Annotated in this window: 190 protein-coding genes, 3 tRNA genes, 1 rRNA gene, 1 other RNA gene, 6 pseudogenes and 2 riboswitches (2 of these 203 running past the window's edge); of the genes and pseudogenes, 80 read left to right on the top strand and 121 right to left on the bottom strand. The window is 71.7% G+C overall.

Features of this window, described 5'->3' with window-relative positions:
- The 7 genes and pseudogenes from C6W10_RS07050 to C6W10_RS07020 form a co-directional block, all read right to left on the bottom strand.
- On the bottom strand, nucleotides 1-1,256 hold the 5' portion of the coding sequence (locus tag C6W10_RS07050) for a serine/threonine-protein kinase (protein WP_107257349.1). The gene continues 544 nt to the left of window position 1, outside the view; only the first 1,256 of its 1,800 coding nucleotides appear in the window; it begins with the start codon at nucleotides 1,254-1,256; its stop codon lies beyond the left edge, outside the window.
- A 31-nt stretch (nucleotides 1,257-1,287) separates the two neighbouring features.
- Complete coding sequence (locus tag C6W10_RS07045) at nucleotides 1,288-1,731, bottom strand: hypothetical protein (protein WP_107257348.1); 444 nt, start codon at nucleotides 1,729-1,731, stop codon at nucleotides 1,288-1,290.
- Between the two features lie 324 nt (nucleotides 1,732-2,055).
- Nucleotides 2,056-4,254 (bottom strand): annotated as a pseudogene (locus C6W10_RS39640) (adenylate/guanylate cyclase domain-containing protein); the annotation flags it as partial.
- A gap of 126 nt (nucleotides 4,255-4,380) precedes the next feature.
- Nucleotides 4,381-5,952, bottom strand: a pseudogene (locus tag C6W10_RS39635) (adenylate/guanylate cyclase domain-containing protein); the annotation flags it as partial.
- Nucleotides 5,949-6,749, bottom strand: coding sequence for an MBL fold metallo-hydrolase (locus C6W10_RS07030; RefSeq protein ID WP_107257347.1), 801 nt, complete (start codon nucleotides 6,747-6,749; stop codon nucleotides 5,949-5,951). The pseudogene C6W10_RS39635 and the gene C6W10_RS07030, both read right to left, overlap by 4 nt.
- Before the next feature lie 288 nt (nucleotides 6,750-7,037).
- A complete protein-coding gene (locus C6W10_RS07025) occupies nucleotides 7,038-7,499 on the bottom strand; it encodes a RidA family protein (RefSeq protein WP_107257346.1) in 462 nt (153 codons plus the stop codon).
- Nucleotides 7,496-7,651: a DUF4177 domain-containing protein gene (locus C6W10_RS07020; RefSeq protein WP_107257345.1), complete on the bottom strand. Its 156-nt coding sequence runs from the start codon at nucleotides 7,649-7,651 to the stop codon at nucleotides 7,496-7,498. The genes C6W10_RS07025 and C6W10_RS07020 overlap by 4 nt, the downstream gene beginning before the upstream one ends.
- Nucleotides 7,652-8,676: 1,025 nt before the next feature.
- Between C6W10_RS07020 and C6W10_RS07015 the strand changes: the two genes are divergently transcribed.
- The 3 genes from C6W10_RS07015 to C6W10_RS07005 all read left to right on the top strand — a co-directional run bounded on the left by C6W10_RS07015 (nucleotide 8,677) and on the right by C6W10_RS07005 (nucleotide 11,455).
- Nucleotides 8,677-9,144 (top strand): hypothetical protein, encoded by a 468-nt coding sequence (locus C6W10_RS07015; RefSeq protein ID WP_107257344.1) that lies wholly within the window; start codon nucleotides 8,677-8,679, stop codon nucleotides 9,142-9,144.
- Between the two features lie 71 nt (nucleotides 9,145-9,215).
- On the top strand, nucleotides 9,216-10,175 hold the full coding sequence (locus C6W10_RS07010) for an ArsA-related P-loop ATPase (protein ID WP_107263731.1): 960 nt from the start codon (nucleotides 9,216-9,218) through the stop codon (nucleotides 10,173-10,175).
- A 131-nt stretch (nucleotides 10,176-10,306) separates the two neighbouring features.
- Nucleotides 10,307-11,455 (top strand): ArsA family ATPase, encoded by a 1,149-nt coding sequence (locus tag C6W10_RS07005; RefSeq protein WP_369938005.1) that lies wholly within the window; start codon nucleotides 10,307-10,309, stop codon nucleotides 11,453-11,455.
- Here C6W10_RS07005 and C6W10_RS07000 read toward each other — a convergent pair.
- Nucleotides 11,442-11,738, bottom strand: coding sequence for a WhiB family transcriptional regulator (locus C6W10_RS07000; RefSeq protein ID WP_101369108.1), 297 nt, complete (start codon nucleotides 11,736-11,738; stop codon nucleotides 11,442-11,444). The two genes, C6W10_RS07005 and C6W10_RS07000, sit on opposite strands and share 14 nt — an antisense overlap.
- A gap of 408 nt (nucleotides 11,739-12,146) precedes the next feature.
- On the opposite strand from C6W10_RS07000, the gene C6W10_RS06995 reads away from it, so the two are divergent.
- Nucleotides 12,147-14,561, top strand: a complete 2,415-nt coding sequence (locus C6W10_RS06995; RefSeq protein ID WP_107263730.1) for a transglycosylase domain-containing protein — start codon at nucleotides 12,147-12,149, stop codon at nucleotides 14,559-14,561.
- Nucleotides 14,562-14,632: 71 nt separating this feature from the next.
- Here the strand turns inward: C6W10_RS06995 and C6W10_RS06990 are convergent, their stop codons facing one another.
- Nucleotides 14,633-15,091, bottom strand: coding sequence for a GatB/YqeY domain-containing protein (locus C6W10_RS06990; RefSeq protein WP_107257342.1), 459 nt, complete (start codon nucleotides 15,089-15,091; stop codon nucleotides 14,633-14,635).
- Nucleotides 15,092-15,116: 25 nt separating this feature from the next.
- On the opposite strand from C6W10_RS06990, the gene C6W10_RS06985 reads away from it, so the two are divergent.
- Complete coding sequence (locus tag C6W10_RS06985) at nucleotides 15,117-16,010, top strand: metallophosphoesterase (protein ID WP_107257341.1); 894 nt, start codon at nucleotides 15,117-15,119, stop codon at nucleotides 16,008-16,010.
- 98 nt (nucleotides 16,011-16,108) lie between these two features.
- Nucleotides 16,109-16,185, top strand: a tRNA-Pro gene (locus C6W10_RS06980).
- A 114-nt stretch (nucleotides 16,186-16,299) separates the two neighbouring features.
- Here the strand turns inward: C6W10_RS06980 and C6W10_RS06975 are convergent.
- The 5 genes and pseudogenes from C6W10_RS06975 to C6W10_RS38415 all read right to left on the bottom strand — a co-directional run bounded on the left by C6W10_RS06975 (nucleotide 16,300) and on the right by C6W10_RS38415 (nucleotide 21,840).
- Complete coding sequence (locus C6W10_RS06975; RefSeq protein ID WP_107257340.1) at nucleotides 16,300-17,811, bottom strand: LacI family DNA-binding transcriptional regulator; 1,512 nt, start codon at nucleotides 17,809-17,811, stop codon at nucleotides 16,300-16,302.
- Nucleotides 17,812-17,859: 48 nt separating this feature from the next.
- The gene (locus tag C6W10_RS06970) at nucleotides 17,860-18,195 is read right to left on the bottom strand and encodes a helix-turn-helix domain-containing protein (RefSeq protein WP_107257339.1); all 336 of its coding nucleotides are present in this window, start codon (nucleotides 18,193-18,195) and stop codon (nucleotides 17,860-17,862) included.
- Between the two features lie 119 nt (nucleotides 18,196-18,314).
- Nucleotides 18,315-20,275: pseudogene (locus C6W10_RS06965) on the bottom strand (DUF3987 domain-containing protein).
- Between the two features lie 30 nt (nucleotides 20,276-20,305).
- Nucleotides 20,306-20,602, bottom strand: a complete 297-nt coding sequence (locus tag C6W10_RS06960) for a hypothetical protein (protein WP_107257338.1) — start codon at nucleotides 20,600-20,602, stop codon at nucleotides 20,306-20,308.
- A 374-nt stretch (nucleotides 20,603-20,976) separates the two neighbouring features.
- Nucleotides 20,977-21,840 (bottom strand): hypothetical protein, encoded by an 864-nt coding sequence (locus C6W10_RS38415; RefSeq protein ID WP_234361650.1) that lies wholly within the window; start codon nucleotides 21,838-21,840, stop codon nucleotides 20,977-20,979.
- Between C6W10_RS38415 and C6W10_RS38410 the strand changes: the two genes are divergently transcribed.
- On the top strand, nucleotides 21,839-22,573 hold the full coding sequence (locus C6W10_RS38410) for a hypothetical protein (RefSeq protein WP_234361649.1): 735 nt from the start codon (nucleotides 21,839-21,841) through the stop codon (nucleotides 22,571-22,573). The genes C6W10_RS38415 and C6W10_RS38410 overlap by 2 nt on opposite strands.
- Before the next feature lie 704 nt (nucleotides 22,574-23,277).
- On the opposite strand, the gene C6W10_RS06945 is transcribed toward C6W10_RS38410, so the two are convergent.
- Both C6W10_RS06945 and C6W10_RS06940 read right to left on the bottom strand, forming a co-directional pair.
- Complete coding sequence (locus tag C6W10_RS06945) at nucleotides 23,278-24,090, bottom strand: ABC transporter permease (RefSeq protein ID WP_107257337.1); 813 nt, start codon at nucleotides 24,088-24,090, stop codon at nucleotides 23,278-23,280.
- The gene (locus C6W10_RS06940; protein WP_107257336.1) at nucleotides 24,090-24,341 is read right to left on the bottom strand and encodes a DUF6284 family protein; all 252 of its coding nucleotides are present in this window, start codon (nucleotides 24,339-24,341) and stop codon (nucleotides 24,090-24,092) included. The genes C6W10_RS06945 and C6W10_RS06940 overlap by 1 nt, the downstream gene beginning before the upstream one ends.
- 157 nt (nucleotides 24,342-24,498) lie before the next feature.
- On the opposite strand from C6W10_RS06940, the gene C6W10_RS06935 reads away from it, so the two are divergent.
- The 4 genes from C6W10_RS06935 (at nucleotide 24,499) to C6W10_RS06920 (ending at nucleotide 28,763) form a co-directional block, all read left to right on the top strand.
- Entirely contained in the window at nucleotides 24,499-25,281 is a 783-nt protein-coding gene (locus C6W10_RS06935; RefSeq protein WP_107257335.1) for a GntR family transcriptional regulator, read from the top strand.
- Nucleotides 25,282-25,294: 13 nt separating this feature from the next.
- A complete protein-coding gene (locus C6W10_RS06930) occupies nucleotides 25,295-26,218 on the top strand; it encodes a DMT family transporter (protein WP_107257334.1) in 924 nt (307 codons plus the stop codon).
- 407 nt (nucleotides 26,219-26,625) lie between these two features.
- Nucleotides 26,626-27,162 carry a GntR family transcriptional regulator gene (locus tag C6W10_RS39630; protein WP_107257333.1) on the top strand — a complete coding sequence of 179 codons (537 nt, stop codon included), beginning with the start codon at nucleotides 26,626-26,628 and terminating at the stop codon, nucleotides 27,160-27,162.
- Nucleotides 27,163-27,509: 347 nt separating this feature from the next.
- Nucleotides 27,510-28,763, top strand: coding sequence for a DNA cytosine methyltransferase (locus C6W10_RS06920; protein WP_107257332.1), 1,254 nt, complete (start codon nucleotides 27,510-27,512; stop codon nucleotides 28,761-28,763).
- Here the strand turns inward: C6W10_RS06920 and C6W10_RS06915 are convergent.
- Entirely contained in the window at nucleotides 28,683-29,615 is a 933-nt protein-coding gene (locus C6W10_RS06915) for a NotI family restriction endonuclease (RefSeq protein WP_107257331.1), read from the bottom strand. The two genes, C6W10_RS06920 and C6W10_RS06915, sit on opposite strands and share 81 nt — an antisense overlap.
- Nucleotides 29,616-29,721: 106 nt before the next feature.
- Between C6W10_RS06915 and C6W10_RS06910 the strand changes: the two genes are divergently transcribed.
- Complete coding sequence (locus tag C6W10_RS06910; protein ID WP_107257330.1) at nucleotides 29,722-31,563, top strand: AIPR family protein; 1,842 nt, start codon at nucleotides 29,722-29,724, stop codon at nucleotides 31,561-31,563.
- A gap of 682 nt (nucleotides 31,564-32,245) precedes the next feature.
- Here C6W10_RS06910 and C6W10_RS06905 read toward each other — a convergent pair.
- The 3 genes from C6W10_RS06905 to C6W10_RS37165 form a co-directional block, all read right to left on the bottom strand.
- Nucleotides 32,246-33,688, bottom strand: a complete 1,443-nt coding sequence (locus C6W10_RS06905) for a tol-pal system YbgF family protein (protein ID WP_107257329.1) — start codon at nucleotides 33,686-33,688, stop codon at nucleotides 32,246-32,248.
- Between the two features lie 327 nt (nucleotides 33,689-34,015).
- Nucleotides 34,016-34,471 (bottom strand): hypothetical protein, encoded by a 456-nt coding sequence (locus tag C6W10_RS06900; protein WP_107257328.1) that lies wholly within the window; start codon nucleotides 34,469-34,471, stop codon nucleotides 34,016-34,018.
- A gap of 22 nt (nucleotides 34,472-34,493) precedes the next feature.
- Nucleotides 34,494-34,634: a hypothetical protein gene (locus C6W10_RS37165; protein WP_159104495.1), complete on the bottom strand. Its 141-nt coding sequence runs from the start codon at nucleotides 34,632-34,634 to the stop codon at nucleotides 34,494-34,496.
- A gap of 65 nt (nucleotides 34,635-34,699) precedes the next feature.
- On the opposite strand from C6W10_RS37165, the gene C6W10_RS06895 reads away from it, so the two are divergent.
- Entirely contained in the window at nucleotides 34,700-35,215 is a 516-nt protein-coding gene (locus C6W10_RS06895; protein ID WP_107257327.1) for a hypothetical protein, read from the top strand.
- Nucleotides 35,216-35,236: 21 nt separating this feature from the next.
- Here C6W10_RS06895 and C6W10_RS06890 read toward each other — a convergent pair whose 3' ends face one another.
- On the bottom strand, nucleotides 35,237-35,686 hold the full coding sequence (locus C6W10_RS06890) for a hypothetical protein (protein ID WP_107257326.1): 450 nt from the start codon (nucleotides 35,684-35,686) through the stop codon (nucleotides 35,237-35,239).
- A gap of 203 nt (nucleotides 35,687-35,889) precedes the next feature.
- Between C6W10_RS06890 and C6W10_RS06885 the strand changes: the two genes are divergently transcribed.
- The 3 genes from C6W10_RS06885 to C6W10_RS06875 all read left to right on the top strand — a co-directional run bounded on the left by C6W10_RS06885 (nucleotide 35,890) and on the right by C6W10_RS06875 (nucleotide 39,186).
- Entirely contained in the window at nucleotides 35,890-36,858 is a 969-nt protein-coding gene (locus C6W10_RS06885; protein ID WP_107257325.1) for a GlxA family transcriptional regulator, read from the top strand.
- 164 nt (nucleotides 36,859-37,022) lie between these two features.
- Nucleotides 37,023-37,646, top strand: coding sequence for a DJ-1/PfpI family protein (locus C6W10_RS06880; protein ID WP_107257324.1), 624 nt, complete (start codon nucleotides 37,023-37,025; stop codon nucleotides 37,644-37,646).
- A gap of 109 nt (nucleotides 37,647-37,755) precedes the next feature.
- Nucleotides 37,756-39,186 carry a diguanylate cyclase gene (locus C6W10_RS06875; RefSeq protein WP_107257323.1) on the top strand — a complete coding sequence of 477 codons (1,431 nt, stop codon included), beginning with the start codon at nucleotides 37,756-37,758 and terminating at the stop codon, nucleotides 39,184-39,186.
- A 36-nt stretch (nucleotides 39,187-39,222) separates the two neighbouring features.
- Here C6W10_RS06875 and C6W10_RS06870 read toward each other — a convergent pair whose 3' ends face one another.
- Nucleotides 39,223-40,287 (bottom strand): aspartate-semialdehyde dehydrogenase, encoded by a 1,065-nt coding sequence (locus C6W10_RS06870; protein ID WP_107257322.1) that lies wholly within the window; start codon nucleotides 40,285-40,287, stop codon nucleotides 39,223-39,225.
- A gap of 6 nt (nucleotides 40,288-40,293) precedes the next feature.
- Nucleotides 40,294-41,559, bottom strand: coding sequence for an aspartate kinase (locus C6W10_RS06865; protein WP_107257321.1), 1,266 nt, complete (start codon nucleotides 41,557-41,559; stop codon nucleotides 40,294-40,296).
- A 214-nt stretch (nucleotides 41,560-41,773) separates the two neighbouring features.
- Here C6W10_RS06865 and C6W10_RS06860 point away from each other — a divergent pair, with 214 nt between their 5' ends.
- From C6W10_RS06860 to leuA, 3 genes are all read left to right on the top strand, one after another.
- Nucleotides 41,774-42,634: a hypothetical protein gene (locus C6W10_RS06860; protein ID WP_107257320.1), complete on the top strand. Its 861-nt coding sequence runs from the start codon at nucleotides 41,774-41,776 to the stop codon at nucleotides 42,632-42,634.
- 85 nt (nucleotides 42,635-42,719) lie between these two features.
- Entirely contained in the window at nucleotides 42,720-43,265 is a 546-nt protein-coding gene (locus C6W10_RS06855) for a nitroreductase family protein (protein ID WP_107257319.1), read from the top strand.
- A gap of 314 nt (nucleotides 43,266-43,579) precedes the next feature.
- Nucleotides 43,580-45,334 carry a 2-isopropylmalate synthase gene (leuA, locus tag C6W10_RS06850; RefSeq protein WP_107257318.1) on the top strand — a complete coding sequence of 585 codons (1,755 nt, stop codon included), beginning with the start codon at nucleotides 43,580-43,582 and terminating at the stop codon, nucleotides 45,332-45,334.
- A gap of 148 nt (nucleotides 45,335-45,482) precedes the next feature.
- Here leuA and C6W10_RS06845 read toward each other — a convergent pair whose 3' ends face one another.
- Entirely contained in the window at nucleotides 45,483-46,970 is a 1,488-nt protein-coding gene (locus tag C6W10_RS06845) for an MFS transporter (protein WP_107257317.1), read from the bottom strand.
- A 135-nt stretch (nucleotides 46,971-47,105) separates the two neighbouring features.
- On the opposite strand from C6W10_RS06845, the gene C6W10_RS06840 reads away from it, so the two are divergent.
- The 4 genes and pseudogenes from C6W10_RS06840 (at nucleotide 47,106) to C6W10_RS06825 (ending at nucleotide 49,513) form a co-directional block, all read left to right on the top strand.
- Nucleotides 47,106-47,741, top strand: coding sequence for an HNH endonuclease family protein (locus C6W10_RS06840; protein WP_107263728.1), 636 nt, complete (start codon nucleotides 47,106-47,108; stop codon nucleotides 47,739-47,741).
- 32 nt (nucleotides 47,742-47,773) lie between these two features.
- Nucleotides 47,774-48,004 (top strand): annotated as a pseudogene (locus C6W10_RS06835) (hypothetical protein); the annotation flags it as partial.
- 85 nt (nucleotides 48,005-48,089) lie between these two features.
- Nucleotides 48,090-48,644, top strand: coding sequence for a helix-turn-helix domain-containing protein (locus tag C6W10_RS06830; RefSeq protein WP_107257315.1), 555 nt, complete (start codon nucleotides 48,090-48,092; stop codon nucleotides 48,642-48,644).
- Nucleotides 48,641-49,513 (top strand): SRPBCC family protein, encoded by an 873-nt coding sequence (locus C6W10_RS06825; protein WP_107257314.1) that lies wholly within the window; start codon nucleotides 48,641-48,643, stop codon nucleotides 49,511-49,513. Before C6W10_RS06830 ends, C6W10_RS06825 begins: the two co-directional genes overlap by 4 nt.
- A 50-nt stretch (nucleotides 49,514-49,563) precedes the next feature.
- Here the strand turns inward: C6W10_RS06825 and C6W10_RS06820 are convergent, their stop codons facing one another.
- From C6W10_RS06820 to ffs, 11 genes are all read right to left on the bottom strand, one after another.
- On the bottom strand, nucleotides 49,564-50,685 hold the full coding sequence (locus C6W10_RS06820; protein ID WP_107257313.1) for an ABC transporter ATP-binding protein: 1,122 nt from the start codon (nucleotides 50,683-50,685) through the stop codon (nucleotides 49,564-49,566).
- Nucleotides 50,682-51,815: an ABC transporter ATP-binding protein gene (locus C6W10_RS06815; RefSeq protein ID WP_107257312.1), complete on the bottom strand. Its 1,134-nt coding sequence runs from the start codon at nucleotides 51,813-51,815 to the stop codon at nucleotides 50,682-50,684. Before C6W10_RS06815 ends, C6W10_RS06820 begins: the two co-directional genes overlap by 4 nt.
- A gap of 6 nt (nucleotides 51,816-51,821) precedes the next feature.
- Entirely contained in the window at nucleotides 51,822-52,799 is a 978-nt protein-coding gene (locus tag C6W10_RS06810) for an ABC transporter permease (RefSeq protein WP_107263727.1), read from the bottom strand.
- 238 nt (nucleotides 52,800-53,037) lie between these two features.
- Nucleotides 53,038-54,042, bottom strand: coding sequence for an ABC transporter permease (locus C6W10_RS06805; protein ID WP_107257311.1), 1,005 nt, complete (start codon nucleotides 54,040-54,042; stop codon nucleotides 53,038-53,040).
- Nucleotides 54,043-54,156: 114 nt separating this feature from the next.
- Complete coding sequence (locus C6W10_RS06800) at nucleotides 54,157-55,824, bottom strand: ABC transporter substrate-binding protein (RefSeq protein ID WP_107257310.1); 1,668 nt, start codon at nucleotides 55,822-55,824, stop codon at nucleotides 54,157-54,159.
- Between the two features lie 384 nt (nucleotides 55,825-56,208).
- On the bottom strand, nucleotides 56,209-56,802 hold the full coding sequence (gene recR, locus C6W10_RS06795) for a recombination mediator RecR (RefSeq protein WP_107257309.1): 594 nt from the start codon (nucleotides 56,800-56,802) through the stop codon (nucleotides 56,209-56,211).
- An 11-nt stretch (nucleotides 56,803-56,813) separates the two neighbouring features.
- Complete coding sequence (locus C6W10_RS06790) at nucleotides 56,814-57,122, bottom strand: YbaB/EbfC family nucleoid-associated protein (protein ID WP_234359584.1); 309 nt, start codon at nucleotides 57,120-57,122, stop codon at nucleotides 56,814-56,816.
- Between the two features lie 116 nt (nucleotides 57,123-57,238).
- A complete protein-coding gene (locus tag C6W10_RS06785; protein WP_107257308.1) occupies nucleotides 57,239-57,658 on the bottom strand; it encodes an RDD family protein in 420 nt (139 codons plus the stop codon).
- 61 nt (nucleotides 57,659-57,719) lie between these two features.
- Nucleotides 57,720-58,118, bottom strand: coding sequence for a DUF2752 domain-containing protein (locus C6W10_RS06780; protein ID WP_107257307.1), 399 nt, complete (start codon nucleotides 58,116-58,118; stop codon nucleotides 57,720-57,722).
- A gap of 144 nt (nucleotides 58,119-58,262) precedes the next feature.
- A complete protein-coding gene (locus C6W10_RS06775; RefSeq protein WP_107257306.1) occupies nucleotides 58,263-60,878 on the bottom strand; it encodes a DNA polymerase III subunit gamma and tau in 2,616 nt (871 codons plus the stop codon).
- Nucleotides 60,879-61,087: 209 nt separating this feature from the next.
- An RNA gene (gene ffs, locus C6W10_RS06770) (signal recognition particle sRNA small type) lies at nucleotides 61,088-61,177 on the bottom strand.
- An 85-nt stretch (nucleotides 61,178-61,262) separates the two neighbouring features.
- On the opposite strand from ffs, the gene C6W10_RS06765 reads away from it, so the two are divergent.
- The 4 genes from C6W10_RS06765 (at nucleotide 61,263) to C6W10_RS06750 (ending at nucleotide 65,101) form a co-directional block, all read left to right on the top strand.
- Nucleotides 61,263-61,347, top strand: a tRNA-Ser gene (locus C6W10_RS06765).
- Nucleotides 61,348-61,506: 159 nt separating this feature from the next.
- Nucleotides 61,507-61,710 carry a hypothetical protein gene (locus tag C6W10_RS06760; RefSeq protein WP_107257305.1) on the top strand — a complete coding sequence of 68 codons (204 nt, stop codon included), beginning with the start codon at nucleotides 61,507-61,509 and terminating at the stop codon, nucleotides 61,708-61,710.
- Nucleotides 61,711-63,027: 1,317 nt separating this feature from the next.
- Nucleotides 63,028-63,330 (top strand): MerR family transcriptional regulator, encoded by a 303-nt coding sequence (locus C6W10_RS06755; RefSeq protein WP_107257304.1) that lies wholly within the window; start codon nucleotides 63,028-63,030, stop codon nucleotides 63,328-63,330.
- Between the two features lie 136 nt (nucleotides 63,331-63,466).
- Nucleotides 63,467-65,101: an FG-GAP-like repeat-containing protein gene (locus C6W10_RS06750; RefSeq protein WP_107257303.1), complete on the top strand. Its 1,635-nt coding sequence runs from the start codon at nucleotides 63,467-63,469 to the stop codon at nucleotides 65,099-65,101.
- Between the two features lie 79 nt (nucleotides 65,102-65,180).
- Here the strand turns inward: C6W10_RS06750 and C6W10_RS06745 are convergent, their stop codons facing one another.
- The 3 genes from C6W10_RS06745 to C6W10_RS06735 all read right to left on the bottom strand — a co-directional run bounded on the left by C6W10_RS06745 (nucleotide 65,181) and on the right by C6W10_RS06735 (nucleotide 69,343).
- A complete protein-coding gene (locus C6W10_RS06745; protein WP_107257302.1) occupies nucleotides 65,181-65,780 on the bottom strand; it encodes a dihydrofolate reductase family protein in 600 nt (199 codons plus the stop codon).
- Between the two features lie 149 nt (nucleotides 65,781-65,929).
- Entirely contained in the window at nucleotides 65,930-66,802 is an 873-nt protein-coding gene (locus C6W10_RS06740) for a hypothetical protein (RefSeq protein WP_107257301.1), read from the bottom strand.
- A gap of 186 nt (nucleotides 66,803-66,988) precedes the next feature.
- Nucleotides 66,989-69,343 (bottom strand): HAD-IC family P-type ATPase, encoded by a 2,355-nt coding sequence (locus tag C6W10_RS06735; RefSeq protein WP_107257300.1) that lies wholly within the window; start codon nucleotides 69,341-69,343, stop codon nucleotides 66,989-66,991.
- 155 nt (nucleotides 69,344-69,498) lie between these two features.
- Between C6W10_RS06735 and C6W10_RS06730 the strand changes: the two genes are divergently transcribed.
- On the top strand, nucleotides 69,499-71,229 hold the full coding sequence (locus C6W10_RS06730) for a sensor histidine kinase (RefSeq protein ID WP_159104494.1): 1,731 nt from the start codon (nucleotides 69,499-69,501) through the stop codon (nucleotides 71,227-71,229).
- A gap of 82 nt (nucleotides 71,230-71,311) precedes the next feature.
- Here C6W10_RS06730 and C6W10_RS06725 read toward each other — a convergent pair whose 3' ends face one another.
- Nucleotides 71,312-72,091, bottom strand: a complete 780-nt coding sequence (locus C6W10_RS06725) for a hypothetical protein (protein ID WP_107257298.1) — start codon at nucleotides 72,089-72,091, stop codon at nucleotides 71,312-71,314.
- A gap of 143 nt (nucleotides 72,092-72,234) precedes the next feature.
- On the opposite strand from C6W10_RS06725, the gene C6W10_RS06720 reads away from it, so the two are divergent.
- From C6W10_RS06720 to C6W10_RS06710, 3 genes are all read left to right on the top strand, one after another.
- Entirely contained in the window at nucleotides 72,235-72,771 is a 537-nt protein-coding gene (locus tag C6W10_RS06720; protein WP_107257297.1) for a hypothetical protein, read from the top strand.
- Between the two features lie 103 nt (nucleotides 72,772-72,874).
- Complete coding sequence (locus tag C6W10_RS06715; protein ID WP_107257296.1) at nucleotides 72,875-73,525, top strand: flavin reductase family protein; 651 nt, start codon at nucleotides 72,875-72,877, stop codon at nucleotides 73,523-73,525.
- Nucleotides 73,526-73,829: 304 nt separating this feature from the next.
- Nucleotides 73,830-74,513, top strand: a complete 684-nt coding sequence (locus C6W10_RS06710) for a DUF6082 family protein (RefSeq protein WP_159104493.1) — start codon at nucleotides 73,830-73,832, stop codon at nucleotides 74,511-74,513.
- A gap of 15 nt (nucleotides 74,514-74,528) precedes the next feature.
- On the opposite strand, the gene C6W10_RS39625 is transcribed toward C6W10_RS06710, so the two are convergent.
- Nucleotides 74,529-74,816 carry a DUF397 domain-containing protein gene (locus C6W10_RS39625; RefSeq protein WP_107257294.1) on the bottom strand — a complete coding sequence of 96 codons (288 nt, stop codon included), beginning with the start codon at nucleotides 74,814-74,816 and terminating at the stop codon, nucleotides 74,529-74,531.
- A 201-nt stretch (nucleotides 74,817-75,017) separates the two neighbouring features.
- Nucleotides 75,018-75,701, bottom strand: a complete 684-nt coding sequence (locus tag C6W10_RS06700; protein WP_107257293.1) for a hypothetical protein — start codon at nucleotides 75,699-75,701, stop codon at nucleotides 75,018-75,020.
- A 238-nt stretch (nucleotides 75,702-75,939) separates the two neighbouring features.
- Here C6W10_RS06700 and C6W10_RS06695 point away from each other — a divergent pair, with 238 nt between their 5' ends.
- On the top strand, nucleotides 75,940-77,310 hold the full coding sequence (locus C6W10_RS06695; protein WP_107257292.1) for a glycoside hydrolase family 18 protein: 1,371 nt from the start codon (nucleotides 75,940-75,942) through the stop codon (nucleotides 77,308-77,310).
- A gap of 88 nt (nucleotides 77,311-77,398) precedes the next feature.
- Here the strand turns inward: C6W10_RS06695 and C6W10_RS06690 are convergent.
- Nucleotides 77,399-77,488: transfer RNA gene (locus C6W10_RS06690), tRNA-Ser, on the bottom strand.
- A gap of 76 nt (nucleotides 77,489-77,564) precedes the next feature.
- Between C6W10_RS06690 and deoD the strand changes: the two genes are divergently transcribed.
- Nucleotides 77,565-78,272: a purine-nucleoside phosphorylase gene (deoD, locus tag C6W10_RS06685; RefSeq protein ID WP_107257291.1), complete on the top strand. Its 708-nt coding sequence runs from the start codon at nucleotides 77,565-77,567 to the stop codon at nucleotides 78,270-78,272.
- A gap of 69 nt (nucleotides 78,273-78,341) precedes the next feature.
- Here the strand turns inward: deoD and C6W10_RS06680 are convergent, their stop codons facing one another.
- From C6W10_RS06680 to C6W10_RS06665, 4 genes and pseudogenes are all read right to left on the bottom strand, one after another.
- Nucleotides 78,342-79,565, bottom strand: a complete 1,224-nt coding sequence (locus C6W10_RS06680; protein WP_107257290.1) for an ABC transporter permease — start codon at nucleotides 79,563-79,565, stop codon at nucleotides 78,342-78,344.
- Between the two features lie 146 nt (nucleotides 79,566-79,711).
- Nucleotides 79,712-80,359 (bottom strand): annotated as a pseudogene (locus C6W10_RS06675) (ABC transporter ATP-binding protein); the annotation flags it as partial.
- A gap of 59 nt (nucleotides 80,360-80,418) precedes the next feature.
- Complete coding sequence (locus tag C6W10_RS06670) at nucleotides 80,419-81,468, bottom strand: efflux RND transporter periplasmic adaptor subunit (protein ID WP_369938649.1); 1,050 nt, start codon at nucleotides 81,466-81,468, stop codon at nucleotides 80,419-80,421.
- 143 nt (nucleotides 81,469-81,611) lie between these two features.
- Nucleotides 81,612-82,154: a hypothetical protein gene (locus tag C6W10_RS06665; protein ID WP_107257288.1), complete on the bottom strand. Its 543-nt coding sequence runs from the start codon at nucleotides 82,152-82,154 to the stop codon at nucleotides 81,612-81,614.
- Nucleotides 82,155-82,285: 131 nt separating this feature from the next.
- On the opposite strand from C6W10_RS06665, the gene C6W10_RS06660 reads away from it, so the two are divergent.
- A complete protein-coding gene (locus C6W10_RS06660) occupies nucleotides 82,286-82,942 on the top strand; it encodes a response regulator transcription factor (RefSeq protein ID WP_107257287.1) in 657 nt (218 codons plus the stop codon).
- Nucleotides 82,939-84,216 carry a HAMP domain-containing sensor histidine kinase gene (locus tag C6W10_RS06655; RefSeq protein ID WP_107257286.1) on the top strand — a complete coding sequence of 426 codons (1,278 nt, stop codon included), beginning with the start codon at nucleotides 82,939-82,941 and terminating at the stop codon, nucleotides 84,214-84,216. The genes C6W10_RS06660 and C6W10_RS06655 overlap by 4 nt, the downstream gene beginning before the upstream one ends.
- A 195-nt stretch (nucleotides 84,217-84,411) precedes the next feature.
- Here the strand turns inward: C6W10_RS06655 and C6W10_RS06650 are convergent, their stop codons facing one another.
- The 4 genes from C6W10_RS06650 to C6W10_RS06640 all read right to left on the bottom strand — a co-directional run bounded on the left by C6W10_RS06650 (nucleotide 84,412) and on the right by C6W10_RS06640 (nucleotide 86,660).
- Complete coding sequence (locus C6W10_RS06650) at nucleotides 84,412-84,891, bottom strand: nucleoside deaminase (protein ID WP_107263725.1); 480 nt, start codon at nucleotides 84,889-84,891, stop codon at nucleotides 84,412-84,414.
- 83 nt (nucleotides 84,892-84,974) lie between these two features.
- The gene (locus C6W10_RS06645) at nucleotides 84,975-85,505 is read right to left on the bottom strand and encodes a tRNA adenosine deaminase-associated protein (protein WP_107257285.1); all 531 of its coding nucleotides are present in this window, start codon (nucleotides 85,503-85,505) and stop codon (nucleotides 84,975-84,977) included.
- A 160-nt stretch (nucleotides 85,506-85,665) separates the two neighbouring features.
- Nucleotides 85,666-85,833, bottom strand: coding sequence for a hypothetical protein (locus C6W10_RS37900; RefSeq protein WP_199187700.1), 168 nt, complete (start codon nucleotides 85,831-85,833; stop codon nucleotides 85,666-85,668).
- 296 nt (nucleotides 85,834-86,129) lie between these two features.
- Entirely contained in the window at nucleotides 86,130-86,660 is a 531-nt protein-coding gene (locus tag C6W10_RS06640) for a hypothetical protein (RefSeq protein ID WP_234361648.1), read from the bottom strand.
- A 258-nt stretch (nucleotides 86,661-86,918) separates the two neighbouring features.
- Between C6W10_RS06640 and C6W10_RS06635 the strand changes: the two genes are divergently transcribed.
- The gene (locus tag C6W10_RS06635; RefSeq protein WP_107257284.1) at nucleotides 86,919-87,707 is read left to right on the top strand and encodes a M23 family metallopeptidase; all 789 of its coding nucleotides are present in this window, start codon (nucleotides 86,919-86,921) and stop codon (nucleotides 87,705-87,707) included.
- Between the two features lie 28 nt (nucleotides 87,708-87,735).
- Nucleotides 87,736-88,740, top strand: a complete 1,005-nt coding sequence (locus tag C6W10_RS06630) for a prephenate dehydrogenase/arogenate dehydrogenase family protein (protein WP_107257283.1) — start codon at nucleotides 87,736-87,738, stop codon at nucleotides 88,738-88,740.
- On the opposite strand, the gene mtnA is transcribed toward C6W10_RS06630, so the two are convergent.
- Together mtnA and C6W10_RS06620 are read right to left on the bottom strand one after the other, a co-directional pair.
- Nucleotides 88,712-89,698 (bottom strand): S-methyl-5-thioribose-1-phosphate isomerase, encoded by a 987-nt coding sequence (gene mtnA, locus C6W10_RS06625; protein WP_107257282.1) that lies wholly within the window; start codon nucleotides 89,696-89,698, stop codon nucleotides 88,712-88,714. The genes C6W10_RS06630 and mtnA overlap by 29 nt on opposite strands.
- Before the next feature lie 39 nt (nucleotides 89,699-89,737).
- Nucleotides 89,738-91,585 (bottom strand): M48 family metallopeptidase, encoded by a 1,848-nt coding sequence (locus C6W10_RS06620; protein ID WP_234361647.1) that lies wholly within the window; start codon nucleotides 91,583-91,585, stop codon nucleotides 89,738-89,740.
- Between the two features lie 201 nt (nucleotides 91,586-91,786).
- Here C6W10_RS06620 and C6W10_RS06615 point away from each other — a divergent pair, with 201 nt between their 5' ends.
- The gene (locus C6W10_RS06615; protein ID WP_107257281.1) at nucleotides 91,787-92,860 is read left to right on the top strand and encodes a PHP domain-containing protein; all 1,074 of its coding nucleotides are present in this window, start codon (nucleotides 91,787-91,789) and stop codon (nucleotides 92,858-92,860) included.
- Here C6W10_RS06615 and C6W10_RS06610 read toward each other — a convergent pair.
- On the bottom strand, nucleotides 92,846-93,850 hold the full coding sequence (locus tag C6W10_RS06610) for a DMT family transporter (protein ID WP_107257280.1): 1,005 nt from the start codon (nucleotides 93,848-93,850) through the stop codon (nucleotides 92,846-92,848). The two genes, C6W10_RS06615 and C6W10_RS06610, sit on opposite strands and share 15 nt — an antisense overlap.
- 85 nt (nucleotides 93,851-93,935) lie before the next feature.
- Between C6W10_RS06610 and C6W10_RS06605 the strand changes: the two genes are divergently transcribed.
- Together C6W10_RS06605 and C6W10_RS06600 are read left to right on the top strand one after the other, a co-directional pair.
- Nucleotides 93,936-94,532: a Uma2 family endonuclease gene (locus C6W10_RS06605; RefSeq protein ID WP_107257279.1), complete on the top strand. Its 597-nt coding sequence runs from the start codon at nucleotides 93,936-93,938 to the stop codon at nucleotides 94,530-94,532.
- Nucleotides 94,533-94,620: 88 nt separating this feature from the next.
- Nucleotides 94,621-96,291 carry a DUF885 domain-containing protein gene (locus C6W10_RS06600; protein ID WP_107257278.1) on the top strand — a complete coding sequence of 557 codons (1,671 nt, stop codon included), beginning with the start codon at nucleotides 94,621-94,623 and terminating at the stop codon, nucleotides 96,289-96,291.
- 114 nt (nucleotides 96,292-96,405) lie between these two features.
- Here C6W10_RS06600 and C6W10_RS06595 read toward each other — a convergent pair whose 3' ends face one another.
- Nucleotides 96,406-96,687 (bottom strand): flavin reductase, encoded by a 282-nt coding sequence (locus C6W10_RS06595; RefSeq protein WP_107257277.1) that lies wholly within the window; start codon nucleotides 96,685-96,687, stop codon nucleotides 96,406-96,408.
- A 564-nt stretch (nucleotides 96,688-97,251) separates the two neighbouring features.
- Between C6W10_RS06595 and C6W10_RS06590 the strand changes: the two genes are divergently transcribed.
- Nucleotides 97,252-98,070, top strand: coding sequence for a helix-turn-helix transcriptional regulator (locus C6W10_RS06590; protein ID WP_159104492.1), 819 nt, complete (start codon nucleotides 97,252-97,254; stop codon nucleotides 98,068-98,070).
- A complete protein-coding gene (locus C6W10_RS06585) occupies nucleotides 98,030-98,221 on the top strand; it encodes a DUF397 domain-containing protein (protein WP_107257275.1) in 192 nt (63 codons plus the stop codon). The genes C6W10_RS06590 and C6W10_RS06585 overlap by 41 nt, the downstream gene beginning before the upstream one ends.
- Before the next feature lie 129 nt (nucleotides 98,222-98,350).
- Here C6W10_RS06585 and C6W10_RS06580 read toward each other — a convergent pair whose 3' ends face one another.
- The 4 genes from C6W10_RS06580 to C6W10_RS06565 form a co-directional block, all read right to left on the bottom strand.
- On the bottom strand, nucleotides 98,351-98,863 hold the full coding sequence (locus C6W10_RS06580; RefSeq protein ID WP_234361645.1) for a Uma2 family endonuclease: 513 nt from the start codon (nucleotides 98,861-98,863) through the stop codon (nucleotides 98,351-98,353).
- Nucleotides 98,864-98,969: 106 nt separating this feature from the next.
- Nucleotides 98,970-101,003 (bottom strand): ABC transporter ATP-binding protein, encoded by a 2,034-nt coding sequence (locus tag C6W10_RS06575; protein WP_107263722.1) that lies wholly within the window; start codon nucleotides 101,001-101,003, stop codon nucleotides 98,970-98,972.
- 83 nt (nucleotides 101,004-101,086) lie between these two features.
- Nucleotides 101,087-102,820: an ABC transporter ATP-binding protein gene (locus tag C6W10_RS06570; protein WP_107257273.1), complete on the bottom strand. Its 1,734-nt coding sequence runs from the start codon at nucleotides 102,818-102,820 to the stop codon at nucleotides 101,087-101,089.
- A 34-nt stretch (nucleotides 102,821-102,854) separates the two neighbouring features.
- Nucleotides 102,855-103,538, bottom strand: coding sequence for a TetR/AcrR family transcriptional regulator (locus tag C6W10_RS06565; protein ID WP_159104491.1), 684 nt, complete (start codon nucleotides 103,536-103,538; stop codon nucleotides 102,855-102,857).
- A 184-nt stretch (nucleotides 103,539-103,722) separates the two neighbouring features.
- Here C6W10_RS06565 and murD point away from each other — a divergent pair, with 184 nt between their 5' ends.
- Nucleotides 103,723-105,105: a UDP-N-acetylmuramoyl-L-alanine--D-glutamate ligase gene (murD, locus tag C6W10_RS06560; protein ID WP_107257271.1), complete on the top strand. Its 1,383-nt coding sequence runs from the start codon at nucleotides 103,723-103,725 to the stop codon at nucleotides 105,103-105,105.
- Between the two features lie 89 nt (nucleotides 105,106-105,194).
- Here the strand turns inward: murD and C6W10_RS06555 are convergent, their stop codons facing one another.
- The 3 genes from C6W10_RS06555 to C6W10_RS06545 all read right to left on the bottom strand — a co-directional run bounded on the left by C6W10_RS06555 (nucleotide 105,195) and on the right by C6W10_RS06545 (nucleotide 113,020).
- The gene (locus C6W10_RS06555; RefSeq protein ID WP_107257270.1) at nucleotides 105,195-107,189 is read right to left on the bottom strand and encodes a cell wall-binding repeat-containing protein; all 1,995 of its coding nucleotides are present in this window, start codon (nucleotides 107,187-107,189) and stop codon (nucleotides 105,195-105,197) included.
- 309 nt (nucleotides 107,190-107,498) lie between these two features.
- Nucleotides 107,499-108,497, bottom strand: coding sequence for a hypothetical protein (locus C6W10_RS06550; protein WP_107257269.1), 999 nt, complete (start codon nucleotides 108,495-108,497; stop codon nucleotides 107,499-107,501).
- A 143-nt stretch (nucleotides 108,498-108,640) separates the two neighbouring features.
- A complete protein-coding gene (locus C6W10_RS06545) occupies nucleotides 108,641-113,020 on the bottom strand; it encodes an ExeM/NucH family extracellular endonuclease (protein ID WP_107257268.1) in 4,380 nt (1,459 codons plus the stop codon).
- 353 nt (nucleotides 113,021-113,373) lie between these two features.
- Here C6W10_RS06545 and C6W10_RS06540 point away from each other — a divergent pair, with 353 nt between their 5' ends.
- Entirely contained in the window at nucleotides 113,374-115,314 is a 1,941-nt protein-coding gene (locus C6W10_RS06540; protein ID WP_369937976.1) for a VanW family protein, read from the top strand.
- Between the two features lie 141 nt (nucleotides 115,315-115,455).
- Nucleotides 115,456-116,259 (top strand): trypsin-like serine protease, encoded by an 804-nt coding sequence (locus C6W10_RS06535; RefSeq protein ID WP_107257267.1) that lies wholly within the window; start codon nucleotides 115,456-115,458, stop codon nucleotides 116,257-116,259.
- Between the two features lie 109 nt (nucleotides 116,260-116,368).
- Here the strand turns inward: C6W10_RS06535 and rrf are convergent.
- Together rrf and mdlC are read right to left on the bottom strand one after the other, a co-directional pair.
- Nucleotides 116,369-116,485: ribosomal RNA gene (gene rrf / locus C6W10_RS06530) — 5S ribosomal RNA — on the bottom strand.
- Between the two features lie 609 nt (nucleotides 116,486-117,094).
- A complete protein-coding gene (gene mdlC, locus C6W10_RS06525) occupies nucleotides 117,095-118,696 on the bottom strand; it encodes a benzoylformate decarboxylase (RefSeq protein WP_107257266.1) in 1,602 nt (533 codons plus the stop codon).
- A gap of 255 nt (nucleotides 118,697-118,951) precedes the next feature.
- Nucleotides 118,952-119,095: riboswitch (cyclic di-AMP (ydaO/yuaA leader) on the top strand.
- Between the two features lie 437 nt (nucleotides 119,096-119,532).
- Here mdlC and C6W10_RS06520 point away from each other — a divergent pair.
- On the top strand, nucleotides 119,533-120,396 hold the full coding sequence (locus C6W10_RS06520; protein WP_107257265.1) for a C39 family peptidase: 864 nt from the start codon (nucleotides 119,533-119,535) through the stop codon (nucleotides 120,394-120,396).
- A 162-nt stretch (nucleotides 120,397-120,558) separates the two neighbouring features.
- Here the strand turns inward: C6W10_RS06520 and C6W10_RS06515 are convergent, their stop codons facing one another.
- The 6 genes from C6W10_RS06515 to C6W10_RS06490 form a co-directional block, all read right to left on the bottom strand.
- Nucleotides 120,559-121,107: a DUF2231 domain-containing protein gene (locus C6W10_RS06515; RefSeq protein ID WP_107257264.1), complete on the bottom strand. Its 549-nt coding sequence runs from the start codon at nucleotides 121,105-121,107 to the stop codon at nucleotides 120,559-120,561.
- A 177-nt stretch (nucleotides 121,108-121,284) separates the two neighbouring features.
- On the bottom strand, nucleotides 121,285-122,073 hold the full coding sequence (locus C6W10_RS06510; protein ID WP_107257263.1) for a GNAT family N-acetyltransferase: 789 nt from the start codon (nucleotides 122,071-122,073) through the stop codon (nucleotides 121,285-121,287).
- Between the two features lie 46 nt (nucleotides 122,074-122,119).
- Nucleotides 122,120-123,820, bottom strand: a complete 1,701-nt coding sequence (locus C6W10_RS06505) for a CDP-glycerol glycerophosphotransferase family protein (RefSeq protein WP_107257262.1) — start codon at nucleotides 123,818-123,820, stop codon at nucleotides 122,120-122,122.
- 52 nt (nucleotides 123,821-123,872) lie between these two features.
- Entirely contained in the window at nucleotides 123,873-125,465 is a 1,593-nt protein-coding gene (locus C6W10_RS06500; RefSeq protein ID WP_107257261.1) for a bifunctional cytidylyltransferase/SDR family oxidoreductase, read from the bottom strand.
- Nucleotides 125,466-125,653: 188 nt separating this feature from the next.
- Nucleotides 125,654-126,478, bottom strand: a complete 825-nt coding sequence (locus C6W10_RS06495) for an ABC transporter ATP-binding protein (protein WP_369930656.1) — start codon at nucleotides 126,476-126,478, stop codon at nucleotides 125,654-125,656.
- Entirely contained in the window at nucleotides 126,471-127,367 is an 897-nt protein-coding gene (locus C6W10_RS06490) for an ABC transporter permease (RefSeq protein ID WP_107257260.1), read from the bottom strand. Before C6W10_RS06490 ends, C6W10_RS06495 begins: the two co-directional genes overlap by 8 nt.
- Before the next feature lie 155 nt (nucleotides 127,368-127,522).
- Here C6W10_RS06490 and C6W10_RS06485 point away from each other — a divergent pair, with 155 nt between their 5' ends.
- From C6W10_RS06485 to C6W10_RS06470, 4 genes are all read left to right on the top strand, one after another.
- Entirely contained in the window at nucleotides 127,523-128,167 is a 645-nt protein-coding gene (locus C6W10_RS06485; RefSeq protein WP_107257259.1) for a TetR/AcrR family transcriptional regulator, read from the top strand.
- Nucleotides 128,168-128,331: 164 nt separating this feature from the next.
- Nucleotides 128,332-129,438, top strand: coding sequence for a DegT/DnrJ/EryC1/StrS aminotransferase family protein (locus tag C6W10_RS06480; RefSeq protein ID WP_107257258.1), 1,107 nt, complete (start codon nucleotides 128,332-128,334; stop codon nucleotides 129,436-129,438).
- Entirely contained in the window at nucleotides 129,435-130,481 is a 1,047-nt protein-coding gene (locus C6W10_RS06475) for a Gfo/Idh/MocA family protein (protein ID WP_107257257.1), read from the top strand. The genes C6W10_RS06480 and C6W10_RS06475 overlap by 4 nt, the downstream gene beginning before the upstream one ends.
- Nucleotides 130,482-130,601: 120 nt before the next feature.
- The gene (locus tag C6W10_RS06470) at nucleotides 130,602-133,208 is read left to right on the top strand and encodes a glycosyltransferase (protein WP_107257256.1); all 2,607 of its coding nucleotides are present in this window, start codon (nucleotides 130,602-130,604) and stop codon (nucleotides 133,206-133,208) included.
- A 67-nt stretch (nucleotides 133,209-133,275) separates the two neighbouring features.
- On the opposite strand, the gene C6W10_RS06465 is transcribed toward C6W10_RS06470, so the two are convergent.
- The 6 genes from C6W10_RS06465 to C6W10_RS06440 form a co-directional block, all read right to left on the bottom strand.
- The gene (locus C6W10_RS06465) at nucleotides 133,276-133,833 is read right to left on the bottom strand and encodes a hypothetical protein (protein ID WP_159079527.1); all 558 of its coding nucleotides are present in this window, start codon (nucleotides 133,831-133,833) and stop codon (nucleotides 133,276-133,278) included.
- Entirely contained in the window at nucleotides 133,826-135,115 is a 1,290-nt protein-coding gene (locus tag C6W10_RS06460) for a glycosyltransferase family 4 protein (protein WP_234361644.1), read from the bottom strand. Before C6W10_RS06460 ends, C6W10_RS06465 begins: the two co-directional genes overlap by 8 nt.
- A complete protein-coding gene (gene wecB, locus C6W10_RS06455) occupies nucleotides 135,108-136,187 on the bottom strand; it encodes a non-hydrolyzing UDP-N-acetylglucosamine 2-epimerase (RefSeq protein ID WP_107257254.1) in 1,080 nt (359 codons plus the stop codon). Before wecB (C6W10_RS06455) ends, C6W10_RS06460 begins: the two co-directional genes overlap by 8 nt.
- Before the next feature lie 130 nt (nucleotides 136,188-136,317).
- Entirely contained in the window at nucleotides 136,318-137,157 is an 840-nt protein-coding gene (locus C6W10_RS06450) for a hypothetical protein (protein WP_107257253.1), read from the bottom strand.
- A 15-nt stretch (nucleotides 137,158-137,172) separates the two neighbouring features.
- Nucleotides 137,173-137,814: a bifunctional 2-polyprenyl-6-hydroxyphenol methylase/3-demethylubiquinol 3-O-methyltransferase UbiG gene (locus C6W10_RS06445; RefSeq protein WP_107257252.1), complete on the bottom strand. Its 642-nt coding sequence runs from the start codon at nucleotides 137,812-137,814 to the stop codon at nucleotides 137,173-137,175.
- 119 nt (nucleotides 137,815-137,933) lie between these two features.
- Nucleotides 137,934-139,109, bottom strand: a complete 1,176-nt coding sequence (locus C6W10_RS06440; RefSeq protein WP_159104490.1) for an acyltransferase — start codon at nucleotides 139,107-139,109, stop codon at nucleotides 137,934-137,936.
- Nucleotides 139,110-139,278: 169 nt separating this feature from the next.
- On the opposite strand from C6W10_RS06440, the gene C6W10_RS06435 reads away from it, so the two are divergent.
- The 6 genes from C6W10_RS06435 (at nucleotide 139,279) to C6W10_RS06410 (ending at nucleotide 149,180) form a co-directional block, all read left to right on the top strand.
- A complete protein-coding gene (locus C6W10_RS06435) occupies nucleotides 139,279-140,877 on the top strand; it encodes a glycosyltransferase family 4 protein (protein WP_107257250.1) in 1,599 nt (532 codons plus the stop codon).
- 178 nt (nucleotides 140,878-141,055) lie between these two features.
- A complete protein-coding gene (locus C6W10_RS06430; RefSeq protein WP_369937968.1) occupies nucleotides 141,056-142,690 on the top strand; it encodes a glycosyltransferase family 4 protein in 1,635 nt (544 codons plus the stop codon).
- 16 nt (nucleotides 142,691-142,706) lie between these two features.
- Nucleotides 142,707-144,278: a glycosyltransferase gene (locus C6W10_RS06425; protein WP_107263717.1), complete on the top strand. Its 1,572-nt coding sequence runs from the start codon at nucleotides 142,707-142,709 to the stop codon at nucleotides 144,276-144,278.
- A 5-nt stretch (nucleotides 144,279-144,283) separates the two neighbouring features.
- Nucleotides 144,284-145,567, top strand: a complete 1,284-nt coding sequence (locus tag C6W10_RS06420; protein ID WP_107257249.1) for a nucleotide sugar dehydrogenase — start codon at nucleotides 144,284-144,286, stop codon at nucleotides 145,565-145,567.
- 53 nt (nucleotides 145,568-145,620) lie between these two features.
- Nucleotides 145,621-146,964 (top strand): glycosyltransferase, encoded by a 1,344-nt coding sequence (locus C6W10_RS06415; RefSeq protein WP_107257248.1) that lies wholly within the window; start codon nucleotides 145,621-145,623, stop codon nucleotides 146,962-146,964.
- A 2-nt stretch (nucleotides 146,965-146,966) separates the two neighbouring features.
- Entirely contained in the window at nucleotides 146,967-149,180 is a 2,214-nt protein-coding gene (locus C6W10_RS06410) for a glycosyltransferase (RefSeq protein ID WP_107257247.1), read from the top strand.
- Nucleotides 149,181-149,269: 89 nt separating this feature from the next.
- Here the strand turns inward: C6W10_RS06410 and C6W10_RS06405 are convergent, their stop codons facing one another.
- Nucleotides 149,270-149,812, bottom strand: a complete 543-nt coding sequence (locus C6W10_RS06405) for an acyltransferase (protein ID WP_107257246.1) — start codon at nucleotides 149,810-149,812, stop codon at nucleotides 149,270-149,272.
- A 44-nt stretch (nucleotides 149,813-149,856) separates the two neighbouring features.
- Nucleotides 149,857-151,479, bottom strand: coding sequence for a hypothetical protein (locus tag C6W10_RS06400; RefSeq protein ID WP_107257245.1), 1,623 nt, complete (start codon nucleotides 151,477-151,479; stop codon nucleotides 149,857-149,859).
- 192 nt (nucleotides 151,480-151,671) lie between these two features.
- Here C6W10_RS06400 and C6W10_RS06395 point away from each other — a divergent pair, with 192 nt between their 5' ends.
- Complete coding sequence (locus tag C6W10_RS06395; RefSeq protein WP_369930663.1) at nucleotides 151,672-152,727, top strand: App1 family protein; 1,056 nt, start codon at nucleotides 151,672-151,674, stop codon at nucleotides 152,725-152,727.
- 12 nt (nucleotides 152,728-152,739) lie between these two features.
- Here the strand turns inward: C6W10_RS06395 and C6W10_RS06390 are convergent, their stop codons facing one another.
- Complete coding sequence (locus C6W10_RS06390; protein ID WP_107257244.1) at nucleotides 152,740-153,093, bottom strand: helix-turn-helix transcriptional regulator; 354 nt, start codon at nucleotides 153,091-153,093, stop codon at nucleotides 152,740-152,742.
- Nucleotides 153,094-153,237: 144 nt separating this feature from the next.
- On the opposite strand from C6W10_RS06390, the gene C6W10_RS06385 reads away from it, so the two are divergent.
- On the top strand, nucleotides 153,238-154,086 hold the full coding sequence (locus C6W10_RS06385; protein WP_107257243.1) for a PhzF family phenazine biosynthesis protein: 849 nt from the start codon (nucleotides 153,238-153,240) through the stop codon (nucleotides 154,084-154,086).
- Between the two features lie 142 nt (nucleotides 154,087-154,228).
- On the opposite strand, the gene C6W10_RS06380 is transcribed toward C6W10_RS06385, so the two are convergent.
- The 3 genes from C6W10_RS06380 to C6W10_RS06370 form a co-directional block, all read right to left on the bottom strand.
- Nucleotides 154,229-155,863 (bottom strand): thiamine pyrophosphate-binding protein, encoded by a 1,635-nt coding sequence (locus tag C6W10_RS06380; RefSeq protein ID WP_107257242.1) that lies wholly within the window; start codon nucleotides 155,861-155,863, stop codon nucleotides 154,229-154,231.
- A 79-nt stretch (nucleotides 155,864-155,942) separates the two neighbouring features.
- Nucleotides 155,943-156,704, bottom strand: coding sequence for a cyclase family protein (locus C6W10_RS06375; protein WP_107257241.1), 762 nt, complete (start codon nucleotides 156,702-156,704; stop codon nucleotides 155,943-155,945).
- A 193-nt stretch (nucleotides 156,705-156,897) separates the two neighbouring features.
- Nucleotides 156,898-157,419: a hypothetical protein gene (locus C6W10_RS06370; RefSeq protein WP_159104489.1), complete on the bottom strand. Its 522-nt coding sequence runs from the start codon at nucleotides 157,417-157,419 to the stop codon at nucleotides 156,898-156,900.
- A 265-nt stretch (nucleotides 157,420-157,684) separates the two neighbouring features.
- Between C6W10_RS06370 and C6W10_RS06365 the strand changes: the two genes are divergently transcribed.
- Nucleotides 157,685-159,025, top strand: a complete 1,341-nt coding sequence (locus tag C6W10_RS06365) for an MFS transporter (RefSeq protein ID WP_107263715.1) — start codon at nucleotides 157,685-157,687, stop codon at nucleotides 159,023-159,025.
- 73 nt (nucleotides 159,026-159,098) lie between these two features.
- Here the strand turns inward: C6W10_RS06365 and glgB are convergent, their stop codons facing one another.
- From glgB to C6W10_RS06345, 4 genes are all read right to left on the bottom strand, one after another.
- Nucleotides 159,099-161,207 (bottom strand): 1,4-alpha-glucan branching protein GlgB, encoded by a 2,109-nt coding sequence (glgB, locus tag C6W10_RS06360; RefSeq protein WP_107257239.1) that lies wholly within the window; start codon nucleotides 161,205-161,207, stop codon nucleotides 159,099-159,101.
- A complete protein-coding gene (locus tag C6W10_RS06355; RefSeq protein ID WP_107257238.1) occupies nucleotides 161,195-163,243 on the bottom strand; it encodes an alpha-1,4-glucan--maltose-1-phosphate maltosyltransferase in 2,049 nt (682 codons plus the stop codon). Before C6W10_RS06355 ends, glgB begins: the two co-directional genes overlap by 13 nt.
- 67 nt (nucleotides 163,244-163,310) lie before the next feature.
- Nucleotides 163,311-164,537 carry a glycogen synthase gene (gene glgA, locus C6W10_RS06350; protein ID WP_107257237.1) on the bottom strand — a complete coding sequence of 409 codons (1,227 nt, stop codon included), beginning with the start codon at nucleotides 164,535-164,537 and terminating at the stop codon, nucleotides 163,311-163,313.
- A gap of 35 nt (nucleotides 164,538-164,572) precedes the next feature.
- The gene (locus tag C6W10_RS06345) at nucleotides 164,573-165,214 is read right to left on the bottom strand and encodes a LysE/ArgO family amino acid transporter (protein WP_234359075.1); all 642 of its coding nucleotides are present in this window, start codon (nucleotides 165,212-165,214) and stop codon (nucleotides 164,573-164,575) included.
- A 72-nt stretch (nucleotides 165,215-165,286) separates the two neighbouring features.
- On the opposite strand from C6W10_RS06345, the gene C6W10_RS06340 reads away from it, so the two are divergent.
- The 3 genes and pseudogenes from C6W10_RS06340 (at nucleotide 165,287) to pgm (ending at nucleotide 169,325) form a co-directional block, all read left to right on the top strand.
- Nucleotides 165,287-166,177, top strand: a complete 891-nt coding sequence (locus C6W10_RS06340) for a LysR family transcriptional regulator ArgP (protein ID WP_107257235.1) — start codon at nucleotides 165,287-165,289, stop codon at nucleotides 166,175-166,177.
- A gap of 178 nt (nucleotides 166,178-166,355) precedes the next feature.
- Nucleotides 166,356-167,594: pseudogene (gene glgC, locus C6W10_RS06335) on the top strand (glucose-1-phosphate adenylyltransferase); the annotation flags it as partial.
- Between the two features lie 84 nt (nucleotides 167,595-167,678).
- On the top strand, nucleotides 167,679-169,325 hold the full coding sequence (gene pgm / locus C6W10_RS06330; RefSeq protein ID WP_107257233.1) for a phosphoglucomutase (alpha-D-glucose-1,6-bisphosphate-dependent): 1,647 nt from the start codon (nucleotides 167,679-167,681) through the stop codon (nucleotides 169,323-169,325).
- A gap of 117 nt (nucleotides 169,326-169,442) precedes the next feature.
- On the opposite strand, the gene C6W10_RS06325 is transcribed toward pgm, so the two are convergent.
- From C6W10_RS06325 to C6W10_RS06290, 8 genes are all read right to left on the bottom strand, one after another.
- Nucleotides 169,443-169,904, bottom strand: coding sequence for a hypothetical protein (locus C6W10_RS06325; protein WP_107263714.1), 462 nt, complete (start codon nucleotides 169,902-169,904; stop codon nucleotides 169,443-169,445).
- 56 nt (nucleotides 169,905-169,960) lie between these two features.
- Nucleotides 169,961-171,337 (bottom strand): S8 family serine peptidase, encoded by a 1,377-nt coding sequence (locus C6W10_RS06320; protein WP_234361642.1) that lies wholly within the window; start codon nucleotides 171,335-171,337, stop codon nucleotides 169,961-169,963.
- Nucleotides 171,334-172,812 carry a hypothetical protein gene (locus tag C6W10_RS37160; RefSeq protein ID WP_159104488.1) on the bottom strand — a complete coding sequence of 493 codons (1,479 nt, stop codon included), beginning with the start codon at nucleotides 172,810-172,812 and terminating at the stop codon, nucleotides 171,334-171,336. Before C6W10_RS37160 ends, C6W10_RS06320 begins: the two co-directional genes overlap by 4 nt.
- The gene (locus C6W10_RS06310; protein WP_107257232.1) at nucleotides 172,805-173,284 is read right to left on the bottom strand and encodes a hypothetical protein; all 480 of its coding nucleotides are present in this window, start codon (nucleotides 173,282-173,284) and stop codon (nucleotides 172,805-172,807) included. Before C6W10_RS06310 ends, C6W10_RS37160 begins: the two co-directional genes overlap by 8 nt.
- 207 nt (nucleotides 173,285-173,491) lie before the next feature.
- Nucleotides 173,492-174,616: a DegT/DnrJ/EryC1/StrS aminotransferase family protein gene (locus tag C6W10_RS06305; protein WP_107257231.1), complete on the bottom strand. Its 1,125-nt coding sequence runs from the start codon at nucleotides 174,614-174,616 to the stop codon at nucleotides 173,492-173,494.
- 17 nt (nucleotides 174,617-174,633) lie between these two features.
- Nucleotides 174,634-175,734, bottom strand: a complete 1,101-nt coding sequence (locus tag C6W10_RS06300) for a Gfo/Idh/MocA family protein (RefSeq protein ID WP_199853883.1) — start codon at nucleotides 175,732-175,734, stop codon at nucleotides 174,634-174,636.
- A 225-nt stretch (nucleotides 175,735-175,959) separates the two neighbouring features.
- Entirely contained in the window at nucleotides 175,960-177,858 is a 1,899-nt protein-coding gene (locus C6W10_RS06295) for a nucleoside-diphosphate sugar epimerase/dehydratase (RefSeq protein ID WP_107257229.1), read from the bottom strand.
- Nucleotides 177,859-177,949: 91 nt separating this feature from the next.
- The gene (locus C6W10_RS06290) at nucleotides 177,950-179,356 is read right to left on the bottom strand and encodes a hypothetical protein (RefSeq protein ID WP_107257228.1); all 1,407 of its coding nucleotides are present in this window, start codon (nucleotides 179,354-179,356) and stop codon (nucleotides 177,950-177,952) included.
- A gap of 518 nt (nucleotides 179,357-179,874) precedes the next feature.
- Here C6W10_RS06290 and C6W10_RS06285 point away from each other — a divergent pair.
- Nucleotides 179,875-181,263, top strand: a complete 1,389-nt coding sequence (locus C6W10_RS06285) for a hypothetical protein (RefSeq protein ID WP_107257227.1) — start codon at nucleotides 179,875-179,877, stop codon at nucleotides 181,261-181,263.
- On the top strand, nucleotides 181,260-182,534 hold the full coding sequence (locus C6W10_RS06280; RefSeq protein ID WP_107257226.1) for a hypothetical protein: 1,275 nt from the start codon (nucleotides 181,260-181,262) through the stop codon (nucleotides 182,532-182,534). Before C6W10_RS06285 ends, C6W10_RS06280 begins: the two co-directional genes overlap by 4 nt.
- A 27-nt stretch (nucleotides 182,535-182,561) precedes the next feature.
- Here the strand turns inward: C6W10_RS06280 and C6W10_RS06275 are convergent, their stop codons facing one another.
- The 8 genes from C6W10_RS06275 to C6W10_RS06240 form a co-directional block, all read right to left on the bottom strand.
- Nucleotides 182,562-183,701: a DegT/DnrJ/EryC1/StrS aminotransferase family protein gene (locus C6W10_RS06275; protein WP_199853882.1), complete on the bottom strand. Its 1,140-nt coding sequence runs from the start codon at nucleotides 183,699-183,701 to the stop codon at nucleotides 182,562-182,564.
- Nucleotides 183,698-184,909, bottom strand: a complete 1,212-nt coding sequence (locus tag C6W10_RS06270) for a glycosyltransferase (RefSeq protein WP_107257225.1) — start codon at nucleotides 184,907-184,909, stop codon at nucleotides 183,698-183,700. Before C6W10_RS06270 ends, C6W10_RS06275 begins: the two co-directional genes overlap by 4 nt.
- A gap of 24 nt (nucleotides 184,910-184,933) precedes the next feature.
- Entirely contained in the window at nucleotides 184,934-185,947 is a 1,014-nt protein-coding gene (gene gmd / locus C6W10_RS06265; protein ID WP_107257224.1) for a GDP-mannose 4,6-dehydratase, read from the bottom strand.
- Between the two features lie 79 nt (nucleotides 185,948-186,026).
- A complete protein-coding gene (locus C6W10_RS06260; protein WP_107257223.1) occupies nucleotides 186,027-186,659 on the bottom strand; it encodes a NeuD/PglB/VioB family sugar acetyltransferase in 633 nt (210 codons plus the stop codon).
- Complete coding sequence (locus tag C6W10_RS39445; RefSeq protein WP_107257222.1) at nucleotides 186,656-187,726, bottom strand: glycosyltransferase; 1,071 nt, start codon at nucleotides 187,724-187,726, stop codon at nucleotides 186,656-186,658. The genes C6W10_RS06260 and C6W10_RS39445 overlap by 4 nt, the downstream gene beginning before the upstream one ends.
- Nucleotides 187,723-188,367, bottom strand: coding sequence for an acetyltransferase (locus C6W10_RS06250; RefSeq protein ID WP_107257221.1), 645 nt, complete (start codon nucleotides 188,365-188,367; stop codon nucleotides 187,723-187,725). Before C6W10_RS06250 ends, C6W10_RS39445 begins: the two co-directional genes overlap by 4 nt.
- Nucleotides 188,364-189,017, bottom strand: a complete 654-nt coding sequence (locus tag C6W10_RS06245) for a sugar transferase (RefSeq protein WP_107257220.1) — start codon at nucleotides 189,015-189,017, stop codon at nucleotides 188,364-188,366. Before C6W10_RS06245 ends, C6W10_RS06250 begins: the two co-directional genes overlap by 4 nt.
- A complete protein-coding gene (locus C6W10_RS06240) occupies nucleotides 189,014-190,135 on the bottom strand; it encodes a DegT/DnrJ/EryC1/StrS aminotransferase family protein (RefSeq protein WP_107257219.1) in 1,122 nt (373 codons plus the stop codon). The genes C6W10_RS06245 and C6W10_RS06240 overlap by 4 nt, the downstream gene beginning before the upstream one ends.
- A gap of 347 nt (nucleotides 190,136-190,482) precedes the next feature.
- On the opposite strand from C6W10_RS06240, the gene C6W10_RS06235 reads away from it, so the two are divergent.
- The 4 genes from C6W10_RS06235 to wecB (C6W10_RS06220) are packed head-to-tail and all read left to right on the top strand — an operon-like array spanning nucleotide 190,483 to nucleotide 195,138.
- Nucleotides 190,483-191,523: a polysaccharide biosynthesis protein gene (locus tag C6W10_RS06235; protein WP_107257218.1), complete on the top strand. Its 1,041-nt coding sequence runs from the start codon at nucleotides 190,483-190,485 to the stop codon at nucleotides 191,521-191,523.
- Nucleotides 191,520-192,683: an NAD-dependent epimerase/dehydratase family protein gene (locus C6W10_RS06230; protein WP_107257217.1), complete on the top strand. Its 1,164-nt coding sequence runs from the start codon at nucleotides 191,520-191,522 to the stop codon at nucleotides 192,681-192,683. Before C6W10_RS06235 ends, C6W10_RS06230 begins: the two co-directional genes overlap by 4 nt.
- Nucleotides 192,680-194,017 carry a glycosyltransferase family 4 protein gene (locus tag C6W10_RS06225; protein WP_107257216.1) on the top strand — a complete coding sequence of 446 codons (1,338 nt, stop codon included), beginning with the start codon at nucleotides 192,680-192,682 and terminating at the stop codon, nucleotides 194,015-194,017. Before C6W10_RS06230 ends, C6W10_RS06225 begins: the two co-directional genes overlap by 4 nt.
- Nucleotides 194,014-195,138 carry a non-hydrolyzing UDP-N-acetylglucosamine 2-epimerase gene (gene wecB / locus C6W10_RS06220; protein ID WP_107257215.1) on the top strand — a complete coding sequence of 375 codons (1,125 nt, stop codon included), beginning with the start codon at nucleotides 194,014-194,016 and terminating at the stop codon, nucleotides 195,136-195,138. Before C6W10_RS06225 ends, wecB (C6W10_RS06220) begins: the two co-directional genes overlap by 4 nt.
- Nucleotides 195,139-195,150: 12 nt before the next feature.
- On the opposite strand, the gene C6W10_RS06215 is transcribed toward wecB (C6W10_RS06220), so the two are convergent.
- Entirely contained in the window at nucleotides 195,151-196,794 is a 1,644-nt protein-coding gene (locus C6W10_RS06215) for a cell wall metabolism sensor histidine kinase WalK (protein ID WP_107257214.1), read from the bottom strand.
- On the bottom strand, nucleotides 196,791-197,531 hold the full coding sequence (locus C6W10_RS06210; RefSeq protein WP_107257213.1) for a response regulator transcription factor: 741 nt from the start codon (nucleotides 197,529-197,531) through the stop codon (nucleotides 196,791-196,793). Before C6W10_RS06210 ends, C6W10_RS06215 begins: the two co-directional genes overlap by 4 nt.
- 158 nt (nucleotides 197,532-197,689) lie before the next feature.
- On the opposite strand from C6W10_RS06210, the gene C6W10_RS06205 reads away from it, so the two are divergent.
- Both C6W10_RS06205 and C6W10_RS06200 read left to right on the top strand, forming a co-directional pair.
- The gene (locus C6W10_RS06205) at nucleotides 197,690-197,884 is read left to right on the top strand and encodes a hypothetical protein (protein ID WP_107257212.1); all 195 of its coding nucleotides are present in this window, start codon (nucleotides 197,690-197,692) and stop codon (nucleotides 197,882-197,884) included.
- An 85-nt stretch (nucleotides 197,885-197,969) separates the two neighbouring features.
- On the top strand, nucleotides 197,970-198,992 hold the full coding sequence (locus C6W10_RS06200; RefSeq protein WP_107263711.1) for a DUF389 domain-containing protein: 1,023 nt from the start codon (nucleotides 197,970-197,972) through the stop codon (nucleotides 198,990-198,992).
- A gap of 158 nt (nucleotides 198,993-199,150) precedes the next feature.
- On the opposite strand, the gene C6W10_RS06195 is transcribed toward C6W10_RS06200, so the two are convergent.
- Entirely contained in the window at nucleotides 199,151-201,679 is a 2,529-nt protein-coding gene (locus C6W10_RS06195) for a Tex family protein (RefSeq protein WP_107257211.1), read from the bottom strand.
- Nucleotides 201,680-201,854: 175 nt separating this feature from the next.
- On the opposite strand from C6W10_RS06195, the gene C6W10_RS06190 reads away from it, so the two are divergent.
- Nucleotides 201,855-203,840: a primary-amine oxidase gene (locus C6W10_RS06190; RefSeq protein ID WP_107257210.1), complete on the top strand. Its 1,986-nt coding sequence runs from the start codon at nucleotides 201,855-201,857 to the stop codon at nucleotides 203,838-203,840.
- Nucleotides 203,841-203,981: 141 nt separating this feature from the next.
- On the opposite strand, the gene C6W10_RS06185 is transcribed toward C6W10_RS06190, so the two are convergent.
- Nucleotides 203,982-204,641: a GPP34 family phosphoprotein gene (locus tag C6W10_RS06185; RefSeq protein ID WP_159079532.1), complete on the bottom strand. Its 660-nt coding sequence runs from the start codon at nucleotides 204,639-204,641 to the stop codon at nucleotides 203,982-203,984.
- Nucleotides 204,642-204,862: 221 nt separating this feature from the next.
- On the opposite strand from C6W10_RS06185, the gene C6W10_RS06180 reads away from it, so the two are divergent.
- Nucleotides 204,863-206,356 (top strand): APC family permease, encoded by a 1,494-nt coding sequence (locus tag C6W10_RS06180; RefSeq protein WP_107257209.1) that lies wholly within the window; start codon nucleotides 204,863-204,865, stop codon nucleotides 206,354-206,356.
- A 186-nt stretch (nucleotides 206,357-206,542) separates the two neighbouring features.
- Here the strand turns inward: C6W10_RS06180 and C6W10_RS06175 are convergent, their stop codons facing one another.
- Nucleotides 206,543-207,697, bottom strand: coding sequence for an MBL fold metallo-hydrolase (locus C6W10_RS06175; protein ID WP_107257208.1), 1,155 nt, complete (start codon nucleotides 207,695-207,697; stop codon nucleotides 206,543-206,545).
- Nucleotides 207,698-207,939: 242 nt separating this feature from the next.
- Here C6W10_RS06175 and C6W10_RS06170 point away from each other — a divergent pair, with 242 nt between their 5' ends.
- Nucleotides 207,940-208,599 carry a class I SAM-dependent methyltransferase gene (locus C6W10_RS06170; RefSeq protein WP_107257207.1) on the top strand — a complete coding sequence of 220 codons (660 nt, stop codon included), beginning with the start codon at nucleotides 207,940-207,942 and terminating at the stop codon, nucleotides 208,597-208,599.
- A gap of 71 nt (nucleotides 208,600-208,670) precedes the next feature.
- Here C6W10_RS06170 and C6W10_RS06165 read toward each other — a convergent pair whose 3' ends face one another.
- From C6W10_RS06165 to C6W10_RS06150, 4 genes are all read right to left on the bottom strand, one after another.
- A complete protein-coding gene (locus C6W10_RS06165) occupies nucleotides 208,671-209,690 on the bottom strand; it encodes a serine hydrolase (RefSeq protein WP_234361641.1) in 1,020 nt (339 codons plus the stop codon).
- Nucleotides 209,691-209,897: 207 nt separating this feature from the next.
- On the bottom strand, nucleotides 209,898-210,659 hold the full coding sequence (locus tag C6W10_RS06160; protein ID WP_107257206.1) for a succinate dehydrogenase/fumarate reductase iron-sulfur subunit: 762 nt from the start codon (nucleotides 210,657-210,659) through the stop codon (nucleotides 209,898-209,900).
- Nucleotides 210,656-212,593: a fumarate reductase/succinate dehydrogenase flavoprotein subunit gene (locus C6W10_RS06155; protein ID WP_107263708.1), complete on the bottom strand. Its 1,938-nt coding sequence runs from the start codon at nucleotides 212,591-212,593 to the stop codon at nucleotides 210,656-210,658. The genes C6W10_RS06160 and C6W10_RS06155 overlap by 4 nt, the downstream gene beginning before the upstream one ends.
- Nucleotides 212,594-212,652: 59 nt before the next feature.
- Nucleotides 212,653-213,384, bottom strand: a complete 732-nt coding sequence (locus C6W10_RS06150; RefSeq protein ID WP_107257205.1) for a succinate dehydrogenase cytochrome b subunit — start codon at nucleotides 213,382-213,384, stop codon at nucleotides 212,653-212,655.
- Nucleotides 213,385-213,413: 29 nt separating this feature from the next.
- On the opposite strand from C6W10_RS06150, the gene C6W10_RS06145 reads away from it, so the two are divergent.
- On the top strand, nucleotides 213,414-214,349 hold the full coding sequence (locus C6W10_RS06145) for a LysR family transcriptional regulator (RefSeq protein WP_107257204.1): 936 nt from the start codon (nucleotides 213,414-213,416) through the stop codon (nucleotides 214,347-214,349).
- A 43-nt stretch (nucleotides 214,350-214,392) separates the two neighbouring features.
- Here the strand turns inward: C6W10_RS06145 and C6W10_RS06140 are convergent, their stop codons facing one another.
- From C6W10_RS06140 to C6W10_RS37150, 3 genes are all read right to left on the bottom strand, one after another.
- A complete protein-coding gene (locus C6W10_RS06140; RefSeq protein WP_107257203.1) occupies nucleotides 214,393-214,917 on the bottom strand; it encodes a tetratricopeptide repeat protein in 525 nt (174 codons plus the stop codon).
- A gap of 116 nt (nucleotides 214,918-215,033) precedes the next feature.
- Complete coding sequence (locus C6W10_RS37155; RefSeq protein WP_159104487.1) at nucleotides 215,034-215,618, bottom strand: DUF1707 domain-containing protein; 585 nt, start codon at nucleotides 215,616-215,618, stop codon at nucleotides 215,034-215,036.
- A gap of 47 nt (nucleotides 215,619-215,665) precedes the next feature.
- Complete coding sequence (locus C6W10_RS37150; RefSeq protein WP_159104486.1) at nucleotides 215,666-215,863, bottom strand: hypothetical protein; 198 nt, start codon at nucleotides 215,861-215,863, stop codon at nucleotides 215,666-215,668.
- An 87-nt stretch (nucleotides 215,864-215,950) separates the two neighbouring features.
- Here C6W10_RS37150 and C6W10_RS39620 point away from each other — a divergent pair, with 87 nt between their 5' ends.
- Nucleotides 215,951-216,094: a helix-turn-helix domain-containing protein gene (locus C6W10_RS39620; protein ID WP_107257201.1), complete on the top strand. Its 144-nt coding sequence runs from the start codon at nucleotides 215,951-215,953 to the stop codon at nucleotides 216,092-216,094.
- A gap of 45 nt (nucleotides 216,095-216,139) precedes the next feature.
- Nucleotides 216,140-216,346, top strand: a complete 207-nt coding sequence (locus tag C6W10_RS06125) for a DUF397 domain-containing protein (protein WP_107263707.1) — start codon at nucleotides 216,140-216,142, stop codon at nucleotides 216,344-216,346.
- A gap of 176 nt (nucleotides 216,347-216,522) precedes the next feature.
- On the opposite strand, the gene C6W10_RS06120 is transcribed toward C6W10_RS06125, so the two are convergent.
- Nucleotides 216,523-216,876: a helix-turn-helix domain-containing protein gene (locus C6W10_RS06120; protein ID WP_107257200.1), complete on the bottom strand. Its 354-nt coding sequence runs from the start codon at nucleotides 216,874-216,876 to the stop codon at nucleotides 216,523-216,525.
- Here C6W10_RS06120 and C6W10_RS06115 point away from each other — a divergent pair.
- Nucleotides 216,763-217,809, top strand: coding sequence for an NAD(P)-dependent oxidoreductase (locus tag C6W10_RS06115; protein WP_369937949.1), 1,047 nt, complete (start codon nucleotides 216,763-216,765; stop codon nucleotides 217,807-217,809). The two genes, C6W10_RS06120 and C6W10_RS06115, sit on opposite strands and share 114 nt — an antisense overlap.
- A gap of 97 nt (nucleotides 217,810-217,906) precedes the next feature.
- On the opposite strand, the gene C6W10_RS06110 is transcribed toward C6W10_RS06115, so the two are convergent.
- Complete coding sequence (locus C6W10_RS06110) at nucleotides 217,907-218,965, bottom strand: family 43 glycosylhydrolase (RefSeq protein ID WP_159104485.1); 1,059 nt, start codon at nucleotides 218,963-218,965, stop codon at nucleotides 217,907-217,909.
- Between the two features lie 748 nt (nucleotides 218,966-219,713).
- Here C6W10_RS06110 and C6W10_RS06105 point away from each other — a divergent pair.
- Together C6W10_RS06105 and C6W10_RS06100 are read left to right on the top strand one after the other, a co-directional pair.
- Nucleotides 219,714-220,691 carry an arabinan endo-1,5-alpha-L-arabinosidase gene (locus C6W10_RS06105; RefSeq protein WP_234361640.1) on the top strand — a complete coding sequence of 326 codons (978 nt, stop codon included), beginning with the start codon at nucleotides 219,714-219,716 and terminating at the stop codon, nucleotides 220,689-220,691.
- 83 nt (nucleotides 220,692-220,774) lie between these two features.
- Entirely contained in the window at nucleotides 220,775-221,212 is a 438-nt protein-coding gene (locus C6W10_RS06100; protein ID WP_199853881.1) for a nuclear transport factor 2 family protein, read from the top strand.
- A gap of 101 nt (nucleotides 221,213-221,313) precedes the next feature.
- Here C6W10_RS06100 and C6W10_RS06095 read toward each other — a convergent pair whose 3' ends face one another.
- Nucleotides 221,314-221,949: a hypothetical protein gene (locus C6W10_RS06095; protein ID WP_107263706.1), complete on the bottom strand. Its 636-nt coding sequence runs from the start codon at nucleotides 221,947-221,949 to the stop codon at nucleotides 221,314-221,316.
- A 137-nt stretch (nucleotides 221,950-222,086) separates the two neighbouring features.
- Between C6W10_RS06095 and C6W10_RS06090 the strand changes: the two genes are divergently transcribed.
- Nucleotides 222,087-223,277 (top strand): cytochrome P450, encoded by a 1,191-nt coding sequence (locus C6W10_RS06090; RefSeq protein WP_107257195.1) that lies wholly within the window; start codon nucleotides 222,087-222,089, stop codon nucleotides 223,275-223,277.
- Nucleotides 223,278-223,313: 36 nt separating this feature from the next.
- On the opposite strand, the gene C6W10_RS06085 is transcribed toward C6W10_RS06090, so the two are convergent.
- The 5 genes from C6W10_RS06085 to C6W10_RS06065 all read right to left on the bottom strand — a co-directional run.
- A complete protein-coding gene (locus C6W10_RS06085; RefSeq protein WP_107257194.1) occupies nucleotides 223,314-224,099 on the bottom strand; it encodes an amino acid ABC transporter ATP-binding protein in 786 nt (261 codons plus the stop codon).
- Nucleotides 224,092-224,886, bottom strand: a complete 795-nt coding sequence (locus C6W10_RS06080; protein WP_107257193.1) for an amino acid ABC transporter permease — start codon at nucleotides 224,884-224,886, stop codon at nucleotides 224,092-224,094. Before C6W10_RS06080 ends, C6W10_RS06085 begins: the two co-directional genes overlap by 8 nt.
- 82 nt (nucleotides 224,887-224,968) lie before the next feature.
- On the bottom strand, nucleotides 224,969-225,850 hold the full coding sequence (locus C6W10_RS06075; protein WP_107257192.1) for an ABC transporter substrate-binding protein: 882 nt from the start codon (nucleotides 225,848-225,850) through the stop codon (nucleotides 224,969-224,971).
- A 261-nt stretch (nucleotides 225,851-226,111) separates the two neighbouring features.
- A riboswitch (SAM riboswitch) is annotated at nucleotides 226,112-226,203 on the bottom strand.
- A gap of 106 nt (nucleotides 226,204-226,309) precedes the next feature.
- Entirely contained in the window at nucleotides 226,310-230,374 is a 4,065-nt protein-coding gene (hrpA, locus tag C6W10_RS06070; protein WP_107257191.1) for an ATP-dependent RNA helicase HrpA, read from the bottom strand.
- Nucleotides 230,375-230,419: 45 nt separating this feature from the next.
- Nucleotides 230,420-230,686: the end of a histidine phosphatase family protein gene (locus C6W10_RS06065; protein WP_107257190.1), read on the bottom strand. Its footprint extends 339 nt past the window's final position; only the last 267 of its 606 coding nucleotides appear in the window; the start codon falls outside the window, past its right edge; its stop codon occupies nucleotides 230,420-230,422.

Genomic DNA, 230,686 nt, shown 5'->3' with positions numbered 1-230,686 from the left:
TAGCGCCGCTTGCGGCGGCTCGGCCGGGAGACGGTGGGCTCTCCGTCCACCTCCGGCGGGGCGGAGCCGGACCGGGGTGGTGGCGGCGTGTACGACCTTGAGAGATAGACGCTGGGCGGGGCACCGCCCGAGGTCGGCGCCCCGGAGACGGGGACGCCCGACACCGGCACGCCGGAGACCGGCACACCCGAGACGGGGACGCCCGAGACCGGTGCGCCGGAGACCGGCGCGCCCGAGGTGGGTGTGCGGGGTGAGGGCGTACCGGCGGGACCCGACGTCGTCCCGGAGCCCGCCGGTGCCGCGCCGCTGCTGGCGGCCGGGTCTCCGATCGGCCAGGATCCGCCGGAGACCGGAATCCCGGAGACCGGGATCCCCGACACCGGCACGGCGGCCACCACGGTCGGGTTCGGCGTCGTCGCCACGGTCGGCGGATCCAGGGGTACGGCGGCGAGCAGGTCCCGCAACTGCTCGGCGCTGGGCCGGTCGGCCGGGTCGTTGGCCATCCCGTAGCGGAGCAGGTCGAGCAGTCGGCTCGGTACGCCCGGCAGCTCGGGGATCGGCTCGGTGAAGAGTTCCAGCAGGGTGAGCAGTCCGGGATTGCGGTCGGCCTGCCAGCGCGGCGGCTTGCCGTGCATCACCGCGTAGAGGGTGGCGCAGAGTGCGTACACGTCGACGGCGGGCGACGGCGGGCTGTGCCGGAACATCTCCGGTGGCGCGTACGCCGGGGTCAGCACCTCCAGGGTGATCGCCGAGTCCCGGGCCTCGGCGAGTACGGCCAGCCCGAAGTCGGCGAGCGCCGGCTCGTTGAACCGGGAGTAGAGGATGTTGGCCGGCTTGACGTCCCGGTGCAGCACCCCGAGCTGGTGCGCGTCGGCGAGCGCGTCGGCGATCTTCACGCCGACGTCGCGGGCCTCGACCGGACTCAACGGCGAGGTACGCATCCGCTCGGCGTACGACCCGTCGCAGAGTTCCATGATCAGGTATGGGTGCTGGTCCTCGGTGACCCCGGCGTCGAAGAGGTCCACCACGTGCGGATGGGAGGACATCCGGCCGGCGGCCCGTGCCTCGCGGAGGAAACGGCGCTGGTCCCGCTCGCTGTCCAGCGTGCGGTTCTCGACCTTCACCGCGACCTCGCGCCCCACGGACTGCTGGGTGGCCCGGTAGACGGTGGCGTAGCCGCCCCGGGCAAACACCTGCAAATCCGTCAGACCGGGCACGACGGGCAGCGGCAGCGCGCCTGGCGGGGTGTCGGTCACAGAGTCGAAAATACCGGGAACATGAGCCGGTTCAGCCCCCCGCACCCATGGCTGTTACCGGCTGGTTGCCATTGTGGTGCCGGTCGTACCAGAGCCCGGCGGCGGTGGCAACCGCACCCAGGCCCTCCCAGAGCGCCACTCCGAGGAACCGCCCCGGCGCCACCTCGGTCAGCACCAGGACGGTGAAGACGGTGAAGGTCAGCGCCCGGAACAGCACCGTGAACCCGAAGAAGGGCCGCCACTCCGTCCACGCCGCGAGCAGGTAGTAGACGCCCATGTTGAACGAGGCCATCGACGACGCGGCGACGAAGGTCCCGGTGTAGTCGCCGTCGGCCCGCTCGGCCGGGGCGAGCACCTCGAAGCCGAGCATCGCCAGCAGCCACTCCGGGCGGACCAGGCCGACGGCACCGAGCAGCAGAGCGAGCCCGCCGAAGACGGCGATGGTCCAGCCTGCGACCGAGCGGGGCAGCCTCACCTGCGGTCCTCCGTGCCGGCGCCGGTCCGCTGTGGACGGCAGTGGATCTAGGCTAACGGCTCACCGGCCCGGACGGTATCCCGGAGATCGATGGAATCGAAACCGGCCGCACGGCCCGGGCCGGCACGACGACCGGGGCCGAGCCACCTTCCCCGGGTCCGGCGACCGGGCCGGGCTCGGCGACCTTGCCGGACTCGGCGACCTTGCCGGACTCGACGACCTTGCCGGACTCGACGACCTTGCCGGACTCGGCGACCTTGCCGGACTCGGCGACCTTGCCGGGCTCGGCGACCCTCGCAGCCGCGCGTCCGGCCCGCCGCCGCGCTACGGCGGAGTGTCCCCGGCGAGCGCCGTCGGCGCCGGAACCTCCCCGGCGAGCCGCTGCCGGACCACCAGCAGCCGCTCCGGGGCGGTACCCGTCGACGACCGGGCCAGCCGGTCTCGCAACTCCTCCGCCCCGGCCCGCTCGCTGGTCTGCTGCGTCGAGTACGCCAACCGGACCGCCTCCTCGGCGACCTCGAAAGCCTCCGCCGGCTGCCCCGCCCCGGCCAGCGCCTCGGCGAGTACCCGCGCGGCGATCACCCGACTGCGGATGTCCTCGCCCGGAGCCTCCACCGCCTGCCGGGCCCAGTCGAGCGCGGCCGCTGTCTGCCCGTCGGCGAGCAGCGCGGAAGCGTACCGGGCCAGGGCCTGGCGGCGGCTGAACAGCACCGACGGCACCGCACCGGCCGCCGCGATCGGTTCGAGCAGGCTCACCGCGGTCGCCGCGTCACCGTCGGCCAGCCGGCTCGCGGCGAGCAGCATCCGGGGACCGAGCTGGGTCGGCGCCAGCGGGTTGTGCGGCTCCACCGCCGCCAGCACCGCCTCGGCGTCCCGTTCCGCCGCCGCGACGTCGCCCCGGTCCAGCGCCACGAACCCGCGCAGCGTGCCGGCGAGCCCGGTCAGCAGCGGGTGCGAGGTGCGCCGGCCGTACCCGAGCGCGTCGGTGAGCAGGTCGGTGGCGTGCTCCGGCTCGCCGACACCGCGCGCCACCGCACCGCGTACGACCAGGGCGAAGCCCCGGCCCCAGTCGTCGGAGGCGGCGACGAAGTCCCGGTACGCCCGCCGCGCCTCGCGGTCGGCGTCGGCGAGTTCGCCGAGTTCGGCGGCGGCGAACGCCTCCACGGCGCGCAGCGTGCCCACCGCCCACGCCTCGCTGACCCGCTCGCCGAAGGGCAGGAAGACCTGGGCCAGCCGGCGGGCCTCACCGAGCCGGCCGGCGAGCAACCGGGCGAACGCGGTGGTACCGCGCAGCCAGGCCCGACCCACCGGATCGTCGATCTGGGCGAAGAGCCGGGCCGCCCTGCCCAGCACCGCGTCGGTGCCGGCGAAGTCGCCCCGGGTGGTGGTGACCCAGGCCAGGTTCTGGAGTGACCAGGCCTGCCCCCGGGGATCGTCGGCATCCAGGTTGACCTGGTAGGCCCCGGCGAACCGGCTGCTGGCCTGGCTCAACCGGCCGCTGACGAAGTCGGCCATTCCGAGCCGCCGCATCGCCGAGGCGCGCGGCCCCGGCAGATCGGCCCGGGTGGCCACCTGCAACGCCTCCTGCCAGGAGTTCACCGCCCGCGCCTGGTCGCCCAGGGCCTGGTACGCCTGACCGACCACGAGCAGTGCCCCGGCCCGTACGGCGACGTCGTCCCCGGCGTTCGCCCCGATCTTCTCGGCGAAGGCGAGCGCCTCGGCGATCCGCCCCACCTGGAGCAGGGCGCGGGCGTGCACCAGCCGGTCGCCGCCGGGTACCGACTCTCCGGCGAGCCGGGCGGCCCGCTCGGCGTACTCGACGGCCTGTGCCGGCTCTCCGGCGGCGAGTGCCCGGCGGGCGGAGCGGCCCAGCGCGGCCATGCCGAGCGGCGCCACGTTCCGGGCGGTCGCGTCGGGGCGCAGGCTGACCACGTCGGCGAGCGCGCTGGCCCGCTCGGCGTGCTCGGCGATGAAGGCGTCGCGTTCGGCGACCGGCAGCCCGCTGACCCCGGTCCCGGTCCGGCCCGGCTCGCCCGGGCCGGTGCCCGGGTCCGGCGGCGCGGCCCACTCGGCGAGGGCGGCGTGCCGGTCGGCGAGGTCGGCCTTGCCGATGCCGGCGTAGACGGCCTCCCGCATCAGCGGGGTGGCGAAGATGTAGCCGTCCCGGTTGCGGTGCAGCATCCGGCGCTGGAGCAGCTCCTCGACGGCCCGCTCCAGCTCGACGGCGAGGACCGCGGTCGGCCGCCCGTCGCGCCCGGCCCGGCGCTCGCGCAGTGCCTCCAGCGCACCGGCCGGCACCGTGTCCCCGACCACCGCGGCGTCCCGAAGTGCCGCCCTGGCGTCGGGCGGCAACGCGTCGATCCGGGCCGCCAGCACGGCGGCGAGGTCCCGGGAGAGCAGCCGGCTGCCCAGCGAACCGGGCGCCAGCCGCCAGATGACGCTGGCCCCGGTGCTGGCGGGCCCCGGACTCGGCACCGCCGTGCCGGATGCCGGGTTGGCTCCCCGGCCCTCCTCCGGACCGGCCGGTCCGCCGTTGCGCCGCTGCCCCGGAACGGCGGTGCCGGTCGCGGCCGTCCGCCCGGCGGAGCCGGCACCCGGGTCGGCGGCCGGACCGGCGGGGGATCGGGCCGGCGCCCGGCCCAGCACGGTGGTCAGCGCACCCCGCTCCATCAGCAGGGTGACCAGCTCGGCGAGGTAGAAGGGGTTGCCCTGGGCGGTGGCGAGCAGCCGGTCCACGTCCGCCTGCGGCAGCCGCCCCCCGCCGAGATAGGCGGTCAGCAACCGGGCGGCGTCGGCACCGCGCAGCGGCGGCAGGGCGTGCACCTCGGCGTCGGCCAACCGGGTCAGCGCACCGGCGGTGCGGACCAGTTCGGGGCGGCCGAGCAGCAGCACCAGCACCGGCCCGGTCAGCCGGGAGAGGGTCACGCCAAGCGCGTCGGTGGTCTCCGGGGTGGCGTCGTGCAGGTCGTCGACGATGACCGCGAGCGGCCTCTCGGCGGCGAGCGCGCTGAGCAGCTCCGCGACGGCGGCGGGGATCGCGTCGGCGTCCGGGCCGGTGTCGCCGGCCGACCACTCGGCCGGGCCGGCCGGCACGGTGCCGTGCGCCGCCGGCAGCTCGGCGTAGCCGAGCAGGGCGAGCAGGAGGTCGACGGCGACCGGCGGCGGATCGGGCCGGTACCGGGACAGCCGCTGGCCGAGCCGGCGCAGCCGCTCCTCGACCACCGGCCGGGTGACGGCGGTGGCCGGGCCGTCCGGCAGGCCGACCGCGGCCCGGACCAGGTCGGCGAGCGGGGCGAGCCGACGGCGCTCCCCGAACGCCGCGCACTTCACCGAGAGCACCCGGGCGCCGGTGTGTGTCGCGTACCGGCCGGCGCCGACGTCGTATCCGGCGGCCAGCCGTTCCACCTCGGCGGCGAACCGGGACTTGCCGATCCCCGCCTCGGCGGTCATCAGCAGCACCCGGGGCTGGCCCTGGTCGACGACCTCGGCGAGCCGACCGGCGACCCGGCCGATCTCGGTCTCCCGACCGACGAAGGGCGCCTCGTCACCGAGCCCGGACCGGGTACCGGGGGCGTCGAGCAGGCCCAGCAGCTCGTACGCCTCGACCGGCTCCCGCTTGCCCTTGAGCCGCAGCGGCCGGAGCTGTCGCCAGGAGGCGACCCGGCGGGTCGCCGCCGCCGTCCGGGCACCGGCGTAGACGGCCCCGATCGCGGCGGCGTCGGCCAGCCGGGCGGCGGTGTTCACGGTGTCGCCGATGACGGTGTATTCGATGGACGCCTGGATGCCGGCGACCACGTCGCCGGTGTTGAGCCCGACCCGGAGCCCGAGCGGCGCTCCGCCGCCCTGCTCGTCGTCGAGCACCCGGCGCACGGCCCGCTGCATGGACAGGGCCGCCCGGACGGCCCGCTCGGCGTCGTCCTCGTGTGCGACGGGGGCGCCGAAGACGGCCATGATCCCGTCGCCGGTGAGCTTGTCGACGTGCCCGCCGAAGGTCTTGACCGCACCGGCGAGCGCGGCGAGAACCCGGTCGGTGACCGTGCTGACCCGCTCTGGATCAAGGTCTTCGGACCAGGAGGTAAAATCGGACAGATCGCCGAAGAGCACCGTTACCACCCGGCGCTCCGCTTCCGGAAGGGTCGCGGCAGCCGGCAGCGCGACTCCACAGTTGTGGCAGAACCGCGCACCGGGTACGGCAACGGTTCCACACACCGGGCAGGTCACGGACTTTCCAACCCACCGGCCCCCGGGCCGGATTCCCGGTTCTCGTGATCGAGATAGGCGAGCTGGGCCCGAACGGACCATTCGGCCGCCGGCCAGAGCGACCGGTCCACGTCCGCGTAGACCATCGCCACCACCTCGGCGGCGGTGCGTGCCCCCTGGCTGCGCGCGGTGCGGACCTGGTCGAGCCGGGCCTGCCGGTGGGCCAGGTAGAACCGGGCCGCGGCGGCGCAGTCGGCCAGCGGCGGGCCGTGTCCGGGCAGCGCCGGGACCCCGGCGAACTCGGTCAGCGTCTCCAGACTGGCAAGGTAGTCCCCGAGATCTCCGTCGGGGTGCGCGACGACCGTGGTGCCCCGGCCGAGGATGGTGTCGCCGGTGAAGACGGCCTGCTCATCGCCCCCCTCGACGAGGAAGCAGAGCGAGTCGGCGGTGTGCCCCGGAGTGACCAGCAGCCGGATCCGCAGCCCGGCCAGCTCGACCGTCGACCAGGCGCGGCGGAAGGTCACCGGCTCGGCGCCGGTCAGCTCCAGAAACCGCTCAAGCCCCTCGGTGTGGTCCGGGTGGCCGTGCGTGACCAGCACCCCGGCGACCGGCCCGCGTGCGGCGACGGCGGCCAGGTGACCCTCGTCGAGCGGGCCCGGGTCGATCACGACCACCTCACCCGCGCCCGGGGCGCCCAGCACCCAGGTGTTGGTGCCGTCCAGGGTCATCGGCCCGGGGTTGGGGGCACGGACCAGCGTCGCCCAGCTCGGTAGCTGGTCGGCCAGCGCCGCCACCGGCGCGGTCACATGCCCCGTCATGGCTGAGATGGTACGACCCGCGGGCGACAGCGGCGTGACCTGCCGGTGTCGCCCGTCCGACGGGCCGCCCGGGGCATCCCCGGCTACGCCCGGCGGCGCACCCGCGGCGTCACGGTCCGGCTCCCGCCGACCCCGGACTGCCTACGCGTCCCTCGACTGCCTGCGCCGTCCCCGGACTGCCTACGCGTCCGTCGACTGCCTGCGCGTCCGTTTCCGGCGCCGCCACAGTGGTGCCTCGGGCGGGCGGAAGCTCCGCCGGACGGCCGGAAACCCGGGGTGCCCGGAAGCTCAGGCCACCTCGACGATGACCTCGACCTCGACCGGCGCACCGAGCGGCAGTTCGGCGACCCCGACGGCGCTACGGGCGTGCCGGCCGGCCTCGCCGAAGACGGTGCCGAAGAGTTCCGAGGCGCCGTTGAGCACGCCGGGCTGCCCGGTGAACCCGTCGGCGGAGGCCACGAAACCGGTCACCTTCACGATCTTGACGACGCTCTCCAGACCCACCAGCGCGTCGATCGCGGCGAGCGCGTTGAGCGCACACTGCGCGGCCAGGTCCTTCGCCTGCTCGGCCGACACCCCACCACCGACCCTGCCGGTGGCCAGCAGCTTGCCGTCGCGCAACGGCAACTGACCGGAGACGTACACCTGGCGGCCGGACTGGACGGCCGGCACGTACGCGGCCAGCGGCGGCACCACGTCGGGCAGTACGAGGCCCAACTCGGCAAGCTTGGCGTGTGGCCCAGCCGTCACGGCTTGGCCCGCTTGAGGTACGCGACGAGCTGCTCCGGGTTCGGGCCGGGTATCACCGCCACCAGTTCCCAGCCGTCCTCGCCCCAGTTGTCGAGAATCTGCTTGGTGGCGTGCGTGAGCAGCGGCACCGTGGCGTACTCCCACTTCTGCATCGCTAGAGGTCTCCTCGTCTCGGGCTTGTCGGCGACAGCCTACGGGCTGCGGCCACGCCGGTACGCGTACGCCTCCCGATCCGTGCGCTGGAGCGGCTCGATCCCGCCCCCGTACCGTGCTGCCCCGGTTGGGCGGGGCGGGATACCCTCGCCGGGCGGGTCGCCACAGCTCTGCCGCCACACCACCGACCATGCCAGCCCTCCCGACCCGCCGGCCGGCGCCTTGACCACCGCATCGGGGCCCTGCGGGGATTGGGGAGACCATGAGGCAACCGTCCGACGGCGACGAATCCGACCGCCCGCCGGCCGAGCCCTCGACACCGGCCGAACCCTCGACACCAGCCGAGCCCTCGACACCAGCCGAGCCCTCGACACCGGCCGAGTCCTCGTCCGAGGCGGCGACGACGAGCGGCGACGACGAGCCGGGCGCGGCGCCCCCTTCGACCGAGGCCGCGCCGCCGGTGGCGAGTGCCGCCGATTCCGATGCCCCGGAGGACGCGCCGGAGGACGCCCCGGAGGACGCCCCGGAGGACGCCCCGGAGCCGCCAACCCAACGGCTCTCCCCCGCGTCCTCGGCCGTCCCGGACCTGCCGGAGACCCCCACCCGACGACTCACCCCGCAGCCCCCGGTCCTTCCGGACTCCCCGGAGACCCCGACCCAGCCGACCGCCGTCCCGCCAGCGCCAGCAGCGGCACCAGCACCGGCCGGATCACCGCCATACGAGCCGCCGCCACCGACCTCCGGCCCGCCCATGTCCGGGCCACCCGTGTCCGGCCCGCCCATGTCCGGCCCGCCCATGTCCGGCCCGCCCATGTCCGGCCCGCCCATGTCCGGCCCGCCCATGTCCGGGCCGCCCATGTCGGCGGCGCCCGGTTACGGGCCGCCCGGACCGGGGCAGCCGATCCCGGGACAGCCCGGTCCGGGCGGCCAGCACCCTGAACAGCTCGGTTCCGGTCCCGGCGTACCGGGTCCCGGCGTACCCGGTCCCGGCGTACCCGGTCATCCAGCCCCTCCCGGCTATCCGGTGGCCGGCCCCGCCGTACCGGCGAAGAAGCGGCGCGGCCTGGTCATCGCGTCGATCGCGCTGGCCGTGACGCTGCTGCTCTGCGTACTCGGCGGGGTCACCGCCTTCCTGGTGCTCCGGGGCGCGGAGCGGGGCGAGGGAGCCGCCGATCCGGTCGTCGCCGTGGACGAGTTCCTGACGGCGGTCTACAGCGAGCGGGACGCCGACCGGGCGAGCGGCCTGGTCTGCTCCGCCGCCCGGGACAGCGACAAGATCGCCGCGAAGATCGAGGAGGTGGCCGAGGCCGCCGGGCGGTACGACACCGCACGGTTCCGCTGGGCCACCCCGAAGGTCGACGAGCAGACCGAGGCGCGGGCCCTGGTGTCGACCGAACTCACCATGACCACCGGCGACGAGCGGTCGGTGGACCAGCAGTTGACCTTCGTGGTGGTACGCGAGGCCGGCTGGTGGGTCTGTGACGTGATCTGACCGGCGGGCTGCTCGGGCTCCGGGCTGGATAGGCTCGGAGGGTGCGAGCGGGCGAGGAGTCGGGCGACCGGGTGGACGCCGACCGGGCGAGTGCCCGGTGGCCGGCCCGGCTACACGTGATCACCGGTAAGGGCGGGACCGGCAAGACCACGGTCGCCGCCGCGCTGGCCCTGGCGCTGGCCAGCGGCGGTCGTCGTACCCTGCTGGTCGAGGTGGAGAGTCGGCAGGGCATCGCCCAGCTCTTCGGCACCGATCCCCTGCCGTACGAGGAGCGGTCGATCGCCACCGCGCGCGGCGGCGGCGAGGTGCGCGCCCTGGCCGTCGACTCCGAGGAGGCGCTCCTCGAGTACCTCGACATGTTCTACAAGCTCGGTGCGGCCGGCCGGGCCCTGCGCAAGCTCGGGGCGATCGACTTCGCCACCACGATCGCACCGGGGCTGCGGGACGTACTGCTCACCGGCAAGGTCAAGGAGGCGACCACCCGGACGGCCGACAAGCGCCGGGTGTACGACGCGGTCGTGCTGGACGCCCCGCCGACCGGTCGGATCGGCCGGTTCCTGAACGTCACCGCCGAGACCGCCCGGCTGGCCAAGGTCGGCCCGATCAAGACCCAGAGCGAGGGGGTGGCAGCGCTGCTCCGCTCCCCGATGACCGCCGTGCACGTGGTCACGCTGCTGGAGGAGATGCCGGTCCAGGAGACCATCGACGCGATCGCGGACCTGAACAGCCTGCGGATCCCGGTCGGGCGGCTGATCCTGAACGCGACCCGTCCGCCGCTGCTGGCCGGCCGGGTGACCCAGGCCGAGCTGCGCCGGGGGCTGGCCGCCGCCGGCCTGCCGACCGACCGGGCGACCGTCGCCGGCCTGCACGCCGAGGCCCGCGACCAGCTCATCCGGCGGGAGCTGGAGGAGTCGCTCCGGGCCGACCTGGTCGAGCTGGGGCTGCCCCTGGTGGAGCTGCCGCTGCTCACCGAAGGGGTGGACCGCACCGGTCTGGACCTGATCGCCGACACACTGCTCGCCGCCGGCTGAGGTGTAGGGAAGGGCCCCTTCCACGACAAAGAGCGATAACCAGGGCCCCGCCCGTACACCTCAGCGCCGATTGACTCACACCTGAGCGCCACCACGCCGCCCGCGCGGCACTGTGCCGATACGCTCGGTTGGTGCGTCCCGATCACCCAGCACCGGAGCTGGACATCGACCAGATCCTCGCCGATCCCGGCGTGCGGATCGTGGTCTGCTGCGGTTCGGGCGGGGTGGGCAAGACCACCACTGCCGCCGCCCTCGCGCTCCGGGCCGCCGAGCGGCACGGCCGGCGTACGGTGGTGTTGACCATCGACCCGGCCCGGCGGCTGGCCCAGTCGCTCGGGCTCAACGAGCTGGACAACACCCCCCGGCAGGTCAAGGGGATCGACGTCGAGACCAGCGGCGGCGAGCTGCACGCCATGATGCTGGACATGAAGCGGACCTTCGACGACGTGGTGCTCGCGCACACCGATCCGGCGAAGGCGGCGGAGATCTTCGCCAACCCGTTCTACCAGGCGATGAGTTCCACCTTCGCCGGTACCCAGGAATACATGGCGATGGAGAAGCTGGGCCAGTTGCACGCCCGGGGCGAGTGGGACCTGATCGTGGTCGACACCCCGCCGTCCCGGTCCGCCCTGGACTTCCTCGACGCGCCGGCCCGGCTCTCCCGGTTTCTGGACGGGCGGATGCTGCGGCTGCTGCTGGCGCCGGCCCGCAGTGGTGGTCGGAGCATGTTCAGCCTGGTGACCGCCTCGTTCGGGATGTTCTCCCGGGTGGTGCAGAAGGTGCTCGGCGCCCAGTTGCTCACTGACCTGTCCGGTTTCGTCGCGGCGCTGGACTCGATGTTCGGCGGCTTCCGGCAGCGCGCCGAGCAGACGTACCGGGTGCTCCAGGCACGGGAGACGGCGTTCCTGCTGGTCGCGGTCCCGGAGCCGGACGCGGTCCGGGAGGCGGCGTACTTCGCGGGCCGGCTCAGCCAGGAGCGGATGCCGCTGGCCGGCCTGGTGCTCAACCGGGTGCACCGGCCCGTCGTGGAGCGGCCGACCGCCGCCGAGAGCCTGGCCGCGGCCGAGCGGCTGGTGGAGCTGGGCGGGCACGAGGCGACCGTGGAGACCCTGTTGGCGCATGCCGCGCTCAGTCAGCAGGCGGCGCGGGAGCGGCGGGTCGCCCGGGTCTTCACCGACGCCTTCCCGGCGGTACCGACGGTGGCGGTGACGGCTCAGCCCGCCGACGTACACGACGTCGACGGGCTGCGCACGATCGGTGCCGCGATCAGCCGGCGTTGACCAGGACCTTGTCCTTGTTCTTCAAGGCCGCCTCGAACATCTTGCGCCAGCTCGCCACCTGCGGGTGACGACGCAGCAGCGCCCGGCGTTCCCGCTCGGTCATGCCACCCCACACGCCGAACTCGATGCGGTTGTCGAGCGCGTCGGCCAGGCACTCGTACCGCACCGGGCAGCTGCGGCAAATCCGCTTCGCCACGTTCTGTTCGGCGCCCTGCACGAACAGCGCGTCAGGATCCCCGTTCTGACACGCCGCCAACGTGGGCCAATCTGTGATCATGCCCATCTGCTCCTGTCCCCCCTTGCAGTCCCGCTACCGACCAGAGCCGGTCAGCCGGCGATAACCCCCCGGCCACCCGTGACGCCCTCCCCCGGGCACCACGGACGACATGCGTTTCTCTCGCTCGACCATCATGCTCTGTAGTCAACTGATTACGCAACGTTGTCAGCCAAATCCGTCAACCCGGACATTTCCTGGCCCTTCGTCCGGCAATCCGGCCCTGACTACCCGGCGGCGATCAGCGAAAACGCTGCGGAGACTTCCCGGAGGGAGGAGACTCGGCAGCAAGGAGCCCGCAACCGCGCACCAGGGGTCGTGCGTTTAACACAACGAGGCCAGCGCCCGCAGGAAATGGGGAAAGTACGCAGGGCGCGACCTCTGTGTCGATTCACGTACCCTGTCGAGGTGACCTGGATGCGGAAGCGTGACCACAATGTCTTCACCAACGCCGCGTCGCTGCTGATCTGTGGGCTGCTGGCCGGCGTGGTGGTTGCCGCGGCCGCGTTCCCCGCAGTGGCGATGTCCGGGCTGGCCGCCAAGGCCGGCGCGGAGACGTTCGACAAGCTGCCCACCGAACTGACCGTCAAGAAGGCGCCGCAGATCAGCTACCTCTACGCCTCCGACGGCAAGACCCCGCTCGCCACCATGTACGACGAGAACCGTCGCGACGTACCGCTCAAGGACGTCGCACCGGTCGTCGGGCAGGCGCTGGTCGCCGCCGAGGACAAGCGCTTCTACGAGCACAACGGCGTCGACGTCAACGGCGTCGCCCGGGCGTTCGTGGCGAACAACCAGGCCGGGGTCACCACCCAGGGTGCCTCCACGCTCACCATGCAGTACGTCCGGCTCACCATCGCCTACTCGGCGACGCACCCGCAGGACGTCGTGGCGGCCACTGAGGACACCAGCGCCCGGAAGCTGCGCGAGATGCGGTACGCCCTGCAACTCGACGCGGACCTGAGCAAGGACGAGATCCTGGAGGGCTACCTCAACATCGCCCCGTTCGGCAACGGCGCGTACGGCATCTTCGCCGCCAGCCAGGTGTACTTCGGCAAGCACCCGAAGAACCTGAAGCTCGAAGAGGCGGCGATGCTGGCCGGGATGGTCAAGGCACCGTCGGACAACGACCCGACCACCAAGGCCGGCTACCCGGCCGCGGTCGAGCGGCGCAACTGGGTCCTCGACCAGATGGTCGAGACCAAGGCGATCACCGCGGAGGAGGCCGAGAAGGCCAAGGCGGTCAGGCTGGTGGTCAAGGACAAGCGCACCCCGAACGGCTGCGTCGACGTCGGCAAGAACGACTGGGGCTTCTTCTGCGACTTCTTCTACCGCTGGTGGATGGATCAGGAGACCTTCGGCCGCACCAAGTACGACCGGGAGCGGCGGCTCAAGAGCGGCGGCTACACCGTGGTCACCACCCTCGACGCCAAGACGCAGGACGCGGCCAAGAAGGCCGTCGAGCGCAACGTCAAGACGGGCAAGAAGGAAGCCATGATGGTGGCGGCGGTCGAGCCCGGCACCGGGCGGGTCCGCGCGCTGGCGGTGAACCGCAATTACAAGCTCGACGACCCGAACAACCCGCAGAACAAGATCAGCACGAACCCGGCGAAGAAGCGGAAGAAGATTCGGGGTACGTACCCGAACACCACCAACCCGCTGCTGACCGGCGGTGGTGACATCACGGGTTACCAGGCCGGCTCGACCTTCAAGATCTTCACGGTGGTGGCGGCGCTGGAGAACGGCTACCCGCTGGAGTGGAGCATGAACGCCAAGCCGGTCGCCCAGACGAAGTACATCGTCGAACACAACTCCCCGGCCGCCTGTCCGGGGACCAACAAGTACTGCCCGCAGAACGCCAGCGCGAGCATGGCCGGCGTGCACAACATGTGGAGCGCCTTCGGGTCGTCGGTGAACACCTACTTCGTGCCGCTCCAGGAGCGGGTCGGCGCGGCCAAGGTGGTCGACGCGGCTAAGCGGATGGGCATCACCTTCCGGGCCAGCAACGACGCGAACTTCGCCGCCACCAAGCAGTCGGCGAACGGCTGGGGCGCCTTCACCCTCGGTGTCTCCCAGACGACCCCGCTGGAGCTGGCCAACGCGTACGCCACGCTCGCCGCCGACGGCAAGTACTGCAAGCCGATCCCGGTGCAGTTGATCCGGGACCAGGACGGCAACAAGCTCGACATCGCCAACCCGCAGTGCTCGCAGACGATCAAAGCCGAGGTCGCGCGGGCGGCCGTCGACGCGGCCCGCTGCCCGGTCGGCGACAACTCGTCCACCTCGCGCTGCAAGGGGCGTACCGCCGGGAACGTCCGGGGCATCGTCGGCAAGCCGGTCGCCGGCAAGAGCGGCACCACCGACAGCGAGAAGACCGCCTCGCTGGTCGTGATGACCAAGCAGCTCGCGGTCGCCGGCATCCTGGCCGACCCGGACTGGGCCGAGACCACCCAGAACATGGGCCACAACGAGCCCGGCGGCGTCAACCACGCCGTCTACCAGACGCTCCGGGACGCGATGAAGGGGAAACCCTCGATCCAGTTCACCCCGCCAGGCGGCAAGATCGTCAATGGGGACCAGCGGAGCATCCCGAACGTCAAGTGCCAGCCGGTCCAGTCCGCTCTCTCCCGGGTCAGGGGTGCCGGCTTCGAGGCCGAGCTGGGCGGCCAGGTGGACTCGACCTGCCCCGCCGGCACCGCCGCCGGCACCAGCCCCGAGGGTCGGACGATCAAGGGTGGGGCGGTGACCATCGAGGTCAGCAACGGCAAGGCCCCGTCCGGCGCGAACGCTCCGGCCGGACCGGGCGGCCCCCGGCCACCCGGCCGCCGCTGAGCCGACACGCGTCACGACGACGACGGGCGGGCATCCCCCACCAGGGATGCCCGCCCGTCACGCGTTCGCCGTCAGCCGGCGCCGAGCTGCCGGCGTACCTCGGCGGCGACCCGACCGCCCTCGGCCCGGCCCGCCGCCGCGGCCTGGGCCGCCTTCATCGCCGGGCCCATCTGACCGCGCTCGGTGAACCCACCGGCGGCCAGCGCCCCGGCGACCAGCTCGGCCAGCTCCTCGTCGGCGAGCTGCTTCGGCAGGTACCGGTCGAGCACCTCGCCCTCGGCCCGCTCCCGCTCCGCCTGCTCGGCCCGCCCGGCGTCGCCGAAGGCGGCAGCCGCCTCCCGGCGCTTCTTGGCTTCCTTGGTCAGCACCGCCAGCACCTCGGGGTCGGAGAGTTCCCGCTTCTCCTTGCCGGCGACCTCGGCGGTGCCGATCGCCGCCAACGCCATCCGCAGCGTCGAGGTGGTCAGCTCGTCACGAGCCTTCAGCGCGGTACGCATGTCCGTGGTCAGGAGGTCCTTCAAGGTGCCCATGGACGGTCAAACTACCCTGAGCGGCATGCAGAAGCGCACAGTATTCCGGTTGGCCGCCGGTACCGTCGTCGCGGGCGGTGCCGCCCTGGCGTACGCCTCGCTCGTCGAACGCAACCTGTTCACGCTGCGCCGGTACGACGTACCCGTGCTCGCCACCGACGCCGAGCCGCTGCGCATCCTGCACCTGTCGGACCTGCACATGATGCCGGACCAGCGCCGCAAGCAGGCCTGGGTGGCGTCGCTGGCCGCGACCGACCCGGATCTGGTGGTGGTGACCGGGGACAACCTGGCGCACCCCGACGCCGTACCCGGGGCGCTGCGGGCGCTGCAACCGATGCTCGACTACCCCGGTGCCTTCGTGTTCGGCTCCAACGACTACCGGGGACCGGTCTGGAAAAATCCGTTCAGCTACCTGCTGCCGGATCGGGAGTACGTGCAGGGTGTCGAGCTGCCCGCCGAGGATCTGCGGGAGGTGCTGGTCGGCGCCGGCTGGCACGATCTGAACAACGCCCGTACGTCGATCAAGGCCGGCGGCCGGCAGATCGAGCTGGTCGGCGTCGACGACCCGCACATCGAGCGGGACGACTACGCCTCGGTCGCCGGACCGGTACCGGCGCAGGCCGACCTCGCCATCGGAGTCACCCACTCGCCCGAGCCCCGGGTACTCGACGAGATGGCCGCCGACGGCTTCACCCTGCTGCTCGCCGGCCACACCCACGGCGGCCAGGTCCGGATCCCGCTGGTCGGCGCGCTGACCACCAACTGCGGCCTGCCCCGGTCGATGGCCCGGGGGCTGCACCGCTGGCCCGAGACGGACGCCTGGCTGCACGTCTCCGCCGGCCTCGGCACCCATCCCACCGCCCCGGTACGGTTCGCCTGCCGGCCGGAGGCGTCGCTGTTGACCCTGATCCCGCGCTGACCTGCCGCCGTTCGGCAGCCGGTGCGGGCCGGGACGCACCGGGCGGGATACCGAATTTGCCCGGCGGGGCGGGTGGGCTACTATTGCTCGGCACGCCTCGGGGTGTGGCGCAGCTTGGTAGCGCGCTTCGTTCGGGACGAAGAGGTCGTCGGTTCGAATCCGGCCACCCCGACCAGAGTAAGTGCAGGTCAGGCCCGGTATCGCTGCTAGTGATACCGGGCCTGACTCGTCTCCCGGGTCGCCTTGGGAGAAATCTGGGAGAAGATCTTGGAATTCGTCTCCCAGCCACCTACCGCCGGGCCTGCAACAGGCGGTCCAAGACCGGCACGGGAGAGCCGGTGGCCAGTTCCCGGCGGGCCGCTAAGGCAGCCTCCCAAAGGCCGGTCAGATCCGTCATGAGCCGCTGACGCATCTCCGGCGTGACGTGCGAGTACCGCGCCTGCACCGAGCCGTCCTCGTGCCCCATCCGCTCGTCCATGAGCTTCGGTGGCGTGCCCAGCTCGACCATGAGGGTCTTGTGGGTGTGCCTCAGCCCGTGCGGCGTCAGCCTCGGTGCAATGGGCGCCCAACACGAGTCGGCGCGCTCCGAGGCGTTGCGGCCACGCACCGGCACGCCTGGCCACGGTGCGCCCAGGACCGGCACCGGCCGCGCCGGATGCGGAGCCTTTCTCGGGTACCACCCGGTTGCGGCCGGATGGAACAGCCACGTCGCGAAGCCGGTGCGGCGCCAGTGTGCGGCAAGCACTCCTGTCGTACCGCCACGGACGTAGCCGAGATCAGTGATGGCGGTCGTGACCTTCGCTCGGGTTGGCTCGGCTACCGCCTCGGGACGGTTCAGGACGGTCGACACGGTGCCAGTCGACACCCCGGCACGGCGGGCAACGTCGACGAGCTTCGGGCCTGGCCGATGCGCCGCACCATTGGCGGCCCGGTGGCCATGGAAGACGTACGTACGCCCGTGGCATTGGCACGGCTTCGGTCGGTTGTGGGCGACGTGGCTCGACACCAGCGCGGCCAACCAGTCGGGCGTATCGATGGTCCGCCGTGAGTCGTCCTTCGGTGGACAGCGGTGATGGTCTCCGGTGTCCAGTTCGTAAAGCTGCCACTCCACTCGGACGCTTGCGGGGCGAACGAACTCCGTCTCAAGCCCGACGACTTCACCCCATCGCATGCCGGTAAAGCCCTTGAGCACCACCGCGACGAACTCGTCGTCACGGCCGGAGAGCAGGGCTGCCCGCTCGGCGATGAGCAGGATGCCGGTCGCGCTGGTGACCGCCTTCTCCGGGCCACGGCTACGGGAGCGGCCCGTACGCTTGCCTCTCCCCCGCCGCTTCGTCGCCGGATTGGTCTCCCGGAACCCTTCTTCCACTGCGTCGGCGAGGATGAGATGGAGGGTTGCGTGCCAGGTCTTGACGCTGGAGTCCGCGTAGGGCACGGCCCGTTCCCGCTTCTCCCAGGTGTTGATGTCGGTCGGCGTGATGTCGGCAATCGGCTTGTGCTCGAAGGCGGGCAGTAGGTGTTCCTCGATGTGCCGGCGGTAGTTCTGCATCGTGGACGCGGCCAGGTCTTGAGCCTCGTACCACCGGCTCGCGTACTCGCCGAACATGGTTCGTCCGGCAGCCGGGTCACGCCAGGTACCCCCGCGTACCTTGGCCTCCGCGTCGTTCGCGGCTGCCTCCGCCTCCCGCTTGGTTCGGAAGCGGATCGTGACCCCGGCCGGGTCGGCGACGGTGCCGTACTTCCCACGATCGATCTTGTACCGGCCGCGCCAGTAGCCGTTGCGCTTCTCCGCGTACCCCACGGTTTCGCTCCTCCGTTGTCGTCTTCGCTGCGGGTTCGGCGAGCCGGATCAAGCTGCGGTGGACGACGGCGGGCCGGCGCCAAGCGCCCGGCGGGGCGTTCGTGCCCTGAGACGGACGCCCTGTTGGGTCGGGCGGGCTACGCGCGGCCGAGAGATTGACGGTGGCTCCGACAGCGATGGGGCGACGTCGGCGGGCCGCACCTCGAAGAGTCGGATGATCTCGGTGAGGTGGTCGTCGGTGAATCGGTAGCTACCGCCGATCCAACTGAACGGGATGCGGCGCCTACGCGCCTGCTCCCGGATCCACCACTCGGAGCAACCGAGCAGCTTCGCGATATCCGCCGGACGGTAGAGAGCGATACGCACCGGTTCGAGAGCAGCCATGGCTGAGGGGTCTTCCTCTCGGGCAGTCGGGCAGGTGGGGCGGCTGACAGAACTGCCAGAACCGACAGAACCTCGGTCGTGGCGGGGTTGTGGCAGTTCTGTCGGTTGTGTCGGGCGCATCAGGCGGTCCGCCGGGTGTCGGCCTGGCCGATGGCGTGGACGGTGGCGGCGGGACGGTGGATGTCGGGGTGAACCAGGTACGACGGCGAGGGCGGACGGCCACCGGTTCGGGCGCGTGGCGGTGGGTCGAGTTGGCGGAGGTAGCCGTGGATTTCCAGGGCGGACAGGACCGGGTCAAGGTCGGCAACCGTGGGGATCTGGCTGCTCTTGACGGCGCGGAACAGCTCCCGCTTGGTGAATGCGGTGGTGGCGGTCCGTTCGATCCAGGTCAGGACATGACGGGCATGTCGGGTGGTGGTGTCGGCGCCCATATCGTCGAACGCGGCCAGGGCGTGCGCGGCGAAGTACTCGCCGATCAGGGCAGCCCGGTCGATGGTGCCGGCATCGACTGGCCTTCCCCACCCGTCGCGTAGGTGCTCGGCCAGGTGGATGAGTCCGGCGAGACGGACAACGGCGCCGGTGTACTTGCTGCCCCAGTCCACGACCTGCGCCCACGCGCCGCCGGGGCCGAGCCGGGGCTCTACCGTGCGTTCGATGTCCAACACGCGCTCGTTGGCCTCGGGAGTGAGCGGCAGTACAGCCGGATCGGTCCACTCGGCGAGAGTCATCACCAGGGCGCCGAGGTTGGTGGCGTAGGTGGTGGCTACCTGCTCGGGTACCGGGTCGGCGCCGATCTTCCGTCGTCCGACGGTGTTCTCCGGCAGGGAGAACAGGATCCGGGCGAGTAGTCCCTTGCCCCGGAAGCCAGGCATGTCGGCGATGTCGCGTAGCACGTCGGGCTGCACGGCGAGGCCGAGCGTCAACGCGGGGTGTGCGACGTGCTCGGCCGCGCGGCTACGGCGGTTGACCCGGAGCATGTCTCCGGCGTGGCCCTTGAGGAACACTTCGAGGTTGGGGGTTCCGGAGTAGCGGCGGCAATGGTGGCAAAGATGCCGCCCTCCGGGGACAGGACGGCTAGGCGCCCGCCCTGCTCGGCCAGCAACGATGCCGCTTCTTCGCTGGTGACGTCATCGGCGACAAGTTGAGGGATGACGGGAACAGTGATGGCGTCGGCGTTCATCGCGGCGGCGGTGGCGTCGGCGAGCAGGGTGTCACGGCCGGACGCGTCGGCGTTGGCTGCGGCGTTCGCGGCCTTCTCCGCTGCCTTACCGGCGACCCGGGCGGACAGCTCGGCTTCCACGATTTGCGGCCGGGTCCGCTCGACCAGGTCCCGTTCTGCGGCGAGGAGAGGTGAGGTCATCGCGGCGAACACGGCCGACTTACGGGAGCCGGGCGGAAGAACGACGACGGTGAACAGGTTTGTCGGTTCGCGCCATGAGCCGCGTACCTCGACCTCGGCGCGGCCTCCGGCGGCGGTGGAGAGAGCGGCCAGGGCGATACAGCCGGGTAGGTCGATCGGGGTTTGGGTGAACTCGGCGACGCCGTACACCATGTCGGCGACCCATCCGGGCAGGGCATTGGCAGGGAAGGCGGGTAGGTGTCGCCGGTCGCCGAGCGGAATCGGTGGTGCCCATCCTGGTCCGGTGTCGGTGTCGTCGAGCAGGGCGCGGCCGGTGGCCATGATGTCGGCCAACTCGGCGCCGGAGGTGGCCATGGTGGTGAGGCGTTCACCGATATTGACAACCTGGCGGCGGCGCGCGTGGTCAGCAACGATTCGGGCGTAGTGACCGGCGTTCGCGGTGGTCGGTACGGCTTGGATCAGGGTGTGCAGGTACGGGGCTCCGCCGACCTTGGTGAGATTGCCGGTTTCGGCGAGGTAGGCGGCCAGGGTGATCGGATCGGCGGGTAGACCGTCGGCGTGGATGATGGTCAGTGCTTCCCAGATGACGCCGTGAACTGGCCGGTAGAAGTCAGCCGGGGCGAGTAGGGCGGTCAGCTCCGTCAGGGTGGGCGGGGCGATGAGCACTGTGCCGATGACCGCCTGTTCGGCGTTCAGGTCGTGCGCGGGTGGTCGGGTCACCAGGTCGTCTCCTTTCTCAGGTGCGGGCGGTCAGGCTGCGCGGCGTCGGTGCGGCCGTGGTCGGCCGGCGAGAGCGGCGCGGGTGACGACCTGCTGGAGGTCGGTGAGCAGGCTGGCGAGTTGCCGGCGGGCGGCGGGTTCGGTGGCGGCCAGGGCGACGCGTACGCGGATCTCGGCGTGTTCGGGGCCGGTGTCGGTGCGGACGCGGGTGAGGACGGCGCGGCCGTGTCCGGGGAGGTCGACCAGGATGGGCGCCGATCGGTGTTCGCCGAGGCTGCAGCGGTGGTCACGGGCACACCAGTCGGTGTGTGGCAGGTGCCGGTTCATCGAGTGCCGTTCCGGTGTTCGCGGGGGATCTCGTTCCACAGGTGCCGGCCGATGCGGATGCGGCGGCCGGTGCCGTCGCAGCGGTTGCAGTGCCGGTAGGTGCGTCCTCGGCCGGCACCGTGGCAGCGTCGGCATGCTCCGAACGCGGAGACGGTGCAGACTCCGAGGTAACCGAGCGTTACGAGGGTGAGGATGGGGCAGAGCAGGCTAGCGATGATCGCGGACGCGTCCACGGGTGCCTCCAGGGCCGGTTTTCGGGCGTGTGGGGCTGAGGGCGCTAGATCGCTAGCGTCCTGGCAGGGATTCGGATCGAGGGCTAGCGGTGCCGCTAGGTCTAGCTGTGTCGGGGGCTAGACCTAGCGGCCCGCGCAGGACTATCCGGCCTTGCGTCGCCGATTACGTTCGGTCACAGCGTTGGTAATGTCGTCGCGGTGGATGCCCTTGCGGTTGGCGCCTTTGCCGGTGGTCGGGTCGGTGCCCCAGACCTGTCGGCCGACGGGGATGCGGTGGGGCTTGAGCGCCGCCGCGAGTTGGGTGGGTTCCCATCCGCCGTAGACGTCGGAGCGCAGCTCGGCCAGCCGGGCGACGACGGTCTCTGACCACACTTTCGGCTCGGTGGCCGGTACGACGGTGAGGATGTCGTCGAGCAGGGTGTCACCGGCGCTAGTGACCTGCTCCGGGGCCTGGCCGATGGCGTGCCCGGTCAGGGTGCCCGCCTTCTGCCGCATTGCCAGGGCGCGGGCCACGACGGTTTCGACGTGCGCGGTCTTCGCGAAGTTGGTCCGTACGGTCACGGCTTCTTCCACGGCGCCGGAGTCGTCGGCGCCGAGCAGGATGCCGACGCCCTTGTGGGCGCGTTGGAAGCGGGAGGAGTCGTAGCCGGCAGGGTAGGAACCGGCGCCCAACACCGCCTCGGAGGACTGCCAGGTCATGGTTTTGAGCGCGAACCGGGTACCGATGTTGTCGCGCAGGTCGGTCGGTACGGCCTTGCCGTCCGGCTTCTGGGTCGCGAGCAGGATCATGATTCCGACCGACGGGCCGACCTTGCACAGCTCGGTCAGCAGTGACACGATCTCGTCGCCGTGTACGGGGTGGCCGGAGTAGCGCTGGAACTCGTCGATGGCGACGAGGATCGGCCACAGCTTGAGTGACCGCTTCGCGGCGATCTCCCGGGTCACCTTCGACTCTGGGCACAGGTCCGGCGGCAGGGTGGAGATGGTGTCGTAGCGCCGGTTCATGTCGACGACCAGTGCCCGGAGGGTCTTCCACCAGGGCTTCCACGGTTTCGTCCCGGACGCCGTAGCCGGCACGGTGGGCGATTCGCTCGAATGCCCGCCAGTCCTGGCCACCCTTGCCGTCGTAGACATGCAGTTCCACGATCGGGTCCAGGGCAGCGGCCAGCACCGGCAGCCGGGCCGCGAACGTCTTGCCCATGCGCGGGATCGCACCTACGAGCAGCGACGTGAACATGAGCAGCAGCGGGATCGGCCGTCCGCGCTGGTCCTGTCCGAACGGGAACGGGGCGAAGATGTCCACACTCCCCCGGTCGATCAGCGGCCACAGCCCGGACGGCTTTGCGTACGGGTCCTCATCCGCCACCCACAGGGACAGTCGGCGGGCGGAGCCGGAGGTGCCGCGTACCCGCTCCGGCCACACCTGGACCTCGTCCAGGTCGAGGCCGGCGGCCAGCTCGGTCCGCTTCTTGATCGCCTTGTCCGCCGTGGTGGTGTACGGCAGGTCGACTACGGCTCGCCAGCCGGGACCGTCGCGCATGATCGGCATCGGGAAGGTGATCGGGTCATCGACCTTGCACAGGCCGGCGGCCAGGAACGCCCGGGTCACGACGTCGGCCGACAGCTTCCGGGCGCGTGGGGTTACGGCGGCCACGTCCAGCAGCGGCTTGTCCTTCGGGGTGCCAGCCAGGCCGAGCAGGGCCACCGCTCCGGCGAGGATGGCCCAGCGTTGCCATGACCCGGCCAGGGCCATCAACACCGCGACCGTCGGTACGCCGAGGAGCAACACGGCCGTGACCACGATGCCGCGCCACCGCACCCGCGCATCCCGCTGCCGGGACAGCTTCAGGTACAGCTCGGCGTCCTCGCGGCGGACAGCGGCCAGCCGGACCGGGATGCCTTCGGCGTCCGACACCCATCGGACGGTCGCGCCCAGGACGCGGGCCACGCCGAACGGTGCCCGCCACGCCAGCCGGAGCGTGTACTTCGGTGACCGGGTGAGGTGGTAGAGGCTGACGTGGGTGTAGTGCGAGAACACCCACCGGCCAGCCGTGGCCAACTCGACCCGGGATCGTAGCCACGCGGGGACGATCGGCCGGCGGGTCGCGGTCTTGCCTGCCAGCACCGACGCGAATGCCGACGGTGCCGGTACGTGTGGCGGGTCGACCGGTGCCGGGGTGTCGTTCTCCTGGTCGTCGGCTTCGTCGTCGAGGTCGACCGTAAACGACTTCACGCCTTCGGTGGGCTTGCGGCGGCGGGCGGCCAGGTCGACGACCTCGGCATCGGCGGACAGGTCCTCTTCGGCGGCCGTCCAGTCGAACCGATCATCGTTGGGGGAGGTCATGATTGGTGTTCCTCCATCAGGGGTTTGGTGATCTCAGATGGCAGGGCCGGCGGCGCGGCGAAGGTTTGCGAGGCCAGAGGCCGCGCCGCCGGGCGGAGTCAGGACCCGTCGCGGGTGTGCAGCAGGTGGGCCAGAGCAGCGCCCAAGCCAAGCACCGCGACGGGTAGGCAGGCGACGAGGGTGGTGATCCACCACGGGGCCGAGGTCACCCCAGCGGACTTCATCAGGTGGTACGCCACCTGCCCGGCCGCGCCGAGGAGCAGCGACCCGATCGCCGACCAGGCCGCGAACCGGCGTGCCCGGCGGGGTACGCCGTCACCGGACAGCCACGCCCGCAGCGCGTACGCGGCATAGGCTTCGACACCGACCGGCAGGGTGATCGCGGTGTTCAGGGAGAAGCTGTCCCAGATCCCCGGCAGCGGGTGAACCACCCCGAACCCGGTGAGTTCACCGAGTCCGACCCACCCGGACCAGATGGCGACGAACGCGGGAGCGGCCAGCAGCAGCAACACCCACGACCGCATCGGCTTCCGAACCGCTGGAACCGGGTCGGTGGTGATCGTGGGATCCGGGTGTCCGGCCACCGCGACCGGCGCAGATGCGTCCGGCTCGTTGACCGGCTCGGCGGGGGTCGGTGACGGTTCGGGCTCGGTCGTCGGCTCGGCCGGAACCGGGTCCACCGCCGGAACCGGCGGGGTGTCGATCGGGGCCGCAGTGGGCGGGGCGGTGGGGGTGAGTCCGGCGGTGGCGAGGGCTTCCCGTAGCGCGGTGGCCTTCGGCGAACCCACCCGCAGCTCCCGCATCAGCAGGTTCCGGGACGGTACGCGGCCGAGCTTGTCGGCCAGGGCGCGAGCGGCGGGGATCAGGTCTTCAACGGCGCGGGGGTAGGCGCTCACGGTTGGCGTGGTCATCAGGCCACCGCCTTCCACACGCGCGGCGCCTCGGTCGGCGGCTCGCCCAGGGTGGCGGCCTCTCGCATCACCCGCTGCTCGGCCCGGCGGATCCGGCGCCGATCCAGCGGCGACGGGCCACCGACGGCGTTGAGCGCGGTGATCTCCGCGTCCAGGAGCGCCAACTCAGCCTCGATCAGTGGCCACTCACGGTCGATCGCGGCCAGGTCTTGGGGTGTGGGCTCGTCATCGACGGACAGATGGGTATGCACGCGAACTCCCTGCCTGTAGGAGCGAAAGCAACTGGCTTGAGCCAGTTGACTGGCTTGAGCCAGTCTGAGAGGCGTGGCGGACATCTGTCAAGAGCTGGCTTGAGCCAGTTGCGGTAGTGTGGTGGCGGCAGGGACCACCGACCCAGGCAGGCAAACCATGGACGAGCAGTCCGGCACAGACAAGCGCCCACCGAGCCGACGCATCGCCGATGACCTGCGCACCAACATCCAGACGGGCGCGCTGGCGTCCGGCGCCAAGCTGCCGTCAGAGCGGGAGCTTGCCGCCCAGTACGGGACGGCCCGCAACACCGCCAGGGAAGCGATAAGCATCCTGCAAGGGGAGGGCCTAGTCGTGGCGCAGCACGGCCGGGGCGTCTTCGTCCGCCCCCGGACACCCCTCATGCGACTCGGCGCCAACCGCTACTCACGACGACTCCGAAGCGAAACGGGTCTGTCGCCGTTCCGCATCGAAGTCACCAAACAGGGCCGGACGCCGAAGACCGAGTGTCGGTCCGTCACCCAGGACACGCCACCCGCAGACGTTGCCGACCGGCTCGGCCTCGACCCGAACACCGCGACAGTCATTCGCCGAGAGAACTGGTACTTCGCCGACGACGAACCGGTACAGGTAGGCGTGACCTACATCCCCATCGATGTCGCCGGTGAGTCGCCGCTCGCCTCGGAGCGGACCCTAGGCAAGGGCAGCATCTACGCGCGGTTCGAAGACCTCGGCTACCGGATCACACGCATCCGGGAAGAGATCTCGGCCAGGATGCCGTACCACGACGAATCCACCGGACTCACCATGCCGCCAGGTGTACCGGTCATCGAGGTACTACACACCAGCTTTGACGAACAACACAGGGCGTTCGAGGTCACCCGATTTGTTATGCGCGGTGACCTCAACGGACTGGACTACGAAATGCCCGTCGAGGATTGACGAAAGGTGCCTGATGAGTCGCGGCAGTCTAGTTCGGCTGTTGATGCTCGCACTTCTATGGGGCTCCGGATTTCTCTGGATCAAGCTGGCGCTACGCGGCTTCTCCCCGGTCCAGATCGTTCTTGTCCGTCTCGCTCTCGGCTCACTCGTCCTCGTCCCCATAGCACTCCACCGAGGGCTACGGTTCCCGGCGGACCGCAAGACATGGGCACACTTGTTCGTCGCAGCATTGGTCGCCAACGCGATCCCGTACACCCTTTTTGGAGTCGGTGAGCGGACCGTCGATTCCGGCGTGGCGGGGGTCATCAACGCCACCACGCCTCTATGGACTGCGCTGTTCGCCTTCGTCGCTGGCACAGACCGCGTAGCCACCTGGTCACGAGGCATGGGATTAGCGCTCGGCTTCGTCGGAACCGTGCTCATCTTCACGCCGTGGGAATCGGCCAGTGAGATAGCCAGTTGGGGAGGGGTGGCAATCCTCGCAGCCTCCGCGAGCTACGGCATCTCCTACGTCTACATGAGCCGATTCCTCACCAACCGGGGCATCCCCCCGATCATGCTCTCCGCCTCACAACTCGCGGCCGGAACCATGCTCATGGTCCTGGCGCTGCCACTGGGCGGGCTCACTGCGCCGCACTGGCGCCTTGACGCGGTAGTCAGCCTCCTAATCCTCGGCACGCTGGGCACGGGCGTGGCCTACGTGCTCAACTACCGGCTGATCAGCGATGAGGGTCCGACTCTCGCCTCCACCACGACCTACCTCCTGCCGGTGGTCGCCGTCGTCCTCGGCGCCCTGGTCGTAGCCGAGCCCGTCACCGTATCGATGGTGCTCGGCATGCTCCTCGTCCTCGGCGGCGTCGCACTGACACAGCGCCACGTTCCGAAACCCACGACCCAAGACGTCATGCCAATGACGACCCGAAAGGGTGCGCCGTGATTGTCGTTGACCCAGCTTTCATCCAAATCATGCGAGAACTTCGCCAGGAAAAGGGCCTGTCATTTCGTCAGCTAGCCAAGGTGGTCCATTACTCCCACACGTAATTGTGGGACATCGAGACCGGGATTAAGCAACCTACTCCCCACGTAGCTAAGGCGCTTGACCGCGGCCTCAATGCTAACGGCCGGCTCCAACGCCTGATTACGATCCGGCCAGATACGCCGGAGACGGAGCGTGTCCCGATAGCCGCCGCGGCTCCATCAGATCCGGCTCTTCGTAGTGCGAAACCTCGACCAACATCGGCGTCGTTAGGATCTGTCGAACATCCCGCACACGCCAGCGCATCCGAGTGGGCAGAGGTAGCAACCCTCCTCTATGACACTTTCATACGGAACCGACCGCCGCTCATGCGCCTCGGTGTTGACCGCTACTCCGGACGATCGATGCGAAATAGAGCCGGGTCCCCCTTTCGCGCAGAAGCGGCAAGACAGGGCCGCGCGGCGCGAATCGAGTGTCACGCAGTATGCCGTCAGCCGGCACCTATCGACATAGCTGCACTGTTATTAGTAGAAGCAGGTGAGCAAGTCATCTGTCGGGAAACCCGATACTATGCCGACGGGGAACCCGTTCAACTTGGGCGCACGTATATACCGCTGAAGATTGCCAATGCATCACCACTCGCGAGCAAGAAGGACCTAGGACCAGGCGGGATCTTCGAGAGGTTCGAGGATCTCGGGTACCGCGCGACGCGGATCAGGGAGCAGGTAACAACTCGCTTTCCGACTCGAGAGGAAGCGCTCGCGATTAAGACGCAACCGGGCGTACCGGTGCTCGTCGTCATGCACGTCGCCTCTGACGGCAATGGCACTCCTTTCGAAGTGACTCGCTTCATCATGCGTTCCGACCTCATAGCGATTCAGTACGCAATGTTCGTGGATAGTTGACTATACCCGGACCTCGACAGGTAGCCATTTGCCATCCATAGCAAGGCATCACGATTTGCTCCGCCCCAATCACTGAGGTCCGACGTCTCGCAGTGGGACTTACACTTCATAGTGAGATCGCCAGCATGCGGCGATCTGTTAATCTCATGATTTGCGATGGGCTCCGAGTCGCAGAACAACTTACGGCAAGACGAGCGATGCCTCGTGCTGGTGCAGCAGGGGGCCTCCAGATGAGGCCCCAGCTGCGCTTACTACCTCGACTACTACCAGGCAGGATTCGTTGGTTACCTTCCGTTACCACGACGTACCGCGTAGGCGGAACTCGTTGAGTCTGGCATCATAGAGCCGTGCTGACAGCAGTAGACCTCTTCTCCGGCGCCGGCGGCATCAGCCTTGGCTTGGCAAAGGCTGGGTACAAGGTCTTACTGGCGTCCGACGTTCACCCCGAATACAGCATCACCCATACTTCGAACATGCCTGACACCGTCTTCCAGGTAGGAGATATCCGGAACTGGCCGGACGACTGGCTCTTGGAGCAGACTGGCTTGCTTTCGGGTGAGCTAGATCTCTTGATCGGCGGACCTCCCTGTCAAGGATTCTCCATGATCGGCAGCCGAGTGATCCACGATCCGCGTAACGATCTATTCAGGGAGATGTTCCGGCTCGCCCGAGCGGCGCGACCAAAAGCACTCGTGATTGAAAACGTGCCGGGGCTAGCCACGCTCGCGAAGGGCGCTTATCTCTCTCACATCCAAGAAGGCTACACAGAGCTCGGCTATGACGTTGAGTATGCGGAACTGCTCGCCGCCCAGTACGGCACCCCGCAAATGCGCCGACGAATGGTATTCATAGGCTTCCGTAAGGATCTCGACTTACAGGCAGGGCTTGGCTTTCCTGCGCCACGCAGAGGCAAAAGGGGGATTGGTGAGTTGCCGGCGAATCTCCCCGTATCCGCTGCCGATGAGGCAGAGTTTGTGAATACGCGGGATGCCTTGGGCGACTTGCCGCCTGTAGCTGCCGGAGAATGCGTCAATACCTATGTAGGCCCGCCTACATCAGAGTACCAGCGCGAGATGCGGGCGGGGCTACAATCGGAACTCTTCAATCACTACGCGGCTAGTCTCTCGTCGTCGAATCTAGCTCGCCTGCGGATGCTGGCTCCCGGTCAAGACTGGCGCGATCTTCCCCGGGAACTGCTACCCCCATCAATGCAGCGTGCACTTCGAAAGGATCACACAAGGCGATATCGGCGGATGACGTGGGAGGGGATCCCTCGATCGGTCATCACTCGGTTCCGTGATCCGAAGACCGGCGAGTACACACATCCGACTCAGGATCGGACTCTCACGATTCGTGAGGCTGCTCGGCTGCAAGGGTTCCCGGATAGATTTGTATTCGGTGGAACAAGAACTAGTCAATATGAGCAAGTAGGAAACGCGGTACCTGTGCAACTCGTCAAGGCGATTGGCGAAGAGATAGCGGCAGCGCTGGCGCACACAGCGACGTTCGTCCTGCCAAAGTCAGCTAAACGGTACCTGCGTATTCCCGACACTGCCGCCCAATGCCTTCCTTTTGACCTTCTCGATCAGGTCTCCTCGTAAGAAACTTCCGGCAACTCCACTAGAGGTTAACGCCTCCCGGTAATTTGAGAGCGTGGTCCTAACCGCTTCAACGAAGGTTAGTGGCAGGCGGCCATTAGATTCAACAGGCTCCAGATAATCAAAGCTGACAAAGGTTATATCCCAGTCTTCGCCAGTAGCAACAGGCTGGAAGTTTACGCGCTTACGGAGTTGGGTGAGAATTGTGTGCTGAGCCACGACATAGAGCGGGACGTTGACTTCCCTTAGGTACTCGCCTTTCACAGCCACCTGCGTCCCGAGCCTTTTATAGACGTTACCTGTATTTATTCCGTAGGAAACTGTGTCGCGTCGTCCTTTGGATTTAGCTTCTTCGCTGAAGTATTCTCGCCACTGTTCCGGAGCGCCTTCCTCAAAGGCGCGCCAAGCCGGACCGACGCCCCCGCCTCTGAGGTCAATCGCTTGCGACTCGATTGCTATTAGGTCAACCCCACCCTCGGCAGCGAGTGAGTCTGCAAAGGCTACATAATCAAGGCTCAGCCTGGGTTCGGACGTTGCCGCCACCTCGGCTACTAAGGTGGCGTCTGTTGAACCGAAGTGGTCCCTGACGGCCCACCTTATTGGATCGCCATCCAGCCTGTGATCACATACGGCATAGGTTCTTGCAGTCCCTGCATCCCAATTTGCCGCATAAGTGACCGAGCAATATCCATACCGGTATTGAGCGTATTTTTCGCAGTGTCCATTTACAAACGGACACCACTTACGATTGCGAGCGAGCTCAGCAGCGGGTGATGTGCTGTCGTACGGATACCCGAAGGCCTCTACAATCGGGAAGCCTTGGATCCGGGGACCACGTCTTTGTCCAGGAGGCATCCAGACACCATAGAGCAGGAGAGCACCCGTCCGAAATCGTCCTCCTGGCTTGTACTCGTATCCGATATAGACGTCTTAAGGGGATTCAGGAGCATCTGTCGCTGCGATGACTGGCGAGGCAGTCGAAAATGCGGATCCCACCAACGTTCGTCCCCTGGCATACTCAGGTCTGCCGCAAAAACCAAGTGAGGAGCACATGGCCAGAGCAGCAAGCAACGCCCAAACGCTTCTGATGCGGATCTTCGAGTCTTGGCGTGAGGAATATTTACCCGACAGTGACGCCGGAACAGCGTTCGAGATCTTTGCATCGGAACTAACGCTCCGACCCTATGGACTCGGACTTGACGAAGTGACATCGGGCGTTGTTGGCGGTGGCCAGGACGGGGCGGTGGATTCCGTATATGTTTTCTTCGATGACACGCTTCTAGACGAGGATTCCGAGGTTCTACAGCCCAAGAGTAGGGCAAATGCATTTGCCCAAGAACGCTCGCTTGAGCTTTGGGTTATCCAGGCGAAGCGCACGCCAGCCTTCTCTGAAGGCGCGCTCGATAAGCTGGAGAACACGCTTCGTCGAGTACTCGACCTGCGAACGTCTCTTAAGGATCTTGAGGTACTCTACAATCCTGCCATATTGACACGGTTTGGCTTCTTTAGGGATTCGTGGGAGAAGCTGCTCGTTCGGAGGCCACGTCTCAGCGTAAACGTTGTCTATGCAACTCCTGGCGACAGTCGGGATGTGACGCCCCAGGTCGAAGGCAAGGTCATGGCCCTCCGCCAGGTGGTGGCGGCGCAGGTTCCCGATGCACGGGTCAGCGTCGAACTGCTCGGAGACGCGGAACTGCTCGCACGATATAACGAGCGGCCGTCCTACACGCTTGAGATGAAATACCAGGAAGCTGCGACAAGCGGTGATTCCCATGTCGCACTTGTAACTCTGACCGACTACTTCAACCTTATAGTGGACGAGAATGGTCGACTGCGGCGCCACCTCTTTGAGTACAATGTTCGAGATTACGAGGGAAATGTTTCAGTAAACCTCGAAATCCGAAAGTCTTTGAATAATGTGGACGGTCCCGAGTTTTGGTGGTTAAATAACGGCGTAACCATTCTTTGCAGCGAGGCAACGAGCGCTGGCAAGAAGTTCTCACTCTCGGACATTCAGATTGTTAATGGACTCCAGACCAGCCACGAGGTATTCGAGGCGCTGCGGGATGATCCTAGAGCTGTCGGGGCAGGGCGTATGCTGCTCGTCAGGATTATCGTAACCGACAATGCAGCGGTGCGGGACCAAGTCATCCGTGCAACAAACCGTCAGACCAGCGTGAAGGATTCATCGCTTCGGGCGACGGACGAAGTGCAGCGCAACATCGAGAACTATCTTCTCACGAGAGGGTGGTACTACGATCGGCGAAAGAATTTCTACAAGAATGAAGGCAAGGAAGCGTCCCGCATAGTCAGTATCCCGATGCTGGGAGCCGCGATGACCGCCATGGGATTATTCCGTCCAGACATGGCGCGAGGCAAGCCGTCGTCCCTGCTCAAGGCGGACGAGGATTACCGAAAAGTGTTCAATGCTTCGATCGACCTATCTATCTACTACTGGGTCGCGAAAATGCAGCGTCGAGTCGATGCCTTCATCGTCTCGGAGGCGGCTGATGCTTCGATACAACAGAAGAGTAACCTCAAGTTCCACCTTTCGATGCTGGTCGCCGAGAAGTTGAACGGCGGCATAATTCGCAATCCGCAGCAGCTTCGTCGCGTTGCGATCGAGGATCTGGACTTGTCTGACGAGGAACTCCGGGACTTGTTCGAAAGGGTGAAGGCTTGGGCAGCGGGCTACCTTGCGGAAGAGGATGCCATCCTTGAAAGGGCGGCAAAGACGCAGCGGTTCACTGATTATCTGCTTGAACGCGCTCGCGAAATTCGGATGCCTGAGGGCGAGAGCTAACGCAGTTCGGCGTTCATCCCTTGCCAGAGCGGATCCTGCAAAGCGCCCGCCATACTCCTGGCGCGAGCAGCCTAAGCCGGCGTTCTCGGTTGTGGTCTGATTCTCGCCGTCCGTGCCGGTCCGACACATGGCTGGGCTGCTGCTCACGGCCGCTGTCGGACCGGCCCGGACGCGTGATCGCAGACCTCGAAACATCTGAGTGGCACTGATAGATATTCGACAACCGTTACGAGCAATCTCAGTACATGCTCAAGGCCGGCACGCTTCGCAGGCCGCACGTGCCGGCGGCCAAGGGCCGGGCCTCCCGGCCCGCCGCCGACGGCGCGGAAGATGATGAAGCCCCGGGCCGCCAAGATCAGCAGCTCCCGGGCGGAAGAACCAGAAGACCGGCCATCGACCGGACTCACCACGGGTGAAGCCTCGGGCTGAGATGGGGAGAAGGCGGGGAGACGATCTTGATCGCGCCACTGCGTCCGTCCTCACCAGACCAACGCTGGCCAACGTCATGGCCTGCATGAACAGAAGGACTTGCAGGTCGGCAGCTAGCCCGAACCTAATTCGGGACGAAGAGGTCGTCGGTTCGAATCCGGCCACCCCGACCAGAGTAAGTGCAGGTCAGGCCCGGTATCACGACTAGTGATACCGGGCCTGACCCGTCTCCCGGGTCACTCCCCGCTACGCCCTAGCCTCGGCTGATCAGGGAGCGGAAGGCGGACCGGACGTTGGCGTCGGAGGCGGTGACGTACACCTCCGACGGCGGGCCGATGTCGATGAGGCCGGTGTAGCGGGTGTAGGTGAGAACCCTCGGGCAACTCGAACCGCTGATCTCCACCTTGGCGTTGACCACGAGCTTCCCGGTCCGGAGTTCGTATGCCTGCACCGGAATCGCGATCTTGCGGAAGGCCACGTACGTCGGGAACCGCGAAGAGATCTTGTTCTCGTAGGGGCAGGTCCGGACGGTGGTCCCGTACTCCTTCTCGCTCACGCAGACCACCAGCACCGCGGCGGTGACGTCGGTGGCCCGCCAGGCGGCGGGGAGCTTCCTCGTGTACTCCTCGTCGCCGTAGAAGAGGGCACGGTTCGTCCTGCCCCTGGTGTACGGGGCGGCGGCACTGTAGGGCGCCGGCTTGGTGCAGTACTCGGGTCGGGTGCTGGTCGGTCCTTCGAGCAGGCGGCGCACGTTCGCCAGCTCGATGGCCAGGCCGGCCCGCTTGACCCCCTCGACGGCCCGGGCGTTCAACTCCTGCCCGGGGTACTGGTCGAGAAGCTGCTGGTAACGCGTCCGGGCCGCCTCCCAGTTGCTGGCGGCCATCAGGTTGTCGGCGCAGCCGACGAGCGCGGCCGGCGCGGTCCGCGCCACGACCTCGGCGGACCGGTCCAGTGCGTTGTTGGTCGGCTGCCGCTGACGAAGCCAGTCGGTGACCGCGACCGTCTGGCAGGGGTCTCTGGTTGGCAGCCCGCCGAAGAACCTCTCGAGGGTGGTGTCCACCATCTTCTCGTGGCCGGGCAGCTCCGCGAGGACCGAGGCGAGCCCGTCGAAGCCCGCCTTCAACCCGTCGGTGTCCCCGGTCAGCCCGGTGTCGAGTTTCTCCTCGGCGGTCCGCAGCCGTTGGCAGGCTTCGGCGCTCCGCTCGCCACGGACGGTCAGCGGGGCGTCGGCCACCCGATGACCGAACGACACCCGGTCCAGGGCGGTCAACGCCCGCGTGCAGTCGCCGCCCTGCCGGGCCTCGGTGACGGTCCGTTCGATCCTCGCCGCGTCGAACCGCAGGATCCCCACGGCCAGCAGCACCGGCACCGTCACGGCGAGCGCGACCAGCCGTTGGTCACGCTGTACGGCGCCCTGACCGCGCCCGCCGGCCAGGAACCAGGCGTGGCCGACGAGAGCCAACCACCAGAGGAGTACGACGACCTCGGCCCACACCGACCGGCTGCCCCAGACGAGGAAGGCGACGAGTACGGCGCTGACCAGCGTGGCGGCCACGGCCAGCCTGAGCCGGCCGAGCATCAGGTAGCCGACGCCGATCAGGGAGGCGTTGCCGAGAGCGGCGGCCAGCGGGTCATGGGACGGAACTACCGACTTCGGCTCCGGCTCCGGCACGGGATTCGTCTGATCGTCACTCATCGAGCCCCCATCGCTTGTCGCCATCGTCCCACGATCGATGGACATCGCGCTCCGACCGTTCGCCGCCGGATTTCCTCTCCGTCCATGATGTACGAACTGCCACCCGGCCGGCACACCCTGACGCCCGGCTGACACCTTCGCGGCCCGGCTACGTCCTCCCGGAGCACCCTTGCCGGACCGATGTGTCGGCTCGGCGAGGTGCCTGTGTGTCACCTTGGTGACACACAGGCACCTCGCGTGAAGAACTACCCGACACCGACCCGACCGCGTTCCACCAGCGGCAGCAGTGCCACGAAGCTCTCGCGACCTGGCGAGAGGACCGGAGGATCAGCGCCGGTCGGCGGCGGCCAGCGCGGCCGGCAGCCGGGTCGCCAGCTCCAGGTGCGCGGCCTGGGCCTGCCGGAACGCGTACCCGAACAGCGGTGCGGGTGCCGACAGCGTGATCTCGACGTCGACGCGTACCAGCCCGTCGGCCTCCCGGCTCACCCGGGTGCGGTTCCGCAGCGTGGTACGCGGCCACTGCCGGGCCAGCAACTCCAGTTCGTCCGCCTCGAACCGGAGCAGGTCGGCCCGGTAGGTGATCCGGAACCGGAACGGTCCCCAACGCAGCCGGTCGGTGACCAGGTCGGTGCGGAGCGCCCCCGGCCCGGCCGGTCGGGGACGTACCCGGACGATCAACGGATGCAGCTCGCCCTGCCGCCGCACGTCCCCGAGCAGCCGCATCGCGTCGCTCGGCTCGCAGCGCGCGTGTACCCGGTAACGGAAGGAACCGGTACGCGGCACCCTCCGAGTGTAGGAAAACCCGTTACACCCGCGCCTCCTCGGCTGGCCGCGCCGGAGACCCGGGCCGCCGGGCCAGCGGGGCGAGGTTGACGGCGATCGGCACGAAGCCGAGGAAGACCAGGACCTGCTCCCTGAGCGGCTCAGGTGGCTCGATTCCGTGCACCAGCCGTCCACCGATCGTGGCCGTCCCGAGCCTGAACGGTGATCCTTCTCCGGCACGGTGGAACCATGCGCCCGTTCCGTGCTGTTCTGCTGCTGTCGCTGCTCCTGGCGTCCCTCGCCGGCTGCACGCCCGCGAACGAGCCGCTGGCGGCGTTGGCGCTCCGGGACGGTGAGCCGACGGTCCTGCTGGTCGGCTGCGGATCGGCCGGCGCCTCGATCTACCTGCACGAGGACTCCGAGACGGCCTCCGCCAGCCCGTCGACCGGTGCCACGGCCGACCGTCCGGAGTGGTCGGTCCGCACCGACCGGGCCGAGCCGGTCAACGAGATCCCGCTGCTCGACCCGACACCGCCGGCCAACTGGACCGTGAACAGGTCGAGTTTGCAGCGGATCGAGCCCGGCGTCTGGTACGGCATTTCCGCGTACGGGCACCGGGACGCATTCACCGTCAGGTTCGACACCGAGGCCTTCAGCAAGCTCGACGGCGAGCACGTGCTGGCTCCGGTCAGCCACCGCAAGCAGGAGGTCATGACCAGGGCCAGCTTCGAACGGAACGCCCGGCAGGCGTGCGAGGACAGCTGACCCCGGCCGCACGCACTCGGCTCAGGGCGCGGGTACCGGATCGTTGTTGAGCTGGGCGGTCACGATCGCGACCAGCCGGTTGCGCGCCTCCAGGAGTTGCCGGGACAGCTCGTCGAGGGCGCGTGGGTCGACGAGCTGGCGTACGTGCGTCTTGTCGTCGAGCAGCTCCCAGCGCCGTTCCGACTCGTCCGGCGCCTCGCTGACCCACATCGCGGAGACGACCGCGTGCCGCTTGGCGAGCAGCTTCGCCGCGATCTCGACGACCGGCAGGTACGCCTGGCGGTACTCCGGGGTGGCGAACTCGACCGAGCCCCGGGCGGCGCGTACCGGCTCACCGGGTCTGGCGAGCACCTCGAACGCGTTGCCGCCCGCCTGGTCGGCGCCGATCCAGGCCAGGATGAGTTCCAGGTCGCCGGCGGCGATCGTGATCCGGCCGATCGCGGCCACCACCTCGTCGGGCAACCTCGCCATGTCGGGCTCTCCGTCCTCCGGTTTCCCGCCGCCATGATCACAAAGACTGTGGCCGATCCTAGCCAAGCACGAAGCGGCGTACGGCCTTCGGCCCGGCGTGTTGGCCGACCGCCGGGTCGGTCCGACGTTGCCGGACGCCGCTGGCGTAATCTGCAATACCTGCGTCATTGACGCCACAACTCCGCCGCGAGCAGCATGAATACATGCAACGACGGGTGGTGGCAGTGACCTTCGAGGGTTTCCAGAACCTCGACCTCGCCGGCCCGGCCGACGTGTTCGCGCTGGCGAGTCTGATCGTCGGCGATCACCGGGGCTACCGGCTGGAGGTCGCGGCGGTACGCCCCGGCCCGGTGACGGCCGGCAACGGAGTCACCACGTTGGCGCCACTCGCCCTCGACCAGGTCACCGGGCCGGTCGACACCCTGCTCGTGGTGGGCGGGCTCGCCGCACCGGCGCATCTCGCCGACCGGCAACTGGTCGCCGGGATCTCCCGGCTGGCCGGTATCGCCGACCGGGTCAGTTCGGTCTGCAACGGTGCGCTCCTGCTCGGCGAGGCCGGCCTGCTCGACGGCCGGCGGGCCACCACGCACTGGCTGGCGGCCCAGGAGTTGCGCGACCGCTATCCGGCGGTCGAGGTGGACGCCGACCGCATCTACGTCCGGGACGGGCACGTCTGGACCTCGGCCGGAGTCACCGCCGGCATCGACCTCGCGCTCGCGCTGGTGACCGAGGACCACGGCCACGAGATCGCCCGGCACGTCGCCCGGGGCCTGGTGGTCTATCTGCACCGGCCGGGCGGGCAGAGCCAGTTCAGCACGGCGATGCGGACCCCGGTGCCCCGCAGCGACCCGCTGCGCGAACTACAGACCTTCATCGACGCCAACCCGGCCGAGGATCTCAGCGTGCCGGCGCTGGCCCGGCGCGCCGGAATGAGCGAACGGCACTTCTCCCGACTCTTCACCGAGCAGACCGGCGTCTCCCCCGGCCGGTACGTCGAACGCAGCCGGGCCGACGCGGCACGCCGGCTGCTGGAACGCACCGGTCATCCGCTGGACCGGGTGGCCCGGGAGTCCGGTCTCGGCGCCGCCGAAACCCTCTACCGGGTCTTCCGCCGGCACTGGCGGGTCGCGCCCGGCGACTACCGCCGCCGCTTCCGCACCAAACAGAGCTGACCACACCCCGACCTCCGCTACTCCCGCCCCTCCGGCAGCAGCCGTCACCACCGGCACCGGAGTCGATCCCGCACGTCCCGACACCCGCCCGGGGGAGGGCTCCCGCCGGGAGCACCTCCGGGCAGCCGATCCAGTCCGTTCGTTCCGACGAGGAGGAACCGAGCATGCACGTCGCCATTCCGCTCTATCCGCGATACACCGCCCTCGACGTCGTGGGGCCGTACACGGTGCTGGCCTTCGCCCCCGGTGTCACGGTGACCATGGTGGCCGCCGAACCCGGTCCGGTCGTCGACGACCGGGGCACGATGGCGATCACCGCCACCGCGAGCTACGCCGAACTGTCCCGCCCGGACGTCGTCGTCGTACCGGGCGGGGCCGGCACCCGGGCCGCGCTCGCCGACGCCGCGCTGGTCGGCTGGATCGCCCTCGCGCACCAGTACACCCGGTGGACCGCCTCGGTCTGCGCCGGCTCCTTCCTGCTCGGCGCGGCCGGGTTGCTGACCGGGCGGCGGGCGACCAGCCACTGGGGCTGGCTCGACGAGTTGCGGCTCTTCGACGCCGAGCCGGTCCGGGAGCGGGTGGTCCGGGACGACCGGATCGTCACCTCGGCCGGCGTCTCGGCCGGCATCGACATGGCGCTGACCCTGCTGGCCGAGGCGACCGACGCGCCGACCGCGCACGCCGTCCAGCTCGCCATCGAGTACGACCCGGAGCCGCCGTTCGACGCCGGTTCCCCGGCGAAGGCGCCGGCCCCGCTCCGCGAGGCGGCCCTGGCGCTGATCCACTGACCGGAGCGCCCCGGGGAGGAGGCGGGGATCACTCGCACCCAGCGAATTCCCAGCACCCTGAGTAATCTTGGTCGGGCCCCCTCGACCCCTCCTCCCCGGATCGGAAACGGTGTCCCACGACCACTCCCGCGTCGTCCGCGACGTGACCGCCCGGCTGCCCACGGCGTCCACCGCCGTCGAGGCGGGCCAGGTGACGGTCGCCACGCTGGGCCGACACACTCCGGGACGGGTCGCCGTGCTGCTCTGGGTCCGCGATCGGCTCCGCTGTGTCGCCGCGACCGGATCGTGGCAGGTTTTCGCCTCGGTACCGGCCGGTGCCGGCACGCCCGGCCGGGTGTACGCCTCGGGCAAGACCGAGACCGTGCCGGACGTGACGAAGGAGCCCGACTACGTACCGTTACGTCCCGACGTACGGGCCGAGATCTGTGCCCCGATCCTCGACCGGACGGGGCAGCCGATCGGGGTACTGGACCTGGAGTGGCCGACCACCGAGGTCGACCTGGACGCCTGGCGGCACACCGTCGAGCGGGTCGCAGCGCTGCTCGGTACCCGGATCGGGCAGCTCGGCGGCCCGCCCGCCGAGACCCGGAGCGAGAAGCTGCTCCGGCACGCCTCCGCGCTGACCGCCGCCGCCACCGAGTCCGACCTGATGACCGCCGCCGTCTCCGCGGCCCGGGACGTCTCCGGGCTCAGCTCGGCGGTCTTCGTCCTGGACGGCACGGCCGGCCCCCGGGTGGCGACCCCGAACCTGGTACCCGACGATCTCGAATCCCGGGTGCACGCCGCGCTGGCCGGCGCCGGCCGATCGGTCCTGGAACGGCTCCGGGCGCACGCGCACGTCTACGGCGCCTCCTACACGCTCGGCGAGGGGCACCATCCGACCACGCCGGACCAGGACGTGCTGATCGCCGCCGGGGTGCGCACCCTGATCTCGGTGCCGCTCGGCCCGACCGAGTTCTGCGGGGTACTGCTGGTCGGCGACACCCGGAGCCTGCGCCCGGACCCGACCACGGTGAACCTGATCGAGCTGCTCGCCGCCCAGTCGTGGATCTGCCTGGAACGGCTGAGCGGGCTGGCCCGGCTGCGTGAGCGGGCCAGCTCGGACCCGTTGACCGGGCTGCGCCACCACGGTTCGTTCGGCGAGCGGATCGCCGAGTCGCACCCGGGCCGGACGGCTCTGCTCGCGGTCGACGTCGACGACTTCAAGGCCGTGAACGACACCTACGGTCACCAGGCCGGCGACCGGGTGTTGGTCGATCTCGCCCGGGCCCTCCAGGGCGCGCTGCGGCACGGTGACGAGCTGTACCGGATCGGCGGTGACGAGTTCGTGGCCGTGGTCGAGGTGCTCCGCCCGGAGGAGGCGGTCGGGATCGCCCAGCGTCTGGTGGAGGCGGCCCGGCGTACCGGCCGGACGGTGAGCATCGGGGTGGCGGTACAGCAGACCGGCGAGCCGCCCGACCTCACCCTGCGCCGCGCCGACGAGGCCCTCTACAGCGTCAAGCGCGACGGCCGCGACGGCGTCCGGCTGGCCGCCGCCTGACCCCCACCGCTGCCGCCCGGAACGTGGGCCCCGCGCTCACCGAGCGGTGGAGAACTCCGCGGCGAGGAGTTCGGCGATCTGGGCGGTGTTGAGGGCGGCGCCCTTGCGGAGGTTGTCGCCGGTCACGAAGAGGTCGAGGGCGCGGGGGTCGTCCACCGAGCGGCGGATCCGGCCCACCCAGGACGGGTCGGTGCCGACCGCGTCGATCGGCATCGGGAACTCGCCCGCCGCCGGGTCGTCGACCAGGATCACCCCGGGGGCGTTGCGCAGCGCCTCCCGGGCGCCCTCCGCGTCCACCTCGGTGCCGAAGACCGCGTGTACGGCCACCGAGTGCCCGGTCACCACCGGCACCCGTACGCAGGTGGCCGAGACCTTCAGGTCGGGCAGGCCGAGGATCTTGCGCGACTCGTTGCGCAGCTTCAGCTCCTCCGACGACCAGCCGCCGTCCCGCAGTGATCCGGCCCAGGGCACCACGTTGAGCGCCATCGGGGCCGGGAACGGGCCGAGGTCGTCGCCGACCGCCTGCCGCACGTTGCCCGGTCGGGAGCCGAGCGCCCGATCACCGGCGATCTTGGAGAGCTGGTCGTGCAGCACGTCCACCCCGACCTGCCCGGCCCCGGAGACCGCCTGGTACGACGAGAGCACCAGCTCACGCAGCCCGTACTCGCGGTGCAGCGGCGCGACCGCGATGATCATCGTCAGGGTGGTGCAGTTGGCGTTCGCGATGATGCCCTTGGGGCGGTTGCGTACCTGCTCGGGGTTGATCTCCGGCACCACCAGCGGCACGTCCCGGTCGCCCCGGAACGCGGCGGAGTTGTCCACCGCCACCGCACCCCGGGAGACCGCGACCGGCGCCCACTGCGCGGAAACCTCGTCCGGCACGTCGAACATGGCGACGTCCACGCCGTCGAACGCCTCGGCGGTCAGCTCCCGTACGGTCAGCTCCTCGCCCCGGCACATCCGCGTCTGCCCCGCCGAGCGCGCCGAGGCGATCAGCCTGATCTCACCCCAGACGTTCTTCCGGGAGGAGAGCAGGTCGCACATGACCGTGCCGACCGCACCGGTCGCCCCTACCACCGCGAGCGTGGGGAGGGTCGTCATCGCGGGCTACCTCCCGGTCCCGGCGTACACCACCGCTTCCTCGCTGCCGCCCAGGTCGAACGCCTCGTGCACGGCCCGCACCGCGGCGTCGAGGTCGGTGTCCCGGCAGACCACCGAGACCCGGATCTCGGACGTGGAGATCATTTCGATGTTCACCCCGGCCTCGGCCAGCGCGGCGAAGAAGCTGGCCGCCACGCCCGGGTGCGAGCGCATGCCGGCGCCGATCAGGGACACCTTGCCGACGTGGTCGTCGTAGAGCAGGCCCTTGAACTTGACCTGCTCCTGCACCTTGCTCAGCGCCGCCATCGCGGTCGGGCCGTCGGTCTTGGGCAGGGTGAAGGAGATGTCGGTCCGGCCGGTGCCCTCGGTCGAGACGTTCTGCACGATCATGTCGAGGTTGATCTCGGCCGCCGCGACGGTCTCGAAGATCCGGGCCGCCGCGCCCGGCTCGTCCGGTACGCCGACCGCCGTGATCTTCGCCTCGCTCCGGTCGTGGGCGACCCCGGTGATAAGTGCTTGCTCCACGGGCAGGTCCTCCGTCGATCCGGTCACCATCGTGCCGGTGTTGGTCGAGTATGACGAACGTACCCGGATCGGCAACCCGGCCCTTCGGGCGTACTCCACGCTCCGCAGGTGCAGCACCTTCGCGCCGCAGGCGGCCAGTTCGAGCATCTCCTCGTAGGTGATGGTCCTGATGTGCCGGGCGTTCGGCACGATCCGCGGGTCGGCGGTGAAGACCCCGTCGACGTCCGTGTAGATCTCGCAGACGTCCGCGCCGAGCGCCGCCGCCAGGGCCACCGCGGTGGTGTCCGAGCCGCCCCGGCCCAGCGTGGTGATGTCCTTGGTGTCCTGGGAGACGCCCTGGAAACCGGCGACGATCACCACCGCGCCCTCGTTGAGGGCCGCCCGCAGCCGGCCGGGCGTGACGTCGATGATCCGGGCCCGGCCGTGCACCGAGGTGGTCAGCACACCCGCCTGCGACCCGGTGTAGGAGCGCGCCTCGTAGCCGAGGTTGTGGATCGCCATCGCCACCAGCGCCATCGAGATGCGTTCACCGGCGGTGAGCAGCATGTCGAGTTCGCGGCCGGGCGGCAACGGGCTGACCTGGTTGGCCAGGTCGAGCAGCTCGTCGGTGGTGTCACCCATCGCGCTGACCACGACCACCACGTCGTCGCCGGCCTTGCGGGCGGCGACTATCCGCTCGGCCACCCGCTTGATCCGCTCGGCGTCGGCGACCGACGATCCGCCGTACTTCTGCACGACCAGTGCCACGACGGTGCTCTCCTTCCCCTGGGCCGGGCGAGGCGCACGGCCCTGAGCGTGCCGACGCCGCCGGGTCGAGACCGGCGGCGCCGTGTGAGACCAACTCAGGGTACCGGCCCGCGTCGTCGCCCCGACCAGGCGTTCCCACCATCCGACCCGCCGCGACACGCGAGGGTAGCTGGACTGACCGCCCGTTCCCGGGGTATACCCCGAGAATGGCGAGGTGCATTCCGGCGTAGCCCCCCTGTTCGGCACGCTCCTGCTGGCCGGGTCGGTGTTGCTCGCCGGCTGCGGCACGGCGGACCCGGCGCCGGCCGCGACCACCCCCGCCCCGGTGGCGAGCCAGCCGGCCGAGGCGCGGGACGAACTCGCGGCGCTCGCCGCCGCCGCGCAGGACCGCCACCTGACCGCCGTCTACACGCTGACCGCATCCGGTCAGCCGGACCGGTCGATCTCGGTGGTGCGGGCGGCGGACGGCTCCTGGCGGGTGGACGTCCCGGGTGGTGCGCTCGGCGGCAGCGCCGACGTCTCGCTGGCGCAGAACGGCTCCGGCCTCTTCCAGTGCGCGCTCCCCTCGGCCGGGCAGCCGGACTCGGGCTGCGTACGGGTGGCCGGGCCGGACCAGCCGCTCGACCCGGCCATCGATCCCCGGCTGCGGCACCCGTTCACCGACTGGCCGGAGGTCTTCACCGACCGGCAGGCCCCGCTCTCGGTCTCCGTCGCGGCGCTACCGGGCGCCAAGGGCAGGTGTTTCGCGGTCGAGTCGACCTCGGCGTCGGTCAGCCCGCCGCTGGATCCCGGCATCTACTGCTACGCCCCCGACGGCACCCTGACGGCGGCCCGGCTGCCCGCCGGCACCCTGACCCTGGCCGGTACGCCGACCGCCGCCCCGGCCACCGTCGCGTTGCCCGGCCCGCTGGTCGACCGGGAGCCGCTGCCGGTCGCCGGACCGCCACCCGGCGACCCGACCGACAACGGCGGGACCGACAGCGGCGGGACCGGCGAGGACGGGAGCCCGGAAGAGCAGGGCGGCGGGACCGGAGAGAACGGCGGGACGGCAACATCGCCGAGCGACGGCGGATGATCTTCACTCACGTTATGGGTGCGCTTGGTCACGTCAGGTGACCCCGGTGTGGGGACAGAGCGCCCGATACGGCACACTCGGCACCATGGCCCAGCTCTCCCCGTTACTGGCGACCCGGTGGAGCCCGCACGCCTTCGACCCGGTCGCCGACCTCACCGACGCCGAGGTCGCGTCCCTGCTGGAGGCGGCCCGCTGGGCCCCGTCCGCCGACAACACCCAGCCCTGGCGCTTCCTGGTGGGCCGCCGCGACGACGAGGCGTTCAAGCGGATCCTGACCAACCTCTCCGTCGGCAACCAGCGCTGGGCGGGACGGGCCTCCGCGCTGCTGCTCGGCGCGCACGCCACCACCGGGCCGACCGGCGGGCCGCTCCCGCACGCCGCGTACGACCTCGGTCAGGCGGTGGCACATCTCACGGTCCAGGCCACCGCGCTGCGCCTCTACGTACGGCAGATCTCCGGCTTCGACGCCGCCGGGCTCCGGGTCGACCTGGAACTCTCCGCCGAGGTACGCCCGCACGTGGTGGTCGCGGTCGGCCGGCTCGGTGACCCGTACTCCCTCCCCGAGGACCTGCGGGCCCGGGAGATCGGCCTGCGCCAGCGCCGCCCGCTGGCCGAGCTGATGCTGCGCTGACCCGCCCGGCGCACCCCTCACCACCTGGGCCTTTCTCAAATTGCGGACTACGCTTACCCGATCGCTCGTCGAGCGCTTAAGGTGACTTTGTCATGTGGCAGGCCCTGCTCCTTCGCTGCCGCGACGAGGCTTCCCAGGCCGGCACCTCGTCGCGGAGTTGAAGCGCGCCGTCCTGCATTCCGGCCGGACCCCGTTGCGGCCAGCCTCTTTCCAAGATCCGACGCGCAGGTCCGACACCCGGATCCGGCTCGAAGATCTGACATCTCGATCTGACACTCGGCGCTCACGCCACATGACCACGGGAGCTTTCCGCCATGGCACAACCTGCCGGCACCACCACCGACGGTGATCCGATAGCCCGGCAGCGGCCCAGCCGCATGCCGTTCCAGCGTTACCAGCCCTACCACCAGCAGTTCGCGATCGACCTGCCCGACCGGCAGTGGCCGACCCGGCGCATCGAGGCGGCGCCCCGGTGGTGCGCGGTCGACCTACGAGACGGCAACCAGGCCCTGATCGACCCGATGTCGCCGGGGCGCAAGCGGCGGATGTTCCAGCTCCTGGTGCAGATGGGCTACAAGGAGATCGAGGTCGGCTTTCCGTCGGCCAGCCAGACCGACTTCGACTTCGTCCGGCAGCTGATCGAGCAGGACCTGATCCCGGAGGACGTCACCATCCAGGTGCTGACCCAGTGCCGGGAGCACCTGATCGACCGCACCTTCGAGGCGATCCGGGGTGCGCGGCGGGCGATCGTGCACTTCTACAACTCGACCTCGACGCTCCAGCGCCGGGTCGTCTTCGGGCTGGACCGGGCCGGGATCACCGACATCGCCACCTCCGGCGCCCGGCTGTGCCAGAAATACCACGAGATCCACGCCCCGGACACCGACGTCTTCTACGAGTACTCGCCGGAGTCCTACACCGGGACGGAACTCGACTACGCCCTGGAGGTCTGCGCCGCGGTGATCGAGGTCATCGACCCGACCCCGGACCGGCCGCTGATCATCAACCTGCCGGCGACCGTCGAGATGGCGACCCCGAACGTCTACGCCGACTCGATCGAGTGGATGCACCGCAACCTGCCCCGGCGCGAGAGCGTGATCCTCTCCCTGCACCCGCACAACGACCGAGGCACCGGGGTCGCCGCCGCCGAGCTGGGGCTGCTGGCCGGGGCCGACCGGGTCGAGGGCTGCCTCTTCGGCAACGGCGAGCGCACCGGCAACGTCGACCTGGTCACGCTGGGGCTGAACCTCTTCTCCCAGGGTGTCGACCCGGAGATCGACTTCTCCGACATCGACGAGATCAAGCGGGCCGTCGAGTACTGCAACCAGCTGCCGGTGCACGAGCGGCACCCGTACGCGGGTGACCTGGTCTACACCGCCTTCTCCGGTTCGCACCAGGACGCGATCAACAAGGGCTTCGACGCGCTGCACGCCGACGCGGAGACGGCCGGGGTGCCGGTCGACCGGTTCGGCTGGGCGGTGCCCTACCTGCCGATCGACCCGAAGGACCTGGGCCGCACCTACGAGGCGGTGATCCGGGTCAACTCGCAGTCCGGCAAGGGCGGCGTGGCCTACATCATGAAGACGGAGCACCACCTGGACCTGCCCCGGCGGCTCCAGATCGAGTTCTCCGGGGTCGTGCAGCGGGTCACCGACGACGGCGGCGGCGAGGTGGAGCCGGGCCGGATGTGGCGGCTCTTCGCCGAGGAATATCTCGTCGACCAGCAGCGGGAGCCGGCGGTCCAGGTCGAGGGCTACACCATCGGCACCGCCGACGGCAAGGTCGAGATCGAGGTCGACGCCCGGTTCGGCGGCGAGAGCCGGTCGCTCTCGGCAACCGGTAACGGCCCGATCGACGCGTACGTCAACGCGTTGCAGGCGCTCGACGTGCGGGTACGCGTCCTCGACTACCACGAGCACGCGATGTCCTCGGGCGGCGACGCCCAGGCCGCCGCGTACGTGGAGTGCGAGGTCGACGGCCGTACGGTCTGGGGTGTCGGTTTGGACCCCAACATCGTGACCGCCTCGGTGCGCGCGGTGACCAGCGCCGTCAACCGCGCCCTGCGCTGAGCCACCCGACCCACCGAGCCAGGGGTCACGCCCTGCCCCGAACAGCCGCGTCGTGCGGGCCGGACCGGTGATCCCGGCCGGCCCGCACGATCCGGCACGCCGCCGCCGACGTGCCCGCCCGATCCGGGGGGCACGCCTGTCGGCACCGCTACGAGCGACGCCGTCCCGCCGCCGACCGGTCCGCATTCCGGTCCGGTTCGTGCTGGTGGGTCGGGGGCGGCGGCAGGGTCGGGCAGGGGCGGGACTTCTTCGGCTCCCGCTCCGGCCGGCGCACCGCCACGGCGGCGAGCAGCGCGCCGAGCACCATCAGCCCGGCGGACCAGAGCACCGCCTGCCGGTACGCCGGGGTGAGCTGGCCGGAGCGGGCGTATCCGCCGCCGGAGAGGCCGACCACCAGCGGCAGTGCGGAGACGGCGACCAGTCCGCCGACCCGGGACGCCGCGTTGTTGAAGCCGCTGGCCGCGCCGGCCAGCCGGTCCGGGGCGGCGGCGAGCACGGAGGCGGTCAGCGGGGCCACCACCAGGGTCATGCCGAGCCCGAAGAGGGTGATCCCGGGCAGGATGCCGGTCCAGTACGCCTCGCCCCGGCTCACCCCGTGCAGCAGGAAGAGCCCGGCGGCGGCGACCAGCGGGCCGACGGTGAGCTGTGGCCGTGGGCCGATCCGGGAGGCGAGCGCGCCGGAGCGGGCCGAGCCGACCAGCAGCAGTACGGTCATCGGCAGGGTCGCCAGGCCGGTATCCAGGGCGGAGTAACCGACGACGTTCTGGAGATAGACGGAGAAGAAGAAGGTGAGCCCGGTCAGCGCGGCGTAGACCAGCACGGTGTAGACGTTGAGCACCCCGAAGAGCCGGCTGGCGAAGAGGGTCGGCGGGAGCATCGCCCGCTCGCCCCGGTGCCGTTCGAGCAGCACGAACCCGACGGCTGCGGCGACTCCGAGTACGGCGGCGCCGACCACCTGCCCGGAACCGGCTCCGAGCTGCTGCGCCTCGATCAGCGCGTACGTGACGCCGGCCAGGCCGAGCGCGCCGAGCAGCGAGCCGGCCACGTCGAACCGGGCTGCCGGGGCGCCCTCGGCCCGACTCTCCGGGGTCCAGCGCAGCGCGGCGAGGATCACGATCACCGCGAGCGGGAGGTTGAGGAAGAAGATCGCCCGCCAGGAGAGCGTGTCGATCAGCCAGCCGCCGAGGAACGGGCCGAGCGCGGTCGACACGCCGGCCAGGCCGGACCAGGCGCCGATCACCCGGCCCCGCTCGTCCGGGTGGAAGCTGGACTGGAGCAGGGCGAGCGAGCCGGGGGTCAGCAGCGCACCGCCGAGTCCCTGGAGGAAGCGGGCCACGACCAGCCACTCGACGCTCTGCGCCGCGCCGCAGAGTACGGAGGCGGCGGTGAAGGCGAGCACTCCGGCGAGGAAGACCCTCCGTCGCCCGACCCGGTCGCCGAGCGCCCCGCCGAGCAGCACGAAGGCGGCCAGGGTCAGCAGGTAGCCGTTGAGCGTCCACTGTAGGCCGGCGGTGCTGGCGTGCAGTTCGGCGCCGAGGTGTGGCAGGGCCACGTTGACCACGGTGGCGTCCAGGAAGACCATGCCGGAGGCGACGACGGCGGCGAGCAGGGTGCCCCGGCCGGCCGTACTGGACATCCGCAATGGGGCTGACGAGTCACTCACGGTGTCAATCTGCCCTGCCTGTGTCGTAAGATGCCGCGAAACGCCGGAACCTGCGTCGGCTGCCCCGGCGCCGGTCTACACACCTCGCGAGCTGGAAGCGTGCCGTTCATCCGTACCAGATCACTAGCACGGTCGGGAACAGCGGCCGTGCTCGTCGGCCTGCTCGCGGCCGCCGCCGCCTGCGCCCCGGTTGAGAGCCCGGCACCGGAGCCGTCCGGGCCGGCCGACACCCAGGCCCAGCTCGACCAGCTCACCGTGGCGAGCGCGGGGTCGATGCGGGGTTACAGCCGGGAGCGTTTCCCGCACTGGCGCAACGCGGGCAAGAACTGCGACGTCCGGGACACCGTGCTCCAGCGGGACGGCACCGGCATCAAGCTCTCCGGGTGCAACGTGGTCGGTGGGCGCTGGTCGAGCCGGTACGACAAGCGAACCCTCGCCGACCCCTCGGACGTGGACATCGACCACATGGTGCCGCTGGCCAACGCCTGGCGGTCGGGTGCCGACGAGTGGGACGACGACAAGCGGGGCGACTTCGCCAACGACCTGGACCGGCCGCAGTTGGTGGCGGTCTCGGCGAGCTCCAACCGGGCGAAGGGTGACCAGGACCCGTCCCAGTGGAAGCCGTCGAACCGGGACGACTGGTGCCAGTACGCGGAGGACTGGATCGCGGTCAAGCACTACTGGCGACTCTCGGTGACCTCCGGCGAGAAGGCCGCGCTCGACGACATGCTGGGGAGCTGCTGATGGGCGAGACGGGAACCGCCGCGCAGAGCACCGACATCACCGCCGGCCCCGGTGGGGTGATGACCGACGAGGTCGGGGTGATCACCGGCGAGTTGACGCTCCGCACCGAGCTGGACGGGAAGGACGCCGTCCTGCGGGTGCAGTACAAGGACGCCGCCGAGTGGTACGCGGTCACCGGCGGGCGGGCGGCGCTGGCCGACCCGGCCGACCTGGTCGCGGTGCACACCGTCGCGGTCGGCCTGCTCAACCGCCCCGAGGGCTGACCCTCCACCGCCACGATCGGACCCCGATCGGCTTTCGCGTGCCCAATTGACAAAATCAGTTTTTACGTACAGGATGATTTTTGCCATGAGAGACGTGATGTACCTGGAGCAGATCGAGCAGGCCGAGACCCTGCTCAAGCCGCAGCGCATCGAGGTGCTGCGGCAACTGGCCGAGCCGCGCACCTGCACCGAGGTGGCGAACCAACTCGGCCAGACCCCGCAGCGGGTCTACTACCACGTCAAGCGCCTGGTCGAGGCCGGCCTCGTCGACCAGGTCTCCGAGCGCAAGGTGCGGGGCATCTCCGAGGGGATCTACCAGGCGAGCGCCCGCTCCTACTGGCTCTCCCCCCGGCTGGTCGGCCGGCTCGGGCTGCGCAAGGCGCAGGACGAGATGAGCCTCGGCTACCTGCTCAACCTGATGGAGGAGGTCCAGGCCGACATCGCCGCCCTCGACCGGACCGCCCCGGAGCTGCCGTCGATCGGCGTCTCCGGCGAGATCCGGGTGCCGGCGGAACAACGCCAACAGTTCCTCACCGACCTACAGACCGCACTGCAAGAGCTGTTCACCCGCTACGGCGGAGCCGAGGGCGACGCCTTCAAGCTCGCCGTCGCCTGCTACCCACATGGAGGCACCACATGACCGCACCGCTGAACCTCCGCGCCCGCGCCGCCGCCCCGGTGAAGACCGTCTGGCAGGCGCTGACCGACGCCGCCGAGCTGCGCGTCTGGCTCGCCGAGCACGCCGAGGTCGAGCTGCCGCACCGGTACGAGTTCTGGGGCCGGGACGTGCCCGAGGGCGACGCGCCACACCAGCGGCTGCGCCACGTCGGCGAGCAGAGTCTCCGGTTCGACTGGCTACTGGACGGCGAGGAGACCAGCACCGAGATCACCCTGACCGAGGAGAGCCCGGACTCCACGATCATCTCGCTCTCCCAGACGCACTGGAGCTTCCAGGACGTGATGACCGGCGCGAGCATCCGGGGCGTGCTCCAGACGTACTGGTCGCTGGCGATCGCCAACCTCGTCGACCACGTCGAGGGGCGACCGCTCACCCCGAGGACCGACTTCACCTCGGCGACGCTCCGCGAGGAGATCGTCATCGACGCCTCTCCCGAGGCGGTCTACGAGTCGCTGACCGACTCGGCCAAGGCCAGCGAGTGGTTCGGCTACCCGATCGGGATCGAGCCCTTCGTCGGTGGCCGCTACGCGATGGGCGGCTTCGACAACAACCCCAACCCGGCCAAGGTGCTCGACCTGACCCCCGGCCGGGCGATGACCGTCGACTGGGGCCCGGCCGGGGTGGTGAGCTGGGAGCTGGAGGGCAGCGGAGGAAAGACCAGGCTCTCCTTCGTGCAGAGCGGCTTCGACCAGCCGCCGTACGCGGCCTGGACCGGGTGGCTCAGCGGCCTCGCCGAGCTGCGCCGCTATCACGAGCTGGCCGACTGGCGGCCGATCTGGGTCTACGACCCGACCGACAACGTGCCGGCCGAGGCCCACGCGGAAAGCTGACAGCACGACAGCCCCGGCCCGCCTGCTACCCCGGGCCGGGGTTGTCGTGTTCAGACGAACGAGCCCGGCTCGCTCGGCGCGGAGACCACGCCGGGCGCCTCGCCCTCGTCCTCCGGCCGGACGATCTGCACGCTCACCCTGTGCGGCCGGATCTCGCCGCTGGCGATCTGCTCCGCCCAGTGGCAGGCCACCCGGCTCTCGCCGATCGGCCGCAGCACCGGCCGTTCGTCGGCGCACCGGGTCGGCTGCGCCCAGGGACAGCGGGTGTGGAAGCGGCAGCCGGCCGGCGGGTTGGCCGGCGAGGGCAGGTCACCGGCGAGCAGGATCCGCTCCCGGCGGTCCTCCAGCTCCGGGTCCGGCACCGGCACCGCCGACATCAGCGCCCGGGTGTACGGGTGCAGCGGCTCGCGGTAGAGCCGGTCGCTCGGCGCCTCCTCCACCAGCGCGCCGAGATACATCACGCCGACGACGTCGGAGATGTGCCGGACCACCGCGAGGTCGTGCGCGATCACCAGATAGGTCAGCCCCAGCTCGTCCTGTAGCTCGTCGAGCAGGTTCACCACCTGGGCCTGGATCGAGACGTCCAGCGCCGAGACCGGCTCGTCGGCGACGATCAGCTCGGGGCCGAGCACCAGGGCCCGGGCGATCCCGATGCGCTGCCGCTGCCCGCCGGAGAACTCGTGCGGATAGCGGGACAGCGCCCACTTCGGCAGCCCGACCGCGTCCAGCGTCTTGGTGATGATGTCCCGCCGGGCGGCCCGGTCGGCACCGATCCCGTGCGCCTGCAACCCCTCGACCAGGATCGACTCGACGTTCTGCCGGGGGTCCAGACTGGACATCGGGTCCTGGAAAATCATCTGCATCCGGCGGCGCATCGCCCGGAGCCGGTTCGGCGGCAGCCCGGTCAGCTCGACGCCGTCGAAGTTCACCTGCCCGCCCGTCGGCCGGGTCAACTGGAGCAGCGCCCGGCCGAGCGTCGACTTGCCGCAGCCCGACTCGCCGACCAGCCCGTACGTCCTGCCGCGCGGGATGGAGAGGTCGACCCCGTCCACCGCCTTGACGTGCCCGACGACCCGGTCGAAGAGCACGCCCCGGGTGATCGGGAAGTGCACCTTCAGATCCCGGACCTCGACCAGGTTGCCGGACTGCCCGGTGGCCTTCACGTCGGTCATGCCGACTCCTCCTCGCGCGCGGCGGGCAGCTTCGCCTGCTCGTCCACCGGTACCGGCACATCCTCGGTCGTCGTCGCCGTCGCCTGCGCCGGGATCACACCCGCCACCTCCGGCTCCGCCGCCTTCGGCGAAGCCGGCGCGGTCGAGGCCGATCCGAGCGGCGGCACCGGGTTGACACACCGGTACGTGCGATCGGTGTGGGTCAGCGCGAGCTGCGGCGGCTGGCCGAGGCATGCCTCCACCTGCCGGTCGCAGCGGGGCGCGAAGGCGCAGCCGTCGGCCCAGGGGAGTACGTCCCGGACCGAGCCGGGGATCGGGGAGAGCCGCTCGCCCCGGCCGGCGTCCAGTCGCGGGATCGACCTCAGCAGCCCCACCGTGTACGGGTGCCTCGGCTCGGCGAAGAGCGGCTTGCGTCGGGCCGTCTCCACCACCCGGCCCGCGTAGAGCACGTTGACGGTGTCGCATATCCCGGCGACCACCCCCAGATCGTGCGTGATCATGACCAGGGCGGTACCGGAGTCGCGTACCAGATCCTTGAGCAGCTCCAGGATCTGCGCCTGGATGGTCACGTCGAGCGCCGTGGTGGGCTCGTCGGCGATCAGCAGCCGGGGCCGGCAGGCCACCGCGATCGCGATCAGCGCCCGCTGGCGCATCCCGCCGGAGAGCTGGTGCGGATATTCCTTGAGCCGGCGGCTCGGGTCCGGGATGCCGACCCGGTCCAGCAGGTCGGCGGCCTCCTTGCGGGCCGCGTCACCGCCGAGCCCACGGTGCCGGGCGAGTACCTCGGTCACCTGCCGGCCGATCGGGATGACCGGATTCAGCGAGGAGAGCGGGTCCTGGAAGATCATCGCGATGTCCCGGCCCCGGATGTCCCGCATCGCCCGCCGGTCCACCCGGAGCAGGTCGGTGCCGTCGAACGAGGCCCGGCCCTCGACCGAGATCCCGGGCTGCCGGGGCAGCAGCCCCATCAGCGCCAGCGAGGTGACGCTCTTGCCGCAGCCGGACTCGCCGACCAGACCGACGACCTCGCCCGCGTCCACCGAGAAGGAGACCCCGTCGACCGCCCGCACCGTACGCTTCCCGCGTTGGCGGAACGTGACGGAGAGATCGTCCACATCAAGCAGTGCCATGACAGATCACTTCCGCAGCTTCGGGTCGAGGGCCTCACGCATCGCCTCACCGAGCAGGGTGAAGCCCAGCGCGGTGATGATGATCGCCACCGCCGGATAGATCGCCAGCGCCGGCCGGATGCCCAGGTACGGCTGCGCGTCGGCGAGCATCACGCCCCACTCGGGAATCGCCGTGTCCGGGTTGCCGAGACCGAGGAAGGAGAGCGCGGCCGCCTCGATGATCGCGGTGGCCAGGGTCAACGTCGCCTGCACGATGACCGGGGCCAGCGAGTTCGGCAGCACGTGGCCGAGTGCGATCTTGGATCGGCGTACCCCGAGCGAGGTCGCGGCGAGCACGTAGTCGCTGTTCGCCTGGGCGATCATCGCGCCGCGCAGCAGCCGGGCGAAGACCGGAACCGAGACCACACCGACCGCGATCATCACGGTGGTGAGGCTGGCGCCGAGCAGCGCCGCGATGCTGACCGCGAGCAGCAGGCTGGGCAGCGCCAGCATCATGTCGACGATCCGCATCAGGGTGGTGTCGACCCAGCGCCCCCAACGCCCGCCGAGCCCGGCGGCGGCACCGGCGACGCCGCCGACCAGGGCGCCGATCGCCAGACCGATCAGCGTGGAGACGACGCCGACCAGCAGGGTCTGCCGGGCTCCGACGATCAGCCGGCTGAACTCGTCCCGGCCCTGGTGGTCGAAGCCGAGCCAGTGGTCGCCGGTGGGGCCGGGGATGATGCCCTGCCCCGACTTGACCAGACCTTCCCGGATCCCGACGGTGTCGGTCGGCCCGTACGGCACGAAGAACGGCCCGACGATCGCGACCAGCAGGAAGATGCCGAGTACGACGGTGCCGACGATCGCGGCCGGGTTGCGCCGGAGCCGGCGGAACGCCTCCTGCCAGAGGCTGACACCGCGCTCCTCGTCCCGGGCGGCGGAGAGTTCGCCGAGCCGGTCGAGCTTCTCGGCCTTTTTCCTGGCCCGTTCGGTGATCGTCATCGGGCCCACCATCCGTTCGCGGCTGCCGTGCTCACGCGCTGCGTCAATGTCCTCATGGGAGCAAGCTCACTCCTCGCGCTCACCGGAGCCAGCCCTCTGCTCGCGACTGCGGGGCTCGCAAGCTCACTCCTCGCGCTCACCGGAGCCAGCCCTGCGGGGCTCGCAAGCTCACTCCTCGCGCTCACCGGAGCTTGCCCTCTGCTCGCGACTGCGGGGCTCGCAAGCTCACTCCTCGCGCTCACCGGACCCTCACTCTCGGGTCGATCAGGCTGTAGGAGAGGTCGACCAGCAGGTTCACCAGTACGAAGAGCACGGCAATGATCATGATGAAGCCCATCAGCACCGGATAGTCCCGCTGGCTGATCGAGTCGGCGATGAACGCCCCGATGCCGCTGAACGCGAAGACGGTCTCGGTGAGCACCGCGCCGGAGAGCAGGCCGCCGGTGAGCAGGCCGATCGTGGTGGCCACCGGCAGCATGGCGTTGCGCAGCACGTGCCGGCGGCGTACCACCCGCTCGGTCAGGCCCTTGGCCTCGGCGGTCCGGACGAAGTCCTCGCCGAGCACCTCCAGCACGCTCGCCCGGGTGATCCGGACGATGATCGCCAGCGGGATGCTGGCCAGGGCGAGACCCGGCAGCACGAGGTGCCAGAGCGCGTCGGCGGCGGCGTCCCACTCGCGGGTGAGTAGTCCGTCCAGGACGAAGAAGTTGGTGATCCGGGTCGCGTCGATGGTCGGATCCTGCCGGCCGCTGGCCGGGAAGAGGTGCAGGTTCTCCGCGAAGATCGCCTTCAGCACGTACGCCAGGAAGAAGACCGGGATGCAGACCCCGATCAGCGATCCGGCCACCGAGACGTGGTCGAGGAGCCGGCCGCGACGGCGGGCGGCGAGGTAGCCGAGCGGGATGCCGACCGCGATCGCGATGATCAACGCGGTGACGGCCAGTTCGACGGTACCCGGAAAGCGTTGCAGGAACTCGGTGGTCACCTCGCGCTTGGTCGAGATCGAGGTGCCCAGGTCGAGCCGGAACATGCGCTGCATGAACCGGCCGTACTGCACCAGGATCGGCTCGTCCAGTCCGAGGTTGTCCCGGATCGCGGCGCGCATCTCCGGGGTGCCGCGCTCACCGAGGATCGCGGTCTCCGGGCCGCCGGGCAGCCGGTGCAGCCAGATGAACAACAGGATGGAGAGCCCGAAGAGCGCGGGTATCAGCTGCAACAGGCGTCTGACGATGAACCGGAACACTGGCGGCCTCTGGCGGGGTGCGGAGGGTCGCGCGGGCGGGCGCTCGGCTGATCTCCGACCGGGGTCTACCGGCCGGGATCAGGGCGCGCCCGCCCGCGATCCCTTTTCTCTATGTCAGGACTTGAACTCGGCGGTGGCGAACCGCTCGTCGGTGAGCGGGCTCGCCTTGACGCCGGTCACGTCCTTACCGAACACGATCGCCGGCGGCGAGTGCGAGATCGGCACGCCCGGCAGGAACTTCATGATCTCGGTGTTGAGCTCCTTGTAGAGCTCGTACCGGGCGGCGGCGTCCGCAGTGGTGTCGGCCTTCTTGAACAGGTCGAACAGCGCCTGGTTGTTGAAGCCCCACTCCGGCTTCGGCCGGTCGAAGAAGGTGCCGATGAAGTTGTAGCCGTCGCCGTAGTCACCGGTCCAACCCAGGAAGTGCAGGTCGTGCGCGGTGCCCGTACCGGTGGCGTTGAGGTAGTCCGGGGTCCACTTCAGCGGAATCGGCTGAATCTTGATGCCGACCGCCTGGAGGTCCGCCGAGAGAAGCTCGAAGAGGTCCTTCGGGTTCGGCATGTACGGCCGGGTGACCTCGGTCGGGTAGTGGAATCGCAGCGTCAGGTTGCTGGCGCCGGCCTCGGCGAGGAGCTGCTTGGCCTTCTCCACGTTGTAGTCGTACGTGGGAACCTGCGGGTTCCAGCCCTCGACCGTGTCCGGCATGAACTGGGTGGCGACCTTGGCGCCCGGGGGCAGCTTCGAGTCGACCAGCGCCTGCCGGTTCAGGGCGTGCGCGATCGCCTGCCGGACCCGGATGTCGGCGAGCTTCGGGTTGCCGCCGGTCTGGTTCATCGCCAGGTAGAGGACGTTGAACGCCGGGCGGGTCAGCATGTTGAAGCCCTCGTTCTTCAACGGCTCCACGTCGGCCGGACCGACCAGGTCGTAGCCCTGGATGTCCCCGGAGCGAAGCGCCTGCTTGCGGGCGTTCTCGTCCGAGATGGTCTTGAAGATGAGGGTCTTCAGCTTGGCCTTCTGCGCACCGCTGTATTCCTCGTTCCGCTCCAGGGTCAGCGTCTTGTTCGCGACGTCCCAGGACTTGAACTTGAACGGCCCGGTGCCGGTCGGGTGCTCCATCGCGTACGACGGGTACTGGATGTTGTCGGCGCTACCGCCGATGGTGCTGGCCTGGTACTGCTCCAGCGCCTTCGGGCTGTGGATGGAGAACGAGGGCAGCATCAGCGCGGCCGGGATCTTGCTGGAGACGCGGCTGAAGGCGAGGTCGACGGTGGTCGCGTCCTTCGCCGTGCAGGACTTGAAGAGGCTCTCCGGCAGGTCCTTGCGCTCGTTGGCGGCGAAGCCACCCATCACGTCCTGCCAGTACGGCGTGACGTCGGGGCTCTGCATCAGGCCCTTGGCGTTGTACCAGCGGTTGAAGTTGACGCAGACCGCTTCGGCGTTGAAGTCGGTGCCGTCGTGGAACTTCACACCCGAGCGGAGCTTGAAGGTCCAGACCGTGCCGGTCGCGTCCGGGGTCCAGCTCTCGGCCAGACCCGGCGTGATCTTGGTGCCACCCTCCTCGGGGCGGACCAGCGTCTCGAAGACCTGACGGGCGACCCGCAGTGACTCGCCGTCACTGGCCAGGCTGGGGTCGAGCACCTTCGGGTCACCGGCCACGCCGAAGACCAGGGTGTCCTTCTGGCTTGCGCCCGAATCGCCGCGGTCGCTCTCGGCACAGCCGGCTACCGCGAGGGCCGCGACCGCTACGGCCGCGATGGCGACCTTCGGTCTTGGTGCACGCATGGTGCTTCACCTCGTCCTGTGGATACGACAAACGCGGTGACGGGGGCCACCGATGGCGAGACATTAGCCGCCGGGCGGACCGGGCGGAAACGGGCCGCGAATGGGTTGGTACCGGATCGTGTCTTAAGCGTCATGACACCGGCGACAGAGCGTCGCGCATGGTCGACAATCGTGGCGTTTGTCCGGATCTGGCTATGCGAATTTGTTACATCGTCCGTCGGGTTGATCCCCACCGATGTCAGACATACGGCGGTCTCCGACGGCTCGGAACCGCGCCGGACGAAGCCGGTCGAAGGCAGCACGAGGCCGGCCCCAGCCGGGACGGGGATCCGAGAAAGCTGGACGGCGGACGGCGGACGGCTCGGCGGGATGCCGGACGGCCGGTCAGACGGCGCGGCGGCCCTCGAAGGCCCGGCCCAGGGTGATCTCATCGGCGTACTCCAGGTCGCCGCCGACCGGCAGGCCGCTGGCGAGCCGGGTCACCGAGATGCCCATCGGCTTGACCATCAGGGCCAGGTAGGTCGCGGTGGCCTCACCCTCGGTGTTCGGATCCGTGGCCAGGATCAGCTCGCGGACCGAGCCGGTGCCGAGCCGGACCAGCAGTTCGCGGATCCGCAGGTTGTCGGGGCCGACACCCTCCAGCGGATTGATCGCGCCGCCGAGCACGTGGTAGCGGCCCCGGAACTCGCCGGTCCGTTCGATCGCCACCACGTCCTTGGGCTCCTCGACCACGCAGAGCACCTCTTCGGTACGGCGTGGATCACGGCAGACCCGGCACTGCTCGGACTCGGCGACGTTGTAGCAGACGGTGCAGAACCGCACCAGCTCCTTGGCCCGGCGCAGCGCGGTCGCCAGCCGGGTGACGTCGGCCGGATCGGCCGAGAGCACGTGGAACGCGATCCGCTGGGCACTCTTCGGACCGACCCCCGGCAGGCGCCCCAACTCGTCGATCAGATCCTGGATCGCACCCTCGTACATCGCGGGGTGGCTCAGAAACCGGGCAGGCCGAGGCCGCCCATGCCGCCGGTGACCGGGCCCATCTTCTCCTCGGTCAGCCTGCGTACCTCGTCGTGGGCGTTGTGCACGGCCGCGAGTACGAGATCTTCCAGGGTCTCCACGTCCTCCGGGTCGACCGCCTTCGGATCGATCTTGATGGCCTTGACCTCGCCGGCACCGGAGATGGTCACGGTGACCAGCCCACCCCCGGCCGTACCGGTGAGTTCCGCCTCGGCCAGCTCCGCCTGCGCGGCGGCGAGCTGCTGCTGCATCTTCTGCGCCTGCTTCATCATCTGCTGCAGGTTGGGCTGTCCACCCGGGCGCACGGCGACTCCTCGGTTGCGGAAACTGGTCGCGTCCAGCCTAGTCCGGCCGGCCGCGGGCGCTTCGACGGCCCGCGACCGGCCGGCGCGTCGTCTCAGCCGACGACCACGGTCCTCATGATCTTGTCGGCGATGGTCTGCCGCTTGGCGTCCCAGAGCGGGAAGAGGTAGCCGATGTAGCAGATGATGCCGTCGACGAAGTGCGCCAGATCCCGCAGGAACGCCTTGCCGGCACCGATCGGTTCCCCGGCCGTCGCGTCGATCAGCCGGATGGCCAGCGCCCGCTTGCCCCAGCTCTGCCCGGTCCTGCCGGTCATGTACCACCGGTTGTAACCCCAGAGCGCGAGCGCCAGCGCCACGAAGACCCAGTAGAGCGGGCCCTCACCGGTGACCTCGCCCGTCTCCGGGTCCACGCCCGAGCGGTCGAAGACCGCGGCGACGATGTAGAGCGGCAGAACCACGAGCTGGTCGATGATGTGGGCGCCGAACCGCGGCCCCCAGGTGGCGTACTTCAAGTGGTGCTCCTCGAAACGAAGGGTGTGGAAGAAACGAAGGCTGTGGAAGAAGGGTCGTGGCTCAGCCCAGGCCGAGCCGGTGTAGCTGGAACAGCCAACTCGCGCCGGCGAGCAGGCCGGCGCCCCATCCCGTACGCCGCCGTGCCCGGTCGGACCAGCCCACCGGCGGCGGCAGTACGCCGGACGCCCGTAGGAGGAGCAGCGGCGGCACGGCGGCGGTGAGCACCGCCAGGCCGACGATCAGCGGGTTGGCCGCCACGGCACCGGCCAGGTCACCCCGGACCAGGGCGACCGCCGCCGTGGTCAGGCCGCAGCCCGGGCACGGCACCCCGGTCAGCGAGCGCAGCGGGCACGGCAGGCGCAGGCCGGTCGTGTCGGTCAGGTACGGCCACGCCGTCGCGGCGACCGCCACGCCCAGACCGAACACGCCGAGCCGCTCGGGTACCGAGAACTCGCGCACACCACACTCACAGCAGAATCACAGAAAACCGGGACGGGCGACCGATGGTAGGAGATCGTCGATCATGACGGCGTCCGGTTTTCCGGCGGGTGCCGGGAGCCGACGGTCGAGTTCCGGTGGCCGGTCGGCCGAAGCGGGGCGTCGCTACTTGAGGTCGACCTCGCCGATCCGCTCCGCGCCGAGGGTCTGCTGCAACAACTGCACCGCCTGCTGCTCACTGGTCTGCCGGGCGGTCCGCTCGTCGATCACCTCGTCGAGGGGCTCGTCCCCGGGGTCGAAGCCCTCGTAGCCGATCGTCGCCGTCGACGGGCGCGGGCTGTCGTAGTCGGGGTCGTAGGGCGGCTCGCCGGCCCAGTCCCGGTCCGCCGTCCGCTCCGGCGCCGGGGCCGGTTTCGGTCCACGGCCGGCCGCCGCCGCCCGGGCCGCCGCGAGCCCGGAACTGACCGCGCCACCGCCGGGTCCCGCACCGGTACGCCCACCGTTCGGCACACCGACGCCGCTGCCGCCCGAGCCATGACCGCCCGACACTCCGCTACCGACGGACGCACTGTTGCCGACGGACGCGCTCTTACCGACGGAGGCACTGTTACCGGCGGAGGCGCTGTTGCCGGCGCCCGTGGCCCCGGGGCCACCGCCCGGTGCGGCGCTGCCGTTGGTACGGCTGCCGGCGCCGCCGGTCGAGCCACCGCCGACGGCCGGCGTGCCGGTGCCACCGGGGGACGACGCCGCTGCGGGTGTCGCGCCTGTCGTGGCGGCGGCAGCGGTGCCGCCCGGCGGGGTCGGCTCGGGCCAGTCGTCGTCGGCCGCCGCACCGAGTGCGACACCACCGGGTCGGGCCGGCTCCGGCCAGTCGTCGTCATCGGCGCTGGACGGCGTCGAGCCGCCCGAACCGCCCGAACTGCTCGCGCCGGAGGGTCCGGTCGTGCGCTCCCGGCCGCCGCTCGCGCCCCGGCCACCACCGGACGGGGCGGAGCCGTTGCCGCCCCGGGGCGGGGTGCCGTTCGCGGCCGGTCCGCTGCCGGTCGGCTGGCGGGGTGGGGCGGTCGGCGCCGGCCCGCGCTGCTCGCCGGCCACCTCGCACCGGATCTGCCAGCGCCCGCCCAACTCCTCGTAGAGGGCGTCGGTGAGCACACTGGCGGAGTTGGCGAGCATCTGGGCGAGTACCGGAGACTTGACGGTCAACACCAGGGTGTCACCGTCGAGATCGCGTACGACCGCGTCGCGCATCAGGGCGGCGATCCGCTTGTTGCTCCGGTTGACCATGCCGACGACCTCGCCCCAGACCCGGCGTACGGCGGCGGCGTCGAGTTCGCCCGTCGGCTCGGCACCGGCCGGCATCGGATCCGGGGTGGCCGGGTCGGGCATCACCGCCTCCGGCGGGACCGGCCGCCGGGCCGGTGGCTCCGGCCGCTCCTCAGCCGGAGCGGCGGGCGCCTGGCTGGGCCCGGGTGCGGTGGTTTCGCGTACCTGCGGAGGGGGAGCGACCGGCGCGGCGCTGGCGGCGGCCGGCGGTGCGGGAGTGGGCGCGGGGGGCGTGCCCGGGTCTGCGACGGCGGCCGGCGGGCGGATCGGGGCGGCGGCCGGGGCCGCGTCACCGGAGAGGGTGAGCCGGCGCTCCATGCGTTCGAGGCGTTGCAGCAGGCTGCCGGTGGAGTCCTCGGCGCCGGGCAACAGCATCCGGGCGCAGATCAGTTCGAGCAGCAGCCGGGGGGCGGTGGTGCCGCGCATCTCGACCAGGCCGTTGTGCACGATGTCGGCGCAGCGGGACAGTGTGGCCGGGCCGAGCCGTTCGGCCTGGGCGGCCATCCGCTCGATCTGGTCGGCCGGGCCGTCGATCAGGCCCTTGGCGACCGCGTCCGGCACCTGGCGCATGACGATCAGGTCGCGGAGCCGTTCGAGCAGGTCGGAGGCGAACCGGCGGGGGTCGTGCCCGGCCTCGGCGACCCGGTCGATGGTGGCGTACGCGGCGGCACCGTCCCCGGCGGCGAGCGCGTCGCACATCTCGTCGATCAGGGCGGCGTCGGTCACCCCGAGCAGGGCGACCGCGCGGGCGTAGCTGACCCCCTCGGGGCCGGCACCGGCGATAAGTTGGTCGAGCACCGAGAGCGAGTCCCGGGCGCTGCCGCCGCCGGCCCGGACGACGAGCGGGAAGACCGCCGGCTCGATCTTGACGCCCTCGGCCGAGGCGAGCTGCTCCAGGTATGGCCGGAGCACGCCCGGCGGGATCAGCCGGAACGGGTAGTGGTGGGTCCGCGACTTGATCGTGCCGAGGACCTTCTCCGGCTCGGTGGTGGCGAAGATGAACTTGACGTACTCCGGCGGCTCCTCGACCAGCTTCAGCAGGGCGTTGAAGCCCTGGGTCGAGACCATGTGCGCCTCGTCGATCACATAGATCTTGAAGCGGCTGCTGGCCGGGGCGAAAAAGGCACGTTCGCGCAGTTCACGGGCATCGTCGACGCCGCCGTGGCTGGCCGCGTCGATCTCGATCACGTCGATCGAGCCGGCCCCGTCGGCGGCCAGGCTCTTGCACGAGTCGCAGACCCCGCAGGGCTCCGGGGTCGGCCCCTGCTCGCAGTTGAGCGAACGGGCCAGGATCCGGGCGCTGGAGGTCTTGCCGCAGCCACGGGGACCGGAGAAGAGGTACGCGTGGTTCAACCGACCGGTACGCAGCGCCTGGGACAGCGGCTCGGTGACGTGCTCCTGGCCGATCACCTCGGCGAACGTGCGGGGCCGGTACTTGCGGTAGAGCGCCAGTGCCACTCGTCCCGCCTCCTCTCGACCGGGCCATTCTCCACCCGCCGCCGCGCTGCCGAGTGCCAAGGTTGTCACGCGCGCCCGACGATTTCCACCGCCACCGGCCACCGGACGGTGAGCGGCGGGCAATCACGGGAGGCAGGTGGCGTCTCGACCGGCCGGTCGGGCCGAGGCGGCGGCCCCGGGCTGGTCAGGGACCACTCGTGGGGGGAAGACAAGGCCCCCCGTGCACCCGCCAGAGCTCGCTTATCCTTGCTGCCTTCCGGCCCTGGGGAGGTTCACGAGGTGACGCCACACGGGGGGTGCCGCCAAGTGTACCCGGCCCGTTCCGGGATCTTCGGGGGGACCGGCGGGGTGGGCAGGCGGCGGACTGCCTGTATCCTGTCGGACGGAGGATTCGCCTAGAGGCCTAGGGCGCACGCTTGGAAAGCGTGTTGGGTTAACACCCTCACGAGTTCGAATCTCGTATCCTCCGCTCGCCTGAGCAGCACAAACGCCCGGCAGACCGTACGGACCTGCCGGGCGTTTCTCGTGTCGTACGAGTTGGTTGCCGTCGGCGGGGACGCCGCTCGAAGTTGACGGAAGGCGGGGGCCGTGAATCCTGCCCTTGCGCCCCTCGACCATCTCAACGCCCGTGCGGCTCTGGTCGAAGCCTGTCGGTCCGTCGGTCTCGACCCTGTCGGTGCCGAACCGGACGCTTGCGGATCTGCGCGAACTGATCGTGGTGGCGTGGCTCGCCCAGAACGCGTCGCACGATCCGAAGGCGATGAACGAGCTGACCAAGCGACTCACCACGCTGTGCAAGGGAACCGGGCACCGGGAATGGCGGCCGTTCTAGTGCCCTGTCTTTGAAGGTTGATCGGGTAACCCGGTGCTTCCAGGCATCTCCGAGCCATTGATCTCCTGACGTCAGGTGGGGAGCGGGGTGGGGATATCGGCCGGGGAGACTGTCGAGCTGCCCCGCTTGTGCGCCCACCCTCCCAGGCTGCCCGAACCCCCGGTCCCGCCAGCCGGTCGACGGCGAACCGCAGCACGCCGTCGGCAACCCCGACTTCCGCGCCCCGCCTGTGCACCCAGCTCGACAGTCTCCGCCCCGACCACCCCCGCTCCCCCGCCGGCCGCTCCTGTGACTGCCGGCTGTCCGGACGGCGGATCACCGAGACGATCGCAAAGGCCGGAAGACAACTCACCACAAGATGCCCAGACCAGAGGGTTACCCGACCAACCTTCGAAGACGAGCCACGAGCAGGCACCGCTCCCTGCTCAGTGATCCCACAGTCGATGTCCGACCGCGCTCTGCGCCAGGTCGCGGTAAGCGGCATGTCCAGCGAACCCAGCCGCCCGGGAGCGGAAATCCCGGACGTACCGCGCGCATCGGGCCGACTTGAGCTGAGCACCCAGGTCGAACGCCCGCACGGACCCAGAGGGGCTCTGGGGCTGGGTGGTCGGGCACGAGCATCCGGCCTGCACCTGGGCACATGGCGACCCGCACCCACCGTGCCTACAGGTCATGGTGCGGGCCTCGCGGCACGCGGGCGGTGTCGGACGAGCTGCCCCGACGATCCCTGAGCGGCCGGAGAGCTGTCCGCGTCCTGCGAGGAAATCTATGTGCGAAGTACTAGATATCCTCGCCGTCGTCGGCTAACCTTCCTCAGGTCAAGGGTGAAGAAAAGACGCTGACGCAACCGCCCCACCCGAGGGCGGAGGAGCAGGGGCCGAGGCTCGTTCCGGCTCCGCTCGGCTAGGCAACAGAGATCCACCGAAGTGAAGATCCACCGCAGTTGAGCAGTACGCACGAGTAGCAGTAGGTACGAGTACGTCCGCCGCACGTGTGCGGGGCCATGAAGTCGCGTGGGCTCCGACACCGGCGGACAGCACGGAGTACGACAGAGGAAGTCAGAGGAAAGGGAGGGCTCTTACACCGTTGGATCGCCCGCTGCCGGCCGCAGTTCCGGGCTGGGCGCGGACACCGCAGCTTCCATCGAACGAGAGGTGGTCTCCGGTCACGCTTATGCGATCCTCGCACCAGAACCCGTCACGTACGGGTGGTGCGGATACGACAAGCCGGCGATTCTGCCGGTAGATGGTGTTTCAGACCCGTTAACCCTTGGGCCCCGGCGCTTTCCAGCGCCGGGGCCCTCGTGATGGAGGTTTCATGGCCCAACCCGACGACATGCTCGACGACGAGGACTACCCGGCATACACGATGGGCCGCGCAGCGGAGATCGTGGGCTGCTCACCGGATTTCCTGCGCCGGCTCGGCGAAGCGAAACTGATCGACCCGTACCGCTCCGGTGGCGGGCACCGCCGCTACTCCCGCTACCAACTGCGGCTGGCCGCGCGGGCGCGGGAGATGTGCGACCAGGGCACCGACATGGCGTCCGCCTGCCGCATCATCATCCTCGAGGACCAGCTAGCCGAGGCCCTGCGGCAGAACGAGCGCTACCAGCAGGGCTGACCGCACCTGTGCCGTGAACAGTCCTGTGTGGAGTCGCGGTGGCGGCACAGCGTCCGGTCGTCCTCCGAACGGCGGAGCCGATCCGGGGACGGGCCTGGCATCATGTGCCCACTGCTAATCACGGGGAGAAAATTCCATGGGTACTCGGCTGCGCTCGTTCGCCGGAGCGACATGTGTCGGCACGCTCCTCGTGGGACTGCTGCCCACCACCGCCGCCGGAGCACCCGTCACACCACGGCCCGGCACCACCATCACCCGGGACAACCCGGGGATCGACGTCCAGCGGGTACGGACCTCGGGTACGGCCGCTCCGAAACTCGCCGCCGCCGCCACGACCTCCCGGCTCGACATCGATCGGGACGGTAGGGACGAGGTCGTCGCCGGTGGCTTCCTGCTGCGCGGCTACGGCGTCGTCGTCACCTACTCCGGCCTGCCGTACCGCGACCACATCACCGCACCGATCACCTCGCCCACCCGGCCGAACTTCGGCGACTCGATGACCTCCGGCGACTTCAACGGCGACGGCTACGCGGATCTCGTGGTCGCCAACCCGGGAGAGTTCACCGCCACCGGCGATGCCTTCGGCGGTGCGGCCTGGATCTTCTACGGCAGCGCCACCGGACTCGACATCGACCGTCCCCAGCATCTGAACCAGGACACGGCCGGAGTGCCGGGCGAGATGAGCTACTACAACCAGTTCGGTGCCGCGCTCGCCGCCGGTGACGTCAACGGCGACGGCCGGGACGATCTCGCGATCGGCGCTCCCGGCGAGACGATCAACGGATCGCGCAGCGCCGGCACCGTCACGCTGTTCTACGGCAGCCCGACGGGACTCACGACGGTGAACGTCCAACTCTTCACCACCCCGGACCCGGTCGCCGTCCCCATCGCCGGATTCGGCGAATCGGTGGCGATCGGCGACACCACCGGGGACGGGTACGCCGAACTTGCCGTCGGCGCTCCGGTGCACGGCGACAACTACGGGAGCCCGTACCGGGGCGGGTTCGTCAGGCTGCTGCGCGGCGGTCCCGGCGGGATCACGACCACCGGAGCCACCACCCTGCTCGGTACCGATCTCGGCGTAAGCGCTCTCGGCGACGAGACGGCGATCGCCGACATCGACGGGGACGGGGACGGCGACGTGGTCGCGAGTGCCCCGAGGAGCTGGGTCGGCTACATCGCCTACGCTCCCGGCGTGCCTGCCGGCATGGACGTCGCGAAGGCAACGGTGATCAGCATGGACACGCCGGGAGTCCCCGGCGACCCGCACGCCTACCTGGAGGGTGGCTCGCCGCACGTCTCCTTCGGCCACGCACTGTCGACCGGGGACGTGACCGGCGACGGACGCGCCGACGTACTCACCGGGGCGATGGCGTACGACGTCGGTACGGTGCGGGACGCCGGAGCGGTGCTGCTCATCCCCGGTACCGCCCAGGGGCTGACCGGCGCCGGCTCGGTCATGCTGATTCCGGGTGGCCCGAACGGACCGCTGCACGACCAGCAGCCGAACCTCCTCGGGTCGCCTGCCGAGGGGGACTACTTCGGCGAGTCGACCTCGATCCTCAACCTCGACGGCACCGGCCCGCTCGACATGCTCGCCGCGGGGAGCCAGGTCGGCGGCAGCGGGCTGGTGGCCGAACTGGACCTCTGGTACACGGTGAAGCGCCGCCCCACCGACAGCCGGACCCTCGCCGGCCTGACCGTGTCCGACGTCTGGACCGGCTCGGATCTCGGGGTGTACAACATCGGCCACACGCTCCTGCATCGCTGACCGGATCGGATCGGACCGGCTCGGCCGGGGTTGACTGGCCGGCCGGACGCCGGCCCGGCCGCCAGTCACCCGCGTCGGCTCACTTCTTCACGCGGTACCGGAGATGGGTGACGCCCGCGCCCTCGACCACCTTGATCGGGCCGTCGAACTGGGCTGGTACGGCGCCGAGGTCGGCGAAGAGCGGTGTGCCGCCGCCGAGCACCACCGGTACGAGTTCGACGCCGATCTCGTCGAGCAGCCCGGCTTCGAGGCACTGCCGGGCCATCTGGCCACCGTTGACGACGACGGTCCGGTCGCCGGCGATCTCCTGTGCCTTCGCGACGGCGGCCTCGATGCCCTCGGTGACGAACACGAAGTTCTCGTCCACCACCGGCCGGTCCTCCGGCAGGCGGTGGGTGAGCACGACCACCGTGACATCCATCGGGTGCCGGCCGCCCCACGCGTTGGTCATGTCGTAGAGGTGCCGGCCGACGACCAGGGCTCCGGTCTTCCCCCACTCTTCCTGGAGGAGTTCCGCGCTCGCCGCCGACAGCCGCAGTGGCGGCACGTCCGGGCTGGCGGTCGGTATCTCGACGTCACCGTTGCCGTACCACCGGAACAGCAGGTCGAAGCCGCTCTCGTCCGGGCCGGCGATGTAGCCGTCGAGCGACATCGTGCCGCCGGTGATGACCTTTCCCATTTCACTGTTCCCTTCGTTCGGATCTCTACTGACAGGTCGTCGGCCACTCCCGATTCTCGACATGCGCCCCGACCAGCTGGCCGGAGCACGGGCGACCCGGATCCCCGTACGCCCTGCGCGGGCGTACGGGGATCCGGGGTACGGAACGGTCAGGCGCAGATCGCGTACGCCTTGACGGCCCAGGAGTTGCCGTAGCCACCCTCCTCCTCGGCACCGGTCACCGTGACCGTGGTCGAGGAGTTCGCCCACATCGCGGTCATCCGTACCTCGCCCTGGCCATTGTCGATCTCACCGCCGACGCCGTGCACCCGCTTGCCCTCCGGGCAGCGCGCGGTCGCGGTCTTCGGGGTCTGCGAGTCCAGGATCCCGAAGCCGGTCACCCGGACCAGTCCGGCCGGCGGGGTCGCGCAGATCGCCTTGCCGACCATCGTCCACTTCCCGAGGTGGTCGGGGCCGCCGTCCTCCATGCCGGTCACCGTGATCCCGGTCAGGTCGGCGCTCGGCCGCAGGTCGTCGATGACCACCCGCCCCAGACCGCCGGACATCTCCGCACCGAGCCCGAGGACCTTCTTGCCGGGCGGGCACTCGACCTCCATCGTCTTGCCGACATTCGAGTCGTGGTCGGAGAACTGCGTCCGGGTCTCCAGGCCGGCCGGGGCCGGGGCGCAGAGCGCGCTGGTGGTGATCGACCAGGAGTTGCCGTAGCCGTCGCCGTCCTCGCGCCCGGTCACCGAGTACGCCTCGCCGCCGACCAGCGGCAGCATGGTGTCCATCGTCACCTGGCCGTCGCCGTTCACGATCCGGCCGCCGCCGCCGAGCACCGTCGTGCCGGGCGGACACTGCGCGTTCGTCGTCTTCCAGTCGCTGTTGCTGGGGCCGCCCGTCACCTTCAACACCAGGCCGGGCACCGCGCTGGCCGGCGCGACCAGCGCCAACTGGGTCACCAGCAGCGCGGCGGACGCCAGGCCCGCCGTGGTGACGATCCGTCGGGTACGCCCAGCGCCATTCCGTCGTACGTACATGGGGCAGCTCTCCTCATTTCTCGCCGCTGTTCGGGTCGCCCGGACTGTCAATTCCCCGACAGTTTCCCGAACCCGTTTTCTTTCGGGTCCGACCCGTCTCCGACCTGGGTTTTTCCCGGCCGAGAACGAGATTACGAGAGAGGAGTCCACACCCGACTCACCAATTCGTGCCGCCCTGCCGAGTAGTCACGGGGAATGGCGTACCGTCCGGCGCACGGCGACCCGGACCAGTTCCAGCAGCGCCCCGGCGGCGACCGCGAGTCCCACCGCCACACCCGGTGCCGTCGTGCCGACCAGGCTCAACTGGAAGAACTCCTGGAGGAACGGCACCACCAGGATGGTCAGGAAGGCCAGGCCGAGGGCGAGCACCAGCAGGATCCGCCACCAGGTGTACGGCCGGGCGATGATCGCCACCGCCCAGAGCCCGACCAGGAAGAGGGTCAGCGTCGCGGCCGAGGTCTCCGCGGCCAGGTCACCGCCGTAGACGCTCCGGGCGAAGAGGTACGAGGTGATCGTCGCCGCCATCGCCACCAACCCGGACGGTACGGCGAACCGCAGCACCCGGCCCACGAAACCGGGCCGGGCCCGCTCCGAGTTCGGCGCGAGCGCCAGGAAGAACGCCGGGATGCCGATGGTCAGCGACGAGATGATGGTCAGGTGCCGGGGCAGGAACGGGTACGGCACCTGGCTCAACACCACGATCACGGCGAGCAGCACCGAGTAGACCGTCTTGGTCAGGAACAGGTTCGCGACCCGCTCGATGTTGCCGATCACCCGCCGCCCCTGCGCGACCACCGCCGGCAGCGCGCCGAAGTTGTTGTCCAGCAACACGATCTGCGCCACCGCCCGGCTGGCCGGGCTGCCCGAGCCCATCGCCACCCCGATGTCCGCGTCCTTGAGCGCGAGGACGTCGTTGACCCCGTCCCCGGTCATCGCCACGGTGTGCCCGGCACCCTGGAGCGCCGCCACCATGTCCCGCTTCTGCTGCGGCCCGACCCGGCCGAACACGGTGTGCCGGCCCAGCACCTCGGCGAGTGCCGCCGGATCGGTCGGCAGTTCGCGGGCGTCGACCGGGTGCTCGGCGCCGGGCAGTCCGAGGCTGCGGGCGACCGCGCCCACCGAGAGCGCGTTGTCGCCGGAGAGGACCTTGACCGCCACGCCCTGCTCGGCGAAGTAGCGCAGCGTGTCCGGCGCCTCCGGCCGCAGCCGTTGGGCGAGTACCACCAGCGCGACCGGGTGCACCGGATCGTGCCCCGGCCCGTCGGCGGTGGCCCGGGCCAGCAGCAGTACCCGCAAACCCCGGGCACCGTACGCGTCCGCCTCGGCCAGCGCCGGATGGCCGGCCGGCAGCAGTACGTCCGGAGCGCCGAGCCGCCACTGCCGGCTGATCCCGTCCGGGTCGGTGACGGTGGCCCCGCCCCACTTCCGGGCGGACGAGAACGGGATCCGCTCCCCGATCCGCCACCCCGCCCTCGCCCCGGTGCCGTTCGGCGGCGCCGGGTACGCCTCGGCGACCGCCCGCAGGCTGGCGTTCGGCCGCTCGTCGGCCGCGCCGAGCAGACCCAGTACCTCCGGAACCGGGGCGGTCGGGTCGAGGCGGCGTACCTCGGCCACCGTCATCGCCGCGTCGGTGAGGGTGCCGGTCTTGTCCAGGCAGACCACGCTGACCCGGGCCAGTCCCTCGATCGCCGGCAACTCCTGCACCAGGCAGCGCCGCCGGCCGAGCCGGATCACCCCGACCGCGAACGCGACCGAGGTGAGCAGGACCAGCCCCTCCGGCACCATCGGGACCAGCCCGGCGACCATCCGGCGTACCGCCTCCGGCAGGTCGTCGGAGTTGACCAGGTACTGGCTGACGATCAGGGCCAGTCCGGTCGGGACGATCAGCCAGGTGACGAACCGCAGGATGGTGTTGAGTCCGCCGCGCAGCTCCGAGTTGACCAGGGTGAACCTGCTGGCCTCCTCGGCGAGCCGGGCCGCGTACGCCGCCCGGCCGACCTTGGTGGCCCGCATCGCCCCGACACCGGCCGTGACGAAACTGCCGGAGAGCAGCGGGTCGCCGGGCTGCTTCACCACCGGGTCGGCCTCGCCGGTCAGCAACGACTCGTCGACCTCCAGTTGCTCCGCCTCGACCACCACCCCGTCGACCGCGATCTGGTCGCCGGGTCCCAGCTCGATCAGGTCGTCCAGGACCAGGTCGGCGGAGGTCACCTCGACGGCGTGGCCGTCCCGGCGTACCACCGGACGGGCCGCGCCGACGATCGCCAGCCGGTCCAGGGTGCGCTTGGCCCGCAGCTCCTGCACCACCCCGATCAGGGTGTTGGCGATGATCACCCCGCCGAAGAGGGCGTCCTGGATCGGCCCCACCGCGAGGATCACCCCGAACAGCACACCCATGATCGCGTTGATCCGGGTGAAGAGGTTCGCCTTGACGATCTCCCCGACGCTCCGCCCCGACCGCACCGGTACGTCGTTGACCTGTCCCGCCGCGATCCGTTCGGCGACCTGGGCGGTACTCAGCCCGGCCTCGGTTGTCAGCATGGCTCGAAGCTACGAAGCCGGGCCGCAGGTCGGCTGCACCCGATGGTCACCTGCCGACCCTGACCTTTCTCAGGGTCGATGACGCCGGCATTTCCGGGTCGGCCGGGCGAGGTCCCCGATCGTCGGGCGGCGCTTCGCTGCGTACCGTCGGAACGGTGCGACCCGTGGCCCAGGCAGACCGGTTCGGGAGCGGGCGGTGGCGTTACCGGGCTCTCCTGCTGGACGTGCTGCTCTGGGCGTCGCTGGCGGCACCGGTCGGCTGGTCCTGGACCGGGCACCGGGCGTACCCGCTGGGGCTGCTGCTCGGCGGCCTGGCGGTCTGGGGCGGCGCGGTCGCGGCGGGGCGCCGGCTGCCGCTGGTCCCGCTCTTCGCGGTGGTGCTGCTCTGCGCGCTGGACGGAAACTACTCCCTCGGCCTGCCGCTGGTCAGCTATCTGCTCGGCCGGCGTACGGACAGCACCTGGCCGGCGGCGGCGAGTTACTCCGCGCTGGCGGTCTTCGGCACCCCGCTGGTGTTGAGCTGGTCCGGCTTCGTGGACTGGGCGACGATGGCCGGCGCACTGGTCTACGCCGGACTCTTCCCCTGGCTGGTCGGACGGTACCGGCGGCAGCAGCGCGCGCTGGTCGCCGCGGGTTGGGAGCAGGCCGAGCAGCTCGAACGCGAACAGCGGATGCTGACCCGCGAGGTACGCCTGCGCGAGCGGGCCCGGATCGCCGAGGAGATGCACGACTCGCTCGGCCACGAGCTGAGCCTGCTCGCGCTCCGGGCCGGCGCCCTGGAGGTGTCGGCCGACCTGGACGAGCGGACCCGGGCGGTGGCCGGCCAGCTCCGGGCCGGCGCGGCCGCCGCCACCGGGCAGTTGCGGGACATCATCGACGTCCTCCGGGACGACGCCGACCCGACGGGTGCCTCTTCCCCGGCGGAACCGGAAGCGGAATCGGGACTGGAGCCGGGGCGGGGGTCGGGGGCAGGGTCGACGGCCCGTTCGGCGTTGCGGGCCGAGACCGGAGATGTCGCCGATATGGTGCACCGGGCGCGGGCGGCCGGTATGCCGGTGGAACTGCACGACAGGCGCCCGGCCGAACCGCTTCCGCCGCTGGTGGGGCGGACCGTCTACCGGGTGGTGCGGGAGTCGCTGACCAACGCCAACAAGTACGCGCCCGGCGCGGCGGTGAGCGTACGGCTCGACGTCGACGACACCGGGACGGTGCTGGTGGCCGTGACGAATGCCCGGCCGCCGACGGCACCGCGGCCCGCTCCGGTCCCGGTCGGGGGTGGGCGCGGCCTGGTGGGGCTCCGCGAGCGGGTACGGCTCGCCGGCGGCACGCTGCACACCGGCGCCCGGGACGGCGGTTTCGAGGTCGTGGCCCGACTGCCCGGTCAGGCCCTACCGGCTGGCCAGGCCCGACCGCCCGGTCAGCCCCGACCGCCCGGTCAGGTCGGCGGCTCCCGGGCGGCGGCGCTGCCGGATCCGGTGCCGTCCGGCGTGGTCCCACCGGTCGGGTCGGCCGCCGACCGGCGGCGCCGGGTGCACCGGGAGGCCCGGCGGGGACTGGTCGCGGCGACGATGGTGCTGGCCGCGTTCGCCGGAACGCTCGGCGGTGCCGCCCTCGGCTACTACCTCTACGCGACCAGCAACTCCGTACTCAGCCCCGACCGGTACGCCGAACTGCGGGTCGGGCAGGACTGGGCCAGCGCGCTTCCGCTGCTGCCCCGCCGCGAGATGCTGGAGCCGCCGGATCCGGATCCACTGTCGAAGCCGGCCGGTGCCGACTGCCGGTACTACCGCTCGCACGGGGACGTGCTCCAGCCTCGGCTGGACGTCTACCGGGTCTGCGCCGCGCACGGCAAACTGGTGGCGAAAAACCTGCTCCCGGCCCCGTAACCCGGGCCGCCTGGACCGCTATCCCGGAGCAGGACTCGATGCTGACCCGGGCGGCGGCGTCCGAGCCCGGGGCGTGTCGAGGTCAGCGATGCCGGACCCAGATGTTGGGTTCGACGTAGGTGGCCGAGTCGGTGGCCAGGTCGACGTGCAGCGTGCTCAGGCCGTCCGGGATGACGAACTCGCCGGAGTCGGGAAACTCCATACCGGTCCAGCGCTGCCACTCCGTTACGGTGCCCGTGATCACCTGCGACCTGGGCGCCGTCGTCACGACCCGCCCACCCAACCGGACGTGGGTACGCAGCCACGGGTCGAACGGCGTTCCGTCCGGCCGGGTCCAGCCGGCGTACCGGTCGATCGGAGTGAGCGGATAGCGGGCCTTGCGGGTCGGCCGGACCGGGCAGATCACGCGGTGGTGCGCGGGGGCGAGGTCGCCGAGTGCCCGCAGCAACTTCCCGGCCAGCCCTCGCCCCTGCCGATCGGGCCTTACCTGTGCGGCGAGAATCGCGAGCGTGTCCGGCGGCTCACCGGCGTCGTACGCCTCCAGCGCACGGGCCAGCGAGTCGGTGTAGCCGGTCGGTAGGTCGTCGACGGCGCCGGTCCAGCGCAGCGGTACCGCCCAGCCGGCGGCCACGATCTCGCCGTCACCCCTGACGTGCCGGTCGACGTCGGCACCTCCGGCGGGCCGGTCGACGTCGTCGTCGAGGAGGACGAGTTCCAGATTGGCGAAGAGTTCGCGGATCCGCCCGATGTGCCGGCCGGTCTCCTGGTCGTGGAAGACGAACTCCGGCCAGCCGTCGCCGAGCCAGGCCAGATTTTCCGCCGGTCGAGGCCGCGCGTGCAGCGGCTCCGCGATGATCACCATCACAGGATTGTGCCGGCGTGGCCAGCGGAAGGTAACCGGTTTTGCTCGTACACATGTGCTATCCACAGGGTGTGGATGCGGATCCACACCCCGACGAACTGGACAAATCAGGGGTAAACTACGCTGTGCCACCGGAGGGTTACATGGAGGCACGAAAAGTCGTACGTCTCGTGGCCGTACTCGTGGCGGGTGCGGTGGCGCTCTGTCATGCGTACCGGACGGTCTCGGACGAGCCGGCGACGACACCCGCCTACGGGCCGGACGTCCTCCACCTCAAGGGCGTCCGTGACATCAGGTTCGGCGACACCGAGCAGGAGTTGCTCCGACGCGGTGAACTCGACGCCGAACCGGCGCTGGCCTGCGGTCCCAGCCTGACCGATCCGACCACGGTCAGTCCGGTCTTCGCCGACGACCGACTGGTGCTGCTCTGGGCCAGCCCTCCGGTGCGTACCCCGGAGGGTGTCACCGCCGGCACCCCGGTCGACCAGGTCGAGGCCGCCTACCCGGCCGCCACCCGGCTGACCGCACCACCCGGCAGCTACCGTTACGACGGGCTGCTGGCGATGCAGGGCGACCGGGCCTACCTGTTCCTGCACGACGGGCGGACGGTCCGCAAGACCGTCGCCGGCTACACCGACTACGCGAGGCGCCTCTTCGACGAGGGCTTCGGCACCTGCTGACCCGCCTTCCCGGCGACCGTCCCGGAGTCGCGTGACCGAGCTGCCGGAGCGCGACGTCCGATGACCGCCAGCAACCACCGGCCGGGAGGGCGAGGGTTGCCGCATGCACATCGTTCCCGGGCTCAGGGTGCTGTACTTCGGCACCCCGGTGGTGTTGATCAGTTCCCGCAACGAGGACGGCAGCGCCAATCTCGCACCGATGTCCTCGGCCTGGTGGCTGGGGCAGTCCGGCATGCTGGGGCTGGGCAACAGCGGCCAGACGACGGCGAACCTGCGGCGGGAGCGGGAGTGCGTACTCAACCTGCCGTCGTCGACAATGGTCGGAGCGGTGGACCGGATCGCGCTCACCACCGGGAAGCGGGACGTGCCGGAGCACAAGCTGGCGCAGGGCTACCGGTACGAGCCGGAGAAGTTCGCTCTCGCCGGGCTGACCGAGCAGCCGTCCGAGCTGGTCCGGGCGCCCCGGGTCGCGCAGTGCCCGATCCAGTTGGAGTGCCGGGTCGTCTCGGTGCTGCCGATGGCCGAGCCGACGCCGGACTGCACCGCCTTCCAGGTCGAGGTACTCCGCGCGCACGTCGACGAGTCCCTGGTCATCCCCGGTACGCACCACGTCGACCCGCTGGGCTGGGATCCACTGATCATGAAGTTCTGCGAGTTCTTCGGCGGCGGCCGCAATCTGCATCCGTCGAGGCTCGCCGACGGCTGGCAACTGCCGCACCGGCTCCCGGCGCTGTCGACGCCGAAGCCTCGATAATGATCGAACAACGGCCATCGGATATCGGAGGCGACAACGGCATTTCCGGCGGTCGCGGCACGAACTAAGATCGGCACGTCGGCGGGAATGGAACTTCCACGGATTGACGGGGCATGATACCGGGCAAATCCCCAGGCCTCCCGTTGGATTGTGAATGAACATGCATGACAGGAGAAGTCATCGGAGGGCAACCCGCAGAATTGCTATCTGACCCCGGCCGACGGAGGAGTCACGGATGGCGGTTCGCGAGCCCTACCCTCTGGGTGAACTGGGGCGCACACTCAGTCGACGCGCACTGCTCGTCGTGTCAACGTTCCTGATGGGCGGCACGCTACTCGTCGCGACGGTGTCGCCGGCAATCCTCAATCGTCTCTATACCAGTGGTGACGACTACTCGCGAGCCAGCGACATCGGGCAGGCGTACGGGGCCGCCTCAGCCCTCCTGGCCGCGCTCGCTCTGCTGGTCGTCTCCGCCTCGCTGGCCGTTCAGTACGGCCAGTTCAGATACGAACGGATACAGGCGATCCACCAACGTACCGAGGACCTCGTCAAGCTCGCCATCGAAAATCCAGAATACTGCCAGTGCTGGGGCTCTCGGGTCTCACCGGAACACGTCGACGAACGATTGTTCTACTACTGCAGCCTGATCATCAAGTCCTGGACCCGGGCCTGGGAGCGGGGCGGTCTGACCGCCCCCGAGGCCCGCAACTTCCTGGCACAGTTCTTCGACAGCGAGGTTCCCCGGCTGTTCTGGCAGCGGCACGGCGACTGGCACCTCTACCGCAAGCCACGTACCCGGGCCGCCCGTTTCATGGCCCTGGTGAACGAGGAATACCTCCGCGCCGTCAAGGTCGGCCCGCCGTCACGCCCGTACGAACCACCCGGGTTCCCGGTCAACCCGCCCTGGAACGGCTTCGCCAAGTCGACCCGACTCGGCGACAAGGTCGTACGACCGCAGCGACGTCGGGAGTCGCGGGCCACGGAATAGGACGGGCGAGGTTATCTATGCGTCGGCAGCCGGCGCGTCGAAGGCACCAGCCCTGATCGCGGCAACGAGAGCAGACCACCTGCTGCGCCGGATCAGGAGCATGTCCATCGGCCGCTGGGAATTCCGCAGCGCCACACCGTCACCCATCAGGGTGAACTCGACACAATGGTGTTCGGTGACGCACCGCGAACTGCGCCGCCACGTTGGCTGATCAGAAACCGTCCGGTCGGAGCCCACCGTTTCCCTTTCCTCACTGACCTGAAGGAGCCATGCCTGCCAAGGACCCGTCGGCCGATGGAACATAGCACGGCGGAGGCCGCAGAATGCCGTATTGCGCCTGGTAGGAGCCTTGTGGCTGACGACCTCGTGGCAATCGGCGCCGAAAACGTTAGATCGTGTCAGATATCTTCGGCAGGCGTGATCGTACGCGGAGCGGTGGAGGACTATCCGGAAGGGTGGCCCGGACCGGTCGGCGGTGCGGGCCGGGCCACCTGAGCCCGGGTGTCAGCCGATCCGCTCGATCACCGGTCGCCGGATCAGAAACTTGCCCGGCTCTCGTACCTGCTCGAACGCGGCGTTGTTGAGCAGTACGCAACTGCCGGACGGGCTGGTCACCCTGACCGTGACGCTCTTGTTGTTGTCCAGGTTGGTGACCTTCAACGTGGTACCGATCGGGAAGGTGCCGCTGGACGCCGCCGGGCCGGCGTCCTCGTTGAAGAGCGTGACCGTCGATCCCTTGCAGACCACCTCACCCGCGCCGGTGGAACCACCGCCGTTGGAGCCGGTGCCGCCGCCGGGGTTGGCCGGCGGCCGGGCGGGTGCCTTGGGCGGCTGGGCCGGGGGCTTCGCCGGGGTCCTGGTCGGCTCGGCCGCCGGCGGGGCGGCGGGCGGCGCGGGCGCGTCCGCGCGTACGTCGGCGGTGCAGCCGGCGGTGGCCCGGCGCTGCTGGATCAGGTCGACCACGGCCTGCCGGTTGGCGATCCGGGCCTCGGACTGGGCGTCCGGGTTGGCCTGCTGGCCGGCGATGAAGTTCAGGTTGTTGCGCAGTGCGGTGTCCAGGCCGGCGCAGCTCTCACCCGCGTTGCCGAGTCCGGTGCCGACGGCCAGCGCACCGCCGAGCAGGGCCGCCGCCGCCACGCCCAGGAACACCTTGCGCGCCCGGCTGGTCGTCCTGCGTCGCCTGTACATACACCGCTCCCTCGATCGTCCGCTGCCCGGTTGCAGCTACCGATGGGTACGGCGGACGGTACGAAGTGGATCAGTTCAGATTCCTAAATGTTCTTTAACTACCCACCGCTACACCTTCGGTGCGATCCGGCGCGGCACACTTGACCACCCGACATCGACCGCCCTACCTTGCAGGGCAGGCACCGGAAAGTTTCCTAACTGTTCTGCCGACGCTCCATCCCCCCGTTCAGGAGTGCATATGCGCGGATCCGTTCTCCGTCGACTCAGTACCCTCACCGCCGCCACCGCCGTCACCGCCCTGCTCGCCGGCGGCGCCGTACCCCCGGCCTCGGCCGCTCCCGGCGCACCGTCCCGGCACGACGGCGGCCAGCGCGGCGACTTCGTCAAGGTCGGATACTTCACCCAGTGGGGCATCTACGGCCGGGCCTTCACAATCAAGAAGCTGCACGACTCGGGCGCGGCCAGCCGGCTTACCCACCTCAACTACGCCTTTGGCAACGTCAGCCCGGACGGCCGCTGCTACGTCGACGGCGGACCGGGCGAGGGCGACGCCTGGGCCGACTACCAGCGACCGGTACCGGCCGAGGAGAGCGTGGACGGCGTCGCCGACACCTGGGGTGAGCCGCTGAACGGCAACTTCGGGCAGCTCCAGAAGCTCAAGGCGATCCACCCCGACCTGAAGGTGCTGATCTCGCTGGGCGGCTGGAGCTGGTCGACACACTTCTCCGACGCGGCGCTGACCCCCGAGTCGCGGCGGAAGTTCGTCGCCTCCTGCATCGACCTTTACCTCAGGGGCAACCTGCCCAACCCGGACGGCAGCGCCGGCGGACCCGGCTCGCTCGCCGGAGTCTTCGACGGCATCGACCTGGACTGGGAATGGCCCGGCTCGGCCGGTGACGTCGACACGGTCTACCGGCCCGAGGACAAGCAGAACTTCACCGCGCTGGTCGCCGAGTTCCGCCGCCAGCTCGACGCGCTCGGCAAGCCGGCCCGGAAGCACTACGAGCTGACCGCGTTCGTACCGGCGAACCCGGCCGCGATCGACGCCGGCTTCGAGGTCCGGAAGGTCTTCAAGAACCTGGACTTCGCCACCGTGCAGGGCTACGACTTCCACGGCACCTGGGAGCCGGTCGCCAACCAGCAGTCCGCGCTGCGGGTACCGGCCGGGGCCACCGAGCCGGACTTCGCGGTCGACCGCACCATCGACGCCTGGCTCGACCGGGGCGCCGAGCGCCGCAAGCTGGTGCTGGGCATCCCCTACTACGGGCGCGGCTGGACCGGGGTGACCGGCGGGCGCAACGGCCTGTTCGGCACCTCCACCGGCGGCGCCGCCCCGGCCACCTTCGAGCCCGGCTACGAGGACTACAAGGTGCTGAAGACCAAGGCCGGCAAGGACGGCTACCGGGTCTACCGCGACCTCCGCGCCGGGACGGCATGGCTCTACGACGGTACGACCTTCTGGACGTACGACGACCCGGCCGTCGTACTCCAGAAGACGCTGTTCATCCGCGCGGAGCGGTTGGGTGGCGCGATGATCTGGTCGCTGGACGGCGACGACGAGCAGGCGACCCTGACCCGGACCATCGACCTCGGCCTCTGGACGCCGTAACCGGCCACCCGTCGCCGCACGACGGACTGGACCACAAGCCGAACGCCCGGTAGGTCGTTTCCGACCTGCCGGGCGTTTGCCTGTTCAGTGGCGGTGGCGGCGGGATTTGAACCCGCGGAGGGCGTAAACCCTCACACGCTTTCGAGGCGTGCTCCTTAGGCCACTCGGACACACCACCGCCGAGAAGGGTACCCGACGCCGCGGTGCGACGTCGCGGCGGTATCGGCCGGAGCGACCTGGCAGGATCACCTCACATGAGTACGCACATTGGCGCCAAGCCTGGCGAGATCGCCGAGCGGGTCCTGATGCCGGGTGACCCGCTGCGGGCCAAGTGGATCGCGGAGACCTACCTCGAGGACGCCAAGTGCTACTCGACGGTGCGCGGCATGCTCGGCTTCACCGGCCGCTGGTCCGGCACCGAGGTTTCGATCCAGGGTTCCGGCATGGGCATGCCCTCCGCCTCCATCTACGCGCACGAGCTGATCAACGACTACGGCGTGAAGTCGCTGATCCGGGTCGGCTCGTGCGGCGCCCTCAGCGAGGACCTCCAGCTCCGGGACGTGATCGCGGCCAGCGGCTCGTCGACTGACTCGAACATGAACCGGATGCGGTTCGACGGGTTGATCGACTACGCCCCGGTCGCCGACTTCGGGCTGCTGCGTACCTCGGTGGAGGTGGCGGAGCGGCGCGGCATCGCGATGCGGGTCGGGCCGATCCTGGCCGCCGACGCCTTCTACACCGACCGTCCGGACCTCTACGACACCCTCGCCGACTATGGCGTACTGGCCGTGGAGATGGAGTCGGCGGCGCTCTACACGATCGCGGCCCGGTTCAGGGCGCGGGCGTTGACCCTGCTGACCGTCAGCGACCACATCAAGCGGGGCGAGCAGACCACCGCGCAGGAGCGCGAGCAGACCTTCAGCCAGATGGTCGAGATCGCCCTCGACACCATCGTCGCCTGATCGACAACGCAGGGAGAGGCCCCTTCTTGCACAGAACGCGACAAGAAGGGGCCCCTCCCTGCACCCCCGTCACGGGGTGGCGAGTGCCTCGGTCGGGGCCAGCCGGGCGGCCCGGATCGCCGGGTAGAGGCCGGCGAAGGCGCCGATCAGCAGCGTCGCACCGACGCCGCCGACCATCGCCCAGCTCGGCACGACCGTCGGCCAGTCCCGGGACAGGGCGTAGCCCGAGGTCACCCCGATGCCGATCAACACTCCGCCGACGCCGCCAAGGGCGGAGAGCAGCAGCGACTCGGCGAGGAACTGGGTGCGTACCTGGCCACGGGTCGCGCCGAGCGAGCGGCGCAACCCGATCTCGGCCCGCCGTTCGAGTACCGAGATCACCATCGTGTTCGCCACCCCGACCCCGCCGACCAGCAGCGCGACCGCGCCGAGCCCGAGCAGCAGCCCGGTGAACGCCTCGTCGGTGGCCTGCTGCGCCTCCAGCGCGTCGGACGGCCGGGACACCTTGACCTCGTTCGGCGCCTCCGGGTTGGCGGTGGCACCGAGTACCGCCTGCACCGCCTCGACCGACTGCTCGACCGACCGGGTGTAGACGGTCGTCGGGTGCCCGTCGAAGCCCAGGTACGTCGCCGCCGCCTCCCAGCCGACCAGCGCGGAGAGGTCCAGCTCCGGCGCCAGCGGTACCGGTGCCATGATCCCGACCACGGTGAACCACCGGCTGCCGAGATAGACCTGTACGTCCGGTCCGGCGCTGCCGAGCCCGAGCCGTTCCGCCGCGGTGGCTCCGAGGACGACGGCCGGATAGCGCGCCGTCGCCCCGTTCAGCCAGGTACCGCTGGCCATGGTCGCCCCGACCGTGTCGAGCAGGTCCAGCCGGGTCGCCCGGGCGGCGATCCCGCCGCTCTCCACCTCGGGGATCCGGTCCGAGCGGTAGACCCGGGCCTCGCCGAGCTGCCCGGTGGCGGAGACCTGCTGGACCGGGCCGATCCGGCCGATCATCGCCACCGACTCCTCGGGCAACTGGGCCGCGTCGCCGAACATGGTGTTGCCGGGCGCGACGGTCAGCAGGTTGGTGCCGAGCGAGTCGAGCATCCGGTCCAGTTCCGCCCGGGACGACGAGGAGATGCCGACCACCGCGACCATCGCGGCGATACCGATCGCGATGCCGAGTGCGGAGAGGAAGGCCCGCAGCGGCCGGGTGCGCAGCCCGACGCCGCCGACCCGGAGGATGTCGCGGGGACGCATCCGGGCCGGTACCAGCCGGGGTCCCGCCCCGCCGTTCGCCCCGGCCATCAGCCGACCCCGTTCGACGCGATCGGCGCGAGCCCAACGCCGACGAAGCCACCACCGCCGACGAAGCCACCACCGCCGACGGCGGAATCATCGCCGACGGCGGAATCATCGCCGGCGGCGGAATCATCGCCGGCGGCGCTGTCGGTGAGCACCAGGCCGTCGCGCATCTGCACCTGCCGGGGCAGGCTCGCCGCGATCTCCCGGTCGTGCGTGATCACCACCACCGTGGTCCCGGCGGCGTTCAGCTCACGCAGCAGGGTCAGCACCCCCGCCCCGGATGTCGAGTCGAGGTTGCCGGTCGGCTCGTCGGCCAGCAGCAGCGCCGGGTTGCCCACCACGGCCCGGGCGATCGCCACCCGCTGCCGTTCGCCGCCGGAGAGTTCGTGCGGCCGGTGGTCCAGCCGGTGCCCGAGCCCGACCCGGACCAGCGCGGCCTCCGCGCGCCGCCGCCGCTCCCCGAGGGGTACGCCGGCATAGAGCAGCCCGTCCGCCACGTTGTCCAGCACCGGTACGCCCGGTGCGAGGTGGAACTGCTGGAACACGAACCCGATCCGGGACGACCGGAGCGCGGAGAGTTGCCGGTCCGACAGCTTCGCCACGTCGTACCCGTCGATGTGCACGGTGCCGGTCGACGGCCGGTCGAGGGTGCCGATCAGGTGCAGCATGGTGGACTTGCCGGAGCCGGACGGCCCGACGATCGCCACCAGTTCGCCCGGCCGGACGGTCAGGGTGACGCCACCGAGCGCGGTCACGCCGCCCGGATAGACCTTCGTGACCCGGTCCAGCACGACCACCCCGTCGGTGCCGGCCGGCGGATCGACGAGTGCGGTACCCGCAGCCGCCACGTCCCGGCTCACTTCGGCATCCCCACGGTCGCCCCCTCGACCAGCCCGTCGCCGGTCACCTCCACCCGGCCGGAGGCGAAGAGTCCGGTCCGCACCGCCACGATCCGGGTCGCGTCGCCCTCCACGACCTCCACCCCGTAGCCGCCCTCGGCGAGGGCGAGCAGCGCGGCGACCGGAACGGTGAGCACGTTCTCCCGCTGCGCGGCGGTGAACGCCACGTCGACCGAGGCGCTGTCGAATCCGGCCAGCGCCTTCGGGTCGGCGGCGGTGACGGTCACCTCGATCTTGGTCTCCGGCTCGCCCTGTGCGCCGTTGGCGCCGGTACCGGTCTCGATGATCGTCTCCGTGGCGGCGATGGTGCCGGCCACCTCCTTGCCGTCCGGCAGCGTCACCGTAACCTTGGCACCCCGCTTGGCCAGCCGCTGGTCGTCCACCTCCAGCGAGACGGTGACCACCCGGGAGGTACCGCTGTAGCTGAGCACCCCACCGCCGGGCTGTACGGCGTCGCCGACCTCGACGTCGGTGCTGTCCACCCGGACCTCGCCGGTGGCGTAGACGACCTGGCCCAACTCGACCCGGCCGGTCTCGTCGAGGCCGAGATCCTCCTGCCACTCCCGCACCGCCTCGGCGGTGGCCGAGGTGTACTCGTCGTCGACGGTGAACCCGTCGTAGCCGAGTGTGCTCAGGTTCTTCTCGAACTGCTCGACGTCCTCGCCGCTGTCGCCGGAGCGCAGCGTCCGGTACGCCGGCAGCCCGCCGTAGAGCAGCACCACCCTGTTGTTGTCGATGGAGTAGAGCGGCTTGCCCCGGGTGACCCGGGTACCGGCGGCGGCGATCGAGGTGATCGTGCCCGCCTTGCGTACCGCCACGGTCCGGGTCTCGCCGTACCCGAGTTCGCCGTCGGCGGTCTCCGAGTCGACCAGCGTCTGCCGGGTCACCTGTGCGTTCGCCGGTGGCAGGTTGCTGGCGGTGGCCGTACCCGGATCGTCACCGCCGAAGCCGACGGCGGCGGCGACCCCGGCGGCGACCGCCAGCGCGGCGGCGGTCCCCACCGCCACCGCCCGGCCCCGGCCGCCCCGGCGCCGACGCCCCGACCGGCCCCCGGCGGCCGGAACAGTCCCGGCGGCGGTGTCCGGCCCGGTGCCGGCCGGAACCGGCCCGTCCGGGGACGGGCCGGTCTCGGTCGCGGAGGTACCCACCGTCATCGGCCACCACCCTGGATCCGGACCGGGAAGTCGCCCCGGCACTTCTCCATCGCGGCCTGGAACGTCGGATCGTCCCGCTTGATCCCACTGCCCTGGTCGAACCGCATGGTGCCGTCCGGCTGCGGGTCCGGGAAGTTCGGCACACCGTTCTCCCGCATGCACTTCGCCATCTTGCGCACCTGCTCGACCTGCTCCGGGTTGAGCTGCAACTGACCGCCGTTCGGCAGCAGGTGGCGGCACTTCTCCATCGCCGCCTGCGTCTTGGCCGGATCGTCGCCCGGGTTGCGCTGGATCCGGATGCCGCCCTGACCCGGCTCCGGGTCCGGCATCTCCACTCCGTTCTCCCGCATGCACTTGGCGAACTCCAGGCGGCGGTCCTCGTCACTGAGCGCGGCGGCGCTGGCACTGGCGGTAGGCCCGGCTCCGGTGCCACCCTGGGCGGTGGCCACCCCCGGCCCCTCGTCGGCCCCGGCGCAACCGGCAAGCGCCAGGCCGAGGACGGGGAGGGCCAGCCAGATGCCCGACATTCGTCGGCGCATGGCACAACTCCTTCCGTGGGCCGGCGCGGTTCGCCGGCCGATACGGACAAATTGAAGTCTGCGACGCGTATCCGGGGCGTAACCGTCGACGTTTACGGCGGGGTTATCCGGCACCGAGTCAGGATGGGACGGTGCGGGTACTGGTGGTCGAGGACGAGAAGCTGTTGGCGGACGCCGTCGCCGAGTGGCTGCGCCGGGAGGCGTTCGCGGTCGACGTCGCGTACGACGGCGACGCGGCCCTGGAGCGGCTCGGCGTCAACGACTACGACGTGGTGGTACTCGACCGGGACCTGCCGGTGGTGCACGGCGACGACGTGTGCCGGGCGATCATGGAGGGCGGGGGCGAGACCCGGGTGCTGATGCTCACCGCCGCGGCCGCGGTCCGGGACCGGGTGGCCGGGTTGGCCCTCGGCGCCGACGACTACCTGATCAAGCCGTTCGCGCTGGTCGAACTCTCCGCCCGGGTACACGCGCTGACCCGGCGGGCCCGACCGGCCGCGCCGCCGAAGCTGACCCGGGCCGGCCTGGTCGTCGACCCGGCCCGGCACGAGGTCTACCGCGACGGCCGGTACGTGGCACTGTCCCGCAAGGAGTTCGCGGTGCTGGCCGAGCTGATGCGGGCCGGCGGCGCGGTGGTCTCCGCCGAGGAGTTGCTGGAACGGGCCTGGGACGAGCACATCGACCCGTTCACCAACGTGGTCCGGGTGACCGTGATGAAGCTGCGCCGCAAGCTCGGCGATCCGCAGATCGTCGAGACCGTGCCGGGAGTGGGGTATCAGATTAGGTGAAGAGACTGACGATTCGGGCCCGCCTGACCCTGGTCTACGGCGGCCTCTTCCTGCTTGCCGGGGTGGTGCTGCTCGCCGTCACCTACGTACTCGTCGAACAGCGGATGCCCGCCACCTTCGGCGTGACGCTGAACCGGCCGCCGGCCCCCGCACCCACCCGGATCGTCAGTCCGGGCGACGCCGAGCAGCTCCGGATCTTCGCCCGCCAGATCCAGAACGAGGCCCGGCAGAACGCCCTGGAGACCCTGCTCACCCAGGGCGGCATCGCCCTCGCCCTGGTCTCGGCGACCGCCTTCGCCTTCGGCTGGCTGATCGCCGGGCGGGCGCTGCAACCGCTGCACCAGATCACCGGTACCGCCCGGCGGATCGCCGGTGCCGGCATCGCCGGTCGCGGACTGCACGAGCGGATCGCGCTGGACGGCCCCCGCGACGAGGTCAAGGAACTCGCCGACACCTTCGACCTGATGCTGGAACGGCTGCACCAGTCCTTCGACGGGCAGCGGCGGTTCGTCGCCAACGCCTCGCACGAGCTGCGTACGCCACTGGCGCTGAACCGGTCACTGCTGGAACTGGCGGTCACCCGGCCGGGCGCGCCGGCCGAGTTGCGGCAGCTCGGCGAGACACTGCTCGCGGTCAACGAGCGGCACGAGCGGCTGATCGACGGGCTGCTCACCCTGGCCGACTCGGAGCAGCAGGTGGTGGAACGCACCCCGCTCGACCTCGCCGAGGTGGTCGGGCACGTGGCCGAGCAGATGCGGACCGAACTGCCGGTCTACCGGCACCTGGCTCCGGCACCCACCACCGGCGATCCGGTGCTGCTGGAGCGGCTGACCCAGAACCTGCTGGAGAACGCGCTGCGGCACAACATTCCGACCGGCGGTCAGGTCTGGCTCAACACCGCGACGGTCGACGGCTGGGCGAGCCTGGTGGTGGCGAACACCGGGCCGGTGGTGCCGGGGTACGAGATCGAGACGATCTTCCAGCCGTTCCGACGGCTGCGTCAGGAGCGGGTCGGCGGCGGTCGCGGCTTCGGGCTCGGGCTGTCGATCGTGCGGGCGGTCGCGGGTGCGCACGGCGGGTCGGTCCGGGCCGAACCCCGGCACGGGGGTGGGCTGGTCGTGACGGTCCTGCTGCCGGCCGAGGCGCCGGTCCAGGCCGTTCCGGAGTACGCCCCGCCGGCCGTCGCGGCCACGTCGTCCCCCGCACCCCGCGCCGAGCTGCCGACCGGCGACCTCGGCCCGGCGGCGGGCCAGGCTCGGGGCGTACCGGGCTGATCCGGTGCCGTCGGCAACCGGGGACACGAGTGTTTTCCACAGGTGGTCGAGGTTATCCACAAGGGTGTGCACAACCTCGACCGGAGCTGTGCAGAACCGCCGTCCCACCGGCCCCGGAGCTGTGGAAAACCGGCGTGCCGCCGGGCCGGGCACTGTGCACAACGGCGTACCGGGTATCGGCTGGCGGGTACCGGGTCAGCGGAAGAAGGACTGTAGTGCCGCGGCGCACTCCGCCGCCAGGACCCCGCCGTACACCTCGGGGCGGTGGTTGAGCCGCCGGTCGCGTACGACGTCCCAGAGCGAACCCACCGCACCGGTCTTCGGCTCCCAGGCACCGAAGACGACCGTGGAGATCCGGGCGAGTACCAGCGCACCGGCGCACATCGTGCACGGCTCCAGGGTCACCACCAGGGTGCAGCCGGTCAGCCGCCAGGCGCCGACCGTGCGGGCGGCCCGGCGCAGGGCCAGTACCTCGGCGTGCGCGGTGGGGTCACCGGTCAGCTCGCGCTCGTTGCGGGCGCTCGACAACTCGGTACCGTCCGGGGCGTAGACGACCGCTCCGACCGGTACGTCTCCGGCCAGCGCCTCGACGGCGACCTCGGCGGCCCGGCCGGTCACCGGGGGGATCGGGCCGGGGCCGGGCGGCGCACCCGCGACCTCGAGCGCCCGCCGCATCCACGCCTCGTGCCGGTATCGACGCCCGGTCAGCGGCTGGTCGGACGGGTCGGATTCACCGGCGGCCCGACCCGTTGGTCCGGTCACGCCTCGCGGAGTTCCTCGACCTCGTTGCCGCAGCCGATGATCTGGCAGACCTCGGCCGTCACGTCGGCCGGCAGCATCCCCTCGTGGGCGCAGAGCGCGAGCAGGCGGTGGGCCGAGATGCCGAGGTCGGCGAGGAGATCGGCGTCGCCCACCGGGTCGGCGTCCGGATCGACGGCCGGTTCCTCGTCGTCGTCGGACGACCCGGCCGCGCGCTCCACCGGCTCGACCACGTCGTCGATGTCCAGGGCCGGCGCCTTGATGTCGCCGACCAGCAGGGCGCCGAGCCGCGACTCCTCGGCGAACGCCGAGTCCGAACCGAAGACCCGCAGGTCGTCACCCTCGTCCAGCCGCACGATGGCCAGGTAGGCGTCGTCGGACTCGACGAACAGCAAGGAGATCTCGGCGTCGGGATCGACGTCGCGGAGCAGGTCGGCGACCTCGTCGATGTCGCCCGCGCCATTGAGATCAACTTCTGTCGCGGCCCAGCCGGACTGGCGGCGCACCACCGCCGCAGCGAAGTACGACACGGTCCCCCCAATTACCCAGCGGCCCCCAGCCGCACATCACGCCGACTTCCCCGGTGCACAGCCGGCTCTCTGTCACGCGTGACGGTATCCGGTCGTATCCAGCCGAGCCCACGCAACGCCCCGAAGGAGGGACGGGGAATCGAAGTGGGCGAGGCTGCGGTCAGTTCACCAGGCGGCGACGGGTGGCGATCAGCTCGCGCAGGCGGTCCACCCGGGCACGTCGCGGATGCTCACGCTCGCGCACCGACTTCGCCCCGGCGAGCTCGGCGAGGAGCTGCAACCGACGACGGCTGCGTTCAGGGTCGAGCCGATGCTCTGTCCAGGCCATACCGCCGAGAGTGCCGAGTCGGGCCCGGTTCGTCAAGGCCGGTAGCGGTGCGCAGCGGTCACCTCACTCAGCGCGGCTGTTGCGAGCGATTCTCGGAGTCTCCGAGAACTCGCCGGCACCGGTCCGGAGTTGCGACGCGGGCCGCAGCGATCGCCACCGGAAGCGACGAAAGCAGACGGAACGGACAGAGCATCTCGGACGGCCGGAGTACAACGGGCGGACCGAGGGAACCGAGCGGACCGAGGGAACCGAGCGGACAGAACGGACGGAGGGGACTGAGGGAACCGGGCGGACGGTCACCACAACGGCCAGTCGGCGCTGGTGTACCAGCGCGTCGCGACGGCCACCCCGGCGATCGCCCAACCCATCCCGGTGGCCAGGGCGATGCCGGCACCGGCTCCCCGGTTGCCCCGCTGCGTCAGCAACAGCGCGACGAGCCAGGCCAACCCGCCGGCCAGCAGCGTCCAGAGCACGTACCCGCGCAGGTCGTGCCCGAGCAGGCCGAAGGCCACCAGCCAGGCGGCGGTGGACGCGGCGCCCGCGGCGACGGCTCCGGGGCGTACCGGATGGGGTTCCCGGTAGGTCGGGTGGGTGTTCCCGGGTGGCGGGCTGGCCGGAAAGAGGCCGGACGGGGTGTGCCCGAAGGGTCGGGGCTGCCAGACCGGGTCGGAGCCGACGACCGGCGACGGCATGGCCGGCGGTGGCGGCGTGCCGGGCCCGCCGAACTGGAGTACACCCGGCTGGGCCGGGGTACCGGGCTGGCCGGGCTGGTGCAACCCAGGATGCGGTACCCCGGACCGGGGTTGGAGAGCCGGCTGTTCCGCCATGACCCCGCTCCCTCCCGTCACCACGGGTAGCCACACACGCCCAGGCCCGCGCGATGCTCCGCCCGTTTCGGCCCGGTCCACCCGCTCGCAGCCTACCCGGCGAGCGCCGGAGGGCGACCGGATCACGACCGCCCGGCACCGGCCCGGCGCAGGGCACGGCGCGGACATCGGGCGGTGCGGCGGGTACAGATTCGGTTCCCCGGCCGCAGCGGCGGTTCCGGGCCGGCGGGCTCCGGGTCGGTCTGCCACTATGGCCCAATGTCATGGGGAGGATCAGCGGGACCGGGCCGGGCCGGCCGGCGTCGGGGATACCCGGTCGCCGTCCTGCTGGTGACGGTGACGGCGCTCGCCGCGGGCTGCGCCGACACGCGGCAGCCAACCGGCGCACCGGCCTTCGAGCCGATGGAGACGCCGGCCACCAGCGCGGCCGCCGACGGTACGCCGACCGCCGCACCGACGCCGACCGCCAGCGCGACGCCGAGCAGGTCGCCGTCGAAGAAGCCGACCACCCCGCCGCCGACGACCAGCGGCAGCCACAGGTACGTCTTTCCGGTGCAGACCGGCAACGTCGCCTACCACCCGACCCACTCGGCGTACCCGGCCACCGACATCTTCGCCAACTGCGGCTCGCCGGTCGTCGCGGTCACGAACGGCCGGATCCTGGAGGTGAGCCGGGTCGACCGGTACAGCAAGACCGGGCCGCAGGGGCCGAACAACGGCGGCAAGGCCGTCTCGCTGCTCGGCGACGACGGTGTGCGCTACTACGGCTCGCACCTGACCACCGTCAGCGGCGGGATCGAGGCGGGTGTCCGGGTCCGGGCCGGTGAGCAGGTCGGCACGGTCGGCCGGACCGGCAACGCCAACAACGTCTGCCACCTGCACTTCGGCATCTCACCGCCCTGCCAGAAGACCGCCGACTGGTGGATCCGGCGCGGCGTGGTCTGGCCGGCGTCGTTCCTGGACGCCTGGCGCAAGAAGCGGAACACGTCGCCGGCCGCCAAGGTCAGGGACTGGCGCGCCGACAACGGCTGCCCGAAGGCGCCGTAGCGCCGGCCGGTGTGCGAGAGTTCCGGTCGTGGACGTCGCGGTGATCGGGCTCGGTCTCATCGGCGGCTCGGTGCTGCGGGCGCTGGCCTCGACCGGTCACCGGGTGCTCGGCTACGACGCCGACCCGGCGACCAGGGCCACCGCCCGGACCGCCGCCGCGCAGGCGCCGCCGGCACACCGCTGGCAGGTCGCCCGGACGGTACGCGACGCGGTGGCCGGCGCCGATCTGGTGGTGGTCGCCGTACCGCTGCCGGCGGTCGCCGGAGTGCTCGACGAACTCTCCTCGGCCGGCTACACCGGGCTGGTCACCGACGTCACCTCGGTCAAGGAGCCGGTACGCGCCCTGGTCGACCGGCACCTGCGTGGCGGTACCGACCGGCGGGCCGGATTCGTCGGCGGGCATCCGATGGCGGGCCGGGAGACCTCCGGGTTCGGTGCCGCCGATCCGAGCCTCTTCACCGGCTGCGCCTGGGTGCTCTGCCTCGAACCGGGGGTGACCCAGGTGGCCGACTGGTTGGAGTTGGCGGCCCTGCTGACCGGGATCGGTGCCCGGGTGGTGCCGGCGGTCGCCGCCGAGCACGACCGGGCGGTGGCCGCCGTCAGCCACGTACCGCATCTGCTGGCCACCGCGATCGCGGCGGTCGCGGCCGGTGACCCGCTGGCCGGCACCCTGGCCGCCGGCTCGTTCCGGGACGGCACCCGGGTCGCGGCGACCCGGCCGGACCTGGTCGCGGCGATGTGCGGCGGCAACGCGGCCGCGGTCGGCCCGGCGCTGGACGCGGTGCTGCGGGAGCTGGAGGGCGCCCGCGCGGCGGTCGGCTCGGCGGACCCGATCGGTGCGCTGCGGGAGTGGCTGGCGCCCGGCTCGGCGGCCCGGCAGGGCTGGCCGCCCCGCCCGGGCAGTTCGGTGGAGCTGCCGGCCCGGCCGGACGCGCTGCTCCGGCTCGGCCGGGCGGGTGGCTGGGTGACCCGGGTCGCCGAGGACCGGCGTACGGTCACCGCGGTCAGACCCGCTCTCCCCGATCCAGCCTGATCACCCGCCGCTCGGTGACGATCGCCGTGACCAGCTCGTACGGGGTCACGTCGAAGGCGGGGTTGACCGCGTCGACGGTGTCCGGTCCCGGGTCGGCTTCCGGGTTCCCGCCGTAGCGGAGCACCTCGGCGGCGCCCCGGTCCTCGATCTCGACCTGTGCACCGTCGGCGGTGTCGAGGTCGACGGTCGACTCCGGCGCGACGACCACGAACGGGATGCCGGCGCGACGGGCGCCGAGCGCGTGCGCGTACGTGCCGATCTTGTTGACCACGTCGCCGTTGGCGCAGATCCGGTCGGCGCCCAGTACCACCGCGTCGACCTCGCCCCGGGCCATCAGGAACGGACCCGCTCCGTCCACCGCCACCCGGTACGGCACCCCGGCCCGGCCCAGTTCCCAGGCGGTCAGCCGGGCGCCCTGCAACAGCGGCCGGGTCTCGCTGGCCAGTACCGCGCCGAGCGCGTCCCGCCGGTGCAGTTCGAGTATCGCGCCGAGGGCGGTACCGCCGACCACCGCCGCCAGCGCCCCGGTGTTGCAGTGGGTGAGCAGTCGAGGCCGCGCCCCGCAGAGTTCGGCCAGCAGGTCGGCGCCGAGCCGGGCCATCGCCTCCGAGGCGGCGATCTCCTCGTCCCGGACGGCCAGCGCCTCGGCGAGGACCGCGTCGGCGCCCTCCGGCAGCCGGGCGGCGGCCCGGCGTACGCCCCGGGCCAGGTTCACCGCCGTCGGCCGGGCGGTCTCCAGCCGGCGTACCGCCGACGCCACGTCGCCGGGCTGGTGTGCGGCGAGCGCGACGCCGAGCGCACCGGCGACGCCGAGTGCCGGTGCGCCGCGTACGGCGAGCCGCTGGATCGCCGCGACCAGCTCCTCGACGGTGCTCAGCCGGAGTACGGTGAGCCGCGCGGGCAGGGCGGTCTGGTCGATCAGTTCGACGGCACCGTCAACCCAGTCGATCGTGCGCATGACCGCCAGGGTACGGCGCGTTCCGGCGGCCGGTCAGGGTCAGCGCTCGCCGAACGACTTCAGCGCCTCCAGCAGGGTGTCCCGGCTGTTCTTCTCCAGCAGTTCGCTGCTCCACGCCTCCTGTAGCGCCAGCCGACGGCCGTCGTGCAGCACGAGCTCGGCCTTCAGCGGCACCTGCTTGCCGATCGTGGCACCGGCGATCTCCTCGAACGGCAGGAAGTGGTGCCGGCCGGCCAGCTCGGCGACCGGGGCGGAGCTGACCAGTTCGCGCAGTCGCTTCGTACCCTTGTCCGCCTTGCCCGGGTTGCCGACGAAGACCAGCCCACGGTTGAGCATCAGCACGTCGTGGTCGACGCCGTCGACCTTGATGTTGGCGAGCGCGGCGAGCAGCCGGGCGCCGTTCGCGGTGGCCCGGCGCTGCACCACCCGGCCGTGCGCCGGGTCGATGCCGAGCGCGGTGAGCCGGGCGACCGCCTCGGGCAGCGTCTGCGCCGAGACGGCCAGTTCGGCGATCTCGGTGAACGAGATCGGCTGCCCGTCCCGGCCAACCAGCCGGGCCGGCTCGGACCACGAGTGCTGCCACCAGGCCGCCTGGGCAGTGACCGCCGCGCTCTGCAACAGCGTCTCCATCGGCTCGGCGAACCTGCCGGCCGCCTCCCGGCGGGTGGCGTTCGGGAAGAACTGCTCGGCGAACTCGCCGAGCCGGCCGGCCTGGACGAGTTCGAACAGGACCGGCAGCCCGGGCTCGGGTGCCCCGGTGAACCGGCCGAGTGCCCGGAAGACGGCGTCGGTCTGCCGCTGCACGCCGGCCGCGACCATCGCGTGGGTGAACTGCGGCCAGGGCAGTACCTGCCGGTCGCCGACGTCGACGACCCGTTCCTGGAGCCGGCGACCGAGCACGGCGATCTGCGGGAGCAGGACGTACGCGGGTCGGTTGTCGGTCGGCCGGGGTACGTCGGGGGTGGTGGCGATCACCGAGATCCGCTGCGGGATCGGCGGGTGGGTGTCCCAGCGTGACCCGGTACCGTCCGGTTCGTTGCCGCGCAGTTCTGCCAGTTCCGCCTGCCGGGCGGCGACCAGGGCGTAGAAGCCGGCGAAGAGGTCGTCCGGCACGAACCCGGCCTCCCAGCCGGGGTGGACGTACCGCTGGAGGAAGAAGCCCCAGGCCGCGTCGAGTACCGGCAGTTCGCGCAGCGCGGACGCGGCGGCGGCCCGGCCGGCGACCTGCACGGAGGCCCGGTCCGCCTCCAGTTCCTGGCGCCGGGAGGCGGCGTTGTCGACGAGCAGGTAGAGCCGGGCGTAGCCCTTGAAGACCCAGCCGACCGGGTTGGCCGAACCGATCCGGTTGATGGTGCCGCCGAGGGCCAGCCGGCCCCGGTAGGCGACCGCGCCGAGCCGGGTGTGCCGCCCCGAGTAGTGCCCCAGCTCGTGGGCGACCACCGAGCGGATCTGGTCGACGCTCATCGCCTGGAGCAGCGGGAGTCCGATGTAGAGGATGCGTCGGCCGTCGATCAGGCCGAGCAGTTTGGCGTCCTCGGTCACCGCCGCGTTGACCTCGGGCAGCAGCCGGATCTCGTCCGGCACCCGGGTGCCGACCACGCCGGCCAGCTCGTGCACCGTACGCCACAGCTCCGGGGCCTGGTCGGGGCCGACCGGAAGCCCTTCCGGCGGCTCCGGCCTGGCCCGGACGGCCTTCCAGAGCGCGACCGAGACGGCGCCGACCGTGGCCACGAAGAGCGGAAACACGATCTTCAGTGCGAGCACGCCGTTGAGCACGGTCGCCAGCCAGATGGCCAGGGCCACCGCGCCGCCGAGCTGGACGAGCGCGACGACGTAGAACCCGGCGAGCATCACCACCGACGCCAGCGCGCGGAAAGTGGCTACCACGATTCGTCCTCCCCCGTGAATGCTTCCGCCCGAACCGTGGCGCGAAGCGGCGGACGGACACTACGACGAGGGTCGGACAGCGGCAACCCCGTTCGGTCCGCCGGCCGGCAACCCGGTTCGGTCCGCCGGGCGGCACCGGCCGGTCGGGCACGCCCCGGCGAGTCCCCCCGCCGGTGCCGACCGCTGGCTAACCTGGTCGGCATGACCGGCCGCGACCCCCTCGCCGACCTCCGTCGGATCGCCTTCCTGCTGGAACGGGCGAACGAGGCCAGCTTCCGGGTCAAGGCGTTCCGGTCGGCCGCCAAGACCCTGGCCGAGCTGCCCGCGCCGGAGCTGGCGGCCCGCGCCGAGGCGGGCACCCTGACCGAACTCTCCGGCGTCGGCGACGTGACCGCGCGTACCGTCACCGAGTCGCTGCGCGGTGAGGAGCCCGTCTATCTGCGCCGGCTGCTGGCCACCGAGGGGCTCGACCTGGACGAGGAGGCCGCCGCGCTGCGGGCGGCGCTGCGCGGCGACTGCCACACCCACTCCGACTGGTCGGACGGGGGATCACCGATCGAGGAGATGGCGCTCGCCGCCGTCGAGCTGGGCCACGAATATCTGGTACTCACCGACCACTCGCCCCGGCTGACCGTGGCCCGGGGGCTGACCGCCGCCCGGCTGCGCCGGCAGCTCGACTATGTCGCCGCGGTCAACGACGCGCTGCCGGAGGGCTTCCGGATCCTCACCGGCATCGAGGTCGACATCCTCGACGACGGCTCGCTGGACCAGGACGAGGAGCTGCTGGCCCGACTCGACGTGGTGGTCGGCTCGGTGCACAGCAACCTGCGGGACCCGAAGGCGCGGATGACCCGGCGGATGCTGGCGGCGGTCGCCAACCCGCACCTGGACATCCTCGGGCACTGCACCGGGCGGATGGTCGCCGCCCGGCCGCCCGGGGTGACCGGGCCCGGCGACCGGGGACACCGGGCGCGGACCAGGCCGCCGAGCGACTTCGACGCCGACGCCGTCTTCGCCGCCTGCGCCGAACACGACAAGGCCGTCGAGATCAACTCTCGTCCGGAGCGGCAGGACCCGCCGAAGCGGCTGATCAGGGTGGCGGTGGAGGCGGGCTGCCGGTTCGCCATCGACACCGACGCGCACGCACCGGGTCAGCTCGACTGGCAGCGGTTCGGCTGCGAGCGGGCCGCCCGGTGCGGCGTACCGGTGGAGCGGGTCGTCAACACCTGGTCGGCCGAGGCACTGCTCGACTGGACCGGCTCACACGCGGCCTGACGTGGTCAGTTCCGGCGGCATCCCGGCCGGTACCGCCGGGCGGCGTCGCCGGCCGAAGAGGCCCTGCGAGACCGCCACCCCGGCCAGCACGATCGCCGCGCCGACCGGCTGGTACCAGGCCAGGTGCTCACCGAGCGCGAGTACTCCGATCAGCACCGCGAAGACCGGGATCACGTAGGTGACCGTGGAGGCGGTGCTGGCCCCGGCGACCCGGATGTTGCGGAGGTTGATCACGAAGGCCAGGCCGGTGCCGAGCGCGCCCAGCGCCAGTACGCTGGCGATCACCTCGCCGGAGAGCCGGGTCGGTGCCGGCGGGGCACCGGCGATCAGCGGCGCGGCGATCGCGAGCTGCGCCGTCGCCATCAGCAGCTGCGCCGCCGAGAGCGAGAGCCCTGACTCGGCCCGGCCGGCGACGAACCGCTTCTGGTACGGGATGGCCACGCCGTAACAGGCCGCCGCGGCGAGGCAGAAGAGTTGGCCGGTGAACTGGGCACCGCCGAGGCCCTGCCAGACGCCGAGCACCACCAGCACCCCGACGAAGCCGAGCCCGAGCCCCACTCCCCGGCGTACGGTCATCCGCTCGGTGCGGAACACCAGCACCGCCAGCGGCAGTACCACCAGCGGGGTGGTCGCGTTCCAGATGCCGGCGAGCATCGAGGAGACCCGCTGCTCGCCGTAGCCGAAGAGGGTGAACGGCAGGGCCACCCCGATCGCCGAGTAGAGCGCGGTGTGCAGCCACAGTTTCGGGTCCCGGGGCAGCCGGTCGCGGAGCACCGCCAGCACGACCAGCAGGGTGATCGCGCCCGCGCCGACCCGGCCGAGCGTGACGTAGACCGGGTGCATCTCCCGGATGCCGATCTTGATGAAGAGAAAGCTGGATCCCCAGATCGCGCCGAGGGCGAAGAAGCCCGGCAGCCATGACCCGAGGGCGGCCTTGTCAGGAGTGGTAGCGCCAGTCACCCCTGACACTCTGGGCCAGGAGTACGACATTGTCTCGTGATTTCCGGACCTCGTGGCGGGCGACACACGTCAAACGGTTGGGTTGGTAACGTCGATTGCGTCGAGGAGGTGGCCCATGGCGATGCCGGCACAGTTCGATCCGCTGGTGGATTTCGACGGGATGTGGACAACCCAGCTCGCCGACCGCTATCTTCCGCTGCCGGAGCTGCCTACCGCACGTTACGAGTGCATCGACGGAAGGTTAGTGATGACCCCGGCAGAAGTCGGCGCCAACAGCTATGGGGAGATGACGCTCGCCCACCTGCTCCGACCGGCCGCCCAAGCGTCCGGTTTCTACGTGTACGGCCCGGTCAACCTCACGTTCGAGTTGCGGCAGTGGATCCAGCCGGACGTCACCATCTTGCACGCGCTGCCGCAGACCGACGAAGAGGACAAGTGGGTGCCGGTCCGGCTCTGCACGATGGCGGTCGAGTTCGTGTCGCACGGCAGCCGGAAGCAGGACTTCGTCGACAAGCCGAAGCGGTGTGCCGAGGGCGGGGTGCCGTACTTCATGCGGGTGGAGATCGTCCGCCGGCTCCGGCACGCCTCCGTCGAGTTCTTCACCCTGGAGGACGGGGAGTACCGGCGTACCGCCGAGGCGGTCTGCGGCCAGCGGCTCCGGGCCGGCGAGCCCTTCGAGATCGACTTCGACCCACGGGAACTCCTGCCCTGACCCCGCCGTCCGGGTGGCCCGCCGACACGGCCCGGCGTACGGCATAACGCGGATGAGGGGCGTCGGACCGATCACGTAGGGTCGTGGCGTGGGACGAATCAACGAGTTGGCCGACGGCTACGTCGACGAGTGGGCACGGCTGAACCCGACCGGCGCGACCTTTGTCGGCATCGGGGGGTACGACGACCAGCTCGGCGACCTGTCCCCGGATGGCTTCGCGGCACAGGCCGAGCTGACCCGGCGTACGCTCACCGCCCTCAACGCCACCGAGCCGGACTCCGAGGCGGAGCGGACCGCCAAGGAGGCGATGCAGGAGCGGCTCGGCCTCGAACTCGCCCGGTACGACGCGGGCGAGACGACCAGCGAACTGAACGTCATCGCCAGCGGACTGCACGAACTCCGGCAGGTCTTCGACCTGATGCCGACCGAGGGGGCCGAGGCGGTCGGCAACATCGCCGCCCGGTTGGGCCAGTTCGCCGGTGCGCTCGACGCGTACAAGACGACGCTGCGTACCGCCGCCAAGGCCGGGCACGTCAGCCCCCGGGCGCAGATCGTCGAGGTCGCCAAGCAGTGCGACATCTGGACCGACCCGGACGGCGACGACTTCTTCCACTCCCTGGTGGAGCGGCTCCCCGCCGACCCGGCGCTCGCCGCCGAGCTGCGTCGGGGCGCGGCGGCGGCCACCGCCGCCACGGCCCAGTTCGGGCACTTCCTGCGGGACGAACTCGCCCCGCTGGGCCGGGCCAAGCAGGCCGCCGGGCGGGAGCGCTACGAACTCGCCTCGCAGTACTTCCTCGGCGCCCGCGTCGACCTTGCCGAGACGTACGCCTGGGGGTTCGAGGAGCTGGCCCGGCTGGAGGCCGAGATGCGCGCGGTGGCCGCCGAGATCGCCGGCCCGGGCGCCAGCATCGACGCGGCGGTGGCCGCGCTGGACGCGGACCCGGCTCGCCGGATCCAGGGCAAGGAGGCGTTCCGGGACTGGATGCAGGCGCTGGCCGACAAGGCGATCGGCGAACTGCACGGCACCCACTTCGACATCCCCGAGCAGGTCCGCCGGATCGAGTGCTGCCTCGCGCCGACCAGCGACGGCGGCATCTACTACACCGGCCCGAGCGAGGACTTCTCCCGGCCGGGCCGGATGTGGTGGGCGGTGCCGCAGGGCATCACCGAGTTCTCCACCTGGCGGGAGGTGACCACCGTCTTCCACGAGGGCGTGCCCGGACACCACCTCCAGGTGGCGCAGACCCAGGTCCGGGCCGACCTGCTCAACCGCTGGCAGCGGCTGCTCTGCTGGACCTCCGGGCACGGCGAGGGGTGGGCGCTCTACTCCGAGCGGCTGATGGACGAGCTGGGTTATCTCGCCGACCCCGGCGACAAGCTCGGCATGCTCGACGGGCAGGCGCTCCGGGCCGCCCGGGTGATCGTGGACATCGGCATGCACCTGGAGCTGGAGATTCCCCGGGACAACCCGTTCGGCTTCCACCCGGGGCAGCGCTGGACCCCCGAGCTGGGTTGGGAGTTCATGCGGGCGCACTGCCGGGTGCCGGACGAGAACCTGCGGTTCGAGCTGAACCGCTATCTCGGCTGGCCGGGGCAGGCACCGTCGTACAAGATCGGCGAGCGGATCTGGTTGCAGGCCCGGGAGGACGCGAAGGCGCGCAAGGGTGCCGACTTCGACCTGAAGGAATTCCACCGGGCCGCGCTGGACCTGGGCTCGCTCGGCCTGGACCCGCTCCGCGCCGCGCTGGCCCGGATCTAGACCATCGGGTACGGGTACGAGACTGGTGCGCGCTGACCCGCGCAATGCGACCCGCCCCGGACCAGGGGAAAGGCGGGGTGGTCCGGGGCGGGTCTGATCGGGTGACGAGGCGGATCAGTAACGCCGGGGTACCCAGTGCAGGATCTGGCCGGCGATCAGCGCGGGATGCGTGTCGGGGAGTTCTTCCAGGGCGCGGGCGAGGTGTGCGGCGAGGTACACCATCAGGCCCACCCGGTCGCCCTGAAAGCTGATCAGCAGGCAGATTCGCGCCTGTGCACAGGGCCAGGCGGCACCGCAGTCACGGCAGCGGTACGACGGGTGTGCCGGGACGTGGACGCCGATTCGGCGGCGCCGCCGCGCGGCGAACCGGTACCACCGCTCCGGCGGCCCGATCACCGGTCACACCCGCTGGCGCAGCCGAGCGCGATGCCGCTGCGTCGGGGTGAGGTTGCCGGTTCGGCCGCTGCTGTGCGCGTCCAGCAGAGCCCGTTGATTGGTGGGCCGGCGGGATGGCGACGGCGGGGCCGGGACTTCCCGGCCGAGCGCGACGACCTGCGGCGGGGACGGCATGGCCGACACGGCCGGCTTGGGCGGCCTGGCGCGGACGGCTGCCCGATACCCTCGGCGGGTCAGCGCCGGGATCGGTGGTGGTTCCCAGGGTCTCGGCGGTGCCGCCGTCAGGGAATGGGCGTCCGGGCAGCGCCAGCGGCACCCGCATCGGCAGTACCGCCACAGCCGCCGCCAGTCCCGTCGGTGTATTCGCCGTACTCGGTGAAAACGCATCCGTCACCTCCTGAAATTGAGCGGGGCGGGGGCGATATCTGGCACGCCGCGGCCCCGCCGTTTCGGTGCCTCCGTCCGAATCCACCCTGGACTGTGACCGCACGGTGACGGAAGATAATCGGCGGGCACAAACGACGGATACTCCGGATCGCAGTCGGCTACAGGAGGGCACTGAACGTGAGTAATCTTCCGACGCGGCTCAAGGAACTGCGGGCCGAGCGAGGCGTTACCCAAGATCAGGTGGCCGAGGGCGTGCAGGTCAGCAAGTCGCTGATCGCGGCGTTCGAGACGAGCCGGCTCTCTCCGCAGCAGGACACGGCGGTGGCCCTGGACGCATTTTTCGAAACCGGGGACGAGATCCAGAAACTGTCCACCGAGGCCAGAAAGAACCGGAAGCCGGGCCCGAGCTGGTTCCGACCCTGGCGGGACGTGGAGGAGACGGCGGTGATCCTCCGCTATTTCCAGGCCACCCTGATTCCCGGTCTGTTGCAGACGGAGGCGTACGCGCGGGCGGTCTTCGCCAGCACCGGAATGCTCTCCGACGACGAGGTGGCGGAGCGGGTCGCCAACCGACTGGAGCGGCAGGCCACCATCCTCGACCGGGAGGACCGCCCTGCCTTCGCGTTCATCATCGACGCCGCCGCCCTCCGGTGCGGCCCGCCCGGGATAGCCAAGGATCAATTGCTGCACCTGGCGGATACCAGCGCCCGGCCGAACATCTTCGTCCACGTCCTCCCCGACTCCGCCGGGCTGCACCCGGGCCGCAGCGGGTCGTTCGCGCTGGCGACGATGGAGGGCAGTGGCGCGGTTGGCCTACTAGAGGACTTCTACGAGGGCCGGGTGATAACGGAATCAACTCGCGTGACCGGCCTGGAGCGGGCGTGGCAGACTATAGCGGCGGTCGCCCTCCCGTGTGACCAGTCGAGAGACCTGATCTTGAGGTTGGTGAATGACTATGACGACCCAGCAGCCGACCTGGCGCAAGTCCAGCCGTAGCGGCCAGAGCGGCGGGGACTGTGTGGAGGTTGCCGACAACCTCCCCGGCCGGGTCCTGGTCCGGGACAGCAAGGACCGGCAGGGACCGACGCTGACCTTCACCCCCGAGAAGTGGCAGGCATTCGTCAGCCTGGCCAGCCAGCACAACTGACCCCGGCCCGCCCGACAACTCGGGGCGCCTCGAACGGAAGACGGAAAGCGCTCCGCCGTCCCGGCCGAGGGCTTTCTGCTCGCGGCAACCGACGGGACGTCTACCGCTGAGCAGGCATATCTCCTCGTCTCAGCCGAGGTCGTGCTCGGTCGGGCTGGTATTGAGCACCCAGGCCAGCGGCATGCTCGCCCGTACCGCGTAGTGGTCGCCGTCCAGGCGGTGCATGGTGACGGTTTGGGCCGGGTCCTGGTCGACCACCCAGTACTGCGGGATGCCGGCGGCCGCGTATTCGCTGCGTTTGGTCACCGTGTCCACGCCCTCGGAGCCCGGCGAGACGATCTCCACCACGAGGAGTACGTCGGCGACCGGCAACCAGATGCCGTCGGCTTGGGCCTTGCTCCACACCACCAGGTCGGGGATGCGTCCGCCGACGCCGTTGCGACCCTGAATGCGTAGACCGACCGCCTGCGCGATCCGGTCGGCCGGGACACCGGCGCCGGCAAGCCACACCATCAGCCGCGTCGCGATGATCGCATGGGCATACCCGGGCGGCGGCGTGATCGAGAGAACTGCCTCAGGGCTGATCTCGTAACGATGGTGCTCGTCGGCGGCCATCATCGCCGTGAGGTCATCGAGCGTCACGACCGGGGGCATATGCCTGCCGACAGCCTCTGAGCTCATACCCGCACCCTACCGGCGCCGGCCGGGGCGGAGCCCCAGCCGGCGCCGGCACCTCGTCGTGCGCCCGTCACCCCCGCTGCCGGGGTGCCCCGGCCGGTACGCCGCCCGGCCCGGCCACCATCGCCGGCTCGACGTCGGCCACCGGCTGGGAGAACTGCGCGTGGTAGAGCCGGTGGTACGCGCCCTTCGCGGCCAGCAGTTCGGCGTGGGTGCCCTGCTCGACGATCCGGCCGCTCTCCATCACCAGGATCAGGTCGGCGTCCCGGATGGTCGAGAGCCGGTGCGCGATCACGAAACTGGTCCGGTCCGCCCGCAGTGCCGCCATGGCCCGTTGCAGCAGCACCTCGGTACGGGTGTCCACCGAACTCGTCGCCTCGTCCAGGATCAGCAGCGACGGGTTGGCCAGGAACGCCCGGGCGATGGTGATGAGCTGCTTCTCGCCCGCGCTGACGTTGTTGCCCTCCTCGTCGATGACCGTGTCGTAGCCGTCGGGCAGGCTGCGGACGAAGCGGTCGACGAAGGTGGCCCTCGCCGCCGCGAGGATCTCCTCCTCGCTCGCCTCCGGGTTGCCGTACGCGATGTTGTCCCGGATCGTCCCGCCGAAGAGCCAGGTGTCCTGGAGCACCATGCCGATCTCGCCGCGCAGGGTGTCCCGGCGCAGTTCGGTGAGGTCGACCCCGTCCAGGGTGATCCGTCCGGCGTCCAGCTCGTAGAAGCGCATGACCAGGTTGACCAGGGTCGTCTTGCCGGCTCCGGTCGGCCCGACGATCGCCACCGTGTGCCCCGGCTCGGCGACCAGCGACAGGTCGTCGATCAGCGGCTTGTCCGGCTCGTACCGGAACGAGACGTGCGCGAACTCGACCCGGCCGTGCCGCTCGGTGAGCCGGGCCGGCTCGACCGGGTCCGGGGTCTGCTCGGCGGCGTCGAGTACGTCGAAGACCCGCTCCGCCGAGGCGACCCCGGACTGGAGCAGGTTCGCCATCGCGGCGACCTGGGTCAGCGGCTGGGTGAACTGCCGGGAGTACTGGATGAACGCCTGTACGTCGCCGAGCGTCATCGCCCCCGACGCGACCCGCAGCCCGCCGATCACCGCGATCAGCACGTAGCTCAGGTTTCCGATGAACATCATCGACGGCATGATGATGCCGGAGACGAACTGGGCGGCGAAGCTCGCCTTGAACAGCTCCTCGTTCTTCGCGCCGAAGGCCGCCTCGACCTCGCGCTGCCGGCCGAAGACCTTCACCAGCTCGTGCCCGGTGAACGCCTCCTCGATCTGACCGTTCAGCACGCCGGTGTGTGTCCACTGTGCGATGAACTGCTTCTGCGACCGCTTGGCGATCTGCTTGGTGACCAGCACCGACGCCGGGACCGCGATCAGCGCGACCACGGCCAGCAGCGGCGAGATCCAGAACATCACCCCGAGTACGCCGATCACGGTGAGCAGCGAGGTGAGCAGTTGGCTGAGGGTCTGTTGCAGGGTCTGCGAGATGTTGTCGATGTCGTTGGTGACCCGGCTGAGCAGCTCGCCCCGGGGCTGACCGTCGAAGTACGGCAGCGGCAGCCGGTTGAGCTTCGCCTCCACGTCCGAGCGCAACTGCCGGATGGTGCTCTGCACGGCGCCGTTGAGGACGTAGCCCTGGAGCCAGCCGAGCAGGCTGGCGGCGAGGAAGAGCAGGACCGCCAGCAGCAGGATCCTGGCGAGCTGCTCGAAGTCGATGCCGACGCCGGGGATGACGTCCATCTTCAGCAGCAGCTCGGCGAAGCCGTCGTTGCCGGCCGCCCGGGCACCCTCGGCGGCCTGTTCGGCGGTGGTACCGGCCGGCAACTGCTTGCCGATCAGTCCGGAGAAGATCACGTCGGTGGCGTACCCGAGGATCTTCGGCCCGGCGACCGACAACCCGACGCTGACGATCGCCAGCAGGACCACCGCGACCAGCGACAGCCGGTGCGGCCGGAGCAGACCCAGCAGCCGCCGGGCCGACGGGCCGAAGTTCATCGACTTCTCGGCCGGCATCCCGGCGGTGGCCCATCCCGGGCCGCCCCGGGCGGCGCCGCCGCCCGGCAGCCGGGCGGGTGTCGCCCGGGCCGTCTTTTCGTTCATCGTCCCACCCTGGCCGTTCTCCTCCGCCGGCCGACCGTCGTCGTGCTGGCCGCCGCTTCCGTTCTGCTCGCTCTGCGTGCCGCTCATGCCGTCACCTCGACGGTGAGCTGGGATTCGACGATCTCGGCGTACGTCGGGCAGGTCTCCAGGAGTTCGCCGTGCCGGCCGGCGCCGACCACCGCCCCGTCCTCCAGCACGATGATCTGGTCGGCGTCCAGGATCGTGGAGACCCGCTGCGCCACGATCACCACCGCGGCATCGGCGGTGACCGGTTTCAGCGCGGCCCGCAGCCGGGCGTCGGTGCCGAGGTCGAGGGCGGAGAACGAGTCGTCGAAGAGATAGATCTCCGGGCGCCGGACCAGGGCCCGGGCGATCGCCAGCCGTTGCCGCTGCCCGCCGGAGAGGTTCGTCCCGCCCTGGGCCACCGGGGCGTTCAGCCCCTCCGGCAGCGCCTCGACGAAGTCACGGGCCTGGGCGATCTCCAGGCTGGTCCAGAGTTCCTCGTCGGTCGCGTCCGGCTTGCCGTAGCGCAGGTTGCTGGCGACGGTGCCGGAGAAGAGGTACGGCCGTTGCGGCACCAGGCCGATCCGGTCCCAGAGCAGGTCGGCGTCGAGTTCGCGGACGTCGACCCCGTCGACCAGTACCGCGCCGCCGGTGACGTCGAAGAGCCGGGGTACCAGCCCGAGCAGCGTCGTCTTGCCCGCACCGGTGCTACCGATGATCGCCGTCGTCTGCCCGGCCCTGGCCCGGAACGAGATGTCCCGGAGCACCGGCGCCGCCGCGCCCGGGTACTGGAACCGGACGTTGCGCAGCTCCAGCTCGGCGCGGCCGCGGACCTCGCGTACCGGCTCCTCGGGCAGTACGACCGACGATTTGGTTCGCAGCACCTCCATGATCCGCTCGGCGCAGACCGCCGCCCGGGGCACCATGATCAACATGAAGGTCGCCATCATGACGGACATCAGGATGAACATCAGGTACGTCAGGAAGGCGGTCAGCGCCCCGATCTGGATCTGCCCCGACTCGATCCGGTGCGCGCCGAACCACAGCACCGCCACGCTCGACAGGTTGAGCACCAGCATCACGATCGGGAAGATCAGCGCGGTCAGCCGGCCGACCCGCAGCGCGGTGTCGGTCAGGTCCTCGTTCGCCGCCTCGAACCGCCGCGTCTCGTACGGCTCCCGGACGAACGCCCGGACCACCCGGATCCCGGTGATCTGCTCCCGGAGTACCCGGTTGACGGTGTCGATCCGGGTCTGCATCAGCCGGAACTGCGGCACCATCCGGCGGATCACCAGACCGATCGCCAGCACCAGCACCGGTACGCAGACCAGCATCAGCCAGGAGAGGCCGACGTCCTCGCGCAGCGCCATGATCACACCACCGAAGAGGGTGATCGGCGCCGCCACCAGCATCGTGCAGGTCACCACGACCAGCATCTGCACCTGCTGCACGTCGTTGGTGGTGCGGGTGATCAGCGACGGCGCCCCGAACTGGCCGACCTCCCGGGCGGAGAAGCCCATCACCCGGTGGAAGATCGCCCCGCGTACGTCCCGACCGAAGCCCATCGCCGTGCGGGCGCCGAAATAGACGGCGGCGATCGAGCAGGCGATCTGCAACAGGGTGACCAGCAGCATCCAGCCGCCGGTACTGACGATGTAGCCGGTGTCGCCCCGGGCGATGCCCTTGTCGATGATGTCGGCGTTGAGGCTGGGCAGATAGAGCGAGGCCATGGTGCCGACGAGTTGCAGCAGCACCACGGCGGTGAGCGGTCGGCCGTACGGCCGCAGATAGGTACGTAGTAGTCGGTTCAGCATCGACGACCCCCCGAATCGAGGACGCGGTGACCGGTCATGACCGGTCCGGTCGGTTGTGGTGAGCGTGGTCTCCCGAGCCGGACCCCTCGGCCGGCCGGGCGACCTCGGTGGGCCCGGGCTTACGTACGCCGTCCAGCAGCACGGCGGCGATCATCTCGGGAGTGAGCGGTTCGTTGTCGGAGATCCGGGGATGCGAGCCGGCGAAGGTCAGCAGCCGGAGCAGCCGGGCCACCTCGGACAGCGGATAGCGGAAACGGTCGGCGTCCGGCTCCAGCACCCGGACGATGGCCTGGTAGATCTCCTCGTTCGGTGGCCGCAGCCCGCCCGCCCCGGTCGGCCGGCCCGACGAGCCCTCCGGCGGCCCGTGCATGCCGACCGAGTGCAGCAGGTTGAAGATGCTGGTCAGCCGGCGCTGGAGGATCGCGGCCAGCTCGGTGAGCCGCTCCGGCAACGGGGTCTCCAGGTCGAGTGCCGCCAACTCGTCCAGCAGCGGGGCCGGGTCGAGGGCGGTCTCCACGGCCACCCGGACCAGCCCCTCCTTGTGCGGGAAGACCCGGAAGATCGTGCCCTCGGCCACCCCGGCCGCCTCGGCGATCTGCCGGGTGGTGACCTTGATCCCATGCTCGCTGATCAGGGCCAGGGTCGCCGTGATCAGCGCCGCCCGCCGCTCCTCCGGCGGCAGCGGCCGGGCCCGGCCGGACGGGGTCTGCGAGTTCACGGCGCAACAGTAGTGAGTGAGCAACTCACTCACAAGCGATTTACGCTACTCCGCCGGACCGGTGCCCGGGCTCACCCGTACCGGCGACCGCAGCGGGCCGGCCAGCGCCCCGGGGTCGACGTCCCCACCCGGCGCACCGGCGGCCGGGACTAGAGTTTGGGCGCGTACCGGAGGGAGTTGTCAGGTGCAACTGGCGGATCTGCGCGGCCGGCGGGTCGCTGTCTGGGGCACCGGCCGGGAGGGCGTCGCGGCGATCAACGCGATCGCCCCGGTCGGGCCGGCCGAACTCGTCGCGGTGATGGACCGGGAGACGTACGCCGCCAAGCCCTGGACGGGCCGGCTCGCCGAACTGGCCCCACTGCACACCGGCCCCGCCGCGCTGGACGTGCTGCTCCGCTCGGACGTGGTCGTCCGCTCCCCGGTGATCGGCGAGACCCACCCCTGGGTGGTACGCCTGCGCGAGCACGGCATCCCGATCACCAGCGGTACGGCGCTCTGGATGGCCGAACACGCCGCCGGCACCATCGGGGTCACCGGCAGCAAGGGCAAGAGCACCACCACCAACCTGATCAGCCACCTGCTCAGCGCCGTCGACCGGCCCAACGTGATGGGCGGCAACATCGGGGTACCGGTGCTCGACCTGCCGCCCGCACCGCGCTACGTCCTGGAACTGTCGATGTACCAGTGCGCCGACCTGACCGACTCGCCCGAGGTCGCGGTACTCACCTCACTCGCCCCGGAGCACCTGGACTGGGCCGGCGGCGAGGCGGAGTACTACCGGCACAAGCTGAACCTCGTCGACCACGGACCCCGGTGGGTGGCGTTCAACGCGCACGACACCCGGCTCCGGGCCGAACTCGCGGCCCGGCCCGGGCTGCCGCTGCTCCCCGCCGGCACGGCCAACCCCGACGCGACCGACCAGCCCACCTTCCACGTCGCCGACGAGCCCGACGGCACCCGCTGGGTACGCCTCGGTGACGAGCGGCTCTTCCCGCGTACCGCCCTGCCACTGGTCGGGCGGCACAACGAGGGGAACCTCTGCGTGGCGCTGACCGCACTGCGGGCGGTCGGCGTCGACTGTGTCGCCGAACGGGACCGGCTCGCCGCCGCGCTGGCCACCCTGCCGGTCCTGGAGCACCGGCTCACCCCGATCGAGGACCCGTCCGGGATCACCTTCGTCGACGACTCGCTCTCGACGATCCCGCAGTCCGCGATCCACGCCATCGAGGCGTACGCGGGCCGTCCGTTGACCGTGATCGTCGGCGGTGAGGACCGGGGCGTCGACTACACCCCGCTGCGGGACTTCCTCGCCGAGCAGGAGATCGTGGCCACCCTGATCGGCATCCCGGACAGCGGCCCCCGGATCCTGGACGTGGTCAAGGACCTGGGCACCATCACCACGCTGGCCGCCGAGGACCTGCCGGAGGCGGTCCGGCTGGGCCGGGAGCGTACTCCGGCCGGCGGGGTGGTGCTGCTCTCCCCGGCCGCCCCGAGCTACGGCCGGTTCGACAACTACGCACACCGGTCCCGGGTCTTCCGGCAGGCGATCGAGGAGACCGCCGGATAGCGGAACGGCGGCGGGACGGCGCAGAGCGCCGGACGCGGAAAGGGGGCCGGTCAACCGACCGGCCCCCTTTCACACACTGTCCTGCCGGACTACCGCGACTCGAGCCGCTCCTTCAGCCCGGCCACGGCCGCCTCCAGCTGCTCCGGAGTACGGACCCGGCTCGGGTCCGCCGCCGTCGCCGCCGTACGGGCGGTGCTGGAGGTGCCCCGCTCCAGGCCGACGATCCCGATGTTGGTCGGGTTCTGCACCACGGTGTAGCCACCCGGGCCGCTGATCCAGCTACCGGTCGGCGCCTGCTGCCCCGCCGAGACCACCGCGGCGGACCCGAAGATCAGCGCGGTGTCCAGCGAGCCGCTGTGCTCGTCGAGGAAGAGCTCGGGCTCGAAGGAGAGCCCGGACTCGTTGCCCCGGGTGAGCAGCAGCGGACCGTTGATCGTCGCCATCAGGGCGCCGCCGGAGAGTGCGTCCGGCCAGTTGACCCCGGTCGCCAGGCCGGCGTAGTCGGTGCCGCCGAAGAACGCCCAGGCGGTGAAGAGCGACGTCTCGTAACGGCTCGACCCGAAGATCTCGATCGGGTTGTACGGCGCGGTCGCCGTCGCACCCTGGAGACCGATACCCACGATCCGCGAGGTCGACCGGACCCGGTCCAGGTAGGTCTTGGTGCCGGGCGACAGCGTGTAGTCGGCGGTCAGCACGACCACCGCGGACTGCCCACTTCCCGGCACGTTGAACGAGCCGGCCGCCGCACCCGCCGCCAGCGCGTCCGGGAAGTTGGCCCCGGTCGCGGCGAGCACGTAGGTCGGGTTCGGGTTGATCTCGTTGGCGATCGCGATCGAGGTGCTGTACCGGTCCTGGCCGGCGAGCCGCTCGACCTGGTAGCCCAGCGCCTTGACCTGGTTCTCCACGGTCGTCGAGATCGCACCCGGGCTGCCGAGCAGGTAGACGGTCTTGCCGACCGGCAGGATCCGGCGGATCTCGCTCTCGGTCGGTGCGTTCAGCCCGGCCGGCGGGGTCATCAGCAGCGGACCCTGCTTCGCGGCGGCCAGCGCCGCACCGCCGAGCGCGTCGGCGAAGAGGTCCGACCGGGAGAGCACGACCGCGTCCGCGAACTGGCGCGGGTCGTTCTGGTCGGACGCGGTCGCCCAGTGCGCCTGGGAGACGGCGTTCGCCGTGGTGTACCGGTCCTGCCCGGCGAGCCGGGCCACCGTGTCGGTCCGACGCGGCTGGTAGGACGGGATGCCGGTCAGCCCCGCCACCACGCTCGGGTTCGCCGCCCCGCTGCCGTCGGCGGGCGCCGTCGCCACACCGGTGCCGTTGGTGAACGCGATGGTGGTGCCATCGGGCGACCAGGTCGGGTGGTCGTGCGCCGCCGCGTTCGAGGTGATCGCGACGACGTTGCTGCCGTCGATGTTGGCGGCGTAGATCTGGCCGCCACGGACGAACGCCACCCGCTTGCCATTCGGCGCGACCGACGGGTTGCTGGCGTCGTCCAGGATCGTGTCGAAGCTGTCGCCGTCGAAGACGCCGACCTCCGACGGCCCGGACGGCGTGTCGGCGGTGCCACCCTGGACCTGGTAGACGAAGAGCGCGCCGGGCCCGGAGTCGGGGTTCAGGTAGTGCCGTCCGTCGCCCGGAGTGAGCTGGCGCGGCAGGAAACCGCCCGAGGCGACCTGCGCCTCGATCCGCCACGGCGAGCCCGACTCCTTTGCCGACCAGAGCACGCCGATGCCCTCGCTCCGGTAGACCGGGCTGCGGTACTCGACCACGGGCTCACCCTCGATGGGAGAAGGCGAGACCCACCAGTAGTTCCAGCCGTCGTTGTAGCGGATGGTCGCGATCTCACCGTTCTCGGTGGCGAAGATCGCCCGGCTGCCGTCCGGCGCCCAGGCCGCACCGTTCACGGTGGTGATGGTCGGGTCCTCGGTGGTGAGCCGGAGCGTCGACCCGTTGTTGAACCTGATCGTGTTGGTGCCGTTGCTGCTGCTCAGCAGGCTGCCGGCGGGGCCGGGGTGACTGGCCTGCGCCGCCGTGGCACCGACAACGGCGGTGGTGGCGCTGAGCGCGACGGCCGAGGCAAGCGCCATCGACCGGTAAATAGAACGTGGAGGCAAGGGGACTCCTCGCAACAGAAACGCGTCGCACTGCCCAGATAGGGAACGGTTGCCCCCCCGTGGGGCGACGCCGGAGTAACTTTAAGGGTTCCTTTATTCGGCGCGCTGCCCCGTTTCGGTCCCCCGCACCAAGTTGACCCGTTAGGCCAGTCACACCCCGACGATCCGGCGATTTGGTGCTGCGAAAACCACCATGTAGCACGGTCCGGGCGAGTAATCCGATTTGCCGTCCAGAGGAGATGGTGTATTGGCGTCACCCACCGCGACCTGTTCGCACGGTGATTATCCGAGCACGCTCAACAGATTGCCTATCGACCGGATGGCGGACCGAATCTCCTGAAGGTACCGGTCCGCGCCCAACGGCTCCGCCGGACCGTACCCGGACAGCGCCGCCGGGTCCAGCCCCACCGTGTCCACCTGGCACCCGTAGCCGAGAGTCAGCGTACGGATCGCGTCGCAGTGCTGGAACGGCACGTAGATCTGCGAGGTCAGCACCAGTACCCGGTCCCCGGCCGACGGCCCGAGTTCCGCCGCCCAGAAGTGGTACGTGTCGGAGGTGTGCGCCCGCCGGGTCGCCGGCTCGGTCGACGGCGCGGCCAGTACCCGCACCACCGGCCGGCCCGGCGGGCGGTAGACGGCGACCGACCAGGACCGGTGGTCGATCCCGCCCGCCGAGCGCCGCTGCTCGACCGCCGTCGGGCAGCCGAACGCGGCCCGGATGCCCAGGTCCATCGCGTCCACCTCGTAGCCACCGTCGAGCCGCATCCGGTGCCGGTCGGCGGGGACGTGCAGCCGGTGCAGTTCCGCCGGGCGGAGCGGGCGGAAACTGCCCAGCGCCGCGATCTCACCGGCCTCGACGGCCCCGGTGTCGACCAGCCGGGCGGCGTAGGCGGTCCGTTGCAGGCACGACCGGGCCAGCCCGCCCAGCACCAGCAGATGGTCGTAGCGCCGGCCGGGCACGGGTCGCGGGCCGGCCAGGCCGAGCGCTCCGGCGGCCGACCGGACCAGCTCGGCGACCGCGGGGTCGAGCGCGGTCTCGACCACCTCGTCCCGCTCGACCGCACCGTTGCGACTGCGGAAGTCCCAGTGCCGGGCCGAGAAGTCGTCCAGCCAGCCGAGCAGCTTGGCCGGGGCGAGCCGGTCGGGCAGCTCGGCACCGAAGGCGGCCACCAGGTCCCGCAGCGGCCTGGACCGGGCCCAGCCGGTCAGCCCGGCCACCAGGTCGTCCCGGGACGTCGCGCCGGCACCGCTCGGCAGCGGTACGGGCTGGTACCCGCTCACCCTCGTCCTCTCCCGCGCACGGAGGAACGGCGTCCTCCGGGGCACGTCACGACAGACGACCGCGGGTCCGGAACCGGTGACCGGTCCCGGACCCGCGGTCGCGATGCGTCAACCCGACTGTCGGTCCGTACTGAAACCGTCGGTCACAGCCTGGCACACTGTCCGGTCGCCGGACCCCGGACCGTGTTGGTCCGACCGTCGTCGACCGGTGCCGGAGTGTTCGCCAGGCAGCTCAGCGGTCCGCTGATGGTGTTGCCGGCGACCAGTACCGGCTGGCTGCCGGAGTTGCCGAGCAGCGAGACCGGGCCGGCGACGGTGACGGTGTCGACCCGTACCCCGCCACGGCCCAGCGCGACCGAGACCGGGCCGCTCACCCTGCCCTGCTCCACCAGCACCGCGCCGGTCGCCGCGACCACCGTGACCGGGCCGGAGACCCTGGTACCGCTCAGGGTCAGCGTCTTCGACCCGGTGGCGGTGACCGGTCCGGTGATGCTGCCGCCGGTCGCCAGCAGCGACGCGCCGGGCAGCACGGTCACCGGACCGGTGACGGTGGCGTTCTCCAGACAGGTGAGCCCGGAGAAGACGGTCAACGCCCGGTTGTGCCGGCCGGTGATCGTCGTGGTGCACTCCGGGCCGGGCCGGCCGACCGCCGAGCGCGGCGCCGGGTCGGCGGTGACCGGCGAGTTCTCCGCGAGGTAGTCGGTCAGCATGGTCAGGTCGTTGTCGCCGGTGGTGACCCGGTCGACGTTGCTGGCCAGGGTGGCGAAGTTGTCCCCGCCGGCCGCGAGGAACGAGTTCACCGTCACCCGGTAGCTGCCGCTCGGGTCGATCGGCGCGCCGTTCAGGGAGATCGACGTGATCCGGGAGCCCTGCGCGGCCTCCGGGTCGTAGGTGTAGGAGAAGCCCTTGGAGACGCCGAGCCAGAGCACCGGCCGGGAGGCACCGGCCGGCTGCCACTGCTCCTCCAGCACCTGCTTGATCTGGGCCCCGGTGTACGTCTTCGTCACCACGTCGTTGGCGAACGGCTGAACCGAGAACGCCTCCGCGTACGTGACCACCCCGTCCGGGGCGTACAGCAGGTCGGCCCGGAGACCGCCCGGGTTCATGAACGCGATCTGCGCCCCGCCCCGGCCGGGCGCGCTGGTCCCGGCGAGCTGCACGTCGGCGATGAAGTTGCCGAGTACCGACTCCTTGCCCCGGTCCTCGTTCCCGGCCTCGTTGTACGCCCGCCTGATGTCCGCGGTGATCGACCCGAGCGGCCGCTGACCCAGCTCCTGGGCCCGCTCCTTGGCCGCCGCCACGATCTCGGCGACCCCCGGGTGTTGCGGCGCGCCGACCACGTCGACGAGCGCGGCGTCGGCCGCGGTGACCGTACCGGTGGCCGGGTCGAAGGTCAGGTCGACCTTGCCGAGCCGCTTGCCGTAGTCCTCGGCCTGCACCACCGGCCGCAGCCGGTCGGTGCCGGGGATCGGCACCTCGAAGGCGTACGGCTGGTGGGTGTGGCCGCTGAAGATGACGTCGATGGTGGCGTCCGCCCGGGTGAACTTCCCGAAGACCGGGTCGTTCGCCAGCGCCTCGGCCGAGCCGATGTTCTCGGTCGCCGCACCCTCGTGGGCGAGCAGCACCACGACGTCGGCCTCACCGTTGGCCGGGTTGCCGTCCTTGAGCTGCGCGGCCACCGTGTTCGCCTCGGCCACCGGCTCCCGGAAGGTGATCCCGGCGATCCCGTCCGGGCTGACCAGCGAGGCCGTCTGCTCGGTCACCACGCCGACGAAGCCGACCTGGATCCCGCCGACGCTGCTGACCGAGTACGCCGGCAGCACCCGCTCGTTGCCCCGGTAGACGTTCGCACCGAGCAGCGGGAAGTCGGCCCGGTCGGTCACCCGGCCGGTCAGGTCGGCGATGCCCTTGTCGAACTCGTGGTTGCCGACCGCCGAGGCGGCCAGCCCCATCGCGTTCAGCGCGTCGATCGTCGGGTTGTCGTCGTCGATCGCCGAGACGAACGTGGAGGCGCCGATGTTGTCGCCCCCGGAGACGAACGCGGTGTTCGGGTTCTCCGCGCGGAGCTGGTCGACCAGGCCGGCGACCTGGGCGGCACCGCCGACCGGGCGGCCGTCCGGCGCGTTGCCCGGCGACTCCAGCCGGCCGTGGAAGTCGTTGACGCTGAGCAGTCGCAGGTCGACCGGGCCGGTCGCCCCGGTCTCCAGCCCGAGGACGATCGGGTTGTGGTCGCTGGCCCGGTACGGGTCCTCGGCGAAGAACGCCGGGTGCCCGTCGTACTGGAAGGCGTACGACTCGTGCGAGTTGATCTGCCAGACGTCGACTCCGGTGACCCGCTCTGCCAGCGACGCCGAGGCGACCGCGTGGTCGAGTGAGCCGGACTCGCCGCCGAAGACGTAACTGGCCTTGCCGCCCTCGTTCAGGTCGACGTACCCGGCGTCGTGGAGGACCTTCATCGGGTCCTCCTGGGTGTACGCGTTGAAGTCGCCGAGCAGCAGCACCTGGTCGCTGCCGCTGTCGGCCTTGAGCCGGTCGACGAAGGCGGCCAGCGCGCGGGCCTGCCGGACCCGGTCGCCGTTGAACGCGCCCTGCCCGTCCCCGGCGTCGGCGTTGTCGCCGGTCGCCGAGTCGGAGCTGCTCTTCGACTTGAGGTGGTTGGCCACCACGGTGAAGGTGGTCGCGCCGGCCGTGAAGGTCTGCGCGATCGGCTCCCGGGCGTTGAACCAGACGGTCTCGTCGTTGACCGACCGGGAGGCGCCCTTCGGCTGTGCCTTGGCCGGCTTGAAGATGATCGCGGTGGTGATGAAGTCCTGCTGGGCCGCTGGCGGCAGCTCCGCCGGGGTACGCACGTAGTCCCAGGTGCCGGCCCCGGCCGCCGTGTTCAGCGCGGCGACGAGCCGCTTGAGCGCCTGCTGCGGATCGGCGGTGTTGAACCGGACCGAGTTCTCGATCTCCTGGAGCGCGACCACGTCGGCGCCGAGCGCGTTGATCGCCGAGACGATCTTCGATTCCTGCCTGGCCAGCGCCGCCTCGTCCTCGGCACCCCGGGCGTCGCCGCCGAAGTGCACGAAGTAGTTCAGCACGTTGAACGCGCCGACCCTGAGGTCGCCGCCGACGTTCGCCGGTGCCGGGGTACGCGGGTTGGTCACCTTGAAGGTGGGCCGGGCGGCCGGCGGGGTCTCCGCGTCGACCGGGGTGGTCGGCTGGAGCCGCCACTCGTTGAACCCGTACGACAGCACGGTCGGGCCGAACGCCTCGACCGAGTCCCCGACCCGCAGCGGGCTGCCCGGCGCCAGGTACGGCGGCAGCAGGCCCGCGTCGGCCAGGTTGGTGGTACGGCCGTCGTCGACCAGCAGCCGGGCCAGCCTGTTCGCCGCCGCCGCCGCGCGGGCGGCGTCGCTGCCGGGCCGGGCGACGTCGGTGGGGATCACCGCGGCCCGGTCGCCGGCGGCGAGCACGACCTCGCCGTACCGGTTGGTGTTGTAGACCTCGGAGACGGTGAACTGGCCGACCGGGGCGACCAGCATGGACTCGGCCGACTCCCGGGCCGGGGCGTCCAGCGGCAGCGAGAGCGCGACCGGCGACGGCAGCGCGACGCCCTGCTCGCAGACCTGCACGTCCGCCCTCGCCCCGATGCTGACCTGGGTGAGCCCGTTGAACTCGCTCGCGGTGCCGCTGACCCGGACCCGGTCGCCGAGCGCGACGCTCGGGTGGTTGGCGGCGTTGCTGGTCAGGTAGACGAAGATGCCGTCCGAGGCGGTCCCGGCGGCCGGCGCCCGCCCGCCGCTGCCGGCGGTCTGGAGGTAGATGCCGTTGTAGCCGCCGGTGCGGTGGTCGCCGGTGACGACACCCTCGACGGTGACCCGGGTGCCGGCCAGCGGCGTCGCGTCGCCGGTGCCCTGGACCTGGGCGATGGTGTGGCTGACCGGGGTGTCGCAGCCGACCGGGTCCGGATCCGGGTCCGGGTCGCCGCCGCTGTTGCGGGTGCCGAAGCTGTTCAGCGCCGGGGCCCGCCACGTCCCGTCGACCCGCTGGAGGGACTCGCCGATCGGGGTGGTGCTGCCCTCGGCGACGCCGATGTCGGTGGCGGCCCGCCCGTCGGCCGGGCCGCCGACCGCGGTCATCCCGCCCTCGTAGCTGAGGAACTCGGCGACGGCGCCGTCGGGGGCGACCAGCGCGATCCCGTCCGGCGCGCCGTTCTGGATGCCGTCCGTCGGGTACGTCGCGACGACCACTCCGGCCGCCGGCACCGTCCCGCTCAGCGTCCGGGTGTGGTACGCGGCGCCGTTGTTGCCGTTGTAGAGGACGAGCTGCCAGCCGGTCAGGTCGGTACCGGCCGGGGCCTCGACCTCGATCGCCTCACCGGTGTCCGTGCCGACGTTGTCGTAGTGGATCTCACTGAGGAAGGGCGTCGCCACGGGTTCGGCGGCGAGGGCCGCCACTCCGCTGGTCACACCGAGCGCACCACTGGTGAGCAGTACGCCCAGCGCCTTGAGCGAGCGTCCGCGTCTGTTCCGGCGCATCAAGTTGCCTCCGATAGGGGGTAGACGGTCGGAGCATATGCGGGCTCGGTGGCGTACCGAGAGCTGCCAGGTGTACGGAACACCATGGATGTTCGGTCGTACCCCGCCGAAGATCGGACTATTCACAGTTTTCGCCCGTACGCCGAAACCGCTTTCCCGGGCACCGTCCACTCGGGTCCGATCAATCCCGAGGTCCCGACGCCGCGCCGGTAGACCGAGGTCACGCCGCCTCAGGCCGGACCCGTCGCCCGTCGGAGTCGAGTTTTGGCTACCGTAGTCGGTCAAGGTCCTGCCGGGCGGCTGTCGTGCCCGCCCGCCGCATCCGCTGAGGTGTCCGTGAGGCTGAGGTGTCCGTGAGTCAGTACGGCGACAACAGAATGCCCGCCGACGAGCGGCCGACGGTGCAGATGGCCGCCGTCGAGGGGGCCGCCGGGGAGCGCCCCACCATCCAGATCACCGCGGTCACCCTGCCGGTCGACCAGCGCAACGGCGGCGGTCCGGCCGGCGGCGTCGGGAGTACCCCGGAGAGCGTCACCGCGACGTCGGCCGGCTGGGAGACGCCGGTCTCGGGCTCCGGCCCGGCCGATCCGGCGGGTCCCCCCGACCAGCCGGCGGGCCGGCGGCGCCTGCGTCGGCTGCTGCTCGCCGGTGGCGCGGCCGTCGCCGTGCTCCTGGCCAGCGGTGGCGCCACGGCCGGCTACGCCTACGCCGGTGAGGTGCCCCGGGGCACCACCGTGCTCGGCGTCGAACTGGGCGGCAAGAGCCGGGCCGAGGCGGCCGCGACGCTCCGCGCCGACCTCGACTCCCGGGCCAGCACCTTCACCACCCCGGTCCAGGTCCGCATCGGCGACCAGACCGGCGAGGTCTCGCCGGCCGCCGTCGGACTGGCGGTGGACGTCGAGGCGACCGTGACGGCGGCCGCCGAGCACCGCCCCGGGCCGTTGAGCCTGCTCTTCGGCTCCCGCAGCACCGAGCCGGTGGTCACCGTCGACGCCGAGAAGCTCGACGTCGAACTGCGGAAGATCGTCGGTCGGGCCGGGCCGCAGATGACGCTGCCGGCGATCACGTTCAAAGGTACGACGCCCCGGCCGGTCTATCCGAAGCCGAGCAAGGGCCTGCGGCCCGAGGAGTCGGCGAAGGCGCTGCGGGAGGGCTGGCTGCGCGGGCAGCCGATCCAGGTGCCGCTGGTCGAGACCCACCCGGCGACCAGCACCGAGGAGGTCGACAGGCTGGTCACCGAGCTGGCCAGGCCGGCGGTCGCCGGCCCGGTGACGGTGACCACCGAGCGCGGGAACTTCACCATCGCCCCGGCCGCCATCGCGAAGAGCCTGGTGCTGACCTCCGACAAGACCGGCAGGATCTCCCCCCGGGTCGACGAGAAGAAGCTGCGCGCCGCGCTGCCGGGCCAGCTCGACAGGGTGGAGGTGAAACCGAAGGACGCCACCATGTCGATCCAGGGCAACAAGCCGAAGATCGTCGCCGGTTCCGGTGGCTCACAGGTCGACACCGCCGCGCTGGCCCGCGACCTGCTGGCGGTACTGCCCAAGACCGACGGCCGTACCCTGCGGGCACAGCTCAAGCCGGTCGAGCCGAAGGTCAGCACCGAGGACCTGGGCAAGATGGGGATCAAGGAGAAGGTCTCCAGCTTCACCACCAACTTCACCGGCGGTCTCGGCTCGCCACGCAGCCAGAACATCGTCACCATCGCCCGGGACGTGGACGGCACCGTGGTCAAGCCCGGCGAGACCTTCTCGCTGAACGGGCACACCGGGGAGCGCGGCTACGCGCAGGGCTACCGCGACGCGCCGGTCATCCTGGACGGCAAGCTCGTACCGGGGGTCGGCGGCGGCACCTCGCAGTTCACCACCACGCTGTTCAACGCGACGTACTACGCCGGCCTGGAGGACGTGGAGCACAAGCCGCACTCCTACTGGTTCAGCCGCTATCCGCCGGTCATCGAGTCGACCATCTTCTGGCCGGACCTCGACTTCAAGTTCAAGAACGACAGCCCGTACGGCGTACTGATCGACACCTCGCACACCTCCAGCTCGATCACGGTGTCGATCTGGAGCACCAAGGTCTACGACAGGGTGACGACGGAGTGGAGCCCGCGCCGGAACATCACCAAGCCAAAGGTGATCAAGCTCCAGCCGGGCCCGTCCTGCATCCCCACCAACGGGATCGACGGCTTCACCCAGGACGCGTTCCGGCTCTTCCACAAGGGTGGAAAGGTCGTCAAGCGGGAGAAGTTCACCTGGAAGTACCTCGCCGAGCCCCGCTACAGCTGCGGCTGACGCCTGCCGTCGCCCGGTGGTATGACACAACCGGGATGACATCGGCGCATTGCGATATAGCGATGGGGGTCCATACGCTGCCGGCATCGTGATCTCAGGCGCGCCCACAAGGCGCGTCGTCGATGCTCGGAGAGGACCCCCATGGCTCGTTGGCGCTCCCTCACCCGCCTGGCCGCCGCCGCATTCGTCGCGGCGGCCGTCGGCGGCGTCACCCTGGCCGCCCCGGTCAGCGCCGCACCGGAGAACACCGACGTCACACCCTTCGTCGTCGGCGGCACCCGCGCCGCGCAGGGCGAGTTCCCGTTCATGGTACGACTCTCGATGGGCTGCGGCGGTTCCCTCTACAGCCCCCGGCTGGTGCTCACCGCCGCACACTGCGTCGGACGTACGGGAAGCAACTCCAGCATCACCGCCACCCTGGGGGTGGTGGACCTCCAGTCGTCGAGCCGGATCCAGGTCCGCTCCAACTACGTCTACCGGGCACCGGGCTACAACGGCAACGGAGACGACTGGGCGCTGATCCGGCTGGCCAGCCCGGTCACCGGGCTCAGCACCCTGCCGATCGCGACCTCCACCGCGTACGACAACGGCACCTTCACCGTCGCCGGCTGGGGCGCCACCCGGGAGGGCGGAGGCCAGCAGCGGTACTTGATGAAGGCCAACGTCCCGTTCGTCAGCGACTCGGTCTGCAACGGCCCCTCGGCGTACGACGGCGACGTCATCGCGGCCGAGGAGATCTGCGCGGGCCCGCTCTCCGGCGGTACCGACACCTGCCAGGGTGACTCCGGCGGCCCGATGTTCCGGCAGGGTGGCAGCGGCCTGGTCCAGGTCGGGATCGTGAGCTGGGGCAACGGATGTGCACGAGCCAACTACCCTGGCGTCTACACCCAGGTCAGCTACTTCTCCTCGGCGATCGCCTCGGCGGCGGCGAGCCTGGGCGGCTGACCGGTAGGGGTGTGGTCGGGGCCGTGGGAACCGACCCACCCGGGCCGGCGCAGGTCAGGTAAAACACGAGTGGCGCCACCCATGCGGGTGGCGCCACTTCGTAGAAGATGTCCGGCGGCGTCTTACTCTCCCACACCCTCCCGAGTGCAGTACCATCAGCGCTGGAAGGCTTAGCTTCCGGGTTCGGAATGTAACCGGGCGTTTCCCCTCCGCCATAACCGCCGTAACCCTGGCGGGGCCGGCGACAGCGCCACCGACGAACGCCAGACCAGCAACACCCAGAGCGGTCCTACGAACCAGGGAAGTCTGCTCGATGGCCGGGAGCCATCGGCTGAACAGAGTCGTGTTCATGATGGTCTACCTTCCAATCGGGGGTGAACACCCCACGGGGGAAAACCGGGGTGTCATTGGAAATCACACATCCCGAGACCGTCACGGCCTCAAGGGACGAAAGAAGGTTCGCCCGGCACACGCGCACGGGGGGGTGCTGGTACTCAGGCGAACACCATATGTAACGACCGGCGGCCCCGGATCATTCCCCGAGGCCCGACCACCAGCCCAGCTCACAGGCGGTGCTACTCGGCCGTACGCATGGTGTAACGACCGGCGGGCAGCCGGCATTCCGCCGTCAGCAATTGATCATGAGATCGGCGAAGGTCTCCGACCCGGCGGACCGGATCGGCGATCATGGGCGAAACAGCCCGGAGCGTGTCGACCACCCCGATGTCCCGTTCAGCCGGTATCAGCCCGGTCAGCTCCGGCCCTGGCGGAATCGGACGGGCCGCACCCCGATCCCCGACCACGGCCGTGACGGTCGGCGGTCGGCGGTCGGCGGTCAGAGCAGCGGGGCGACGTCCCGGGTGATCGGTACGGCCAGCACGGTCGGACTCTCCGTGCCGAGTGCCGCCCGGAACGCCGCCCGGAACTCGTCCACCGATTCGACCTGGTGTGCGACACAGCCGTAGCCGCGGGCGATGCTCGGGATGTCCAGGCCGGGCAGGTCGAGTCCGGGCACCCCCGGCGCGTCCTCCAACTCGGCGAAGGCCTTCAGCACCCCGTACGCCCGGTTGACCGGCACCACGAAGACGACCGGCAGCCGGTGCTGGGCGGCGGTCCAGAGCGCCTGCGGCGAGTACTGGAACGAGCCGTCCCCGATCACCGCCACCACCGGCCGGTGCTGCCCGGTGTCGCGCTGGGCGAGCGCGATGCCGACCGCCGCCGGCAGCGCGAAGCCCAGGCCGCCGCTGGCCATCTTGAAGTACGAGCCCGGTCGGGTGATGGTCAGTTGCCGGTGCAGCACGCTGAGGTTGGAGGGGGATTCGGGCACCACGATGCCGTCCGCCGGCCATTCGGCGGCGAGCGCCCCGAAGAGTGCCTCCGGGGTCAGCGGGGTGCCGGGGTCCGCGTCCGGCACGGCGGGGCGGGTCGGCGGCATCGGCCGGTCGGTGGCCGGCAGCCGCTCGGCCAGCCCGGCGCAGGCCAGCGTCACGTCGCCGACCAGGCTGTCGCCGACCGGTGCCCGGGCCGCCTCGGCAGGGTCGTCCGTGACGTGCAGCAGCCGGGTGCCGTCCGGCAGGTAGCCCCGCCGACCGGGGACGTACGGGTAGTAACGGAACACCGGGGCACCGATCACCAGTACGGTGTCGTGGCCGACCAGTTTCTCGGCCAGCGGGCCGATCGCCGGCGGCAGCAGCCCCTGGAACTGCGGGTGGTCCTGGGGGAAGCCGACCCGGTCGGCGAAGGGCGGCTGCCAGACGGGTGCCCGGGTCCGTTCGGCGAGGGCGACCGCCTCGGCCCAGCCGGCGCTGCGGTCGACGCCTGAGCCGATCACCAGCATGGGGTGTCGGCTGGCCGCCAGGATCTCGGCGAACCGGTCCAGTTCGGCCGGGTCGGGGGCGACCCGGGTGCTGACCCGGCGTACCGGCGCGGTGCCGGTGGCCGGCTCGTCCCAGTCGTCCAGCGGCAGGGAGAGGTAGACCGGCCCGGCCGGCGGCTGTACGGCGGTGGCGAGCGCCCGCATGAACGCCTCGGGAATGTCCTGCGCGCGCAGCGGCTCGTGACTCCATTTGACGTACGGCTCGGGCAGTTGGGTGGGGCGCACGTTGGTCAGCATCGGCTCGGACAGATTCATCGTCCGGGTCTGCTGGCCGGCGGTCACGATCATGGGTGTCTTGTTGTGCCAGGCGGTGACGAGGCTGCCCATTCCGTTTCCGGTGCCGGGCGCGGTGTGCAGGTTGACGTGCACCGGCCGGCCGCTGGCCTGGGCGTAGCCGTCCGCCATCGCGACCGCGGAGGCCTCCTGGAGAGCCAGAACGTAGCTGAAGTCGGCCGGAAAGTTCTTCAGGAATGGCTCCTCGGTGGAGCCGGGGTTGCCGAACAGGGTGGTCAGGCCGAGGGAACGGAGCAGGTCGTAGGTAGCTTCGTGCACCGTCGTCATCGGAAGGAGCCTCCTGCGGTCTTCGTCCCATGTTCGAGCCACCGGACCAAGCCGGCATTTCCGTCATACCGTACGCGTACATGATCATGCCGGTTTATCCGCCGGTCGCCTCCCGGCCCGGCTGCCCGGCCGGCGCTGTCCCAATCGCGCTCCGAGTCACTGTTTTCGCTGTTCAGTGGGGTTGGCAACGACAGAAGTCGACCAGTAATCTCGGCGAGTCTGGTCCGGCCCCTTGGTCGCCGTACGGGTGACACCGGAGCAGACCCGCCGAGTCGTTACGTAACGAGCCGGGGACCCACAGTTATCTGGGGTGAATCCGCGAGCCGCTGTGGCCCGCGGTAGGGCGGCCTTCCTGCCCGAATCCGTCAGCTAACCCGGTAGGCGGTGTCGGAAGGAGTAGCTGTTCGTGCGGCACCACCCGGGCCCCGGCCCATCCCCCCAGTTCCCTCGCTGCGTCGCGCCCCCGCCCCCGGCCGTCGCGACCGTCCCGGACCACCCGGTCCCCGGCGGCCACCCCAACCTGGCCCGATAGCGGTCCGTGACGCCGAAGTCGTCGACGCGCGGGCACCCCGCCGGCCCGCTGGCCGGCAGTTTCCGGTGGAGGCCGCCGGTCGGCCGCGACGGATCGTGGTGGCGCTGATTCCACCGGTACGCCGATAGCGGCGCCAACCCGGTCGGCACACCCTCGGTCCGTCCCGCCGAATGCGTATCGGCGGACCTTTTCCCGTGCGATTCCGTGCGATTTCGCGTCACGTTTCCCCGCAGCAGCGAAAGAAACGTCGCGTCATTTCTCGCCCCCCGGTGATAGTGGCGCGCATTTCCTCTGGAGGACAACGTTGAAGCACGCAATTAACGGGCGGTTCCGGACCGTCATGTCGGGCCGGCGTAACCGGCTCGCGCTCGCCTCGGCAGCGGTGCTCGCCGCCGCCGCGTCCACCGGGGTCGTGCTGACCTCGGACGGCTCGGCCGAGGCACCGCAGCCCTCGACCGTCGCCGTCGCCGACCTCGGCGCCCCGGCGGCGGGTCAGGCCGGAGCGGCGGTCACCACCGCACCGGAGACGACCGCACCCGCGACGACCGCACCGGCCACCCCGTCACAGCCGGCCACCAGCGCGCCGGGCACCTCCACGCCCAGCGCTGCGGCGAAGGCGGCTGCGGCCAGCACCCCGAGCAAGCGCCCGGCACCCCCGGAGTCGAAGCTGCTGGACTACCAGTTCCAGGCCCAGATCAACGGCTGGTACTGCGGCCCGGCCGCCACCCGGATCGCGCTGACCGTCCGGGACAAGAAGCCCAGCCAGGACGCCGTCGCCGCCGACCTCGGCACCACGATGAGCGGCACGAACTCGGCCCAGGACACCACCCGGGTACTCAACAAGATCATCGGTACCGACTTCTACCGCACCACCGCCATCCCCGGCGGCGCGGCCACCCCGGCGCAGATGGACCGGCTCCAGGCGGACGTCGTGCACGCCGTCACCAGCGGGTACGCCGTGGTCGTCAACATCGCCGGCTCGGCCACCGACCTCGCGGGCGGCTGGCACAGCTACCCCGGCGGGCACTACCTGACCGTCGTCGGCTACCGCGACGACGGCCGCACGGTGAAGATCGCCGACCCGGCCATCCCGGGCGAGGACAGCAACTACTGGATGACCACCATCGACCTGGCGAACTGGGCGGCCACCCGGGGCTACTCGTCCTGATCCGCCCCGTCCGCCGGTAGCAGCACCGACGACCCGCCGGTAGCAGCACCGACGACGCCGGCCCGACCCACCCACCCGGACGACCCGTGCCGACCGGGGGTGTGGGACGGGCCGGCGTCGTCGTCGCGAGCGGTTCCGCGCCCGGCCTCGATCAGTCGCGGATCACTGGCCCTGCCACACCGCCTGGGCGCCGGTGTCACCGGTACGGAACACGTAGTACAGGGTGATCCCGGCCGCCGCCAGGGAGAGCACCCCGAGCACCAGGGTCAGCACCGGTGACCCCTTGGCGGTCGCGGCGGCGGTCCCCTCCGTGCCATCGGCGCCACCCTCGACCCCGGCGGTCGCCGGTGCGGGGGCGGCGGTCCGGGGGCTGACGAGGAAGACCAGCGCCAGGGCCAGCACCCCGAGCACGAGCGTCGCGTACAGGGTGTTGGTGCCGAGGTCCTGGTGCTCCGCCAGCCTCGGGACGTACTCCGGGCTGACCCGGTTACGGGACTCCAGCCGGGCGAGGAAACGGTCGCCGGAGAGCTTGGCCATCAGCGCGGCGAGCGGGGTGGCGACCGCGAGCAGTCCCAGCACCCAGCGCAGGTGCGGGCGGACGAACGGCAGGAACGCGTACCCGACCGCGGTCAACGCGAGCAGTGGCACGAAGACCACCGCGGCATGGACCAGGAACGGGTGGGCGGGAATGCCCATGAACTCCTCGAGCACCGGCGCCTCCTCGGCGACAGATCGGCTGGCGACAGACAGGGATGGACGACAGGCGTACGGGCCGGTGGACGGCGAGCCGGCAGCCTGGCGGATCGGCGGGCTTTCCAGAACGTTGACATGGTGCCCGGGGTGCGCACCCTTGACAAGGGCGACACCGTAACCCGGTGGTGGTGCTGTTCAAAGAGGACGGACGTCCGGGGCGGACGGCGGCTCGCCGACGACGTACTCGGCGTACTCGGCGACCGGGGTGAAGCCGAGCCGGTCGTAGAGCTTGTACGCCGCCGTGTTCTCCGCGACGACGTTCAGTGCCACCGTGTCGACGGTCTCCAGCAGCCGCCGGCAGAGCGTCGCCACCGCCGTACTGGCCAGCCCCTGCCCCCGGTACGCCGGAGCCGTCGTCACGTTGCCCAGCGCGCTCACCCGGTATCGCGGCGACCAGACGTGCACCCCGGCGACGGAGACCAGTTCGCCGGCCCGGCGCAGCCCGACGTAGTGACCGGTCTCGACCATCCGGGGGTCGAACCAGTTGTCCGGATAGGCCGTCCGGTAGAAGGCCGTCAGTTCCGGTATGTCGGCCTCGGTCAGCACCTCGCCGCCGGACGCCACCCGGGCCAGCCGGTCCGGGTCGGTGAGCGCCATCTTCAGGTGCGCGCCGCGTGACCTGAGCGGGTACTCCCGGGCCAGCACCGCCTCGCCACCGGGGGAGAGGTGCGCCTCGAAGTGCCGGGGCAGCAGCGGAAGGAGACCGGTGAGCAACTCGGTCAGCACCGCCGGTGAGCGGTGCAGCGCCAGCAGCACCGGAGTGGACCCACCGTGGTAGAGCAGCGCCACCGCGTCGTCGCGCCGATACCAGGTGGTGTACGGCCAGTAGAAGTCGTCCAGGTCGCCGAGTTCGTACGCGTGCAGGTGCGGGTCGCGGCGCAGCAGACCGGCCAGTTCGTTCCGGTCGTGGCTGGTCCTGATCATCGTCACCGACGCATCATGGCACAGCCCTCGCGTCGGGAGCGTGCGCTCAGGGGACCGGCGCGGGGCGGGGCGACGGTACGGACTGGGCAGCCCCGGCGCCGTCCAACTGCCGGCGGGCCTCGTCGAGGAAGCCGTCGGCGTAGCGCTGCTCCGGGAAGTCCCCGAGATAGCGGGTACGGGTCCGCCACCGCACCTCGGCCAGCGGATCGCTCTCCAACAGCCGGTCCAGTACGTCGTCCAGATTGGACATCTGCGAGTCCAGCACGTAACCCGAGCCGGCCAGCGGGAAGCCCTCGACGAACCGCTCGCCCTCGCCGACCCGGTCGGTCACCGCGTACGGCTTGCCGGAGTAGAGGTAGTCGGAGATCACCGCCGAGACGTCCGAGACCAGCGCGTCGGAGGCGTTGACGCAGTCGACCAGGCTCATCTTCTTCGCCGCGTCGGCGCCGAAGACGTGCCGCCGTCCCGTGCTGGCCCGGTGCTCGGCGAGGAGCTGCTCGATCCGGGCGAGCTGCCGGGCCGACGCCGGGTTCTGCGAGGTGTACGGGTGGGCCCGCAGGATCACCGTCACGCCCCGGTCCAGCAGCCGGCGGACCAGGGTCTCGCCGACCGGCAGCGAGCAGTGGTCGACGTCGGCGTTGTGCCCGGTCCAGGTCGGCGTGTAGAGCACCACCTTGTCGGCCCGGTCCCGGATCGGCTCCCGGCGCACCGCGATCGACTCCACCTGCGGGCGGCCGACGATGGCGAACTTCTCCCGGGGGATGGTCACGCCGTTGCGGGCGTACCGGTCGATCGCCGCCTGCCCGGCGACGAAGATCCGGTCGAAGATCGCGGAGACCGGGTTCGCGCTCGGCGCCTTGTCACTGTCGCCGTGGTGCAGCTGGATGTGCGTGAGGTGCGCGAAGCGGATGCAGTGGCTGTTCTTCGCGCCGTGGTTGACGTAGAACGCCACCCGCAGGCTCGGCACGATCGCCTCGTCGATCGAGCGCGGCGTCGGGCAGACCACCACCGGCGCCCTGGTGGCGGCCGAGATCGCCGGCAGGAAGTTCGGCTCCCGGAGCAGCACCATGAACGGCCGGCCGATCCGCTCCAGGTACGGCAGCCACATCATGACCTGGTATTCCGAGCCGGGCGGCGCGGAGAAGTAGAGCAGGAACTCCGGCTGGTGCCGGCGCAGCGCCTGGGTGACCGCACTCTGCCCGCCGGAGGGCCGCAGCCGGCGCAGCGCGATCGGCCCGACCGCGCCGACCGCGGCGGCCGCGCCGACCAGCACGGTCAGCACGAGGGCGGGCCAGACCGGCAGCGTGAACGCGGCGCTGCCGGCGAGCAGCACCAGCAGGACCAGCACCGCCGGCCCGAGCCGGTCGGCGACGAGCAGCGGCGACGACCGTACGCCGAGGTTGGCCGAGCGGACCTCCAGCTCGGCGGCGTCGCGCAGCGGCCGCTCGGCCAGGGTCAACCCGAGCAGGGCCGTACCGGTGAGCGCCAGCGCCACCGAGTTCCACCCGGACCCGGGCAGCCGGTGGGCGTATCCGACCAGTACCCCGGCGATCAGCAGGACCGGCTCGGCGACCAGCTCGGCGCGGGGGTTGACCCGGCGCTCCAGCCAGAGCGCGACCGCACCGGCCCCGGCCAGGGCGAGGCCCGCCAGCTCGGCCGAGGTGAGGGCGAGGAGCAGGAAGGACAGCACGGCCAGGCCGGCACTCAGACACCGGACGGTCAGTTTCCTGACCAGATCGCCACGCATGCGCTTCCTTCCTCGGATCGCCGGACCGTGGTCCCGACAGTGCGGGAGCTGGCTAGGGAGTGCCGACCCGGGGCGGCGGCACCAGTTCGGTGGAGCGTTGCCGGCCGATCCGGCCGACCCCGGGCTCCCGCTCCGGACCGTCCGGGGACCGGCCGTTCAACTCGGCGCCGGTGGGCTCACCCGGCTGCGCAACCGGCTCCGCGACCGGGTCGCCGGGGGAGCGGCGCACGTCGACCACCTGCCCGGTCAGCCCGGAGAGCAGCACGTCCAGTGAGACCCGGGCCACCGTGTCGGCCGCCAGCAGGGTGTGCTCCGGCTCCTCCCCGAACGCCCGGGTCCGCATCGGGGTCGCGGTCCGCTCGGGGTTGACGCAGTTCACCCGTACGCCGAATTCGGACCACTCGTCGGCGAGCGCCTGGGTGAGGTTGACCACGGCGGCCTTGGTGGCGGAGTAGAGGGCGTACCGGGCCCGGCCCCGGGTGTAGGAGCTGGAGGTGTAGAGGAGCAGCTGCCCCCGGGTCTGCTTCAGGTAGGGCAGCGCCTGCCGGGCGATGTCCACCGGGGCGACCAGGTTGACCTGGAGCATCTGCGCGATGGTCGCCTCGTCCATCTCGGCGAGCGCGCCCATCCGGAGCACCCCGGCGGTCACCACCACGTGGTCGATCCGGCCGGTCGCCTCGAACGCGCCGCGCAGCGCGGCGGCGACGTCCTCGCCCCGCTCCACGTGGGTGCCGGTGCTGGACCGGCTGACCGGGAAGACGTCCGCCCCGTAGCCCCGGGCGACCTCGGCCAGCCGTTGGCCGATGCCCTCGCTGCCGCCGAAGACCACCACGGTCCGGCCGCTCAGCTCCTCGACGTACGCCCGCTCGTCGACGAGCCGGGGCGCCTGGGCGGCGGCGAGCTGGAACAGCTTGTCCGCCAGGTGTACGTCGACCGGGTGGGTGACCTTGATGTTCTCGTCCGAGCCCTCGATGACCTTGATCGGCACCTCGGGCAGGTAACGGAGCACCACTCCGCAGTCGTCGGTGGCGCTGAACTCCGGGTCCTGCCCGGCCAGTTCGTAGGCGGCCCGGATGGTGCGGGACCGGAACGCCTGCGGGGTCTGCCCCCGGCGCAGCCGGGACCGCACCGGGATGTCGGTGATGCAGTCGTCGTCGTCCACCTGGATGATCGTGTCGGCGGACGGGATGGCCACGTCGACGGCGGAGTGCGTCCAGAGCGCGTTGACGCACTCCCGGACGATCCGGGGGCTCAGCAGTGGCCGTACCGCGTCGTGGAAGAGCACGTTGCAGTCGTCCGGGCCGATCGCCGCCAGCGCCAGCCGGGTGGTGGCGTTGCGGGTGTCACCGCCCTCGATCACCTGGCTGACCTTGCGGAAGCCGGCCTTCTCGACGATCTGCCGCGCCTCGTCGAGGAAGCCGGGCGCCATCAGCACGATGATGTCGTCGATCTCGGGCGCGTTCTCGAAGACCGCGACGGTGTGTTCGAGGATCGGCTTGCCGGCGATCTTGAGTAGCTGCTTGGGGATGCCGAGCCCGACCCGGGTCCCGGTGCCGCCGGCCAGCACCACGGCGACGGTCCGGGTGGGCCGCCAGGGGGCGGCGTCCGGCTCGCCGGCCGGCCGCGTCGCCGGGTTCTGCACCATTGCCGATCCTCACTGACTGTGCTGGTCGATGGGTGTTTCCCTGCGTCGTCGCGCCCCTCGCGCCGCCGACGGCGCCGTCGCGCGGATCCGATCGGGTCGCGGGCGACCCCTAGGACCCTAGCGCGGCGGGGGCGGGGCAGGTCGCCCGTGACGCTGCCGCCGCCCGAGGTCCTCCGCCGTTGTCCGGACTACGTCCGGTTCATGTACTTCTCGTACTCCGGTACCACCTCGTCGGTGGGGCCGTCCGCCCGGATCACCCCGGACTCCAGCCAGATCGACCGCTCGCAGGTGGTCCGGATCGTGTCGATGCTGTGGCTGACCAGGAAGACCGTGCCGGCCTCGGCGCGCAGCTCGCGGACCCGCTGCTCGCTGCGGCGCCGGAACCGGGCGTCACCGGTGGCCAGCGCCTCGTCGATCAGCAGCACGTCGTGCTTCTTCGCCGCCGCGATCGAGAAGCGCAGCCGGGCCGCCATGCCGGAGGAGTACGTCCGCATCGGCAGCGAGCTGAAGTCGCCCCGGTCGTTGATCCCGGAGAACTTGACGATCTCCGGCGTGACCTGCTTCACCTGGGCCGGGGTCATCCCCATCGCCAGGCAGCCCAGCGCGACGTTGCGCTCGCCGGAGAGGTCGTTGAGCAGCGCGGCGTTGACCCCGAGCAGCGAGGGCTGGCCCTGGGTGTAGACGGCGCCCCGGCTCGCCGGCAGCAGCCCGGCGATCGCCCGCAGCAGGGTCGACTTGCCGGAGCCGTTGCTGCCGATCAGGCCGACCGCCTCACCCCGGTACGCGGTGAAGCTGACGCCCTTGACCGCGTGCACCTCGCGGACCGCGGGGGACTTGGTGCCGGTCAACATCCGCTTCAGGGCGGCGACCGGGCTGCCGTTGCCGCCCGCGCCGGCCCCGTAGACCCGGTAGATCACGTGTACGTCGTCGACGACGACGGTGGGGATCCGGGGACCGCCGACCGTGGTGGTGGTCGCCGAGAGGTTGGTCTTGGGATCGATCGGTTCAGCCACGGCCGTACTCCTTCTCACCACGCCAGAAGTAGATGAACCCGAGGACGCCGGCCAGGAGTGCCCAGCCGATGCCGAGCAGCCAGGACTGGGTCTGGGACGCGGTCACCGGCGCCGTCTCCATCAGCGCGTGCCGCATCAGCTCGATGTAGACCAGCAGCGGGTTGAGCTGCACCAGCGAGGCCGCCCACTCGGGCAGGTGCCGCTCGAAGTTCTCCACGCTGTAGAGCACGCCGGAGGCGTACATCCAGGTGCGCATCACGAACGGGACGAGCTGCTTCAGGTCGGTGATTTTCGACCCGAACCGGGCCATCGCCATCGCCAGCCCGGCGTTGAAGACCGACTGGAGCAGCATGACCGGGACCAGCAGCAGCCACTCGACGGTCAGCGGCTCCCCGTCGATCAGCACGATCCCGGCGAGTACGACGATCGAGGCGAGCAGGTGCTGGAACTGGGTGAGCGTGATCGCGATCGGCAGGCTCGCCCGGGGGAAGTGCAGGGCCCGGATCAGCCCGAGGTTGCCGCTGATCGCCGTCACCCCGCCGCTGACCACCGACTGGGTGAAGGTGAAGACGAAGAGCCCGGTGCAGAGGTAGGCGATGAAGTTCTCGACATCCCGGCTGGTGCCGAGGATCACGCCGAAGATCAGGTAGTAGACCGCCGCGTTGGTCAGCGGGGTCAGCACCTGCCAGACCCGACCCAGCCGGGCGGTGCTGAACGAGGCCGCCAGCTTGGCGTTGGCGTAGGCGGTGATGAAGTGCCGATACGACCAGAGCTGTTTGACGTACGCCCCGAGGCTGGGTCGCGCCCCGGCGACGGAGAGTCCGTAGCGGGCGGCCAGTTCTGCCTGGGTCAGCTCTGAATCGGGATGTGCTACCGCCGTGCTGGCCATAGCTGGGCGCTCCGATCTGTCCGGGCTCGAAAGAGTGCGCGACTTCCGGGCCGGAACCGTTGCGGGCAAATGCCGTCCGGGGCGTCGCTGCGTGGCAAGGTAGTCCAAACTACGTCGGGACGCAACCGTACCGTCGTCGCGCTATATTGGCCCACGTGGCGACCGACAACCGGCGTGCTCCGGCGGGAGCGGCGGTACTCCGTGGGGAGATAACCGACGCACTCCGCCGAGCCGTGATGCAGGAACTCGCCGCGGTCGGATACGGGCGTCTCTCGATCGAGGCGGTCGCGCGCCGGGCCGGCGTCGGCAAGACGGCGATCTATCGCCGATGGAGCTCGAAGCTGGAGATGGTGCTGGAGATCGTGTCCCGGGTTGCCGGGCAGAGCCTACCCTTACCGGACACCGGCAGCCTAAAGGGTGACCTGGAGGTGCTGCTGCGGATCGTGGCCCGGGCGCTGCGACACCCGCTGGCCTCGCAGATCGTCCCGGACCTGCTGGCCGAGGCGGCCCGCAACCCGGAGATCGCCGAGACCCTCCAGCAGGCCCTGCGGACGAACCAGCGCGACGTCGGCATACTCTTGCTCGACCGGGCGGTCGGTCGCGGTGAGCTTCCCGCCGAGGCGGATCCGGACGTCGCGGTCGACCTGATCATCGGTCCCCTCTACTGGCGGCTCGCCGTCGCCCGCACCCCGTTCCCGGAGGACTACCTGCCTCGAATGGCCGCCGCGATCGCGGCCGGGCTCGGCGCGCGGGGCCCGATGCCGGTGGGAGGGGGCCTCGACGTCGTACTCCCCGGCTGACCGGCGGCCGGCGCCCGATCCGGCCCCGCCCGGCCGCACCACCCCCGGCACCCCCCGGGACCCCGATCCACCCCGTGACCAGAACCCCACCACCCATTTCATCGACCGCGTCAAGAGCTAGCATCGCTGCCGGACGCGATCCCCTCGTCGACAGGAGGATGCCCATGACTGGGCAGCAAGACCTGATTCCATCCGCGAAACCAGTTATCGGAGAAGCTGAGATCGAGGCCGCCGTACGGGTGCTTCGCAGCGGCCGGGTGGTCCAGGGGCCGGAGGTGGCCGCGTTCGAGGAGGAGTTCTCCGAGCTGGTCGCCGGACGGCACTGTGTCGCAGTCAACTCGGGCACCTCCGCCCTGCAACTGACCCTGATGGCGCTGGGGATCGGCCCCGGCGACGAGGTCGTGGTGCCGTCGTTCTCCTTCGCGGCGAGCGCGAACGCGGTCCGCCTGGTCGGCGCCGAGCCGGTCTTCGCCGACATCGAGGCCGGCAGCTTCTGCCTGGACCCGGCCGCCGTCGAGGCCGCGATCACCCCGCGCACCGTGGCGATCATGCCGGTGCACCTCTACGGCCACCCCGCCGCGATGGACCGGCTGATGCCGATCGCGCAGCGGCACAACCTGGCCGTCGTGGAGGACGCCGCCCAGGCGCACGCCGCGGCCCTGAACGGGCAGCCGGTCGGCAGCTTCGGCACCGCCGGGTGCTTCAGCTTCTACCCCACCAAGAACATGCACTCGCTCGAGGGCGGCATGATCACCACCGCCGACGCCGAGCTGGCCCGGACGCTGCGGCTGCTGCGCAACCAGGGCATGGAGCAGCGGTACGCGAACGAGATCGTCGGGGCCAACATGCGGCTCACCGACGTGGCCGCGGCGATCGGCCGGGTGCAGCTCAAGCAGCTCCCGGAGTGGACCGAGCAGCGGCGGTCGAACGCCAAGTTCCTCGACGCCCGGATCACCGCCGCGGTCACCCCGCCGGTGGCCGACGCGGCCCGGCACGTCTACCACCAGTACACGATCCGGGTCACCGGGGACCGGGACGCCGCCCAGCAGAAGCTGCTGGACCGTGGCGTCGGTAACGCCGTGTACTATCCGACTCCGATCCACCGGTTGAAGCCGTATCTCGGCAAGGACGGCCAGCCGGGTCCGTGGACCCTGCCGGAGACCGAGCGCGCCGCCCGCGAGGTGGTCTCGCTGCCGATCCACCCGTCGCTGAGCGCGACCGACCTGGAGCGGATCGCCGACGCCGTGAACAGCCTGGAGGGCTCACAGTGAGTGTCGTCAGCGGCCAGGGGCGTACGCTGCGCGCCGGCCTGATCGGGCTGGGCGCGATGGGGCGCAACCACGCCCGGGTGCTGTCCAACCTGGACGGTGTGGAGCTGGTCGGCGTCGCCGACCCGGCCGGCGACTCGACCGGCACGGTCCGGGCGCCCGTGGTGGCGACCCTGGCCGAGCTGATCGCGATGAAGCTCGACTACGCGGTGGTGGCCTGCCCGACCGCGCTGCACGAGCAGGTCGGCCTGGAACTCGCGGCCAACGGGATCAGCGCGCTGATCGAGAAGCCGCTCGCCCAGTCCGTCGAGACCGCGCAGCGGCTGGTGGCCGCCTTCGAGGCGGCCGGGCTGGTCGCCGGGGTCGGGCACATCGAGCGGTACAACCCGGCGTTGCAGAACCTGCGCAGCCGGCTGGAAGCGGGCGAGCTGGGCGAGGTCTTCCAGGTCGTCACCCGCCGGCAGGGGCCGTTCCCGCACCGGATCGCCGACGTCGGCGTGGTGATGGACCTGGCCACCCACGACATCGACCTGACGAGCTGGGTGACCGGCCGGGAATACACCTCGGTCTCGGCCCGCACGGTCTCCCGCAGCGGCCGGCTGCACGAGGACATGGTGGCCGCGGTCGGCCAGCTCGCCGACGGCACGATGGTCAACCACCTGGTGAACTGGCTGAGCCCGCTGAAGGAGCGGTCGACGGTGATCACCGGCGACCGGGGGTGCTTCGTCGCCGACACCCTCACCGCGGACCTCACCTTCTATGCCAACGCCGCGATCGACACCGAGTGGGAGGCGCTGCGCGCGTTCCGTGGGGTGGCCGAGGGCGACATGGTGCGGTACGCCATCCCGAAGCGCGAGCCGCTGCTCGTCGAGCACGAGCGGTTCCGTGACGCGGTGGAGGGCAAGGAGAGCGACATCGTGACGCTGCGCCAGGGCCTGCGTACGGTCCAGGTGGCGGCGGCGGTGCTCCAGTCCGCCACCGACGGCAGCACGGTGTCGGTGGCGCCGGGCGACCGGACCGTCGACGACCTCTCCACGACCGGCTGATTCCGCGCGCGGCCCGGTGCCGCGCGCGGTTTCCGCGAAAGACACCCGGGATCCGGTGGTGTTCGCACAGGCCCGCCACAGTCGGGCAAGAGTCAGCTCGTCTTATCTGGAGGATCGCGCATGACACCGCCCGCTCGCCGACCGCGACTGGCAGTGATCGTCGGAAACGGCATCACCGGGGACTCCCGGGTACAGAAAACCGCCATCTCGGCGGCGCGGGCCGGCTGGGAGGTGCTGCTGATCGGCGCCGGGCGGGGACGCGCCGTCAAGTCGACCATGGGCGCGGTCCAGGTCGTCCGGGTCGGCGTCGCCGCGCACATGCGGGCGAAGCAGAAGGGGCACAAGCTCCGCCGGATCGTCACCCAGTTCGGGATCGCCGACAAGGAGGCGCTGGCGCGTACCCGGGCGGCCAACCAGACCTGGGTGCGGCAGACCACCGCCCGGATCGGCCGGATGCGGTCCACCGAGGGCCGGTCGGCGGCGGCGAACGCGATCGTCGTACCGGCCAGCCGGGCGCTGGGCGCACTGGTCCGGGCCCGCCGGCTCACCCACAAGCTGCGGGTCCGAGCCTTCCAGTGGGAACAGCGCTACCAGGCCGCGCCGACCGGGCAGTGGGCCAAGGACTGGCCGTACCTGCTCGACCTCGACCTCGCGTTCGGGCCGGCGATCGAGGAGTTCAAGCCGGACGTCATCCACGCCAACGACATCACGATGATCGGCACGGCGGCGCAGAGCGTGGCCCGGATGCGCAACCGGGGCGAGAAGGTCCGGTGGCTCTACGACGCGCACGAGTACGTGCGCGGCGTGGACTGGCCCGACCCGTTGCAGGCCAGCGCCTTCAACGCGCTGGAGAAGGAGTTCATCGGCTTCGCCGACGCGGTGGTGACGGTCTCCCCGGAGATCGCCGAGCTGCTGCGCAAGGACTACAAGCTCAAGAAGACCCCGCTGGTGGTCCGGAACGTGCCGATCCGGGAGACGGTGAACACCGGCCGGGAGACCTATTCGGTACGCCGGGCCTGCGGCCTGGAGCCGGACGTGCCGCTGCTGGTCTATTCCGGCTGGCTCGCCGCCGAGCGCGGGCTCGGGGTGGCCGTCGACGCCCTGCCGGAGCTGCCCGAGTTCCACCTGGCGATCGTCTCCGGCCGGACCAGCCCGGACCTGACGATGCTGCTGGAGAAGGCCGACAAGCTGGCTGTGCGGGACCGGATCCACGTGGTGCCGTACGTGCCGCAGCACGCCGTACCGGACTACCTCTCCTCGGCGGACCTCGGCCTGATCTGCTCCAAGCGGACGCTGAACTACGAGATCTCGCTGCCGACCAAGCTGGCGGAATACCTGCACGGCGGGCTCCCGGTGGTGGTCAGCGACGTGAAGACGCTCAGCGCGTACGTCCGGAAGCACAGGGTCGGCGAGGTCTTCCGCTCCGACGACGCGGCGAGTTTCGTGGCGACGGTGACGCACGCGATGGCGAACCGGAAGCAGCTGGCCGACGCGATCACCGAGGAGATCCTCACCGACCTCTCCTGGGAGACGCAGAGCGCCGGCCTGATGCGGCTCTACTCGGAGATCTCCGGAATCACCCCGCCGAACCCGCGTCCCGAGGTGCGCTGGTCGCTGACCGAGCAGCCGGTGCCGGTCGCCGGTCCGGCCACCGAGCCGGGACCGCTGCCCCGGTGGCGTCCGCTGGACAACACCAGGGTCCGGCTGGGCCTCGGCCCGGCCAACTACGCCGGCCAGCTCGCCACCTTCGCCCAGGCGATCTGCCGGAGCAACCCGGAGGTCTCGGCCGAGGTCGTGATGGTGAAGACCTCGCCGACCCTGCTCTATCCGGCGGACGTCTACGTCGACCAGGCCCGGCTGCCCGACCTGGACTGCCAGCTCGAACAGGTGCAGCGGGCGATCGGCCGCTACACCCACCTGGTCGCGGACGCCTTCCTGCCGTTCTTCGGGCACCTGAACGGCAACAACATCGAGGGTGACCTGCCGGCGCTGCAACGGGCCAAGATCAAGGTCGCGCTGCTCGGCCACGGCAGCGAGGTACGCCACCCCAGGCGGCACCTGGCCCGGCACGAATACTCGCTGTTCCGGGACGCCCCGGACGGCTACGTCGAGCGGTACACGGCGCGGGCCGAGCGCAACCGGAAGGTGGCCGAGGAGACCGGGCTGCCGCTCTTCGTCACCACCCCGGACCTGCTCGACGACCTGCCCTGGGCGACCTGGGCGCCGCTGGTGGTGGACCTCGACGCCTGGGCCACCGACCAGCCGGTGATGGAGCGGCCCCGACCGGTGGTGCTGCACGGCCCGTCGAAGCGCTGGACCAAGGGGACCGACCGGATCCTGCCGGTGCTGAACGAGCTGCACGAGCGGGGCGCGATCGAGCTGAAGCTGGCCGAGAACGTCGCCTGGAAGGACATGACCGAGCTGGTGAAGACCAGCGACATCGTGATCGACCAGTTCACCACCGGCAGCTACGGGACGTTCGCCGTCGAGGCGATGGCCGCCGGCAAGCCGGTGGTCGCCTACCTGAGCGACAGCGTGGCGGCGACGGTCGGCAGCACCCCGCCGATCGTGAACGCCACCCCGGCCAACCTCCGCCAGGTGCTGGAGTCCCTCCTGGACGACCGGGCCGGCACCGCCCGCCGGGGCGCCGAGTCGGTGGCCTACGTCCGGGAGTACCACGACGGTCGGCGTACCGCGGCGGCGTTCGCGGGCTTCCTCGCCAGCTGACGTGCGAGGAACGGCCCCTTCTCGTCCCGAAGAGGGATGAGAAGGGGCCGTTCCTTACCCCACGTCTTTACAGTACGGCACCGACGTCGAAGCAGAGCGTGGGTGCGACGTTGCGCGCCGTCAGGTCGGCCAGGATGGTGGCGGCGGCCGGCATCGAGCCCGGATCGCTCACCACCAGGACGTCGAACCGACCCGGCTGGAGCACGTACCGGTCCAGCAGCCGCAGCCGGGGGTCGCCCTTCTTCGCGTAGAGCGGCTGGAAGAGCCGCCGGTAGACCGGCAGGCCGACCCGGCGGTGCACCCGGTCCGCGAACGCCCGCTGGTACGCCCGGTTGGCCTTCTTCGACCTGCCGGCCAGCGGCCCCCGGCCGACCGCCTTGAACAGGAAGCCCGGTCCCCGGACCAGCACCATCTGCTCCACGGCGAGCGGTGCCAGCCGGAGTTCGAGCTTGGTCAGGTCCACCACCCGGAGCTGCTTGGGCAGCTTCTCCCGGCGCCACTTGCCGATGTCGTTGACCACCAGGGTGGCGCTGCCACCGGCGGCGATCACCCGCTCGACGTCGGCCAGCACGGCGAGCCGGCGGGAGCCCTCCAGGGCCAGGATCAACACCTGCGGTTCAGCCATCGGTGCGGGCATCCCATCCGGTCGTGGTCGACATCCCCGGGCCCGGCGTGCCGAACCACGCCTCGCGGTGGCTGCGGGCGACGGCGGGATAGCTGTACCTGTCGGCGAGTTCCCGACGGGCGCGGTCCAGGTCGAGGCCGTGCGGGAAGCGGTCCCGCAGCCGGCGGTAGCCGTCCACGATGGACTCCGCGTTCTCCTCCACCGGGATCAGCTCGCCGGCCGCCTCCTCCAGTCCGGCCAGCGTCTCCTCCGGCCCGCCACAGCGGGTGACCAGCACCGGCGTCCCGGCGGCGATCGCCTCGACGATCGTCATGCCGAAGGTCTCGAACCGGCTCGGGTGCACCAGCAGGTCGTGCTCGCGCATCATCCGCAGCGCCTCGTCCGGCGCCACGGCACCGGCGAAGGTGACCGCCTCGGCGACGCCGAGTTCGCCGGCCCGCCGGGTCAGGTCCTTGCGCAGCTGTCCCTCGCCGACGAAGGTGAGGGTCAGCGCCGGCTCCTCGGCCCGGCACTTGGCGAACGCCTCCAGCAGCCAGGAGACGCCCTTGCGGGGGAGCAGGCCGCCGACGAAGAGCCAGCGGTGCAGCGCGCTGACCGGGGTGGCCCGGGGCTGGTCGAACGAGATCGGGTTCGGGATGAAGCCGATCCGGTCGGCGTGGTGCGGAAACGCCTCGACCAGAGGGTTGCGTACGGCGTCGCCGACGGCGAAGAAGCCGGCGCAGCGGTGCAGCAGGTCGTCGTACATCGCCCGCGCCTCGGGCTGTTCCAGCACCAGGTTGAGGAAGGTGGCGTGCTCGGTCACGAAGACCCGGGCGTCCGGCCGGGCGTTCTGCAACGCCGCCCAGCCTCCGGGCAGCCCGACGTGGGCGTGCACCACCGGGGCGTCGATCGGGGCGTTGCCGAGCGCCGCCCGGAGCGCCTCGGTGTGGTTGCGGGAGATCGTCGCGTAGTCCGGGGTCACCGGCATCACCACCGGCAGGTGCACCAGGTCGGCGCCGCCGACGGTGGGGCGGCGGTGTACGCCCTGCGGCAGCAGTGCCCGGAACGCCTCGTCGATCGCGGCGGTGGTCTCCGCCGGCAGCCGGTGCCCCCACTCGTCGGTGTGGTAGACGGTGACCTGCTGGTATTCCGGTGCGGTCGCCTCCACCATCGCCTGCACGAAGGCGCCCCGGAACGGACGCTGGCCGGTCGGATACCACGGGGTGACGACGGCGACGTCGCTGGCGGGATTCGTCTGCACCTGCTTCGGTCCTCGGTTCGCCGGGCGGTCTCGGTCAGGCATGCCGCTCGAGGATCTCGACGACCCGCTGCGCAGCGGTGCCGTCGCCGTACGGGGCGGCGCGCTCGGTCGTCGGCGTCGGCCGGGTCGCCGTGGCGACCCAGTCGGGCGTACCGGCCGGGTCCGGGACGAGCCGGTTCCAGTCGCCGTCCAGCGTCTCGACCCACTCGGTCTCCGGGCGCAGCGTGGTGCAGACCCGGCCGAGCAGGAACGCCTCCTTCTGCAACCCGCCCGAGTCGGTGACGACGCCGGCCGAGCCGAGCACCGCCGCGACCATGGCGGCGTAGCCGACCGGGCGGCCGACGTGCAGGGCGCCCTGGGCGAGCTTCAGGCCGTATTGTTCGGCGCGGGCCAGCAGCCGGGGGTGGGCCAGCAGGGCGACCGGTACCGGCAGCGCGGCCAGCGCCGCGACCAGCCCGGCGAGCCGCTCCGGGTCGTCGGTGTTCTCCGCCCGGTGCAGCGTGGCGAGCAGGTACGGCGCGGTCGGGTCGATCCCCTCCGGTAGGGCGGGCCGGGGGTGCTCGCCGGCGAGTACGGCGTCCCGGATCCGCAGGCAGACGTCGACCATCACGTCCCCGGCCAGCACGGAGCGGGCCGCCAGCCCCTCGTCGGCGAGGTGCCGCATGGCCTCCTCGGTCGGGGCCAGCAGCAGGTCGGCGGCGTGGTCGGTGAGCACCCGGTTGTGCTCCTCCGGCATCCGCCGGTTGAACGAGCGCAGCCCGGCCTCCAGGTGGGCGACCTTGAGGTGCTGCTTGACCGCCGAGACCGCACCGGCCAGCGTCGAGTTGGTGTCGCCGTAGACCAGTACCCAGTCCGGGTTCTGCTCGGCCAGCACCGGGTCGATGCCGGCCAGCACCGCGCCGGTCTGCACGCCGTGGCTGCCGGAGCCGACCCCGAGGTGGACGTCCGGGTCGGGGATGCCCAGGCCGGAGAAGAAGACGTCGGAGAGGTCGGCGTCGTAGTGCTGACCGGTGTGCACGATGACGTGCTCGTGATCCGTTCGGGCGAAGGCCGCCGCGATCGGCGCGAGTTTCACCAACTGCGGGCGGGCTCCGACAACGCTGACAACCTTCACTGCGGATTACTCCCGGCGTCGATCGACGGTGGAATGCGGGGCATCGTGCTGACTCGTACGCTTCCGGCCGCGCACGCTTCGCGCGACAAGGCGGGAATGGTACAGCAGCCCCCGGTGCCCACACGATACGTCACTCCGTGGGTGATCTCCCAGCCGACCGCTGCCGGCGTCCGCGCCAGGCCCGGGCGAGTTCCCGGGGTACGTCGACCAGCGCGCGGGCCGGTTCCCGGGCTCCCCGGGCGAAGGCGCTGCCGAGCCGGAACCCGGCCGACGACTCGACCTCGGCGAGCCGGCGCCGCGCCTCGCGCAGCTCGGTGTCCCGCTCGGCGAGCAGCCGCTCCTGCGCCTCGACCCGCCCGGTCAGTTCGGCCAGCCGTCGCCGCACCGGCCGGCTCACCAGGTCGGCGAGCTGGTACTCGTTGACCACCCGCAGCAGGGTGGTCAGCTCCGTCGCGTCACCGCCGTCCGGTTCCGGCTCCTGCCCCGGACCGGTCCCGGCCGGCTCGACCGGGGTACGGGCGTCGACCAGATAGCCGCGCAGCGGGGCGAGCCGTTCCACCCGCTCGACGACCAGCGCGGCGGAGACCCCTCGGATGGCGGCCCGGTCCAGCGGGGAGACCTCGCGGATCTGGCACCCTCCGGCCACCAGCGGCCCGACCAGCCGGTGGTACGGCAGCTCCTCGATCGACCAGCCGATCAGCAGCGCCGCCCGGGTGCCGGGGCGGGCCCGGCGCAGCATCGGGGTCAGCGCGTCCGGGTCGGTGTGCGCGGGCGAGTCGGCGCCGAGCAGGCAGAGCGGCAGCGACTCGGGGCCGAACTCGGCGCCGGCCGCCTCGTCGAGCGGCTGGCGGCGGTAGGCCACCTCCGGCGGCAGTCGCAGTTGCCGCTCCAGCCTGACGTCCGGGTGGCTGACGTCGACCACCTCGCGTACCCCGTCGAGATAGCGCGGCAGGATCTCGGAGATCCGCATCGGCCTGTTTCCTCCTCAGCCGGTCCGGGTGAAGACGTGGAACCCGTTGGGGTTGCCGCGGAACGCGTACGGGCGCCAGCCCTCGAACCGAAGGCCGCACTCCCGGGCCAGCCGGACGTACCGGTCCCGGCCCCGGACGACCTGGTAGTTCCCGTACCTCCGGTCGCCGTCCCCGCCCCAGTCGGCGAGGACGAGCCGGCCCCGGAGCCGGACCAGCGAGGCGAGGTTGCGCACCGAGCGCTCCCACTCGGCGTCGTCGAGTACGTGGAAGAGCACGTCGACCGAGAGCACCACGTCGTACGGCCACGGGCTGCGCCAGCCCGACAGTGTGGACCGGAAGTACCGGGCACCGCCGCCGCGCTCCCGGCAGTACGCCAGCGCGCTCTCGCTGGCGTCGATCCCGTCGACCTGGTGGCCGAACCGGGCCAGTTCCCGGCTGAACCAGCCCTTGCCGCAGCCGGCGTCGAGCAGGAACAGCGGCGCGACCGGGTCGGACTGGTGGCCGATGATGTCCAGCAGGAGGCTGAGGCGCAGGATGTAGAACATCCGGTTCGTCGGCTCGTCGAAGGACATGTCGCCGCCGGAGCGCAGGTCGCCCTCCCGCCGGTGCCGGTCGTTCCAGTAGGCGTCGTTCTCCTCGGCGGAGAGCAGCTCCACCCTCGCTCACCATCCCTCGCCTCGGGCCCGGCGTACCTGTTCGGTGGCTCCGGCGGCGACGCTAACACGCCATCGTCCGGACAGAACCGAACGACCCGGCAGAGGTGGGGCGAAACCGCTCAAACGATGGCGCGTAGGTACGGCACCCGGGCGGCGCCGAGCGAGGCCGCGAACGAGACGACCAGGATCACCAGGTACGCGCCGAGCATCAGCGGCAGCGAACGCCCCTCGGCCACCCCGGGAACGGTCTGCCGGAGCAGCTCCAGCACCAGCAGGTGGACCAGGAACACCCCGAAGGAGGCGTCGGAGAGCCGGACGAGGAGCCGGCCGGACCGCTCCGACGGGGTGACCCGGGCACCGATCCCGACGGCGAGCAGGAAGAGGCAGATCGCCGCGGCCGCCACCGTGCCGCCGAGGTAGCCGACCGGCAGGAGCGTCTGGAGCCAGCGGTGTTCCGGCGAGACGCCCCACTGCCAGACCGCCTCGGCCATCAGCAGCACCGCGAGCACCCCGGCCAGCAGCAGGCCGCGCCGGCCGAGCACCACCCGGTGCAGCGCCCAGCCGGCCAGGAAGTATCCGACGTACGGCCACCACATGGTCAGCGCCCCGAGGTGGATCGGGCGGGGGGCGCCGATCATGGTGGCCATCGCGGAGACGGCGAAGGTGACCAGGGTGAAGGCCATCGCCACCCCGGCGAGGATCATCGCCCGGCGCCGCCCGCCGTCGGACAGGAACGCCGCCAGCACCGGGGCGACCAGGTAGAGCCCGGCGATCAGCCAGAGGAAGTAGAGCGCGGTGAAGACCCTGGCGTCCATCAGGTTGCGGGCCAACAGGGTCGGGGTCAGCTCCTCACCGCGCCAGAGCATGCGTACCCCGACCAGGTAGACGAGGTGCCAGACGACCAGGGCGGGGACGATCCGGACGAAGCGCTTGCGGTAGAAGGCGACCGGCCCCGCGGCGTGTGCCCGGGGCGCCAGGGTGAGCGCGCCGCTGATCATGACGAAGACGGGTACGGTCCAGGTCGCACCGAGGTCGATGGCGGCGGCGGTCCACCAGCTCAGGGTGTGCCGCAGGTCGTCGTGTCCGAGTACCAGCCCGATCACGTGGATCGCGCCCACCCCGCAGACGGCCAGCACCCGGAGCGCGTCCAGCCCGTACTGCCGGACCGGCCGGCCGCCGCCCGCCGCGACGCCAGCGGTGACCGGGGCGTCGGCGGGGGGTGTCGGGGTGGATGCGCCGGTCTCCGTCACGGAGGCGCCCTGGGTCGGCAGTTCCGGTTGGGCCGGCATCCTCATCGCGCGAATACTAGTGGTACCGGTGATGCCGGTGAATTCGGCCGAGCCGATGGAATCTTCACCGGTTGCCGTACACTCGTCGCGTCCTCGGGCCCCTTGGAAGGCGGGAAGGCCAAAGATGGTGGTTGACGGCGCGGCCGGGATCTCCGACTCCCGTCGGCGGATTGTCATGTTGGTCGACAACGGGGTCACCGGTGACTCCCGGGTGCAGAAGGTCGCCCGTTCGGCCGCCGAGGCCGGCTGGGACGTCATCCTGCTCGGCTGCTCGCCGACCGGTCAGTCGCAGACCTGGCAGCTCGGCCAGGCCGAGGTCCGGCTGGTGCCGTTCCCGCAGCCGCTGGCGAAGAAGCGGCACGAGTTCCGCAGGGTCTTCCGGCGCGGGCCGCTGGCGTACCCGCCGAGCGGCATCGCCGAGCACCGCGCGCAGTGGGTGCGGGCCTGGCAGGCCGACCTGCGGGTCCGGGCCGCGCAGCTCGCCGTCGCGAAGCACACCGGCGGGCCGGTGCCGCCCGGTGGCGCCCGGCGGCTGCGCCTGGAGGAGCGGGCGGCGGCGGTACTGAAGAAGTGGGTCTCGTTCCGCTACTGGCAGCTCACCAGCGCCCAGCGGGCCCGGCGCAGGCTGGAGGGCCCGATCGACCGCTTCTACACCTGGTTCTGGCCCGCCGTGCAGGGCGACCGAAGCTGGCGGCGGCTGGAGCCCGGCCTCTGGGACTACGAGCTGGCCTTCGGCCCGGTGATCGACGAGCTGGCCCCCGACCTGATCCACGCGCACGACTACCGGATGGTCGGGGTGGGTGCCCGGGCGACGGTCCGGGCCCGGGCCGCCGGCCGGGACGTGAAACTGGTCTGGGACGCCCACGAGTTCCTGCCGGGGCTCAGCTCGGCGACCAAGCGGGGCCGCTGGCTGAAGGCGCACGTCGCGCACGAGCGCGAGTACGCGCCCTTCGCCGACGAGGTGCTGACCGTCTCCGAGGGGCTCGCCGAGCTGCTGAAGGAGTCGCACGGGCTGGCCGAACTGCCCACCGTGGTGATGAACGCGCCGGACGTGACGGTGCGGGACCGGTCGACCGAGTCCGGGGCGGACGAGCCGGTCACGGACATCCGCACCCGGTGCGGGCTGGGCCCGGAGACGCCGCTGCTGGCGTACTCCGGCGGGATCGCCCCGGTGCGCGGCGTCGACGTCATGATCGACGCCCTGCCGACGCTGACCGACGTGCACGTCGCGCTCGTCTCGGTGCCGCCGGGGAAGCGCTCGACCGCCTCGATCGACAAGCTGCTGGACCGGGCCGCCAAGCTCGGCGTGGCCGACCGGGTGCACCTGCTGCCGTACGTCCCGCACTGGCAGGTCTCCGAGTTCCTCTCCACCGCCAACGCCGCGGTGAGCCCGCTGGTGCACCTGACCAACCACGAGATCGCGCTCAGCAACAAGTTCTTCGAGTACTCCCAGGCCCGGCTGCCGATGGTGGTCAGCGACGTGCGGACGATGGCCGCGACGGTCCGCTCCACCGGGCAGGGCGAGGTCTTCAAGGCCCAGGACGTGCAGGACTACATCCGGGCGGTCCGGGCGGTGCTGGCCGACCCGGCGCGCTACCGGGCCGCCTACGACCGTCCGGGGCTGCTGGAGAGCTGGACCTGGGAGGCGCAGGCCCGGGTGCTGGAGGGGGTCTACCGGCGGCTGCTGCCCGGTCGTCCGCCCACCGTGCAACCGGATGTTCCGGGTCACCTCGTCACTACCGGTACGCAACGCACGCTCGAAACCACCGGCTGACCCGAGCGGCCCGCACCGGCGCCACCTGCGGGATCACCCCTCCGGCCGGTTGCCGTCGCGGTGCCGATGATGATCGATACGGGTCGACGGTCACGATCGGCAACCATGGCCGGGATTGCCGTACACTCGCCGGAGTCCTCTGGAAAGCCCCGACCGGAAGGGCAGCGAAGACACAGTCATGGAGTTCGACGGCGCCGCCGAGGCGCGGAGCGCGCGTGGGCGCGTGGTGATGCTGGTCGACAACGGGGTGAACGGTGACTCCCGGGTGCAGAAGGCGGCCCGTTCGGCCGCCGCCGCCGGCTGGGAGGTGATCCTGCTCGGCCGGTCCCCGCACGGGCAGCCGCAGAGCTGGCGGCTCGGCGACGCCGAGGTCCGGCTGCTGCCGATGCCGGATCCGCTCGCCCGGCGCCGCCACGACTACCGGCGCGCCTGGTTGCGCTGGCCGCTCGCCTATCCGCCGAACGGCATCGCGCCGTGGCGGGCCCAGGCGGCCAAGGCCCGCCAGGCCGACCTGCGGTTCCGCGCGGCGCAGCTCACCCTGGCGGCCCGCTCCGGCCGTCCCGACCCGCTCGGGCAGCGGCTGCTCCGGCTGCGGCTGCTGGCGGCCCAGCTGCGCCGCCGCTGGGTCTCGTTCCGCTACTGGCAGCTCACCCGGGCGCAGCACGGTCGCCGGTTCCGCAACCCGTGGGACCGCACCTACACCTGGTTCTGGCAGCGGATGCGCGGCGACGGGGCGTGGCGCCGGCTCGAACCGGGACTCTGGGACTGGGAGCTCGCGTACGGGCCGGTCGTCGACGAACTGGCGCCGGACCTGATCCACGCCAACGACTTCCGGATGCTCGGGGTGGCCGCCCGAGCCAAGATCAGGGCACAGGCCGCCGGGCGGACGATCAAGCTGGTCTGGGACGCCCACGAGTTCCTGCCCGGCCTCAAGCCGTGGCGGGACAACGCCCGCTGGCTGCCGGCGAACGTCGGGCACGAGCGGGAGTACGCCCCGTACGCCGACGCCGTGGTGACCGTCTCCGAGGCGCTCGGCGACCTGCTGCGCGGGCAGCACGGCCTGACCGAGCGTCCGGCCGTGGTCTTCAACGCGCCGGCCGTCGGTGACCGGCCGACCGGGGTCGACGAGCCGCAGCCGGAGATCCGCCGGCTCTGCGGGGTCGGGCCGGAGGTGCCGCTGCTGGTCTACAGCGGCGCGGCGAGCAGCCAGCGCGGCATCGACATCACCGTGGCGGCGCTGCCGAAGCTGCCCGGGGTGCACGTCGCGCTGGTGGTGAACAAGCCGGCCGGCCCGCAGATGCAGGAGGTGCTGCGCCGGGCCGCCCGGCTCGGGGTGACCGACCGGGTGCACGTGCTGCCGTACGTGGCGCACTGGCAGGTGGTGCCGTTCCTCTCCGGCGCCGACGTCGGGGTGATCCCGATCCACCACTGGCCCAACCACGAGATCGCGCTGATCACCAAGTTCTTCGAGTACTCGCACGCCCGGCTGCCGATCGTCGTCAGCGACGTGAAGACGATGGCCGAGACGGTCCGGTCGACCGGGCAGGGTGAGGTGTTCCGGGCCGAGGACGTGGCCGACTACGTCCGGGCCGTGCAGGCCGTACTCGCCGACCCGGCGCGCTACCGGGCCGCGTACGACCGGCCCGGCCTGCTGGAGAGCTGGACCTGGGAGGCGCAGGCCGGGACCCTCGACGAGGTCTACACCCGGCTGCTGCCCGGTTCGGCCCGCGCCGGGGTCGGCTCGCCGACGCCGGAGCCGCTGGCCGGTGCCCCGGGCGGCGACTCCCGGCCGGCCGTCGGGCTGCCGGCGTGAGGACGGCGGTGGTCTGATGGGTACCCCCGACGTCAGCGTGGTGGTGGCGGTCTACAACACCATGCCCTACCTCACGAAGTGCCTGAACTCCCTGCTCCGGCAGAGCATCGGCCGGGACCGGATGGAGATCGTCGCGGTGGACGACGGCTCCACCGACGGCAGCGGCCGGGAACTCGACCGCTTCGCCAAGCTCCATCCGGAGACGGTGAAGGTGGTCCACCAGGCGAACTCGGGTGGCCCGGCCGCGCCGAGCAACCGGGGCCTGGAGCTGGCCACGGGTCGCTACGTCTTCTTCATCGGCGCCGACGACTACCTCGGCGACGAGGCGCTGGAGCGGCTGGTGGCCGCCGCCGACGAGTACGGCTCGGACGTGGTGCTCGGCAAGACGGTGGGGGTCAACAGCCGCAACATCCACCAGGCGGTCTTCGCCCGCAACGAGACCGACCTCGACCTCTTCGACTCGGCGCTGCCCTGGGCGCTGTCGAACACCAAGCTCTTCCGGCGGGAGCTGATCGAGCGGCACGGGCTGCGCTATCCGGAGGACATGCCGGTCGGCAGCGACCAGCCGTTCACCCTGGAGGCGTGCTACCGGGCGAACCGGATCTCCGTACTCGCCGACTACCGCTTCTACCACGCCGTACGCCGGCTCAACGCGCACAACATCACCTATCGCTCCCGGCACGAGGAGCGGCTGCGCTGCGCCGAGCAGTTGGTGGAGTTCGTGGCCCGGCTGATCGAGCCGGGCAAGCAGCGGGACGCGGTGCTGATCCGGCACTTCGCCTGGGAGATCGCCCGGCTGCTGGAGGACGACTTCCTCGGGCTCGACCGGGCGGCGCAGGAGCGGCTGGTGGCCGGCATCCGTACGCTGGCGGACCGCTATCTCACCGACGACATCCGGGACCGGCTGGAGATCGAGGCACGGCTGCGGATCTCCACCGCCCAGCGCGGCACCGTCGACGACCTGCTCGCGGTGATCCGGCAGGACGCCGAGGAGGGCGTACCGCCGACGATCGTCGACGGCGACCGCTGGTACGCCGGTTATCCCGGCTTCCGGGACGCCCGGCTGGAGATGCCGGACCGCTGGTTCGACGTCTCGGACACCGCGGCCGACTGGCTCGCCCGGATGGACGCGGTCGACCTGGCCTGGGAGACCGGCCCGGACGGCAGCCGGGGCCTGACCGTCACCGCGCACACGCCGCGGCGCAACCTGGCCAGCCTCACCTCCGGCCCGATCGGGCTGGCCGCCGGTGACGTGGTCGGCAGCACCCTGGAGACCACCCGGGACGCCGACGGCACCACGGTGAAGGCCCGGTTCCGGGTGGACCAGTTGCTCGCCGGGGTCGGGGTCGGCGGCACCCTCTGCACGGTCCGGAGCCAGTTGACCGCGTTCGGCACCACCGGTTCGAGCCCGCTGCGGATGCCGACCCGGCCCACCGCACCCCGCATGGTCTTCCGGCGCGGGGTCCGGTTCTTCGTCATCACGCCCACCACGAGTCACCGTGGGCAACTTGTGATCGCAATAGCACCTGTCACGCCCCGCCGGGTCATGGCCCAGCTACGGCGCAGGTTGCCCAAGGGAGGAAAGTAGAAGGCATGAAAATCTGCGTTGTCGCTCTGGGGAAGATCGGCCTGCCGCTGGCCGTGCAGTTCGCCGACAAGGGACACACGGTGATCGGTGCCGACGTCTCCGAGCGGGTCGTGAAGCTCGTCAACGACGGCGCGGTGCCGTTCCCCGGCGAGGCCGACCTGGACGTCAAGCTCAAGGAGGCGGTGGCGGCCGGTCGGCTCTCCGCGACCACCGACACCGCGTCGGCGGTCGCCGAGTCCGAGGCCGTGGTCGTGGTGGTGCCGCTCTTCGTCGACGCCGAGGGGACGCCGGACTTCGGCTGGATGGACGACGCCACCCGGGCGATCGCGGCCGGGCTCAAGCCGGGCACCCTGGTCAGCTACGAGACCACCCTGCCGGTCGGCACCACCCGCAACCGCTGGGCGCCGATGCTGGAGCAGGGCTCGGGGCTGAAGGTCGGCACCGACTTCACCCTGGTCTTCAGCCCCGAGCGGGTGCTGACCGGCCGGGTCTTCGCCGACCTGCGCCGCTACCCGAAGCTGGTCGGCGGGGTGGACGAGGCGTCGGCCAAGCGCGGCGTCGAGTTCTACGAGGCGGTACTCGACTTCGACGAGCGCCCCGACCTGTCCCGCCCGAACGGGGTCTGGGACCTCGGCTCGGCCGAGGCGTCCGAGCTGGCCAAGCTCGCCGAGACGACCTACCGGGACGTCAACATCGGGCTGGCGAACCAGTTCGCCCGGTTCGCCGACGGCGTCGGGGTCGACGTCATCAAGGTCATCGAGGCCTGCAACACCCAGCCGTACAGCCACATCCACTCGCCGGGCATCGCTGTCGGCGGGCACTGCATCCCGGTCTACCCCCGGATGTACCTCTGGAACGACCCGTCCGCGACCGTCGTCCGGGCGGCCCGGGAGGCCAACGCCGGGATGCCGGACTACGCCGTCGAGCTGCTCGCCGCCGCCTGGGGCGACCTGACCGACGTCGAGGTGCTGGTGCTCGGTGCGGCGTACCGGGGCGGGGTCAAGGAGACGGCGTTCTCCGGGGTCTTCCCGACCGTCGAGGCGCTGCGCGCCCGGGGCGCCCGGCCGTACGTCTCCGACCCGATGTACACCGCCGAGGAGCTGACCGCGCTCGGGCTGCCCGCCTACCAGGGCGAGCGGGTCGAGGCCGTGGTGGTGCAGGCCGACCACGCCGAGTACCGCACCCTGGCCGAGACCGACCTGCCCGGCGTACGGGTGGTCGTCGACGGCCGCCGGGTGACCGACCCGGCCCGCTGGCCGAACGTACGCCGGATCGTCATCGGCGGCTGAGACCGGTATCCGTCCCCGGCGTCCCCGCCGCTGTCCGACAGGAGTGACTCGCCATCGCCACGCCGTCCGCCCGGGGACGTTCTCGGCCTCCCCGGGTCCTCTATCTGTCGTTCTACTTTCCGCCGAGCCGGGCCAGCGGGGTCTTCCGGGCCCGGGCCACCGCCAACCGGCTGGCCGAGGACGGTTGGGACGTGACCGTCTTCACCGCGCCCCGGGAGTTCTTCGCCGACCACCTCGGCGGGGCCAGCGACGAGACGCTGGAGGCGACCGTCGACCCGCGGGTGCGGGTCGAGCGGGTCAGGCTCGGTGTGCACCACTGGGAGACCGACGTCCGTAAGTTCGGCTTCTTCCGGGGGATGTTCCCGAACGTCAGCGAGCGGATCTACCAGGCCGGGCAGCAGAAGATCTTTCCCGAGCACTACCTCGGCTGGCTGCCCGGCCTGCTCCGCACCGCGCTGAAGCGGCACCTGCGACGCCGCTACGACCTGGTGCTGGCCACCGGCAACCCGTTCGTCTCCTTCGTGGCGGCGTGGGCGCTGGGCCGGATGCTCCGGATCCCGTACGTCGTCGACTATCGGGACGCCTGGACCTTCAACCAGTTCACCGAGGAGCTGATCTTCCCCGAGGGCAGCACGATGATGCGCTGGGAGGCGCGGGTGCTGCGGCACGCGGCGGAGAGCGTCTTCGTCAACGACGGCATGCGGCAGTGGCACGCCGAGCGCTATCCGTTCGCCGCCGACCGGATGAAGGTGGTGCCGAACGGCTGGGAGCCGGAGATCCTCGGCCGGGCGACCTTCCGGGCGCCGGATCCGGAGCAGCCGCTGCGCTTCGGCTATCTGGGTACGGTCACCAACCACATGCCGCTGGACGTGCTCTTCGCCGGCTGGCGGCTGGCGAAGGCGCATCCGCTGCTCGCCACCGCCACCCTGGAGGTGCACGGGCACCTCGGCTTCTTCCCGCACAACATCGCGCCGCTGAAGGCGCGGATCGAGGAGGAGTCGGATCTGGGTGTGCGGTACAGCGGCCCGTTCGGCAAGACCGAGGCCGCCGGGGTGTACGGCCGGACCGACGTGCTGGTCTTCTGCGTACCGGGTGCGAGGTACGTGACCTCCGGCAAGGTCTTCGAGTACATGGCGACCGGCAAGCCGGTGGTCTCGGTGCACATTCCGGAGATCGCCGCCACCGAGGTGCTCTCCGGCTATCCACTGTGGTTCGCCGGCAAGCGGCTGGACGCCGAGAGTGTGGCCCAGTCGCTGATCGCCGCCGCCAAGGCCGCCCGGGATCTCGACGCCGCGACGCACGAGGCGGCGGTCCGGCACGCGGAGACGTACACCCGGGCGGCGACGCTCGGGCCGTGGGAGGCCCGGCTGCGCCGGCTCGCGGAAGGGGCCCGGTGACGATGGCCTACTCGAACGTCCTCTATCTGGCGCTCGGCACCGAGCGGGTCCGGGCCGCGCGCTGGCACGTCGACCGGCTGGTCGAGGGCGGCGCCCGGGTCACGCTGGTGGTGCCGAACCATCCACAGTGGAAGAAGCTGGAGCCCCCGCCCGGGGTCACCGTGCGCAGGCTCGGCGCGACCGAACCACGTGCGGCGCTGCGGGCGGCCCGCCGGCTGCTGCTCGGCCGGAACGGTCCGCTGCGCGAGGTCGACCTGCTGGTGGCCGGCGACCCGCAGGCGCTGCCGGTGGCCTGGGCCGCGCTGCGCCGCCGCCCCGAGCTGGCCGTCCGGCTTGAGCCGGCCGAGGAGCCGGAGCGGCGTACCGGGCTCACCGACCTCGCGGTGGTCACCCCCTGGTACCCCTCGCCCGAGGACCCCGACTCGGAGTTCGTTCCGTCGGCACTGGACGCGGTCGATCCCTCGGTCGAGCGGATCTCGGTGCTGCACACCGAGGAGTGGCCGTACCCGCCGCAGTCGGCGGCCGCGCCGCACATCGACGTGGTGGTCGAGCGGTTCGGTCCGAAGTGGAGCCTGCCGGTGGTGACGGACGCGCCCCGGGGTGAGCTGACCCGGGTCGCGGTGCCGAACCCGGTCCAGTCCCGGGCCTTCGCCGAGCAGGCCGAGGCGAACCTGCGGGCGCTGGGGGCCGCGCTGCCCACCGGGCGGATCGAGGCTCCGCTGGTGCACGCGTACGGCGGGCTCGCCGGTGGGCTGCCGGCCGTCCGGCTGGCCCGGCCGGATGCCCGGGTGGTCGTCTCCGAGCAGTCGGAACGCCTCTCCGAGCTGCTCGCCCAGCCCGCCGCGAAGAAGCTCTACGCCGAGCTGCTCGGCCGGGTGGCGGCGCTGCTCTGCGTCAACCCGCAACTGCGGGACCTGGTCGCCGCCCAGTTCCCGCAGTACGCGGAGAAGCTGCACGTGCTGCCCTACCCGGTGGACCCGGACCGGTTCCCGCTCCGGCCGACCCCGCCGGGCAACCTGCTCCGCTGGCTGCACGTCGGGGAGCTGCCGGACGAGCGGGCCGTCCGGGCCCTGCTGGCCGGCTTCGCCCGCAGCGTCGGCGCGGAGCCGGAGGCGACCCTCACCGTGGTCGGCGCCGGTGCGATGGCCGGGACCGTCCGGGCGCGCGCCCGCGACCTGGACATCGCCGGCAGGGTAACCCTCCGTCCCGCCGTGCCGGCGGAGGAGTACCCGGCGCTGCTGCACGGGCACGACCTGCTGGTGCACCTGGGCCGGCACGACACCTTCAGCACGGTCGTCGCGGCGGCCGTCGTCACCGGACTGCCGGTCTTCGCCACCCGCAGCCCGGGTGCGGAGGACGTCCTCGGCGGTGTCGAGCCGGCCGCCGGCCTCCTGGTCGACCTGACCAACGATCCGAAGGTGGTCGTCGAGGGCTTCCGGGAACTGCGCGAACGGCTCGGCACGCTCAACCCGGCAGCGGCCCGTACCGCCGTGCTGGCCCGGTACGGCCGCCAGGCGGTCGCGGCGGCGCTGCGCCGGCACCACGGCCTGGATCAGGAGCCGCTCCCGGCCTCGGCACCCCTCGCGGAGCCCGTCGGTGCCGGGGTGCCGGCGCCGGCCGGGAGCCGCTCGGGGCAGCTCCCGGGACCGGTCCCCGGGGACGCCGACCGGGTGGTCGTGGTGGCGATCAGCGCCGGCAACGTACGCCGGAGCAAGGCCTTCACCCACTCGGTGGTGGCCCGGGGCATGCAGGTCGACCTGATCACCGCCGACCCGGGCGCGGCGAACCGGGTGGGGCTGGGGCACAGCGTCCGGATCCACCCGCTGGCCGGGCACGAGGAGCGCCGCCCGCTGCTCCGGGCCGAGCGGTTGCTGCTCCGCAAGGCGCCCGGCAAGATCCTTTCGGTGGCCCGGAGCCGGACCCGGCGGATGTCGGCGCTCCGGCCGGAGCTGACCGTGGCGGTCGCGCAGTGGGCGCACAACCGGGCGGCGGGTGCCTTCCACCAGAAGGTGTTCAACCGGGGCTACCAGGTGGTCCGCCCGCTGGTGCTGTGGCGGATCGCCCGGCGCCAGGCGGTGCCGAAGCTCGACCTCGGGCGTACCCGTCGGGTGGTGGTCTCCGGGGTCGACGGCGTGACCATCGGTTGGAAGCTCGCCCGCCGGCACCCGAAGCTGCCGGTCACCACCTCGCTGGCCTGGGCGGACGACGAGAGCTGATCGGGCGGAGCCGCCACCGGACCGGTATGCCCGGCGGGCGGGATACCACCGGGTCGTCACGATGACTCGGTGGTATCCCACCCGGAGGACTACAGGTCCGGCGGCGGGTTCTCCCGGTCCCGGGAGACGACCTGGCCCTTGACGTCCACCCAGCCGAGCGGGCGGGCCGGGTTGCCGGCCACCAGCTGGTGCGGCTTGACGTCCTTGGTCACCACCGAGCCGGCGGCGATCATCGCGTACTCGCCGATCTCGATCCCGCAGATGATGGTGGCGTTGGCACCGATCGAGGCGCCCCTGCGGACCACGGTCGGGGTGATCTGCCAGTCCGGGTTCTGGGCCCGTGGCCGGAGGTCGTTGGTGAACACCGCGCAGGGGCCGACGAAGACCTCGTCCTCGATCGTCACGCCCTGGTACACGGAGACGTTGTTCTGGATCTTGACCAGGTCGCCGACCACGACGTTCGCGTCCACGTAGACGTTCCGGCCGATCACACAGTTCGCGCCCACCCGGGCGGTGGAGCGGACGTGGGCGAGATGCCAGACCTTGCTGCCGTCGCCGATCCGCGCACCCTCGTCGACCTCGGCCGATGGGTGCACGAAGACCGTGTCGGGGAGGGCGGGAGGCTCGTTCATCGCTTGAGTCACGGCTTCGCAGGATACGGGAGTCGTCCGGCCGGTCAGCCCGGGGGACGCAGGGTCGACTCCGGCAGGTAGACGATGTGCCGCCCGACCCGGGTGACCCGGGCCGGCACGCCCGAGCGGCGCAGGTGGGCCTGGAACGCGGCGTCCGCGGGCGCGCCGGCCTCGAAGACGAAGGCCGGCCGGTCGGCGGCGCGGACCCGCCTCGGGTACGCCGGATAGCGGTCCTGCCCCGGCCGCAGGTCCTCGCCGAGCACCGCACAGGCGACCCGTTCCCGGGTGACGAACACCAACCGGTTGCAGGTCCAGTACTCGGCGTAGACGGCGCTGACCCCGGCCCGTTCCAGGGTGCGGGCGAGTTGCCGCTGCTGTCCCTCCTCGGCCCGGATCGTGCCGATCTCGCCCAGCAGGTGTCCGGTGGTGCCGAGCAGCAGCACCACCAGCAGGGCGAGCAGGGCGGTGCCGACGATCCCGGCGAGCCGGGTCAGCGGGCCGGCGGCGAGCTGCCCGGCCCGGCGGGCGACGAGCCAGAGCGGCCAGAGTACGGCGGGCAGGGATATCTGCAGGATCGACAGGTACCGGGCGCTGGCCAGCGGTGCGCTGCCGGCGAGCGAGCTGCGGGCGTACGCCGCCACGGTGAGCGCGGCGCCGAGCACCAGGGCGAGCTGCGCGGCGTAGCCCACCCGGGCCGGGGTACTGGCACCGGCCCGGACGAGTCCGACCACCGCCAGTGCCCCGGCGGCGAGCAGCAGCGCCAGGTAGAGCCCGCCCCAGGACATCTCCACGGCGTCGCAGCCCTCCGGGCGGCAGAGTCCGGTGGCGAGCGGGATGCCGACCAGCAGCGCGCCGTGCAGCCGGGCGGTACCCGGGGTCGCCTCCGCCTCGCCCTCGCTGACCTGTCGCAGTACCGAGATCGAGTCCTGGCCGGCAGGCGCGGTGAGGTTGTCCACCAGCAGCGGCGCGACCCCGAGCAGGAACCCGGCGACCAGTACGGCGCCGGCCGGCCCGAGCAGGTCCCGCCAACAGCCGACCAGCAGGACGCCGAAGGCGACCACCAGGTACGGCAGGACCAGCCAGTCGTCCCAGACGCAGAGCCCGGTGACCAGCCCGAAGAGCCCGAAGAGCCCGAGGGTCCGGAGTCGTCCCCGGTCCCGTCGCCGGCCGAGGGCGAGCGCGATCAGCAGCAGGCCCAGCACGGCGGGCTTGACCTCCGGCCGGCCGCCGACGGCGGTGATCTGGTCCCGGATCACCCGTTCGCCGCCGAGCGCGAGTATCCCGACGGTGAAGGTGGCCAGCCAGGGGGAGTAGAGCCGCCGGGTGAGCCGGTACGCCAGGTAGCCGAAGGCGGCGTAGAGGAAGAGCAGGGGGATCCGCAGCGGGATCCAGCCGGCGCCGAAGAGCAGGAAGAGCGGCGCCGCGAGGTAGCTCTGCACGGTACCCATGTAGTGCTGGCCGTAGAGGAAGACCGGCAGTTCGCGGCCGTCGGCGATGTGCAGCGCGGCGAGCCCGAAGGTGGCCTCGTCGCTGTTGGAGCCGGGCACGGTGAGCAGGATCAGCGCGAGCCGGTAGCCCAGGCCGAGCAGGCCGAGGCCGAGCGCCACCGCGCCCGGCCGGTCGAGTGCTCGCCACCGCCGCGCCGCGCGCGGCACCGCCACCGACACCCCCGCGCCCCCGTCGCCGTCCCGCCTCGAAGTCTCGCACGGTGCCCAGCGCCAGAGGCCCGGATCGGCGCAGGTCGCACCGGTTCCACCCGGTCCGCGGGGCCGGTCCGGGAGCCCGGTCCGGGAAGCTTCCCGGCGGGTTAGTTGATCTGTCTCGTAGCCGGACCGGGTGCGCTGTGGCAGGGTGGCTAGGTGTCGCTGATACCCGCCGGCCCGGCGCCCGCGCCCCGGCTGCACCGTGCGGCCCGGATCGAGGACGCGGTGCACCAGTTCATCGAGCGCCGCCTGGGACAGGGCGGGTGGGATGCCACGATCATCCCGTACGCCGGTTACGGCGCTCCGGGCTGGATCCGGGTGCTGGGCCGGGTACTGCTGACCCGGCTGCGTCCCGGCCCTCGCCGCCGGCCGGAGAAGGTGCGCGGCTGGCGTAGTTTCGCCACCCTGCCGGTGCAGAACGCGCCGGTGCTGATCGAGGCCGGTGGCCGCCGGCACGAGGCCCGGTCCGACCGGAGCGGCTTCATCGATCTCGTCGTCGAGGCCGACCTGGCGCCCGGCTGGCAGAGCGTGCGGCTGGTCAGTCCCGGCGCCGAGCCGGTCGACGCACCGGTCCGGATCGTCGACCCGGCGCTGCGGATCGGGGTCCTCTCCGACATCGACGACACGGTGATGGTGACCGCGCTGCCCCGGCCGCTGCTGGCCGCCTGGAACACCTTCGTGCTCGACGAGCACGCCCGGATGGCGGTACCCGGAATGGCGGTGCTCTACGAGCGTCTCGTCAACGCGCATCCCGGCGCCCCGGTGCTCTACCTCTCCACCGGTGCCTGGAACGTGGCGCCGACGCTGACCCGGTTCCTGTCCCGGCACCTCTATCCGGCCGGCCCGCTGCTGTTGACCAACTGGGGCCCGACGGCGGACCGCTGGTTCCGCAGCGGGCGGGAGCACAAGCGGGCCACCCTGGCCCGGCTGGTCCGGGAGTTCCCGGAGATCCGGTGGCTGCTGATCGGCGACGACGGGCAGCACGACCAGGAGATCTACGCCGAGTTCGCCGCCGAGCACCCGGACAACGTGGCCGGGGTGCTGATCCGGCGGCTCTCCCCGACCCAGGCGGTGCTGGCCGGTGGCTTCCCGGCCCCGGCCGGCGGTGCCGACGCCGGTACCCCGGCGGCCGGGCTGCTGGGGGAGCGCTGGTTCTGCGCGCCGGACGGTGCCGGACTGTGGCGCCTGCTGCGGGAGGCGAACCTGGTCTGAGTCGGCCGGGTCTCAGCCTTCCCGGGGTGACTCCTCCGCCCGGCGGCGTTCGCGCCTGCCCCGGGTGATCTCGGTGCCGAGGGCGTCCAGCCGCTGGGTCCAGAAGCCCCGGTAGCGTTCCAGCCAGCGGTCGATCTCCTGGAGCGGGGTCGGGTCCACCGCGTAGAGCCGCCGGGTGCCGGCGGCGCGTACGGTGGTGAACCCGTTCTCCCGGAGCACCCGCAGGTGTTGCGAGACGCCCGGCTGGGAGATCCCGAACTCCTCCTGGACGACCGCGCTGACCTCGCCCGCCGACCGCTCGCCGTCGGCGAGCAGTTCCAGGATCCGCCGCCGGACGGGATCGCCGAGAACGTCGAACGCGTGCACGCCGCCATCCTTTCAGCGCTCACTTATATAACTCAAGTCTAACGTAGATCCGGAGATCGGTCCGGACGACCCTACCGGCCCGACACCGGAGTCGACCCGGCCACCGCGACCGACGACCCGGCCCGGTACTGGTAGACAGGGGCGATGCGGCTCCGCCTGATCCAGCTCGACGCCTTCGCCGACCGGGTGTTCCAGGGAAACCCGGCGGCCGTGATGCCCCTGCCCGGCTGGCTGCCGGACAGCGTCCTACAGGCCCTCGCCAAGGAGAACAACCTCTCCGAGACCGCCTTCTACACCGCCGCGCTGCCGGCCGACGCCGACCCGCCACCCGGCGACGACCCCGCCTACCACCTGCGCTGGTTCACCCCGGCGGTCGAGGTGGACCTCTGCGGACACGCGACCCTGGCCACCGCCGGGCAACTCTTCGACGACGTGCACCCGGACGCGTCACGCCTGCTCTTCTGGACCCGCAGCGGCTGGCTCCCGGTGCGGCGGGCCGACCGCAGTGGCGAACTGGAACTGGACTTCCCGGCCGGACGGCTGCGGGCCGTACCGGACGGCGACGAGGTCGACGCCGCCGCCGTGACCGCACTCGGCATCGAGCCGGAGCACCGGTTCCGGGACACCGACCTGGTCTACGTGCTCCGCAGCGCCGCCGAGGTCCGGGCGGTCACGGCGGACTTCACCACCCTGGCCCGGCTGCCGGTACGCGGCGCGATCGTCACCGCCCCCGGCGACACCGACGGCGTCGACTTCGTCAGCCGGTGGTTCGGCGCCGGTGCGGGTGCCTTCGAGGACCCGGTGACCGGTTCCGCGCACAGCCAGATCGCGCCGTACTGGGCGGAACGGCTCGGCCGGGCCACCCTGACCGCCCGGCAGCTCTCCGCCCGGGGCGGCACGGTGCACTGCGCGGTGGACGCCGACCGGGTACGCCTGCGCGGCGCTTACCGCCGCTACCTCGACGGCACCGTCACCATCCCGGACCCGGGCTGACCACTCCGGGTCGGCTGACCATTCCGGATCGGCTGACCACTCCGGATCGGCTGATCATTCCGGACCGGGCGATCGGCCGGTTTCCGGGCGCCTGACCGGACGGCGGTGATCGGTGACAGTGGTCGCGCGGGGGTCCTCCGGGTCAGTGGCCGCGGAACGCCTCCTCCAGCCACCACGCACCGCGCTCGCTGGTGATCTTCGCGTCGACCACCAGCGGCCGGTCGCGGGGGCCGGCCAGCCAGTCCCGTACCGGGGCGAGGTCGTCGATTCCGCGTACCGTCAGCGCGGCGCAGCCGTACCCCCGGGCGATCGAGGCGAGGTCGGTGTCGGGGAACCGGACCAGGTCCAGCGGGTGGCCGTCCGGGCCGAAGTGGTGCACCTCGGCGCCGTACGCCGCGTCGTCGTAGACCACCACCAGCAGGGGCAGCCCGAGCCGGGTCGCGGTGACGAGTTCGACCGCCGACATCGCGAACCCGCCGTCGCCGAGCGCCGCCACGGTGAGCCGGTCCGGTCGGGCCACGGCGGCACCGAGCGCACTGGCCAGCCCCAACCCGACGGACTGGAACGCCTGGGTGAAGCAGAACCCGACCACGTCCGGTACGGAGAGGAACATCGACGGGTAGCCCATGAAGTTGCCGGAGTCGACCACCACGGTCCGCTCGGCCGGCAGCAGGTCGTCCAGGGCGATGGTCAGGGTACGCGGGTCGACGTGGCCGTCGACGCTCTCGTCCAGATAGGACACGTCCCGCCAGCGCCCCTCGGTGGCGATGCGCCGACGCAGCTCCGGGGTGCGCTGGGTGCCGACCGGCCGGCCGATGCCCGGCTCCCGCTCCAGCCAGCGCAGCGCGTAACGGGCGACCCGGGCCACGTCGCCGCTGACGTGCCGGTCGACCCGGGGATTCAGGGTGGCGCCGACCGGCAGCTCGTCGACCTGGACCACGGTGGCCGACGGCGAGATCAGCCGGCCGTGCCGGGTCGTCCACATGTTCAGCGTGCTGCCCCAGGCGACCACCAGGTCGGCCTCGCCGATCAGTTCGGCGGCGAGCGGGGTGGCGAAGCCGCCCGAGACGTCGAGATACCACGGATCTCCGGCGAAGAGTCCCTTGGCGGCGGCCGAGACCGCCAGCAGCGCGGCGCACTCGTCGGCCAGCCGGGTCAGCGGCTCCCGGGCACCCCGGGCACCCCGGCCGGCGACGAAGACCGGCCGCCGGGCGGCGACCAGGGCCCGGACCAGCGGCTCGACGTCGGGTACCCAGTCGGCACGGGCGTTACCCCGCTCGACCGGGCCGGTCCACGGCGCCACCTCCTGGGCCTGCACGTCCAGCGGCAGCCCCAGCAGCACCGTCGTGCCCGAGGCCGCCCGCCGGTAGGCGTGGCTGACGTCCACCTCGACGTGCTCCGGGCGTACCCGTTGGTAGTGGATGTCGAGCGCGGTGGCGGTGTGCGGTAGGTCGATGAAGAAATTGGACCGTGGCTCGGTCGCCTCCGGCGCCAGCACCAGCATCGCGGTCCGGCTCTTGGCCGCCTCGACGATCCCGGTCAGCGCGTTGGTGACCCCCGGCCCCTGGTGCACCGAGAGCACCCCGACCTCGCCCGAGGTGCGCGCGTAGCCGTCCGCCATGCTCGCCGCGCCGCCCTCGTGCGCGGCGGCGACGAACCGGGCACCCCCGGCGACCAGCGCGTTGGTCACGTGGAAGTTGCCGCTGCCGACCACCCCGAAGACGTGCCGTACCCCGTGCGCGGCGAGCACCCGTCCGACCACCTCGGCGACCCGCATGCCCGTCACCCCCGTCCCGTCGCCCGCATCCGTCGCGTCCCGCCGCCCGCTACCGCTCGACCCGCTACCGCTCGACCCGCTACCGCTCGACCAGGGCGAGTACCCGGCACGGGCTGCCGGAGCCCTGCACGATCGGCAGCGGCCCGGCGACCAGTACCGCACCCGTCGGCGGAAGCTGCGCCACGTTGCGGAGCTGGGTGAGACCGTACTTGTCCGCGCCGAGCAGGAACGAGTGGCAGGGGAACGGGGGGTCGAACGAGTGCGCCGCCCCGGCGTCGGTCCCCACCGTCTCGACCCCGACGCCCTGCACCGGGGACTCCTCGGCGAGCCACTTCGCGCAGGCGGGGGAGATTCCCGGGGTACGGCCGGCGTTGGCGTACCGCGCCGCGTCGTCACCGTACGCGTCCCAGCCGGTCCGGTAGAGCAGCCAGCCGCCGGCCGGCAGCGGACCGTGCTCCGCCTCCCAGGCCCGGATGTGTTCCACCTCCAGCAGGAAGTCGGGGTCGGCGGCGGCTTCGGCGGTGTGGTCGAGCACCACCGCCGGGGCGATCAGCCGGCTCGGCGGCACCTGCGAGACGTCGTCGCCGTGCTGGCCGCTGACCCAGTGCACCGGCGCGTCGAAGTGCGTACCGGTGTGCTCGCCGGTGGTGAAGTTGTTCCAGTACCAGGCCGGGCCGCGCTCGTCGTAGCGGCTGATCTCGCGGAGCGCGAACGGGACGGTCTGGCCGAACGGTTCGGGGAGGGTGAGGATCGGCGTCTGCGCCGAGAGCGGGGCGGTGAGGTCCACGACCTCGACCCGGCCGGTGGCGAGCGCGGCAACAAGATCTTGCAGCACGGTCATGGCGAGAACCTACCGGAGTTTCCGCCGAATCCGACCCGCGCGATCGGTCAGGAGTTGTCCCCGTCCGGCGGCCGGCCCCGGCGGGCGCGACGGTCGCCTCGGGGGCGTCGTCCGGCTGGTGGGACGACGCCCCCGGGACGGGCCGTCATCGATGGACCAGGAGACTGTCCGGCGGATCGGCGCCGCTCGGCGGTCAGCTCCAGTGCAGCGAGTAGACCTGCGGTGTTCCGCAGTAGCCGGCCGGCGTCGGCAGCGGGGTCGGTGCGTTCGTCGTCGCGGCCCGGCAGACCTGGACGACCAGGGTGTCGACACCGCTGCCGGGCTCTCGGGGACCGAGCTGGAAGCTGTACTTCGTGATGTCGTTGTCCACCTTCGTCGTGCCCTCGGCGATGAGGCGGCCGTTGCCGTACGCGTAGAAGGTGACGAAGCTGAAGAGGCCGTCGTCCCGGCAGATCGGGCCGGGATCGCGCTCGTAGGGGCGGTCGGCGACGGTGCCGGTGACGGTCACCGAGCCGAGCCCGGGGGGTGCGGAGACCGGAAGGAATTCCAGGGTTCCTTCGGCGAGACCGTACCGGCAACTGTCGCCGCTGTCGGCGGTGAACTGTTGCGGGGCGAGGTCGGTGTCGGTGCCGGCCCGGGCGGGGCCGGCCAGGGCGGTGAGGGTGAGCAGGGCGGCGGCGAGTACGACCGCCGACCGGCGGATCGGTCGCGGCATGGCGTACCTCCTGAGTGGATGGACGGTGCGGGTGGCGGTACCTGCCTCGGTGGCGGTCGGTCGCGGGTCGCGGCGGCCGGAGAGCCTCGTACGCACGTACGCACGTGCGCGCGGGAGGCGCCGGTCGCCGGTCGGGACGTCGACTCCGCCCGTCCGGCCACCGATGGACATTGTCACACGTCTATCTATTGTTTCGGGGGGTCGACTCCGACGGCGGTCCGCCCGGGGTTGACCTCAACCAAGCTAGACATTCGATCCTGTGCAGATGACCGCCACTCCGGAACCCGCCACTCCGGAACCCGCCACCTCGGAACCCGCCGGGACGGCCACCCGGCACCGGATCGCGCGCGGCAGCACCGACCGGCCTCCCGTCCCGCCTAGGGGTCCACTCTGGATACTCCTGCTCGCCTCCACCCTCACCGTGCTGGCCGGAGCGGTACTGGCGCCGGTGGTCGAACTGCTCCGCGCGGACCTCGGGGTCAGCGCCGGTGCGGCCGGGCTGGTGTTGACCGCGCACGGGCTCTCGCTGGCCCTCGTCGGCCCCCTGGTCGGCCGGGCGGTCGACCGGTGGGGCGTCTCCGGACCGCTCGGCGCCGGACTCGTCCTCTACGGGCTGGCCGGCGGCGCCGGCCTGCTGCTCGACGACTACCTGGCGCTGGTCGCCAGCCGCCTGGTCTTCGGGATCGGCGCCGCCGCCGTCTTCACCGGCAGCACCCTCGGCCTGCTCGACCTCGCGGCCGGGGCGGCGGCCCGGGACCGGATGATGGGCTGGCGAAGCGCCGCGATCAGCCTCGGCGGGGTGCTCTGGCCACTGCTCGGCGGCGCCCTGGGCACCATCTCCTGGCACGCGCCGTTCGCGGTCTACCTGGTCGGTGTCCCGCTCGGTCTGGTCGCCCTCCGCATGCTCTCCACGATGGACAGACACCGGCCGGGGTCGAGCGTCGCGGCGTCCCGCTCGAAATCGACCACCGGCGCGAAGGAGGAGGCGTCGGGCGCCGTCGGCCACGCCGCGCCCGCCCGGCCCGAGCCGCTGCTGCGAGGGCGTCCGCGACTGCTCGGAATCTACGCACTCCAGGCCGTCGCCACCGCACTGCTCTACGGGGTACTCGTGTTCCTGCCGCCGCGCCTCGCCGAGGTCGGTGTCCGGGACAGCTTCCGGGTCGCGCTCTTCGGCGCACTGCTCTCCCTGGTGATGAGCCTGACCGGGCTCCGGTTCGCCCGGGTCCGGGCCCGACTCGGCTGGTCCGGACTGCTGCTGCTCGCCTTCGGTGCCTGGACCGTGGCGCTGGTACTCCTCGCACTCGGTACGTCGCCGGTCCCGCTGCTGCTCGCACCCGCCGTGTTCGGCTTCGGCATGGGACTGGCCGTGCCGGCCCTGACGGTGCTGGCCGCCGAACACGCCCCGGCCGGTCGACGCGGGCAGGCGACCGCACTGCTCGGTACGGCCACCTTCGGCAGCCAGTTCGGTTCGCCACTGCTCTTCGGGCCGGTCGAGGCGGCCACCTCGACGAGCGGGGTCTTCCTGGCCGCCGCCGCCCTCGCCGCGCTGGCCCTGCTGACGCTGCTCGTCACCGGACGCCGCCTCGGCACGGAACCTCCCGGCTAGCCCGGCCCGGCCGCTGCTCAGCGGCTTGCCCGCCCCGGCCGGCGTTCAGCGGCTGGCCCGGCCCGGCCGGTGCTCAGCCCGGGCGGAGCCAGAGGACGCCGAGCGGCGGCACCCGCAGCGCCACCGAGGCGGGCAGGCCGTGCCACGGCTGGTCGTCGGCGGTGACCGCGCCCAGGTTGCCCACCCCGGAACCGCCGTAGCAGTCCGCGTCGGTGTTCAGGATCTCGGACCACCGCCCGGCCAGCGGGAGTCCGATCCGGTAGCCCTCGCGGGGCAGCGCGGCGAAGTTCGCCACGCAGACCAGTGGGGAGCCGTCGGCGGCGATCCGGACGAACGCCAGGGTGTTGTTGGCGGCGTCGTCCGAGACGATCCACCGGAAGCCGGCCGGCACGGTGTCCTGGGACCAGAGCGCCGGATTGTCCCGGTAGCCGCGGTTCAGGTCCCGGAGCAGCCGCTGCACGCCGGCCCGGCCCGGATCGTCGGTCAGCCGCCAGTCCAGCCCCCGGGTCTCGCTCCACTCCCGGTCGTCGCCGAGTTCGCAGCCCATGAAGAGCAGTTGCTTGCCCGGATGCGCCCACATGTACGCCAGCAGGGCGCGTACCCCGGCCAGTTTGCGCCACTGGTCGCCGGGCATCTTGCCGAGCAGCGACCCCTTGCCGTGCACCACCTCGTCGTGGCTGATCGGCAGCAGGTAGTTCTCGCTCCAGGCGTACACCAGGGAGAAGGTCAGCTCGTTGTGGTGGTGCTGCCGGTAGATCGGGTCCCTGCCGAGATAGCTCAGGGTGTCGTGCATCCAGCCCATGTTCCACTTGAAGCCGAAGCCCAGCCCGGCCGAGTCGGTCGACCGGGTCACCCCGGGCCAGGCCGTCGACTCCTCGGCCACCATCAGCACACCCGGATGCTGCCGGTAGACGGTCGCGTTGACCTCCTGGAGCAGCGCGATCGCCTCCAGGTTCTCCCGGCCGCCGTGCTCGTTCGGCAGCCACTCGCCGTCGGAGCGGGAGTAGTCCAGATAGAGCATCGAGGCGACGGCGTCCACCCGCAGACCGTCCACATGGAACTCTTCGCACCAGTAGAGGGCGTTCGCCACCAGGAAGTTGCGGACCTCGGGCCGGCCGTAGTCGAAGACGTAGGTGCCCCAGTCCGGGTGCTCGCCGCGGCGCGGGTCCGGGTGTTCGTAGAGCGGGGTGCCGTCGAACCGGGCCAGCGCCCAGTCGTCGCGGGGGAAGTGTGCCGGTACCCAGTCCAGCAGCACCCCGATGCCGGCGGCGTGCAGCCGGTCCACCAGATAGCGGAAGTCGTCGGGGTCGCCGAAGCGCGCGGTCGGGGCGTAGTAGCCGGTCACCTGGTAGCCCCAGGAGCCGCCGAACGGGTGCTCCATGACCGGCAGGAACTCCACGTGCGTGAAGCCCAGGTCGAGCACGTACGCGGTGAGCTGCTCGGCAAGCTCCCGATAGGACAGACCCGGCCGCCACGAGCCGAGGTGCACCTCGTAGACGCTGATCGGCTCCTGGTGCGGCTGCCGCCGGGCCCGCCGGTCCAGCCAGTCGGCGTCGGACCACTCGTAGCCGGACCGGTCCACCACGGAGGCGGTGGCGGGCGGCACCTCGGTACGCCGGGCCAGCGGATCCGCCTTGTCCCGCCACTGCCCGTCCCGGGAGAGGATCCGGTATTTGTACCGCTGCCCGGGTGCCGCCTCCGGGACGAAGATCTCCCAGACCCCGCTGCTGCCGAGCGACCGCATCGGCCAGCCCTCGTGCGCGCCCCAGCCGGTGAAGTCGCCGACCACCCGGACCCCCTGGGCGTTCGGCGCCCAGACCGCGAACGACACCCCGCCGCCGTCGGCCGGCCGGGCACCGAGCGCCGTCCAGAGCCGCTCGTGCCGGCCCTCGGCGATCAGGTGCAGGTCCAGCTCGCCGACCGACGGCGGAAAGCGGTACGGGTCGTCGCGCGGTTCGCCGCCGTCCACCACCACCCGGTAGTCGCGCGCCGTGCCGGGGACCCTCGCCTCGAAGACCCCCTCGTCGTGCACCCGGCGCATCGGCTGCCGTTCCGCACCGACCAGCAGCTCGACGGTGCCGGCGCCCCGGCGCAGGGTACGGATCACCGTGCCGTCGCCGTCGGGATGGGCACCGAGCAGGGCGTGCGGGTCGTGCGTCGTACCGGTGATCAGCTCGTCCATCCCAGCCCCTCCGGTCCGGCGGTGGCGTCGGTGGGCTCTGCCCCGGCTTCGGGGGCGTCGCCCGGCGGGCCGTCGTGCCGGTGCACCGTGAAGACGTGCGCGGGGAGGAGGAACGGGTCGAGCCGGACGGCGTTGTGCTGTCCCCAGTCGTAGCGGGCACCGGTCAGCTCGTCGTGCACGGTGAACCGCTCGTGCCAGTCGAAGCCGAGCGCCGGCATGTCCAGCACGGTGTTGCCCCACTGCACCTGCCCGGGATCGACCGAGCAGACCACCAGTACCGTGTTGCCGGTCTGCTCGTCCCGTTTCGACCAGCAGAGCAGCGCCGGGTTGTCGATCTCGTGGAAGACCAGGTTGCGCAGCCAGTGCAGCGCCGGATTCGCCCGCCGGATCGCGTTGAGCCGGGCCAGGAACGGGGCCAGGGACCGGCCCTCCGCCTCGGCCGCCGACCAGTCCCGGGGGCGCAGCTCGAACTTCTCGTTGTCGAGGTACTCCTCGGCGCCCGGCCGGGCCACGTGCTCGAAGAGTTCGTAGCCGGCGTAGATCCCCCAGGAGGGCGAGAGGAGGCTGGCCAGTACCGCCCGGATCTTGAACATCGGCGGCCCGCAGTGCTGGAGGTGCTCCGGCAGGATGTCCGGGGTGTTCGGCCAGAAGTTCGGCCGCATGTGGTCGGCCGCCGCCACCAGCTCTTCGCAGTACTCCCGCAGCTCCGCCGGGCTGGTCCGCCAGGCGAAGTAGGTGTAGGACTGGGTGAAGCCGATCTTGCCGAGCCCGTGCATCACCGCCGGTCGGGTGAACGCCTCGGCCAGGAAGAGCACGTCCGGGTCGTGCCGCTTGACCTCCCAGATCAGCCAGTGCCAGAAGTCGAACGGCTTGGTGTGCGGGTTGTCCACCCGGAAGATCCGGACGCCCTGCCCGACCCAGTGCAGCACCACCCGCAGCACCTCGGCCCGGAGCCCCTCCGGATCGTTGTCGAAGTTGATCGGATAGATGTCCTCGTACTTCTTCGGTGGGTTCTCGGCGTACGCGATCGACCCGTCCGCCCGGGTGGTGAACCACTCCGGATGCGCGGTCACCCACGGGTGGTCCGGCGCGGCCTGGAGCGCGAGGTCCATCGCCACCTCCAGGCCGACCTCCTCGGCGGCGGCGACGAACGCCCGGAAGTCGTCGAGCGTGCCGAGGTCCGGGTGGATGGCGTCGTGACCGCCCTCGGCCGCGCCGATCGCCCACGGCGAGCCGACGTCGTCGGGCCCGGCGACCAGGGCGGCGTTGCGGCCCTTCCGGTTGACCCGGCCGATCGGGTGGATCGGCGGCAGGTAGAGCACGTCGAAGCCCATCGCGGCGACCCCGGGCAGCCGTTCGGCGGCGGTCCGGAAGGTGCCGGACCGGGCGGGCCGGCCGTCGGCGGCCAGCACCGCCCCCTCGGAGCGCGGGAAGAACTCGTACCAGGCGGAGAAGAGCGCCCTGCGCCGGTCGACCCAGATCGGCTGGGCCGGTGCGTCGGTCAGCAGCGTCCGGACCGGATGGGTCCAGAGCAGGTCCGCCAGGTCCAGCGCGGGCGAGACCCGCTCGGGCAGCGGCCGCTCGCCGTCCCGCAGCGCCGTGGCGGCACCGAGGACCCGGTCCCGGTCCGCCTCCGGTACGCCGTCGGCGGCCCGGTCCAGCAGGTCGGCTCCCTCGGCCAGGTCGTTGGCGAGGTCGGCCACCCGCTGCCCGGCGTCGATCTTCTTGACGACGGCGTTCCGCCAGGTCAGGTAGGGGTCCTCGAACGCCTGCACGGTGAAGCTCCACGCGCCCACCGCATCCGGGCGGATCGTGGCGTGCCACCGGTCGTCGGCATGCGGGCCGGGGCGCATCCGGACCACCGGCCGCTCGACACCGTCCGGGCCGCGCCAGGCGACCTGGCAGCCCATCGCCGCGTGGCCCTCCCGGTACGACCGGGCGGTCACCGGGACCAGTTCTCCCACCACCGCCTTGGCCGGGTAGCGACCACCCGCCACGGACGGCGTCACGTCCTCGATCGGGATCCGTCCACTCACCCTGCCCAACCTACTGGCAATGATCGACGCCCGCCCGTCAGACAATTCTCCACCGGCCGGCCGGTGGTCAGCCGCCGAGGGCTTCCCGGTAGACCGCCAGGGTCCGGTCGGCGATGGCGTCCCAGGAGAAGTGTTCGACCGCCCGGCGCCGGCCGGCCCGGCCCAGCTCGACGGCGCGTTTCGGGTCGTCGAGCAGTTCGGTGATCGCGTCGGCGAGGTCGGCGACGAAGCGCTCCGGGTCGAGCGGGGTACCGGTGCCGTCGCCGGCCTGGGCGATCGGCACCAGCAGGCCGGTGGAGCCGTCCGCGACCACCTCGGGAATGCCGCCGGTGGCGGTCGCCACCACCGCCGTCTCGCAGGCCATCGCCTCCAGGTTGACGATGCCCATCGGCTCGTAGACGGAGGGGCAGACGAAGACGGTGCTGTGGCTGAGGATCTGGATCACCTCGGGCTTGGGCAGCATCTCGGCCACCCAGACCACGCCCTCCCGGCTGCCCCGCAGCTCGGTGACCAGCTCCTCCACCTCGGCGGCGATCTCCGCCGTGTCCGGGGCGCCGGCCAGCAGCACGAGCTGGGCCTCCGCCGGCAGCCGGCGCGCCGCCCGGAGCAGGTACGGCAGGCCCTTCTGCCGGGTGATCCGGCCGACGTACGTCACGCTGGGCCGCCCCGGGTCGATGCCGAGCCGGTCCAGCACCTCGGTGCCGGAGTCGGGGGCGTACTGGTGGGTGTCGATGCCGTTGTGCACCACGCGTACCCGGTCCGGTGAGACCGCCGGATAGGCGGCCAGCAGGTCGCGCATCATCCCGGCGGAGACCGCGATCACCGCGTCGGCGGCCTCCAGCGCGGTCCGCTCACACCAGGAGGAGAGCGCGTACCCGCCGCCGAGCTGCTCGGCCTTCCACGGCCGCAGTGGTTCCAGGCTGTGCACGGTCACCACGTGCGGCACCCCGTGCAGCAGCTTGGCGACGTGTCCGGCGAGGTTGGCGTACCAGGTGTGGCTGTGCACCACGTCGGTGCCGGCGGTACCGGCCGCCATCGCCAGGTCCACCCCCATGGTCCGCAGGGCGGCGTTCGCGTGCCCCAGTTCGGCCGGCTCGGGATAGGCGGTGACGCCCGGCTCGGCGTACGGGGGCTGCCGGGGCGCGCCGAAGCAGTGCACCCGGGTGTCGGCGCGGGAACGCAGCTCCCGGGCGAGGTATTCGACGTGCACCCCGGCGCCGCCGTACACCTCCGGGGGGTACTCCCGGGTCAGCAGGTCAACCCGCAGCCGCCGATCATCAGGTGCGAATCCCATCACAGCCGGCACCCTAGCCGAGCGCTGGAGGTAGGTCACGCGTCCAGCAGCAGGCCGAGGCCGATGGTGAGCATGGTCGTCGCGATCAGGGCGTCCAGGATGCGCCAGGCGGCGGGACGGGTGAAGGCGCGGTTGAGGCGCCGGGCGCCGTAGCCGAGCGCGGCGAACCAGACGAGGCTGGCGAGCGCGGCTCCGGCCCCGAACGACCACCGGCCGGACGGGCCGTGGGTGTTGGCGATGGAGCCGAGCAGCAGGACGGTGTCCAGGTAGACGTGCGGATTGAGCCAGGTCATCGCCAGCACGGTGAGTACGGCCGTGCGGAGTGTCACGCCGTTGCCACCGTTGCCGGCCTGGAGGCTCTGGGTGCCGAAGGCCCGACGGGCGGCGAGCAGGCCGTAGCCGATCAGGAAGGCGGCGCCGGCCCAGCGGACCACGGTGAGCACGACCGGGGCGCGTTCGACCACCGCCCCGATCCCGGTGATGCCGGCCAGGATCAGCACCGCGTCCGAGACGGCGCAGATCAGCACGATCGGCAGGACGTGTTCGGCGCGTACGCCCTGACGGAGCACGTACGCGTTCTGGGCGCCGATCGCCACGATCAGGGAGAGGCCGACGCCGAATCCGGTGACGAGCAGCGGCGCCGGGCCGGTCGCGGCGGCAGTGGAGGAGAGGATCACGGGCTCGACCATAGGGAAGCCGGCCAGACCACTCCAGCTAATCATTCTTACGATTCATTAGTCTTGCTTAACATGGACCTCCAGTTCGAGCAGCTCCGCACCTTCGTCGCCGTCGTCGACCACGGCTCGTTCGAGGCGGCGGCCCGGCGGCTGCACGTCACCCCGTCGGCGGTCAGCCAGCGGATGAAGGCGCTGGAGAGCACCGTCGGCCGGGTGCTGGTCGAGCGCGGCAAGCCGGCCCGCCCCACGCCGTCGGGGCAGGTCGTGCTCCGGCTGGCCCGCCAGGTCGCGCTGCTGGTCACCGACGCGCTCGGCGAACTGGGGCAGGACCCGGCCGAACCGGCGGAGTTCAGCCGGATCCCGATCGTGGTCAACGGCGACTCGTTGAACACCTGGGTACTCCCGGCGCTGGCCGCCGCCGCCCGCGAGCGGATCTGTGTCGACGTCTACCGCGAGGACCAGGACCACTCCGTCGAACTGCTCCGCCAGGGTACGGCGATGGCGGCGATCACCTCGGAGTCCCGCCCGGTGCAGGGCTGTGCGGTACGCCCGCTCGGCCGGATGTGCTACCGCCCGATGGCCAGTCCGGAGTTCGTCCGGACCTGGCTGCCGGAGGGTCCCACGCTGGATGCGCTGGCCCGCGCCCCGATGGTGGTCTTCGACCGTCGGGACGACCTCCAGGAGCGCTACCTCCGGCAGCGGTCCCGCCGGGCCTGGGCCCCGCCGCGCCACTACGTCCCGTCCTCCGGGGACTTCCCCGAGGCGATCCGGCTCGGCCTCGGCTGGGGGATGGTGCCGCCCCAGCAGAGCGACCGCTACCCGGCCGGCGGCCTGGTGCCGATCGACCCGGCGGCGGTGATCGAGGTTCCGCTCTACTGGCAGCAGTGGCGGCTCGACTCCCGGCTCCTCGGCGTCCTGGCCGACCGCGTCGCCGAGGCGGCCGCCGAGGCCCTCGACCGCTAACCACCCCCGCCCCGCCCCCGGTGCTCGACCGGTAACCGTCACCGAGGCGACCTGCTTCCGCCCCGACCCCCGGCCGGTGCTCGACCGGTGGAGCGAGTCGGGCGAATCGGGCCGTTGAAGATCTTGGTGGGACGAAGCAGACGAGCCCCGTGCGGCGGACTGCCGGCTCCGTTACCGTCGTGACATGTCAGCCAAGGTCCTCGCGATCGTCCTGGCCGGGGGAGAGGGCAAGCGACTGATGCCCCTGACCGCCGACCGGGCCAAACCCGCCGTCCCGTTCGGCGGCATGTACCGCATGATCGATTTTGTGCTGTCCAACCTGGCCAATGGCGGGTTCCTGAAGATCGTGGTGCTGACGCAGTACAAGTCGCACTCGCTGGACCGGCACGTCACCAAGACCTGGCGGATGTCGAACCTGCTCGGCAACTACGTGACGCCGGTACCGGCGCAGCAGCGGCGCGGACCGTGGTGGTTCGCCGGCTCGGCCGACGCGATCTACCAGAGCTTCAACCTGATCAACGACGAGCAGCCGGACTACGTCATCGTCTTCGGCGCCGACCACATCTACCGGATGGACCCCCGGCAGATGCTGGAGCAGCACATCTCCTCCGGCGCCGGGGTGACGGTCGCCGGCATCCGCCAGCCGCTCGCCTCCGCCGACCAGTTCGGCGTGATCGAGGTCGGCTCGGACGGCCGGCGTATCCAGGCGTTCCGGGAGAAGCCGACCGACGCGAAGGGGCTGCCGGACTCGCCCGACGAGATCTACGCGTCGATGGGCAACTACGTCTTCACCACCAAGCTGCTCTGCGAGGCGGTGGAGACCGACGCGGCCGACCGGACCAGCAAGCACGACATGGGCGGCAGCATCATCCCGATGCTGGTCGAGCGGGGCGAGGCGAACGTCTACGACTTCCGCGACAACGAGGTGCCGGGCAGCACCGACCGGGACCGGGCGTACTGGCGGGACGTGGGGACGCTGGACTCGTTCTACGAGGCGCACATGGACCTGATCGCCGTACACCCGGTCTTCAACCTCTACAACTACGAGTGGCCGATCTACACCGACCACCCGCCGTGGCCGCCGGCCAAGTTCGTGCACGACCTGGAGGAGCGGGTCGGCCGGGCGGTGGATTCGATGATCTCCCCGGGTGTGGTGATCTCGGGCGCGCTGGTGGAGAACTCCGTCGTCTCGCCGAATGTCCGGGTGCACTCCTGGGCCCACGTGGAAGGCTCGGTGGTGATGGAGGGGGTGGAGATCGGCCGGCACGCCGTCGTCCGCAACGCCATCCTGGACAAGAACGTGGTGGTGCCGGAGGGCGCGGAGATCGGCGTGGACCTGGACCGCGACCGTGAGCGGTACACGGTCTCCGACCGTGGCATCGTGGTCGTCGGCAAGGGGCAGCGCGTCGAGCCCTGACCCGCCGGCCACACCGCCCGTCGGCCACCACCGGCGGTGCCGGACCCGCTCCGCCCGCCCACGCCCGTGCCAGAAGGAGGTCACATGTCGGTCCACGCCCGCGCCGGCCAGCCCGCCGAGCCCGAGGACCTGGTGGACGTGCCCCGGCTCGTCACCGCGTACTACGCCGAGCAGCCGGACCCGGCCGACCCGGCGCAGCAGGTCGCGTTCGGCACCTCGGGGCATCGTGGATCGAGCCTGCGGGCCGCCTTCAACGAGCGGCACATCCTGGCGATAACCCAGGCGACCTGCGAATACCGGCGGGACCAGGGCGTCGACGGGCCGCTCTTCCTGGCCCGCGACACGCACGCGCTCTCCGAGCCGGCGATGGTCAGCGCGCTGGAGGTGCTGGCCGCCAACGAGGTGACGGTGCTGGTCGACAGCCGGGACGGCTACACCCCGACCCCGGCGCTGTCGCACGCGGTCCTCCGGCACAATGCCGGACGCACCGGCGGGCTCGCCGACGGGATCGTGATCACCCCGTCGCACAACCCGCCGTCGGACGGCGGCTTCAAATACAACCCGACGCACGGCGGGCCGGCCGACACCGACGCGACCAGGTGGATCCAGGACCGGGCGAACGCGCTGCTGGCCGACGGACTCCGCGAGGTGAAGCGGATTCCGTACGCGCGGGCGCGCGCCGCCGACACCACCGGCCGGTACGACTTCCTCACCGAGTACGTCGACGACCTGCCCTCGGCCCTCGACCTCGCCGCGGTACGGGCCGCCGGGGTGCGGATCGGCGCGGACCCGCTCGGCGGCGCGAGCGTGGCGTACTGGGGCGAGATCGCCGACCGGCACGGCCTGGACCTGACCGTGGTGAACCCGCTGGTCGACCCGACCTGGCGGTTCATGACCCTGGACTGGGACGGCAAGATCCGGATGGACTGCTCGTCCCCGCACGCGATGGCCTCGCTGATCGCCCGGCGCGCCGACTACCAGGTCGCCACCGGCAACGACGCCGACGCGGACCGGCACGGCATCGTCACCCCGGACGGCGGGCTGATGAACCCGAACCACTACCTGGCGGTGTCGATCTCCTACCTCTTCGGCCACCGGCCGGACTGGTCCGCCGACGCGGCGGTCGGCAAGACCCTGGTCTCCTCCTCCATGATCGACCGGGTCGCCGCCGACCTGGGCCGGAAACTCCTGGAGGTCCCGGTCGGCTTCAAGTGGTTCGTGCCGGGACTGCTGGACGGCTCGGTCGGGTTCGGCGGCGAGGAGAGCGCCGGGGCGTCGTTCCTGGCCCGCGACGGCCGGACCTGGACCACCGACAAGGACGGCATCCTGCTCTGCCTGCTCGCCGCCGAGATCATCGCGGTGACCGGGCGTACCCCGAGCGAGCACTACGCCGACCTGGTGAGCCGGTTCGGCGAGCCGGCGTACGCCCGGATCGACGCGCCGGCCGACCGGGAACAGAAGGCCGTGCTCGGAAAGCTTTCCCCGGACCAGGTCACCGCCACCGAACTGGCCGGCGAGCCGATCACCGCCACCCTGACCGAGGCGCCGGGCAACGGTGCGGCGATCGGCGGGCTGAAGGTCAGCACCGAGTCCGGCTGGTTCGCCGCCCGCCCCTCCGGCACCGAGGACGTCTACAAGATCTACGCGGAGTCGTTCCGGGGGCCGGAGCATCTCGGCCGGCTCCAGGAGGAGGCCCAGGCCCTGATCACCGACGTGCTGAAGCAGGGCTGACCGGCCGGGTCGGGCCGGGCCTGGATCTGCGGCGGGCGCCGGTCGCGGCGATCACCCGTCGCGGCGGCCGGCTACGCCTCTCCCGGCTGCTCGGCGGCCGTGCCATCGCGGCGGAGGTCAGTCCCGTGCCGGCGGCGCCGGGGGCTCGGGCCACCGGTCACCGGCGTCCAGCCGCTTGCGCAGCAGCGCCGCCAGCGGCATCGACTGGCCGTCCGGCCCGCCCTCGCCGACGACCAGCTTCGGCGGTTGCGGCTGCGGGGTCGCCCCGGTCAACCGGGCACGCAGGCTGGTCGGCACGGTCAGCAGGTAGAAGTTCCCGGCCGCGTCCACCGCGTGGATCCGGGCGAGGTCCAGATACCAGCCGGTGAGGTTGGTCCGGTATCGGGTACGGCCGTCGTAGCCGAGCGCGGTCAGCCTGGTCTGGCGCAGCCCACGCTCCCGGGCCGCCGCCGCGAACGACTCGACGAGGCGCCGGGCCTCCTCGTGCTCCGCCTCCCGGCGAGCCTGGTCGGCCATCGCCCGGGCGGTGATCGCCTGTCGTCGTTGCTCCGCCCAGTCCCCGGGCCCGCCCTGCCGCATCCCCAGCACGGTACCCCCCACCCCGGCCGGTGCCGGTCGAGCCCCGACCCGGCCGGCTATCCGCCCGGCGGCGGTGCGCCGGGATGCGTCGGCGGGTACGGCGGTCCGGGCGGGCCGTAGCCCGGCGGATGGCCACCCCGGTGCTCCGGCGCCGCCGGAGGAGCGGACGGATACGGGCGGGCACCCGGTGGTCCCGGATACCTCGGCACCGGGGCGGGATGGGCCGGCACCGGCTGCCCGGGTACGGGTGGTGGCCCGGGTCCGCCCTGCCGGCGGCGTCGACCCCGCAGCAGCAACCAGCCGAGTACGCCGACACCGGCCAGCAGCACCAGCAGGCAGGTGCCGCCGATCGCGTACGCGGCGGGGCTGAGCCGGAGTTCGGTCGACCCGTCGCCGGGCGGGGGAGCGGCCACCGCCGGTGAGGTCGGGTCCGTGGTGGGAGTCGGTCCGGTCCCCGGGCTCGGCTGCGCCCCGGCCGGCTCGACGTCGGCGGTCAGTGCCGCGACGAGGTCGAGTACGCCGTGCCCGTACTCCGGATCGCGACCCGGGCTACCCCGGTCGGTGGCGGTGGCGGTGAGCCGGTGCACCACCTCGGCCGCGGGCAGATCCGGGTACCTCGCCCGGACCAGGGCCGCCGCCCCGGCCACGATCGCCGTGGAGTCGCTCGTCCCGGTGCCCGACCGGTACGCCCCGGTCCGGCTGCTGGAGGCGATCTCCACCCCGGGCGCGACCAGCCCGATCGGGTCACCGGTGACGCTGACCGGGGCCAGTTTCCCGTCCCGCCCGGTGGCGCCGACGGCGAGTACTCCCGGGTAGGCCGCCGGATAGCCGACGAAGGCGTCGTTCGGCCGGTTCCCGGCGGCCGCGACCAGGACGATGTCGGCGGCCAGCGCCTCCTGGACCGCCTGCTCCAGGCTCTCGCTGGCGCCGCCGCTCAGCGAGAGCGACAGCACTGCGGGCTTGCGGCGGACCGCCTCCCGGATGGCGCGGGGCAGGTCGTCCCCGGCACCGGCCTCGGTACGCATGGCGCGGACCGGCAGGATCTTGGCCTTCGGGGCTATTCCGAGGACGCCGTCGGCATTGCCGGACCCGTGTCCGTGCGCCGCGATCAGTCCCGCCATCGCGGTGCCGTGTCCGTCGGCGTCCTGCCGGCCGTCGGTCTCCGCGCCGGTCACGTCGACACCGGGCAGCACGTTGCCGGTCAGGTCCTTGTGGTCGGCGCGTACCCCGGTGTCGAGCACCGCCACCACGACCCCGGCACCCTGGGTGACCCGGTGCGCCTCGGCGACGCCGAGCGCCCGCAGGTGCCACTGCCGGTCCCGGGCCGAGTCCGCCGACGCCGCGGGCGCGCCGAGCGGCACCGCGAGCAGACCGCAGACGGCTGCCGCGCACCAGCGCGGCAGCCGTGCGTGGAACCGGGTGGCTCCGCTCACCTGTCCTTCCCGAGGATCCCGCCGCCGGGCTCGTGCCGGCCGACGTCCCGGTTCGGCTCGATCTCGGGCGCGACGCCCTGCTCGACCTCCCACGGGTTGTCCGGATCCCACTGCCGCTGCTCCGGCTCGTCGGCGTCCCGCCGGCCACGGGCGCCGCCGGGCACGCCCGAGACGCCGGAACCGGCGGCGCCGGCTCCCGAGCCGGGACGGCGGGTGCCCGCCCTGGCGCCGCCCGGGACCCCACCGGCCCCGCCGGCCGTGCCGGGCCGGCCGCCCTGCGGCCCGATGACGCCACCGACCGGATTCACCCCCCGGGGTACGCCGCCCGCGCGCGGTGCCCCGACGCCGCCCGGTGGCACGCCGGCACCGCCGCCGGGGCGGGCGCCGATCACGCCGCCCGGCGGCACCCCGGTCGGTGCCGAACCGAACGGGCCGACCTTCCCCGTCCCGCCGGGACCGCCCCGTGGGACGTTGCCCAGTCCGGGCCCGGCCCCCGGCGGTCCACCGATGCGGGGCGGAACGCCGATGGTCGGCGGGACGACCGGGGGTGTCGGAGGCGGTACCCCGACCGGTGGGCCGGGCGGAACCGGGGTCACCGGCGGAGGTGGCCCGGCGATCGGCGGGGTGACACCGGTCAGGGTCGGGCCGTCGTCCACCGGGGAGGTGGGCGGGGTGACCTGTTCCGGGGTCAGTTCGGTGTGGATGGTCGGTGGCGGCGTACCGTCGACGAAGCCCGGCCCGGAGTCCTCCCGTTCCGCCCGACGGCGCGGCGGCGGGTGGACGATGGGCGGCTGGACGCTCCCGTCCGCGTCGTCGTCGAACTCCCGCCCGTCGTCGCTGATGATCACCGGGGGCTTGTATCCCTCCGGTGGCCGGATCCGGCCGGCGCCGTCCCGTGCCGCGCCGTCCATCTCCGTCTGGACCGCGCGGGCCCGGGCGATCAGCGCCGCCTGCTGGGCATCGCTCACCGGCGGGTCGGTGAGCACCTTCATCGCGCCCTCGCCGAGGAAGTCGCCGGCCTTCTGGCCCAGGGCGGTCAGGCCGAAGCGCGACGCGGCGGTTCCGCCCACCGTCCCGCCGATGTCGCCGGCCAGTTGCACCTGGCGCTGGTAGTCGGCGAGCTTCCGCTGGTTTTCCAGGTATTCCCGGTAGATCGGCTCCAGCTTGGTCCGGGCCTGCTCGATGGCGTCCGCCACGTGCCCGATGTGCGTGGCGTTGTTCTGGGCCGCGGTCGACGTCTGCCGGCTCGCCTCGATCAGCCGGTCCAGTTCGGCCATGTACGCCGCCGAGGCGGCGTTCTGCTCCGGCGGCCAGAGCGCGGCGAGCTGGTTACGGCAGTTCTGCAACCTGGCGGCGTGGCCGCCCAGCATGCCCGACGCCCGTTCCCAGGCCGCCACCTGCTCCCGGCTCGGCTGCAACCTCTGCTGTGCCGCGTCGACGAGCCGCCACAGGCGCGGGATGTACTCCTCAGCCATTGCCGTCGCCTCCCGTCCCGGTGACCGGTGCGGCCGGGTTCGCCCGGGCCTCCGGCCTGGTCTGCGCGGTCGGCGGCAGGACCTCGTGCACGTCGCTGACGGTGGCGTGCGCGAACGCGTCGGAGCCGCGGTAGTTGGCCGCGATCCGCTCCGCGGCCTGCGCCACCGCCTGGGTCCCCTTGTCCAGGTTGACCAGTGCCTCCAGGCTCTTCTGGATGCACTCGTCGTAGCGGTCCTGGAGCCGCAGCCAGTCGTCGCCCTCGAGCCGGTCGCCGATGGTGGCGCCGTGCTGCATGGCGTCGTGCACCGGCGGGACCTGGGTGCGGTAGCCCTCCTTGAGCTCCTCGCGCATCGCCGCCGCCACGCTCGCCAGACCGTCGATCTCCACATTGATCTGTCCGATGACCGCGGCGGCTGCCGCGCCGATCGCGGCGCCGGCCGCCCCGCCGACCGATGGACCAACCGGGCTCATCGAAACCCCTCCCCGTGGTTGGGTGACATCGTCGACGCTCATTGTAGCCGAAGCACAACAGGGCGTTGTTGTCAAATCGGACGCAAGCCGGATGCCGAAGTGGACGGTGTGCGCTCCCGTGTGCGGCTCCCGACCGGTCCGGCGTCCCGATCCGCCGGGCCTTTCCGGCACACCCGCTCGAATTCCGTCACACCCGGTCGAGTTCCGTCACACCCGCTCGAAGTAGCCGCGTATCTCGGCGACGACCGTCTCCAGTTGCTCCTCGGTGAGTTCCGGATAGATCGGCAGGGAGAGGCACTCCCGGGCCCACGCCTCGGTCACCGGCAGGTCGCCGGGGCGGTACCCGAGCGAGGCGTACGCCGGTTGCAGGTGCAACGGGACCGGATAGTGCACCCCGGCACCGATGCCGGCGTCCCGCAGGTGGGCCAGCAGACCGTCCCGGTGCCGGGTACGGAGTACGAAGAGGTGGTAGACGCCGCGCCGGTTCGGCGGCTCGGCCGGCAGTACCAGGTCACCGACCCCGTCCAGCCGGGACCGGTACGTCGCGGCCAGTTCCCGCCGCCGCTGGTTGCCCTGGGCCAGGGTGCCGAGCTTGACCGCGAGTACGGCCGCCTGGATGGTGTCCAGCCGGGCCGCGTAGCCGACGGTGAGGTGCTCGTACTTGCTGGTGCGCCCGTGGTCGGCCAGCCGCCGGATCCGCTCGGCCAGGGCCGGGTCGGAGGTGGTGACCGCCCCCGCGTCGCCGAACGCGCCGAGGTTCTTGCCGGGATAGAACGAGAAGCAGCCGATCCGGCCGTACGCCCCGGCCCGGACGACCGAACCGTCGTCGTGCAGGTACTCGGCGCCGTGCGCCTGGGCGGCGTCCTCGATCAGCGGTACCCCGGCGGCGGTGGCGAGCGCGCCGATCGCGGTCAGGTCGACCGGCAGGCCGTAGAGGTGCACCGGCAGCACCGCCCGGACCCGGTCGAGGACGGACTTCAGCGCGTCCGGGTCCATCCCGCCGGTTTCGGCGTCCACCTCGACGAAGCGCGGCCGGGCGCCCAGCCAGCTCACCGGTTCGGCGGTGGCCACGAAGGTGTGCGCCGGCACCGCCACCTCGTCGCCGGGCCCGACCCCGAGGGCGGCCAGGCTCAGGTGGATCGCGGCGGTGCCGGAGGCGACCCCGACCGCGTGCGAGGTGCCGCAGAAGGCGGCGAACGCCGACTCGAACTCGCCGACCTCGCGGCCGAGGATGAACCGGGTGTCCTCGACGACGTCGCGGATCGCCGCGTCGATCGCGGCCCGGTGCCGGTCGTACGCGGCGGCCAGGTCGACCAGGGGAATTCCGGGCATGTCACGCTCCTCTGTGCTCAGTGTGCCGCCGTGGTCAGGTCGGGATGCGGGCCGTCCGGGTGCGGGCGCCCGCCGGGCGTCGCGGTGGCGTCCACCGGACCGGGGACCGGCGGCACCGGCACGGTCGCGCCGCCTGCCCGCAGCGAGGCGTCGGCGGCCTCCAGCACCGCCACCACCCGGGCGCCGTTCCAGCCGTCGGTCCGGGGGCGTGCCCCGGTCCGCACGCAGTCGAGGAAGTGCCGCAACTCCAGGCTCAGCGGTTCGGCCGGGGAGAGCACGGGTACGTGCACCGCGTCGTCGCGCAGCCGGTAGCGCCGTACGCCGTCCCCGTCGGGCTCCAGCGGTTCCGCCCCCTTGTCGTGCACGGTGAGTCGGGCGTCGGTGTTCAGGTCGTCGTAGACCAGCATCCGCCGGGTGCCCACCACCGTGGTACGCCGGGTCTTCGCCGGGTCGAGCCAGCTCACGTGCATGTGTGCCACCACGTCGCCGGGATAGCCGACGGTGACGAAGGTGACGTCCTCGACGCCGTCGTGCAGGTAGCGCCCGCCCTGGGCGGCGACCCAGCGCGGCTCGGCGTCGAGCAGGTAGTTGGCGATCGAGACGTCGTGCGGGCCGATCGACCAGAAGGTGTGCAGGTCGTTCTGGATCCGGCCGAGGTTGAGCCGCTGCGAGTGCAGGTAGAGGACGTCACCGATCTCGCCGGACCGGATGTAGTCGCGCATCCGCTCGACCGCCGGGACGTACTCGAAGGTGTGCCCGACCATCAGCACCAGGCCGTACCGGTCGGCGGTCTCGGCCAGCGCGACCGCGTCGGCGACCGACATCGCCAGCGGCTTCTCGACGAAGACGTGCTTGCCGGCCGCCAGCGCCCGGCGGGCCAGCGGCGCGTGGCTCGGCGCCGGGGTGGCGATCAGGACGGCCCGGACCTCGTCGTCGTCGAGCACCGCGTCGAGGTCGCCGGTGGCCCGCACCCGCGGGTAGCGCTCGGTGGCCGCCTGCCGCCGTTCGGGGCTGGCGTCCACCAGACAGCGCCACCGGTCACCGGCCAGCTTGTCGAGGTTCCGGGCGAGGTTGGCGCCCCAGTAGCCGAAGCCGATCAGGCCGAACTTCTCGGTCACGGTGGTGTCTCCAGGATGTCGGTGACTGTGGAAACCGTCGCCGAACATCGCGCGGACAATTTCTGTGACGCGAATTCGGTTCGGCGGGAATCACTCGCTTTCGACGGTCGAACAGATGTGTCGACAGGCGGGTGACGCTGGCCGCCCGCTCCGGCGGCAATTTCTCCGAAATCCTGCAACGACCTGCGGCGACCCGCCAGCGGCGTGTCCAGTTCCCGACCGGCCTCACGTCGACCGGGACGAGGAGGGACGAGCGTTTCGGGTGTTCGGCACCAGCGCCACGGGCGGGATGGGACCCTCCGGTTGGGCACAGAGCCAGGCGAGGCGTTCGATCACCTTCTCCGGCTCGTCGAACGGGTCCAGTCCGGTCACCTCGGTCGGGTTCAGCGGCGGGACGCAGACGTGCGAGACGAGCGGGTGCAGCGGCCGTACGTCGACCTCGCCGTCACCGAGCAGCTCCTCGTGCAGCTTCTCGCCGGGCCGCAGACCGGTGTAGACGATCCGTGGCTGGCCGGGTGCGTGCGCGGCGAGTTGCCTGGCCAGGTCGTCGATGCGTACCGGGGCGCCCATGTCGAGCACCAGCGCCTCGCCGTCGCGCCCGATCGCCGCGGCCTGGAGCACCAGTTGCACGGCCTCGTGCACGCTCATCAGGTAGCGGGTGACGTCGGGGTGCGTGACGGTGATCGGCAGGCCGGCGTCGATCTGCGCCCGGAACGCGGTCACCACGGATCCCCGACTGCTCAGCACATTGCCGAACCGTACGCTGAGGAATGTGCCGGGACTGTTCGCGGCGGCGTACGCGGTCAGCCGTTCGGTGATCCGCTTGGAATAGCCGAGTACGCTGATCGGGTTCGCCGCCTTGTCGGTTGATATGTTCACGAATCTGGCCACGTCCCGAGCGGCGTTCAGGACCGACAGCGTGCCCCAGATATTCGTCTTGATCGCCTCTCCGGGGTGCCGCTGCAAAAGCGTGAGGTGTTTGAGCGCGGCGGCGTGGAAAATGATGTCCGGGCGCCGTTCGCGAACGATCCGCGCGATTCCCTCGCTGTCGCGCAGGTCGGCCAGGATCAGCTCCGGGCCGTCCAGCAGGGCCCGGCCGGTGACCGAGAGTTGCAGGCTGTGCAGCGCCGACTCGTCCCGGTCGAGCATCATCAGTTCGGCCGGATCGGCCCGGAGGATCTGCCGGCACAGTTCGGCGCCGATCGAGCCGCCGGCGCCGGTCACCAGTACCCGCTGCCCGGTCAGCGTCGAGTCGGCGGTGACCAGGGCGGCGGCCACCTGCCGGCGGCCCAGCAGGTCGTCGATCTCCACGTCGCGTACGTCGGCGACGCCGATCCGGTGGTCGACCAGTTCGGAGACCGGCGGCAGCACCTTGAAGTCGGCGCCGGCCTGGAGCGTGGCGTCCCGGATCTCCCGGATCAGGTCGGCGTCCGCGTTCGCCACCGAGAAGATCACCGTGGTGGCTCCGGTCTGCGCGACCGCCTCCCGGATCTCCCGGCGACCGCCCAGCATCCGGACGCCGTCGATGCGCAGGTTCCGCTTGTCGAGGTCGTCGTCGAGCAGCCCGACCGGCAGGTATCTGCCCTGCGGATCGGTGACCAGGGCGTGCAGCAGGCCCTGACCGGCCGAGCCGAGGCCGAAGAGCAGCACCGGGGTCGCCGACCGGGTGTCCGGGCGCAGCCAGCGGTCCCGGCGGTGCCGGTACGCCACCCGGGCGCAGACCATCAGCAGCAGGGCCACCGCCGAACCGACCAGCGGGGTGCTGGCCGGGACCGGCCGGTCCGGCTGGGCGATGTCGGCCAGGAAGACCAGGATCGCGGTGCCGGCCACCGCGACCGAGAGGGCGCGCAGGTCCGGCAGGCTGCCGAGCGGATGCCGGCCCAGGTAGCGGCGGCCGACCGAGGCGATGGTGGCGTGCAGCGCGGCGGCGAGCATGCCGACGGCGAGCGCCCGGACGAGCTGGCTGGTGGTCAGGGCGAACTCGTACCTCGTCCAGGCGCCCGAGCCGAAGCCGATCGTCCAGGCCGCGGCGTCGGTGACCAGGAGGGCGGCCCGGTCGAATCCGGGCCGCCGGCGCCGGGCGGTCGGCGGGCTTCCGGTCGTGGCGGCGGCGCTGGGCGGCATGGAGCCTCCTGGTGTACTGGTGTGAGCGGTATTCGGGCAGCTCAGCGGGGAACTCCCGGCGGGTAAACCACACTTAGTCCCTTGGTGAGGACTAAGGGGCCACTTTCACGTTTTTCGTCTCCTTGGACGTCTTCATCCTCGATGTCCCGACCGGACCGGCCGGGAATCTGACGGCGACGTAGCCGCGGCGCAGCGCGGCGGCGACCCAGAGCAGGAGTACGAAGAAGAGCACGCCGCGCATCGTCACGAACAGCGCCTGCGGGCCGGCCGAGTAGAGCAGCGCGCACTGCGCCAGTCCCACCCCGAGCAGGAACCGGGCGGTGCTCGCCCGGCGGAGGGCGAACCGCTCGGCGACACCCATCGCCGCGCCGAAGAGCAGCGCCAGCACCGGCAGGCCGAGCGCTCCGAAGTAGCCGAGCATCGCGCCGAAGATCCCCGGGAGCCAGTCGACCCGCTGGTCCAGCCCGAACCGGCGGTCGAGGAAGGACTCCTCGCTGCGGCTCTCGACCGTACGCGAGAGCTTGTCGGGATCGAGGAAGCTCGGTACGACGATCAGGAGGTTGTTCCGCGTCGTCTCCAGCCCGACCGGCGGCGTGTGCCGGGAGAGGCTCTCCAGCACCAGCGTGCCGAACGTGTTGGTGTCGAAGCGGTAGACGACGTCGTTCAGCACCGCCTCCCGGCTCTCCGCGGTGGGCAGCGCGGCGACGCCGTCGACCAGCCCGTCGATCCGCCGCTCGGCGCCGATGCCCTGGGTGAAGGTCTCCCGCCCGGCGACGGAGCGGGTCGACGAGATCAGCACGGTGAAGAAGGCCACCACGACCACCACCCAGGCGACCTGCCTGCGCGACAGGCGTACCCCGCAGAGCCGCGCGCCGAAGAGCGAGAGCAGGCAGGCGGTCACGATCATCGAACGGCTGCCCGCCATGGAGAGCAGCGCGCCCTGGACGACGAAGAGCGGGAGCATCCAGCGGCTGCCGTACCGGACCAGGACGACCGCGCCGATCACCGCCAGGAGCGGGACCAGGAACTGACCGGCCAGCCCGACCAGCGCGTAGTTCTCCCGGGACGCGGTCTGCCCGGGCGCGACCGGTTGCAGCGCGCCCCGGCCCTGGAAGGTCGCGAGCAGCAGCGGAGCGGCGAGGAGCAGCAGCCAGCCGAGCCGGAGGCGGGAGATGTGGGCGCTGCTCTCCCCGCCGGCCGTCCCCGCGTCCCGGCGACGGATCCGCAGCACCAGGACGTAGGCGACGGCGTAGCTCAGGATCGCGACCGAGACCAGCCGGATCCAGTTGTCCAGGGCGGCCTGCGAGACGTAGTCCCGGAAGTAGGCGTTCCGGCCGGGCCAGATCCACTGCATCACCTCGGTGATGCCGTGCCCGAGGATCGCCATCAGCAGCATCAGGGCGGCCGGGCGCCGCAGCCAGTCACCCCGGATCGCCACGTGCACGATGACGGCCGCGAGGAACTGCAACACCAGGCCGGTCAGCACCGAGACGGTCACGGCCGACCCTCGGCGGATGCCGGACCGACCACCCGGATCCGAGAACCGGGTGGCCGGAGCGGTCGGGTGGGTGCGTTCGGGATCTCCGGCGTCGCATCGGGGGCGACGCCGGTCCCGGCCCGCGACGAACCGGACGAGGTGCCGGTGGGCAGTCCTGCCTCGCGCATCGTGGGAAGTCACCTTCGCGTCTCTGCTGCCCGGGCGCGGTGCCGTGGGTCGGTGTGCGGGATCGGCCCGGGGGGAGGCCAGAGCGGGGGCGGCGGGCCCGACCACCGTCCCGGTGACGGTAATACGCTCTTGCCCAAAATCATCCCTATTTGTACTGAACGCTGTGGCCGGATCGAGGTGACGGGAAAATCGGCAGATCATGCGTGACGGTTCTCCGGCGCCCTCGTTGACCCTGGTGGCCCACGGGGTGTCGACCCTGCCGGTCGACTGGGACAGGGAGGGGACCCGGACCGTTGACGGATGGCCAGAGGCGCCCGGAGCTGCCACCCGAAGGTCGGGGTCACCGCTAGATGGAGATCGTCACCTCCCCGCACCGGGGTGACCCGTCCGTCCCGTCCGGGCGGCCCGGCCGGCAGCGCCCACCCGCCACGTCCACACCGGCCGACCCCGGCGGAGCAGACACCCGGCCGGTACGGCCACCACCGGTCCGTACCCGGCTGGTCCGGCTGCTCCAGCGCTATCCGGTCAGCGTGCTGCTGCTGGCGCCGTACCTGATCCTGGTCCTGCCGATGGCGGTGCTGAACCGCAATCCCGACCTCGGGTTCGTACTCGGGCTGCTCGGCCTGGCCCTGGCCGCCTCGGTACTGGTCGAGACGGTGCTCGCGCCGCTGGGTGGGCCGGGGCGCCGCCGAACCGCCCGGGACACCGGCCGGCGGACCCTCGCCGAGGCCAACTCCGGGTACCCGCGGCTCTTCCTCGTCGCCCGCGCGGTGGCCGTGCTCAGCATCGTCGCCGAACTCGTCGGCGGGTACGCCGGCCGAGGCAGCGTCTTCGCCCAGGTCGCCGGGGCGCAGGCGGCGTCGCCGCTGGTGAACGTGGTGGCCCTCGTCTCCGGCTGGAAGTACCTCGCCTTCGCGCTCCTGATCGCCAGCTTCCACGCTGGACAGGCCCGGCTGGGCAGCCTCTACCGCTGGACCGCCGCGCTGGTCGGCGTGCAGGTGCTGCTGGTGTTCCTGACCGCCATCTCCGCCACACTCGTCGGCTACCTCACCTTCGTGGCGGCGGCCGGCGCGATCTGCGGGGTGATCCGGGCCCGCTACGTGCTGGTCGCCGCCGTGCTGCTCTTCCTGGCCTGGCCGACGCTGTTCACGGTGCGCAACACGATCCGCGCGGAGAACGGCGTCAAGGTCTCCAGCGAGGTGACCGCCGCCGACCGGCTCCGGTTCGACCAGCAGATCGGCCGGGCCAGCGCCTACGACGTACCGGTGGACGTCGGCCAGCCCGGCCCCGCCGGCTATCTCCGGTACGGCCTCGTGCCCCGGATCCTCGACCCGGGCCGGCCACCGCTGGCCACCGGGGCGGCGATCAACCGGTTCCTCGGCGGCAGCGACAAGTCCTCGTTCAACTTCCTCACCCTGGGCACCGTCTACTTCGTCGACGGCCGGGCCGGAGTGGTGGTCTACTACGGCGGCTGGGCGCTGGTCACCGGGCTGCTGCTCCGGCTGCGCGGTGCACCCGGACCGCTGCGGCTGAGCCTGTTCTGTTTCGTGGTGGCCGGACCGCTGCTCTGGTCGAACGGCCATCCGGAGTCGACGATCGCGGCGGCCCAGAACACCGTGTCCGCCGCGCCGGTCTTCCTGGTGCTGCTGCTGACCCGGCGTACCCCGGTGGACCGGCCGGTCCCGGCCCGTCCGCCCGGCCGGGTGCCGGTGCCCCGGGCCGGCCGACCGGCCCGGTGACGGCCGGGCCCGGTTGGCGGGCGACCCTGCGCAACCTGCGCGGCCTGCGCGGCCGGATCCCCACCGGTGGCCGGGCCCCGATCGCCGTGCTGGTCACCGCGACGTCCAGCCTCGGCAACATGCTGCTCGCCGTCACCGTGGCGCACGGCGGCTCCCTCGGCGAACTGGGCCGGTACGCGCTGGCCTTCTCGCTGTACGTCCTCGTCTCCGGCCTGGCCCGGGCCATGGTCACCGAGTCGGTGCTGGCCGAGGCGGACCGGCGGGACCCGGCGCCGTTCCGCCGTTCCGCGCGGCGGATCTGCCTGCTCGGCGGCACCGCCGGAGTCCTCCTCGGCACGGTCGGGATACTGGCCGGGAACCGCTACCTGGTCGTCGTCGGCCTGGCGCTGCCCGGACTGGTCCTCTACGACTACCTCAAGGCGTACGGCCTCGGCGTGGCCGACCCCCGACGGATCCTCCGGTACGAACTGCTCTGGACGTTGGCCAGCGCGGCCGGTGCGGGGCTCGCCCTGGCGGGCCGGATCGACGCCTCGACCGCCTTCGTGGTGTGGGCCACCTCGGGGGCGTTGGTCGGCTGTCTCGGGGCGGTCCGGCGGCGCTGCGCGCTGCTGCCCGGCTGGCCGGTCGGGCGGGCCGAGACCCGGAGCGCGTTCGCGTTCGGCCTGCACTTCCTGGTCGGCTCGGGGACCGCGCAACTCGCCACCGCCACCCTGGCGGCGGTGGCCGGAACCGCCGTGGTCGGCGCACTGGGCGGGGCGAGGACCGCGCTCGGCCCGATCACCCTGCTGATCGGCGCCGGTTCCGCGCTGCTGATTCCGTACCTCGCCCGGAGCGGGGCCGCCGAGCCACGGATCCGGCTCCGCGCGGCGGGCCGGGTCACCGCCGGCATCGTCGTCCTGGTCGGGCCGCTCGCGCTGGCCCTGCCCGCCCTGCCGGATCCCGTCGGCCGGGCGCTGCTCGGCGGGAACTGGGAGTTCGCCCGCCCGTTGCTGCCCGCGCTCGCCGTCGAGAGCGTCTTCATGGTGGCCACCATGGTCGCCGCGGCCGGGCACCGGATCGAGCGGGCCGGCGCCCGGACCCTGGCCCTGGGTGCGGCTCTCGCCCCGATCCGGATCGGCGCGGTCGTCGGGGCCGGACACCTGTTCGGGGCCGCCGGAGCGGCCTGGGCGATGGCCGGGGTCGCCTGTTTCGGTGCCGTCGGCTGGTGGTGGAGCTACCGGTCGCTGCTGCGGGTCCGGCACCCGGCGGAACCGGTGCTCGAACCGGTCTGATCCGCCAGCCGGGCCGGACCCGCGATCTCAGGCCGGGCCGGCGGCGGAGAGCCGGGCGAGCGCGGTGCGGACCCGGTCGGCGATGTCCAGCACCTCCGGGTCGGTGAGGTCGGCATAGGTCGGCAGGTTGATACCCCGCCGGCTCAGGTCGGCGGTGACCGGGAAGTCGCCGTCGGACGCCGACCGGTACGGCGGCAGCTCCGGGATCGGCACGAAGAACGGTCGGGTCTCCACGCCGAGCCGGTCGAGTTCCGCCGCCAGCCGGTCCCGGAGCTGGTCGTCGCCGGCCGGGCCGACCAGGAAGGACGCCATCCACGGGGCGCGTTCCACCCCGACGGCCACCGGCTGCGGCGTCAGCGCACCGAGGTCCGCGAACGCCTTCTCGTACGTCGCCACGATCTGCTGGCGGCGCTGCACCATCGCCGTACCGCGCTCCAACTGGGCGCAGAGCAGCGCGGCGGCCAGGTTGGTGAGCCGGTAGTTGAAGCCGACCACCGGGAAGTAGTAACGCCGCTGCGGATCCATCCCCTGGTTGCGCAGCAGCCGCATCCGCTCGGCCAGTGCCGGGTCGAAGGTGGTGACGCAGCCGCCCTCGCCACTGGTCAGGATCTTGTTGCCGAAGAACGAGAAGGTGGTGACGTCGGCCAGCGCACCGGCACCGGTACCGCCGAGCCGGGCGCCGAACGACTCGGCGGCGTCGCCGACCAGCAGGATGCCGTGCGCGGCGCAGACCTCCCGCAGCCTCGGGTAGTCGGCCGGATGCCCGTACAGGTCGACCGCGAGGACCGCCCTGGTCCGTTCGGTGATCGCGGCGTCGACGCGGTCGACGTCGAGACACCAGGTGGCCGGGTCGACGTCCACGAAGACCGGCCGGGCGCCGCAGTAGGTGACCGCGTTGGCGGTGGCCACGTAGGTCAGGGCCGGCACCACCACCTCGTCGCCGGGGCCGATCCCGGCGGCGGCGAGCACCAGGTGCAGGGCCACCGTGCCGTTGCCGGTCGCCACCGCCGTCGGGGTGCCGCAGCGGGCCGCGAACTCCGCCTCGAAGCGGCGCAGGTACGGCCCCTGCGAGGAGACCCAACCGCTGCGCAGGGCGTCCAGGACGTACGCCTCCTCCAGCTCGGTCAGGGACGGGCGGGCGACCGGATAGCGCAGTGCGGGGTTCACGACGGGTTGCCTCCGACGGCGTCTGGGGTCAGGAACGGTGACTGCGGCACCGGACCGGAACGGCCGCCGGCCACCCAGTCGAGTACCGCGACGTAGTCCCGGGCGGTATCCGTCCAGGTACGCGCCGCCAGCCGGTCGGCCGCGCGCCGGGAGGCCGCCGCGTACCGGGCACGGTCGGCGAGCAGCCGGCGGATCGCCGCCGCGATGGATTCCGGGTCGTGCGGGTCGAAGAAGCAGACCTCGGCCCCGGCGAACTCGACCTGGGCGCGCAGCGGCTCCACGTCGGCACAGGCGACCGGGAGGCCCCAACTGAACGCCTCGAAGATCGCCCCGCTGGCCGCCTCCCAGAGCGACGGCACGACCACGGCGCTGGCCCGGGCGTAGAGCCGCTCCAGCGCCGGCACCGGGACGAATCCCGGAAAGACGACCCGGGCGCGCAGGTCGACCGCGCCCGCCCGGGCGGTGAGCTGCCCGGCCTGCGGCTCCACCAGCGGCCCGGGGCAGACGAGCCGGAGTTCCGGCAGCCGGGCGAGCGCCTCCAGCAGGTTCAGGTGGTTCTTGTGCGCGGCGGTCGAGGAGGGATAGAGCAGCAGCCCGGGATCGGGTTCCGCCGGTGCCTCGGCCGGACGGGCGTGGAAGACCGGCAGCGGGATCAGCGCCGTCTTCGCCGCGACCTCCGGAAACGTCCTCAGGAGCTGCTGGTACGGGTGCGGCCAGGAGGCGACCAGGGCGTCGGCCTCGGCGATGTTCCGGGCGAAGATCTCGGTGATCGGTGCGGAGTCGTAGCGCAGGTGGAACCGGCGCATGTCGTGCACCACCACGACCGAGCGGCGGGCCCGGGCCGGCACGCCGCCGAACGGATAGAGGGTGACCCGGTCGTCGCCGGCCGGCACCGGGTTGGCCCGGCTGCGCAGCAGGGTGACCAGGCGGTGGGCCAGCGGTGCCGACCGGAGTTGCCGGGGCAGCACCCGGCGCAGTCCGCCGCCGAGCGGTGCGTCGGCCCGGAGCGGCTGCCGTACCTCGGTCCAGTGCACCCCCGCGTCGTCGGGTACCTCGCGTCGCCAGCCGCGCCGGGTACCCCGGACGATCGTCACCTCGATCCGGTGTGCCCGGTCCGCCGCGAGTCCCCGGAGCAGGCCGTAGGTGAACGCCTCCACCCCGGCCGAGTGTCCGGGCAGGATCGCGGTGCCGTCGATTCTGATATCCACCTGGTCGTCCCCTCCCGGCGCCGGTTACCGGTCCACCCGGACCAGCCGGCCGGTCCGCTCGTCCTCCAGCAGTTGCCGGTCGGCGTCGACCATGATCCGGACCAGGTCGCCGAAGAGCGTCTTCGGCGCCCAGCCGAGCTGCCGGCGGGCCTTCGCGGCATCGCCGATCAGCGCGTCCACCTCGGACGGTCGGTAGTACGCCGGGTCGATCGCCACGTACTTCTCCCAGTCCAGGCCGGCATGGCCGAACGCTGCGGTCAGGAACTCCCGTACGGTGTGCCCGGTGCCGGTGGCCACCACGTAGTCGTCGGGCTCGTCCTGCTGGAGCGCGAGCCACATCGCCTCGACGTACTCGGGGGCGTATCCCCAGTCCCGTACCGCGTCGAGGTTGCCGAGGTAGAGCTTCTCCTGCATGCCCGCCTCGATCCGGGCGATCGCCCGAGTGATCTTGCGGGTGACGAAGTTCTCGCCGCGCCGGGGACTCTCGTGGTTGAACAGGATCCCGTTGACCGCGTACATGCCCCACGCCTCGCGGTAGTTCACCGCCGCCCAGTAGCCGAAGACCTTGGCGCAGGCGTACGGGCTGCGCGGGTGGAAGGGGGTGCTCTCCCGCTGCGGCGGCGGGGTGGCGCCGAACATCTCCGACGAGGACGCCTGGTAGTACCGGCAGTCGAGTTTGGCGGTCCGGATCGCGTCGAGCATCCGGATCGCGCCCAGCCCGGTGATGTCGGCGGTGTAGTTGGGGATCTCGAAGGAGACCCGGACGTGGCTCTGCGCGCCGAGGTTGTAGACCTCGTCGGGGCGGATGTCCCGGAGCAGCCCGGTCAGCGCCGCCGGGTCGGCCAGGTCGCCGTAGTGCAGGAAGAGGTGCGCCTCCGGATCGCGGGGGTGCAGGTCGATCCGGTCGATCCGCTCGGTGTTGAAGCTCGACGAGCGGCGTTTCAGCCCGTGTACGACATAACCCTTGCCGAGCAGGAGTTCGGCGAGGTAACTCCCGTCCTGCCCGGTGATCCCGGTGATCAGCGCGACTTTCGGCATCGTCTGCCCTCTCGGAGTTGCGGTCCGCGACCAGCCGAAGCGCGACCGGTGCGCGAATCCCTCGGTGACCTGTCGAAACTCAGTGGCCGTGCCGCTCGATCGGCCGGGCCGGCACCCCGACCACCACGGCGCCGTCCGGCACGTCCCGGACGACCGCCGCTCCGGCGCCGACCATCGCCCCGGCGCCGACGGTGATCCCGTCGATCACCGTCGCACCGGCCCCGACCGTCGCGCCCGGCCCGATCCGGGTGGAGCCGGCGACGGTGCAGCCGGGCAGCAGGGTGGCGAAGTCGGCGAGTACGGCGTCGTGCCCGACGCTGACGTTCGTGCCCACGTGCACGTGCCGGCCGGTCACGATGTCGGCGGTGAGTACGGCCCCGGGCCAGAGCACCGTGCCCGGGCCGAGTTCCACCGCCGGTCCGACCGCCGCCGCCGGGTGCACCAGCCGGGCCGGCGTCCGCGGGTCGAGCCGCCGGTCGAGCCGGGCCCGGACCGTGCCCGAGCCGACGCCGAGCAGGTACCGGACGTGCGCGTCGGCGTCGGCCAGCCAGTCGTCCGGGCCGAGCCAGTCGACCGGCAGCCGGGCCAGTTCCGCGGCGCGGCGCGGCCCGAGACAGCCCAGCAGCTTGTAGCCGCCGGCCGCCTCGGCGATGGCGATGATCTCCCGGGCGTGCCCGGCGGTGCCGAGCACGACCAGGGCGTCGCCGGTCATCGGCCGCCCCGGCCGGCGGCGCGCCCCGGCTCCGGCCCGAGCAGCCAGTCGAAGTAGCCGGTCCGGTCGAACGGGCCCGGATCGGCCACCACCGGCTCCCGGATCCGGCCCACCGCCGCCGCCAGGCTCTCCGGGTCGTCCGGCTGGTATCCCAGCAGCGCCCGGCCGGCGATCTCCCGGGCCTGGGCGGTCTCCGGCGCGATGATCGGGATCCCGCTGGCCCGGGCCTCGGCGAGCGGGTAGCCGAACGACTCCAGCGTGCACGGGTAGTAGACGGCGGTGGCCCGGCGCCAGAACGAGAGGAGCTGGTCGTGCGGGACCACGCCGATCGCCCGCAGCGCCGGATGGGCCGTCACGTCCGGCGGCAGGTCACCGGGGCGGGCGGTGACCCGGACCTCGATGCCGCGCTCGGCCGCCGCGCCGCCCCGACCGGCCGGGTCCGGGCCGCCGCGCCCGACCGTGTCGAGCAGCATCCGCAGTTGCGGGACCAGGTTCTTGTAGCCGGCGGCGACGACCGGGACGAGCAGCCAGGCCCGGTCGTCCGGGGCCCAGGCGTCGACCGGGGTCACCGGGTGCGGGCGTACCGCGATCCGGTGCCGCACCGCCGGGACGTGCCGGACGACCCGGTCGGCCATCGCCCCGCACGGGACCACGACGAGGTCGGCCCGGCGGGCCAGCAGGCGGACCATCGGGATCTGCGCCCGGAACGAGCGGGGCAGCCGGCCGAGCAGGTGCTCCTCGTCGGGGTGGAGGAAGTGCAGGGCGTTGCGCAGCAGTACCCGCCGCTCCCGGCCGGCGTAGCCGAACGAGACGTTGTTCGGCGCGATCACCAGCCGGGCGCCCCGGACCAGCCGCTCCCGGCGCAGCAACCAGCCGGGACCGATCCGCTGCCCCCGGCCGATCACCCGGGGCCGGACCGCCGACCCGGCCAGGTAGGCGTCCAGTTCGCCCCGCCACCGGGCGGCTCCGCCCCGGTCCCCGCCGGCCGCGTCCAGCACCACGTCGCCGAGGTCGGCCGGGTCGTCGTCCCGCCCGGCCGGCACGGCACTGCCCGTCGTCGCGGTCACCGCGCCGGTACCCCCTTGACCACCGTGCCGGCCGGCACGTCCCGGACCACGCAGGCGCCCGCGCCCACCGTGGCGTCCCGGCCCACCCGCAAGCCCTGGAGTACGGCCGCGGTCGTCCCGACCAGCACCCCGGTCTCCAGGGCACAACTGCCGGAGATCGCGGCCAGCGGGTTCACCGAGACGAAGTCGTCGAGGACGCTGTCGTGGCCGACGGTGCAGTTCTGGTTGAGGTGCACGTGCCGGCCGAGCCGGACGTTGGTGGTGACCCGTGCTCCGGCGAAGACCACCAGCCCGTCCCCGGCCACGGTGTCCGGGCCGACGGTCGCGGCCGGGTGCACCAGCGCGGGAGACGGCAGGGCGTACCCCTCCACCCGGGCGGCGACGGTACGCCGGATCCGCGGGTCGCCGATGCCGAGCGCCACCGAGGTGCCCGGCGGCGCCTGCCGCAGCTCCTCGACCGGCCCGAGGTACGGCACGTCGAGCCGGTGCACCAGTTTGAGGCCCGGTTCGGCGGGGTGGTCGTCGACGAATCCGAGCACCCGCCAGCCGGGCGTACGGCCGGCGGCGGTGATCGCCCGGACGATGTCGAAGACCTCCCGGCCGTGCCCGCCGCAGCCGACGATCACCAGGTCGGCGGTCACGAGTCGACACTCCGGGCCGGCACCGACTCCGCCGCGACGAGTCGACTGCCGGCGAACTCCGGCATCGTCGGGTTGCCCGGTGCGCTGATCCCCTGACGGCGCAGCACCCGCAGCACCGTCTCCAGCAGGATCCGCAGGTCGAGCCGGAGGCACCGCCGGTCGACGTACTCGACGTCGTAGCGGAACTTCTCCTCCCAGCTCAGCTCGTTGCGGCCGCGTACCTGGGCCAGGCCGGTGATGCCGGGCCGCACCTCGTGCCGGCGGGCCTGCTCCGGGGTGTACCGGTCGAGATAGCTGACCAGCAGCGGGCGCGGCCCGACCAGGCTCATGTCGCCGCGCAGTACGTTCCAGAGCGTCGGCAGCTCGTCCAGGCTGGTGGCCCGCAGCCAGCTCCCGAACCGGGTCAGCCGGTCGGCGTCGCTGGTCCGGCCCGGGCCGGCCGGTCGCATGGTGCGGAACTTGCGCAGCTCGAAGAGGTGGCCGTCCCGGCCCGGCCGGCTCTGCCGGAACAGCACCGGGCGGCCCAGCGCCAGGGCCACCGCGGCGGCGCAGCCGAGCAGGACGGGGGAGAGCAGCACCAGCAGCACGGCCGCGACCAGCAGGTCGAGGAGGCGCTTGCGCCGGTCGTACCGTCGGTGGCCGGGGGTCACGCGCGGGCCTCCAGGAAGTTCGCGACGGCGTCGAGCACCCGGCCGGCCTGTGCCTCGGTCAGCCCGGAGCCGCTGGGCAGGGTCAGGCCGTCGGTGAAGAGCCGTTCCGCCGCGCCGGTGATCGCGCCCGGTGTGCCGGCGAACGCGCGTTGCAGGTGCATCGGTTTCCACACCGGACGGGTCTCGATCCGGGCCGCGTGCAGGTGCGCGGCGAGGTCGCCGGCCCGCCAGCCGGCGGTGGCCGGGTCGACCACGATCGTGCTCAGCCAGCAGTTGATCCCCGGATCGCCCTCGGCGAGCAGCCGTACCCCGGGTGCGGTGGCGAAGAGCTTGGCGTAGCGTTCCCGCAGCTCGCGGCGGCGGGCGAGCATCCGGTCCAGCCGGCGGAGCTGGGCCCGGCCGACGGCGGCGAGCAGGTTGCTGAGCCGGTAGTTGTAGCCGATCTCGGTGTGTTCGTAGTGCGGCACCGGTTGCCGGGCCTGGGTGGCCAGGTAGCGGCAGCGGTCGGCGAGGGCGCCGTCGTCGGTGACCAGCATGCCGCCGCCGGAGGTGGTAATGATCTTGTTGCCGTTGAACGAGAAGACGCCGGCCCGGCCGAACGAGCCGGCCGACCGGCCCGCGTGGGTGGCGCCGAGCGCCTCGGCCGCGTCCTCCAGCACCGGCACCCCGGCGGCGGCGCAGACCGGCGAGAGCCGGGTGTAGTCGACGCAGGCGCCGAACATGTCCACCGGGACCACCGCCGCCACGTCCCGGCCGGCGGCGCGGAGTTCGTCCAGGAGCGCCGCGAGCAGCGGTACGTCGACGTTCCCGGTCGCCGGGTCGCAGTCGACGAAGACCGGCTCGGCGCCGGTGTAGACGACCGCGTTCGCCGTGGCCACGAAGGTCAGCGTGGGCACCACCACCGTCCGGCCGGGGCCGGCGCCCAGGCCGAGCAGGCCGAGGTGCAGCGCCGCCGTGCCCGAACTCAGCGCCACCGCGTGCGCCGTGCCGGCCCGGGCCGCGACCTCGCGCTCGAAGGCGTCCACCTCCGGCCCGAGCGGCGCCACCCAGCCGGAACGCAGCGCCCGGATCAGGTACGACTCCTCCAGTGGTCCGACGTCCGGCGGGGAGAGCAGCACGGGCTCGGGTGGACCGGAGGTGTCGGGCGGGCTGGCCGGTCCCGGCGAAGGCGCGCGTTCAGAAAGATCCACAGGTGGGGCCCTCCAGAGCCGGGACAGCAGCTGACCGGAAGTGTTCTATCAGACTGATAGGACAGAAGTGGGCATCAACCGATATATGAATTAAAATTCAGGGATAAATGAATCAGAGAACCATTGTTCGGTACGCGTGACTTGCCGGCCATCCCGTCGTTGACGCAGGTGGCACACCAGACACCAACGGTCCGGACCGGCGGAAGGGCACGGTCGAGCCACAGATCTCGACCCGGCGCCGGGCCGTCCGATCGGCATGCGCGAACGGAGTACCTGTGACATCTCTGCCTGCTGGCCGCCGGGTCCTCATCACCGGTGGCACGGGTTCCTTCGGCCAGACGATGGTGCGCCGGCTGCTCGACCAGGACGTCGGCGAGGTACGCGTACTCAGCCGGGACGAGGCCAAGCAGGATCTGATGCGGCACCGGCTCGGCGACGACCGGGTCCGCTACCACGTCGGGGACGTCCGGGACTACGACAGCATGCTGCGGGCGACCCGGGGCGTCGACTTCGTCTTCCACGCCGCCGCCCTCAAACAGGTGCCGTCCTGCGAGTTCTTCCCGCTGGAGGCGGTCCGCACCAACGTGCTGGGCAGCGCCAACGTCGTCGAGGCGGCCGAGCGCAACGGCGTCGCCTCGGTGGTGGTACTCAGCACCGACAAGGCGGTCTATCCGGTCAACGCGATGGGGATGAGCAAGGCGCTGATGGAGAAGGTCGTCCAGTCGCACGCCCGGCACAACCAGGGCAGCCGGACCACGGTCTCCTGCGTGCGCTACGGCAACGTGATGTACTCCCGGGGCTCGGTCATCCCGCTCTTCGTCGAACAGATCAAGGCCGGCCGGGCGCCGACGGTGACCAACCCGGCGATGACCCGCTTCCTGATGTCCCTGGCCGAGTCGGTGGAGCTGGTCGAGCACGCCTTCCTGCACGCCCGGGCCGGGGACATCTTCGTCCGCAAGGCCAGCGCCTGCACCATCGGCGACCTGGCGACCGCGCTCTGCCAGCTCTTCGACGTGCCGGCCAAGCTCGACCTGATCGGGGTCCGGCACGGCGAGAAGCTGGACGAGACGCTGGCCAGCCGGGAGGAGGTCGCCGAGGCGGAGGACTTCGGCGAGTTCTTCCGGATCCCGCTGGACGCCCGCGACCTCAACTACGCGCTCTACGTCTCCGAGGGCGACCCGGCCGGCGCCAGCGGTCGCGACTTCAACTCGGCCAACGCGCCCCGACTGGGCGTACCCGAGATCCTGGAACTGCTCCGGGACCTCCCGGAGATCCGGGCCGAGCTGGCCGCCCGAGACCTGGCGATGACGCCGTGAGGCTGGTGCTGACCGGTGCCGGCGGATTCCTCGGCTGGCACGTACGGGTGCTGGCCCGCGCCCTCGGCTGGCCTGACCCGGTCGCGCTGACCCGGGCCGACCTCGCCGACCCGGTCAGGGTGGCCGCCGCGGTCGGTGGCGCCGACCGGCTGCTGCACCTCGCCGGAGTCAACCGGGGCGACCCGGCGGACGTGGCGGCCGGCAACGTCGAGGTCGCCGCCGCACTGGCCCGGGGACTGCGCCAGTGCCCGACGCCGCCGGCCACGGTGGTCTTCGCCAACTCGACGCAGACCGGCAACGGCACCCCGTACGGCGACTCCAAGCAGGCCGCCGCCGCCACCCTGGCCGGCGCGGTCGCCGGGCGCTGCCGCTTCGACGACGTCGCACTGCCGAACCTCTACGGCGAACACGGCCGCCCGTACTACAACTCGGTGGTCGCCACCTTCTGCCGCCAGTTGGCCGACGGCGACCCGCCCGGGGTACGCGACGACCGCGACCTGACCCTGGTGCACGCCCTCGACGCCGCCGCCCGGCTGCTCGGCCTGCCGCCCGGCGACCCCCGGCAACCGGCCGCCGCCCCGACCGTGCCGTGGGATCCGGGGATGCCGGCGCTGCGGATCGGGGTGCGTGCCCTGGCCGCCCGGCTGGCCGGGTTCGCCCGGACCTACCGCAGCGGCGAGATCCCGCCGCTGGTCGACCGGCACGACGTACGCCTGTTCAACACCTACCGGTCGCACTGCTTCCCGGCCGACCACCCCCGGCCGCTGGTCCGGCACACCGACCGGCGGGGCGCGCTGGTCGAGGTGGTCAAGGCGCACGGCGGTGCCGGGCAGACCTTCGCCTCGACCAGCGGCCCGGGGGTCACCCGGGGCGAGCACTTCCACCTGGCCAAGGTGGAGCGGTTCGCGGTGCTGCGCGGCTGCGCCGAGATCGCGCTGCGCCGGGTCGGGCACCGCGAGGTGCTGCGGTTCCGGGTCGGCGGGGACGAGCCGGTGGTGGTCGACATGCCGACGATGTGGGCGCACCAGATCACCAACATCGGCGACGGTGAGCTGCTCACCCTCTTCTGGGCCAACGAACTCTTCGACCCCGCCCGCCCCGACACCTATCCGGAGCCGGTGGCGGAACCCGCCGCCGCGGCACCGGTGGTGGTCGGGTGAAGATCGGCTTCGTCACGCAGTGGTATCCGCCGGAGCCGGTCTTCGTACCGGGTGAACTCGCCCGGGAACTCGGCGCCCGGGGGCACCGGGTGCGGGTACTCACCGGCTATCCGAACTATCCGGAGGGACGGATCTATCCCGGCTACCGGCAGCGGTGGCGGACCTCGCACACCGGGGGCGAGAACGTCACCGTACGCCGGGTGCCGGTCTATCCGAGCCACGACTCGTCCCCGCTCGGCCGGACCGCCAACTTCGCCAGCTTCGCCGCGACCAGCGCGCTGTTCGCCCCGGGCTATCTGACCGGCGCCGACGCGCTCTACGTCTACCACCCGCCCGCCACCGCCTTCGCCGCGGCGGCGGTGGCCCGGCTGGCCCGGCGGGTCCCGCTGGTGCTGCACGTCCAGGACATGTGGCCGGAGTCGGTGACCGCCTCGACGATGAGTCCCGGCGGCGGCGCCGGCCGGATGATCGAGCGGACCCTGTCGGCGACGATGCGCCGGCTCTACCGGTCGGCGACCGCGATCGCGGTCATCTCGCCCTCCATGGCCGAGCTGGTCGTCGCGCGGGGCGCCGACCCGGGCCGGGTCCGGGTGGTGCTGAACTGGACCGACGAGCGGCTCTTCCGGCCGGTGCCGGCGACCGCGTCGGCGCGGGCCGCACTCGGGCACCGGGGCCGCTGCACCGTCATGTTCGCCGGCAACATGGGGCCGTTCCAGCGGGTCGAGACCGCGATCCGGGCGGCGTACGCGGCCCGGGACCGGGTCGACCTGGTCCTGGTCGGCTCGGGTACCGAGGAGCAGCGCGCCCGCCGGCTCGCCACCGAGCTGGGCGCCGGCAACGTACGCTTCCTCGGCCGGCGCCGGCCGGAGGAGATGGCCGACCTCTACGCGGCGGCCGACTACCAGCTCGTCTGCCTGCGGGACCTGCCCGGGTTGCGCGGCACCGTGCCGTCCAAGCTCCAGGCCGCGCTCGCCTGCGGCGCTCCGGTGCTCGTCTCGGCGGCCGGGGACGCGGCCCGGCTGGTGGAGTCGACCGGAGCCGGCCTGGTCTGCCCGCCCGAGGATCCGACCGCGCTGGCCGCCCGGCTTGTCGAGGCGGCGGCGCTGCCACCGGCGGCCCGGACCGCGCTGCGCCACCGGGCCCGCGAGGTCTACCGGGAGCGGATGTCGTTGCGGGTCGGCGCCGACCAGATCGAGGACCTGCTGACCAAGAGCGGCGTACCGTCGGCCGGCCGCTCCGGCCCGGCCACCGCGCGCCGGCTCCTCGGCGGTGGCGGCCGACCGGCTCCTGATCGTGAAGGGCCCGAACGCGAGACAGGGACGAGGCCGCGATGACCCGGGTGATGACGGTGGTGGGGACCCGACCGGAGATCATCCGGCTCTCCCGGGTACTCGACCGGCTGGACCGTACGGTCGAGCACCTGCTGGTGCACACCGGACAGAACTGGGACCGGAACCTCTCCGAGGTCTTCTTCACCGAGCTGCGGCTGCGTGCGCCGGACCGCTTCCTCCGGGTCGACACCACCTCGCTGGCCCGGGTGCTCGGCGGGGTGCTGACCGGCATCGAGCAGGCCATCACCGAGCTGCGCCCGGACGCGCTGCTGGTGCTCGGCGACACCAACAGCTGCATCGCCGCGCTGATGGCCCGGCGGATGCGGGTGCCGGTCTATCACATGGAGGCCGGCAACCGGTGCTTCGACCTGAACGTGCCGGAGGAGACCAACCGGCGGCTGGTCGACCACGTCGCCGACTTCAACCTGGTCTACACCGAGCACGCCCGGCGGAACCTGCTGGCCGAGGGGCTGCACCCGCGCCGGATCCTGCACACCGGCTCGCCGATGCGCGAGGTGCTGGAGCACTACCGGCCGGAGGTGGCCGCCTCGACGATCCTGCGCCAGCTCGAACTGGAGCCGGGCGGCTACTTCGTGGTCAGCGCGCACCGCGAGGAGAACGTCGACGACCCGGCCCGGCTGGGTCGGCTGCTCGACTGCCTGCGCGCCGTCCGGGACACCTGGCGGCTGCCGGTGCTGGTCTCCACGCATCCGCGTACCCGCAAGCGGCTGGAGGCGCTCGCCGCCGACGCGTCCACACTGGACGGTGTCGCGTTCCACGAGCCGTTCGGGCTCTTCGACTACGTACGCCTCCAGTCGCAGGCCCGGTGCACGCTGTCGGACAGCGGGACGATCAGCGAGGAGGCGGCGATCCTCGGCTTCCCGGCGGTGACCCTGCGGGAGTCGATCGAACGGCCCGAGGCGCTGGACGCGGGCGGCATCGTGATGACCGGCCTCGACCCGGCCGGGGTGCTGGAGGCGGTGCGGGTCACCGTCGACCAGGTCGCCGAGGCCGGCGTGCCCTGCCCGGCGGACTACCGGGTCACCGACACCTCCCGCCGGGTCGTCGACTTCATCCTCTCCACCGTCCGCCGGCACCACGACTGGGCGGGCATCCGGCGGTAGCGCGGAGCCGGCTCAGGCCGGCCGGACCGGCAGGGTGATCGTGAACGTGGTGCCGGCGCCCAGTTCGCTGGTCACCCGGATGCCGCCGCCGTGGTCGGTGAGGATCTGCCGGACGATGGAGAGGCCCAGCCCGCTGCCGCCGGTCTGCCGGCCGCGCGCCGAGTCGGCCCGCCAGAACCGGTCGAAGACGTACGGCAGCGCCTCCGGCGCGATCCCCGAACCGGTGTCGACGACCTCGACCACGGCGGAGTCACCCGCCCGGCGCAGCGTCAGCTTCACCTCGCCACCCTCGGCGGTGGCCCGCAACGCGTTGGTGATCAGATTGCCGACCACCTGGCGCAGCCGGTCCGGGTCGGCGTGCACGGCGACCGGTTCGGTCTCCACCCGCAGGGTCACCCCGGCCGCGTCGGCGCCGGCCCGGTGCGCGGTACGGCACGTCTCCAGCAGTTCGGCCAGGTCGACGGTGGTCCGGTGGTACGCCAGGCTGCCCGCCTCGGCCAGGGCGAGATCCTGGAGGTCGTCGACGATCCGCTGCTGCAACACCGCCTCCTCGTGCAGCGAGGCGAAGAGTTCCGGATCGGGCTCGATCACCCCGTCGGAGAGCGCCTCCAGATAGCCGCGCAGGTTGGCCAGCGGCGTACGCAACTCGTGCGCCACGTCGGCGACCAGCCGGCGCTGGCGTTCCTCGCCACGCTGCAACGAGTCCGCCATCCGGTTGAACGACCGGGCCAGTACGGCGATCTCGTCGTTGCCCCGCACCGGCACCCGGCTGGTCAGATCGCCCCGGCCGAGCCGCTGGGAGGCCGCGGTCAGGATCGCGATCGGGCGCAGCACCCGGTGGCTGAGCAGGGCGGTCGCGATGATCGCCACCGCCGCCACTCCGGCCGCGGCGGCCAGCAGCGGGCCGACCACCAGCGCCCGGTCGTCCTCGTCGCCGACCCCGAGGATGACCTGGGCCGGTTCGGGCGCCACCTCCGCGATCCGGGCGCTGAACGCCTCGGCCAGGCAGTAGTCCCTCGGCTCGCTCGGATCGGTCTCGGCGCAGGCGGCGGCGAGGTCGCCCAGCTCGGCCCGGAGCGCCCGTTCGGACCGGGTCGCCTGGTCGAGGCAGTTCCGGCCCACCTCCGGATGGGCCGAGATGGCCGCGTCCACGTCGTAGGCCGGCACCCCGAACCGGCCCGGCCTCTGGATCGGGTCGACCCCGTTGCGGGTCAGACAGGCGGCGAACCGGACCCCGGTGCGGTAGCTGGCCAGCTCCTTGGCGGCGACGTTCGCCGGATCGCTGTCCACCCCGGAGAGGTTGAGCGTCGGGCGGGGGTTGACGTATCCGTTCACGGTGCCGAGTTCGCGTACCGCCCGCTCCGGGTTGCTCTCGTGGTCGGTGTCCACCAGTACCCAGCCGGACTCGGTGACAAGGTGGATGCGCTGCCCGGTCTGCTCACCGAGCCGTACGACAAGATCCCGGACCCCCTCCCAGGTGCCGTGCCGGCGGCCGTAGTCGCGCAGCGCGCTGGTGACCTGGTCCAGCGAGGCGGCGGCGGCACCGGACTCGTCGATCTGCCGGGACGCCTGCCGGAGTACCAGCCAGAGGGTCGCGGCGGTGGCGCTGACCGCGACGAGCATCACCAGGCCGAGTACCCGTAACCGGAAGCTCACGCCGACGGGTCCGCCCCGGCGGCGGCGTCCTCCGGACTCCGCGCGACACCGGGCTGCTCGGCCAGCCGGTAGCCCCGGCCGAAGACGGTCTGCACGTAGCGCGGCTCGGCCGGATCCGCCTCGATCTTGCGGCGCAGGTTCATCACGTGCGCGTCCACGGTCCGTTCCAGCACGTAGTGGTCGAAGCCGAAGGCCCGGTCGATGATCTGCGCCCGGGTGAACGCCCGGCCGGGCTCGCCGGCCAGCACCTCCAGGATGCCGAACTCCTTGGCGGTGAGCGTGACCAGCCGCCCGCCGATCCGCACCTCGAACCGGCCCGGGTCGACCTCCAGGTCACCGACCCGGAGCACCGCCTGGTTGCCCGCGCTGAGCACCCCGGCGCGGCGCAGCAGGGCGCGGACCCGGGCGGCCAGCTCGCGGGGACTGTACGGCTTGGTGAGGTAGTCGTCGGCGCCGATGTCCAGCCCGAGCAGGACGTCGTCCTCGGTGGTCCGGGCGGTCAGCAGCAGGATCGGCAGGTTGGACTCGGCCCGCAGGATCCGGCAGACGTCCAGCCCGTCCACCACCGGCATCATCACGTCCAGCACCACCAGGTCGGGGCGGCGGGCCCGGACCTGCTCCAGGGCGGCCCGCCCGTCACCGACGACGAGCACGCTGTGGCCCTCCCGTTCGAGATAGACCCGGACCAGGTTGGCCTGCTTCGGGTCGTCCTCGGCGACCAGTATCCGCGCGCTCATGTGTCCCCATTCTGCCTGCTCGGAGCGGCATCGATTAGAGCGCCGACGGGGTGAAGAAGTGATGAATTCGCGATCCGGAAACGGTCAGGGAACGGCCCGAACCCGGTGGGCACACGTTCTTGACAGCTTTCGCACATCCGCGCTCCTACCGTGCGGGCATGTCGAAAGGGATCGCAGTCGTACCCGGGGCGGCCGGCGGGCGCGCCGACCGGGCCCGGCGGTCGGCGCTCCGGCGCCGGATCCGGGAGACCCTGGCCCTGCGCCGGGCCGATGCCGCGGCCGGGCTCCGGGCCGGTCCCGGCGGGGCGCCGGTCGGACCGGCCGGCGATGCCGGGCAGGGCGCGGTGACCTGACCGTACGCCCCCGGAGCGGGCGGCGGACTAGAGTCGTCGCCGGCCGACCCACCCGCCGGCCGTGGCCGAGTGGAGGATGACTGGCGTGCTGCACCTGAGGATCATCGTGCCGACCGACCGGTCCGTGGCCGTACAGGAACTGCTCGCCGCCGATCCCGCCGTGGCGCATCTCATCGTGCTGCCCGGCGCCGCCCGTACGCCCCCGGGTGACGTGGTGCTCTGCGACGTCGTACGCGAGGGTGCCGACGAGGTACTGGAGGCGTTGCGGGCACTCGGCGTGGACCGGACCGGCGGGGTGGTCGGGGACGGGGTGGACGTCACCCTCTCGGCCGCCGCCGACCGGGCCGCCCGGGCGGCACCCGGGCTGGGTACCGACGCGGTGGTCTGGGACGAGATCGCCCAGAAGACCGGCGAGGAGACCCGGCTCTCGGTGACGTACCTGCTGCTGATCACCCTCGCCACCGTCATCGCCGGCATCGCGGTACTGCTCGACCAGCCCATCCTGATCATCGGCGCGATGGTGGTCGGCCCGGAGTTCGGACCGCTCGCGGCGCTCTGCGTGGCGCTGCTGCGCCGGCGGGGGTTGGTCATCCGGCGTTCGCTGCTGGCGCTCGGCGTCGGCTTCCTCGCCGCGATGGCGGTGACCGTGCTCAGCACCTGGGTGCTGACCGCCGCCGGCCTGATCGACCGGTCGATGCTGCTCGCCGAGCGGCCGATGACCGACTTCATCTGGCGGCCCGACGCGCTCTCCTGGGTGGTCGGCTTCCTGGCCGGGGTGGCCGGGATGCTCTCGGTCACCTCGAACCGGTCCGGGTCGCTGGTCGGGGTGCTGATCTCGGTCACCACCGTTCCGGCGGCGGCGAACGTCGCGGTCGCGCTCGGCTACGGCGTCTTCGACGAGGCGCTCGGGTCGCTCCTCCAGTTGCTGATCAACCTCTGCGCGATCGTCGTGGCCGGCGTGCTCACGCTGCTGGTGCAGCGGCTGTGGTGGGACCGGGTCGCCACCCGGCCGGCCTGGATCCGCTGGCGTCGTCCCGCGCCCGCTCCCCGGGATCCCGACCCGGCCGACCGGTCCCGCGCGGTGCCGGACCGTACCGGCGGTGCCTGACCGCCGTCCGGACCGTACCTGCGGTGCCTGACCGCCGTCCGGACCCGCAGCGAGGATGCCGGCTCGCCGGGGACCGCCGCGACCGGCGGGTGCCGGTCGCGGCGAGTTCGCCGCCGCCTGGGCCATGGTCACCGGTGGGCGCCCCCGGACCGGCCGAGCTACCGCCCGGGGCGGTGCCCGTCGAGGCCCTTGTCCAGCCCGGCCCGGCGCAGCGCGTCGGCCAGCGCACCGCCGCCGAAGCCGCCGCCCTGACCGCCACCGGACCGGTTCCCGCCGCCAGCGCCGGACCGGCCGCCGCCGGAACGGCCACCACCACCACCGGCACCGCCGCCGCCCGGGCCGCCCCGGCCCTGGCGCTGCCGGCCGGCGGGCTCACCGCCCCGCTCCCGCGCGGGGCGGGGCTCAGCCTCGTCCTCCAGCCGCAGGGTGAGCGAGATCCGCTTCCGGGGTACGTCCACGTCCAGCACCTTCACCCGGACCACGTCACCGGACTTGACCACGTCGCGCGGGTCCTTGACGAAGGTCCGGGACATCGCCGAGACGTGCACCAGACCGTCCTGGTGCACCCCGACGTCCACGAACGCGCCGAAGGCCGCCACGTTGGTGACCACGCCCTCCAGCAGCATCCCCGGTGACAGGTCGCCGATCTTCTCCACCCCTTCGGCGAAGGTGGCGGTCCGGAACGCCGGCCGGGGATCCCGGCCCGGCTTCTCCAACTCCTTCAGGATGTCGGTCACGGTCGGCAGCCCGAAGGTGTCGTCGACGTACTCGGCGGGCCTGAGCTTGTGCAGCACGGCGGTCCTGCCGATCAGCGCGGAGAGGTCGCCGCCGGTGCTGGCCAGGATCCGCCGGACCACCGGGTACGCCTCCGGGTGCACGCTGGAGGCGTCCAGCGGGTCGTCGCCGCCGGGAATGCGCAGGAAGCCGGCGCACTGCTCGAACGCCTTCGGCCCGAGCCGGGGCACCTGCTTGAGCGCCTGCCGGGTCCGGAACGGGCCGTTCGCGTCCCGGTGCAGCACGATGTTCTCGGCCAGCCCGGCGCCGATCCCGGAGACCCGGGTCAGCAGCGGCGCGGAGGCGGTGTTGACGTCGACCCCGACGCCGTTCACGCAGTCCTCCACCACCGCGTCCAGCGAGCGGGAGAGCTTCACCTCGGAGAGGTCGTGCTGGTACTGCCCGACGCCGATCGAGCGCGGGTCGATCTTGACCAGTTCGGCCAGCGGGTCCTGGAGGCGGCGGGCGATCGAGACCGCGCCGCGCAGCGAGACGTCGAGGCCGGGCAGCTCCTGGGAGGCGTACTCGGAGGCGGAGTAGACCGAGGCGCCGGCCTCGGAGACCACCACCTTGGTCAGGTTCAGGTCGGCGTACCGCTTGATCAGGTCACCGGCCAGCTTGTCGGTCTCCCGGGAGGCGGTGCCGTTGCCGATCGCCACCAGCTCGACCTTGTGCGCCCGGGCCAGCCTGGCCAGTGTCTCGATCGAGGCGTCCCACTGCCGGCGCGGCTCGTGCGGATAGATCGTGTCGGTCGCCACCACCTTGCCGGTCGCGTCGACCACCGCCACCTTCACCCCGGTACGCAGCCCCGGGTCGAGCCCCATCGTCGGGCGGGTACCGGCCGGCGCGGCGAGCAGCAGGTCGCGCAGGTTGGTGGCGAAGACGCGTACCGCCTCGTCCTCGGCCGCCTGCCAGAGCCGCATCCGCAGGTCGGCGCCGAGGTGGATCAGGATCCGGGTCCGCCACGCCCAGCGCACCGTGTCGGCGAGCCAGCGGTCCGCCGGACGTCCCCGGTCGGCGACGCCGAACCGGGCGGCGATCTCCTGCTCGTAGCGGGTCGGCCCGACCGGGGCGTCGTCCGGCGCGGGCGCCTCCTCCGGATCCATGGTGAGGTCGAGCACGCCCTCCTTCTCGCCCCGGAACATCGCCAGGATCCGGTGCGACGGGAGCCTGGTGTACGGCTCGGCGAAGTCGAAGTAGTCGGCGAACTTGGCGCCGGCCTCCTGCTGGCCGTCGCGTACCCGGGAGACCAGCCGGCCCCGCGACCACATCTTCTCGCGCAGCGAGCCGATCAGGTCGGCGTCCTCGGCGAACCGCTCGACCAGGATCGCCCGGGCGCCGTCCAGCGCGCCGGTCGGGTCGGCCACCCCGGCGTCCGGGTTGACGAAGCCGGTCGCCACCGTGCGCGGGTCCTGCGACGGGTCGGCGAGCAGCGTCTCGGCCAGCGGCTCCAGCCCGGCCTCCCGGGCGATCTGCGCCTTCGTCCGCCGCTTCGGCTTGTAGGGCAGGTAGATGTCCTCCAGCCGGGCCTTCGAGTCGGCTGCCATGATCTGCGCTTCCAGCGCCTCGTCCAGCTTGCCCTGACCGCGGATCGACTCCAGCACCGCCGCCCGGCGCTCCTCCAGCTCCCGCAGGTAGCGCAGCCGCTCCTCCAGGGTGCGCAGCTGGGCGTCGTCGAGCGACTCGGTGGCCTCCTTGCGGTAACGGGCGATGAACGGCACGGTCGAGCCGCCGTCGAGCAGCTCCACCGCGGCCCGTACCTGCCGCTCGTGTACGCCGAGCTCCTCGGCGATCCGCTGGTGCACAGAGCGCGGCTGCGCAGAGGTTGTCACGTCCTGTTCCGCCTTCTCCACTCGGTTCCGCCCGCACCCGCCGCCGGGGCCCGGGCCGGGCAACTGGGTGCCGGGAAGCATTGTGCCGCACCGGCCGGGTCCCGGGCTCGTCGCCGGCCGGCACCGGGCGGCGGTCGCCGTGCCGGGCGGCGGTGCCGGGCCGGCGTCCCGGGTTCACGCGCCGTCGGCTATGGACAACCGAGAGTGATTCGGGTTAGGTCGGCTCGGAGTGCTCCGCGAATCGACGAGGGACGACATGACTCTTCTGGCCGACGACCGGCCCGCCGGCTCCGGTGCGGGCGTCACCGACGGACATCCGCTGGCCCGGCTCACCGCCGACGAGATCCGGGCCGCCCGGACGCTGCTGGACCGGGCCGGGCTGCTCGGCCCGACCGTCCGGTTCGCCGTGCTGGCCCTGGCGGAGCCGGCCAGGGACGTGGTGCTGGCCTACCGGCCGGGCGATCCGGTGGACCGCCGGGTCCGGGCGGTACTGCTCGACGTCGCCACCGGCGTCGCCCGGACCGTACTGGCCTCCGTCACCACCGGCACCGTCGAGTCGGTACGCGAGCACGACGCCACCCGGGACGGCCAGCCGCCGATCATGCTGGAGGAGTTCGTCGCGGTCGACGAGATCGTCAAGGCCGACCCGGGCTGGCGGGCGGCGATGGAACGCCGGGGCGTGCACGACCTCGACCTGGTCCGGCCCTGCCCGCTCTCGGCCGGCGACTTCGACCTGCCGGGGGAGCGGGGCAAGCGGCTGCTGCGGGTGCTCTCCTTCCTCGCCCACCGGCCCGAGGACCACTGCTGGGCGCACCCGATCGACGGCGTGGTGGCGTACGTCGACCTGACCGAGCGCCGGGTCGTCGAGCTGATCGACCACGAACTGCTGCCGGTACCGGCCGAGGAGGGTAACTTCGACGACCCGGCGTACGTCGGGCCGGCCCGGACCAGCCTGAAGCCGATCGAGATCACCCAGCCGGAGGGGCCGAGCTTCTCCGTCGACGGTGACGTGGTGCGCTGGGAGAACTGGAGCTTCCGGGTCGGCTTCGACCCCCGGGAGGGGCTGGTACTGCACCAGCTCGGCTTCACCGACGGCGGCCGGGAGCGTCCGGTGCTCTACCGCGCCTCGGTCGCCGAGATGGTGGTCCCGTACGCCGACCCGAGCCCGGTGCGGTTCTGGCAGAACTACTTCGACGCCGGGGAATACCTGCTCGGCCAGCAGGTGAACTCGCTGGTGCTCGGCTGCGACTGCCTCGGTGAGATCTACTACTTCGACGCCGTCCTCGCCGACGGGGCCGGCGAGCCGCGCGAGGTGGCCAACGCGATCTGCCTGCACGAGGAGGACCACGGGGTGCTGTGGAAGCACACCGACCTCTTCACCGAGTCGGCGGAGACGCGTCGGCAGCGCCGGCTGGTCATCTCCTCCTTCGTCACCGTCGGCAACTACGACTACGGCTTCTACTGGTACCTCTACCTCGACGGCACCATCCAACTGGAGGTGAAGGCGACCGGGGTGCTCTTCACCTCGGCCTACACCGAGGGCAGCCGGTATGCGACCGAGGTGGCGCCGGGGCTCGGCGCGCCGTACCACCAGCACCTGTTCAGCGCCCGGCTCGACGTGACGGTCGACGGGCCCCGCAACGCCGTCGACGAGCTGGACGTACGGCCGCTGCCGGTCGGCCCGGAGAACCCGTACGGGAATGCCTTCACCCGGGTGGCGACCCGGCTGTCGACGGAGTCCGACGGCGCCCGCGACGCCGACGCCTCGGTCGGCCGGAGCTGGCGGATCTCCAACCCGGAGCGGCTGGGTCGACTCGGCCGGCCGGTCGGCTATCAGCTCCGCCCCGAGGGCCAGTCGGTGCTGCTGGCCGCCCCCGACTCCTCGGTGGCCCGCCGGGCCGCCTTCGCCACCCGCTCGCTCTGGGTCACCCGCTACGACCCGGAGCAGCGTTACCCCGCCGGTGACCTGGTCAACCAGCATCCGGGCCGGGCCGGGCTGCCGGAGTACGTCGCGGCCGACCGGCCGATCGACGGCGAGGACATCGTGCTCTGGCACACCTTCGGCACCACGCACTTCCCCCGCCCGGAGGAGTGGCCGGTGATGCCGGTCGACCGGTGCGGCTTCACGCTGCGGCCGGACGGCTTCTTCGACCGCAATCCCACCCTGGACGTGCCGGCCAGCACCGCGGCGCACTGCCGTGCGGCCGGCGACGGGCCGGCCGCCGGCTGCCCCGGCGACTGAGGCGCGGCGCCGGGCCGGCCGCGAGCTGCCCCGGCGGCTGAGGCGCGGCGCCGGGCCGGGTCAGTCCGGGTGTCTGCACCCGCCGGCTCCTCCTCGGCGACTCGCTCGACACCGAGAAGGCGGTCGTCTTCGCCGACCCGGTCAGCGGCGCAGCGTGAGCGTGGTGGCGGCGACGGCCGCGTCGACCGCGTCGAGCAGGTCGCCGAGTTCCGTCGGGAGCAGCCGCCGGCCGGCGGCGATCCGCTCGGTGACGATCGTCCGGTTCGCCGGGATCAGCGCCCGGACCAGTCCACCAGCCCGGACCAGCCCGGCCAGCGTCGCGGTGCGCGCGTCCAGCGGCTGGTCGGAGCGCTCCAGCACGGCGTTGAGCCGGACCCGGGGCCGGGCGACCCGGTTCGGGTCGAGCCCGGGAAAGCGGACCGTGGTGCGCAGGTTCAGCCCCCGGGTGGTCATCCGGCGTACCGCGCCGGCGCTGACCAGCCGGTCGCCGACGTGGTCCCGGACCCGGGGGGCGAGGAACTCCAGCCAGGAGCGGGCCGGATGGCCGTCGCCACGGCGTACCATCTCGGCCAGCACCCGGTCGGTGACCGGCTCGCGCCAGGCCCGGTCGTCGGCGACGTAGACGCCGGACCGGACGAGGGTGATCCGCCCGTCGAAGAGCAGTTCGGCGAGGAGCGCGCCGGAGAGCGCGGCATCCACCAGATTCGCCGCGGCGTGCGGCTTGCCGCTGTAGTCATCGTGTGCGATGAGGAACAGCTCGTCGGCCAGCCGCTCGGTGGGTGGGCCCGGGTAATTGGTCATGGTCATCCTCGGCCGGCCGGCTGGCGTGCCGGGGCGGTCACTCCGCAATGTCGATGCAGGACGGTACGGCATGCACACTGTCCGTTCAACCCGCCCTGGCCCTGCGTGTTTGGATACTGTGACGTGTCGATCTCTTGTCGCGGGGCGTGATCGCCCATAACCTCTCCGGTGTCGTTCGAGAGCCCCTTTCTCGTCACCCCCACACCGAGAGAGACCGACACATGTCATCCAGTTCCGCCCCTTCCGGCCCGGAGTCCGGCCTGCGCCGGGGACGTCTGGGCACCGTGCATCTCGTCTTCTTCACCGTCGCGGCGTCGGCACCGCTGACCGTGCTCGGCGGTGGCGTCACGACGATGTACGCCGTCAGCGGCAACGTCGGGGCGGCCCTGTCCTACCTGCTGCTCGCCGCCGTCCTCGGTGTCTTCGCCGTCGGCTACGCCGCGATGAGCCGGTTCGTGAGCAACGCCGGGGCGTTCTACTCGTACATCGCCAACGGGCTGGGCCGGGCGGGCGGGGTCTCCGGCTCCTTCATCGCCCTCGCCTCCTACAACGCGATCCAGATCGGACTGTACGGGCTCTTCGGCGCCGTCCTCGGCGACTTCATGGCGACCAAGTTCGGCGTGGAGCGGCAGTGGTGGGTCTGGGCACTGGTCGGGCTGGTGGTGGTCGCGGTCCTCGGCGTGCTCCAGGTCGACCTGAACGCGACGGTCCTCGCGGTGCTGCTCCTGCTCGAATGCCTCGCGGTCGTCATCTTCGACGCGGTCTCGTTCGGCAACCCGGCCGGCGGCAGCATCAGCCTCGCCGGGCTCGACCCCGGCAACCTCTTCGCGGCGGGGCTCGGTGCGGTCTTCGCGCTGGGGATCGCCTGCTTCACCGGCTTCGAGTCCGGGGCGATCTACAGCGAGGAGGTGCGGGACCCCCGTCGTACCGTGGCCCGGGCCACCTACGTCGCGGTCGCCTTCACCGGCGCCTTCTACGCGCTCTCCGCCTGGGCGTTGACCGTCGTCACCGGTCCGGAGAACGCCCGGGCCGCCTCGGTCGAGGCCGGCCCGGGGGTGGTCTTCGGGACCCTGGCCGAGCATGCCGGCAGCACGGTGGCGGACGTGGCCAACCTGCTCTTCATCACCTCGGTGCTGGCCGCCCTGCTGTCGTTCCACAACGGTGTGGCCCGCTACCTCTTCGCGCTGGGCCGGGAGCGGGTCCTGCCGTCCTTCCTCAGCCAGACCGGGGTCCGCACCGGGGCGCCGGTCGCCGGCTCGCTGACCCAGACCCTGCTGGCCCTCGGCATCGTTCTGGCCTTCGTGCTGGCCGACCGGGATCCGGTGCTCGACCTCTTCACCTGGCTCAGCGGGGTCTCGGCGGTCGGGGTGGTGCTGCTGATGACCCTCACCTCCGCCTCCGTGGTGGGCTTCTTCCGCCGCCGGCCGCAGGTCGGGGTCAGCGCCTGGCAGCGGCTGGTCGCCCCGGCGTCGGCCACCGTGCTGCTCCTCGCCGTCCTGGCGGTGCTGCTGGTGAACTTCGACGCGCTGCTCGCCCCCGGCAACCCGGCCTACCTGGCCTGGGTGCTGCCCGGGGTCACCCTGGTCGCCGCGCTGGTCGGGCTCGGCTGGGGGCTGCTGCTGCGGCGCACCCGGCCGGCCGTCTACGAGGCCGTCGGCCGGGGCGCGGTCGATCCGTCGCCGGCCGAGGAGCCGGATCTGGCGCTGACCCGCTGACCGCCGCCTCCGGCCGCGCCCGAACGGGGCGCGCGCCGGTCGACGCCGGTCGACGCCGGTCGACGCCGGTCGACGCCGGTCGACGCCGGTCGACGCCGGTCGACGCCGGTCGACGCCGGTCGACGCCGGTCGATCCGGCGGCCGGGGCGGGGCGGGGCGCGTAACGGGTTCCGTCCGGTCGGCGGATCAGCCGAGCGGCCGCCACCAACCGTCCACCGGGGGCGGGTGGTCGACGACCACCCGCTCACCGGGACGCGGCACCGCCAGGCGTACGCCCCGGGCCTCGGCCTCCCGGCAGAGCCGGTCCACCGGTTCGGCCCAGCCGTGCGGGGCGAGGTTGAAGGTGCCCCAGTGCACCGGGACGAGGAGTCCGCCGCGCAGGTCCAGGTGTGCGCTGACCGCCTCCTCCGGGTACATGTGGATGTTCGGCCAGGCGGTGGCGTACGCGCCGATCTGGATGAGCGTGACGTCGAACGGGCCGTACCCGGCGCCGATCTCGGCGTAGCCCTCGAAGTAGCCGGAGTCGCCGGAACAGAAGACCCGACGGGTCCGGCCGGCCACCACCCAGGAGCCCCAGAGGGTACGGTCCCGGGCGAACGCGCGCCCGGAGAAGTGCCGGGCCGGGGTGGCGATGACGTCGAGCCCGGCGACCGAGGCGTGCTCGCCCCAGTCCAGCTCCACGATCTGCTCCGCCGGTACGCCCCAGCGCTCCAGGTGGGCGCCGACTCCGAGCGGCACCAGGAACGGCGCGGACTGACTGTCCCGCAGGGCGCGTACGGTCGGCATGTCCAGGTGGTCGTAGTGGTCGTGCGAGATGAGCACCGCGTCCAGCCGGGGGAGCCGGTCCAGCGGCACCGGCATGGGGTGCAGCCGGCGTGGGCCGATCCGGGCCGACGGCGAGCAGCGGTCGCTCCAGACCGGGTCGAGCAGCACCCGCCGTCCCTCGATCTCGATCAGCGCCGACGCGTGGCCGTACCAGAGCACGCTCAGTTCGTCGGGCGGGGCGGTGGCCGGCTCGACGGTCTCCGGCACCAGCACCGGCACGTTGCCGGACGGGTGCCGGGGCTGGTCGCCGAAGATCAGTTCCCGGAGGATTGCCGCCCCGGTGCCGGGGAGCGCGATCCGGGTACTGACCGGGTTGCGGAACGCGCCGGCCCGGAACTGCGGGGAGCGGCGTACCCGGTCGGCCCGGGCGCCGTCGGGAAGTCGGCCGAGCGCGGCCGGCACGTCCCGGACCGCCCAGGCGGCCGCGCCGAGCGCGGCCAGCGCGAGTGGCCAGCGCAGGCGGCGTCGCCGACGGCGCCGGGCCACGACGTCGTCCCGTCCTGCTCTTCCGCGCATCTGCTCCGGGCCCCCTCGTCCCCACGAGCGAGGGTACGCCGGCCGGCGGGTGCCCGGTGCGGACAGGCTCGGACCCGGCACCCGCTGCCCGGCGTCGGCTCGGCCGTGGTGGCACGGCTCGGCTCGCCCGTGCCTGCCCGGCTCGGCTCGGCCGTGCCTGCCCGGTTCGGCTCGGCCGTGGTGGCACGGCTCGGCTCGCCGTGGCGTCGGGTCCGGTGGACCGGCCGCTAGGGTTGCCGTCCATGACCGAGGCACCGTTCCTGCACGCCACCCGCGAGTCCTACGACGCGCTCTCCGTCGACCACCTGCACATCGTCGCCACCGAGCTGCCCCGGATGCCGGTGGACCGGGCGCTGCTGGCGCTCTTCGCCGAGTGGGTGACGGCGACCGGCAACACCACGGTCGCCGACGTCGGCTGTGGCCCCGGTCGGCTGACGAAGGCGCTGCACGAACTCGGTCTGGAGGCGTCCGGTGTCGACCTCTCCCCGAAGATGATCGCCCTGGCCAGGCGGGCCTACCCCGAGCTGCGGTTCGAGGTGGGGTCGATGCTGGCGCTGGAGATCCCGGACGCGTCCCTGGGTGGCCTGCTCGCCAACTACTCGATCATCCATGTCCCCTGGGAGCGCCGCCCGGAGGTCTTCGCGGAGTTCCGCCGGGTGCTGGCCCCGGGCGGGCAGTTGATGCTCTCCTTCCAGGTCGGTGACGACCGCAAGCGCTACGACCGGGTGGACGACCTGACGATCTCGCTCGACTTCTACCGCCAGCAACCGGAGGAGGTCGCCGGACTGTTGGCCGAGGCCGGATTCGAGGTCCGGCTGAAGGCCGTCCGGGCACCGGACTCCGAGCGGGAGCTGACCCACCAGGGCTACCTGCTGGCCCGCCGACCCGTCGCCGCCGGATAGCGCCGCCGGACAGCGTGGCCGATCGCCCCCGAGCCGGCTGGTCGTGGCTCGGGTGTCGGCCGCTTGCGGGGTCAGCCGCCGTTGGTCGGCTGGTACATCCGGGGGCGGCGGGCCGGCACCGACAGGTTGCTCAGCCCGTCGACCGCGGCGAGGAAGGCCGGACCCATCGCCGCCCGGGCCTGCACCGCCGGGTGGGTCGAACCGAAGTTGTCCGGGTCGGCCTGGCCGTCGGCGAAGAGCACGTACGTCAGCACCGGCGTGCCGGCCGGGTCGAAGATCAGTCCGGCCTCGTGCCGGGCGTTGCCGAACCAGCCCGCCTTGGTGGCGATCCGGGCCCGGTCGGCCGAGGACATGTTTCGGCGGATGCCGTCGGTGAACGCGATCGGCGCCCGGAGCTGGTTGAGCAGGAAGGTGGTCGAGGTGGCGGAGAGCAGCGTGCCCCGGACCAGCGCCTGGAGCAGGTCGTGGGTCTCCCGGGCGGTGCTGGTGCCGAGGAAGAACCGGTTCGGGTTGGCGACCGGCTCGACCTGGGTCTTCGGGAAGCCCTTGCCGACCAGGATCTGGTTGAGTTCGGCGGCCGGGCAGACCAGGCCGCAGAGCCGGACGGCGGTGTCGTCGGAGACGGTCAGCAGCGCGGCGAGTACGTGCCCCAGGGTCACCGAGCTGGGGTAGGCGCCGTCCAGGCTGAAGATGCCGTCACCGCCGGGCACCACGATCCCCGAGGTGACCTCGACCCGCTGGTCCAGGGTGAGCAGCCCCCGGTCGACCTTGTCCAGCACCGCCGTCGCCACCGCGATCTTGTTGACGCTGTACGCCTCGACGACGGTGTCCTGGTTCTCCCGTACCGCCGGCAGCGGCGCCGGGCCGGTCCCGCTGGCGACGCTCAGGTACGCGTACCACTTCCCGCCGGCCTTCGTCCTCTCCCGGCGGTAGATCGCGGCGACCCGGTCGGCGCGGGCCCGGTCGGGGCTGTCGAGTCCCTTCCCGCCACTGTTCGGCGCGGCCATCGCCGGAGTGGCGGTACCGAGCACGACGCCGGCGGTGGCGGCGCTGCCGATGCCCAGTGCGGTCCTGCGATTCACCCTGCTCACCACGTGCTCCCATCGGAGGGGTCGATGTCACCCGCCGGCGGCTGTCCGGTGCGGACGCGGCCCTCGGGACGGCTGCCGGATCTGCGGCTCGTTGACGGGTAACAATAGGCGACTCCGGCCCGGACCGCTGCGGCCTCCGGCTCACGCCCGCGCCGGTGTACGGCGACGTGTGCGGCCGTGCCGGGCGGCGGTGGGGTGTGGCGCGGGTCAGGTGCCGGGCGCTCCGTCCCGTTCCCGGGTGGCCTTGAGATAGTCCCGGTTGAGCCGGCCGATGCTGGTCAGCGGGATCCCCTTCGGACAGACGGCGGTGCACTCGCCGATGTTGGTGCAGCCGCCGAAACCGGCCTCGTCGTGCGCGTCGACCATCCCGACGACTCGGGTGGAACGCTCCGGCTGACCCTGCGGCAGCAGGCTCAGGTGACTCACCTTGGCGGCGGTGAAGAGCATCGCCGAACCGTTCGGGCAGGCCGCGACGCAGGCGCCGCAGGCGATGCAGGCGGCCGACTCGAAGGCGGCGTCGGCGTCGGACTTGCGGACGAGTTGGGCGTGCGCCTCCGGGGCGGAGCCGGTCGGCGCGGTGATGTATCCGCCGGCCGCGATGATCCGGTCGAATGCGCTCCGGTCCACCACCAGGTCCTTGATCACCGGGAACGCCTTGGCCCGCCACGGCTCGATGTCGATGGTCTGGCCGTCCCGGAAGTGTCGCATGTGGAGCTGGCAGGCGGTGGTCGCCCGCTCCGGGCCGTGTGCCACACCGTTGATCACCATGCCGCAGGCGCCGCAGATGCCTTCCCGGCAGTCGTGGTCGAAGGCGATCGGTTCCTCGCCGTCGAGGGTCAGCCGGTCGTTGAGTACGTCCAGCATCTCCAGGAACGACATGTCGGGGGAGACGTCCGGGACCTGGTAGCTGACCATCCGGCCGGGGTCGTCCGGTCCGCTCTGGCGCCAGATCCGCAGGGTCAGGTTCACTTGTAACTCCGCTGGGTGGGGTGGACGTACTCGAAAACCAGGTCTTCCCTGTGCAGTACCGGCGGTCGGTCGGCGCCGGTGAACTCCCAGGCCGCCACGTAGCTGAAGTTGTCGTCGTCGCGCTGCGCCTCGCCCTCCGGGGTCTGGCTCTCGCTCCGGAAGTGCCCGCCCGCCGACTCGGTACGGTGCAGCGCGTCGATGCACATCAGCTCGGCCAGCTCGAAGAAGTCGGCGACCCGGCCGGCCTTCTCCAGCGCCTGGTTGAGCCCCTCGCCGTCGCCGGGCACCCGCACCCGCTGCCAGAACTGTTCCCGCAGACTGCGGATCTCGGCGAGCGCCTTGCGCAGCCCGGCGTCGCTGCGCTCCATGCCGCAGTGGTCCCACATGATCTGGCCCAGCTCGCGGTGGAACGAGTCGACGGTCCGGTCGCCCTGGCAGGCGAGCAGCCGGCCCAGCCGGTCGGTGACGTCGTCGCGGGCCGCCACCACCTCGGGATGGTCCTCGGCCAGCGACTCGAACGGCCCGGCGGCGAGATAGTCGGCGATGGTGCTGGGCAGTACGAAGTAGCCGTCGGCCAGGCCCTGCATCAGCGCCGAGGCGCCGAGCCGGTTGGCGCCGTGGTCGGAGAAGTTCGCCTCGCCGATCACGAAGAGGCCGGGAATGGTCGACTGGAGGTCGTAGTCGACCCAGAGCCCCCCCATCGTGTAGTGCACCGCCGGATAGATCCGCATCGGCACCTCGTACGGGTCCTCGCCGGTGATCCGCTGGTACATCTCGAAGAGGTTGCCGTACCGGTCGGCGATGGCGGAGCGGCCGAGCCGGTCGATCGCGTCGGCGAAGTCGAGATAGACGCCGAGCCCGGTCTGCCCGACGCCCCGGCCGGAGTCGCAGACGTTCTTGGCCGCCCGGGAGGCGATGTCCCGGGGGACGAGGTTGCCGAAGGACGGGTACATCCGCTCCAGGAAGTAGTCCCGCTCGTCCTCGGGGATCTGCCGGGGTGGCCGGTCGTCGCCGGCCGCCTTCGGCACCCAGACCCGCCCGTCGTTGCGCAGCGACTCGCTCATCAGGGTCAGCTTCGACTGGTGGTCGCCGGAGACCGGGATGCAGGTCGGGTGGATCTGCGTGTAGCAGGGGTTGGCGAAGAGCGCGCCCTTGCGGTGCGCCCGCCAGGTGGCGGTGACGTTGCAGCCCTTGGCGTTGGTGGAGAGGTAGAAGACGTTGCCGTAGCCGCCGGAGGCGAGCACCACGGCGTCGGCGAAGTCGGTAGTGATCTCGCCGGTGACCAGGTCGCGGACCACGATGCCCCGGGCCCGGCCGTCGACCACGATCAGTTCCAGCATCTCGTGCCGGCTGTGCATCTCGACCCGGCCGAGCCCGATCTGCCGCTCCAGCGCCTGGTAGGCCCCGAGCAGCAACTGCTGGCCCGTCTGGCCCCGGGCGTAGAAGGTGCGCTGCACCTGGGCGCCGCCGAACGAGCGGGTGTCGAGCAGTCCGCCGTACTCCCGGGCGAACGGTACGCCCTGGGCCACCGCCTGGTCGATGATCTCCACCGAGACCTCGGCGAGCCGGCGTACGTTCGACTCCCGGGACCGGAAGTCGCCGCCCTTGACGGTGTCGTAGAAGAGGCGCTGGATCGAGTCGCCGTCGTTGCGGTAGTTCTTGGCTGCGTTGATGCCGCCCTGGGCGGCGATCGAGTGCGCCCGGCGCGGGCTGTCCTGGTAGCAGTATGACTTGACCTGGTAGCCCTGCTCGCCCAGCGTCGCGGCGGCCGAGCCGCCGGCCAGCCCGGTGCCGACGACGATCACGGTGAGCTTGCGCCGGTTGGCCGGGTTGACGAGTTTGGCGGAGAACCGGCGGCGCTGCCAGCGGGTCTCGATCGGCCCGTCCGGCGCCTTGGTGTCGGCGATCGGCTCGCCGATGGTGAAGAGGTCCAGCCCGTTGGTGGGGTTCATCGATCCGTGGGTGGAGTTCACCGAGCCGTTGGCGGAGTTCATCAGCGCACCAATCCCGCGATCACCGCGAAGGGGACGACCAGGTAGCCGGCGCAGAGCGCGACGGCGAAGCCGAGCGAGAGCGCCCGGGCCCGGGCCTCGCCCCGGGGAGTCTGCTGACCGAGGCTGCGGAACGCGCTGAACATGCCGTGCCGCAGGTGGAAGCCGAGGGTGACGATCGCGACGGTGTAGAGCAGGGTGACGTACCAGCGTTCCGGCGCGAAGTCGGCGGCCACGTTCGCGTACGGCCGGCGCGGGTCGCCGACCGGGTTCAGGTCGCCGGTGGTCAGGTCCAGCAGGTGGTAGACGACGAAGAGCGCGATGATCAATCCGCCCCAGCGCATCGTCCGGGCCGCGTAGCTGCCCTGCACCTTGGGGCGGTGCGCGTACCGGACGGGTCGGGCCGCCCGGGCCCGCCGGGCCAGCACGGTGGCCGACCAGATGTGCGCGACCAGCGCGACGCCGAGCACGGCACGCTGGATCCAGAGGTACCAGGTGTCCGGCAGCACGGGAGCGCCGATGGTACGCAGCCAGTGCGCGTAGTGGTCGAACGACTCGGGGCCGAAGAAGATCTTGAGATTGCCGAGCATGTGCGCGATGAGGAAGAGCACCAGCAGGATGCCCGTCACCGCCATCACGGCCTTGAGGCCGATGCTGGACCGGATCGGCGACCGCGTCGATACAGCTGTCACCTGATGAACGCTAGGAGACCTCTGATTAGTCGTCCAATGCATCGAAGCCTCAGCAACGATAGCTGTAGGCTATCAACGTGCAGCTCCACCAGTTGAGATACTTCGTGGCGGTGGCAGAAACCCGGCATTTCACTCATGCCGCCGACAACGTGGGCATCACCCAGCCGTCGCTGAGTAAGCAGATTCACGCCCTGGAGGCGGACCTCGGCGCCCCGCTCTTCGAACGGGTACGCGGCAACATCGGGCTGACGGCGGCCGGCGAGGTGCTGCTGCCGCTCGCCGAACGCATCCTCGCCGACGTCGACACCGCCCGCCGGGAGGTGCAGGAGATCGTCGGGGTCCGGCGCGGCCGGGTACGCCTCGGCGCCACCCCAAGCCTCGCCACCTCGCTCGCCCCCACCGTGCTGCGCCGGTTCCGGGACGCCCACCCCGGCGTCGACCTGCGGGTGGAGGAGAGCGGCTCGCAGGACCTCGTCCGCGACCTGCTCCGGGGCGAGCTGGACCTGGCGCTGATCATCCTGCCCGCGACCGGTGCCGACCCGGCGCTGATCGCCGAGCCGATCCTCCGGGACAACCTGGTGGTCGCCTCGCTCAACCCACTGCCGATGACCGACTCGGCCGGCACCATGCACCTCACCGACCTGCGCCACCAGCCGCTGGTGATGTTCCGGCAGGGCTACGACCTGCGGGACGCCACCCTGCGGGCCTGTCGCGAGGCGGGCTTCGAGCCCTCGCTCGCGGTGGACGGCGGCGAGATGGACGCGGTGCTGAGCTTCGTGGAGGCGGGACTCGGCGTGGCCCTGGTGCCGGGCATCGTGGTCGCCCGCCGCCCGAGACTCTGGGTCACCCCGCTGGCCCCGCCCGGAGTGCACCGGACCATCGCGCTGGCCCGGCGCCGGGAACCGGAACCCACCCACGCGGCGCGGGCGTTCCGGCGGATCCTGCTGCAATACATCGGTACGGCGGCCGAGAACTCGACGCTGCCGGCGGGCGTCACGCCGTACTGACGCCGACCTGTCCGGTTCGATGTCGGCCGCTCCGGTCCGGCGGCTACTCCGGCCTCCCGTCAGGGGTGAGGAGCAGTCGCGCGTAGTTCGCCATCGAGCGCTGGTAGCGGGGCAGGTGCGGGGCGAGCGCGGCGACCGCGACCGATACCGCCTCCCGTTCCCGGCCGCTGTCGGCCAGGCAGAGCGCCAGCGTCGCGCTGATCGCGTCGGCGAGCCCCCGGGTCGGCTCGTCCAGCGTCGCCGGGTCGATGTCGCGCTCGGCCTTCAGCAGGGTGACCGCGAGTTCGGCCTCTCCGATGTTCCGCAGCGAGCTGGACATCTGGATCACGGCGCGGCGCCGCCGGTAGCCGGCGAGTCCGTGGTCGAGCGCCCACCGGTAGAGCGGAACGGCCCGGTCGGAGTGGCCGGTGGAGTCCCAGGCACAGGCCCGCTCGAACGCGGCGACCGGATCGCCGTCGGGCAACTCCGCCGCCAGGCTCTCGATCAGGGCCCGGAAGTCGTCCTCCCGGCCCTCGTACTCGTCGATCGACGCCCACGCCTCGGCGACCCGCCGCTCCCAGTCCCGCATCCGTGCAGACTCCCAGGACCGCCGGCGGTGTCGAGGTCGGCACCGGCCGTGGTGACCCGAGCCACACATCTGCGGGTCCGCCACCTGAGACGCGTCGAGGCTCGTCGCGGCTCGGGCTACCAGCGCCAGCGCCAGAAGCGGCGCTCGTAGCGCACCACCAGCGTCCCGGCGGCGGTGCTGCCGGTGACGACGAGGTGCGGGGCGGTCGAGCCGGGTTCGGGGGTGGACGGCACCTTGGCCGTCGCCGTGCCGGCGCTCGTGTTGACCCCGTCGATGTTGGCGGTCGCGCCTGCCGGCAACACGATGGTCGTGGAGCCGGCCTGGGTGGCGAGGTTGACGTCGACCACGCGGTGACTGATCACGGCGTGCCGCAGGTCGAGCTTGACGGTGCCGGCCTTGCTGCGGACCACGAGTTTCCGGGGTACGGCCCACCGACCCGAGCGCTTGATCTCCCCGGCGAAGCTGTTCAGTTCGACGACCTCGTCGGGTGCGACGGCCGGGGCCACGTCCGGCAGGTCGGCGACGTACGGCTGCACCTCGGTGTCGGTCCGGGCACGGAGCACGGCGTCGACGCGCTCCTCGAACTCGGGCAGGGTCAACCGGCCCTCCGCGACCGCAGCGCTCAACCGGGAGACGACGGCCTCCCGCTCGGCGTCGGACAGGCGCACCTCCCGCCTCGGCGGGACCAACTCACCACTCACCTGACCAACACTACGGTTCGGCCCACAGGTACAGAAGCCCGGCCGGCTCAGTCGCGCGGACCCGGCGGCCCGCACGTCCGTTCCTCGCCGGCCGGTTGCCCGGTGTGCGTGTCGTCGGTCGGGTCGAGCAGTTCGGTCAGGGTCAGCAGGGCCTCGACCGTCATGTTCCGCCGCCACGCCGTTTCGGTCAGCAGCCGCATCGCCGCGTAGCAGGGCTCCCGGTGGGTCAGTTCCTCCAGGCTCATCGGCCGTTCCTTCACATCGCGCGGGTTTCCATTGCCCTGCAAACGCAAGCCACCTGAGACTGGAGAGGAGCGGCGGAACTCCGCGCACTGCGGCACCACGCCGCACTTACCCGGGAAGACGTCGCGGAACTTGCCCACATGAATCCCGCCACGCTCTGGCGGCTTGAAACGGCGATCTATTCGAGCATCTGCGCGCGGCGGCGCTCAATCCGGCGGCCTCCGTCCGGATGATCGTCCGCGTCGCCGAACAGCACTGATCGGAGGGAGGTGAGGAAGATGTACGACGTCAGCATGTCCAGCGCCAGGTGGCGTACGAGCAGTCGTTCAGGTGGTAACGGCAACTGTGTCGAGGTTGCCGACAATCTCGGAGCCGTCGTTCTGGTGCGGGACAGCAAGGACCGGTCCGGCCCGGTGCTGGAGTTCCGGTCAGCCACATGGGCGACCTTCACGATGTCGCTGAAGGACGGGAGGCCCTCGGCGTAACCGTTTCGCAGCACGGTTCGGCGGCCCCGCCGTACCCACGGCCGGGGCCGCCGTCCGCGCCGTCGCGGGTAGCCACTTTTTTGTGCGTACTTGTCGGGCCACCGCCTGCGTACGAGTCTGGTTGCGGGCGGTCGGACGGCCGCCGGAATCCGGATCGACGGGAGGTCGGCGGGATGTCAGGAGGCCGACGGCTGGGCGGCAGCGAGCCTGTCCAGGCGGCGGTGTCCCCAGTCGGAGAGTGGCCCCAACGCCTCGGCGAGGTCTCGGCCGAACGGGGTCAGCGAATAGACAGTCTTCAGCGGTAGTACGTCGTGCACCTCCCGGTGCACCAGCCCGTCGCTCTCCATCTCGCGTAGCGCCTGGGTCAGTACCTTCTCGGTGAGGCCGGGCAGCCGCCGTCGCAGCTCGGCGGGGCGGTGCGGGCCGGATTCCAGCAGCCAGAGCAGCGACGTCTTCCACTTGCCGTCGATCACGGCGATCGCGGCGGTCACCCCGCAGACGTTCAGATCCCGGGCACGGCTGCGCGTCATCTACGTCCTCTTCACCCAAGTGCGCACAAGTTCAGGAGTACCAGCATGTCCTCACACCCCGAACACTCCGCTGTCACGGTACTCGGTCTCGGACCGATGGGCCGGGCCCTGGCCGGCGCGTTCCTGGCCGCCGGCCTGCCGACCACGGTCTGGAACCGGACTCCCGGCCGGGAGACCGCCCTGGTCGAGCGGGGCGCGGCCGGCGCCGGCTCGGTCGCGGAGGCGGTCGCCGCGAGCGACCTGACCGTGGTCTGCGTGGTCAACAACGACGCGGTGGACGTGATCCTCCGGACCGACGCCGTCGCCGACGCGCTCAAGGGTCGTACGGTGGCGAACCTCAGTGCCGACACGCCGCAGCGGGCCCGGGACGTCGCCGCCTGGGCGGCCGAGCACGGCATCGGCTACCTGGACGGTGCGATCATGACGCCGACCAGCACCATCGGTACGCCGGACGGCGTCTTCATCCACAGTGGTCCGAGCGACCTCTACCGGCGGCACCGGCCCGTGCTGGAGAGGCTGGGCGGCACGCACTCCCACGTCGGCGAGGAGATCGGCCGGGCTGCGGCGTACGACATCGCCCTGCTCGACATCTTCTGGACCGCGATGGCGGGCTGGGCGCACGCGCTGGCGGTGGCCCGGGCGGAGGGAATCAGTGCGCGGGAACTCGCGCCCTTCGCCCAGGGCATCGGCGCGATCCTGCCGCCGGTATTCGAGCAGACGGCGGCGGAGGTGGCGGACGGCAGCTACTCCGGTGCGGACAACCCGATCACCTCGGCGGCCTCGACCATGGCGCACATCGTGCACGCCTCGGAGGCGCACGGGATCGACGCGAGCGTGATGCGGGCGGTCGAGGGTATGACCCGCCGGGTGATCGGGCTCGGCCACGGCACGGACGGCTTCCTCCGGGTGGCCGAACTCCTCGGTCGCCGTTAGCGCCTGTGTCGAAATCGGGGAAGCCAGGGGCGGTGGGCGGTTCGGCCATGCTGGGACGTCCTCGTGGTGAGGGCGTCCCAGCGGGCCGTGTGGGTGGTTACGAGTCGCCGGAGGGGCCGGCGATGGTGGTGCCGGTGCGGACCGGTACGCCGGGGTTCGGGGTGCCGTCGGAGTTCCAGCCGATCTTCTGCGCTCGGGTGGTGCGGGTGGTGCCGCAGCCCTGGTTGGCGGAGGAGTTGGCGTGGTAGACGATCCAGGTTTCCGCGCCGTCGGGTGATCTGGTGAAGGAGGCGTGGCCTGGGCCGTAGACGCCGTTGGCGTCGCTGCGTTGGAAGATGGGGGTCGATCGCTTCGTCCAGGAGCTGGGCGACATCGGGTCGCCGCCGGTCCAGGTCAGGGTGCCGAGCTTGTAGTCGGGTGTGTTGCAGGAGCTGGCCGAGTACGTCAGGAAGGTTCGTCCGCCGTTGTAGACGGCGTACGGGCCTTCGTTGACGGCGCCGCCCTGCCGTTCCCAGGACAGGGTGGGGGACGAGATTCGTACGCCGTTGCGGGAGACCTGGGTCGGTGAGGACATCGGGGCGATGAACAGTCCTTGTTCGCCGCCTCGGAAGGCGGAGTAGACGAAGTGGTTCACGTAGCCGTTGAACCGGACGACGCTGCCGTCGATCGCCCATCCGTTGTTGGGTTCGAGGTTGAGGATGCCCCGGTAGGTGTACGGGCCGAGTGGGTCGGTGCCGTTGCTTTCGAGTACGCCGGTGCGGCGTGCGCCCTGGCCGGGGGAGGGTTCGGCGGAGAAGTAGATGTACCACCGATTGTTGATCCACTGGATGTCCGGTGCCCACATGGTGCAGCAGCCGGGTCCGGGGGCGAGGGTGAACAGCGTCCGTTCCGGCGCGTTCTTCAGCCCGGCCATGGTGGACGAGGTGCGCATGACGATTCTCGAGGTCCAGGTGGTGGCGATGTAGTACCAGTTGCCGTTGCTGTAGACGATCGACGGGTCCGCGCTGTTCGGGGCGCCGACGAGGGGGTTGGTGAACGACGGTCCGGGCGCGGCGAGTGCCGGGGCGGCGGGGACGGTCGCGCCCAGGGTCGACACGAGTACGGCGACGACGGCGGTGGTCAGCAGCCGTCGCGCCGCTTTCGGTCTGTGGATCATGATCATCGCGGTTCCTTCCTTGGGACCTGCGTCCGGGAATGGGCGGGGCTGCTGCCCGAGACCACTCGGGGACGCGCTGACGGTGTCTTCACCGGCCGGTGAGGTGGTGGTACAGCTCCCTTCGTGACCGCTGAATGGGTGCTCTGAGGCGTCATCGCGCTTGCGGGTGCCTGGGCCGGTCCGGGGTGGTGGGCCCTCGTCCATCCGGGATGATCCGGCATCGACAGGGGCGGGGACATTGACGGTTGCTCATCCCGTCCGAGCAACTGTGAGCGCTAACATCTCCTGCTGTCAAGGCGTCCGGGGCAGGTCGGTTGGGACAGGGGCCGGGCCGGCCGCAAGGGCCCACGGCATCCTCCATGGCCAGCTACCTACAGAGGTTTCGAGCCTTTCGTCGCCCTGGCCAGGCGACACGCCGCCGCCACGATGCGGTGGCGCCCGATCGGAGCGGGCATGTTATCGCAAACATTTCGGTAGGAGTTCGAGGGTCAGAGAAGCGCTTCGACATCGCATGATGGCTCGCAGGCAACCATGCTCATCGATGTGAGCCATCACATCGGCGGTTGTGGAAACGTGCAGGAACCCGCGTTGTCGATGGTGCCGGCGTGGACCAGAAACCTGGACCGGAAAGGGATGTCCGATGAGTCAACTTCTCGGAGCGCACCGCCACAGGCGATGGAGGGCCTTGCTGACCGTGGCTGTGTGTGCGGTGACCGCTGTTGCTGGCACCGTGCTCAACCCGAAACCCGTGGCAGCGGCCACTACGGACACGAACCAGCAGTGGCAACTCACTTCCGTCGGCGGCAACGAGCCGCCGGCCACGACCGGCACGGTGCTGGCGCAGTACCCGGCGCCCGGCCGAGTGACCGGAGACATCGGCGTACACGACCCGACCGTGGTCAAGCGGCCCACCGGCGGCTACCTCATGGTGCACACCGGCAACAACGTCGCGCTCAAGACCTCCACGGACCGGACCGACTGGCGCAACGCCGGTTCGGCCTTCCCGGGCGGCGCGCCGTGGACGTTGTCGTACACCAACGGCGGCCGCAACCTCTGGGCCGGAGACATCTCCTACCACAACGGCCAATACTGGCTGTACTACTCGGCCTCGTCGTTCGGATCCAACCGCTCAGCGATCTTCCTCGCCACCAGTCCGACCGGCACGTCCGGCTCCTGGACGAACCGCGGCCTGGTCATCGAGTCCAGGACCTCGGACAACTTCAACGCCATCGACCCCAACCTCGCCGTGGACGACCAGGGCCGCTGGTGGCTCAGCTTCGGATCGTTCTGGTCCGGCCTCAAACTCGTCCAGGTCAACCCGTCCAACGGCCTGCGCCTCGACGGCACGATCCGCAGCATCGCCGGTCGCGGCGGCGGCGCCATCGAGGCCCCGTACATCTTCAAGCGCGGCGCCTACTACTACCTGTGGGTGTCGTGGGACATGTGCTGCCGAGGCGCATCCAGCACCTACCGGGTCATGGTGGGCCGCTCGACCAGCATCACCGGCCCCTACCTCGACCGCAACGGCCGCGACATGAACGCCGGTGGCGGCACCGAAATACTGGCCGGACACGACAACGTCCGCGGACCGGGACACCAGGCCGTTTTCGCCGACAACGACGGCGACATACTTGTCTACCACTACTACAACGCCAGCAACGGCGCCGCCCTGCTCGGCATCAACCGCATCGGCTACGACAACGCCGGATGGCCCTTCCTCTTCTGACAGGTGCGGGTGCCGACCGTCCGGTCGGGCCGCTCGACGTCGACGGGCGGCCCGACCGGACGGCGGCCGGTAGGCTGGAGAGAGTGACCCGCACCCACCGGGAACTCTTCGAACGGTACGTCCACGCCGGTGCGATCAGCCGGGACCCCGAGGCGATCGCCGCCCTCTTCACCGACGACGGTGAATACGAGGCGCCGCTGGTGCCGGAGGGTCATCCGCTGCCGCGCCGGCTGGTCGGCCGGGAAGCGATCCGGTCCGGCATCGGCGCGTACCACCGGGAGCCGGCCTACCAGGGCACGGTCGACGCGGCGGCGTCCGGGTACGTGCTGCACGAGACCGCCGATCCCGACGTCTTCCTTGTCGAGATCGACACCGTCCTCGTCGCGCCGACCGGGCAGCGTACGACCGTGTCCCTGGTGCAGGTCTTCCGGGTCCGCGCCGGCCGGATCGCGAAGCTCCGCGACTACTTCGCACCCCCACCGGAGGTCCCGTCCCCGCCACAGCCGGCCCGAGGCGCGTGACGACGAGCGGCTCCGGGTGGACCGGCGGACTCCGGCGCGACGGCTCCCGGACGGTACGCCCACGCCGGGTCGGCGGGCCGGTGCGCCAGCCGCTCCGTGGGTCAGCGGGCGACGGCGTACGCCAGGGGCAGCGGCGTCGGCTGGTCGGCCCAGGTAGCGGTCAACACGGCACCGGTCAGCCCGTGGTCCTTCGCTCCGGGGCGGCGGACGACCGCGAGTTCCACGGAGTCCGTGACGATCGTCGTCGGCTCCTCCTCGACCACCGGGTGGATCACGTGCACCGGCGGTACGGTGCTGCCCGGGGTGCCGTCGCCGGTCACGGTCATGCTCGGCGGGCGGACCTCGCGTACCCCGTCGACCTCGAAGAACTCCTCCGCCTGGCCGCTACCGGTGACGATCGCGGCGGCCAGCGCGCTGGCGTAGACCGGGTCGCCGCAGGCGTCGTACACCCAGCGGCGGCCGAGCACCGAGTGCTCGGTGGTCCCGATCAGCCAGTCGTCGCCGACGGGCAGCGGCGCGGCCCGGTAGGTGAGCGGAACCTGGTGCACCGGCCCGTCGCCGGACCTGACGAGCATCGTCTCGATCCCGACCGCTCCGTCCGGGTCGTCGAACCGGAAGCTCGCGACGCGGACGACGTCGGCGGCGGCCGGGCCCCGGTACCAGCGTCGGCCGGGCAGCCAGTCCGCCAGGAGTTCGAGTTTGCCGGGATGCAGTGCGGCCCGGTGCAGCAGTGCCATGCGCAAGATCATAGCCGGAGACCGTCCGGCGGCCGGCCGTCAGCGGGACTCTGCGTACGGGGCGACGGTGGCAGCATGGGAGGGAGCCCGGATCCGCTCCGGTCGCCGGGCCGTCCATCGTCGTGCGGGGGAGACGAATGTCGACCATTGCCAATCCGTTCGGGTCCGCCACCGATCTGCACCGGGTCCTCGCCGAGCTGCGCCGGGACAGTCCGGTCGTGGAGGTCGAGCTGCCGACCGGCGTCACCGCCTGGGTCGTCACCCGTTACGAGGACGCCCAGCGGGCGCTGAGCGACCCACGGCTGGCCAAGGCCACCTCGGCCGGCGGGTTCAACTACCGGGGGATGATTCCGGACGACGTGGCCCGGGCGGTCGGCCGGCACATGCTGGCGCTGAACCCGCCCGACCACACCCGGCTGCGGCGGCTGGTCTCCGGCGCCTTCACCGCACGCCGGGTCGCCGCACTGCGGCCCCGGATCGAGGAGCTGACCGAGCAGTTGCTGGACGGCATCGCCGACGCCGAAGAGGTTGACCTGATCGACCGCTTCGCCTTCCCGCTGCCGATCCAGGTGATCTGCGAACTGCTCGGCGTACCGGCCGAGGACCAGGCCGACTTCCGCAGGTGGACGGATGCGATCGTGACCGGCCCGATGAACCCGGCCGGACTGCCGCCCGCGCTGACCGCGATCGTCGGCTACATCCGTACCCTGCTCGCGGCCAAGCGGGAGCGGCCGGCCGACGACCTGCTCTCCGCGCTGATCGCGGTGCACGAGCAGGGTGACCGGCTCACCGACGACGAACTCGTCTCGATGGTCTACCTCTTCCTGATCGCCGGCCACGAGACAACGGTCAACCTGATCGGCAACGGCATGCTGCTGCTGTTGGCCGAACCGGAGCGCTGGGCCCGGGTGGTGGCCGAACCGGCGCTGCTGCCCGGGACGATCGACGAGGTGCTGCGCTACGAGGGGCCGGTGCAGAACGCCTCGTTCCGGACCGCGATGGAGCCGGTCGAGCTGGGCGGCCGGACCATTCCGCAGGGCGCGTCGGTGCTGGTCGCCCTCCTCTCGGCCAATCGGGACCCGGACCGGTTCCCCGAGCCGGACCGGCTGGACCTGGACCGTCCGCCCACCCCCAACCTGGCGTTCGGGCACGGCATCCACTACTGCCTCGGCGCACCGCTGGCCCGGCTGGAGGGGCAGATCGCCTTCGGCGGGCTGGCCCGCCGGTTTCCCGGGATGCGCCTGGCGGTGCCGCCGGAGGAGATCGGCTGGCGGTCCAGCCTGCTGCTCCGTGGCCTGTCGGCGCTCCCGGTCAGGCCGCACGGCTGACCGACGGACCCGCCGACGGGACGGTCCCGGGACGGGTCAGAGGACCTGGGAGAGGAACTGCCCGAGCCGGGCGCTTCGCGGGTCCTCGAAGATCTGTGCCGGCGGGCCGGCCTCGACCACCCGGCCCCGGTCGAGGAAGACGACCTGGTCGGCGACCTGCCGGGCGAAGCCCATCTCGTGGGTGACGACCAGCATCGTCATGCCCTGACCGGCCAGGTCCGCCATCAGCGAGAGCACGCCCTTGACCAGTTCGGGGTCGAGCGCCGAGGTCGCCTCGTCGAAGAGCATCACCCGGGGCGACATCGCCAGCGCCCGGGCGATGGCCACCCGCTGCTGCTGGCCGCCGGAGAGCCGGCCGGGCCGTACGTCCGCCTTGTGCCGTAGCCCGACCAGGTCGAGCTGGCGCAGCGCCAGCTCGGTGGCCTCGTCCTTGGAGAGCTTCCTGAGCTGCCGGAGGGCGAGTGTGACGTTGCGCAGTACCGTCATGTGCGGGAAGAGGTTGAACTGCTGGAAGACCATGCCGATCCGCTGGCGCAGCGCGTCCGGGTCCTGGTCGAGCACGCTCACGCCGTCCAGCAGTACGTCGCCGCGGTCCGGCTCCAGCAGCCGGTTGACGACCCGGAGCAGGGTGGACTTACCGGAGCCGGAGGGGCCGATCACGCAGGCGGTCTCGCCCCGGCCGACCTCCAGGTCGATGCCGCGCAGCACCTGGTTCCGGCCGAACGCCAGATGTACGTCCCGGGTCGCGACGCTCACCGACTCGTATCCGGGACCCGCCTCGGCGGGCCGGGCCGACACCGTCGGGCTGACAGACTCAGGCATGCTGGGTTCCCCTTCCAGCCGTCGGTAGCGCGGTCTCGCCGGCCAGCGCCACCGGGTCCTCCTCGTCGGGTTCCGGGCCGCCGGCCCGGCCGTCGCGCAGTCGCCGGTCGACCCAGTTGACGAGGTGGGTCAGCGGCACGGTGATGACCAGGTAGAAGAGCCCGGCGAGCAGCAGCGCGGACTCGTTGCCGGTGTTCGCCGCGTAGTCCTGGCCGATCCGGAACAGTTCCCGCTGGCTGGCCACCAGGCCGAGGAAGTAGACCAGGCTGGAGTCCTTGATCAGCGCGATGAGCTGGTTGACCCAGGCCGGCAGCACCCGGCGTACGCCCTGCGGGATGATCACCAGGCGCATGGCGGCGCCGTGCGACAGTCCCAGCGCCCGGGTCGCCTCCAGTTGGCTGGCCTCCACGCTCTGGATGCCGGACCGGAAGATCTCCCCGATGTACGCCGCCGCGATCAGCGACAGCGCCAGGATGCCCAGCGGATAGGGGTTCGGTCCCCACCAGGCGAGCCCGAGCGGTGCCAGCCCGACCCCGATCAGCAGGATGGTCACGGCGGCCGGCAGTCCCCGGAACACGTCGGTGTAGATCCGGGCCGGCCAGCGCAGCCAGCGGCTCCGGGACAGCCCGGCCATCGCCAGCAGCATGCCGAGCAGCGTCCCCACGATGGCGGAGAGCAGCGCCAGCAGCAGTGTGTTGGGCAGCCCGACCGTGAGCATCTCGGGCAGCGCCTCGCGCATCGACTCCCAGTCGAAGAACGTCTCCCAGAGCGTCGCCAGGGTCTCCATCGCCTCACCTGTCTCGGATCCACCAGTCGTCGGCCGGCCGCCCCGGGCGGCCGGCCGACGACTGTCTGATGTGCTGGCCGGGTCAGCTCGCCGGGGTGGCGGCCGGGCTCGTCGGACCGGCCTTGACCGGCGGGTACGTCACCGTGCCGCTGCCCGGCTTGAAGCTCTCCGGTACCGGCCGACCGGGGTAGTACTGCTCCTGGAGGCGGGTCCAGGTGCCGTCCTCGATCACCTGGTCGAGTGCGGAGTTCAGCGCCTCGCGCAGCGGGTCGGCGCCCTTGGCCACCGCGAACGCGGTCGGTGCCGAGCTGAGCTGCTTCTCGGCCAGTACGATCTTGCCGCCGCTCTCCTGTGCGGACTTCTCGCCGATCTCGGCGGGCGCGATCCAGGCGTCGGCGGTCTTCGACCTGAGCTGGTTGATCGCGCCGTTGTAGTCGGGTACCCGGACCGGGTCCAGGCCCTCCTTGGTGGCGTAGTCGTCCTGCACGGTGCCCTGCACCACGACCACCCGCTTCCCCTTCAGCTCGGCGAAGCTCCTGATCGGCGAGCCGGCCGGTACGTCGAGTCCGAAGTAGCCGAAGTCGTACCCGTTGGTGAAGTCGACGGTCTTGCGCCGCGCCTCGGTGATGGTGATCGACGACGAGCCGGCGTCGAACTTGTGGTTGTTGACCTGGGCGAGCAGCGCGGAGAACTCGGTGCCGACGAACTCGACCTTGAGCCCGAGCTTGCCCGCGACGGCGGTCATCAGGTCGTTGTCGAAGCCGGTGAACTTCCCGTCGGAGAGGAAGACGTTCGGCGGCGCGTCGGTCAGGGTGCCGACCCGCAGGGTCCCGGGTTGCAGCAGGTCGTACGGGTTGTCGGCGGTGTCGCCCGACGACGAGCCGCCGCAGGCGGCGACCGCGCCGAGCAGCGCGACGGCGGCGACCCCGGAGAGGAGGCGGGTGGCGAGAGGGTTGATGCGCATTGTGCTGAAACTCCATGAAATATCCGGCGACGGCGTGCCGGAGAACCACCCGAACCGGTCAGGTCACGGGCGGTACGCCGACGGCGTCGCTCAGGGGGTGCTGACGAGATGGTCGGAATGCCGCCGACCGGCGGTCGCGGTCAGGCCGAGGCCCGACAGAGCATGGTGCTCGTCCGGCAGAGGTCGACGTGTCGACGCCACCGGTGCCAGACGACATGCAGCCGGCTCGCCCGCCCGGCTCGGATGCTGCGCACTGCTGAACCTCCATCGGTCCTGGCGGTAGCACCCGCACCCACGGTGGGGGGTTGCTGCGACGTCGACGAGCCAGGTCTCTCGGTCGCTCTGGATGGCCGGAGGTCAGCCTACTAAACCCGGGTACCGACATTCCAACTGGTCAGGGCCGGGATGGCTGTGTCGCTCGCCACCCGCCGCCCCGGGGCGTCCGGCCGGTGCGGGGCCTCAGCCCGCCTCGGCGACGTCCATCGCCCGGTAGATCCGCTGTTCCGAGATCGGGTACGGCGTACCGAGCGCCTGGGCGAAGACGTTCACCCGGAGTTCCTCGATCATCCAGCGGATCTGCCGTACCGCGTCGGAACCCCGGCGGGCGGGTGGCAGCGCGTCGACCATCTCCCGGTACTCTTGCTGCACCTGCTCGATCCGGGCCTGCTGGTCGCGGTCCCGCTGCGGGTTCTGCGGCAGCCGGTCGAGGCGACGCTCGATCGCGGTCAGATAGCGGGGCAGGTCGGCGAGGCGGGCGTACCCGGTCTCGGTGACGAAGCCGCGGTGCACCAGTCCGGAGAGCTGGGCCCGGATGTCGGCCAGCGCCGCCACCATGGTCAGGTCGTTGGTCCGGGCCAGCCGCTGCTCGACCGCGTAGGCGGCGGCGAGCACCCGGCGTACCCGGTCGACGACCTCGACGGTGGTGTCGACCAGATCCGCCCGGACCCGGTCGCGCAGCGCGGCGAACCCCTCGGCGTCCCAGGCCGGCCCGCCGGCGTCGGCGATCAACTTGTCCACCGCCGCGTCGGCGGCGTCGTCGAGCAGCTCCTGCACGTTGCGGTGCGGGTTGCGGCTCAGCGCCAGCTTCGCCTCGTTGGAGAGCCGGCCGGAGACGAACTTCTGCGGCGAGCCGAGGGTCAGCCGGAGCAGTCGCCGGGTACCGGCCCACATCTGGCGACCCTGCTCGGCCTCGGTCTCGAAGACCCGTACCCCGACGCTGTCGCCCTCGTCGACCAGGGCCGGGTAGGCGGTCACCAGGTAGCCGGCCCGGTCCTGCTCGATCGAGCGCGGCAGCGTGCCGATGCTCCACTCCCGCAGCCCGGACCGTTCGACGTCCGGGGCGGCGGCGGCCACCATCCGGCGTACCTGGGTGGTGAGCTGCCGTTGCAGCGCCGGCAGGTCCTTGCCCTCGGCGACGGTCTGCCGCTCCTCGCCGACCACCCGGAAGGTGGGGCGCAGGTGTGCCGGCAGCTTCGCCAGGTCCCAGGCGTCCCGGGGCACGGTCACCCCGGTCATCCGGCGCAGCTCCCGGGTCAGCGCGTCGAGCAGCGGCTCCCGGCCGGGTGTGATCGAGGCCAGCACCGCCCGGGCGTAGTCCGGCACCGGGACGAAATTCCGGCGTACCGCCTTCGGCAGCGACCGGATCAGCGCCACCACGAGTTCCTCGCGCAGCCCCGGTACCTGCCAGTCGAAGCTCTCCGCGTCGACCTGGTTGAGCATCGGCAGCGGGATGTCCACCGTCACCCCGTCGGTCTCGGTCCCCGGCTCGAACCGGTACGTCAGCGGCAGCGCCACCCCGTCCGAGTGCCACTCGTCGGGGTAGTCGGCCGCGTCGACCCCGCCCCGTCCCTCGTTGACCAGCATCTGCCGGTCGAAGGTGAGCAGGTCGGGCCGGTCCCGGCGGGTCTTCTTCCACCAGGCGTCGAAGTGCCGGCCGGAGACCACCTCGGCGGGGATCCGCTGCTCGTAGAAGGCGTACAGCGTCTCGTCGGCGACCAGGATGTCCCGGCGCCGGGCCCGGTGCTCCAGCTCCTCCACCTCGTCGAGCAGCGCGCGGTTGTCGTGGAAGAACCGGTGGTGGGTCTGCCAGTCACCCTCCACCAGCGCGTGCCGGATGAACAGTTCCCGGCTCAGCGCCGGGTCGATCCGACCGAAGTTGACCTTCCGGCCGCTGACCAGCGGGATGCCGTAGAGGGTGACCTTCTCGAAGGCCATCACCGCGGCCTGCTTCTTTTCCCAGTGCGGCTCGCTGTAGCTGCGCTTCACCAGGTGCTGGGCGAGCGCCTCGACCCACTCCGGCTCGATCCGGGCGGCGACCCGGCCCCAGAGCCGGGACGTCTCGACCAGCTCGGCGGCCATCACCCAGCGCGGCGGCTTGCGGAACAGCGCCGAGCCGGGGAAGAGGGCGAACCTGGCGCCCCGGGCACCCAGGTATTCGTTCTTCTGCGTCTCCTTCAGCCCGACGTGCGAGAGCAGCCCGGCCAGCAGCGACTGGTGGATCCGGTCGGTGTCGAGGTTCTCCGGGGTCGCGTCGCCGGCCGGTGCCGTCGGCGTACCCGTGGCGGGGGCGTCGGTGCCGGAGTCGCCGCCGCGCCGGCCACGGCCCGGACGGGCGTCGGACGCCGCGCCGCCGGTGCTGCGGAGCACCTGGCGGAGTTGGGAGTGGATGTCCTGCCACTCCCGGACCCGCAGGTAGTTGAGGTATTCGGCCTTGCACATCCGGCGGAAACCGCTGGACGAGAGCGCCCGCTGCTGCTCCTGGAGATATCGCCAGAGGTTGAGCAGGGCGGAGAAGTCCGACTCCTTGTCGGTGAACCGGGCGTGCGCCTGGTCGGCCTGGGCCTGCCTGTCGGCGGGCCGCTCCCGAGGATCCTGGATGGAGAGGGCGGCGGCGATCACCGACACCTCGGTGGCGCAGCCGTTGCGCTCGCCCTCCAGCACCATCCGGGCCAGCCGGGGGTCGACCGGGAGCTGCGCCAGCCGGCGGCCCAGCGGGGTCAGCCGGTGCCCGGCCTCCTCGCCGGTCTCCTCCAGCGCGCCCAGCTCGCGCAGCAGGTTGACCCCGTCGGCGATGTTGCGCCTGTCCGGCGGGTCGATGAACGGGAACGCGGCGATGTCGCCCAGCCCGATCGCGGTCATCTGGAGGATGACCGAGGCGAGGTTGGTGCGCAGGATCTCCGGGTCGGTGAACTCGGGCCGGGACAGGAAGTCCGACTCGTCGTAGAGCCGGATGCAGATCCCGTCCGAGGTACGCCCGCAGCGCCCCTTGCGCTGGTTCGCCGACGCCTGCGAGACCGGCTCGATCGGCAGCCGCTGCACCTTGAGCCGGTGACTGTAGCGGGAGATCCTGGCCGTGCCGGGATCCACCACGTACTTGATGCCGGGGACCGTCAGCGAGGTCTCGGCGACGTTGGTGGCGAGTACGACCCGGCGACCCCGGTGCGGCTGGAAGACCCGGTGCTGCTCGGCGGTGGAGAGCCGGGCGAAGAGCGGCAGGATCTCGGTGTCCCGCAGCGCCGGGCGATTTTGCACGAGTTTGCCCAGCGCGTCGGCGGTGTCCCGGATCTCCCGTTCTCCGCTGAGGAAGACCAGGATGTCCCCGGGCCCCTCGGCGGCCAGCTCCTGCACCGCGTCGCCGATCGCCTGGATCTGGTCCCGTACGGTCTCCCCGTCGTCGTCCGGCTCCTCGCTGTCGCCCAGCTCGACCAGTGGCCGGTAGCGGGTCTCGACCGGGTAGGTCCGGCCGGAGACCTCCAGCACCGGCGCCGGCTCGTCGCCCGTGGCGAAGTGCCGGGCGAACCGTTCCGGGTCGATGGTCGCCGAGGTGATGATCACCTTGAGGTCGGGCCGGCGGGGGAGGAGCTGCCGGAGGTACCCGAGGATGAAGTCGATGTTGAGGCTGCGCTCGTGCGCCTCGTCGATGATCAGCGTGTCGTACTGCCGCAGCATCCGGTCCTGCTGGAGCTCGGCGAGCAGGATGCCGTCGGTCATCAGCTTCACCAGCGTGCTGTCGCCGACCTGGTCGGTGAAGCGGACCTTGTAGCCCACGACCCCGCCCAGCTCGGTGCCGAGCTCGTCGGCGATCCGGTCCGCCACCGTGCGCGCGGCCAGCCGGCGGGGCTGGGTGTGCCCGATCAGCCCCCGGACGCCCCGACCCAGCTCCAGACAGATCTTGGGTAGCTGGGTCGTCTTGCCGGAGCCGGTCTCGCCGGCCACGATCACCACCTGGTGGTCCCGGATCGCGGCGAGCAGGTCGTCCTTGCGCTCGCTGACCGGCAGCCCGGCCGGATAGCTGATCACCGGTACGGCGGCCCGGCGGCGGGCGAGCCGCTCCTCCGCGGTACCGATCTCGGCGGCGATCTCGGCGGTGGCCGCCTGCCGCCGCCCGAGATCACGGATCTTGGCGAGCCCCTCCATCCGGCGCTGGATCCGGCGCTGGTCGCGGAACATCAACTCCGGCAGCCGGGCCCGGAGCGCGGGAAGGTCGGCGGCGGGTACGGCAGGGGCGGGCGGTGGCGTCTGCATGTCGTCGCCAAGAATAGGCAGGCCCCGGCCGTGACCGCCCGTGAGTTACCCACCTTCCGGCGCCGGCCGCCCCGGTTGGCGTCGGGCCGGCGTCGGACGGTCCGTGCCCCAGCCCGACGGCAGCCGGTACGTCCACCCCGGGCGCCAGTCGAACGGCGCCGCCACCAGCTCGGCCAGCGGTACCCCGTGCAGCAGGTGGTCCAGCGCCCACCGGTTCGCCGAGTGCGCCACGATCAACACCCGGAAGCCGTCCCAGGCGGCGGCCAGGTCCCGGAGGAAGCCCCGGGTCTGCTCCACCACCTGCCGGTAGCT

This window comes from Plantactinospora sp. BB1 (genome assembly GCF_003030385.1).
In the GTDB taxonomy this organism is placed as follows: domain Bacteria; phylum Actinomycetota; class Actinomycetes; order Mycobacteriales; family Micromonosporaceae; genus Plantactinospora.
Note: the sequence above shows the minus strand (reverse complement) of the source record. Positions and strands in the feature narration are given on the sequence as shown.

Coding starts and splice junctions, on each gene's coding strand:
- C6W10_RS07020 (WP_107257345.1), bottom strand. CDS start 7,651: ATGCAGAAGTGGGAGTACGCCACGGTGCCGCTGCTCACGCACGCCACC.
- C6W10_RS06410 (WP_107257247.1), top strand. CDS start 146,967: ATGGCCTACTCGAACGTCCTCTATCTGGCGCTCGGCACCGAGCGGGTC.
- C6W10_RS39630 (WP_107257333.1), top strand. CDS start 26,626: ATGCGCCTCGGTGTTGACCGCTACTCCGGACGATCGATGCGAAATAGA.
- C6W10_RS06180 (WP_107257209.1), top strand. CDS start 204,863: ATGTCATCCAGTTCCGCCCCTTCCGGCCCGGAGTCCGGCCTGCGCCGG.
- C6W10_RS06185 (WP_159079532.1), bottom strand. CDS start 204,641: ATGACCAATTACCCGGGCCCACCCACCGAGCGGCTGGCCGACGAGCTG.
- C6W10_RS07000 (WP_101369108.1), bottom strand. CDS start 11,738: ATGGGCATGATCACAGATTGGCCCACGTTGGCGGCGTGTCAGAACGGG.
- C6W10_RS06095 (WP_107263706.1), bottom strand. CDS start 221,949: ATGGCACTGCTGCACCGGGCCGCACTGCATCCCGGCAAACTCGAACTC.
- C6W10_RS06545 (WP_107257268.1), bottom strand. CDS start 113,020: ATGCGCCGGAACAGACGCGGACGCTCGCTCAAGGCGCTGGGCGTACTG.
- C6W10_RS06210 (WP_107257213.1), bottom strand. CDS start 197,531: ATGAGCGCGCGGATACTGGTCGCCGAGGACGACCCGAAGCAGGCCAAC.
- C6W10_RS06830 (WP_107257315.1), top strand. CDS start 48,090: ATGAGAGACGTGATGTACCTGGAGCAGATCGAGCAGGCCGAGACCCTG.
- C6W10_RS06570 (WP_107257273.1), bottom strand. CDS start 102,820: ATGCTGAACCGACTACTACGTACCTATCTGCGGCCGTACGGCCGACCG.
- C6W10_RS07030 (WP_107257347.1), bottom strand. CDS start 6,749: ATGACGGGGCATGTGACCGCGCCGGTGGCGGCGCTGGCCGACCAGCTA.
- C6W10_RS06810 (WP_107263727.1), bottom strand. CDS start 52,799: ATGACGATCACCGAACGGGCCAGGAAAAAGGCCGAGAAGCTCGACCGG.
- C6W10_RS06535 (WP_107257267.1), top strand. CDS start 115,456: ATGGCTCGTTGGCGCTCCCTCACCCGCCTGGCCGCCGCCGCATTCGTC.
- C6W10_RS06885 (WP_107257325.1), top strand. CDS start 35,890: ATGCAACGACGGGTGGTGGCAGTGACCTTCGAGGGTTTCCAGAACCTC.
- C6W10_RS06120 (WP_107257200.1), bottom strand. CDS start 216,876: ATGACGCGCAGCCGTGCCCGGGATCTGAACGTCTGCGGGGTGACCGCC.
- C6W10_RS06650 (WP_107263725.1), bottom strand. CDS start 84,891: ATGCGGCGGGCGCTCGAGGTCGCGGGTGCGCCGCCCGGCCCCGGCCCG.
- C6W10_RS06260 (WP_107257223.1), bottom strand. CDS start 186,659: ATGACCGGCGACGCCCTGGTCGTGCTCGGCACCGCCGGGCACGCCCGG.
- C6W10_RS06090 (WP_107257195.1), top strand. CDS start 222,087: ATGTCGACCATTGCCAATCCGTTCGGGTCCGCCACCGATCTGCACCGG.
- C6W10_RS06380 (WP_107257242.1), bottom strand. CDS start 155,863: ATGCGGGTCGCCGAGGTGGTCGGACGGGTGCTCGCCGCGCACGGGGTA.
- C6W10_RS06310 (WP_107257232.1), bottom strand. CDS start 173,284: ATGAGCCCGGTTGGTCCATCGGTCGGCGGGGCGGCCGGCGCCGCGATC.
- C6W10_RS06890 (WP_107257326.1), bottom strand. CDS start 35,686: ATGGCGAGGTTGCCCGACGAGGTGGTGGCCGCGATCGGCCGGATCACG.
- C6W10_RS06085 (WP_107257194.1), bottom strand. CDS start 224,099: ATGCCTGAGTCTGTCAGCCCGACGGTGTCGGCCCGGCCCGCCGAGGCG.
- hrpA (WP_107257191.1), bottom strand. CDS start 230,374: ATGCAGACGCCACCGCCCGCCCCTGCCGTACCCGCCGCCGACCTTCCC.
- deoD (WP_107257291.1), top strand. CDS start 77,565: ATGAGTACGCACATTGGCGCCAAGCCTGGCGAGATCGCCGAGCGGGTC.
- C6W10_RS06825 (WP_107257314.1), top strand. CDS start 48,641: ATGACCGCACCGCTGAACCTCCGCGCCCGCGCCGCCGCCCCGGTGAAG.
- C6W10_RS06430 (WP_369937968.1), top strand. CDS start 141,056: ATGGAGTTCGACGGCGCCGCCGAGGCGCGGAGCGCGCGTGGGCGCGTG.
- glgA (WP_107257237.1), bottom strand. CDS start 164,537: ATGGGATTCGCACCTGATGATCGGCGGCTGCGGGTTGACCTGCTGACC.
- C6W10_RS06605 (WP_107257279.1), top strand. CDS start 93,936: ATGGCGATGCCGGCACAGTTCGATCCGCTGGTGGATTTCGACGGGATG.
- C6W10_RS06845 (WP_107257317.1), bottom strand. CDS start 46,970: ATGTCCAGTACGGCCGGCCGGGGCACCCTGCTCGCCGCCGTCGTCGCC.
- C6W10_RS06150 (WP_107257205.1), bottom strand. CDS start 213,384: ATGCATTGGACGACTAATCAGAGGTCTCCTAGCGTTCATCAGGTGACA.
- leuA (WP_107257318.1), top strand. CDS start 43,580: ATGGCACAACCTGCCGGCACCACCACCGACGGTGATCCGATAGCCCGG.
- C6W10_RS06915 (WP_107257331.1), bottom strand. CDS start 29,615: ATGCCTCCTGGACAAAGACGTGGTCCCCGGATCCAAGGCTTCCCGATT.
- C6W10_RS06745 (WP_107257302.1), bottom strand. CDS start 65,780: ATGGGAAAGGTCATCACCGGCGGCACGATGTCGCTCGACGGCTACATC.
- C6W10_RS06375 (WP_107257241.1), bottom strand. CDS start 156,704: ATGACCGTGCTGCAAGATCTTGTTGCCGCGCTCGCCACCGGCCGGGTC.
- C6W10_RS06195 (WP_107257211.1), bottom strand. CDS start 201,679: ATGCTTCCCGGCACCCAGTTGCCCGGCCCGGGCCCCGGCGGCGGGTGC.
- C6W10_RS06440 (WP_159104490.1), bottom strand. CDS start 139,109: ATGAGGATGCCGGCCCAACCGGAACTGCCGACCCAGGGCGCCTCCGTG.
- C6W10_RS06895 (WP_107257327.1), top strand. CDS start 34,700: ATGCGCCCGTTCCGTGCTGTTCTGCTGCTGTCGCTGCTCCTGGCGTCC.
- C6W10_RS06080 (WP_107257193.1), bottom strand. CDS start 224,886: ATGGAGACCCTGGCGACGCTCTGGGAGACGTTCTTCGACTGGGAGTCG.
- C6W10_RS37160 (WP_159104488.1), bottom strand. CDS start 172,812: ATGGCTGAGGAGTACATCCCGCGCCTGTGGCGGCTCGTCGACGCGGCA.
- C6W10_RS06635 (WP_107257284.1), top strand. CDS start 86,919: ATGTCATGGGGAGGATCAGCGGGACCGGGCCGGGCCGGCCGGCGTCGG.
- C6W10_RS38415 (WP_234361650.1), bottom strand. CDS start 21,840: ATGAACCGGCGCTACGACACCATCTCCACCCTGCCGCCGGACCTGTGC.
- C6W10_RS38410 (WP_234361649.1), top strand. CDS start 21,839: ATGTCGACGACCAGTGCCCGGAGGGTCTTCCACCAGGGCTTCCACGGT.
- C6W10_RS06820 (WP_107257313.1), bottom strand. CDS start 50,685: ATGACCGACGTGAAGGCCACCGGGCAGTCCGGCAACCTGGTCGAGGTC.
- recR (WP_107257309.1), bottom strand. CDS start 56,802: ATGTACGAGGGTGCGATCCAGGATCTGATCGACGAGTTGGGGCGCCTG.
- C6W10_RS06735 (WP_107257300.1), bottom strand. CDS start 69,343: ATGCTGACAACCGAGGCCGGGCTGAGTACCGCCCAGGTCGCCGAACGG.
- C6W10_RS06585 (WP_107257275.1), top strand. CDS start 98,030: ATGACGACCCAGCAGCCGACCTGGCGCAAGTCCAGCCGTAGCGGCCAG.
- C6W10_RS06450 (WP_107257253.1), bottom strand. CDS start 137,157: ATGCGGATCTCCGAGATCCTGCCGCGCTATCTCGACGGGGTACGCGAG.
- C6W10_RS06500 (WP_107257261.1), bottom strand. CDS start 125,465: ATGGTGCAGAACCCGGCGACGCGGCCGGCCGGCGAGCCGGACGCCGCC.
- C6W10_RS06665 (WP_107257288.1), bottom strand. CDS start 82,154: ATGCGCCGACGAATGTCGGGCATCTGGCTGGCCCTCCCCGTCCTCGGC.
- C6W10_RS06880 (WP_107257324.1), top strand. CDS start 37,023: ATGCACGTCGCCATTCCGCTCTATCCGCGATACACCGCCCTCGACGTC.
- C6W10_RS06615 (WP_107257281.1), top strand. CDS start 91,787: ATGACCGGCCGCGACCCCCTCGCCGACCTCCGTCGGATCGCCTTCCTG.
- C6W10_RS06680 (WP_107257290.1), bottom strand. CDS start 79,565: ATGGCCGGGGCGAACGGCGGGGCGGGACCCCGGCTGGTACCGGCCCGG.
- C6W10_RS06870 (WP_107257322.1), bottom strand. CDS start 40,287: ATGACGACCCTCCCCACGCTCGCGGTGGTAGGGGCGACCGGTGCGGTC.
- C6W10_RS06505 (WP_107257262.1), bottom strand. CDS start 123,820: ATGCGTGGCGATCTGGTCAGGAAACTGACCGTCCGGTGTCTGAGTGCC.
- C6W10_RS06460 (WP_234361644.1), bottom strand. CDS start 135,115: ATGCCTGACCGAGACCGCCCGGCGAACCGAGGACCGAAGCAGGTGCAG.
- C6W10_RS37900 (WP_199187700.1), bottom strand. CDS start 85,833: ATGGCCTGGACAGAGCATCGGCTCGACCCTGAACGCAGCCGTCGTCGG.
- C6W10_RS06575 (WP_107263722.1), bottom strand. CDS start 101,003: ATGAACGAAAAGACGGCCCGGGCGACACCCGCCCGGCTGCCGGGCGGC.
- C6W10_RS06110 (WP_159104485.1), bottom strand. CDS start 218,965: ATGATCCACAGACCGAAAGCGGCGCGACGGCTGCTGACCACCGCCGTC.
- C6W10_RS06855 (WP_107257319.1), top strand. CDS start 42,720: ATGGCCCAGCTCTCCCCGTTACTGGCGACCCGGTGGAGCCCGCACGCC.
- C6W10_RS06190 (WP_107257210.1), top strand. CDS start 201,855: ATGACTCTTCTGGCCGACGACCGGCCCGCCGGCTCCGGTGCGGGCGTC.
- C6W10_RS06725 (WP_107257298.1), bottom strand. CDS start 72,091: ATGGTGATCATCGCGGAGCCGCTGCACGCGCGGCCTCGACCGGCGGAA.
- C6W10_RS06205 (WP_107257212.1), top strand. CDS start 197,690: ATGTCGAAAGGGATCGCAGTCGTACCCGGGGCGGCCGGCGGGCGCGCC.
- C6W10_RS06910 (WP_107257330.1), top strand. CDS start 29,722: ATGACTGGCGAGGCAGTCGAAAATGCGGATCCCACCAACGTTCGTCCC.
- C6W10_RS06555 (WP_107257270.1), bottom strand. CDS start 107,189: ATGGCGCTTGCCTCGGCCGTCGCGCTCAGCGCCACCACCGCCGTTGTC.
- C6W10_RS06420 (WP_107257249.1), top strand. CDS start 144,284: ATGAAAATCTGCGTTGTCGCTCTGGGGAAGATCGGCCTGCCGCTGGCC.
- C6W10_RS37150 (WP_159104486.1), bottom strand. CDS start 215,863: ATGAGCCTGGAGGAACTGACCCACCGGGAGCCCTGCTACGCGGCGATG.
- C6W10_RS06905 (WP_107257329.1), bottom strand. CDS start 33,688: ATGAGTGACGATCAGACGAATCCCGTGCCGGAGCCGGAGCCGAAGTCG.
- glgB (WP_107257239.1), bottom strand. CDS start 161,207: ATGGACGAGCTGATCACCGGTACGACGCACGACCCGCACGCCCTGCTC.
- C6W10_RS06285 (WP_107257227.1), top strand. CDS start 179,875: ATGGAGATCGTCACCTCCCCGCACCGGGGTGACCCGTCCGTCCCGTCC.
- C6W10_RS06750 (WP_107257303.1), top strand. CDS start 63,467: ATGGGTACTCGGCTGCGCTCGTTCGCCGGAGCGACATGTGTCGGCACG.
- C6W10_RS06295 (WP_107257229.1), bottom strand. CDS start 177,858: ATGCCGCCCAGCGCCGCCGCCACGACCGGAAGCCCGCCGACCGCCCGG.
- pgm (WP_107257233.1), top strand. CDS start 167,679: ATGTCGGTCCACGCCCGCGCCGGCCAGCCCGCCGAGCCCGAGGACCTG.
- C6W10_RS06800 (WP_107257310.1), bottom strand. CDS start 55,824: ATGCGTGCACCAAGACCGAAGGTCGCCATCGCGGCCGTAGCGGTCGCG.
- C6W10_RS06405 (WP_107257246.1), bottom strand. CDS start 149,812: ATGAACGAGCCTCCCGCCCTCCCCGACACGGTCTTCGTGCACCCATCG.
- C6W10_RS06465 (WP_159079527.1), bottom strand. CDS start 133,833: ATGGCTGAACCGCAGGTGTTGATCCTGGCCCTGGAGGGCTCCCGCCGG.
- C6W10_RS06720 (WP_107257297.1), top strand. CDS start 72,235: ATGGAGGCACGAAAAGTCGTACGTCTCGTGGCCGTACTCGTGGCGGGT.
- C6W10_RS06425 (WP_107263717.1), top strand. CDS start 142,707: ATGGGTACCCCCGACGTCAGCGTGGTGGTGGCGGTCTACAACACCATG.
- C6W10_RS06695 (WP_107257292.1), top strand. CDS start 75,940: ATGCGCGGATCCGTTCTCCGTCGACTCAGTACCCTCACCGCCGCCACC.
- C6W10_RS06170 (WP_107257207.1), top strand. CDS start 207,940: ATGACCGAGGCACCGTTCCTGCACGCCACCCGCGAGTCCTACGACGCG.
- C6W10_RS06935 (WP_107257335.1), top strand. CDS start 24,499: ATGGACGAGCAGTCCGGCACAGACAAGCGCCCACCGAGCCGACGCATC.
- C6W10_RS39625 (WP_107257294.1), bottom strand. CDS start 74,816: ATGTTCCATCGGCCGACGGGTCCTTGGCAGGCATGGCTCCTTCAGGTC.
- C6W10_RS06970 (WP_107257339.1), bottom strand. CDS start 18,195: ATGGCTGCTCTCGAACCGGTGCGTATCGCTCTCTACCGTCCGGCGGAT.
- C6W10_RS06990 (WP_107257342.1), bottom strand. CDS start 15,091: ATGGGCACCTTGAAGGACCTCCTGACCACGGACATGCGTACCGCGCTG.
- mdlC (WP_107257266.1), bottom strand. CDS start 118,696: ATGACGACGGTGCACGAAGCTACCTACGACCTGCTCCGTTCCCTCGGC.
- C6W10_RS06985 (WP_107257341.1), top strand. CDS start 15,117: ATGCAGAAGCGCACAGTATTCCGGTTGGCCGCCGGTACCGTCGTCGCG.
- C6W10_RS06305 (WP_107257231.1), bottom strand. CDS start 174,616: ATGCCCGGAATTCCCCTGGTCGACCTGGCCGCCGCGTACGACCGGCAC.
- C6W10_RS06945 (WP_107257337.1), bottom strand. CDS start 24,090: ATGACCACGCCAACCGTGAGCGCCTACCCCCGCGCCGTTGAAGACCTG.
- gmd (WP_107257224.1), bottom strand. CDS start 185,947: ATGCCGAAAGTCGCGCTGATCACCGGGATCACCGGGCAGGACGGGAGT.
- C6W10_RS06490 (WP_107257260.1), bottom strand. CDS start 127,367: ATGGCCAGCACGGCGGTAGCACATCCCGATTCAGAGCTGACCCAGGCA.
- C6W10_RS06480 (WP_107257258.1), top strand. CDS start 128,332: ATGACTGGGCAGCAAGACCTGATTCCATCCGCGAAACCAGTTATCGGA.
- C6W10_RS06340 (WP_107257235.1), top strand. CDS start 165,287: ATGGACCTCCAGTTCGAGCAGCTCCGCACCTTCGTCGCCGTCGTCGAC.
- C6W10_RS06125 (WP_107263707.1), top strand. CDS start 216,140: ATGTACGACGTCAGCATGTCCAGCGCCAGGTGGCGTACGAGCAGTCGT.
- C6W10_RS06385 (WP_107257243.1), top strand. CDS start 153,238: ATGCGGCTCCGCCTGATCCAGCTCGACGCCTTCGCCGACCGGGTGTTC.
- C6W10_RS06700 (WP_107257293.1), bottom strand. CDS start 75,701: ATGTACAGGCGACGCAGGACGACCAGCCGGGCGCGCAAGGTGTTCCTG.
- C6W10_RS06370 (WP_159104489.1), bottom strand. CDS start 157,419: ATGCCGCGACCGATCCGCCGGTCGGCGGTCGTACTCGCCGCCGCCCTG.
- C6W10_RS06755 (WP_107257304.1), top strand. CDS start 63,028: ATGGCCCAACCCGACGACATGCTCGACGACGAGGACTACCCGGCATAC.
- C6W10_RS06930 (WP_107257334.1), top strand. CDS start 25,295: ATGAGTCGCGGCAGTCTAGTTCGGCTGTTGATGCTCGCACTTCTATGG.
- C6W10_RS06175 (WP_107257208.1), bottom strand. CDS start 207,697: ATGCGCGGAAGAGCAGGACGGGACGACGTCGTGGCCCGGCGCCGTCGG.
- C6W10_RS06365 (WP_107263715.1), top strand. CDS start 157,685: ATGACCGCCACTCCGGAACCCGCCACTCCGGAACCCGCCACCTCGGAA.
- mtnA (WP_107257282.1), bottom strand. CDS start 89,698: ATGCGCACGATCGACTGGGTTGACGGTGCCGTCGAACTGATCGACCAG.
- C6W10_RS06325 (WP_107263714.1), bottom strand. CDS start 169,904: ATGCGGCAGGGCGGGCCCGGGGACTGGGCGGAGCAACGACGACAGGCG.
- C6W10_RS06510 (WP_107257263.1), bottom strand. CDS start 122,073: ATGATCAGGACCAGCCACGACCGGAACGAACTGGCCGGTCTGCTGCGC.
- C6W10_RS06960 (WP_107257338.1), bottom strand. CDS start 20,602: ATGAACCGGCACCTGCCACACACCGACTGGTGTGCCCGTGACCACCGC.
- C6W10_RS06610 (WP_107257280.1), bottom strand. CDS start 93,850: ATGTCGTACTCCTGGCCCAGAGTGTCAGGGGTGACTGGCGCTACCACT.
- C6W10_RS06715 (WP_107257296.1), top strand. CDS start 72,875: ATGCACATCGTTCCCGGGCTCAGGGTGCTGTACTTCGGCACCCCGGTG.
- C6W10_RS06470 (WP_107257256.1), top strand. CDS start 130,602: ATGACACCGCCCGCTCGCCGACCGCGACTGGCAGTGATCGTCGGAAAC.
- C6W10_RS06740 (WP_107257301.1), bottom strand. CDS start 66,802: ATGTACGTACGACGGAATGGCGCTGGGCGTACCCGACGGATCGTCACC.
- C6W10_RS06995 (WP_107263730.1), top strand. CDS start 12,147: ATGCGGAAGCGTGACCACAATGTCTTCACCAACGCCGCGTCGCTGCTG.
- C6W10_RS06435 (WP_107257250.1), top strand. CDS start 139,279: ATGTTGGTCGACAACGGGGTCACCGGTGACTCCCGGGTGCAGAAGGTC.
- C6W10_RS06075 (WP_107257192.1), bottom strand. CDS start 225,850: ATGCGCATCAACCCTCTCGCCACCCGCCTCCTCTCCGGGGTCGCCGCC.
- C6W10_RS06140 (WP_107257203.1), bottom strand. CDS start 214,917: ATGCGGGACTGGGAGCGGCGGGTCGCCGAGGCGTGGGCGTCGATCGAC.
- C6W10_RS06640 (WP_234361648.1), bottom strand. CDS start 86,660: ATGGCGGAACAGCCGGCTCTCCAACCCCGGTCCGGGGTACCGCATCCT.
- C6W10_RS06815 (WP_107257312.1), bottom strand. CDS start 51,815: ATGGCACTGCTTGATGTGGACGATCTCTCCGTCACGTTCCGCCAACGC.
- wecB (WP_107257215.1), top strand. CDS start 194,014: ATGACCCGGGTGATGACGGTGGTGGGGACCCGACCGGAGATCATCCGG.